Here is a 199,302-nt window from a genome sequence, read left to right on the forward strand (position 1 = left end):
TTCGATATCACGCATAAAGCCGAAGGTACGTGCTCGGCTGATCTGACGCATGAACGCATCCGCAGAGAAGTTCATCGCATAGCGCTGGGTGCTGGAGTCAATCGCCGGATGGTTAAAATCGATGGTGAAGTCCAACGAGAAACCATTGTACGGTTTGAATTCAGCCCATTTGTCGCCATCTTCGACGCGAACGGTCTCTTTAATGCGAACAAATTTCTTCGCGCAGTTCAGTTCTTCGATGCCGGCATCCAGCAACAAATAAACGAACGGAGCAGCACTCCCGTCCATGATCGGGATTTCTGGCGCATCGACTTCAACCATAATGTTGTCGATACCCAGACCCGCCAGGGCGGCGTTCAGGTGCTCTACGGTAGAAATCCGCACGTCATGCTCGTTCACCAGACAAGTACAGAGCATAGTATCACGCACAGATTTGGCATCGGCCGGAAAATCTACCGGTGGATTCAAGTCGGTGCGACGATAGATGACCCCGGTATTGGCCGGCGCAGGGCGTAACGTCAGTGTGACTTTCTTGCCGGTATGTAAACCGACACCCGTCGCCTGAACGATACGTTTAAGTGTCCTTTGTTTGATCATCGTATAATCTCGCCAAATTAACTATCCAACCGAGAGTGTATATCACTAACGGTGGGCCAGTTTAGCACAAAGAGCGCAAATCCCCAAATTCCAGCCAATTCTTAGTCAGCTTGCTTACGCAGGAACGCCGGGATATCCAGATAATCTGGCTCTTTTGCCGTTTGTGGAGTCGGGTCGTTCACCACTTTCGCAGCCGGTTTTTGCTCCTGAGTCAGAGGCGACATACCGTGCTGCTGGTAACGATCCATCACCGGTTGCTGAGTCTGTTTGTTGGTCACGAGGGTGATCTCAGGACGCTTGTCCATACCGATACCGGTGGCCACAACGGTCACACGCAGTTCGTCGTTCATTTCCGGGTCAAGGGACGTACCGATAACAACGGTAGCGTTGTCAGAGGCGAATGCACGGATGGTGTTACCCACGGTTTCGAACTCATCCAGACGCAGGTCAAAGCCAGCGGTAATGTTGACCAGCACGCCGCGCGCGCCAGACAGATCGATATCTTCCAGCAGTGGAGAAGAGATCGCCATTTCAGCGGCTTCTTCCGCACGGTCTTCACCGCTCGCCACGCCAGAGCCCATCATCGCGTAGCCCATCTCGGACATCACTGTGCGAACGTCTGCAAAGTCAACGTTCATCAGGCCAGGACGGGTAATCAGTTCAGCGATACCCTGAACCGCGCCTTTCAGCACGTCGTTTGCCGCGCCAAAGGCGTCCAGCAGAGAGATACCGCGACCCAGCACTTTCAGCAGCTTGTCGTTCGGAATGGTAATCAGAGAGTCCACGTGCTTGGACAGCTCGGTGATACCCTGCTCCGCGAAAGCCATACGCTTCTTACCTTCAAAGTTGAAAGGCTTGGTCACGACAGCAACGGTCAGAATACCTAAATCTTTAGCGACTTCCGCCACAACGGGTGCTGCACCGGTACCTGTACCGCCGCCCATACCCGCTGCGATGAAGACCATGTCTGCACCGTCCAGTGCAGCGCGCAGCGCTTCACGATCTTCTTCAGCCGCGTTGCGGCCCACTTCCGGGTTAGCCCCTGCTCCCAGACCTTTGGTGATGCCACCACCGATCTGAATCGTCTGGCCAACAGCCGTTTTACGCAGCGCCTGCGCATCGGTGTTCACCGCGAAGAATTCAACACCTTCGATGCGCTCGCGCACCATGTGCTCTACGGCGTTACCGCCGCCGCCACCGACGCCGATGACTTTAATCACCGCGTCGTTGGTTAATTCCATAGGTTCAAACATAATCTCTCTCTCCGTTGTGCCTGTCGCCCGAGACCGCTAATTCTCTCCGGTCTCTTAAAAAATTAAAATTCTTTTCGCAACCAGGTGTTAAGTCGTTTGACCCACGACCCCACCGAGACGCGTTTTTCCACCTCTGCCTCACCACTTAAATGGGATTCTTTCCCGTAGTGCAGCAGGCCCACCGCCGTTGAATAGTACGGCTCCTGAGCATAATCCGTTAAACCGGTGATATTCAGCGGCGCACCAATACGCACCTGCGTATGGAACACGCGCTGAGCGCAGGCCGCAAGACCTTCAATTTGCGCTGCCCCGCCGGTTAATACAATCCCCGCTGCGAGATGATGTTTCACACCCTGCTGGCGAAGCTGTTCCTGTAACTGCAAAATCTCTTCGTTGACTAGGTTGAGCAGCTCGGTATAACGCGGCTCAATTACCTCAGCCAGCGTCTGGCGTTGCAAACTGCGCGGCGGTCGACCGCCTACGCTCGGTACTTCAACGCTCTCGTCTTTGCCGACGATAGAGCCCAGCGCGCAACCGTGGCGCACTTTAATCGCCTCTGCATCGCTCGGTGGCGTACCAAAGGCGTAAGCGATATCGCTGGTCACCACATTCCCGGCGTACGGGATCACTTTGGTGTGGCGCAACGCACCGCCGGTATAGACAGCCATGTCCATTGTACCACCACCAATATCGACCACACAGACGCCCAGTTCACGTTCGTCTTCGGTCAGCACGGAATAGCTCGCGGCAAGTCCGGCGAAAATTAGTTGGTCAACTTTCAGGCCACAACGTTCAACGGCTTTTACGATGTTCTTCGCCATATCGTTGTGACATGTGATCAGGTGCACTTTTGCCTGCATACGTACGCCCGACAGACCGACCGGATTCTTGATACCTTCCTGGTAGTCGATCGCGTATTCTTGCGGGATCACATGCAGCACACGGTGCTCGTCGCGAACACGCACGGATTTCGCCGTGTGGACAACGTTCTCAACGTCTTCCTGCGTCACTTCTTCTTCAGAAATCGGCACCATACCGATTTCATTCTGGCAGCTGATGTGCTTACCAGAAAGGGCCAGATAGACAGAGGAAATCTGGCAATCTGCCATCAATTCAGCCTGGTCGATGGCGCGCTGAACGCATTTCACCACCGACTCAAGGTCGTTTACCCCACCTTTATCCATACCACGGGAAGGGCAACTGCCCACGCCAATGATATTGACCATACCGTCGGGCAGAACTTCCCCTACCAAAGCGGCAACCTTCGCGGTGCCAATCTCCAGTCCTACTACCAATTTTCTGTCCGTCGACTTGATCATTGTTGTTCTGCCTGTACCTGTGCCTGATTTTGTTGCTGATTAGGTTCCTCGACCGGAGCCGGCTCCCAACCGACTGCTGCGCCTGAGTCATAGCGCAAATCAACGTAGCTTATCCGTTTGCCATCCGTCTGCGCCTGCTGCTGTAAAACCGGGTAAAGTTCTACAAAACGCGCCAGACGTTTCATTGTGTCGCCGCGGCCAAGATTGAGCTTAATGCCATTCGTTAAGGTCAGCTGCCAGGAACGGCGCGCCGTCATCGCAGCATCTTTTAACGTAAAGCGATCCTTAGCCAGCACCTGCCCCATCTCACGAAAACCCTGCAATACTTCGTTTTCGCTGCCTTCCGGGCCATACAACATCGGTAAATTCTGCTTGTTGACACGATCGCTCGGGACGCTGAACGAATTTCCGTCTACGTCAACCATATGCTGATCATTCCAACGCGCAATCGGCACATATTCAACCAGATGAATCTTCAATTCATCAGGCCATTGCTTTCTGACACTCGCCTGTTTTATCCACGGCAGACGTTCAATCTGGCTCTGGATAATGTTGACGTCCTGCGTCATAAAGGTGCCAGGCGACCCCAGCGCCAGAATTGACTGGCGAATGTCATCGTTACGCGTGTAGTGACGCTCTCCGGTCACTACCAGCTTCGACAGCGGCAACCGCTGTGCGTCTTCCATCCAGCCCAGCACCATCCAGCCGCTGATAAACACGGTGCACAGCACCCCGAGCAGGAAGATAATCCCTGCAAGACGCGTTCCATTACTCCGGCGCGAAGAAGAATATTCTTCTTCGTCATCGCGGTTGCGCGTGTTCAACGCAGCCTGAGACATATCAGCCCGCCTGGTCCAGAATACGTACGACTAATTGCGAGAAGCTCATTCCCGCCTGACGCGCCGCCATCGGCACAAGGCTATGGCTGGTCATACCCGGAGACGTGTTTGCTTCCAGCAGATAAAATTGCCCGTCAGCGTCAAGCATCACATCAATTCGTCCCCAGCCTCGGCATCCCAAAACATTCCAGGCTTTAAGCACCAGAGACTGTAATTCCGCTTCACGTTGTGCTTCAAGACCAGCTGGGCAGAAATATTGCGTCTCATCAGAGAGATACTTCGCCTCATAATCATAGAAGACTCCGGCGGGTTGGATGCGAATTGACGGTAAAATTTCTTCACCAAGCATCGCGACGGTAAATTCCGGCCCGCTAAGCCATTTTTCAATCAGAACTTCTTCATCATGTTGAAATGCCAGAGCTAAAGCGTCAGCCAAATCTACAGCTTTATCAACTTTGGACATTCCCACGCTCGACCCTTCACGGCTAGGCTTCACAATAACCGGTAAGCCCAGTGCCGCAATGCGTGTATTAACGCTGTCCGACAAGCCCAATTCAAATTCACGGCGCGTCAGTGCAACCCATGGCGCAACGGGCAGACCCGCCCCCTGCCACAGCAGTTTGCTGCGCAGTTTATCCATGGAGATAGCGGATGCCATCACGCCACTGCCGGTGTACGGCATACCGATCAGCTCCAGCAGCCCCTGCAACGTGCCGTCTTCACCGCCGCGGCCATGCAACGCGATAAAGGCTTTATCGAAGCCCATCGCTTTCAGCTGCGTAACGTCCACCTCTTTCGGATCAACCGGATGCGCGTCCACGCCACCTTCACGCAGGCCCGCCAGCACGGCAGCGCCCGAATTCAGAGAAACCTCGCGTTCGGCGGAAGTGCCGCCAAACAGGACAGCAATCTTATCAGCCATGACGCTCGTCCTCCTGAGTTTGCGGCTTCAGTTTGATTTCAGCTAAGGTACGGGCGATTTTGCCGATATTTCCCGCACCCTGAATCAGGATCAGATCGTTACCCGTCAGGACCGGGGCAAGCATTTCAGCTACCTGCGCCGGGTCGGGGACCAGGATAGGGTCCACTTTACCGCGTCCGCGGATGGTACGACATAAAGACCGACTGTCCGCGCCCGGAATCGGCGCTTCGCCCGCGGCATAAACATCCAGCATCAGCAGGGTATCGACCTGCGAAAGGACGTTGGCAAAATCGTCATATAGATCGCGGGTACGTGTGTAACGGTGCGGCTGGAAGATCATGACCAGATTCTTTTCCGGCCAACCCGCGCGTGCCGCTTTGATGGTTGCGTCAACCTCCGTCGGATGGTGACCATAGTCGTCGACCAGCATCGCAGAACCGGGCTTACCGTTTACCGGCTCCAGTGGGAACTCACCCAGGAAGTCGAAGCGACGGCCCGTTCCCTGGAAGCTTTCCAGCGCGCGCAGGATCGCCTCATCATCAATGCCTTCTTCCGTTGCAACAGCCACCGCCGCCGCCGCATTCAGGGCATTGTGACGTCCCGGCGCGTTCAGGGTGACATGCAGGAGCTCTTTATCCTGGCGTGCCAGGGTGAAATGTCCCTGCGCACCGATCTGCTTATAATCTTCCACGCGTACATCAGCGTCTTCGCTGAAGCCGTAGGTGGTAATTTGACGCCCGACGCGCGGCAGCAGCTCGCGGATCACCGGGTCGTCCACGCACATCACCGCACGGCCATAGAACGGCAGGTTGTGCAGGAAGTTAATAAAGGTCTGCTTTAAGTTCTCGAAGTCGCCCTGGTAGGTATCCATATGGTCAGCTTCGATATTGGTGACGATAGCCACCATTGGCTGTAGATGCAGGAACGACGCGTCGCTCTCATCCGCTTCCGCAATCAGATAACGGCTGTGGCCCAGACGCGCATGCACGCCAGCGGCTTTCACCAGACCACCGTTAACGAACGTTGGGTCGAGACCCGCTTCCGCATAAATGCTGGAGACCATCGCTGTTGTTGTGGTTTTACCGTGCGTACCGGCCACCGCAATGCCGTGACGGAAACGCATCAGTTCAGCCAGCATTTCCGCGCGACGGATCACCGGAATGCGCGCCTCATGCGCCGCAACGATTTCCGGGTTATCCGCGGAGATCGCGCTGGACACTACAACCACGCTCGCATCGCTCACGTTTTCCGGGCGATGATTGAAATAGATAGTCGCCCCCAGCGACGCCAGCTGCTGCGTAACAGGGTTTGGCGCCAGGTCAGACCCGCTGATCTGATAGCCTTCGTTAGCTAACACTTCGGCAATACCGCCCATGCCAGCACCACCGATGCCGACAAAGTGAATGTGCCGGACGCGACGCATCTCGGGCACGATAGAACGCAGTTTTGCCAGTTGTTGTGTATTCATTCTCTAAACGCCATCGACTACTTCAAAAAAATCGTGCAGCGCAACACGCGCTGCGAGAATTATGCCTGGGCTGCCAGGCTCACTTCTTTTGCCACCCGTTCCGTTGCATCCGGGATAGCGGTCGCGCGTGCGCGTTGCGCCATCTCCAGTAATACATCCCGGTTCCAGCCCGCCAGGGTAGTGGCGACCGCATCAGCGGTAAATTGTGGCTGCTCAAAAATTTTTGCGGCACCCGCTTTCTCAAGCGGCAGCGCATTCCAGTACTGCTGTCGGTCTTTGTGCTGGAACGGCACAAACAGCGCTGGCAAACCGGCGGCGGCGATTTCGCTCACCGTCAGCGCACCCGAACGACAGACCACGACATCGGCCCAGGCATAGGCTGCGGCCATATCATCAATAAATTCAGTCACTTTATGCTGCGGCTGACCTTCCTGCGCGTAAGCCTGCTCAACGCTCTGCTGAGCGCCCTTCCCGCTCTGGTGCCAGATGGTCACCGCATCACCCAGTTTTGCCGCAACCTGTGGCATCGTCTGGTTTAAAATATGTGCGCCCTGGGAACCGCCGACAACCAGCACGCGCACCGGCCCTTCTCGGCCCGCCAGACGTGCATCTGGCAGCGGCAGCGCCAGCACGTCCACACGCACCGGGTTCCCTACGACATCGGCTTTCGGGAATGCCCCGGGGAAGGCCTGCATAACTTTGGTGGCGATTTTTGCCAGCCATTTGTTGGTCAACCCGGCAATACCGTTCTGCTCATGCAGAACAACAGGGATGCCCAGTGACCACGCCGCCAGTCCTCCCGGACCGGAAACGTAGCCGCCCATGCCCAGAACGACGTCAGGCTTAAAGCGCTTCATAATGTCGCGCGCCTGACGCCAGGCATTGAAAATGCGCACCGGCGCCAGCAGCAGCGCCTTGATCCCTTTGCCACGAAGGCCAGAAATACGAATAAAGTCGATCTCGATACCGTGTTTAGGAACAAGGTCGGCTTCCATGCGGTCTGCGGTTCCCAGCCAGCGTACCTGCCAGCCCTGTTCCATTAAATGGTGCGCAACCGCCAGTCCCGGGAACACGTGTCCGCCGGTCCCGCCTGCCATCACCATTAACCGCTTCGGTTGATTCATCGTGAACCTCGTGTAAACGCCTGAGCTTTCTCCAGACGCGTTTCATAATCTATGCGTAACAAAAACATGATGGCCGTCGACATGATCAACAGACTCGAACCACCATAACTGATCAACGGCAACGTCAGACCTTTGGTCGGCAGCATACCCGCTGCGGCCCCAACGTTTACCAGTGCCTGGAAGCTAAACCAGATACCAATTGAGCAGGCCAGGAAACCGGAGAAGCGGTGATCGATCTCCAGCGCTTTACGGCCAATCGACATGGCGCGGAAAGCGACGAAGAATACCATTAATAGCGCCAATACCACACCGATATAACCCAGTTCTTCCCCAATAATGGAGAAGATGAAGTCGGTATGCGCCTCCGGTAAATACTCCAGTTTTTGCACCGAGTTGCCCAGGCCTTGGCCCCAGACTTCGCCGCGGCCAAACGCCATCAGCGACTGTGTCAGCTGATAACCGCTGCCGAACGGATCTTCCCATGGGTTCCAGAACGAGGTCACACGGCGGATACGGTATGGTTCGGCGAGGATCAGCAGCACCACCGCCGAAATCCCCATCCCGATGATGGCAATGAACTGCCACAGTTTTGCTCCCGCCAGGAACAGCATCGCCAGCGTAGTGACAAACAGTACGACAACCGTACCGAGATCGGGCTGCGCCAGCAGCAGGATCGCAAGCACCAGAATCACGCCCATCGGTTTTAAGAAGCCGCGCAGGTTGTTACGAACTTCGTCGACTTTACGCACCAGGTAGTTTGCCAGGTAGCAGAACAACGAAAGCTTGGTGAACTCTGCAGGCTGAATACGCAGCGGACCAAAGGCGATCCAGCGTGATGCCCCGTTAACGGAGCTCCCGACGACCAGAACGATCAACAGCATGATGATTGAGGCGATAAGCATGGCCGTACTGTGCCGCTGCCAGAACGACATCGGCAGGCGTAAGGTGATCATTGCCAGGCAGAACGCGAGAATGATGTACAGCCCGTCACGCTTGGCAAACAGGAACGGATCGTTTGCCAGACGCTGTCCGACAGGCATCGACGCCGAGGTGACCATAATAAAGCCGGTCGCTGCCAGCCCCAGCGTGAGCCAGAACAGCGTGCGGTCGTACATAATCAGGCTGTCGGAATCTTTATCCCGTGAAGCCATCACCCAGCCTTTCAGCGCCGTAAACAGCCATACCAGGATACCAAACCCTGGCAGACGCGGCATTTTCAGGCGAGGGAGAGATAAACGCATCAGCCTAACTCCTTCGCCAGGCGGGTAAAGACATCGCCCCGCTGTTCGAAATTCTTAAATTGATCGAGGCTGGCACAGGCTGGCGAGAGCAGCACCATATCGCCGGGCTTCACGCGTGGGGCGATAAGGCGCATCGCCTGTTCCATGGTCTCGGTTTGTTCGGCGACCTCAGGACGCAACGCCGCAAGCTCGCTGCCATCGCGGCCAAAGCAATAAAGGCGCACGTTATCACCGTTGAGGTACTGCTTCAGCGAGGAGAAATCGGCTGATTTACCGTCGCCGCCCAGCAGCAGATGCAGTGTGCCTTCAACGTGCAGACCGTTCAATGCCGCCTCGGTGCTACCCACATTGGTCGCTTTGGAATCGTTAATCCAGCGTACGCCTTTGTGCTCCAGCGCCAGCTGAAAACGGTGAGCCAGGCCGGTAAAGGTGGTCAGCGCCTTCAGGCTTGAAGATCGCGGCAGGCCAACGGCATCCGCTAGCGCCAGCGCCGCCAGCGCGTTGGTGTAGTTATGCTGGCCGGAGAGCATCATCTCTTTCACGTTCAGCACCTTCTCACCTTTCACCCGCAGCCAGGTTTCGCCCTGCTGGCGGTTAAGGTGATAGTCACCCATGTTAATACCGAAGCTAATGCAGCGATCGTCTGCGCCACGCACCGGCATGGTGAGTGCATCATCGGCATTCACCACGCAGACTTTGGCATTTTCATAGACACGCAGCTTGGCCGCGCGGTACTGCTGCAAGCCGAACGGGTATCTGTCCATATGATCTTCGGTGACATTAAGGATCGTCGCCGCCGCCGCATGCAGGCTTGAAGTGGTTTCCAGCTGGAAGCTGGAAAGCTCAAGTACAAACAGCTCACACCCTTTATCGAGCAGCATCAACGCGGGCAGACCAATGTTACCGCCCACGCCGACATTTTTGCCCGCCGCTTTCGCCATCTCACCCACCAGGGTGGTGACGGTGCTTTTACCGTTTGAACCGGTAATGGCAACGATCGGGGCCTGCGCCTCCCGGCAGAACAGTTCGATATCGCCAACAATCTCAACGCCTGCATCCGCCGCGGCACTCAGCGAAGGATGCGCCAGCGCCATGCCCGGGCTGGCAACAATCAGATCGGCGACCAGCAGCCACTCATCATTCAGACCACCCAGGTGGCGTTCAACCTGCTCCGGCAGCTTGTCCAGACCCGGCGGAGAGACGCGCGTATCCATCACGCGCGGCGTCACGCCACGCGCAAGGAAAAAGTCCACGCAGGAGAGGCCGGTAAGGCCCAACCCGATGATAACGACTTTTTTGCCCTGGTAATCTGCCATGATTAACGTACCTTCAGCGTTGCCAGGCCAATCAGCACCAGCATCAGCGAAATAATCCAGAAGCGCACAATGACGCGCGGCTCCGGCCAGCCTTTCAGTTCATAGTGGTGGTGAATCGGTGCCATACGGAAGATGCGCTGGCCGCGCAGCTTGAAGGAACCGACCTGCAAAATCACCGACAGGGTCTCAACCACAAACACACCGCCCATAATCACCAGCAGGAACTCCTGACGCAGCAGCACGGCGATAATGCCCAGCGCGCCGCCCAGTGCCAGTGAACCGACGTCGCCCATAAAGACCTGCGCCGGATAGGTGTTGAACCACAGGAAGCCCAGCCCCGCGCCGACAATCGCCGTACAGACGATCACCAGCTCACCAGCGTGTCGCAGGTACGGGATGTGCAGGTAGTTTGCAAAGTTCATGTTACCGGTCGCCCACGCCACCAGCGCGAAACCGCCCGCGACAAACACGGTTGGCATGATGGCCAGGCCGTCCAGACCATCGGTCAGGTTGACGGCGTTGCCGGTGCCGACGATCACAAAGTAAGCCAGCAGAATGTAGAACAGCCCCAGCTGCGGCATCACGTCTTTGAAGAACGGCACCACCAGCTCGGTGGCCGGGGTGTCTTTTCCTGCCAGGTAAAGCGCGAAGGCCACACCCAGCGCAATTACCGACATCCAGAAATACTTCCAGCGCGCGATCAAACCTTTGGTGTCTTTGCGCACGACTTTGCGGTAGTCATCAACAAAACCGATGATCCCGTAGCCAACCAGAACAGTCAGCACGCACCAGACGTAGGGGTTAGACGGATAAGCCCACAGCAGAACGGACACCACAATCGCGGTCAGGATCATGATCCCGCCCATGGTCGGCGTACCGCGCTTGCTGAAATGCGATTCCGGACCATCGTTGCGTACAACCTGGCCGAAAGAGAGTTTTTGCAGACGGGCAATCATGCGCGGGCCCATCCACAACGAGATGAACAGCGCAGTCAGCAGGCTGACGATGGCGCGAAACGTCAGATAGGAAAAGACGTTAAAGCCTGAATAATATTTGACCAAATGTTCGGCCAGCCAAACTAACATGTCCCGTTCTCCTGTAATGCGTGCACAACCTCTTCCATGGCGGCACTACGTGAACCTTTAACTAAAACAGTCACAATCTGTTTTTCTGTAATCAATGCCTTCAGGCGTTCGATCAGTGCAGATTTATCGGCAAAATGTTCGCCAACTTCACTGGCATCGGAAATGGCCTTGCTCAGCGTGCCTGCGCTCAGTACGCGGTCAAGCCCGGCAGCTTTCGCCGCTTCGCCAACCTGTACGTGGCAGGCTTCGCTTTCATCACCCAGCTCGGCCATATCGCCCACAACCATCACGCGATAGCCCGGCATCTCAGACAAGACCTGCACGGCCGCCGTCATGGAGCCGACGTTAGCGTTGTAGGAGTCATCCAGCAGGAGTTTGTTTTCAGCCAGCTGGATCGGGAACAGACGCCCCGGCACGGCTTTTAAATTTGCCAGACCAGTTTTTATCGCAGCGTGTGAGGCCCCTACCGCCATTGAGAGCGCTGCCGCAGCAAGCGCATTGGCGATGTTATGACGACCCGGCAGAGGCAGCAGCACGTCGATGTCGCCCGTTGGGGTCGTGAGGATGAACTCGGTGCCGTGTGACGTCACATGAATGTTGGTCGCCGAAAAATCACTGTTTGCCGCATTCGGGGAGAAGCGCCAGGTTTTGCGTGAACCAATGATGCTCTGCCAGTTCAGCCAGTCATTGTTATCGGCATTCATAATGGCGATGCCGTCATCCGGCAGGCCGGTATAAATTTCACCTTTCGCTTTCGCCACACCGGCCAGCGAACCAAAACCTTCAAGATGTGCCGCCGCCAGGTTATTCACCAGCGCCGCTTCCGGACGCGTCAGGCTCACGGTCCAGGCGATTTCGCCCTGATGGTTAGCCCCTAACTCAATCACCGCATATTCATGCTCGTGGGTCAGGCGCAGCAGCGTCATCGGTACACCGACGTCATTATTAAGGTTGCCCGCCGTATAAAGCGTGTTTCCGCACTGGCTAAGGATCGCCGCCGTCATCTCTTTAACGGAGGTTTTGCCCGACGAGCCCGTCAGCGCCACGACGCGTGTTGGCACCTGCTGGCGAACCCATGCCGCCAGCTCACCAAAGGCCAGGCGCGTATCTTTCACCACAATCTGCGGCAAATCGATATCGAGCTTACGGTTGACCAGCAGCGCACCCGCGCCGTTATCTCTAGCCTGTTGCGCAAAATCGTGAGCGTCAAAACGTTCACCCTTCAGCGCCACAAACAGGCAGCCCGCCGTCACCTTACGGGTGTCGGTGGTCACAGCCTCGATGGTCAGATCCTGACCATGCAGCATCCCCTGCAATACCGCAGCGGCCTGGCTTAACGTAATGCTAATCATGCCACCACTCCCAGCAGACGCGCTGCCGTCACGCGGTCGGAGTAATCCAGACGACGATTGCCGACGATCTGATAATCTTCATGACCTTTACCGGCCAGCAGAACTACATCGTTCTCCTGCGCCTGCATAATGGCGTTAGTCACGGCCTCCGCACGGCCTTCGACCACGCGGGCACGCCCAGCATCCAGCATGCCCGCCAGAATGTCGTTGATAATGGCCCTCGGCTCTTCGGTACGCGGGTTGTCATCGGTCACCACGGTAATATCCGCGAACTGCTCAGCGATGGCGCCCATCAGCGGACGTTTGCCCTTGTCGCGATCGCCACCGCAGCCAAACACGCACCAGAGCTTGCCTGCGCAGTGCAGACGCGCCGCTTCCAGCGCTTTTTCCAGCGCATCCGGCGTATGGGCGTAATCCACGACCACCGTCGGCTTGCCCGGTGCGCTGAACACTTCCATGCGGCCACAGACCGGTTGCAAACGCTCAGCCGTTTTCAGCAGATCCGCCATCGGGTAATCCAGCGCCAGCAGCGTCGCCAGCGCCAGCAGCAGGTTACTGACGTTGAAAGCCCCCATCAGGCGGCTTTCAATTTCACCTTCGCCCCAGGTGGAAGCAAAGCGGATCGTCGCCCCGCTATCGTGGTAGTTCACTTCGACTGCCTTCAGCCAGCGGCCACGACAGTTCGGATTAATGCGATCTTCCATCGACACCGCCACCGCATCTGGCAGTTTTTCCAGCCAGCGGCGACCGACTTCGTCGTCGGCGTTAATGATCGCCTGCCCGTGGTGGTGAGTGGAATAAAGCAGCCATTTCGCCGCTTCGTAGTGCTCCATATCACCATGATAATCAAGGTGATCGCGGCTCAGGTTTGTAAAGACAGAGGCGGCAAATTTCAGTGCCGCCACGCGATGTTGTACCAGACCATGGGAGGAGACCTCCATCGCCGCGAAGGTCGCCCCCTGCTCTGCAAGGCCTGCCAGCACACGCTGCACGTCAACCGCCGAGCCTGTAGTGTTTTCCGTCGGGCTTACTTTGCCCAGAATACCGTTCCCCACCGTGCCCATGACGGCACCGGTTTCACCCAGCAGCTGAGCCCATTGCGCCATCAGCTGAGTGGTGGTGGTTTTTCCGTTGGTTCCTGTCACACCAACCAGCTTTAACTGGTCGGAAGGTTCGTTGTAAAAACGTCCTGCCAGCGCGGAGAGACGCTCATTCAGCTGGCTGAGATAGATGACCGGCACGCCGTGCATTTCACGGATCTCACCGTCTGTTGCCTCATCTTTGGCCTCAGCAATAATGGCAGCAACACCTTGCGCAATCGCCTGCGGGATATAACGACGCCCGTCCGCCTGATGACCTACCACTGCCACAAAAAGATCGCCAGAAGCCGCTACGCGGCTGTCCAGTACCATCTCTCGCAGTGCTCGCGCAGGTAGCATAGGCACCCACGGAGCAAGAAGGTCGCGCAAATTACGATCTGCCACCTGTTCCCTCGCCTTGATTAATTACAAATTCACTTTTTTCGCCCGTCGCCAGCGCATCCGGTTCAATGTTCATGGTGCGCAACACGCCGCCCATAATAGCCCCGAACACAGGCGCGGAGACGGCGCCGCCGTAGTATTTACCCGCCTGCGGATCGTTGATGACGACCACCAGCGCAAAACGCGGATTGCTTGCAGGCGCTACGCCTGCGGTATAGGCAATGTATTTGTTGATATAGCGGCCGTCCGGCCCCACTTTTTTCGCTGTACCGGTTTTGATGGCGATACGATAGCCCTTAATCGCGGCCTTCACGCCACCACCACCGGGCAGCGCGACGCTTTCCATCATATGTACGACGGTACGAACGATAGATTCCGGGAAAACACGTTCCCCCGGTACCGGTGGATCAACTTTGGTGATCGACAGCGGGCGATAAATGCCATAGCTGCCAATCGTTGCGTAGACTCGCGCTAACTGTAAGGGAGTTACCATTAGCCCGTAGCCGAAAGAGAAGGTGGCCCTCTCTATGTCAGACCACCGTTGTTTTTGAGGATATAAGCCACTGCGTTCTCCGACCAACCCCAAATTGGTCGCCTTTCCCAGCCCAAAACGTGAGTAAGTATCTACTAACGCTGAGGACGGCATCGCTAACGCCAGTTTTGACACACCGACGTTACTCGACTTCTGTAATACCCCGGTCAGGGTCAGTTCGCTGTAACGTGCCACGTCTTTTATTTCGTGGCCGTTAATTCGATAAGGGATCGTATTCAGAACGGTATTTTCGTTGACGATGCCTCGCTGTAGAGCCGTCATCACCACCATAGGTTTTACGGTTGAACCGGGTTCAAACACATCGGTGATGGAGCGGTTACGCATCGCATCTTTTGCTGTACCGGCAAAATTATTCGGGTTGTATGAGGGACTACTGGCCATCGCCAGCACTTCACCTGTCGCCACATCCACCAGCACGGCACTGCCCGATTCCGCCTTGTTAAACGCGACGGCGTTGTTCAGCTCACGATAGACCAGCGCCTGCAAGCGCTCATCAATACTCAGGGCCAGGTTGTGCGCGGCCTGGCTGTCTGTCGAGGAAATATCTTCAATGACGCGACCATAGCGGTCTTTACGCACGATTCGCTCGCCAGGCTGGCCGGTAAGCCACTTGTCGAAGCTTTTTTCAACGCCTTCAATCCCCTGGCTATCCACGTTGGTGAAGCCAATCAGGTGCGCGGTGACTTCGCCGGAAGGATAATAACGGCGGGATTCTTCCCGCAGATGAATGCCGGGCAGCTTGAGTTTTTTAATGTAGTCAGCCATATCAGGGTTCACCTGACGGGCAAGATAGATGAAGCGCCCTTTCGGGTTGGCGTTAACGCGTGACGCCAGCTGATCCAGCGGCATTTTCAACGCGTCTGAGAGCGCCTTCCAGCGGTTATCAAGGGTGATCCCGCCTGCGTCATGCAGCTCTTTAGGATCGGCCCAGATCGCCTTCACCGGTACGCTCACCGCCAGCGGGCGGCCGGAGCGGTCGGTGATCATCCCACGAGAGGTAGAAACTTCCTGCACGCGCAGAGAACGCATATCCCCCTGACGCACCAGCATGTCAGGCGCGATGATTTGTAGCCACGCCACGCGTCCCAGCAGGAAACCCAGCGCCAGTAAAATGCAGCCGCAAAGCAACGCAAAACGCCAACTGGTAAAGTTGGCCTGTTCTTCCTGGCGTTTTGGTTTTAGCGTTTTTGCCGCTGCTTTCATGCGTCGCGTTTTCCCTTATTTTTGTACTACGATATTTTCCTGCGAAGGATCAACATGCTGTAATTGCAGTTTTTCCGTTGCGATCCGTTCAACCCGGCTGTGATCGCCGAGCGCGTTTTCTTCAAGGATCAGATTTCGCCATTCAATATCCAGCGCATCGCGTTCCAGTACCATCTGTTCGCGCTGCGCAGTTAACAAACGGGTATGGTGAGCGGTGGTTACCACCATGACTGCCGTCACAATGATGCAAATGAACAAGCAGAGTGGCAGCTTCCCAAACCGCAAAAGATCGTCGCCGATCACGCCAGGCAAGGCATGGCGCTCGTTGCTTCCTAACGATCCCTTAACTTTGCTTAGGGTCTCTGTCACTCTGCTGATCATGCGTTCGTCCTCTCTGCAATACGCAGCACTGAACTACGGGCACGTGGATTCTCTGCCACCTCTTCTTCGCCCGGCATCAACTTGCCTAATGCTCGTAACTGACGGCCTCCCAGCTTTCTGAGTTGTTCTTCCGTCATCGGCAGCCCAGCTGGAACCTGCGGACCGCGGCTCTGTTCACGCATAAAGCGCTTAACGATGCGATCTTCCAGCGAATGGAAGCTGATGATGGATAACCGCCCACCCGGGGCCAGCACGTCGAGCGAGCTTTTTAGCGCCAGCTCTATTTCCTCCAGTTCACTGTTTACCCAGATACGAACCGCCTGGAAGGTACGGGTCGCAGGATGTTTGTGCTTGTCCTTCACTGGCGTTGCCGCCGCGATGACTTCTGCCAGCTCTTTGGTACGGGTCATTGGCTCAACGCGGTTGCGCTCCACGATGGCGCGCGCAATACGTTTGCCAAAGCGTTCTTCGCCGAAGGTTTTGATCACCCAGGCAATATCCGCTTCGTCAGCAGTTTGTAACCACTCGGCGGCAGACTGGCCGCGGGTGGGGTCCATACGCATATCCAGCGGACCGTCGCGCATAAAGGAGAAGCCGCGTTCTGCATCATCAAGCTGTGGTGAAGAGACACCAAGATCGAGGAGGATCCCGTCGATTTTGCCGGTCAGGCCGCGCTCGGCGACATAATCCGCAAGCGCAGAGAAAGGTCCATGCACGATGGAAAAGCGAGGGTCATCGATGGTTTGCGCAACGGCAATCGCCTGCGGATCGCGGTCAATTGCCAGCAGGCGCCCTTCCGCTCCAAGCTGAGAGAGGATCAAACGCGAGTGGCCACCGCGACCAAAAGTGCCATCAATATAGATGCCATCTGGACGAATATTCAGGCCGTTAACGGCCTCATCCAGCAGCACCGTTGTATGTTTATAATTTTCCATCATATTTATAGAGACAAGTCCTGCAGCCGTTCCGATAATGTTGCGGAATCAGACTGCTCAGCGTCGATATCTTCCTTGACCTGTTGATACCAGGTCGTTTCGTCCCACAGTTCAAACTTGTTGAACTGCCCGACCAGCATCACTTCTTTAGTCAGACCGGCATGTTGCCGCAACACAGGCGCAATCAATAATCGCCCGGCGCTATCCATCTGACATTCACTGGCATGTCCCAATAACAACCGCTGTACGCGGCGTTCCTGCGGGTTCATGCTCGACAGTCGCGACAGCTTTTGCTCAATGATTTCCCATTCAGGCAAAGGATAAAGCAGCAGGCAGGGGGAGTTGATGTCAATGGTGCAAACCAGTTGACCCGAAGCGTTCTCAATCAGCTGGTCACGGTATCGGGTTGGTACCGATAAACGCCCTTTGCTGTCGAGATTGACTAACGTTGCTCCACGGAACATGCCAGCCTCACCCCTCCTCACCACTTTAACCCACAAATTCCCACCTGAAGGAGTTTACGGAGCGAGGGAAAAGCTTGTCAAGCCAGGACTCTCTCTGTACGGACCCGAAAGCATCCTATTTACAGAGCAAGAGTGACCTGGCTAATAACTAAACAACTGGCGAGGCAAAATTAACGTTATGAATATTTGTAAGAAAAAAACCGAATATGCACACGAGCGTTAAGACTCACTCAATATCATCGCAGGGAAATATAAAGTGTCAGTTTGCGACGCGGGCAGCATTTTAAGGCATATCGCCGGGGGATAACAGCACCAGTTTAATCCCGAGGCAATATGGATTCGTTCGTGTGCATTGAGGCCTGGAGGGAGAGTGAAAAATGGCTGAATATTCATCGGCTGGCGCCTGTTTGTAACAAAACAATACAAAGAAATGTCAGTCAAAAATTTATAATTGTGCTTTTTAACACCAAAATGGATTCAGAAAAATAGCAGGCTATGAATCTTAGAGATAAATCCTAATTTTTATCCGGGAATTATTTATCGCAATAAATTCGCCGCAAAAGGGGCAGTTATACCGCCCCTGTGGAAATATTAATGGCGGCTCAAAATTCCGCGCCGATAGAGATTACGTTTGATACGCGTAAGCCCGGGTTTCGGCTTGCGGGGTTCATCCAGGCTTGCCAGAACAATCTCCAGCACGCGCTCGGCGACGTCGCGGTGACGCTGAGCCACGGCCAGCACTGGACATTGCAGGAAGTCGAGCAGTTCGTTATCACCGAAGGTAGCAATCGCCAGATCGGATGGCAGCTTGCCATCGCGACGTAACGTCACGTCCATCACTCCCTGCAACAGAGCAAACGAGGTGGTAAACAACGCCTGCGGCATCGGGTGCGTTTCCAGCCATTTCTCGAACAGCTGGGCAGCCGCTTCGCGCTCATAACTGTTGGCATAGAGATAATGAACGTCACGCGGATCGTCTTTCCATGCCGTACGGAACCCTTGTTCACGCAGGAAGCTTACCGAAAGTTCAGGCAAAGCGCCAAGATACAGCACCGTTTCAGCCGGGAAGGTACGCAGCTCGGCAGCCAGCATTTCTGCATCGTCCTGATCGGCACCCACGACGCTGGTGAAATGTTCACGATCGAGCGCACGATCCAGCGCCACTATCGGGAACGGATCGTTCGCCCAGCGCTGATAGAACGGATGCTCGGGTGGTAAAGAGGTCGACACGATGATGGCATCAACCTGACGTTGCAGCAGATGCTCAATGCAGCGCATCTCGTTGTCGGGCTGATCCTCGGAGCAGGCAATCAACAGCTGATAGCCCCGCTGACGAGCCTGACGTTCCAGATAGTTGGCGATGCGGGTATAGCTGGTGTTTTCCAGGTCCGGGATCACCAGGCCAATAGAGCGGGTGCGCCCGGCACGTAAACCTGCGGCGACAGCATTCGGATGGTAATTATGCTCACGAACGACTGCCATCACTTTCTCAACGGTCTTATCGCTGACACGATACTGCTTTGCTTTACCGTTAATCACATAGCTGGCCGTGGTTCTCGACACGCCGGCGAGCCGGGCGATTTCATCCAGTTTCACAATTGCCCCTCAAAAAAAGAAAAGAGTCCATGGCCCTGTCAAGGTTATGGTTAAATATTTTAACATCTAAACGCAGAATAGCCTTCACGGCAACCGCTTTTGTCTGCGTTGTCGGCGGATTACGCAAAAAAAGCCCGGCTTGGGCTACCGGGCTGAAAGAGGCGAACCTATTGCGCTACTCACGCATGATTTTATCGCCGCGCGAGAGGCCAACAACGCCAGAGCGCGCAACTTCAACAATTTTTGCCACATCCCTGACAGAGGCCAGGAAAGCGTCCAGCTTATCGCTCGTTCCGGCAAGCTGGACAGTATATATAGAAGGCGTGACGTCAATAATCTGCCCACGGAAAATATCCGTGTTGCGCTTGACCTCTTCACGGCCGTAACCGCTGGCCTGAATTTTCACCAGCATCACTTCACGTTCGACGTAAGCACCCTGCCCCAGCTCGCTGACGCGCAGTACGTCCACCAGCTTGTGCAATTGCTTTTCGATCTGCTCAAGCACTTTCGCATCGCCGACAGTCTGGATCGTCATGCGCGAGAGCGTAGGGTCATCGGTCGGTGCCACGGTCAGGCTTTCAATGTTATAGCCGCGCTGGGCAAAGAGCCCAATAACCCGCGACAGTGCGCCCGACTCATTTTCCAGTAATACAGATAATATCCGGCGCATATCAGGTTCTCTCCGTTTTGCTTAACCACATTTCATCCATACCACCGCCACGAATATGCATCGGATAAACGTGCTCTGTGCCATCGACGATAACGTCCATGAAGACGAGGCGATTGTTTTTAACATGCTCAAGCGCTTCGCCGAGCTTCGCTTCCAGCTCTGACGGATCGGTTACCCGCATGCCAATATGACCATAGGCTTCAGCCAGACGGACAAAGTCCGGAAGTGATTTCATATAGGACTGGGAGTGACGGCCCGAATAAATCATATCCTGCCACTGTTTTACCATGCCGAGGTAACCGTTATTCAGGTTCAGCACCAGCACTGGCAGTTCATATTGCAGCGCAGTGGAAAGTTCCTGAATATTCATCTGTATACTGCCGTCACCCGTTACGCAAATAACCGTTTCGTTTGGCAACGCCAGCTTTACCCCCAGCGCGGCGGGCAAACCAAAGCCCATCGTGCCGAGCCCGCCTGAGTTGATCCAGCGACGCGGTTTATCAAACGGGTAATACAGCGCAGCAAACATCTGATGCTGGCCCACGTCAGAAGTGACATACGCATCGCCATTAGTCAGACGCCAGATCGTCTCGATCACCGCCTGCGGTTTGATGTTCTCACTTTGCGTGTCGTATTTAAGGCACTGACGGCCACGCCATTGCTCGATTTGTTGCCACCAGTCGCGGATCTCGTCCAGCGGTTGAGAGGCGGTCTCCTGCGCCAGCAGATCCAACATTTGATCCAGCACCTGTCGTGCGTCTCCCACGATCGGCACATCCGCCGGCACCGTTTTAGAGATAGAAGTAGGATCGATATCAATGTGCAGCACCGTCGCATTCGGGCAGTATTTCGCCAGGTTGTTCGTGGTGCGATCGTCAAAACGCACGCCGACGGCAAAAATCACGTCAGAATTGTGCATCGTCATATTGGCTTCGTAGGTGCCGTGCATACCCAGCATGCCCAGCGCCTGCCGATGCGTGGCAGGGAATGCCCCCAGCCCCATCAGTGATGACGCAACAGGAAGATTGAGCTTCTCGATCAGTTCGCGTAGTTGCGTTTCGCAGGCTGCATTGACGGCGCCGCCCCCCACATAGACCACCGGTTTTTTCGCAGACAGCAGCGTTTGCAGCGCACGTTTAATCTGTCCTTTGTGCCCTTGCGTGGTCGGATTATACGAACGCATGCTCACCGACTCAGGCCAAAGGTAAGGCAGTTTATTCGCCGGATTGAGAATATCTTTTGGCAGATCGACAACCACTGGCCCAGGACGACCGCTGGCGGCCAGCCAGAAGGCTTTTTTCAGTACGCCCGGGATATCTTCAGTTTGTTTAACCAGAAAGCTGTGCTTCACCACGGGGCGTGAGATCCCCACCATGTCGCACTCCTGAAACGCATCATAGCCAATCAGCGACGTCGCCACCTGTCCGGAAAGAATGACCAGTGGAATAGAGTCCATATACGCAGTCGCTATGCCGGTAATGGCATTGGTCGCCCCCGGCCCGGAAGTGACCAGCACAACACCCACTTCGCCCGTGGCGCGGGCCAGGCCGTCAGCCATATGCACAGCAGCCTGTTCATGACGAACCAGAACATGATCAATACCGCCTACCGTGTGCAGCGCGTCATAAATATCGAGAACCGCGCCTCCGGGATAGCCGAACACTTGTTTCACGCCCTGATCGATAAGCGATCGGACGACCATTTCCGCGCCAGACAACATCTCCATGCTTTGCCTCCAGGCTTTTGTTATAGACGGTCTACAGAATTCATTTCCGCGCCGTCTTCTGACAGGGTAAACCCATCTTATAATGTGCAGAGTGATGGATACCTTAACCGCTCGTTATGAGGCAGGCAATTAGCAAACGGGATGCGGGAATGAGCAATAAAAGCAGAAAAAACAGCTGACAGACATGAATATGGTGAATTCGTCTGGTATGAGTGGAGACAATAATAATTCATCTCTTAAAAAGAGGATGGATCAGGAAATCATCTATTTTTGAGCATGCATAAGTAACTGAAAAAATGAACACAGAACATAATATCGCCAGTTTTAAAAACCGCAGAATAAACCGCATGACGTCATGCGGTTTATTCACCAGAACCTAGCGACGGCAAATATTGATCAGCAGCTCTTCCATCCACTGATGCCCTTTATCCCGACCCGCAGCCTCATGCCAGGAAAGATAACAGGTACGGCTATTAAGCTTGAGCGGCAGAGGTAAAATTTGCAGATTCAGTGAATCGGAGAACTCTTCAGCAAGCCAGCGCGGCGCAATAGCGACTAACTGCGTCTGAGAAACGACATTTAATACACTGACCATGGCCATTCCCTGATAAGCCACGCTGGCTTGTTTATCGGCGGTGTCATACCACGGTTGACTGAATGAGGCATATCTGTCAAGAGCAACAACGGCGTATTGCTCACTGTAAACATCGCTTTCACGCAGCGGCGAATTCATACGGGGATGTTTTTTACTGGCGACTAACACCATTTCGTCTTTGAACAACGGAACACAGGCAAACTCTGGACGGCGGAACTCTTCGTATCCCAGAACAAACTCTGTTTCCTGATAACGAAGCTGGTGTTCAGTGTTTTGATTTAATGATGATTTAAAAACGAGATGAATATTTGGGGCGATCTGTTCAACTTTATTATATATAACAGACGTCAAATAATTATCTAACGGACTGCAAACACAGAGATGGAAAACCCGCTCACTGCTTAAGGGTTCAAAGCCCGAACCGGGAAGTTCATTTTGAACCAGCTGTAGCGCCTGACGAATCGAACCGAATAGCTGGAATGCACGCGCTGTGGGCTGAATCCCCCTCCCATAACGAACGAATAACTCGTCGTTAAACATCACCTTAAGTCTGGCTACGGCATTACTCACGGCAGGCTGAGACATTCCCAGAGATTGCGCTGCTCGCGTAATATTCTGCTCCTGCATCACTGCATCGAATACAGTTAACAAGTTAAGATCCACTGTGCGTAACTGAGGCTTAACCCCATCATAAGTCTGTGGTTGGTTAATATTATTTTCTGGCATTTCTGACTCCACCGTCACGCTAAATTCCCTTTGCCCAGGTACAGTAATAACTTCGAAAAATATGATTTACCATGCATATACAACAAGCGAAAGGAAATTATTTAAAATTCGGAATATATAAAGAGCCCCATTCACCGAGCGGCTTTACGCACCCCATAAATGAAGAGTTAAAAATCGTTCAAAAGATATCTCAAACTTTATTGTGAGCATGAAACCATAAACCAGACAAATACACAATCAACGCTCTCATTAATAATGACTTAAGCGTTATTAAACTATTAATAGTATACAACGCATATTCATTAACAAATTGATATCAATTTTGATAACTTACTTACCCGTAAATCATTCATGAAGTCTATAAATCAATGATATGAAACACATTCCATTTCATAGCATGTTGGTGAAAATAGTATGTTCAATTGCTACCAATTATATTCAAATTATTCCAGAGATGAATCCCCAGTCCAATAATAGACAATAAAATCGGTTAGCCACGCAAAAACCAGCACAATTAGCTAATGTATTCTCCCTGCGTTGGGTCCTGGTTTTGTCTGGGAGGGGTTGACATGAGTCGGCGTATCCAGTACCACTAAATGCATATCGCATTCACCTGGAGCAGGATTCATGATTCGCACCCTTCGTTTCACCGGTCTACTACTACTAAACGCATCCACTGTGCGCGGTAGACTGGCGGGCGAAATTCAGCGTTGAATCGTCTTCAGTAAAACTAAAAACCCGCGCCACTGCGCGGGTTTTTTTATGCTCGTAGCAAGGCGCCCTAAGACTGACAAGGACCTAACCCATGAGCCAGCAAGTCGTTATTTTCGATACTACTTTACGTGACGGTGAACAGGCATTACAGGCGAGCCTGAGTGTTAAAGAAAAACTGCAAATTGCGCTGGCCCTGGAACGCATGGGTGTAGACGTAATGGAGGTCGGTTTTCCTGTCTCCTCGCCGGGTGATTTTGAGTCAGTGCAGACCATCGCCCGCACCATCAAAAACAGCCGCGTGTGCGCTCTGGCTCGCTGCGTTGAGAAAGATATCGATGTGGCCGCGGAATCCCTGAAAGTTGCAGAAGCTTTCCGTATCCATACTTTTATTGCCACCTCCCCCATGCACATTGCAACCAAGTTGCGCAGCACGCTGGATGAAGTGATCGAACGTGCGGTGTATATGGTTAAACGGGCGCGTAACTACACTGACGACGTGGAATTTTCCTGTGAAGATGCAGGCCGCACGCCGATTGACGATTTGGCCCGTGTAGTGGAAGCCGCTATTAATGCCGGAGCCAGAACCATCAACATCCCGGATACCGTCGGCTACACCATGCCGTTTGAGTTTGCCAACATCATTACTGGTCTGTATGACCGCGTACCAAATATTGATAAAGCCATTATCTCTGTACACACCCACGATGACCTGGGTCTGGCCGTTGGCAATGCTATCGCGGCGGTGCACGCCGGCGCGCGTCAGGTAGAAGGCGCGATGAACGGCATCGGCGAACGCGCAGGCAACTGTTCGCTGGAAGAAGTGATCATGGCGATCAAAGTGCGCAAAGACATCATGGACGTGCACACACGCATCAATCACAACGAAATCTGGCGCACCAGCCAGACCGTCAGCCAGATTTGCAACATGCCGATCCCGGCCAACAAAGCGATTGTCGGTACGGGCGCGTTCGCTCACTCTTCCGGTATTCACCAGGATGGCGTGCTGAAGAACCGTGAAAACTACGAAATCATGACTCCGGAATCCATCGGTCTGAACCAGGTTCAGTTGAACCTGACCTCACGCTCTGGTCGCGCGGCAGTGAAGCACCGTATGGAAGAGATGGGCTACAAGGACAGCGATTACAACATGGATCAGCTGTACGACGCCTTCCTGAAGCTGGCGGACAAGAAGGGCCAGGTGTTTGATTACGATCTGGAAGCGCTGGCATTCATCAACAAACAGCAGGAAGAGCCAGAGCACTTCCGTCTGGACTACTTCAACGTCCAGTCCGGCTCAAGCGACATCGCCACCGCCTCCGTGAAGCTGGCCTGCGGGGATGAAATTAAAGCGGAAGCCGCCAACGGCAACGGCCCTGTGGATGCCATTTACCAGGCGATTAACCGCGTCACTGAGTACGACGTAGAGCTGGTGAAATACGACCTGACGGCTAAAGGGCACGGTAAAGACGCCCTGGGTCAGGTGGATATCGTCGTCAATTATAACGGTCGCCGCTTCCACGGTGTGGGTCTGGCGACAGATATCGTCGAATCCTCCGCGAAAGCGATGGTGCATGTCCTGAACAACATCTGGCGCGCCGCCGAAGTCGAAAAAGAGTTGCAACGCAAAGCTCAGAATAAAGAGAACAACAAGGAAACCGTGTGATGTCGAAGAATTACCATATTGCTGTGTTGCCGGGTGACGGTATTGGCCCGGAAGTGATGGCACAGGCGCTGAAAGTACTGGAAGCCGTTCGTTCGCGTTTTGCGATGAAAATTACCACCAGCCACTACGATGTGGGCGGTATTGCGATTGATAACCACGGTACGCCATTGCCGAAAGCCACTGTGGAAGGCTGTGAAAATGCCGATGCCGTGCTGTTTGGCTCCGTGGGCGGCCCTAAGTGGGAACATTTGCCGCCAGCAGAGCAGCCGGAGCGCGGTGCGCTGCTGCCGCTGCGTAAACATTTCAAACTGTTCAGCAACCTGCGTCCGGCGAAGCTGTACCCGGGGCTGGAAGAGTTCTGCCCGCTGCGCGCGGATATCGCGGCCAACGGTTTCGACATTCTCTGCGTGCGTGAGCTGACCGGCGGCATCTACTTCGGTCAGCCAAAAGGTCGCGAAGGCAGCGGTCAGCATGAGAAAGCGTTTGATACCGAGGTCTATCACCGTTTTGAAATTGAACGTATCGCCCATATCGCGTTTGAGTCAGCGCGCAAACGCCGCCGTAAAGTGACCTCGATTGATAAAGCGAACGTGCTCCAGTCTTCCATTTTGTGGCGCGAAATCGTCAGTGAAGTCGCTAAGCAGTACCCGGACGTTGCGCTGTCGCATATGTATATCGACAACGCAACGATGCAGCTGATCAAAGATCCGTCTCAGTTTGACGTGTTGCTGTGCTCCAACCTGTTCGGCGATATTCTCTCGGATGAATGCGCCATGATCACTGGCTCCATGGGCATGCTGCCCTCGGCCAGCCTGAACGAAGAAGGCTTTGGCCTGTACGAACCGGCGGGGGGCTCCGCGCCGGATATCGCAGGCAAAAACATCGCCAACCCGATTGCGCAGATCCTCTCCCTGGCTCTGCTGCTGCGCTACAGCCTGGATGCAGGCGATGCAGCAACCGCAATTGAAAACGCCATTAACCGGGCGTTAGAAGAAGGCGTCCGTACCGGTGATTTAGCACGCGGCACGGCGGCAGTCAGTACCGATGAAATGGGCGACATCATTGCCCGCTATGTCGCTGAAGGGGTGTAATCATGGCTAAGACGTTATATGAGAAGTTGTTTGATGCGCACGTTGTTTACGAGACGCCAGACGAAACCCCACTGTTGTACATCGACCGTCATCTGGTACACGAAGTGACGTCTCCTCAGGCATTTGACGGCCTGCGTGCGCACAAGCGCCCGGTGCGTCAGCCGGGTAAAACCTTTGCCACGATGGATCACAACGTTTCCACCCAGACCAAAGACATTAATGCATCTGGCGAGATGGCGCGTATCCAGATGCAGGAGCTGATTAAGAACTGTAACGAGTTTGGCGTGGAGCTGTACGATCTGAACCACCCCTATCAGGGCATCGTCCACGTAATGGGGCCTGAACAGGGTATTACTCTGCCGGGCATGACCATTGTCTGCGGCGACTCCCACACCGCGACGCACGGCGCATTTGGCGCCCTGGCGTTCGGGATTGGCACCTCTGAAGTGGAACACGTTCTGGCGACGCAGACCCTGAAGCAGGGCCGCGCCAAAACCATGAAGATTGAAGTGAAGGGGAAAGCCGCGCCGGGTATCACCGCGAAAGATATCGTGCTGGCGATTATCGGCAAAACCGGCAGTGCAGGCGGTACCGGTCACGTCGTTGAGTTCTGCGGCGACGCTATTCAGGCGCTGAGCATGGAAGGTCGTATGACCCTGTGCAACATGGCCATTGAGATGGGTGCCAAAGCAGGCCTGGTGGCCCCAGACGACACCACCTTCAACTATGTGAAGGGGCGTCTTCATGCGCCGAAAGGACAGGATTTTGACGACGCGGTTGCGTACTGGAAAACCCTGAAAACGGACGAGGGGGCAATTTTTGATACCGTTGTGACGTTGCAGGCGGAAGAGATCGCCCCGCAAGTCACCTGGGGCACCAACCCGGGCCAGGTCATTTCCGTCAACGACTGCATTCCTGACCCGGCTTCCTTCGCCGATCCGGTCGAGCGCGCGAGTGCGGAAAAGGCGCTGGCCTATATGGGGCTGAAACCCGGCGTACCGCTGACCGACGTGAGCATTGATAAAGTGTTCATCGGCTCCTGCACTAACTCCCGTATCGAAGATTTACGCGCTGCGGCAGAAATTGCAAAAGGCCGCAAAGTGGCACCGGGCGTGCAGGCGCTGGTTGTGCCGGGCTCCGGTCCGGTGAAAGCCCAGGCGGAAGCGGAAGGTCTGGATAAGATCTTTATCGAAGCAGGCTTCGAGTGGCGCCTGCCCGGCTGCTCCATGTGTCTGGCGATGAACAACGACCGCCTGAATCCGGGCGAGCGCTGTGCCTCCACCAGCAACCGTAACTTTGAAGGCCGTCAGGGCCGCGGTGGGCGCACCCACCTGGTCAGCCCGGCAATGGCCGCCGCTGCGGCAGTCACCGGTCATTTCGCCGATATTCGCAGCCTGAAATAAGGAGACAATCATGGCAGAGAAATTTACCCAACATACGGGCCGTGTTGTCCCGCTGGACGCCGCTAACGTCGATACTGACGCGATCATTCCTAAACAGTTTTTGCAGAAAGTGACGCGCACGGGTTTTGGGGCGCATCTGTTCAACGACTGGCGCTTCCTCGACGATAAAGGCGAAGTGCCTAACCCAGAATTCGTCCTGAACTTTCAGGAATACAAAGGCGCCTCCATTTTGCTGGCGCGGGAAAACTTTGGCTGCGGATCGTCGCGTGAACACGCGCCATGGGCGCTGACCGACTACGGTTTTAAAGTGGTTATCGCCCCAAGCTTCGCGGATATCTTCTACGGCAACAGCTTCAACAACCAGCTGCTGCCGGTGACGCTGAGTGACGAACAGGTCGATGAACTGTTTGCGCTGGTGCAGGCAAATCCGGGGATGTCGTTTGAAGTGGATCTGGAAGCAGAAGTGGTGAAAGCCGGTGACAAGACCTACAGCTTTAGCATTGATGCGTTCCGTCGCCACTGCATGCTGAACGGTCTGGATAGCATTGGCCTGACGCTGCAACACGAAGAGGCTATCTCCACCTACGAGAAAAAACAGCCTGCGTTTATGGGCTAAAGGCAATGGCCCGCAGGACGCGGGCCATTGATAAGGGTGCGTTGAGGCGTAACCACTCTGGAGAGGCGGGGAAACTTTCCCCGCCAATACCGCTAACGTTTTGCTTCGTAAGCCAACACTGCCGCCAGCTCTGTTTTCTCCTGTCTGAAGTGCAGCTCACACAGCGAGTCACGCACCATCCAGGTGAAGATCAACAACGTCGTACAGATCAGAAACAAACCTAACAGCAGAGTACGTTTTGGCATTCCAGCCTCCTTATTGCTTTTCGGCAATGAAGAGACTAACCTCGCAATGTTGGTTGTGAAGTTTGTCTCCCCATCAGTTTTTTGATGTGGGACTCTCCACTGTTTGCCTCTTGCGAAAGCCTGAGGCAAACAGCCTCAAGCACCCGTCACGCACTCTATGCGCCTTCTCTGCTCCTGTCAGAAAATCGTTTCATTTCGTGAAGCCGCCTTCCAGAATCAAACGTCTTTAACCCGGAACGTTAATACAAGCGTGATGACCGAAATCGCTGCGATCACCCAGTACACGGATGCATGTCCATAGCTTTGCGACAGCGCCCCCTGAATCACCCCTGCCAGAATCACGCCGGTAGAGATACTGTTTGTAAACAGCGTGGTCGCGGAGCCTGCTCGCCCCGGCATTAAATCCTGGAACCAGAGCATGCCGATCCCGGCAACGATTCCGATAAATACCGCGTTAAATAGCTGTAACGCCAGCAAAGCTTCACGCGAATGGAAAAGGATTAACCCCGCGTAGAACACTACCCCAGCCGCCACGGCGACGACCATCATCCGACGCTTTCCGAAACGTTTTACGTAGTAACCCGCCAGAATCATCGCCGGGATCTCCAGCCCGGCAGCGGTGCCCATCAGGATCCCCGCGAGCTTGTCGGGCAGTCCCAGATCGCTGCTGATCCACAGCGGCATATCGATAATGTACATGGTGTTGCAGGTCCACATCAGCGTGGAGGCGATATACAACATGCGGACGTTTTTATCCTGCCAGCCGCTTACCTGGGTGATGGGCTTGTCCGTCACCTGCTCTACGCGCGCCACCGATGGCAGCACAAAGGCTATCAGCGCCAGGCTGATGGCAAAAATTCCCGCGGCGATGGTGAACATGACGGTGAAACCGTAGTTCAGCGCCAGCATGAACGCCAGCGGGGGGCCGATGACCCATGCGAGAGAGAGCTGCGCACGCATCACCGAGCTGAACATCACCACTTCCCGCGCCGAGTTGTCGGCGTACTCCCGGGCCAGGGCGAAGAGCTGCGGCATGGCGGTGTTCGCCAGAGAGGCCAACAGCACGCCACAGGTGATAAGCGTCAGGTAGTGACGATTAAAGGCAAACAGCAACGCGTTGCCCACGGCCATGGCGCAACAAAAGAGGATCAGCTTGCGGCGATCGCCCTGGCTGTCGGATCGTTTCGCCAGCCACAGGCTGACGAGGATCCCGGCAATGGCGTTGACGGTGTAGAACAGGCCTACCCAAAATGGCTGCGCCCCAACCTCACGGCTGAGAAACAGGCTCAGCGTCGGCGCCTGTAGCGCACCGGCCACGCCCATCATGAAGGCCACCAGCATAAAAGCGGCGTACACGCCGTTCAGGCGTCGCCCCATCGTCATCAACCAGAGCATGCGCAAGTCCTTATGAAAGCGAATCGAAATTGGGTGAAATAGTAAACGAAAAAAGCCAGCAAAAACATTTTGCTGGCGGGTGATTAGCACCAATACTCAGTCACACATGATCGAGGCGAGTTAGCGAGAAGAGGTCGGTTTCGTAACGTCCCACTGCATCAGATCTTCCAGTATTCTCAGCCGCTGCTCTGCGCACTGGCGGGCCAGCCAGGACACTCCCTTTGTCGCTGAAAAATAGTGCTGATAAAACTGACGTGCGGTAGACCTCTTCATAATTTACCTCCTCGCTTCATCGATAAGGATTATTGGCTTAATATAGGGATTAATAAATTGCTGATTTTTTGTCAGGAGTTCCTCTTTTATGCCTTCTGGTCGTCTGCAACAACAATTTATCCGCCTCTGGCAGTGCTGCGAGGGGCAATCGCAGGAGACCACGCTGAACGAGCTGGCTGAGCTCCTCAACTGCTCCCGGCGTCATATGCGTACCCTCATTAACACCATGCAGCAGCAGGGCTGGCTAAACTGGGAGGCCGAAGCCGGACGCGGTAAGCGCTCGCGCCTGACTTTCCTCTATACCGGCCTGGCGTTGCAGCAACAGCGGGCGGAGGATCTGCTGGAGCAAGACCGCATCGATCAGCTGGTCCAGCTGGTGGGCGACAAAGCCGCCGTGCGCCAGATGCTGGTCTCGCATCTGGGACGCAGCTTTCGTCAGGGACGCCACATTCTGCGAGTGCTTTACTATCGCCCAATGAAAAATCTGTTGCCCGGTACGGCGTTACGTCGCTCTGAAACCCACATGGCCCGGCAGATTTTTAGCGGTCTGACGCGGATAAATGAGGAAAACGGGGAACTGGAAGCGGATATTGCCCATCACTGGCAACAGGTGTCTCCGTTGCACTGGCGCTTCTTTTTACGTCCCGGCATTCATTTCCACCATGGACGCGAGCTGGAGATGCGCGACGTTATCGATTCCTTAGAGCGCGCCCGCACGCTGCCGCTCTATTCGCATATCGCGCGGATCCACTCCCCCACGGCCTGGACCCTGGATATTGAGCTATCGCATCCGGACAAATGGCTTCCGTGGCTTCTGGGCTACGTGCCCTCGATGATCCTGCCTGCCGAGTGGCGATCCCTGAACAATTTTTCCAGCCAGCCGATTGGTACGGGCCCCTACTCCGTTTCACGGAACAACAGTAATCAGCTGAAGATCCGCGCCTTTGATGATTACTTTGGCTATAGGGCGCTGATCGACGAAGTCAACGTCTGGGTACTACCGGATCTCAACGAAGAGCTGAGCGCAGGCCTGACGCTGGAAGGGCCAACAGCCGGTGAAAAGGCGTTCGAAAGCCGCCTGGAGGAGGGCTGCTACTACCTGCTCTTCGATAGCCGCAGCCATCGCGGGGCGAATCACGACGTACGCAGGTGGATCAGCCATGTTCTGGCGCCCGCTAACCTGATTTATCACGCAGAGGAGCAATACCAGACCTGGTGGTTCCCGGCCTATGGCCTGCTTCCGCGCTGGCACCATGCGCAGCCAGTACGCAGTGAAAAACCTGCCGGACTGGAGACCATCACCCTCAGCTACTATCGCGATCACATTGAGCACCGGTTTATCGCAAGGATCATGAGTAAGCTGCTGGCAGCCGAGGGCGTGACGCTGGCGATACAGGAAGTGGACTATGATGAATGGCACCGTGGAGATGTTATCAGCGATATCTGGCTCAACAGTGCGAACTTCACGCTGCCGCTTGATTTTTCGCTCTTCTCTCACCTTTATGAAGTGCCCCTGATTCAGCACTGTATTAATCGGGACTGGCAGCGAGACGCCGCACGGTGGCGGGCAGGAGAAATGGATCTGGCCGCCTGGTGTCAGGAGCTGCTGGCCGGGCAGACGATCGTACCGTTGATTCACCACTGGCTGCTGATCCAGGGTCAGCGCAGCATGCGCGGCCTGCGAATGAATACCCTGGGCTGGTTTGATTTTAAATCCGCGTGGTTTGCGCCGCCGGAGCCATAACGCTTTCGTAATATTCACCAAATCATTACAATAGCGCCGTTCTCAACGGGGTGCTGCATCACTGATGTGCGCTGAGATAATACCCGTCGAACCTGATCCGGATAACGCCGGCGAAGGGATTTGAGGCTGTCTCTCAAAATCCTTTGCCACTCAACCCTGAGGTGCAAAGTGTTAAAAAACGTTCTTCCTCTGCTGGCGCTGTTTGCGCTGCCTGTTTTTGCTAAGCCTGTCCTGACGGTCTACACCTACGACTCCTTCTCCGCCGACTGGGGCCCCGGCCCGGCGGTGAAAAAAGCCTTTGAAGCCGACTGCAACTGCGAACTGAAATTCGTGGCACTGGAAGATGGTGTCTCTCTGCTTAACCGGCTGCGTATGGAAGGCAAAAACAGCAAAGCCGACGTGGTGCTCGGGCTGGATAACAACCTGCTGCAAGCCGCCACTCAAACCAGACTGTTCGCCAAAAGCGGCGTGGCGGCAGATGCTGTCAACGTGCCGGGCGGCTGGAAAAACGACACCTTCGTTCCCTTTGATTACGGTTACTTTGCGTTTGTCTACGATAAAAACAAGCTGAAGAATCCGCCCAAAAGCCTGAAAGAGCTGGTCGAAAGCGATCAGAAGTGGCGCGTGATTTATGAAGATCCGCGCACCAGCACGCCGGGTCTGGGGCTGCTGTTGTGGATGCAGAAAGTCTATGGCGACAAAACGCCTGAGGCGTGGCAGAAACTGGCTGCGAAAACCGTTACCGTCACCAAAGGCTGGAGCGAAGCCTACGGCCTGTTCCTGAAAGGCGAAAGCGACCTTGTGCTGAGCTACACGACTTCTCCGGCCTACCACATTATCGCCGAGAAGAAAGACAACTACGCTGCCGCGAACTTTGCTGAAGGGCATTATTTGCAGGTGGAAGTGGCCGCCCGCACCGCCGCGAGCAAACAGCCGGAGCTCGCCGAGAAATTCCTGAAGTTTATGGTTTCACCGGCATTCCAGAATGCTATTCCGACAGGAAACTGGATGTACCCGGTCACTGATGTTGCGCTGCCGGCAGGTTTTGAGCAGCTGAACAAACCGCAAACCTCCCTGGAATTTACGCCGCAGCAGGTTGCCACCCAGCGCGCCGCATGGATAAGTGAATGGCAACGCGCCGTCAGCCGCTGATCCCCGGCTGGTTAGTTCCCGGGCTGCTCGCCGCTATACTGATGGTGGTCGTCAGCCTGGGTGCATTCCTTGCGCTGTGGTTTAACGCGCCAGAGAGCGATCTGCTTGCCCTCTGGCACGACAGCTATCTCTGGCACGTCATCCGTTTCTCCTTCTGGCAGGCGTTTCTTTCCGCGCTGCTGTCGACGCTCCCGGCCATTTTCCTCGCGCGCGCCCTCTATCGCAGACGTTTCCCCGGCAGGCTTGCCCTGCTGCGGCTGTGCGCGATGACGCTGATCCTGCCCGTGCTGGTGGCGGTGTTCGGCATTCTGAGCGTCTATGGTCGGCAGGGATGGCTGGCATTCCTTTTCAACCTGCTTGGTCTGGAATGGACCTTCTCGCCATACGGCCTGAAAGGCATTCTGCTGGCGCATATTTTTTTCAATATGCCGATGGCCACGCGCCTCTTTTTACAGGCGCTGGAAAACATTCCCGGTGAGCAGCGTCAGATTGCCGCCCAGCTTGGCATGCGCGGCTGGTCGTTCTTCCGCTTTGTCGAATGGCCGTGGCTGCGACGCCAGATTGCCCCGGTTGCCGCGCTAATCTTTATGCTCTGCTTTGCCAGCTTCGCGACCGTACTTTCTCTCGGCGGCGGGCCGCAGGCCACCACCATTGAGCTGGCGATCTATCAGGCTTTAAGTTACGACTACGATCCGGGCCGCGCCGCGCTGCTGGCGATCGTGCAGATGGTATGCTGTCTGGCACTGGTGTTACTCAGCCAGAGGCTAAGCAAAACGATCCCCACAGGAAGCAATAACATGACGGGCTGGCGCGATCCGCAGGACAGCCTGTATAGCCGCGTCGCGGATTTTATGCTGATCGCACTGGCACTCCTGCTTTTGCTGCCCCCGCTGCTGGCCGTTATCGTTGATGGACTGAATCGCAATGTGTTGTCGGTACTGCAACAACCTGTCCTGTGGCAAGCGACGTGGACCTCCTTGCGCATTGCGCTGGCAGCCGGGCTACTGTGCGTGATGCTGACCATGATGCTGCTCTGGAGCAGCCGCGAGCTGTACGCGCGTCATGCCCGTAAAGCCGGACACGCGCTGGAACTGACGGGTATGCTGATCCTGGCGATGCCGGGCATTGTGCTGGCGACCGGATTCTTTTTACTGTTCAACAGCACCATCGGCCTGCCGGAAAGCGCCGACGGCATCGTCATTTTTACCAACGCACTGATGGCCATCCCTTACGCGCTCAAGGTACTGGAAAACCCGATGCGCGACGTCAACAGCCGCTACAGCTTGCTGTGTCAGTCGCTGGGCATGCAGGGCTGGCAGCGTCTGAAGGTGGTAGAATTGCGCGCACTGAAACGTCCGCTCGCCCAGGCGCTGGCGTTTGCCTGCGTGCTGTCGATTGGCGATTTTGGCGTAGTGGCGCTCTTCGGCAACGAGGATTTCCGCACGCTGCCGTTCTGGCTTTATCAGCAAATTGGCTCCTATCGTAGCCAGGACGGCGCCGTCACGGCGCTGCTCCTGTTGCTGCTGTGCTTTGCGTTATTTACCGTTATCGAAAAACTTCCGGGGCGTGATGTTAAAACTGACTGATGTAACCTGGCTTTATGAGCACCTGCCAATGCGTTTTACCCTCTCCGTTCGTCAGGGAGAGCGAATCGCAGTGCTTGGCCCAAGCGGTGCCGGGAAAAGCACCTTGCTCAATTTGATCGCCGGTTTTCTGCAACCTGCCAGCGGGTCGATCGTCATTGATAACGGCGAGTTTTCCTACGCTCCGCCGGCTAAGCGCCCGGTGTCGATGCTGTTTCAGGAAAACAATCTGTTCAATCATCTTACGGTCTGGCAGAACATCGCGCTGGGTATGGATCCGGGGTTAAAGCTCAGTGCTGCGCAGCGTCAGACGCTTGAGGCGATCGCCGAACAAATGGGCCTGTCTGCGTTTATCAACAGGCTTCCGGGGGAGCTTTCCGGCGGCCAGCGCCAGCGCGTGGCGCTGGCACGCTGTCTGGTGCGCGAGCAGCCGCTGCTGCTGCTCGACGAACCCTTTTCGGCGCTCGACCCGGCCCTGCGCCAGGAGATGCTCTCGCTGGTTGAGGAGGTGTGCGAGCGCGAGCAACTGACGATGCTGATGGTTTCGCACAGCATTGAAGATGCCGCACGCATCGCGCCGCGATCGGTGGTGATCGCAGAGGGACGTATTTTGTGGGATGGAGAAACAGAAGAACTTCTGAGTGGTAACGCAGGGGCATCTTCATTGTTGGGCATTCGTGCGGTCTGATGCCCTCACCCTGGCCCTCTCCCACGGGGAGAGGGAAAACACCTTAACGGCTCACCACCTTCAACAGGATCTCTCCGTACACCGGCATCAGCGGGTGGCGGATCAGCGCCACCAGCGCTACCACCGCCACGCCGAGCGTAAGTGGGGCCAGCCAGAGCAGGCGCGTGCGTGGGAGATAGCGGGTCAGGCGATCGACGCTCGCTTTCGCGCTGCGCCACAGGCGCCAGCAGAGCCAAACCGCCAGCCACAGCAGCACCGCCGTACCCAGCAGCAGCCATTTAAACTCACCGCTTTGCATACCGTCAGGAATATCAATCGCCGCGCCCGCCAGGATACCCGGCAGGAAGTAGAACGGCGGCCAGAAGACGCAGCCGATGATATTCGGCACCACAAACTTCGCGACGGGCAGATCCAGCATCCCGGCCACCATCGGCACCAGTGGACGCGTTGGCCCAACGAAGCGCCCCACGAGGATGGTGAACATGCTGTGCTGGTGCAGCGCATGCTCGGTTTTATCCAGCAGCGCTTTGTTTTTTTTCATGAACGACCAGCGGTGTAGCGGCTTCTTAAAGCGCCAGCCCAGCCAGAAGGAGATCCAGTCCCCCAGCAAACAGCCGATAATACCGGCCATCCACGCCTGCCAGAAATTGACCTCACCGCTGCCGATAAGCGCCCCAAGCCCCGCCATCATCACGGTGCCGGGCAGGATCAGCCCGACCAGCGCCAGCGACTCCAGAAACGCCACCAGCGCCACTGCGATGAGCGAATACATAACGGACTGGGTAATAAAATGTTCCAGCAATGCCTGCATAACTATTCCGGTCAGAAAACGAATCAGCGATTCTGCTTAGCGCCCTGCACCGCGTCAAGGCATCAATTGTCTGAATAGTTTACAAGATGCGCCTGAAGTTCACCTGAATGTTTACCGATTATTCACATCCCGCACGGAATTCGCTCGGGCTGGCACCGGTGCACTTCTTAAACACGCGAGAGAAATAGAGCTGATCTTCAAAGCCGACGTTACGCCCGACGGTGGCGATAGGCATTCGGGTGGTGCTGAGCAGCAGTTTCGCCTGGCTGATGCGCTGATCCTCGCGCCAGCTGAGTACGCTCACGCCAAGCTGCTGGCGGAACAGATGCGACAGCCGTGACGGCGACAGGCACACATGCTGGGCGACGCTGGCAATATCAAACTGGCTGTCGGCAAGGTGGTCGCTGATGTACTGGCAGGCGTCGCGGACGCGGTTGTCCAGCGGCGGATTAAGCGACTCGTTGATGGCCTCCATGCGGCGCAGCAGCACCTGTTCAAGCAGGTTGATGGCCAGCAGTTCGGCGTAGCGCCCTCCCGCCTGCCCTGCCTCAATAATCTGTGCAAACAGCTCACGGAACTGCGCCAGATGCGCCTCATCCGGGCGATATAAACCGGTATGGGCGAAAATGGCCGGCCACGAGAGCCACTCCTGCCAGTAAGCGCGCGGACGGAAATAGACCCACTGGTGATACCACTCTTTGGCATCCGGGTGGCGTCCGTAGTGGTGGATCTCCCCCGGCGGGAACAGCAGCATATCACCAGGGCGGCAGATAAACTGCCGATCGCCGTTTTTAATCACCCCTTCCCCGCGAACGGTCAGGTTCAGAATATACCCTTTCATTCCGAGCGGTCGATCGACGTAGAAATCGAGATACCCCTCGGCCTCAATGGGCGTCAGCCCCGCCACCAGATGGGCGTTAAATGAGTATCCCGGCAGCAGGGGATCGTTTTGCGGTTCGGCCATAGATTCAGTTCTCCCAAGGGTCCTGAAGGAAACCAATTGTCCATATCGATAAAAGCAGTATAAAAATGGCCCGCGAAAAGATCCAAAAAGCATCACGCCTCTTTTACGTCCGCCATGTTTCAGCCTTTTTCCCTGATTTCTCCGCCAGCACGGGCGGTTAAGCAGTAACAAAAGTGTCTATAAGTACGGCAGAAATGTCCACATTGAATATTTGCACGGCGTCACACTTTCAATCGTAACAGCAATTTAGTCCATAAGATTAGCGGATCCTGCCTGACGATCTTTGTCCCCAGTCTCTAATGTTCTTCCATACCTGTTTTGGATGGAGCAACACCATGGCAATTGCAATTGGCCTCGATTTTGGCAGCGACTCAGTTCGCGCGCTGGCAGTGGACTGTACGACTGGCCGGGAGATAGCAACCAGCGTTGAGTGGTATCCGCGCTGGCAAGAGGGGCGCTACTGCGATGCGCCGAACAACCAGTTCCGTCACCACCCGCGCGATTACATTGAATCAATGGAAGCGGCGATCAAAACCGTGCTGGCGGAGCTGACGGACGCCCAGCGGGCCGACGTCGTGGGGATTGGCGTCGACAGTACCGGTTCAACGCCGGCCCCGGTTGATGCAGAAGGCCGCGTACTGGCGCTTCGCCCGGAGTTTGCCGATAACCCGAACGCCATGTTTGTGCTGTGGAAAGACCATACCGCCGTGGAAGAGGCGGAAGCCATCACCCGCTTATGCCACCAGCCGGGCAAAACCGACTACTCGCGCTACATCGGCGGGATCTACTCCAGCGAATGGTTCTGGGCAAAAATCCTGCACGTTACCCGCGCGGACGCGTCGGTCGCACAGGCAGCGGCGTCATGGATTGAGCTGTGCGACTGGGTTCCCGCCCTGCTTTCCGGCACCACTCGCCCGCAGGCTATTCGCCGTGGCCGTTGCAGCGCCGGGCATAAATCGCTGTGGCATGAAAGCTGGGGTGGTCTGCCTCCGGCAGCGTTCTTCGATGAACTCGACCCGATCATCAACAAAAACCTGACATACCCGCTGTTTACCGACACCTTCACCGCCGATATTCCGGTCGGCATGCTCTGCGAGGAGTGGGCGAAACGCCTCGGTCTGCCGCAAAACGTGACCATTTCCGGCGGCGCGTTCGACTGCCATATGGGCGCCGTGGGCGCGGGTGCGCAGCCTAACACGCTGGTGAAAGTGATTGGCACCTCCACCTGCGACATTCTGACGGCGGATAAAACGACCGTTGGCGACCGCGCGGTGAAGGGTATCTGCGGTCAGGTTGACGGCAGCGTGGTGCCTGATTTTATCGGCCTCGAAGCGGGTCAGTCCGCGTTTGGCGATATCTACGCCTGGTTTGGCCGGGTGCTCGGCTGGCCGCTGGATCAGCTGGCGGCCGCGCATCCTGAACTGAAAACCCAGATTACCGCGAGCAAAAAACAGCTCCTGCCGCAGCTCACCGAAGCCTGGGCAAAAAATCCGTCTCTCGATCACCTGCCGGTGGTGCTGGACTGGTTCAACGGCCGTCGTACGCCGTTTGCCAACCAGCGTCTGAAAGGGGTGATTACCGATCTCAACCTGGCGACCGACGCGCCCGCGCTGTTTGGCGGCCTGATCGCCGCCACCGCGTTCGGCGCGCGCGCCATCATGGAGTGCTTCACCGGGCAGGGCATTGACGTGAACAACGTGATGGCTTTGGGCGGTATCGCCCGTAAAAACCCGGTGATCATGCAGGCCTGCTGCGACGTGCTCAACCGTCCGCTGCAAATTGTGGCCTCCGATCAGTGCTGTGCGCTGGGCGCAGCGATTTTCGCTGCCGTGGCCGCAGGCGTCCATGCGGATATCCCGACCGCGCAACAGCATATGGCGAGCGCCGTCGAAAGTACGCTTCAGCCGCAGGCTCAGCAGGCACAACGCTTTGAACAGCTTTATCAGCGCTACCAGCAATGGGCAAAAAGCGCCGAACTTCACTATCTCCCTGTCGCCGCCCCGGCCAAAAGTACCGCGGACACTACGGCAACCCTGACACATTAAGGACACGATAATGACCATTTTTAATAATTATGAAGTGTGGTTTGTGATTGGCAGCCAGCATTTATACGGACCGGAAGCGTTGCAGCAGGTGACGAAACACGCGGAGCACGTTGTGAATGCGCTGAACGCGGAAGCCAAACTGCCGTGCAAACTGGTGCTGAAGCCGCTGGGTACTACGCCGGACGAAATCACTAACATCTGCCGCGATGCCAATTACGATGACAAATGCGCTGGCCTGGTGGTGTGGCTGCACACCTTCTCGCCAGCCAAAATGTGGATCAACGGCCTGGCTATCCTCAACAAACCGCTGCTGCAATTCCACACTCAGTTCAACGCCTCCCTGCCGTGGGACAGCATCGACATGGACTTCATGAACCTGAACCAGACCGCGCACGGCGGTCGCGAGTTCGGCTTCATCGGCGCACGTATGCGTCAACAACATGCCGTGGTGACCGGCCACTGGCAGGACGGCCAGGCACAAAAACGCATTGGCTCATGGATGCGTCAGGCGGTCTCTAAGCAGGATACCCGTCACCTTAAAGTGGTGCGTTTCGGCGACAACATGCGTGAAGTTGCCGTAACCGACGGTGATAAAGTGGCCGCGCAGATCAAGTTCGGCTTCTCCGTAAATACCTGGGCGGTGGGCGACCTGGTGCAGGTGGTGAATGACATCAGCGATGGCGACGTGAACGCGCTGGTGGACGAGTACGAAAGCAGCTACCGCCTGACGCCTGCGGCACAGGTCAACGGTGACAAGCGCCAGAACGTGCTGGATGCCGCACGCATTGAACTGGGCATGAAGCGCTTCCTGGAACAGGGCGGCTTCCATGCCTTCACCACCACCTTTGAAGATCTCCACGGCCTGAAACAGCTCCCGGGTCTGGCGGTACAACGTCTGATGCAGCAGGGCTACGGTTTTGCGGGCGAAGGCGACTGGAAAACTGCCGCTCTGCTTCGCATCATGAAGGTGATGTCAACCGGTCTGCAGGGCGGCACCTCTTTTATGGAAGACTACACCTACCACTTCGAGAACGGCAACGATCTGGTGCTCGGCTCGCACATGCTGGAAGTGTGTCCCTCTATCGCCGTCGAAGAGAAACCGATCCTCGATGTGCAGTACCTCGGCATTGGCGGCAAAGCGGATCCGGCCCGTCTGATCTTCAACACCCGTACCGGCCCGGCCATTAACGCCAGCCTGATCGACCTCGGCGACCGTTTCCGCCTGCTGGTGAACTGCGTCGATGCTGTGGAAACTCCGCATTCTCTGCCGAAACTGCCGGTCGCGAACGCCCTGTGGAAAGCGCAACCTGACCTGCCAACCGCGTCGGAAGCCTGGATCCTGGCCGGCGGCGCGCACCACACCGTCTTCAGTCACGCGCTTGACCTGAACGATATGCGTCAGTTTGCCGAGCTGCACGACATCGAACTGACCGTGATTGATAACGACACCCGTCTGCCAGCCTTTAAAGACGCGCTGCGCTGGAACGAAGTCTATTACGGTTCAAAACGCTAAGCCCTGAATGCCCGGTGGCATTTCGTTTACCGGGCCTACGGTTCTGTAGGCCGGATAAGCGAAGCGCCATCCGGCAGGAGACGACAATGTTAGAAGATCTCAAACGTCAGGTACTCGAAGCCAACCTGGCGCTGCCAAAACATAACCTGGTGACCCTGACTTGGGGCAACGTCAGCGCCGTTGACCGGGAAAAAGGCGTGTTCGTGATCAAGCCTTCGGGCGTGGATTACACGGTGATGACCGCGGAAGATATGGTGGTGGTCAGCATCGAAACGGGTGAAGTGGTTGAAGGCGATAAAAAGCCCTCCTCCGATACGCCCACTCACCGCCTGCTGTATCAGGCCTTCCCGACCATCGGTGGGATTGTGCATACCCATTCGCGTCACGCGACCATCTGGGCGCAGGCGGGCCAGCCAATTCCGGCCACCGGCACCACCCACGCGGACTACTTTTACGGCACCATTCCCTGCACGCGTCTGATGACCGATGCGGAGATCGGCGGTGAGTACGAATGGGAAACCGGGAACGTGATCGTCGAAACCTTCGAAAAACAGGGTATCGACGCGGCGCAAATGCCCGGCGTGCTGGTGCACTCCCACGGCCCGTTTGCCTGGGGTAAAAACGCGGAGGACGCGGTGCACAACGCGATCGTGCTGGAGGAAGTCGCCTACATGGGGATCTTCTGCCGCCAGCTGGCACCGCAGTTGCCGGATATGCAGCAAACCCTGCTCGATAAGCATTATCTGCGCAAGCACGGCGCGAAGGCGTACTACGGGCAGTAAAACATTGTCCGGTGGCGCTGCGCTTATCGGGCCTACGGATCCTGTTGGCCGGATAAGCGTAGCGCCATCCGGCAAAACAGGCACTGTATAAAACCCCAGCAAACACCCCTCAACCAGGCTATAATCAGGCCTGGTTTGTTTTGTGGGATAGCGGCGTGGCACAGGCGCAAGAAGGCTTTTTACTGACCCGACACTGGCGGGATACCCCTCAGGGCACCGAGGTTGCGTTCTGGCTGGCGACGGATAACGGCCCGCTGCACGTTACCCTGCCGCCTCAGGAGTCCGTGGCGTTTATCCCTGAACACCACGTCGAGAAAGTAAAGCAGCTCCTGCGCGGTGAAAACGGCTGGCGCCTCACGCCTCTTGAGCTAAAAGATTTCCACCGCCAGCCGGTTTATGGCCTCTACTGCCGCGCCCATCGCCAGCTGATGCGCTATGAAAAATTGCTCCGCGAAGCGGGCGTGACGCTCTATGAAGCGGACATTCGCCCGCCGGAACGTTTTCTGATGGAGCGGTTTATCACCGCCCCCGTCTGGGTAGATGGCACCGCGCAAAACGGCAGGATCGTTAACGCGCGCCTGAAGCCTAATCCGCACTATCGCCCACCGCTGAAGTGGGTCTCGCTGGATATCGAAACCACCCGCCACGGTGAACTGTACTGCATCGGCCTGGAGGGCTGTGGGCAGCGGGTTGTCTATATGCTCGGGCCCCCGAACGGCGATGCGTCCGCGCTGGATTTTCATCTGGAATACGTTACCAGCCGACCACAGCTGCTGGAGAAGCTTAACCAGTGGTTTGCCGAGCACGACCCGGATGTATTGATCGGCTGGAACGTGGTGCAGTTTGACCTGCGCGTGTTGCAAAAACATGCCGAGCGGTACCGCATTCCCCTGACGTTAGGGCGCGGAAACACGGAGCTGGAGTGGCGTGAGCACGGTTTTAAGAACGGCGTATTCTTCGCACAGGCTAACGGTCGCCTGATTATCGACGGCATCGAGGCGCTGAAATCCGCCTTCTGGAACTTCTCTTCCTTCTCGCTGGAAGCGGTCGCCCAGGCGCTGCTCGGCGAAGGTAAATCCATCGACAATCCCTGGGACCGAATGGACGAGATCGACCGGCGCTTTAATGAGGATAAGCCAGCGCTCGCTACCTATAACCTGAAAGACTGTGAGCTGGTAACGCAGATTTTCCATAAAACCGAGATCATGCCCTTCCTGCTGGAACGCGCAACGGTAAACGGTCTCGCGGTCGACAGGCACGGCGGCTCGGTAGCGGCCTTCAGCCACCTCTATTTCCCGCGGATGCACCGGGCGGGCTATGTGGCCCCTAACCTCGGTGACGTGCCGCCGCAGGCCAGTCCCGGCGGTTACGTGATGGATTCACGGCCCGGGCTGTATGATTCGGTGCTGGTGCTGGATTATAAAAGTCTGTACCCGTCGATTATCCGCACGTTTCTGATTGATCCGGTAGGGCTGGTCGAGGGGATGGCGCAGCCAGACGATGCGCACAGCACCGAAGGTTTTCTTGGGGCACGCTTCTCGCGCGAAAAACACTGCCTGCCTGAGATCGTGGGAAACATCTGGCACGGCCGCGACGAGGCAAAACGCCACGGCAACAAGCCGCTCTCACAGGCGCTGAAAATCATTATGAACGCCTTTTATGGGGTGCTGGGCACCAGCGCCTGCCGCTTCTTTGATCCGCGTCTGGCGTCGTCCATCACCATGCGCGGGCACGACATTATGCGCCAGACCAAAGCGTTGATTGAATCCCGGGGTTATGACGTTATTTATGGCGACACCGATTCCACCTTTGTCTGGCTGAAATCGGCCCATTCAGAAGACGACGCCGCGCAAATCGGCAAAGAACTGGTCGCCTTCGTGAACGCCTGGTGGCGCGAAAGTTTGCAAAAAGAGCGGTTAACCAGTGCGTTAGAGCTGGAGTTTGAAACCCATTTTGCCCGCTTTTTAATGCCGACCATTCGCGGGACCGACCAGGGCAGCAAGAAGCGCTACGCCGGACTGATTCAGGAAGGCGACAAGCAGCGGATGGTGTTTAAAGGGCTGGAGACAGTGCGCACCGACTGGACGCCGCTGGCACAGCAGTTTCAGCAAACGCTTTATCTGCGGGTGTTCCGCAATGAGCCGTATCAGGACTACGTGCGCGAGACGATAGCCAGCCTGATGGCGGGCGAACTTGACGCGCAGCTGGTGTATCGCAAGCGCCTGCGCCGCCCGCTGGCGGAGTACCAGCGTAATGTTCCTCCGCACGTCCGCGCGGCGCGGCTGGCGGATGAAGAGAACGTTCGACGGGGCCGCGCGCCGCAGTATCAGAACCGGGGAACGATCAAATACGTCTGGACAACGAACGGACCAGAACCCATTGATTACCAGCAGTCTCCGCTCGATTACGATCACTACCTGACCCGCCAGCTTCAGCCTGTTGCGGAGGGAATTTTACCGTTCATCAACGACGACTTTGCTACACTAGTGACAGGACAACTTGGGCTATTTTGACGCGTGACGAAACCGTTGCCATCCAGTACCATAGCGCCCTTTCCATTCCCGGACCCATTTTTCGATGACCGTCTTTTTTGACGGGGTCGAACTATTGCCTGCAATTAAAGATTAGAGCCGAACAACTATGCCTTTTACACTTGGTCAACGCTGGATCAGCGATACAGAAAGCGAACTTGGATTAGGAACCGTCGTTGCCGTCGATGCGCGCATGGTTACCCTCCTTTTCCCTGCTACCGGTGAAAACCGCCTGTACGCTCGCAATGACTCCCCTGTTACCCGCGTAATGTTCAATCCGGGTGATACCGTGACCAGCCATGACGGCTGGCAACTGAAGGTTGAAGACGTAAAAGAAGAGAATGGACTGCTCGCCTACATCGGAACGCGTCTTGATACCGACGAGACAAATGTCATCCTGCGTGAAGTGCTGCTCGACAGCAAACTGGTGTTCAGCAAGCCGCAGGACCGTCTGTTTGCCGGGCAAATCGACCGAATGGATCGCTTCTCCCTGCGCTACCGCGCGCGTAAGTTCCAGAGTGAGCAGTACCGCATGCCGTGGAGCGGCCTGCGCGGTCAGCGTACCAGCCTTATTCCCCATCAGCTGAATATCGCCCATGACGTGGGCCGTCGCCATGCGCCTCGCGTGCTGCTGGCTGACGAAGTGGGCCTGGGTAAAACCATCGAAGCAGGCATGATCCTGCACCAGCAGCTGCTCTCTGGCGCTGCCGAGCGCGTGCTGATTGTGGTTCCAGAAACGCTGCAACATCAGTGGCTGGTTGAAATGCTGCGCCGCTTTAACCTGCGCTTCTCCCTGTTCGACGATGAGCGCTATGCCGAAGCCCAGCACGACGCGGACAACCCGTTTGAAACCGAACAGCTGGTCATTTGTTCCCTGGACTTCGTGCGCCGCAGCAAGCAGCGCCTGGAGCATCTGTGCGACGCTGAATGGGATCTGATGGTCGTCGACGAAGCGCACCACCTCGTCTGGAGCGAAGACGCGCCAAGCCGTGAATACATGGCGATTGAGCAGCTTGCCGAGCGCGTACCGGGCGTTCTGCTCCTGACCGCCACGCCGGAGCAGCTGGGTCTTGAGAGCCACTTCGCCCGTCTGCGTCTGCTCGATCCCAACCGTTTCCACGATTTTGAGCAGTTTGTTGAAGAGCAGAAAAACTACCGCCCGGTGGCGGACGCCGTCGCGCTGCTGCTGGCCGGTAATCGTCTCTCTAATGATGAGCTTAACACTCTCAGCGATCTGATTGGCGAGCAGGATATTGAGCCGCTGCTTCAGGCCGCGAACAGCGACAGCGATAATGCGGGATCCGCGCGTAAAGAGCTGATCGACATGCTGATGGATCGCCACGGTACCAGCCGCGTGCTGTTCCGTAACACCCGTAACGGCGTGAAAGGCTTCCCGAAACGCGAGCTGCACACCATCAAACTGCCGCTGCCGACCCAGTACCAGACGGCGATTAAAGTCTCCGGCATTATGGGCACCCGTAAATCTGCGGAAGATCGCGCGCGCGACATGCTCTACCCGGAGCAGATTTATCAGGAATTCGAAGGCGACACCGGCACCTGGTGGAACTTCGATCCGCGCGTGGAGTGGTTGATGGGCTACCTCACCGCTCACCGTTCCCAGAAAGTGCTGGTGATCTGCGCCAAAGCCGCTACCGCATTGCAGCTGGAGCAGGTTCTGCGTGAGCGCGAAGGCATTCGCGCCGCCGTGTTCCACGAAGGCATGTCCATAGTTGAGCGCGATCGTGCAGCAGCCTGGTTTGGTGAAGAGGACAGCGGCGCGCAGGTTCTGCTGTGCTCTGAAATCGGTTCTGAAGGCCGTAACTTCCAGTTCGCCAGCAATCTGGTGATGTTCGATCTGCCGTTTAACCCGGATCTGCTGGAGCAGCGTATCGGCCGTCTGGATCGTATCGGGCAGGCGCACGATATTCAGATCCACGTGCCGTATCTGGAGAAAACCGCCCAGTCGGTGCTGGTGCGCTGGTACCACGAAGGGCTGGACGCGTTTGAACACACCTGCCCGACCGGCCGCACCATTTACGATGAGGTCCATGGCGATCTGATCGGTTACCTGGCCGCGCCTGAAAATAGTGAGGGCTTTGATGAACTGATCAAATCCTGCCGTGAGAAGCACGACGCACTGAAAGCGCAGCTGGAGCAGGGTCGCGATCGCCTGCTGGAGATCCACTCCAACGGCGGTGAAAAAGCGCAGCAGCTGGCCGAAAGCATTGAAGAGCAGGACGACGACACCAGCCTGATCAGCTTCTCCATGAATCTGTTCGACATCGTCGGTATAAACCAGGACGATCGCGGCGAGAACATGATCGTGCTGACCCCGTCCGATCATATGCTGGTGCCGGATTTCCCGGGCCTGCCGGAAGACGGCTGCACTATCACCTTTGAGCGTGATGTGGCGCTGTCCCGCGAAGACGCACAGTTCATTACCTGGGAGCACCCGCTGATCCGCAACGGTCTGGATCTGATCCTCTCCGGCGATACCGGCAGCAGCACCATTTCCCTGTTGAAGAACAAAGCCTTGCCTGTGGGCACGCTGCTGGTGGAGCTGATCTACGTTGTGGAAGCGCAGGCGCCGAAACAGCTTCAGCTTAACCGCTTCCTCCCGCCAACGCCGGTGCGTCTGCTGCTGGATAAAAACGGTACGAATCTGGCCGGCCAGGTGGAGTTTGAAAGCTTCAACCGTCAGTTGAGCGCGGTGAACCGCCATACCGGCAGCAAGCTGGTGAATGCGGTGCAACAGGACGTGCATGCCATTCTGCAACTGGGTGAAACCCAGGCCGAAAAAGCGGCCAGAGTGCTGATTGATGCGGCGCGCAGCGAAGCCGATGAGAAGCTTTCTGCCGAGCTGTCGCGTCTGGAAGCGTTGAAAGCGGTGAACCCGAACATTCGTGACGATGAGCTGGCCGCAATTGAGAGCAACCGCCAGCAGGTGCTGGAAAGTCTGAATCAGGCCGGATGGCGTCTCGACGCCCTGCGTCTTATCGTTGTGACGCATCAGTAAGCGGAGCGCAAAATGGTAATGGAGCCCTACAATCCCCCGATGGATCCGTGGCTGGTCATTCTGTATCAGGACGAGCACATTATGGTGGTTAACAAGCCGAGCGGCCTGTTGTCCGTGCCGGGGCGTCTGGAAGAGCATAAAGACAGCGTGATGACGCGTATCCAGCGCGATTATCCCCAGGCCGAGTCTGTCCATCGTCTGGATATGGCGACCAGCGGCGTGATTGTGGTGGCTCTTAATAAGGCGGCAGAACGTGAGCTGAAGCGTCAGTTCCGCGAGCGCGAGCCGAAGAAGCAGTATGTCGCCCGCGTGTGGGGCCATCCGGCGCAGGCGGAAGGGCTGGTGGATTTACCGCTGATTTGCGACTGGCCGAACCGGCCAAAGCAGAAGGTGTGTTATGAAACCGGCAAGGCTGCGCAGACCGAGTATGAAGTGCTGGAGTACGCGCCGGATAATACCGCGCGCGTCCTGCTGAAGCCGATTACCGGGCGCTCCCATCAGCTGCGTGTGCATATGCTTGCGATGGGTCACCCGATTCTGGGTGACAGATTCTATGCGCCGCCGGAAGCGCTGGCGTTAGCGCCGCGCCTGCAACTGCATGCGCAGACGCTCACCATCACCCACCCTGCTTTCTGCAACGCCATGACGTTCAAAGCCCCGGTGGACTTCTGAAAAAATGGCCCGACACTGTCGGGCCATTTTTTTATTTAAAACCTTTCTGCTCTTTAATCAGCTCGTAGGCTTTCTGGATTTCCTGCGCTTTCTGTTTCGCCATCTCCATCATCTCAGGCGGCAGGCCTTTCGCCACCAGCTTATCCGGATGGTGCTCGCTCATCAGCTTACGATAGGCGCGTTTGATGGTCGTGACATCGTCAGAGGGCTTCACGCCGAGGACATTACAGGCATCTTCAAGCGTAGGGCCACGCTGCGCCTGCTGCCAGCCGCCACCGGACGATTGCTGTTGATAACCGCCGCCAAAGTGCGCGCCGCCCTGCATCATGCGCAGGAACTGATCGAACTGCATGCGGGAAATGCCCAGCTCTTCAGCAATTACATACAGGACGTCCCGTTCATTCGGATGCAGAGAGCCATCCGCGAAGGCGGCCTGGATTTGAATTTCCAGAAACATCCGAATTAAATCAAAGCGCCCGAAGCAGATGCTACGGAACTGCCGCATTTTTTCACGCAGCGGGTAGTTATCCGCTTTACCAATCCGGAATGCATTCTGCGCCGCGACGCGGGATTCGCCGTGCAGATTCATGCGATCCATAAAGACGCTGGCAACCTGAATATCGGCTTCCGTTACGCGCCCTTTTGATTTGGTTAAGTGCCCCATCACCTCGAAGGTGGTGGAGAAAAAGAGTGACTGGCGCTCGCGCTGGTTGGCAAACCAGGCCATTTTGCGGCTGCGTGCTTTATCAAACATATGGCCGATAATGAGGCCAAGAACAACACCCCAGAATCCGGCACCCATAATAATTGCGAACGCAACGCCGATTATTTTACCCCAATACTGCATATACTCCCCGAATGGTCATGTTCCTGGCCGACGCAACGCCATCATTACAGTGGTCGCGCCACGGTCAATTGAGGGACATCGCCTATAATTTGCATTATCATACTCGTCATTCGATAGCGAGCCTAACACTCTGGCGCGCAAACGGGCAGGATTAACGCTGGTACTGCGCTGATGAGTAAGATAGTCTCTGAGCGTTTGTAAGCCGTAGCCACTGATGACGGAACAATAAAATACAACGTATGAAAAAACGTATCCCCACCCTTCTGGCCACAATGATTGGCACCGCCCTGTATAGCCAACAGGGGCTCGCAGCCGATCTCGCCTCGCAGTGTATGCTTGGCGTCCCAAGTTACAATCGCCCACTGGTGAAAGGCGATACGAATGACTTACCCGTCACCATTAATGCCGACAGCGCAAAAGGTAATTATCCTGACAATGCAACCTTTACGGGCAATGTCGATATTAACCAGGGTAACAGCCGTCTGCTGGCTGACGAAGTGCAATTGCACCAGAAGCAGCCGGAAGGTGCTCAGGCGCCTGTCCGTACGGTGGATGCGCTGGGTAATGTGCACTATGACGACAATCAGGTCATCCTGAAAGGTCCGAAAGCCTGGTCGAATCTGAATACCAAAGACACCAACGTCTGGGAAGGTGATTATCAGATGGTCGGTCGTCAGGGGCGCGGTACCGCAGACCTGATGAAGCAGCGCGGCGAGAACCGCTACACTATTCTCGAAAACGGCTCGTTTACGTCCTGTTTGCCAGGGTCAAATACCTGGAGCGTTGTGGGCAGCGAAGTGATCCACGACCGTGAAGAACAGGTTGCGGAGATCTGGAACGCCCGTTTTAAACTCGGCCCGGTGCCCATTTTCTATAGTCCTTACCTGCAACTGCCTGTGGGTGACAAACGTCGTTCAGGCTTCCTGATCCCGAACGCCAAGTACAGCACGTCGAACTACTTTGAGTTCTACCTGCCGTACTACTGGAACATTGCGCCCAACATGGACGCCACGATCACGCCGCACTACATCCATAAGCGCGGTAACATCATGTGGGAGAACGAATTCCGCTATCTGACCAAAGCGGGCGCGGGTCTGATGGAGTTTGATTATCTGCCATCAGATAAGGTGTTCCAGGACGAACATCCGAGCGAAGGTGATAAGCACCGCTGGATGTACTACTGGCAGCACGCCGGGGTATTGGATCAGGTGTGGCGCTTCAACATCGACTACACCAAAGTCAGCGATCCGTATTACTTCAACGACTTCGACTCTAAATACGGGTCCAGTACCGACGGTTACGCCACGCAGAAATTCAGCGTGGGCTACGCCATTGAGAACTTTGACGCGACGGTGTCGACCAAGCAGTTCCAGGTATTTGATACGCAATCGCGTAGTACCTATGGTGCAGAGCCGCAGCTGGACGTGAACTGGTACCAGAACGATGTGGGTCCTTTCGACACGCACGTTTACGCTCAGGCGGTCCATTTCGTCAACACCAACTCGGATATGCCGGAATCAACGCGTCTGCATATCGAGCCGACGATCAATCTGCCGTGGTCAAACGACTGGGCGAGCCTGAATACCGAAGCCAAGCTGATGGCCACCCACTATCAGCAGAAAAATCTGGACTGGTATAACAAACGCTATGGCACCGATCTTGAAGAGTCGGTAAACCGTACGCTTCCGCAGTTCAAAATGGACGGGAAGCTGATTTTCGAACGTGACATGGCTCTTCTCGCGGATGGATACACCCAGACGCTTGAGCCACGTATGCAGTATCTGTACGTGCCTTATCGCGATCAGAGCAAAATTCAAAACTATGACTCGTCCTTCCTGCAATCAGACTACAGCGGCCTGTTCCGGGATCGTACCTACGGCGGCCTTGACCGTATTGCGTCTGCTAACCAGTTAACGACCGGCGTCACAACGCGCATTTATGATGATGCTGCCGTTGAACGTTTTAACGTTTCTGTTGGTCAAATCTACTATTTCACCGAGTCTCGTACCGGTGATGACGACATTAACTGGGAGAAAGACAACAAAACGGGCTCACTGGTATGGGCGGGCGACACCTACTGGCGTATGACGGATCGTTGGGGTCTGCGCGGTGGTGTTCAGTACGATACACGACTGGACAATATCGCGACGGGCAGCGCTGCCATCGAATATCGTCGTGATGAAGATCGCATGTTGCAGTTGACGTACCGTTACGCCAGCCCGGAGTATATCCAGGCGACATTGCCAAACTATGCGAATACAGACCAATACAAAGACGGTATTTCACAGGTGGGTACCGCCGCGAGCTGGCCTATCGCCGATCGTTGGTCAGTCGTCGGAGCCTACTACTATGACACGAATGCCCAAAAACCTGCTGACCAGATGCTGGGTCTGCAATATAACTCCTGCTGTTACGCAATACGTGTCGGTTACGAACGCAAACTTAACGGCTGGGATACGCAAAACAGTCAGGGCAAATACGATAACGTGATTGGCTTTAATATCGAGTTGCGCGGCCTGAGCTCTAACTACGGTCTGGGCACGCAGCAGATGCTGCGCTCGAACATTCTGCCGTATCGTAGTTCATTGTAATGTGCTTGATTTACAACGTAATCCGCTTTGCGGTTAATTGAAATGGAAAAAGTATGAAGAACTGGAAAACGCTGCTACTCGGTGTCGCTATGGTTGCGAATACCAGCTTCGCGGCCCCACAGGTTGTCGATAAAGTCGCGGCTGTGGTTAACAACGGCGTCGTGCTTGAAAGTGACGTTGACGGTTTGATGAAATCTGTAAAGCTCAACTCGGGCCAGGCAGGTCAACAACTTCCGGATGACGCTACGCTGCGCCACCAGATCCTGGAACGTCTGATCATGGATCAGATTGTCCTGCAAATGGGCCAGAAAATGGGTGTGAAGATCTCTGACGAGCAGCTCGATCAGGCGATCGCTAACATTGCAAAGCAGAACAACATTACCCCGGACCAGATGCGTAGCCGCCTGGCCTATGACGGCATCAGCTATGCCACCTACCGTAATCAGATCCGTAAAGAGATGCTGATTTCAGAAGTGCGTAACAATGAAGTCCGTCGCCGCGTCACCATCCTGCCTCAGGAAGTGGATGCCCTGGCGAAACAGGTGGGTAATCAGAATGATGCCAGCACTGAACTTAACCTGAGCCACATACTGATCCCACTGCCGGAAAACCCAACCTCCGATCAGGCGGCTGAGGCGGAAAGTCAGGCGCGCGCTATCGTTGAGCAGGCGCGTAATGGCGATGACTTCGGCAAACTGGCGATCACCTACTCTGCTGACCAGCAGGCGCTGAAAGGCGGCCAGATGGGCTGGGGCCGTATTCAGGAACTGCCATCCCTGTTTGCCCAGGCACTGAGCACGGCGAAGAAAGGCGACATCGTCGGTCCAATCCGTTCCGGTGTGGGCTTCCACATTCTGAAAGTGAACGACCTGCGCGGTCAGAGCCAGAACATTTCGGTTACCGAAGTGCATGCGCGCCATATCCTGCTCAAACCGTCTCCGATCATGACTGACGATCAGGCCCGTGCGAAGCTGGAACAGATCGCCGCAGACATCAAGAGCGGTAAAACCACCTTCGATAAAGCGGCAAAAGAGTTCTCTCAGGATCCTGGCTCTGCAAACCAAGGCGGTGACCTGGGTTGGGCGGCAGCGGATATTTACGATCCAGCTTTCCGCGATGCGTTAATGAAGCTGAATAAGGGTCAGATGAGCGCGCCAGTGCACTCCTCCTTCGGCTGGCATCTGATCCAGCTGATGGACACGCGCAACGTGGATAAAACCGACGCGGCGCAGAAAGATCGTGCGTATCGCATGCTGTTTAACCGTAAGTTCTCTGAAGAAGCCGCAACCTGGATGCAGGAACAACGCGCCAGCGCTTACGTGAAAGTGTTGAGCAACTAATGAAACCGCATCGTGTTGTGATCACTCCCGGCGAACCCGCCGGGATTGGGCCTGACCTTGTGGTTCAGCTCGCCCAGCGCAGCTGGCCGGTAGAGTTGGTTGTTTGCGCAGATGCAACACTGTTACAAGACCGGGCAGCCTTGCTCGGTCTGCCTTTAACGCTCCTCCCTTACGTTGAAAGCCAACAGCCCGCACCGCAGCAGGCTGGTACTCTCACCCTGCTTTCTGTTCCGCTCCGTGCACCTGTTGTCCCCGGTGAGTTACACATCGAAAACGGCCACTACGTTGTCGAGACGCTGGCGCGCGCCTGTGACGGTTGCCTTCAGGGCGAATTTGCAGCCCTGATCACCGGTCCGGTGCATAAAGGCGTAATCAACGACGCGGGCATTCCGTTTACCGGGCATACCGAATTTTTCGAAGAGCGTTCGCACAGCCCGAAAGTGGTGATGATGCTGGCAACCGAAGCAATGCGCGTTGCGCTGGTAACAACGCACCTGCCGATCAAAGCCATTCCGGATGCCATTACGCCTGAACTCCTGCGTGAGATCATTGGCATTTTGCATCACGATCTGCAAACCAAATTCGGTATTCCGCAGCCGCATGTGCTGGTTTGCGGCCTGAATCCGCACGCGGGTGAGGGCGGACATATGGGCACTGAAGAGATCGACACCATCATTCCGGTGCTTGAGGAGATGCGGGCGAAGGGGATGAACCTCAGCGGGCCACTGCCTGCCGACACTCTTTTCCAGCCCAAATACCTGGATAAAGCCGATGCCGTACTCGCGATGTACCACGATCAGGGTCTGCCCGTGCTAAAATACCAGGGATTTGGTCGCGGGGTGAATATCACCCTCGGCTTACCCTTTATTCGAACGTCCGTTGACCACGGTACTGCGCTGGATCTGGCAGGCCAGGGAAAAGCGGATGTCGGCAGTTTTATCACGGCGCTTAATCTCGCCATCAAAATGATTGTTAATACTCAATGACTAATCGAGTCCATCAGGGCCACTTAGCCCGTAAACGCTTCGGGCAAAACTTCCTCAACGATCAGTTTGTGATCGACAGTATCGTTTCTGCCATTAATCCGCAGAAAGGCCAGGCCATGGTCGAAATCGGCCCGGGTCTTGCCGCGCTGACCGAGCCGGTAGGCGAACGCCTTGACGAACTGACCGTTATCGAACTCGACCGCGATCTGGCCGCGCGTCTGCAAACGCACCCTTTCCTCGGGCCGAAGCTGACGATTTATCAGCAGGATGCGATGACCATGAACTTTGGCGAACTGTCACAAAAAATGGGACAGCCGCTGCGCGTGTTCGGTAACCTGCCGTACAACATCTCCACCCCGCTGATGTTCCATCTGTTTAGCTATACTGATGCCATTGCCGACATGCACTTCATGTTGCAAAAAGAGGTCGTTAACCGTCTGGTTGCAGGGCCGAACAGTAAAGCGTATGGTCGTTTAAGCGTGATGGCGCAATATTACTGCAACGTGATCCCGGTATTAGAAGTGCCGCCTTCCGCGTTCACGCCACCACCAAAAGTGGATTCTGCGGTTGTGCGCCTGGTGCCACATAAAACGATGCCGTATCCGGTCAAAGACCTGCGCGTGCTGAGCCGTATCACGACAGAAGCCTTTAACCAGCGCCGTAAAACGATTCGTAACAGCCTTGGCAATCTGTTTACCGTTGACGTGTTAGCTGAGTTGGGCATCGACCCGGCAATGCGTGCGGAAAATATTTCCGTAGAGCAGTACTGCAAGCTGGCTAATTACATCAGCGACAATGCGCCGCCGAAGGAGAGCTAAGCCATGATTGATTCGCCCCGCGTCTGTGTTCAGGTTCAAAGCGTCTACATTGAGTCCCAATCCACACCGGATGAAGAACGTTTTGTCTTTGCTTATACCGTAACCATTCGCAATCTGGGGCGGATGCCTGTGCAACTGCTCGGGCGCTACTGGCTTATCACCAACGGCAATGGCCGCGAAATTGAAGTCCAGGGTGAAGGTGTGGTCGGTGAACAACCCCATATCGCCCCTGGCGAAGAGTATCAGTACACCAGCGGTGCGGTCATTGAAACGCCACTGGGTACCATGCAAGGCCATTACGAAATGGTCGATGCCGACGGTAATGCTTTCCGCATTGCTATTCCTGTGTTCCGTCTCGCCGTACCTACACTTATTCATTAATCTAATGTCTACATATCTGATTGGCGACGTTCACGGTTGCTACGATGAACTGATCGCATTATTAAAACAGGTCGATTTCACTCCCGGGCAGGACACGCTCTGGCTTACAGGCGATTTAGTGGCGCGCGGCCCTGGCTCCCTTGACGTCCTGCGTTACGTCAAATCTCTGGGCGACAGCGTGCGGCTGGTACTGGGCAACCACGATCTGCATCTGCTGGCCGTATACGCCGGGATCAGCCGTAATAAGCCGAAAGATCGCATTATCCCCCTGCTGGAAGCACCGGATGCCGATGAGTTGCTCAACTGGCTGCGTCGCCAGCCACTGCTACAGATTGACGAAGAGAAAAAGCTGGTGATGGCTCATGCCGGCATCACGCCTCAGTGGGATCTTGAGACGGCAAAAACCTGCGCGCGCGACGCCGAAGCGGTGCTGGCGAGCGACTCCTACCCGTTCTTCCTCGATGCGATGTACGGCGACATGCCGAATAACTGGAGTGATGACCTCAGCGGCCTGGCGCGACTACGTTTTATCACCAATGCTTTTACGCGGATGCGCTACTGCTTCCCGAACGGGCAGCTGGATATGTATTGCAAAGATACGCCGGAAAATGCCCCTGCGCCGCTTAAGCCATGGTTTGCGATTCCGGGCCCCGTGACAAACGAATATAGCGTGGTATTTGGGCACTGGGCATCACTGGAAGGAAAAGGCACCCCGGAAAATATCTATGCGCTGGATACCGGATGCTGCTGGGGCGGGGATTTAACCTGCTTACGCTGGGAAGATAAAACCTACTTTGTCCAGCCATCCAACCGACAGCTGGATTTAGGCGAGGGAGAGGCGGTCGCCTCCTGAAGATGTTTATCCTCTCCCTTTGGGGAGAGGATAAAAACGTTAACGACGTTCCAGAATTTCGAAGCAGTAGCTGTGCGAGTTCTGCGCATCCGCATCGTGAAACTCACTGAATACGGACTCCCACTCGTCCGGATCGTAATCCGGAAAATGGGTATCCCCTTCCACTTCCGCATCAATGTGCGTCAGATACAGTTTCTGCGCTTTTGGCAGGAACTGCTCATACACGCGACCACCACCGATCACCATGATCTCTTCGGCATCGCCGCAGGCGGCAATCGCTTCATCAACGGATTTCACCCACTGCACGCGATCGTCAGTGCCCGGCTGGCTACTGATCACAATATTCTTACGACCCGGCAATGGACGACCAATCGACTCCCAGGTCAGGCGGCCCATCACTACCGGCTTGTTTAACGTAGTACGTTTAAACCATGCGAGATCGGCAGGCAGGTTCCACGGCATGGCGTTTTCCATGCCGATAACGCGGTCTACCGCCAGCGCTGCAATCAGACTGATCATTGAAAATTTCCCGGATGCAAAAAATTGCCGCCACTATACGGAAAGCTTAATCTTTCGTCGACTGGCGGCAGGGTAAAGAATTAGAAATTTTTTAATATTGCTGGCAACTCCACTTCACGCAGAGGGTTTACTCTCCGGTTCATCCGCAGGATCGCCGGTATGCTTGCCCTCTTCCGTCCCTTGCCAGCCGTGGCGCTGAACCAGCGACAGGTGATTACGATCCTCGTTGATGATTTCCGTCAGCATGGTGCTGGTGCGTTTAAACACCGCTGCGCGTTCGGTTGCCGTACTGCTCGCCATCGCCACCATCTCTTCCACCATATCATGGTTAAAGCGGCGGAACAGATCGGCACGTTCACGCGCTTCATACGCACCAAGCCCCAGACTTTCCAGCGCCATGCGGCCAGATTTGAGCGCCCCTTCGAAGGTTTCACGTTCAGGGGCTGCCACCCCCGCCTGACGCAGCTGGATGTAGTGATCCACATCGCGCGCACGTGAGATAATGGTCAGATGCGGAAAATGCTCTTTAACCAGCTCAACCATCTGCATGCTGGTCTCAGGATCGTCGATGGCGTTAATCAGCACCTCGGCTTTCGCCGCCCCGGCGGATTCCAGCAGGTCCGCCCGGGTCGCATCACCGTAAAACACTTTCATATCGAATTTACGCAGCGTATCAACATGGTCAGGATCGTGATCGAGGATAACCATTTTCACACCGCTGGAGAGCAGTAAACGGCCTGCGATCTGCCCGAAGCGGCCAAATCCGGCGATGATCACGCGCGGCTGCTCCTCGTCGATCTCATCGGCTTCTCGCTCCTGTTCGCTTCCCGTTTTTTCCAGACGCGTCAGCAGCACCAGCAGAATTGGCGTTGCGGCCATCGACAGCGCGACCGCCAGCGTCAGCGCTTTTGCCCATTCCGGATCGAGTACATTTGCCATTTGCGCTGCGCCAAAGACCACGAAAGCAAACTCACTCCCCTGCCCCAGCAGCACGGCAAACCAACGGCGTTGCGGTTTTGGCACGTTTAACGGTCGGGCAATCAGCCACAGCATCGCCATTTTAATGACCAGGAAACCCACCAGCAGAATGATGATGCGCAGCGGGTGGGTTACCAGCGTCCCGAAGTCGATAGACATCCCGACGCCGATGAAAAACAGCCCAAGCAGCAATCCTTTAAACGGCTCGATATCGCTTTCCAGCGCGTGACGATATTCGGAGCTTGCCAGTAAGACCCCTGCGAGGAAAGCGCCCATCGCCATCGACAGCCCAGCCTCTTCAAGCAGCAATCCAAAACCAAACACCAGGAATAACGCAACGGCGCTGAATACTTCGCGCAGGCCAGAGCGAGCCACAAAGCGCAGCAACGGACGCGTTACGTAGCGCCCCAGAAGAATTACCAGCGCCAGCGCACCGACAACCTTCAGCGCAGATAAGGCAAATGCCCCCAGCGTCGTTGATGCGCCGCTGGTTGCCAGCAGCGGGATCATCGCTACCAGCGGGATGGCGGCAATATCCTGGAACAGCAGTACGGAGAAGGTGCTGCGCCCCATTTGCGAGACCGTCAGGTTACGTTCGTTCATTGCCTGCATGGCAATCGCCGTCGAGGAGAGCGCCAGCGTCATGCCAATCAGCTCTGCGACTTTCCACTCCATCCCCAGCAAAATGCAGAACCCGCCCAACAGCAGACCGCAGGCCAGCATTTGCAAAGCGCCACCGCCAAACACCGAGGCGCGCAGTTTCCACAGCCGCTGCGGATCCAATTCCAGGCCAATCACAAACAGCATCAGCACCACGCCGATTTCCGCAAAATGCAGGATTGACTCGGCATCCGTCACCAGCCGAAAGCCCCAGGGGCCAATCACACACCCGGCAATCAGATAGCCGAGCACCGAGCCCAGCCCCAGACGGACCGCCACGGGCACAATTAATGCCGCCGCGCCGAGGTAAATCAGCGCCTGTATCATCGTATGGCTATCCATTGTGCCCCTCCTGCCACTCGAGTAAGCGTTGTTTGTAGTGACGAGCCTGCGCCTGCAAGGTTTCATCGTCGCAGACAAAGGTACAGTGCATTGCAAAAGGCGGAAGCCAGTTCAGGCCACAGTAAAGGGCGGTAGCCTGGAGCGGCTGCGCCAGCACGTCAAATCCGGGGAAAGCGCCAATCTCAAAGTGGCTTTCACCCCCACCGGTGGTTACAGCCCACATCAGGCTTTTTCCCTGAAGCGCTTTGCCGTTGTGTCCGTATGCCCAACCGTGCGACAAGACTTTATCGATCCACAATTTCAGCAGCGGAGGTGTGCTGTACCACTGCATCGGATGCTGCCAGACGATCAGATCGGCACGAGAGAGCGCCTCCTGTTCGGCGGCGACATCGATACTGAAATCAGGATAGAGTTGATAGAGGGAACGTATCTCAACGTTTTCGAGCGTCCTTGCCTGCTCAAGCATCCGTTTATTCGCATGCGAATGTTGCGGATAGGGATGCGCATAAATTATCAGAACCATGAATATGCCTGTCTTTTACTTTTCTTGTAGCATTGAGTGTAGACAGTTACCACCCCGACTTAAAGGGGCTATCTAACGGTTAAAAGTAAAACGCAAGTATTGGCAACCCATCCCACCTTACCAGCGACAGTGGCGCTAAACACGAAGAGCGATACGCGAGACAAATTCATCCTACAAAATAGTTATGGCCATTCATATTATCAACAGATATTTTTAGCGAAACTTAAGTCATTATTTAATAAATCAACCTGTACATAACCTATTGAAAAAATAATAATTTTATGCTTTTTTTTGTTTTAAGCTCACGCTTTAAGACGGACTAAATACGTTTTACGCACGTTATCTAATGTTCCTTCTCACTCAAATGGATGTGTACATGAGCAACAATTTTTTTAGATTAAATCATACAACCAAAACTCTTGGAAAGATATTTCCTGCCTTGTTGATATGCACCCCTGCGGTTGCGTTTTCTGCAACGATTGACCAATCAACTTCTGTTCCTCAAGATTTCTCAGCCGATGCTGAATATATTATTAATAAAAACGTGACGATCTCCTCCGCTGGTAGTGAAGCGGCGGTATCGGTCTCTGGGTTTACTCTCACCAATGTCACTAACGAAGGGAATATTTCTGGCACGGGAAATGGCCTGAATATAAATACTGGTGTACAGCGCATTGTAATTAATAACGACATCGGCGCAACCATTTCCTCCACCACCGCGAATGCGGTGAATATTCAGTCACTACTCGGTGATTTTAATAACAGTGGAAACATTACTGGCTCGGAAAATGGCATTTTTGTCAGTGAAAACTCCTCCGCATTAAATATTACCAATACCAGCACCGGAACGATAAAAGGAAAAACAGGTCTTAGTACTCAGGTTGGCATTGGCATTAATAACAGTGGCGAAATTATCGGTACAAACGGTGATGCTATTACGGCAAATGATGGCAACACTAAGATTTTTAACAGTGCCACTGTGCAGGGAACCCAGTACGGAATCAATGTAAAAGATACAGCAAAATTAGATATCAAAAATAGCGGAACGATTAGTGGTGAAACAAACGCTATTATGTTTGCCAGCGATAAAAATAACACGCTACTGCTCGACACTGGCTCCAACCTCATCGGTGACGTAATATCCACAAATTCCAGAGGAAATACCCTGACGTTGATCGGCACCGGTACGGAAGACAGTAACTTCGTGGGTCTGAATGAAGGCGACGGTTTTGCCAGCGTAAAAATGGAGGGTGAAAGCTGGGCACTGTCGGGCGATCTCGACATTATTGGCTCTGGCGACTCCTTGCTGATAGAGACTGGCGCGTTAACCCTGTCGGGTGCGGTATCGAATACCGGTAATACGCGGGTGGCCAAAGACGCCTCGCTGCAACTGGGCGATGGCGAAAAAACTGCGACGCTCAGCGGTGGGCTCACCAACAATGGTACCGTCATTTTTAATCAGGTTAGCGATTTCACTTTCGCCACCGACATGACCGGTAGCGGTAACGTCGAAAAAGTTGATTCCAACACGCTGACCCTGACAGGCAAAAATAGCTATACAGGGAATACGGTTCTGCACGGTGGCACCACGCTTATCTCCACCGGAGCAACGCTCGGCGTCAAGGGCAGTAACGCCACCGTTACCGTTGAAAACGGTGCGACCTTTGCCACCGCAGGCGAAGTGAACAACAACATCGCGATTCTTAGCGGCGGTACGCTGGCGGCATGGAATGCAGTCCAGGGTAATTCCACGCTCAGCGCTTCCGGTGTTGATACCATCAACGGCAACGTGGCTAATGGCGGCACGCTGTTGCTGAGTGCGGCTGATAATAGCGTTGGCAATAATTTTACGATTAATGGCGACTACACCGGCTCTGACGGTAGCCAGATTGTGATGAACAGCACTCTGGGTGAAGATAACTCACCAACTGACCACCTCACCATTACGGGCAGCAGCTTCGGTCAGTCCGGCGTCAGCATTACCAACATTGGCGGCGCAGGCGCGCAAACCATTAACGGTATGGAAATTGTCAGCATTGGCGGCAGTTCCGAAGCCCAGCTGACGCTGGCAAAACCGGTCGTCGCAGGCGCCTGGGAATATAACCTCTACCAGCACAGTGACGGAAACTGGTATCTGGAATCAAAGGCGACGCCTTCTGATGATCCTTCCGACGACACCGATGACGGTGGCAATAATGATGACGGCGGTAACACCGACGGCGGTGGCAACACCGATAATGGTGGTAACACCGATGACGGTGGTAACACAGATGACGGTGGTAACGCCGATGATGGTGGTAACACCGACAACGGCGGCAACACTGACAACGGCGGCAACACCGATAACGGCGGCAACACTGACAACGGTGGCAACACCGATAACGGCGGCAACACTGACAACGGCGGCAACACCGATAACGGCGGCAACACCGATAACGGCGGTAACAGTGCCCCGGAAGTTATGGCACCTGAAGTGGGTGCTTACTTAGGTAACTACCTTGCCGCGCAGAGCATGTTCCTGCATAAGCGCGACGATCGCGACCAGCTCACTTTCCGCAATGAAGACGATCTGAACACCTGGATGTACGTTAAGGGTCGCTATCATGAGAACGATGCGGGTGGCGATAAAGTCAGCTACGACACCACCACCACCGTTCTGCAAGTCGGCAGCGATTTCATGAGCAAGCCAATGGATAACGGCATCCTGCGTGCCGGTGGTATGTTCGGTGCAGGCCAGGCGAAGACCCATTCTGATGCGAAGCACAACGTGCGTGACGCACAGGGTAAGGTTGATGGCTTTAATGTTGGGCTGTACGCCACCTGGCAGGAAGATCAGAAATTACGTCTGGGCAGCTACGTTGATACCTGGGCCGCTTATAGCTGGTACAACAACAAAGTCACCAGCAATCGTAACGATGAAGATTACGATAGCGAAGGTTTCGCCGCGTCTGTTGAAGTCGGCCACGCGTGGGTTATCCAGTCTGAAAATGAACGTACATGGAAGATCGAGCCACAGGCGCAGGTGATCTACAGCTATCTCGATCAGGAAAATCACACCGATCGCGACGGCGTACGCGTAACCACGCTGGATAATGACAGCGTCTTTGGTCGTCTTGGCGTTAAAGCAAGCTACTTCCAGCAGAAGGACGTCAAGGCCTGGCAGCCATACGTCGCAGTTAACTGGTTGAAAGGTGCTGGTCAAAACGATCTGGCATTCAATGACGAAACCGTCAGCAACGATACGCCAGAAGATCGTGGTCAGTTAGAGCTGGGCGTAACCGGTAACCTGAACGAAACCACAACGATCTCCCTGCGTGCCAGCGGTGAGTGGGGTGAAAACAGCTATGCCGCTTACGGCGGTCATATTTTGTTAAACCATCGCTGGTAATCGATCATTCTGACGCAAAAAAAGCAGTGGCATGTGCCACTGCTTTTTTTTAGTTATCCAGCTCACCCATTGATTTAACCTGGTCACGGTTAATTTGTTCAGTTTGACCGGTTTCGGCGTTTTTGTACGATACCAGACCGGTATCGTCATCCACCTGCGGTTTCCCGTCAGTAACGATAGTTTTACCATCGGTGGTTTTTACGGCCTGATTTGACGAACAGCCCGCCACGGTGAACATTGCAGTGGCAGCCAGAACGGAAGCGATCAGTAGTTTATTTTGCATGTTGTTTTCCCCTGCTCTCAGTTGAATTTTCGTTATCGACCTAACCATTTTAGGCTAACTGACTGAAAGCGGATGAAAAACCAGAAGGTTCTTAAGATGGGTAAAGAAAACCGTAGGGCGGGTAAGCGAAGCGCCACCCGCCACTTGCCCGGCGGCGCTAACGCTTGCCGGGCCTACGCAGATTACTTGCTAATCTGAGCGTGCATTTCCTGCACCGAAATCACCTTCTCGGTGGCATCCGCATTCAGCGCCATGGCCGTCGCGAAACCGCCGTTCAGGGTGGTGTCGTAATGCACTTTATACTGGAGCGCGCTGCGGCGAATCAGCTTGGAGTCTTCAATCGCCTGGCGACCTGCGGTGGTGTTGATGATGTAGGTGTACTCACCATTCTTGATACGGTCCTGAATGTGCGGACGACCTTCATGCACCTTGTTCACCAGACGCGGGTTGATCCCAGCTTCACCCAGCACAATTGCCGTGCCGTGGGTTGCATCCAGCTCGAAGCCCTGTTTAAGCAGCTTGGCGGCCAGGTCAACCACGCGCTCTTTATCGCCTTCGCGAACGGAGAGCAGCGCACGGCCCGATTTTCTCATGGTGGAGCTGCTGCCCAGCTGTGCCTTGGCAAACGCTTCTGCGAAGGTGCGGCCCACGCCCATCACTTCCCCGGTAGAGCGCATCTCTGGCCCTAACAGTGGGTCAACGCCCGGGAATTTGTTGAACGGCAGCACCACCTCTTTCACCGAGTAGTACGGCGGGATGATTTCTTTCGTGACGCCCTGCTGAGTCAGCGTCTGGCCAGCCATCACGCGCGCCGCCACTTTCGCCAGCGGAATACCGGTCGCTTTAGAGACGAACGGTACGGTACGTGCCGCACGCGGGTTGACTTCAATCAGATAAACTTCGTTGTCTTTCACTGCGAACTGAACGTTCATCAGGCCGCGAACCTGCAACTCGAAGGCCAGCTTCTGCACCTGCTGACGCATCACATCCTGAATCTCCTGGCTCAGGGTGTACGCAGGAAGAGAACATGCGGAGTCACCGGAGTGCACGCCAGCCTGCTCGATGTGCTCCATGATGCCGCCAATCAGCACCATTTCGCCGTCGCAGATAGCGTCAACGTCGACTTCAACCGCGTCGTCGAGGAAGCAGTCGAGCAGCACTGGCGCATCGTTGGAAACGCTCACCGCCGTCTGGAAGTAGCGACGCAGGTCGGCTTCGTCATAGACGATTTCCATCGCACGGCCGCCCAGTACGTAGGATGGACGCACCACCAGCGGGTAACCAATCTCTTTCGCTTTCTCAACGGCCATTTCAATCGCGGTCACGGTGGCGTTCGCCGGCTGTTTCAGCTTGAGACGATCAACTGCCTGCTGGAAACGCTCGCGGTCTTCCGCACGGTCAATCGCGTCCGGGCTGGTGCCGATGACCGGCACACCTGCTGCTTCCAGCGCACGCGCCAGCTTCAGCGGAGTCTGGCCGCCATACTGCACGATCACGCCTTTCGGCTTCTCGATGCGCACGATTTCAAGCACGTCTTCCAGCGTAACCGGCTCGAAGTAGAGGCGGTCGGAAGTGTCGTAGTCGGTCGAGACGGTTTCCGGGTTACAGTTGACCATGATGGTCTCGTAACCGTCTTCGCGCAGCGCCAGCGAGGCATGCACGCAGCAGTAGTCGAACTCAATGCCCTGGCCGATACGGTTTGGACCGCCGCCCAGCACCATAATCTTGTCGCGGTCGACGGACGGGTTCGCCTCGCACTCATCTTCATAGGTGGAGTACATGTACGCGGTATCGGTCGAGAACTCTGCCGCACAGGTATCCACGCGCTTGTAAACCGGGTGCAGGTCATACTGGTCGCGCAGCTTGCGGATCTCCGCTTCACGTACGCCCGCCAGTTTAGCCAGACGCGCATCGGCGAAGCCTTTACGCTTCAGCATGCGCAGGAAGTCTGCGTCAAGGCCGTTGATGCCCAGCTCTGCCACTTTCTCTTCCAGACGCACCAGCTCTTCAATCTGCACCAGGAACCAGCGGTCGATGTTAGTCAGGTTAAATACGCCGTCGACGGAGAGGCCCGCACGGAAGGCATCGGCGATGTACCAGATACGCTCTGCGCCCGCGTCTTTCAGCTCGCGGCGGATTTTGGTCAGTGCTTCCGGGTCGTCCAGGCTGACTTTCGGGTCAAAGCCGGTCGCGCCCACTTCCAGGCCACGCAGCGCTTTTTGCAGGGATTCCTGCTGCGTGCGGCCAATCGCCATGACTTCACCAACGGATTTCATCTGGGTAGTCAGACGGTCGTTCGCGCCGGCGAATTTCTCGAAGTTAAAGCGAGGAATTTTGGTCACAACGTAGTCGATGGACGGTTCGAAGGACGCTGGCGTGCGGCCACCGGTGATGTCGTTCATCAGCTCGTCAAGGGTGTAACCCACCGCCAGTTTCGCCGCCACTTTCGCAATCGGGAAGCCGGTGGCTTTGGAGGCCAGCGCGGAGGAACGGGACACGCGCGGGTTCATTTCGATAACAATCAGACGGCCGGTTTTCGGGTTCACCGAGAACTGCACGTTCGAGCCGCCGGTTTCCACGCCGATTTCACGCAGTACCGCCATCGAGGCGTTACGCATGATTTGGTACTCTTTGTCGGTCAGCGTCTGAGCTGGCGCAACGGTGATGGAGTCGCCGGTGTGGATCCCCATCGCATCGAAGTTTTCGATGGAGCAGACGATGATGCAGTTGTCGTTTTTATCACGCACCACTTCCATCTCGTACTCTTTCCAGCCAATCAGCGATTCATCAATCAGCAGCTCTTTGGTTGGGGAGAGATCCAGACCGCGTTCGCAAATCTCTTCGAACTCTTCGCGGTTGTAGGCGATACCGCCGCCGGTGCCGCCCATGGTGAATGATGGACGGATGATGCACGGATAGCCCACGTCAGCCGCGACGGCCAGCGCTTCTTCCATGTTGTGTGCGATACCGGAACGCGCGGTGTCGAGGCCAATTTTTTTCATTGCTACGTCGAAGCGACGACGGTCTTCTGCTTTATCAATCGCGTCGGCGGTTGCACCAATCATGGTCACGCCGAACTCTTCCAGCACGCCCTGACGCTCCAGCTCCAGTGCACAGTTCAGCGCCGTCTGGCCGCCCATGGTCGGCAGCACCGCATCCGGACGCTCTTTCTCGATAATTTTGCGTACCACTTCCCAGTGAATTGGCTCGATGTAGGTCGCATCTGCCATTTCCGGGTCGGTCATGATGGTGGCCGGGTTAGAGTTGACCAGGATGACGCGGTAACCCTCTTCGCGCAGGGCTTTACACGCCTGCGCGCCGGAGTAGTCAAATTCGCAGGCCTGGCCGATCACGATCGGGCCAGCGCCAAGGATCAGGATGCTTTTTATGTCTGTACGTTTTGGCATGGTCTTCTCAGCTCCTGATTATTTAGCAGTCTTACGGTATTGCTCGATAAGTTCGATGAAGTGATCGAACAGCGGCGCGGCATCGTGTGGGCCCGGGCTGGCTTCAGGGTGGCCCTGGAAGCTGAACGCAGGCTTATCGGTGCGATGGATACCCTGCAAGGTACCATCGAACAGTGACTTATGCGTCACGCGCAGGTTAGCTGGCATCGTCGCTTCATCCACAGCGAAGCCGTGGTTCTGCGCGGTGATCATTACCGTGTTGTTGTCGATATCTTTCACCGGGTGGTTACCACCATGGTGGCCGAACTTCATCTTGACGGTGTTCGCTCCGCTCGCCAGCGCCAGCAGCTGATGGCCGAGACAGATGCCGAATACCGGGATATCGGTTTCAAGGAAGGACTTAATGGCGTCGATAGCGTAGTCACACGGCGCCGGGTCGCCAGGACCGTTAGAGAGGAAGATGCCGTCCGGGTTCATCTTCAGAACATCTTCCGCAGACGTTTGTGCCGGGACGACCGTCAGGCGGCAGCCACGGTCAACCAGCATACGCAGGATGTTGCGCTTGGCACCAAAATCGTAGGCCACCACGTGGAACGGCAGCTCGCTTTCCGGTTTCGCTTCCGGCAGGTCACCTTCCAGCGTCCAGCTTCCCTGCGTCCAGCTGTAGGCTTCTGTGGTAGTCACTTCTTTCGCCAGGTCCATCCCGTTCAGGCCTGGGAAGGCTTTCGCTTTTTCCAGCGCCAGCGCCGCATCGAGGTTGTCCCCTGCGATGATGCAGCCATTTTGTGCACCCTTCTCGCGCAGCAGACGCGTCAGCTTACGGGTATCAATATCGGCAATCGCCACAATGTTATGGCGCTTCAGGTAAGAAGAGAGGTCTTCGGTGTTGCGGAAGTTGCTGGCAATCAGCGGCAGGTCGCGAATGACCAGGCCTTGTGCATGTACCTGAGAGGATTCTTCGTCAGCCGCATTGGTGCCGACATTGCCGATATGAGGATAAGTAAGAGTAACGATTTGGCGAGAATAGGAAGGATCAGTGAGGATTTCTTGATAACCGGTCATTGAAGTATTGAAAACGACTTCCCCAACCGCCGAACCCGTTGCCCCTATGGCCCGACCGATAAACTGGGTTCCGTCTTCCAGAACCAATAGCGCTGACTTAATCAAAACACCCTCCAGAGAATATTCACTCACTTTATTTGCATATTAATTCATAACCATGTCATGGATCAATGCAAATGTGTTGCCAGCGGATTTTTGGCAAACGGCGGCATTCTGGGGATTTGCCATGTAAAAGTCAACTTAAAACGGGGATTTTGTTTATTCTTTTGCAGGCCTGATGGCTTGATTTCAAATTAAGCGGCAAAAAGATCAACTAAATCACTGTGGAAACCGCTTGCGCAGGCAGTTTAAAAAAAACAATCGTCTTGCGGGAATAAAAAGTGGACCAGATGGTCAAAATTTACAGTGCAGCAACATAAAATAGCATGAAAACACTTACTTTAAATGAGTTAAATGCAATAACCCTTTGAAATAGACAAAATAAAAGGGCAATAAAATATTGCCCTATGCAATCAAACAGTTACGACTGCAATAACCACATCACGATGGGTAATAACGCTTACAAATTGTTGAGTTCGAGCACATCTCGCATATCAAAAAGACCATTTGGCTTACCTTTTAGCCACAGTGCGGAGCGTACCGCCCCGTTTGCAAACGTCATGCGGCTGGATGCTTTATGTGTGATTTCGACCCTTTCACCAATATCGGCGAACATAGCGGTATGTTCGCCGACGATATCACCCGCGCGAACGGTGGCAAAACCAATGGTGCCAGGCACGCGCTCGCCAGTGTGACCTTCGCGAGAATAGACCGCGATGTCTTTCAAATCTTTATCCATTGCATAAGCAATCGCTTCGCCCATCGCCAGCGCCGTGCCAGATGGGGCATCGACTTTATGGCGGTGGTGCGCTTCAATAATCTCAATGTCGGTATAGTCGCCCATCACCTTCGCTGCCTTTTCCAGCAGTTTCAGCATAACGTTAACGCCTACGCTAAAGTTCGCGGCGAAGACAATTGCAATGTCGGCGGCTGCTTCCTGAATGGCCTGTTTACCGGCATCATCGAAACCGGTGGTGCCAATCACCATCCCTTTACCGTGCTGGCGGCAAAACGCCAGATGAGTCAAAGTGCCTTCCGGACGGGTAAAGTCGATGAACACGTCAAAGTCTTCTTTCACCGCCTCCAGGTTGCTCTGCACGGTAACGCCTGTCTTGCCCGCGCCTGCCAGCTCGCCCGCATCGGAGCCCAGCAGGGATGAACCTTCACGCTCTAGCGCCGCGCCAAGTGCCACGCCATCCATCTGTAGTGCCGCCTGTATCAGCTGGCGACCCATACGTCCACCCGCGCCCGCAATGGCGACACGGATCTGTGCATCATGCATAGTTATTCTCTTACGTTAAAATGATGTAAACCGTTTTCAGATTAACCAGCCTTCGCTAAGGCTGCCAACTGAAAACACCAATAATTAGAATTTAACGTGAAACCGACTCAGATATCAGTAAAAGACATGATTTTGTCGTCACGATAAGATACGAAGCAAAAAAAAGGCCAGCACAGAAGGTGCTGGCCTTTCATCAGAAAAGAAATTATTCCACTTCGCGGGCGTCAATTCGCAGCTCTTTCGGCACTTCAAAGACAATGTTCTCTTCACGGCCTTCCAGCGGCACCGCTTCGCCACCACCCAGCTCTTGCAGGCGGGCAATGACGTTTTGCACCAGAATATCCGGCGCTGAAGCACCTGCGGTAACACCGACGCAGGCCGCGTTTTTCACCCACGCTTCCTGAATGTCCGTTGCGTCGTCGATCAGAAACGCCGCTTTCCCCATACGCTGCGCCAGTTCGGCCAGACGGTTAGAGTTAGAGGAGTTTTTTGAACCGACCACCAGCACCACGTCCGCCTGTTCAGCCAACGCGCGCACGGCTTCCTGACGGTTGGTGGTTGCGTAGCAGATATCATCTTTGCGCGGCCCGACGATTTTTGGGAAGCGCTGGCGCAGGGCGTCAATCACGTCTGAGGTGTCGTCCACGGAAAGCGTCGTCTGGGTCATAAACGACAGACGCGCTTCGTTTTTCACATTCAGCGTAAAAACGTCTTCCGGCGACTCAACCAGATACATACCCCCTTCCGGGTTGCTGTACTGACCCATGGTGCCTTCAACTTCCGGGTGACCGGCATGGCCAATCAGAATCGACTCTTCACCACGACGGCTTGCACGCGCCACTTCCATATGCACCTTGGTCACTAACGGACAGGTGGCATCGAATACGGTCAGATCGCGGCTTTTGGCTTCGTTACGTACGGCCTGGGATACGCCGTGCGCGGAGAAGATGAGGATTGCGCCGTCCGGCACTTCGCTGATCTGCTCGATAAAAATCGCACCGCGCTCGCGCAGGCTGTCGACCACGTAGCGGTTGTGCACCACTTCGTGACGCACGTAAATCGGCGCGCCGTAAATCTCCAGCGCATTTTCAACAATGCTGATAGCGCGGTCTACACCAGCGCAAAAACCGCGCGGGTTAGCCAACAGGATCTGCATTTCAGTCCTCCAGCGCCGGATCGATCTCCAGCACTTCTACATCAAAATGAACGGTACGCCCGGCAAGCGGATGGTTGAAGTCAACGGTGATGGAATCCCCGTTGATTTCGCGGATCACGCCAGGCATTTCGCTGCCGTCCATAGCGGTAAAGAGCATAATCGCCCCGATCTCCGGTTCACCCGCATCCATAAACTCACGGCGCGAGAAGTACTGAATCAGATCCGGGCTTGGCACACCGAATGCCGCATCCGGCTCCAGTGAGAACGCTTTTTTCTCACCCTCTTTCAGCCCGAGAAGCTGTTGTTCGAGGCCTTCAGAGAGGGAGGTGTCGCCCAGACGAAACAGCGCCGGTTTGCCATTGTTGCGGGTGGATTCGGCCGTGGAGCCGTCATCCAGCTTCAGCGTGAAATGAACGAGAACCGCGCTGTTGCTCTGTACGGATTTAGACATGCAAATTGCTCGCTTGTTTTGGGTCACCTGTTGCCCGGTGGCGCTACGCTTACCGGGCCTACGGGGGCCACAAATTCTGTAGGCCGGGATCGCTACGCGTCACCCGGCTGGTTTTGTTACACCTGCTCTTTCGCGGCCGGTTTAGGCAAGAAGCCTTCCAGCACGATTAACGCTGCACCAACGCATATTGCGCTATCGGCGAGGTTAAAGGTCGCAAAGTGCCAGTCGCCGACGTAGAAGTCGATCATATCGACTACAAAGCCGTGCCACAGGCGGTCAAACAGGTTACCCAGTGCGCCACCAATGATCAGCGCGTAGGCGATGTTATTCAGCTTTTGCGTGGCCTTCGAGCGGTACATCAGCACCGCGAGCACGACGCAGATACCCATTGCGATACCTGCGAAGAACCAACGCTGCCAGCCACCGCTGTCGGCAAGGAAACTAAACGCCGCGCCGTAGTTGCGGGCGTAGTGCAGGTTAAGCGACGGGAACAGCGGGACCGTATCCCCCAGAGCGAAATTCTGGAGGATCAGGAACTTGCTGCCCAAATCAATAATCAGCACCACTACCACCAGCCACAGCCAGCGCAGTCCTGTTGAACAGAGAGTTTTACTCATCAGGCAAACTTACGTTTTTCGCCGTCGCCGGCGACGTTGCTTACACAGCGTCCGCAGATGTCTGCGTGTTCCGCCACCTGGCCGACATCGGTAGTGTAATGCCAGCAACGCGGGCATTTTTCACCATCGGCTTTGCTCAGTGCGACCTTCAGTCCTTTGAGCAGTTCGCTCTGCTGAGCATCAGCAGATGCCTCGGCATAATCCGCAACTTTCGCACCGGAGGTCAACAGGACAAATCGTAATTCATCGCCCAGCGCGGTCAGCTTCGCGGCCAGCTCAGGCTCTGCGTACAGGGTCACCGTCGCTTCCAGAGAGCCACCGACTTTCTTGTCAGCGCGCGCCTGCTCGATTACCTTGTTCACTTCGCCACGCACTTTCAGCAGCTCGTCCCAGTAGGCGTCGTTCATTGCTTCAGTGCTGGAGAGGTCGAACAGACCTTCGTACCACTCGCCGGTGAAGACATACTTCTCACGGTCGCCCGGCAGGTAACCCCAGATTTCATCTGCGGTGAAGGACATGATCGGCGCCATCCAGCGTACCAGCGCCTCTGCGATGTGGAACAGCGCGGTCTGGCAGCTACGACGCGCCACGCTGTCCGCTTTCGCGGTGTACTGGCGGTCTTTGATGATGTCGAGATAGAACGACCCCATCTCAATGGAGCAGAAGCGCATCAGGCGCTGCACCACTTCGTGGAAGTCGTAAGACTCATAGGCTTTCAGAATATCTTCCTGTGCCGCTTTCGCGCAGCCTACCGCCCAGCGATCGAGCACCACCATCTCTTCCGGCTTCACCATGTCTTTTACCGGATCAAACCCGTTCAGGTTCGCCAGCAGGAAGCGCGCGGTGTTACGGATACGACGATAGCTGTCAGCAGCACGTTTCAGGATCTCGTCAGACACCGCCATTTCGCCCGTGTAGTCGGTGGATGCCACCCACAGACGCAGAATATCCGCGCCCAGCTTGTTCATCACGTCCTGCGGAGAAACGGTGTTACCGATGGATTTGGACATCTTACGGCCCTGACCATCCACGGTGAAGCCGTGGGTCAGTACCTGGCGGTAAGGTGCTTTGCCCTTCATGGCGGTGGAGATCATCAGGGATGACATGAACCAGCCGCGGTGTTGGTCGGAGCCTTCCAGATACATGTCGGCAGCGTGACCGGCGAACTCAGGGCGCACGTCAACCACGGAGGAGTGGGTAGACCCGGAGTCGAACCACACGTCCAGGGTATCCGGCACTTTCTCGTAGTTGTCCGCGTCAGCGCCCAGGATGTCACGGGAATCGAGATCCCACCACGCCTGAATGCCTTCAACTTCAACGCGCTTCGCCACCTCTTCCATCAGTTCCAGGGTGTTCGGGTGCAGTTCCTGCGTCTCTTTATGCACGAACAGCGACATCGGCACGCCCCAGGTGCGCTGACGGGAGATACACCAGTCAGGACGGTTAGCCACCATGGATTCGATACGCGCCTGGCCCCAGTCCGGGATCCACTGCACGCCTTTGATCTCTTTCAGAGACTGCTCGCGCAGGCCTTTCTGGTCCATGCTGACGAACCACTGCGGGGTCGCACGGAAGATAATCGGGGTCTTATGGCGCCAGCAGCACGGGTAGCTGTGCTGCATTTTCTCAACGTGCAGCAGCGCGCCGCTGGTGCGAAGCATGTCAACGATGATGTCGTTGGCTTTAAAGACGTTGATACCGTCCAGCGCCGGGTAGGTGCCAGGCAGGTAAGAGCCATCCGGACCAACCGGGTTGGCGATTTCCAGACCGTATTTCAGGCTGATGTTGTAGTCGTCAGGACCGTGGCCGCCGGCGGTATGCACCGCACCGGTACCCGCGTCCAGCGTGACATGGTCGCCCAGGATCGCCGGAACGTCGAAGTCCAGGAACGGGTGTTTGAAGCGCATCAGCTCCAGCGCGTCGCCTTTTACGGTGCCCAGCACGCTGTAATCAGTGATGTTCGCGCGTTTAAGCACGCTTTCAACCAGATCTTTTGCCAGGATAACCGCGCGACCATCAATTTGTACCAGCGCGTACTCAAACTCACCGGACAGGGAAATGGCACGGTTGGCTGGTAACGTCCACGGGGTGGTGGTCCAGATAACCAGCGAGACTGGACCGCTTACGCCTGGCAGGCCAAATTTAGCTTTGATCGCATCCTGATCGACCGCTTCGAACGCCACGTCGATAGAAGGCGAGGTTTTGTCGTAATACTCTACTTCCGCTTCTGCCAGCGCAGAACGGCAGTCCACGCACCAGTGCACCGGCTTAGCGCCTTTATGCAGGTGACCGTTGCCGATGATTTTACCCAGCGCACGGATAATGTTGGCTTCGGTTTTGAAGTCCATGGTCAGGTACGGGTGCGACCAGTCGCCCAGCACGCCCAGACGGATGAAGTCAGCGCGCTGACCGTCTACCTGGGTGGCAGCGTATTCGCGGCATTTCGCGCGGAACTCTGCGGCGGTGAACTTCTCACCCGGCTTACCGTACTCTTGCTCCACTTTCAGCTCGATTGGCAGACCATGGCAGTCCCAGCCCGGAACATAAGGCGAGTCATATCCCGCGAGTCCTTTGGACTTCACGATAATGTCTTTCAGAATCTTGTTTACAGAGTGACCAATATGAATGCTGCCATTCGCATAGGGAGGGCCATCATGCAGAATGAAGGTTTTTTTGCCTTTTTTGGCTGCACGAATGATGCCGTACAGGTCATCATCAGTCCAACGCGCCAGCATTCCCGGTTCGCGCTTGGCGAGATCGCCGCGCATCGGGAACCCTGTTTCCGGCAAATTCAGGGTTGATTTATAGTCACTCATCAGATTCTCGGTTCCGTATTTATCACGTAGGCAGTTAAGCCGGTTCTAAAGCCCAAAAAACTCGCGGGCCGTTAATTCATCTCGCGCGATTTGCGCCTTAAGTTCATCCAGCGAAGCGAATCGCTGTTCATTGCGTATTTTTTTACGCAGTATCACATCTATATGGCGACCGTAGAGGTCCATTACAACGTCCAGCAGGTGTACTTCTAACTGTTGACGCACACCGGAAACCGTTGGACGTGTACCAATGTTGGCAACACCGTAGAAAGGCTTCTCACCCAGTCCTGCCACTTCCACCGCATAGACCCCTTTAACCGGGGAGACCTGACGACGCAGCGGTATATTCGCCGTCGGAAAACCTATCGTGCGGCCCAGCGCATCGCCATGGACCACACGACCTGAAATTGTGAACGGATGACCCAGCAGCGTTTCTGCCGTGTCCAGTTCATCGTTCGCCAGCGCCTGACGTACCGCCGTGCTGCTGACGCGCACCCCGCCCTCACAGAAGGTCATCGTACTGGTGACGTCAAACCCGTACTCCAGGCCAGCCTTCTGTAATAACAAGAAATCGCCCTGACGACCAGCGCCAAAGCGGAAATCATCGCCCACGGCGAGAAACTGCACGCCAAGCTGCCTGACCAACAGATCGCTGACAAAGTTTTGTGCGGTCAGCGCGGCAAACCGACGGTCGAAGCGTATGCACAGGACGTAGTCCACGCCGGACTCCGCCAGGTAGCGTAACTTCTCACGCAGACGCGTCAGCCGCGCGGGGGATTTCTCGCCGGCAAACAGCTCCAGCGGCTGCGGTTCGAAAATCATCACCACAACGGGCAGGCCACGCGCCTCCCCTTCTTTACGCAATCCCTGCAACAGCGCCTGATGCCCACGATGCACGCCGTCAAAATTACCAATGGTCAGCACGCACCCGTGCGGGGCTTGACTGAGATTATGTATGCCGCGTATCAGCTTCATGACTGGCTCAAAACAGTGAAAATCGCCAAAGTATACCTTGTACGGCGGTTAAGGTTAACCGGCGATTGTTCACGCGAAACAGAAAGCCGTATGATTTCATCAGGCTGACCTTTCACAGCAAAAAAATCTGCCCGAGAACTGCGATTTTTATGCCGAAAGGCTGTATTCACGAAAGACAAGCTGGTAGAATCCTGCGCCATCACTACGTAACGTAGCGTCGCTCATTAACGGCGCTTATTTGCACAAATCCATTGACAAAAGAAGGCAAAGAGGGCATATTCCTCGGCCTTTGAATTGTCCACATAGAACATATTTGGGAGTTGGACTTGGCTAATATCAAATCAGCTAAGAAACGTGCCGTTCAGTCTGAAAAGGCTCGTAAGCACAACGCAAGCCGTCGCTCTATGATGCGTACTTTCATCAAGAAAGTATACGCAGCAATCGAAGCAGGCGACAAAGCTGCAGCGCAGAACGCATTTAACGAAATGCAACCAATCGTGGATCGTCAGGCTGCTAAAGGTCTGATCCACAAAAACAAAGCAGCGCGTCATAAAGCAAACCTGACCGCGCAGATCAACAAACTGGCTTAATCGCTACTTGTTGTTGCTTGTTTGAAAGAACCCGCTTAACGCGGGTTTTTTTATGTCTTCAGATTGCCGGCGGCGTAAACAGCGCCGAGTAGTCGCGGTTGCAGATTCGCTGCACCGCCGGGTGCTGAATCATCCTTTCGGCGAATATGGCGTGATACTCTTCCATCACGTTATCCACCCTGCCAATCTCGGTAATCTTGTCGTCTGAATAGAGATCGTGCGCGTACAGCGTCGGGGCAACGAAGATAGCGTTGTGCGCCTCGCCAAAAGCCTTCATCAAAGCCGCATCGTCGAACTCACCGAGGATCTCCACGTTCAGCCCCTGCGAGTTAAACCAGTTCAGCAGCTTACGTCCGAGCATAGACCGCCTACCCGGCACCAGCAGGCGGCGCTCTTCCAGGCAAGCAGGAAACGGTTTTTCTGGCGGCGGATTAATGCACCAGAAACTGACGCCGCATTCGCCAATTTTCACCGAGAACAAGCCTTCCTGCTGCGTGGAGTCGATTGGGCAGTCCGAGATAATCATATCCAGCTTATGTTGGCTCAGCTGTTCCAGCAGCATCTCGTGAGTGGACTCAAAGCAGCGTAAATGAATCTGTTCATCTTCCACCACCGCCGCATCCAGCACACCGCTTACCAGCCGTTTGGACAACGCATCCGCCACGCCCACGTCAAAGAGCAGGTTCGACTCTTTGCGATAGTTAACGATATCCAGCATCTCCTGGCTCAGGGTGAACATCTTGTCCGCATAGCGGAACACCAGTTCGCCCAGCTCGCTCGGCTCAATGCCACGTCCTTTCCGCTTAAAAAGCTTGCCCTGTAAGCGCTCTTCCAGGGCTTTGATTTGCCCGGTAATAGTTTGTGGTGTCAGGTAGAGCGCCTCTGCCGCTCCCACGACCGAGCCCTGCTTGTAGACATGCCAGAAGTAATAGAGATGGTTATAGTTCAAATGAGACATCACGTTTTCACTCCCTGATAGTTTATCGGGAGAAGGCTTCCCTTCTCCCGGTTTCCTGTTATGCCTGGACAGCCTGTCCGGACAACTTCACCTTCAACAAGGTATAACCAATAACCGCGGCCAGTAACGACCCGATAAGAATGCCGAGTTTCGCCCAGACGATAAGCTCAGGCGCGCTGGTGCCAAACGCCAGCGTCGAGATAAAGATCGACATGGTGAATCCAATACCGCACAGCACGCCGATGGCCATAATCTGACTAAAGGTGGTTCCGTTTGGCAATGACGCCAGCTTCAGCTTCAGCGCCAGCCAGCAGAACAGGCTGATACCCAGCGGCTTACCGATAAACAAACCAGCGATGATACCCAGCGGCAGCACAGAGGTGAGTCCGTCCAGGGCAACACCGGCCAGGGAAACACCCGCGTTGGCAAATGCAAACAGCGGCAGGATCATAAAGCCCACCCACGGATGAAGCACATGCTCCAGCTGTCTGGCAGGCGATTTGCCGTCCTGCTCCTTCAGCGGAATAAAGAAGCCAACGATGACGCCCGCCAGCGTGGCATGCACGCCAGACTTCAGCACCGCCGTCCACAGCACCATCCCCACCAGAATATAAATACCCGTGCGTCGGACGTTGAAGACGTTCAGCAACGCCAGCACCGCAATAGCCACGGCCGCCACGCTCAGCGACAGAACCGACAGATCGCTGGTGTAGAACAGCGCGATAATCACGATAGCGCCCAGGTCATCGATAATCGCCAGCGCCATCAGGAAAATTTTCAGTGCTACCGGGACGCGGCTACCGAGCAAGGCTAAGACCCCGAGCGCAAACGCGATATCCGTTGCGGCCGGGATCGCCCAGCCGTCACGCGCAACCGGATCCTGCCACGCAAACGCGAGAAAGAGCAACGCGGGAACGATCATCCCGCCAATCGCCGCGATCACCGGAAACGCCGCGCGCTGTCGGCTGGCAAGAGAACCGATCACCAGCTCACGTTTGACCTCCAGGCCTACCAGCAGGAAGAACACCGCCATCAGCGCATCGTTGATCCACAGCAGCATGTTCTTGTTAATTTCCAGCGCCCCGACCTTCAGCTCGACGGGGGTTTCCAGAAATGCGTGATAGAGATCGCGCGTCATGCCCATATTGGCGAGCAGCATGGCGGCTGCAGCAGCAATAATCAGGATGACGCCGCCGGATGCCTCACTGCTAAAGAAACGGTGTAGTAATTTCACGTTTAAGCTCTCTTTTACAACAATACCTCGGTAAAACCATAATATCAGCGCAAACAGATCGGTAAAAACAGATTAATATTGGTTATAGATTCAGTTTAACCGAGGAATAACGCTATAAAGCAAAAAGCCCGGAATCGCTTCCGGGCTTTAAAGGATAGTAACCAGCTGGCAGGTTAGCGGGTTAAATCGTCGAAGAATTTTTTGACGCCATCGAAGAAGCTTTTGGAGCGCGGGCTGTTTTTCTCACCCGTCGGGCCACCAAAACTCTCCTGAAGCTCTTTCAGCAGCTGTTTCTGCTTGTCGTTCAGGCCGACCGGCGTTTCAACGACCACGCGGCATAACAGGTCACCCTGCGCGCCACCGCGAACGGATTTAACGCCTTTGCCGCGCATGCGGAACAGCTTCCCGGTCTGGGTTTCGCCAGGGATTTTCAGGTTAACGCGACCGTCCAGCGTCGGCACTTCGATTTCGCCACCCAGCGCCGCCATCGCAAAGTTGATCGGCACTTCACAGTACAGGTTGTTACCTTCACGCTCGAAGATGGCGTGCTGTTTAACCTGAACCTGAACGTACAGATCCCCTGCCGGTGCGCCGTGCTCGCCAGCTTCACCCTCACCTGCCAGACGGATGCGGTCGCCCGTATCCACGCCTGCCGGGATCTTAACGGACAGCGTTTTGGTTTTCTCCACGCGACCGTGACCGTGGCATTTGGTGCACGGATCTTTAATCAGCGTACCGCGACCATGACAATGCGGACAGGCCTGCTGCACCGCGAAGAAGCCCTGGCGCATCTGCACCTGACCGGAACCGTGACAGGTTGGACAGGTCTGTGGCTGAGTCCCCGCTTTCGCGCCGCTGCCGTGGCAAACGTCACACTCTTCCAGCGTCGGGATACGGATCTCTTTGGTTACGCCACGAACCGCTTCTTCCAGTGTCAGGTCCATGTTATAGCGCAGATCTGCGCCGCGCGCCGCGCGCTGACGACCACGACCGCCGCCGAAGATATCGCCAAATACATCGCCAAAGATGTCGCTGAAATCAGCGCCGCCGCCGAAGCCGCCGCCACCAAATCCACCGCCGCCCATGCCGCCCTGTTCAAAGGCCGCGTGACCATACTGGTCATAAGCCGCACGTTTTTGTGCATCGGTCAGGACTTCATAGGCTTCTTTAATCTCTTTAAATTTGGCTTCAGCCTCTTTGTCACCCTGATTACGGTCAGGGTGGAATTTCATGGCCAGGCGCTTATATGCCTTTTTGATTTCACGCTCTTCCGCAGTTTTCGGAACGCCTAAAATCTCGTAATAGTCTTGCTTTGCCATTGGTTTTTTTAAGCCCCTTAACATGCGAGCACGGGCGTGGAGAATACTCCTACGCCCGTGCCGATTAATTACCCTGCATCAGGGCGATTATTTTTTATCTTTCACTTCTTCGAACTCAGCGTCGACAACATCGTCGTCTTTCGCGTTGTTCTGGGAAGCATCAGCGCCCGCCTGCTGCTGTGCGTGCTGCTGCTGAGCGATTTCCATCAGCTTCTGAGAAACCTGTGCCAGCTCCTGCATCTTCGCTTCAATGTCCGCTTTGTCTTCGCCTTTCAGAGACGTTTCCAGCGCGCTCAGTGCAGTTTCGATCGCAGTTTTGTCTTCCGCTGGCAGTTTATCGCCCGCTTCTTCAACCTGCTTACGGGTGCTGTGCAGCAGATGGTCACCCTGGTTACGGGTCTGAACCAGCTCTTCGAATTTACGGTCGGATTCCGCGTTAGCTTCGGCATCACGAACCATTTTTTCGATTTCCGCTTCGTTCAGGCCAGAAGATGCCTTGATGGTGATCTTCTGCTCTTTACCGCTGTTTTTGTCTTTCGCAGACACGTGCAGGATACCGTCAGCATCGATGTCGAAGGTGACTTCGATCTGTGGCATGCCGCGTGGTGCCGGGTTAATACCGTCCAGGTTGAACTGACCCAGAGATTTGTTATCCGCCGCACGCTTACGCTCACCCTGAATCACATGGATGGTTACCGCAGACTGGTTGTCTTCAGCGGTAGAGAACACCTGGCTGTGTTTCGTCGGGATAGTAGTGTTTTTGTTGATGAGCGGAGTCATCACGCCACCCATGGTTTCGATACCCAGTGACAGCGGAGTAACATCCAGCAGCAGTACGTCTTTCACTTCACCCGTCAGAACACCACCCTGAACCGCAGCACCGATAGCAACCGCTTCGTCCGGGTTCACGTCTTTACGTGGCTCTTTACCAAAGAATTCAGCAACTTTCTTCTGAACCATTGGCATACGGGTCTGACCACCTACCAGGATAACGTCCTGAATATCAGACACGGACAGGCCAGCGTCCTGCAATGCAACTTTCAGTGGCTCGATAGAACGGTTCACCAGGTCTTCTACCAGGCTTTCCAGTTTCGCACGGGTCACTTTGATGTTCATGTGTTTTGGACCGGTCGCGTCTGCGGTGATGTACGGCAGGTTCACGTCGGTCTGCTGAGCGGAAGACAGTTCGATCTTCGCTTTCTCAGCCGCTTCTTTCAGGCGCTGCATGGCCAGCGGGTCGTTACGCAGGTCAATGCCCTGATCTTTCTTAAACTCGTCAACGAGGTAGTTGATCAGACGGGTATCGAAGTCTTCACCACCCAGGTGGGTATCACCATTGGTTGCCAGAACTTCGAAGGTTTTTTCGCCGTCAACGTCGTCGATTTCGATAATAGAGATATCGAAGGTACCACCACCCAGGTCGTAAACCGCGATAGTACGGTTACCAACTTCTTTATCCAGACCGTAAGCCAGTGCTGCTGCGGTTGGTTCGTTGATGATACGTTTTACTTCCAGACCTGCGATACGGCCAGCATCTTTGGTTGCCTGACGCTGAGCATCGTTGAAGTAAGCAGGTACGGTGATAACAGCTTCAGTTACCGGTTCACCCAGGTAATCTTCCGCGGTTTTCTTCATTTTCTTCAGCACTTCAGCAGAGATCTGCGGAGGTGCAGTTTTGGTGCCTTTCACATCAAGCCATGCATCGCCGTTATCGGCTGCGATGATTTTGTAAGGCATGATGGAAACGTCACGCTGAACTTCTTCGTCCTGGAAGCGGCGGCCAATCAGGCGTTTGATCGCAAACAGGGTGTTTTGCGGGTTTGTCACTGCCTGACGTTTAGCCGGCTGACCAACCAGAGTTTCACCATCCTGGGTATAAGCAATGATAGAAGGCGTGGTGCGATCGCCCTCGGCGTTCTCCAGCACACGTGCAGTAGTGCCATCCATAATCGCTACACAAGAGTTGGTAGTACCCAGGTCGATACCAATAATTTTACCCATCTAAACGTCTCCACTAAAAATTCAGTCAACATGTGGTTGTGTACCTGTAATAAGGGCAGAACGTGCTTTTTCAACTGCCCAGATTTGATTTTTTTCAGGTCCACACACTGCGGTTGCTTACAAGATGGGGTCACAACGGCATCCATCAAGGGGGAAGGATAAAAAATTTTTTAATTTCACCCCGATGAGATCATAGACGGCGCCGATGCCGCCCATTATGATGCCGCGCCCCGTCAGGGAGAACTGGCGCGGGTTTAACCATTTCACCATATTAATGATGATTTTTTTGAGGACTTATGGGCAACACTAAGTTGGCTAATCCGGCTCCGCTGGGCCTGATGGGTTTTGGCATGACCACCATTCTGCTGAACCTGCACAACATCGGGATGTTCCCGATGGACGGCGTAATCCTGGCGATGGGCATTTTTTACGGCGGTATCGCGCAAATTTTCGCGGGCCTGCTGGAATATAAGAAAGGCAATACCTTCGGCTTAACCGCCTTTACCTCTTACGGTTCGTTCTGGCTGACGCTGGTCGCCATTCTGCTGATGCCTAAAATGGGCCTGGCAGATGCTTCAAACGCCCATTTCCTGGGCGTGTACCTGGGACTGTGGGGCGTGTTCACCCTGTTCATGTTCTTCGGCACCCTGAAGGCGAACCGCGCGCTGCAATTCGTCTTCCTGAGCCTGACCGTGCTGTTCGCTCTGCTTGCCGCGGGTCACCTGGCGGATAACGAAGGCATCGTTCACGTTGCCGGCTGGGTCGGTCTGGTGTGCGGCGCAAGCGCTATCTACCTGGCAATGGGTGAAGTGCTGAACGAGCAGTTCGGCCGCACCGTATTACCGATTGGTGAAAAACACTGATCCCTCTGTCGTGCCCGCGTCGCGGGCACGACATCCCTCTGACTGGCGAAGCCACATCCCCAATACCAGCCCCATCAGCGATAACGCCAGCACGTACCATGCAGGTGCAAGGGGTGACAGCCCCATCAACACCGTGACCACAATCGGGGTCAGCCCACCGAAAATGGCATACGAGACGTTATAAGAGAAAGAGATGCCGGTGAAGCGTACCTCCGGCGGGAAGGCGCGGACCATTACGTACGGTACGGCGCCAACGACGCCCACGCACAGCCCGACGATGCCGTACAGCAGGAACAACTGTTCAGGATGGCTGCCCGCAAGATGGTAGAATGCCCAGCTCGACGCGGCCAGCAGCAGGCTGCCGACAATAAAGGTCACGCTGGCACCGAAACGATCCGCCGCCAGTCCCGCGGCCAGACAGCCAAAGCAGAGCATAATTGTCGCGATACTGTTCGCCTGTAACGTCACAGCAGGCGCAAAACCGTACTGTTTTTGCAGCCAGACCGGCGACATCAAAATGACCACCACGATACCCGCAGACAGCAGCCAGGTCAGAAGCATCGACACGACTACCGCTTTTTTATGCCGCACTACTACGGTTTTTACCGGCAATTCTTGCGCCAGCGCCTTCCGCTGCTGCATTTCCAGAAATACTGGCGTCTCCTGCAACCAACGTCGCAGGTACATTGCCACCAGCCCAAACGCCCCGCCCAGCAGGAACGGGATACGCCAGCCCCAGTCGTGAACGGCCTGTTGCGTCATGCTGGTATTGATGATGGTTGCAACCACGGAGCCAAGCAGGATCCCGATCGTCAGTCCTGCGGTCAGGGTTCCGCACGCAATGCCGATGCGGCGCACCGGGACGTGCTCAGCGACAAACACCCACGCGCCCGGCACTTCCCCGCCGATGGCCGCGCCCTGAAGAATACGCATCAGCAGCAGCAATAACGGGGCGATAATGCCCATCGACTCATAGGTAGGCAAAAGGCCAATCGCCAGCGTCGGCACGGCCATCAGCAGGATGCTGAGGGTAAACATCTTCTTGCGCCCAACCAGATCGCCAAAGTGCGCCATAACAATGCCGCCCAGCGGACGCGCCAGATACCCGGCAGCGAAAATGCCGAAGGTTTGCACCTGACGCAGCCATTCAGGAATATCAGCCGGGAAAAACAGCGCCCCCACGACGGCGGCGAAGAAGACAAAGATGATGAAGTCGTAAAACTCCAGCGCGCCGCCCAGAGCAGCGAGCGTGAGGGTTTTGTAGTCCTGTCGATTCAGAGGTCGGGTGTTATGTGACATAGCGAACCATTGTGCATGTGTTGTGGATTATTTTTTACAGCAATCGTAAAGAAAAAATTACTATATCGTAAATCCATTTACACGCTACTGCGGCTGGCGCTAATGTCACATTTAAAGCATTTTCAGGAGATTGTTTCGCGGCGAGCGCTTTTAGGGCGAAATGCTGCTACCACATTGCCGTCAGTTTCCACGTACGGACCGTCAAGCAGTTGTATACAATACGGTACACTTGCAAAGATACCGTGGACGATAACGCTCCCGTCTTCGGCTTTTACTCCTTCCAGCGTTTCTTTTATCGACTTCGGCTGCCCCGGCAGGTTCAGGATCAGCGCCTGTTTGCGGATCACCCCGACCTGACGGGAAAGAATGGCCGTCGGGACAAAGTGTAGACTGATCTGGCGCATCTGTTCACCGAAGCCCGGCATTTCACGATCGGCGATAGCCAGCGTCGCGTCCGGCGTTACATCGCGGCGCGCGGGGCCGGTTCCGCCCGTCGTCAGCACAAGGTGGCAGCTCATCTCATCCACCAGCTCACACAGGGTCTGCTCGATGATCGGCTGCTCGTCCGGGATCAGGCGAGTCTGGATCTCAAACGGGGTAGTGAGCGCGCTGCCCAGCCACGCTTCCAGAGCAGGGATGCCTTTATCCTGATAAACACCGCTGGAGGCGCGGTCAGAAATCGACACTAAGCCGATGCGTAAGGTATTCATATCCATTCCATTCAAAAAGTACTGATTAAAGGGAATGATACACGCAGAGAGAAAAATCAGACAGAGGCGGGGGAAAGAGGCGTGACCGGGAACCCGGTCACGCAGAATGATTACAGCAGGTCGCCGATCATTTTTTCCAGTTTTTCCTGGTCGATAGCAAACTTACGGATACCGTCCGCCAGTTTATCTACGGCCATTGGATCCTGGTTGTGCTGCCACAGGAACTCGGACTCGGTGATGCGCTCTGGGCGCGCTTTCACTTCACCGGTGTAGGACAGTTTACGCTCGATAGCTCCTTCGCTTTCTGCCAGCTCTTTCAGCAGCGCAGGGGCGATGGTCAGGCGGTCACAGCCAGCCAGCTCAATGATTTCACCGACGTTACGGAAGCTTGCGCCCATAACAACGGTCTCATAGCCGTGCTGTTTGTAGTATTCGTAGATTTCCGTCACGGAAATCACGCCTGGATCTTCAGACGCCGCATACTCTTTCTTGTCGGTGTTGGCTTTGTACCAGTCCAGAATACGGCCCACAAACGGAGAAATCAGGTATACGCCAGCTTCGGCACATGCACGCGCCTGTGCGAAGGAGAACAGCAGAGTCAGGTTACAGTTGATCCCTTCTTTTTCCAGCTGTTCAGCGGCGCGAATGCCCTGCCAGGTAGAGGCCAGTTTGATCAGGATACGGTCGTTGCTGATGCCCGCATCGTTGTACAGTTTGATCAGGCGTTTTGCTTTGGCAATAGACGCTTCGGTGTCGTAGGACAGGCGAGCATCAACTTCAGTAGAGATACGGCCAGGAACGAGCTTCAGGATTTCCAGACCGATGTTTACTGCCAGTTTGTCAGTCGCATCCACAACCTGCTGCGCGCGGTCATTGCTCTGTGCTTTTGCCCAGGTCACCGCCTCGTCGATCAGTTTGCGATACTCAGGGATCTGCGCGGCGTTAAGGATCAGAGAAGGGTTGGTTGTAGCATCCTGCGGCTGGTACAGCTTCATTGCCGCAATATCTCCGGTGTCAGCGACGACAGTGGTGAACTGACGAAGGGAGGTCAATTTATCCGTCATGATAGTGTTTCTCTTTTAACGTTCCCTGGATAATTCACACTACCGACAGCCTGCCAGCAGCGGAAAAATGACAGGTTTACTTGTTAGGGGGATGTAACCGGTCTGCCCTGATGATAACACGAGTGAGAGGCAGCGCAACCGCAGACAGTGCGCTTAGGCAGAGTATGATAAACTCAGAATATTAACAGGCTGCTAAGTAACAGCATGCACAATCAGTGGTAGCGCTTACATATTCACGTTGGCATCAACAAGAGGGACGTTAGTGCCTGATTTCTTTTTCTTTATTAACGAAGTTCTCTGGGGTTCAATCATGATATACCTGCTTTCAGGAGCAGGTATCTGGTTTACGTGGCGCAGCGGACTGATTCAGTTTCGCTATATTCGCAAATTTGGCAGAAGTCTGAAAAACAGCGTCACGCCACAGCCGGGCGGCCTGACCTCATTTCAGGCGCTCTGTACCAGCCTGGCCGCGCGCGTCGGCAGCGGTAACCTGGCCGGTGTCGCGCTGGCAATCGGCGCGGGCGGTCCGGGCGCGGTATTCTGGATGTGGGTGACGGCGATTATCGGTATGGCCACCTCCTTTGCTGAATGCTCGCTTGCGCAGCTCTACAAAGAAAAAGACGGCAACGGTCAATTTCGCGGCGGCCCCGCCTGGTATATGGCTCGCGGACTGGGAATGCGCTGGATGGGCGTCCTGTTCTCAATCTTTTTACTGATGGCCTATGGACTTATTTTCAATACCGTTCAGGCTAATTCCGTCGCCCACGCGCTGCGCTTTGCCTTCAATTGTCCGGAGTGGCTGACGGGCAGCGCGCTTGCCCTTCTCACCCTGCTGACCATTGTGACCGGGCTGAGAGGGGTTGCCCGCCTGATGCAGTGGCTGGTTCCGCTGATGGCGCTGCTGTGGGTGTCAACCAGCCTGTTGGTATGCGCGATACATATCGACGAAGTGCCGAACGTCATCGTCACCATTTTCCAAAGCGCGTTCGGCTGGCGCGAAGCGGCTTCCGGCGCGCTGGGTTACACCCTTAGCCAGGCGCTCACTGCGGGTTTTCAGCGAGGCATGTTCTCCAACGAGGCGGGAATGGGCTCCACGCCGAATGCCGCCGCAGCGGCCGCATCCTGGCCCCCGCATCCCGCTGCGCAGGGCATTGTACAGATGATTGGCGTCTTCACAGACACCATTGTTATCTGCTCCGCCAGTGCGATGATAATGTTGCTGTCCGGCGCCGTTGAACATCCATCCGGCAGTACAGCAGGCATTCACTGGGTACAACAGGCGCTGGTCTCCCTCGTCGGCGGTTGGGGCGCAGGCCTTGTCGCCCTTGTCGTGGGGCTTTTTGCCTTCAGTTCTATTGTGGTGAACTATATCTATGCCGAGAACAACCTTATTTTCCTGAAAGTTGACTCGCGTCTGGCCCGCAACATCCTTCGCGCGGGTGTGCTGGCGATGGTATTTGTCGGTTGCCTGCTCAGCATGCCGATGATCTGGCAACTGGCGGATGTCATTATGGCGCTGATGGCCATCACCAATTTGACGGCAATTTTGCTTCTTTCACCGGTTGTAGCGCTGATCGCGCGCGATTATCTGCGTCAGCGCAAGCTCGGCGTACAGCCCGTTTTTGACGCCTCACGCTATCCCGAAATCGAATCACAAATTGCCCCTGGCACCTGGGATGATTTGCCGCGGCAATAACAGCTATCGATCAATTCAGGGCGATTTTTTGTTAAAGTCGCTCTAAATTTCCTGCAAGGACTGGATATGCTGATTTTGATTTCACCTGCCAAAACGCTCGACTACCAGAGCCCGCTCGCCACTGAGCGTTATACCCAGCCGGAATTGCTGGACTACTCGCAACAGCTGATCCACGAGGCGCGTAAGCTTTCGGCTCCGCAAATCGCTTCGCTGATGAGCATCAGTGATAAACTCGCCGACCTGAACGCCACCCGTTTTCATGAGTGGCAGCCTGACTTCACGCCCGCTAACGCCCGCCAGGCGCTGTTGGCCTTCAAAGGTGACGTCTACACTGGCCTGCAAACAGAAACGTTTAGCGAAGCCGATTTCGATTTTGCCCAGCAGCATCTGCGCATGTTATCCGGCTTGTACGGGGTGCTGCGCCCGCTGGATCTGATGCAGCCGTATCGTCTGGAGATGGGTATTCGCCTGGAAAATGCTAAAGGCAAAGATCTGTACCAGTTCTGGGGCGATGTCATTACCGATAAGCTTAACGCGGCGCTGCAAGCCCAGGGGGACAACGTGGTGATCAACCTGGCCTCCGATGAGTACTTCAAATCGGTGAAGCCGAAAAAGCTGGATGCGGACATTATCAAGCCGGTGTTCCTCGACGAGAAAAACGGCAAATTTAAAGTGATCAGCTTCTACGCCAAAAAAGCGCGCGGTCTGATGAGCCGTTTCATCATTCAAAACCGCCTGACGAAGCCAGAGCAGCTCACTGGCTTTAACAGTGAAGGGTATTTCTTCGACGAGGCATCGTCAGGAAAAAACGAGCTGGTGTTTAAGCGTCACGAGCAATAAAAGACAACCCCGCCAGCTGGCGGGGTTTGTGTTAATGGTGCTTCCGGTCCGGCCCCGGGCGATGATCGTCATGACGGTGATGATCGTGACGATCGCGATGTTCATCGTGCGGACGCCAGTGGTTATCGCGCCAGTCATAGTGCGCTTTCCACCAGTCATGGTCGCGCCAGCGGCCGCCATCCCAGTAGTGTCCGTTATTATCCCGATCGCCAATTTGCAGTTTTACCGCAGGGACGAGGGTGATCTCAGCTGCCTGCACCGCCATGGGAGCGACCAGCATCAGTGAAAGCGCGATAAGTGCAGGTTTCAGTGTAGACATAGGTGACTCCTTATTCTTCTTGCCCAACGTGGGCCGATGTAAGGAGAGTACGTGATGGGAACGGTGGATGTTATTCTCTGCAATCCTAAACCATAAGTGACCGCATTTATTGGGAATTTCTGCTTTTTTCCTGCTGTTTTTCTCCTTATTTTCTCCATAAAAAAGCCGGGTGGCGGCTTCGCCTTACCCGGCCTACTTTCTGAAATGTTCCAGGCCCGGTAAGGCGTAGCCGCCACCGGGCAATAAACTCACGCTCGGGTCATCATCAGCTTACGCAGTGCGGCAAAGTCTGCGGGCAGCTCATGGGACAGCAACGGCAGGTCGGCGCGCTCGGCCAGCTCTTTTGGCAGCGGCAGCGTTTCACCCAGGATCGCTTCCACGCTCTCTTTGAACTTGGCCGGATGGGCGGTACCGAGGAACAGGCCATACTCACCCGGTTGAAGCTGATCGCGCAGGGCAAGATAGGCAATCGCCGCGTGCGGCTCAGAGGTATAGCCCACCGCTTTCAGCTCGCGCATGGTGGCTTTCGTGGTTTCGTCCGTCACCGCTGCGTAGCCCAGGTCGCCCAGACGCCAGACCTTACGGCGGAACAGCTCTTCCACACGCGGCCAGTTGTTAGGCTGTGACACATCCATCGCATTGGAGAGCGTGGCCTGCGTCGCGTTCGGCGCCCATTTTCCGTCCTTCAGGAAACGCGGCACGGTGTCGTTGGCGTTGGTAGCGGCGATAAAGCGCTTCACCGGCAGGCCGAGTGATTTCGCCAGCAGGCCCGCCGTCAGATCGCCGAAGTTCCCGCTTGGCACGGAAACTACCAGCTGATTGCGCGCGTCCTGCGGCAGCTGGGCCACCGCTTCGAAGTAGTAGCAGATCTGCGCCAGCAGACGGCTGATGTTGATGGAGTTGGCAGAGTTCAGCCCCAGCGCCGCCTTCAGCTCTTCGTCATCAAAGGCCTGCTTCACCAGCGCCTGGCAGGCATCGAAATCGCCGTCGATCGCCACGGTTTCAATGTTGCCCCCAAGAGTGCAGAACAGTTTTTCCTGAAGCGGGCTGATTTTGCCTTTCGGATAGAGGATCACCACGCGGACGTTTTTCAGGCCGTAGAACGCATGAGCCACCGCCGCACCGGTATCACCTGAGGTCGCGGTCAGGATGGTCACCGGTTTGTCGCCGCTGATGTGGGTCAGCATCTGCGCCATGAAGCGACCGCCGAAATCTTTGAACGCCAGCGTCGGGCCGTGGAACAGCTCCAGACAGCCAACGTCAGGCTCCACCTGCTTCACCGGGGCCGGGAAAGCAAACGCCGCGCGCACGCGCTCTTCGAGCAGCTCCTGCGGGATTTCGTCGCCAATAAACGCAGACAGAATTTTGGTGCTGCGGGTAACAAAGTCCTGCTTAAGCAGTTCATCGATTTCAGTCAGTTGAAATTCCGGCAGGTCGTGGGGGAAGAACAGCCCCTGATTTTTGCCCAAACCCTGCGTTACCGCCTGCGCAAAGCTGACCTGCTCGTTATGATCTTTAAGGTTGTAGAGTTTCATTCGTTATCCCAGTACTCGTGCGCCAGCCGTGTCCAGACGGCAAATATGAACAAAGCCTTCCTGATTTTGCAGGTAGTGTTTAGAGAGCCAGTCCGCCACGCGCTGCGCGGTGTCTGGCTTGTCGCATAAGGCGAACAGCGTCGGGCCGGAGCCGGAGATACCGCACGCCTGTGCGCCGATATCCATGGATGCCTGTCGCGCTTCGTTAAAGCCCGGCAGCAGCTTCGTGCGATACGGCTCGGCAATAACGTCTTTCATCAGTTTCGCCGCCAGCTGCGGCTGTCGGGTATAGCAGGCATGAATAAAGCCCGCCAGATGACGCCCGTGGGCGATACAGTCCTGACGACGATACTGCGCCGGCAGGATCGCACGCGCTTCGGCGGTAGAAACCTTAATGCCCGGATAGGCAAGCACCCACAGCCACTCATCAAACCCTGGCACCTGCTGGCTGATGATGCCATTTTCTTCAATCATCAGCTGCATGCCGCCAAGGAAGCACGGCGCCACGTTATCATAATGAATGCTGCCGGAGATGCGCCCTTCCAGCTCGCCCATCAGCGCCAGCAGGCGGCTGTTGTTCAGCGGCTTGCCGCAGTGCTCATTCATCGCCACCAGCGCGGCGACCACCGAGCAGGCGCTGGAGCCGAGTCCCGAACCAATCGGCATGCTCTTTTCCAGCGTCATGGCGACCGGCACGTTTTTACCGATCTCCTGACAGAAGCGTTCCCAGCACTGATAAACGATATTCTCACGCGGTTCAGGCGGCAGCTTGCTGGCAAAACGGCCGACGTTATTCAGGCTGAAGCGCTCTGCCGCCTCAACCGTTACCGTATCGCCCAGCAGCGAACCATCCACCGGCGTAACCGCCGCGCCCAGCACGTCAAATCCGACGCTCATATTGGCGCTGGAAGCCGGGGCATATACTTTAACCATCTTAAACTCCTAACTTCCATGACAGGGTACGCAGCAGATCGGCAAACACGCCCGCCGCCGTCACATCATTCCCTGCGCCATAGCCGCGAAGTACCAGCGGCAGTGGCTGATAATAATGGCTGTAGAACGCCAGGGCGTTCTCGCCGTTTTTCACCTTGTACAGCGGATCGTTGCCATCCACTTCGGCAATCTTCACGCGGCAGACGCCGTCTTCTTCAATATTGCCAACATAGCGCAATACCTTACCTTCATCACGGGCTTTCGCAACGCGGGCGGCAAAGGCGTCGTCAAGCTGCGGCAACCTGGCCATAAAAGCGCTGACGTCGCCGCTGTCATCAAATTCTGCTGGCAGCACCGGCTCAATCACGATATCCGAAAGCTCCAGCTCGCGGCCGGTTTCGCGCACCAGGATCAGCAGCTTACGCGCCACATCCATACCGGAGAGGTCGTCGCGCGGATCCGGCTCGGTGTAGCCCAGCTCGCGCGCGGCGCGGGTGGCTTCCGACAGGCTCATCCCTTCGTCCAGCTTGCCGAAGATAAACGACAGGGAGCCGGAGAGGATGCCGGAGAAACGCTGTAGTTCGTCGCCCGCGTTCAGCAGGTTTTGCAGGTTCTCGATGACCGGCAGGCCTGCGCCCACGTTGGTGTCATACAGAAACTTGCGGCGCGACTTGCTCGCCGCCAGACGCAGCTGGTGATAGTAATCCATCGACGAGGTGTTGGCCTTTTTGTTCGGCGTCACCACATGGAAACCTTCGCGCAGGAAATCCGCGTACTGATCGGCCACAGCCTGGCTGGAGGTACAGTCGACGATCACCGGGTTAAGCAGGTGATACTCTTTCACCAGACGGATCAGACGACCCAGGTTGAACGGCTCTTTCGCCTCTTCCAGTTCCGCCTGCCAGTTTTCCAGGTTCAGACCGTGGACGTTAGTCAGCAACGCTTTCGAGTTCGCAATTCCGCAGACGCGCAAATCGATATGTTTCTTCTTAAGCCACTCCTGCTGGCGCTTTACCTGCTCCAGCAGCGCGCCGCCGACGCCGCCGACGCCCACCAGGAACAGCTCAATCACCTGGTCGGTGTTGAACAGCATCTGATGCACCACGCGCACGCCGGTAGTGGCGTCATCGTTATCCACGACAACGGAAATTGAACGCTCTGATGAGCCCTGGGCAATCGCCACGATATTGATATTGGCCCGCGCCAGGGCGGCAAAGAATTTGGCGGAGATTCCGCGCAGGGTGCGCATGCCGTCGCCTACCACGGAGATCACGGCCAGACGCTCCTGAATCGAGAGCGGCTCCAGCAGCTCTTCTTTCAGCTCCAGGTAGAACTCTTCTTCCAGCGCGCGACGGGCGCGCAGGCAATCGCCCTGCGGGACGCAGAAGCTGATGCTGTATTCGGAAGAAGACTGCGTGATCAGCACCACGGAGATCCCATTACGGGACATGGCCGCAAACACGCGTGCCGCCATGCCAACCATACCTTTCATACCCGGGCCAGAGACGCTGAACATCGCCATGTTATTAAGGTTCGAAATGCCTTTTACCGGCAGGTTATCTTCATCAGCGCTGGCGCCAATCAGCGTACCCGGCGCCTGCGGATTACCGGTGTTTTTAATCAGGCAAGGGATCTGGAACTGGGCAATCGGGGAGATGGTACGTGGGTGAAGCACTTTGGCGCCGAAGTAGGAAAGCTCCATCGCTTCCTGGTACGACATCGACTTCAACAGCCTGGCGTCCGGCACCTGGCGCGGGTCGCAGGTATATACACCATCAACGTCAGTCCAGATCTCACAACAGTCTGCACGTAAACAGGCCGCCAGCACGGCAGCGGAGTAGTCAGAGCCGTTACGCCCCAGCACCACCAGTTCGCCCTTCTCGTTACCGGCGGTGAAGCCTGCCATCAGGATCATGTGGTCAGACGGGATTTTGCTCGCCGCAATGCGGCGTGTCGACTCGGCAATGTCGACGGTGGATTCAAGGTAGTGTCCCACAGCCAGCAGTTTTTCAACCGGATCGATGACCGTCACGTGGTGACCGCGCGCTTCCAGCACGCCTGCCATGATGGCGATAGAGAGTTTTTCACCCCGGCAAATTAGCGCCGCGTTGATGCTGTCCGGGCATTGACCCAGCAGGCTGATACCGTGAAGGACGTGTTTAATCTGGGCAAATTCGAGTTCCACGGTGCTTTTCAGCTGCGCCAGCGGGAAGCCAGGCTGGGCGTCTGCCAGCCCCTGAAGCAGTTCAGCGAAGATACGTTCGGCGTCGCTGATGTTCGGAAGTGCATCCTGGCCACCGATGGTTTTTTCAATCATCGCCACCAGATGGTTCGTGATTTTTGCCGGGGCAGAGAGCACGGTAGCAACCTGCCCCTGCCTGGCGTTACTTTCCAGGATATCGGCAACACGCAGAAAACGCTCTGCATTTGCCACTGATGTACCGCCGAACTTCAACACTCGCATGGTTCTACCTCATTTCCTTTAGCCGAAAAAAAAGCCCGCACTGTTCAGGTGCGGGCTTTTTTCTGTTTTTCCTGTACGCGTCAGCCCGCATCGTTACCTGTGGTAATGATGATGGTTGTAGTAATGGTGGTGATGCTGATGCGTTTCATGGATGTTGTGTACTCTGTCATTATTATCTGTCTGTGCTCTATTCTTTTAGGGTTAAAGGATCGGACACCTTAAGTCAATGAATTTTTAATTTGATCACAACTCGGGACATTCTCACGTCCCGCTGCGTGCAGATTTATTTTCATCGGAATACCCCAGATGCAACCCCAGACATCAGCAGGATCGGCCATAATAAAAACCTATGACACTATTTTACTCGGCTAATTTTTTTTCAATATCATGAAGCAACCGGTGCAGCATTGCCGTGTCGCGCTGTTCAAGACGCCCCAGGCGCTGCTGTAACCAGTCCACCATTTTTTGATCGTCAGCGACGCCCAGTTGCTCGAGAAGCTTATCTGCACGAATACGCAGCGCCGCCAGCTGGTTTTCATCCGTTACTGACGCTGGCGGCTGAGGAATTTGTATTAAGGATGCTAATTGATAGCAGTACACCATCACCGCCTGCCCCAGATTAAGTGACGGATAATCCGCCACCATCGGCGCGCCCGTCAGCACGTCAGCCAGTTCCAGTTCTTCGTTAGTCAGCCCGGAATCTTCTCGCCCAAACACCAGCGCGGCTTTCTCCAGCCACTGGCTTTTCTCTTCCAGCATTGGCACCAGTTCAGCAGGCGTGGCGTAATAATGAAACTTCGCCCGGCTGCGCGCGGTCGTCGCGACGGTAAACGAAATATCGTGCAGCGCCTCAGCGAGCGTAGCGTAAGTGGTTATATTATCGAGAATATCACCCGAACCGTGCGCCACCCATCGCGCAGCAGGCTCCAGATGCGCCGCGCTGTCTACGATACGCAAATCGGTAAAACCCATGGTCTTCATGGCACGCGCCGCAGCGCCAATATTTTCAGCTCTTGCTGGTGCCACCAGCACAATCGACAGATGCATTTATGCTCTCTTTTTAATCAGTTAGCAGGTAAAAATGTGATTCACTTCAACATATTACGCAGCACGAATTTACAATTTTGCAACACAAATCACCGAAATAGCGTTTCATAACAATTAAAAAAAGCTAAACTATTTTGTGGCTGAACAATCAGTTAGAATGTTAACAGAAGTCCATTATCCTTATGTTTTGTAATGATAATGACCTTATGAATACTCTTTTCCGATTGGATTCGTACCGTTTATCAATCAATGTCCGCAACTAGTTGGTTTATTGAAAAATTGTGACAAAGGCTAGCATTCAGCTACGATGATTTCATCAAACTGTTAACGTGCTACAATTGAACTTGATATATGTCAACGAAGCGTAGTTTTATTGGGTGTCCGGTGTCACTTAGCCTGTTATGTTGCTGTTAAAATGGTTAGGATGACAGCCGTTTTTGACACTGTCGGGTCCAAAGGGAAAGTACCCACGACCAAGCTAATGATGTTGTTGACGTTGATGGAAAGTGCATCAAGAACGCAATTACGTACTTTAGTCACGTTAAGCCGATCATGTTAATTTGCGACATGCATCAGGCAGGTCAGGGACTTTTGTACTTCCTGTTTCGATTTAGTTGGCAATTTAGGTAGCAAACATGCAGACCCCGCACATTCTTATCGTTGAAGACGAGTTGGTAACACGCAACACGTTAAAGAGCATTTTCGAAGCAGAAGGCTACGATGTCTTTGAAGCGACCGATGGCGCAGAGATGCATCAGATCCTTTCTGAAAATGATATCAACCTGGTGATTATGGATATCAATCTGCCGGGCAAAAACGGGCTTCTTCTGGCGCGCGAACTGCGTGAACAGGCGAACGTCGCGTTGATGTTCCTGACAGGCCGTGACAACGAGGTTGATAAAATTCTTGGTCTGGAAATCGGCGCGGATGACTACATCACCAAGCCGTTCAACCCTCGCGAGTTAACCATTCGTGCACGCAACCTGCTGTCCCGCACCATGAATCTGGGTACGGTCAGTGAAGAGCGTCGTAGCGTCGACAGCTACAAATTCAACGGCTGGGAACTTGATATCAATAGCCGTTCGCTGATTAGCCCGAACGGTGAGCAGTACAAACTGCCGCGCAGTGAATTCCGCGCGATGCTGCACTTCTGCGAAAACCCGGGCAAGATCCAGTCCCGTGCAGAACTGCTGAAGAAAATGACCGGTCGTGAGTTGAAGCCACACGATCGTACCGTTGACGTAACCATCCGTCGTATTCGTAAACATTTCGAATCTACGCCTGATACGCCGGAAATCATCGCCACGATCCATGGTGAAGGCTATCGTTTCTGCGGTGACCTCCAGGAGTAATCCTCCCGTCACGCAGTAAAAAACGGCGCTTTTGCGCCGTTTTTTTTATCAATGCCACGGCATAATCGGCACCGCGCTAATCGCGTTTTTCGGTGAGCCTTCCACGACTTTGTCGGAATAAGCCAGATAAGCCAGTGTGTTGCGCTTCGCGTCATAAAAACGGACCACCTGTAGCTTTTTGAACACCAGCGAGGTCCGTTTCTGGAATACAACGTCGCCCTGCGCTTTGCCGTTTTTAATTTTGTCACTCAATTCCACCGGACCAACCTGCTGGCAGGAGATGGCCGCGTCAGACGTGTCTTCAGCCAGCCCCAGGCCGCCTTTAATCCCGCCGGTCTTCGCCCGGCTGACATAGCAGGTGACGTTTTTAACGTCCGGATCGTCAAAGGCCTCCACCACAATTTTGTGGTCCGGCCCAAACATTTTAAACACGGTGTCCACGGAGCCAATTTGCTCCGCCTGTGCCACGCGCCCTGCCATCAGCGCCAGTGCTGCAAAGACTAAAACCTTGTATTTCATATTGTTACCATTCATAAAAATTACGCTGAGCGATTATTCAACAGGTTAGATAAAAATGTAGCAAGATCACAGGATTAGAATATATCCGCACTTAAATCACCACAAAAAGCATTTATGCGCAAAAAAAACACTGAATGCTAAAACGTCAAAAAATGCTATTATCCGCTAACCTGTAAACAGGCACCTGCGGCAGTTTTAAGGATGAGGATAGTATATGGATCAGGCTGGAATTATTCGCGACCTGCTCACCTGGCTGGAAGGTCATCTCGACCAGCCTTTGTCACTGGATAATGTGGCGGCAAAAGCAGGCTATTCCAAGTGGCATCTGCAAAGGATGTTCAAGGATGTCACCGGTCATGCTATCGGTGCCTATATTCGCGCACGTCGTTTATCAAAGTCTGCTGTCGCGTTGCGCCTGACCGCGCGACCAATCCTGGATATTGCCCTGCAATATCGCTTCGATTCACAGCAAACCTTCACTCGCGCCTTTAAAAAACAGTTCTCGTTAACGCCAGCGCTTTATCGCCGCTCGCCGGACTGGAGCTCCTTTGGTATGCGTCCGCCGCTGCGTCTGGGCGAGTTTGCGATGCCAAAATATGAAATCATCACCTTGCCGGAAACGCACCTGGTCGGCACCACGCAGAGCTACTCCTGTTCCCTGGAGCAGATCTCCGAGTTCCGCCATCAGATGCGCGTTCAGTTCTGGCGCGAATTTTTAAGCCACGCTCCGGCAATCCCGCCGATTCTGTATGGCCTGAACGAAACGTATCCAAGCCAGGAAAAAGACGACGAGCAGGAAGTGTTCTATACCACGGCGCTGACGCCTGACATGGCGAACGGTTACATTCATGGCTCGAAGCCTGTCGTGCTGGAAGGCGGCGAGTATGTGATGTTCTCATACGAAGGGTTAGGAACGGGCGTTCAGGAGTTCATCCTGACCGTTTACGGGACCTGCATGCCAATGCTGAATCTGAATCGCCGTAAAGGTCAGGACATTGAGCGCTACTATCCGGCGCAAGATGCAAAACCGGAAGAAGGCCCTATCAATCTGCGGATGGAATTCCTGATTCCGGTACGTCGTTAACGCTGCAACTCATCCAGTGCAGGGGCATCAAGATGCGAAATGTCCCCTGCCATCTCAACCACCCACCCCGATGCCAGCCAGGCACTTTCCTGATAGTCGATACGGGAAATGGAACAGTTGCGCAGACGCAAACGGCGCTCGGCGTAAGCTGGCAGCCCCAGAATGGTACTCACCAGGCAACCCAGCGCGATACCGTGGCTCACCAGCAGCGGTCGGCTACCTGCCGGGAGTTTCAGGCACTCGGCCAGCGCGGCATGCATGCGCACGCTCAGCTCCTGCATGGATTCCCCCTCAGGGATGCGACCATCTTCAGTGCCGTTCACCAGCGTGCGACGCCAGCCTTCTTCGGTTTCCGTCAGCGTATCGATAGGGCGTTTTTCCAGCACGCCCATATCCAGCTCGCGCAGGCGCGGTTCAAGGGTCACGTCGCAGCCACAGGCATCGGCGATGATGCGTGCCGTCTGCTGCGTGCGGCCTAAATCACTGGAGATGACGTGAGTGATACCCAGCGTTCTGGCGCGCTCCGCCACCTGCCACGCTTGCTGCACACCTTTGTCGGTGAGAGGACTGTCTGACTGGCCTTGAATACGTCGCTCGGCGTTCCACTGCGTTTCACCGTGGCGAACAAGGTATACCTGTAACATGCTTTTTTTCCGTTATACTGCGATGAATTTTTTAAATCGAGCTTAATTATGCACCATGTTGTCTCTGCTACCACCAATCCTGCCAAAATTCAGGCAATTCTAAGGGCATTTGAAGAGATCTTCGGCGAAGGATCCTGCCATATTGACGCCGTCGGCGTCGAGAGCGGTGTGCCGGAACAGCCGTTTGGCAGCGAGGAAACACGCGCTGGCGCACGAAATCGCGTGGCGAATGCAAAAGCCGCCGCGCCAGATGCTGACTTCTGGGTCGCGATTGAAGCAGGTATCGACGAAGGGGCGACCTTCAGCTGGGTTGTCATCGAAAGCCGCGAGCAGCGCGGCGAAGCGCGTTCAGCCACGCTGCCGCTGCCGGAGGTCATACTGGAGAAAGTCCGCGCGGGTGAGGCGCTGGGGCCGGTAATGTCGCACTACACCGGCATTGATGAGATTGGTCGTAAAGAGGGGGCGATTGGCGTCTTTACCGCGGGCAAGCTCACCCGTTCGAGCGTTTACCACCAGGCCGTTATTCTGGCGTTAAGTCCGTTCCATAACGCGATTTATCGTTAAGTTTGTAGGCCGGATTAGGCGAAGCCGTCATCCGGCGTTTTTCAGCAATACCGCTTCCAGCCACTGACGCAGTTCAACCGGCGCCGACTTCAGGCTGTTTGAACCCCGGGTAATCGTCGCGATGCCCGCGCCCAGCTCGTTTTTCAGTTCACGCTGGCTCATTTCGCCACGCAGCAGTTCCTCAATAATGCGTACCCGTGTACCCAGCGCTTCACGCTCGTCTGGCGTCAGCATCAGCTGTAGCAAGGGTAAATGCAGATCTTTGTCGTAAGACTGGCGGAGCAACTCCACAAAACGAAGCCACTCCTGATGACGCTGTTCGGCCATGGCCGAGGAATACGGGGAATGCTGGGTCATGTTATGCTGCCTCTTGTACTCATTAACGAGTACAGCATAACACAACCCGCGCCGATCAGTAACGTCTCTGCCACTCGGCATCGCTCATCAGGGCATCTTTCTCCCCCATGAAGTGCCGATAGTAGGCGTCATACGCCAGCACGTTCTTCACATATCCGCGCGTTTCCGAGAACGGAATGCTCTCGACGAACGCCACGGCGTCGAGTCGCCCTGCGCTGTTGCCAAGCCATGTCCGCACGCGGCCTGGCCCGGCGTTGTACGCGGCTGACGCGAAGATGCGGTTATTACCGAACTGCTGATAGACGTACTGCAAGTAGCTGGTACCGATGTTGATGTTGGTCTCCGGATCCAGCAGCTGGGACGGGCTGCTGTAGCCTGGGATATTAAACATCTTCACCGTGTGCGTCGCGGTGCCCGGCATAATTTGCATCAGGCCGCTGGCCCCCACCGGCGAACGCACTTTCGGGTTCCAGGCGCTTTCCTGACGGGCAATGGCCATCGCGTAGCTTTGCGGAATATCTTTGCCGCTGGTGTAGCGATCGAACAGATCCTTATAAGCCAGCGGGAAACGCTCTTCGAGATGATCCCACAGCTTGCCGGCGATCGTCGCCTGCACGCTCAGATCCCACCAGCGATTATCAAACGCATAGCGGGCGAGCTGCGCCTTCTCGTCGGTGGTACGGCTGGTGACCAGGTTGGCCCATTCGCTGCGCGCGGTATTATCCAGATTCCAGTACATCAGCTCGCGCACGCGCGCCATTTCCGGACCCTGCGTCAGCGCCGGGTTCGCGTTGGCTGGCGCTTTGTCGATCTTCAGGGTGTACTCCTCGCCCAAACGCTGCGCCGCCGCCATCGGGTAGAAGCCGCGCTGCTGCATCAGGGAGTGGAGGATCGCTTTGGCTTCGTCTTCACGACCACGCTCCAGCAGCAGGTCCGCCTGCCAGTAACGCCATTCATCTTTCTCTTTAGCATCCATCGGCAGGCGCGCCAGCCAGGTATTGAGGCCACGACGATCGCCCGTTCCCAGCGCCATGCGCACGCGACGCTCCACCAGCGAGACAGAGTTTGAACGCATTACCGCGTCGTCACGCCAGCGCGCCTGTTCGTCGGTGACATCTGTTCCCATCAGTCGCCATGCCACAATATCGCGCAGTTCCTGGGTTTGATCGTCATTAAGCTGCTGGGCCTGCACCAGCTGCGGGATCATCAGCCGGGCGTTTTCCACATCCTCACGCGCCACGCTGGCAAAGGCCACCGCCGCCATCTGGCGGGTAAAATCGGTCGCGCCGGTGGTACGCGCAAACGTCAGCACGGTATTGGGATCGTTTGCCAGACTGATAACGGCAGAGGCAATGGTCTGATAATCCGCGGGCATCTGGCCCGCCAGCACGGTGACCAGCCGGGTGTTACCGGCCTTCATCGCCAGGCGAATACGTTCCAGGTAAGAGAGCGGATCCTGCTTGCCCGAGGCGCGCCAGGCGCTGAACAGCGGGTCACAGGCGTTTGGCTGGCTTTTGCCCGTCAACCACAGCTCTTTCGCGCCGGTCCAGGCTTCCTCCTGCTGACCGGTCGCCCATTTCGCATAATAGTAATTACACTGCGCTTCCGTCGCGCCCGGTTTATCCGGGCTGAAAGCCAGCAGGCCGCGCCAGTCTTCGCGACGGGCCAGCTCGTTCACAAACCGGGACTTCAAGGTGCGCGCAGGCGGCAGTGTCGGGTTCGCCTGAATGAAGTTATTTACGGTGACGGTCGGTTGATTCATGAGATCATCAGTGATCTGACGATACTCCAGATACGGATACAGCGGATAATCCTTCAGCGTCGGCATCAGCGCCTGCACGGTATCCATCTGCTTGTTGTCCCATGCCTGCTTAATCTGGGCATAGCGGTTACGTTGTTCATCCAGTGAATCGGCATGCACCGCCTGGCTTACCGCCATTACGCATACGCTGGCAGCCAGCAGACGCCAGACCACCCGTTTGGCTTTTTCCACAAGCTCTTCCTCATTGTTTTTCGTCAGTTGCAGCGTCTTGCCACGTTAAAGTTACCTCAACTTATGCTAACCAGGCATCCCACAACGCGCCACGTCATGGACACTTTTTTACCTTTCTTGCGCGTTTTAACACTCCCGACGTTCCTGGCTGGGATTAGGGCGTGAAAAAGGCTACACTTCGAGGCTGAAATTCATTCTCATCACGATAAAAGAGGCGAAGTCCAACGTGGCTCAATTCGTTTATACCATGCATCGTGTCGGCAAAGTTGTCCCGCCGAAACGTCATATTCTTAAAAATATCTCGCTGAGCTTTTTCCCGGGCGCAAAAATCGGTGTTCTGGGTCTCAACGGTGCCGGTAAGTCCACCCTGCTGCGCATCATGGCCGGCATCGATACAGACATCGAAGGTGAAGCCCGTCCGCAGCCTGGCATCAAGATCGGCTACCTGCCGCAGGAACCTCAGCTGAACCCGGAACACACCGTGCGTGAATCTGTTGAAGAAGCGGTATCCGAAGTGGTTAACGCCCTGAAAGGTCTGGATGAAGTGTATGCCAAATACGCCGAGCCGGATGCGGACTTCGACAAACTGGCCGCTCAGCAAGGCAAATTTGAAGAGATTATCCAGGCGCACGACGGTCACAACCTGAACGTGCAGCTGGAGCGCGCGGCAGATGCCCTGCGTCTGCCGGACTGGGATGCGAAAATCGCGAATCTCTCCGGTGGTGAACGCCGCCGCGTGGCGCTGTGCCGCCTGCTGCTGGAAAAACCAGACATGCTGCTGCTCGACGAACCGACCAACCACCTGGATGCGGAATCCGTGGCGTGGCTGGAGCGCTTCCTGCACGACTTCGAAGGCACCGTGGTGGCAATTACCCACGACCGCTACTTCCTCGACAACGTGGCGGGCTGGATCCTGGAGCTGGACCGCGGCGAAGGCATTCCGTGGGAAGGTAACTACTCCTCCTGGCTGGAACAGAAAGATCAGCGTCTGGCGCAGGAAGCGTCTCAGGAAGCGGCGCGCCGTAAGTCTATCGAGAAAGAGCTGGAGTGGGTTCGTCAGGGCGCGAAAGGGCGTCAGTCCAAGGGCAAAGCCCGTCTGGCACGCTTCGAAGAGCTGAACAACACCGAATACCAGAAGCGTAACGAAACCAACGAACTGTTTATCCCGCCTGGAGCACGTCTGGGGGATAAAGTGGTTGAAGTGACCAACCTGCGTAAGTCGTACGGCGACCGCCTGCTGATCGACAATCTGACCTTCTCCGTACCGAAAGGCGCTATCGTCGGCATCATCGGTCCGAACGGCGCGGGTAAATCCACCCTGTTCCGCATGATGTCCGGTCAGGAACAGCCTGACAGCGGCTCTATCACCCTGGGTGAGACCGTGAAGCTGGCCTCCGTTGACCAGTTCCGTGACGCGATGGACAACAGCAAAACCGTGTGGGAAGAAGTCTCCGGCGGTCTGGATATCATGCGTATCGGCAACACCGAGATGCCAAGCCGCGCCTATGTTGGCCGCTTTAACTTCAAGGGCACCGACCAGGGCAAACGCGTGGGCGAGCTGTCTGGCGGTGAGCGTGGTCGTCTGCACCTGGCGAAGCTGCTTCAGGTTGGCGGCAACGTTCTGCTGCTCGATGAACCTACCAACGACCTGGACATCGAAACCCTGCGCGCGCTGGAAAACGCCCTGCTGGAATTCCCGGGCTGCGCCATGGTAATCTCGCACGACCGCTGGTTCCTTGACCGTATCGCAACCCACATTCTGGACTACCAGGACGAAGGTAAAGTGGAGTTCTTCGAAGGTAACTTCACCGAATACGAAGAGTACAAGAAACGCACGCTGGGCGCAGACGCGCTGGAGCCGAAGCGTATTAAGTACAAGCGTATTGCGAAATAAAAGCAAAACGGCAACTTCGGTTGCCGTTTTTTATGTTTGTTCCCTCTCCCCGTGAGGGGGCCAGAGTGAGGGCATCAGGCCGCACAGTGTGTAGGCCGGGTAAGGCGAAGCCGCCACCCGGCTTTTTTATTTGCCCACGTAATACCGCTTCACCTCATCAAACTGCATCGCAAAGTCGATATAGCTCATCAGCGCAGGCGAATTGAGCTTACGGCTCGGATAGGCCAGCCAGAGATCGTTCCCCTCAACGCGCCACTCCGGTAGCACCTTTACCAGCGCGCCCTTTTCAATTTTATCTTCCAGCAGGAATGCGGGTAACAGCGTGATCCCCGCCCCGGCAATGGCGCATTCTCGGGCGTACACCAGGTTATCCGTCATGTGGGCGTTATCCGGCAGGTAGCGGTAATCCTCACTCTCGCTTCGCAGAAGCCACTCCGACCATGCCCGGTGCGTAATGCAGCGGTGATCCACCAGCTGTCGGGGATGGATTAACGGCGCCCGACGTGCCAGATAGTCAGGCGAGGCCAGAATGTAGCGCGGACAGTGCCCAATCATGCGACCAATCAGGGAAGAATCCTGCGGTTTACCGGTACGCAGCGCCACGTCAAAGCCCGCCTCGACCAGATCCACCACATCGTCTGAAATTGATACATCCAGCGACACGTCAGGGTAGCGAAGCTGGAACTCGGCATTCATATGCGCCAGCAGCGTCGCGCCAATCCCTGCCGGACAGGTGATCCTCAGCCGTCCGCTGGGGTTTTCTCGCAGCCGCTGAATGGCATACTCCGCGCGCTCGCTGGCCGCCAGCATCTCGCGGCAGTGCACCAGATAGTGCTCGCCCGCAAACGTCAGGCTTATTCTGCGCGTCGTGCGGTTAAGCAGGCGGATCCCCACCTGCTGCTCCAGCTGGCTAATGCGCTGGCTGACGCTGGATTTCGGCAGTTCAGCCTTCTGCGCCGCCGCAGTAAAGCTGCCCATCTCAGCCACCAGCGCAAACAGCGCCATATCCTGTAGCTGTTTAAACATGATTGTTCACCCTGTACGAACGCTGAGTTCTTGATTGTCCATCTTATCATGCAACTGACCACTTAATAGACTAGCCTCAACACAACGCATTCATTGAGGAGAACATCATGTCTGTTAAAGCCATTGCCGTTAACCCAGAAAATCCCTCCACCTTCGTTGAAATTACCCCGCCGATGCCGCAGCCCGGCGAGTACGATCTGCTGGTGGAGGTGAAAGCCGTCTCCGTAAACCCGGTGGATACCAAAGTACATGCAGGCATTGCCAAAAGCGGACTGAAGGAGCCGCGCATTCTCGGGTGGGATGCCAGCGGGATCGTCAAAGCCGTCGGGGCTGGCGTCACCGGATTCAAACCGGGTGACGAAGTATGGTACGCGGGGGATATCACCCGACCGGGCAGCAATACCACGCACCAGCTTATCGATGCGCGCATTGTCGGGCACAAGCCTGCAAACCTTGGCTGGGCCTCTGCGGCAGCACTGCCGCTGACGGCGCTCACCGCGTGGGAAGGCCTGTTTGAACGGCTGAAGATTCAGGATGCCGACGCAGATAAAACGCTGCTGATAATTGGCGGCGCGGGTGGAGTCGGATCGCTGGCGATCCCGTTTGCGAAGCACAACAGTAAGGTGAAGATCGTCGCAACCGCCTCACGAGAAGATTCCGCCCGATGGTGTCGCGATCGCGGGGCTGACGTTGTCGTAGATTACCGCGACCTGAAGGGTGAACTGGCGAAACAGGGGCTCACCTTTGTGGATTACATTTTTATCCTCAACGACACCGACGGGCACTGGGATGCGGTCAGCGATCTGATTGCCCCTCAGGGACACATTTGTTCCATCGTTGAAAATGCGCATCCGCTAAACCAGGACAAGCTGAAGTCCAAATCTGCCGCCCTGCACTGGGAATTTATGTACACCCGCAGCATGTACCAGACCGCGGATATGGCGCGCCAGGGCGAGATTTTAAATGAGGTGGCGAAGCTGGTGGATAACGGCGTGGTGGAAAGCTCGCTCAGCGAAACGCTGCACGGGCTGAGCGTGGAAAGCATTACCGAAGCGCACCGCATGGTGCTGGAGGGGCATATGCGTGGGAAAGTGGTGGTTGAGTTCTGAGTGGTTTGTTCCACCTCACCCTGCCCTCTCCCCACGGGGGAGAGGGTAAAGACAGCTCCGTGCGATCCCCTCTCCCCTTTGGGGAGAGGGTTAGGGTGAGGGGTAAGTTTTTTACCCCTGCTCACCCATCATCTCTTTCACCAGCTCGACGCAGCGCAGGAAACGGGTGTCGTAATCCGACTCTTCCACATGCACAAACTCAACGTTGTTCTCGTTGAGCATCTCCACCAGCATGGTCTGGAACTCACGCCTGTCTACCGAGCTGCCCAGGCTGCGCATGCCGTCGGCTACCCATGGGGTGTTGTTTTCCAGCAGGATAACCAGATCAAAGCGGTATTCATCAATCAGCGCCTGCACAAACGGGTGCTCGCGCCCCTCGTACTTTTTGCAGAACGCCTGCGTGGTGACGAAATCGGTATCAATAAAGGCAACTTTATTGGCGTATTTCACTGCGAAATCAATGTACTGGGCATGACCAAGCGCGATTTTATCGTAGTCGGAATACTGTAATGCCATCTCGTCACCACCGAGGTGTGAGAAGACGTAATCGCGGCCATACTCCCACGCACTGGTGGTATTGAAGATATTCGCCAGCTTATTCACCAGCGTCGATTTCCCGCTGGACTCGCCGCCGAGGATCGCCACCGTACGCACGAAGAATGGCTTCACCTCGGTCGGAATGTAGTCCCAGTAGCGGAACGGGTTCTCGCGGATCTGCGCCCCGCTGATGTTCATAAAGGTGCGTTTAGGATCGATCAGCACGGTTTCGATACCCAGATGCTCGCGGAACTGCGGCGCGTCGGACTCTTCAGAGGTGTAGATCCAGTTAGGTGCAATGCCCTTCTCTTCCATAAACGCTTTGATGCCGTTGCTCCACACGTCCCAGCCGTGCGGGTACGGCTCCATGCCCTCTTCGTTAAAGGCATGAATACGAATATTTTTCTGATACTTAAAGGTCTGAAGCAGCCAGCGCAGGCGATCCGGCACGGTGGGCTGCTGCGACATGGCGCTGTCTTCAAACAGCTGGCGATCGCGGGTTTCATCATAACCCATGATGATATGCAGCTCGTCGACCTGGCTACAGGCGCGCTGGATCAGATAGATATGCCCGGTATGCAGCGGGTAGAACTTACCGAACACCACGCCAATGTTCTTTTGCATCCGCGGAAATTCAAGCCCCAGAAAACGGTGCAGCGCTTCCAGCTTCTGCGCGCTGGGGCTTTTGATTTTGGCGTTCAGCAGTTGGCTCAGGTAGCCCTTGGTCATGCCGCTGGCGTCCGCTACCTGCTGTAACGTGCAGCCCTTCTGGCGGATAGCGGTCTTGATGTAGTCAAATGATGACATAAATTACGGTGCCTCCTGCAAAATCGAATACGTAATTATAAGTCGTCAAAGACATTTAACGCATCTGCGAGTTTTTTAACGCCAAAAACCTGCATCCCTTCCGGGATTTTTTTCGGCACGTTGGCGGCCGGAACAATTGCGCGGCGGAAGCCATGTTTTGCCGCTTCGGAGATACGCTCCTGACCGCTCGGCACCGGGCGAATTTCGCCCGCCAGCCCTACTTCGCCAAATACCACCAGATCCTGCGGCAACGGTCTGTCACGCAGGCTGGAGACCATCGCCAGCAACAGCGCCAGATCCGCGCTGGTTTCCGTAACCTTCACCCCACCAACTACGTTGACGAACACGTCCTGATCCGCCATTTGCAGGCCGCCGTGACGGTGCAGCACCGCCAGCAGGATCGCCAGGCGGTTCTGTTCCAGACCGACCGCCACGCGCCGCGGGTTGCCCATCATCGAGTGATCCACCAGCGCCTGAATTTCAACCAGCAGCGGACGCGTCCCCTCCCACAGCACCATCACCGAACTACCGGACGTAATTTCGTCGCCACGGCTCAGGAAGATGGCCGACGGGTTGCTGACTTCGCGCAGCCCCTGCTCGGTCATGGCAAACACGCCCAGTTCATTCACCGCGCCGAAGCGGTTTTTATGGCTGCGCAGGGTACGAAAACGGGAATCCGCATCGCCGTCGAGCATCACCGAGCAGTCGATACAGTGCTCAAGCACTTTCGGGCCGGCCAGCGAGCCGTCTTTGGTGACGTGGCCCACCATCACTATCGCTACGCCGCGCGTTTTGGCAAAGCGCGTTAAGTACGCAGCCGTTTCACGCACCTGCGCCACGCTCCCCGGTGACGACTGAATGTCCGCCATGTGCATCACCTGGATGGAGTCGATCACCATCAGTTTCGGCTGCTCTTCTTCGGCAATCATGCAGATCTGCTCGATGCTGGTTTCCGAGAGCATATTCAGATTGCCGGTCGGCAGACCGAGGCGGTGCGCGCGCATCGCCACCTGCTGGAGTGACTCTTCGCCCGTGACGTACAGGGTTTTCATCTGTTCGGCGAGCTTGCAGAGCGTTTGCAGCAGCAGGGTGGATTTACCCGCGCCCGGGTTACCGCCGATCAGAATAGCGCTGCCCGGCACTACGCCACCGCCGAGCACGCGGTCAAATTCTTTGAATCCGGTTGAGAAGCGCGGCAGCGCCTCAAGGCTGATATCCGAAAGTTTTTGTACCTTCGACACGCCTGCATTGCCCGCATAGCCGCTCAGCCGTTCATTGCGGGCCACGCTCGGCGAAGCCGCCACACCACGCACTTCGGTGATGGTGTTCCAGGCATGACAGGCGCTGCATTGCCCCTGCCAGCGCGGATAATCCGCACCACATTCATTACAGACAAATGCGCGTTTTGGAGCTTTCGCCACGGTTTACCTCGTTATTTCTGTGCGGTCTGCGCGCCGGATAGCGCTGACGCTTACCCGGCCTACAAAAGCAGGCCGCTATTTTTGATTAATGCTGCCGGAGAGAATGCAGAACACGCCCATCAGGTCAGCATAACGGATAGTGACTTCCGTCTTTTCATTCACTTTCGGCTTGGCGTGGTAGGCAATACCCAGTCCGGCAACTTTGATCATCGGCAGATCGTTCGCGCCATCGCCGATGGCGACGGTCTGTTCGACCGGAATGGCGTATTTCTCCGCCAGACGCGTCAGCGTATTGGCTTTGTACTGCGCATCCACGATGTCGCCAATCACTTGTCCGGTGAGTTTGCCGTCCATGATCTCCAGCTCGTTTGCCACCACGGTGGTCAGACGCAGCTTGTCACGCAGGTAATCGGCAAAGAAGGTGAACCCACCGGAGGCAATCGCCACTTTCCAGCCGAGCGTCTCCAGCTTGAGCACCAGCTGCGTCAGCCCTGGCATCAGGGGCAGTTCATCGCGCACCTGACGCAAAATGTTAGCATCGGCCCCCTTCAGGGTCGCCACGCGCTGTCTCAGGCTGGCGGTGAAATCCAGCTCGCCGCGCATCGCGCGCTCGGTGACTTCCGCCACCAGCTCGCCGCTGCCCGCCAGTTTAGCAATCTCGTCAATACACTCGATCTGAATGGCGGTGGAGTCCATGTCCATCACCAGCAGGCCAGGCGTTTTCAGGTGCGGAATTTTGCCGAGCGGGGCTACGTCCAGCCCGGCGTCGTGCGCCAGACGCGTGGCGCGCTGCGTCAGGGAACCCGCCAGGCGAATAACCTGATAATCTTCCACGCACCAGGCCGCAACGATGACCATCGCTGCGCCCAGTTTAGTTTGATACTGGGTGAGGCGTTGCTTATCCAGGCCACGTCCGTACAGCAGCCAGCCACTACGGCCAGCGTGGTAATCGAGAGGCATCACCTCATCGCCACTTAAAGAGAGCGGCAATCCTGGCCATAAAGAGACATCCGTTGGCAGGTCGCACCAGGTAATGTTCGGCATTGAAGCTCCTGTAATTTCGTTCGCGCCGGAAGGTTCCAGAGGGAAAATAACGCATGAGGCTACCCTGTAACCATCACTTCTGGCAACATTAAGCCGTAAATTTTAAGCAGGTGGAATATGGCTCGCGCAAAACTGAAATTCCGGCTTCATCGCGCCGTGATTGTCCTGATCTGTCTCGCACTATTAGTGGCGCTTATGCAGGGGGCATCCTGGTTTAGCCAGAATCACCAACGACAGCGTAACCCACAGTTTGAAGAACTGGCCCGTACGCTGGCGCGCCAGGTGACGCTCAACGTTGCGCCGTCTATGCGCACCGAAACGCCGGATGACAAGCGGATAGCGCAGGTATTGCGCCAGCTTACGGAAAACAGCCGCATTCTGGATGCGGGTGTGTACGATGAACAGGGCGACCTGATTGCCCGCGCGGGTGAGCATGTCGACGTGCGCGACAGGCTGGCGCTGGACGGCAAAAAAGCTGGCGGTTATTTCAATCAACAAATCGTTGAACCCATTCAGGGCAAGAATGGCCCACTCGGCTATTTACGTCTGACACTCGACACCCACACCCTGCCAACCGAAGCCAAACAGGTGGATAACACCACCAATATTTTGCGCCTGATGCTGCTGCTCTCGCTGGCGATTGGCGTGGTACTGGCGCGCACGCTGCTGCAAGGCAAGCGCACCCGCTGGCAGCAGTCGCCGTTCCTGTTAACCGCCAGCAAGTCAGTTCCCGAAGAGGAAGAGAGCGAGAAGAAAGAATAGTGATAAAGTAGGCGGATGATTCGGAAAAGGAACTCTGCCATGTCGACGTTACGCCTGCTTATCTCTGACTCTTACGATCCCTGGTTTAATCTCGCGGTAGAAGAGTGCATCTTCCGCCAGATGCCCGCCACCCAGCGCGTCCTGTTTCTCTGGCGCAACGCTGATACGGTCGTTATTGGCCGCGCGCAAAATCCGTGGAAAGAGTGTAACACCCGCCGTATGGAAGAGGACAACGTCCGCCTGGCGCGCCGCAGCAGCGGCGGCGGTGCGGTGTTCCACGATCTCGGCAACACCTGCTTTACCTTTATGGCGGGCAAGCCGGAATACGACAAAACCATCTCGACCTCCATTGTGCTCAACGCGCTCAATTCGCTCGGCGTGACGGCTGAAGCCTCGGGTCGTAACGATCTGGTAGTGAAAACACCTGAAGGCGACCGGAAAGTGTCAGGCTCAGCCTACCGCGAAACGATGGATCGCGGATTCCACCACGGCACATTATTGCTGAATGCCGATCTGAGCCGTCTGGCAAACTATCTAAACCCGGACAAGAAAAAGCTCCAGGCGAAAGGCATTACCTCCGTGCGCGGTCGCGTGGCGAATCTGGTGGATCTGCTGTCGGGGATTACTCATGAGCAGATTTGCGATGCAATCCGTGAAGCCTTTTTCAAGCATTACGGTGAACGCGTAGAAGCCGAGGTGATTTCTCCGGATAAAACCCCGGACCTGCCAAATTTCGCGGAAACCTTTGCGCGCCAGAGCAGCTGGGAGTGGAACTTCGGTCAGGCACCGGCGTTTTCACACCTGCTGGACGAACGGTTTACCTGGGGCGGCGTGGAGCTGCACTTTGACGTGGAGAAGGGCCATATTACCCGCACGCAGGTCTTTACGGATAGTCTCAATCCTGCACCGCTGGAGGCGCTGGCCGCACGTTTACAGGGCTGTCTGTATCGGGCGGATATGCTGCAGCAGGAGTGTGATGCATTAATTGGGGATTTTCCGGAGCAGGAAAAAGAGCTGCGGTATGTATCGGCGTGGATTGCTCAGGCCGTGCGCTAGTAAAAAAGCCCGCTGGCGCTGCGCTTAGCGGGCCTACAAAACCGTAGGCCGGGTCAGGCGAGGCCGCCACCCGGCACAACAGCTCTTACTCTTTATCGCCCAGCAGAACGGATTCCAGCGCGATTTTGATCATGTCGTTGAAGGTGGTCTGACGCTCGGCAGCGGTGGTCTGCTCGTGAGTACGGATATGGTCAGACACGGTGCAGATGGTCAGCGCTTTCGCACCGAATTCAGCCGCCACGCCGTAGATACCGGCCGCTTCCATTTCCACGCCCAGAATGCCGTATTTTTCCATCACGTCGAACATGTCGCCTTCTGGCGAGTAAAACAGATCGGCAGAGAACAGGTTGCCCACGCGCGCGTCAACGCCCAGCGCTTTTGCTGCGTCAACCGCGTTACGCACCATGTCAAAATCAGCGATGGCCGCAAAGTCATGATCTTTAAAGCGAATGCGGTTGACTTTAGAGTCGGTGCACGCGCCCATGCCGATCACCACGTCACGCAGCTTAACGTCCATGCGCACCGCGCCGCAGGAGCCGACACGGATGATTTTCTTCACACCGAAATCGGTGATCAGCTCTTTGGTGTAGATGGAGCAGGATGGGATACCCATGCCGTGACCCATCACGGAGATTTTGCGGCCTTTATAGGTACCGGTGAAGCCCAGCATGCCACGCACGTTGTTCACTTCACGCACGTCTTCCAGGAAGGTTTCTGCAATGTGTTTCGCGCGCAGCGGGTCGCCCGGCATCAATACGACGTCAGCGAAATCACCCATTTCTGCATTAATGTGAGGAGTTGCCATCTTCAGTTCCTTTTACATTGTTGTTTTTGCCGGGTGGCGGCTGCGCCTTACCCGGCCTACATTCTCTTCTCCCTCTCCCTGTGGGAGAGGGTCGGGGTGAGGGCATCAGACCTCACCCAATCCGTTTAGAACATAGCCTTGCCATATTCCATGTCAGACGTACCAAAGTATTTCGCAATCGTCTGGCCGATGTCCGCGAAGGTTTCACGATGACCCAGCGAGCCCGGTTTGACTTTCGGGCCGTACACCAGCACCGGAATGTGCTCACGGGTGTGGTCGGTACCGGTCCAGGTCGGGTCACAGCCATGGTCAGCGGTCAGGATCAGAATGTCATCTTCCCCCACCAGCTCCATCAGCTCTGGCAGACGGCGGTCAAACAGCTCCAGACCCGCGGCATAACCGGCAACGTCGCGACGGTGACCCCAGGAGGAGTCGAAGTCCACGAAGTTGGTGAAGACAATGGTCTTGTCGCCCGCTTCTTTCATCTCTTTGATGGTGGCGTCGAACAGCGCATCCAGACCGGTCGCTTTGACCTTTTTGGTGATGCCGCAGTTAGCGTAGATGTCCGCGATTTTACCTACGGAAACGACCTGGCCGTCTTTCTCGTCGACGAGTTTTTGCAGCACGGTCGGCGCCGGTGGCTCCACGGCCAGATCGTGACGGTTGCCGGTACGCTGGAAGTTACCCGCTTTGTCGCCGATAAACGGACGCGCGATAACACGGCCAATGTTGTAGCCGCCTTCGGTCAGCTCTTCACGGGCGATCTCGCACAGCTCGTACAGTTTATCCAGGCCAAACGTCTCTTCGTGGCAGGCGATCTGGAACACAGAGTCAGCAGAGGTATAGAAAATCGGTTTGCCGGTTTTCATGTGCTCTTCGCCGAGCTGATCCAGAATCACGGTACCGGAAGAGTGGCAGTTGCCGAGGTAGCCCGGCAGGTTGGCGCGCTTCACCAGCTTATCAAGCAGCTCCTGCGGGAAGCTGTTCTCGTGATCGGAGAAGTAACCCCAGTCAAACAGCACCGGCACGCCAGCGATTTCCCAGTGACCGGAGGGCGTATCTTTGCCGGAAGAGAGCTCGTGCGCCCACGCGTAGGCGCCCACCACTTCCGCGTTTCCGTCCATACCGGCTGCAATTTTACCGGTAGAACCTTCATGCGCTTTTACCAGCCCGAGGCGGGTCAGGTTTGGCAGGTTCAGAGGGCCTTTACGACCGTTGTCCGCTTCGCCTTTTGCACAGGCTTCCGCGATGTGACCCAGGGTATCGGAACCCACGTCACCAAAACGTTCTGCATCTTCGGTTGCGCCGATGCCGAATGAGTCCAGCACCATAATAAATGCACGTTTCATAATTGTTCTCCGTACTTAGTGCTTCATAAAAATGCGATCAGATCAGTATACCGCTATTCAGTGATACGACGATAGACCGTCGGTGTGGTTTCCGGTGCTTTATCGTCAAGAGTTATTGCCGCCTTCACCGCTTTCGCCGCGTCCTGCCAGCTGGCTTCGTCTTTCGCGTGGATCACCGCCAGCGGACGTTTGCCGTCAACGCTGTCGCCCAGACGGGCCATATCGGTAAAGCCGACGCTGTAATCAATGGTGTCCGATGCCTGACGACGACCGCCGCCCATAGACACGACCGCCATGCCGAGCGCGCGGGTATCCATAGCCGAGACAAAGCCTTCACTGTCCGCATAGACCGCTTTGCTGAGCATCGCGGTGGGCAGGTATTTCGCGTAGTTTTCCACGAAGTCGGTCGGGCCTTTCTGCGCCGCCACCATCCGACCAAAGATCTCCGCCGCTTTGCCGTTGTCCAGCACCGCCTGAAGCTTCGCGCGCGCGTCAGCGTCGTCTTTGGCCAGCTTGCCGGAGATGAGCATCTCAACGCACAGCGCCATGGTGACATCGAACAGGCGCGGGTTACGGTATTCGCCTGTGAGGAACTGCACGGCCTCGCGGACTTCAACGGCGTTACCGGCGCTGGACGCCAGCACCTGGTTCATGTCCGTCAGCAGTGCGGTGGTGCGCACGCCCGCGCCGTTGGAAACGCCAACGATCGCTTCAGCCAGCGCCTCAGAGAGTTCATAGGTCGGCATAAACGCGCCGCTGCCCACTTTCACATCCATCACCAGCGCGTCCAGCCCTTCCGCCAGCTTTTTGGCGAGGATAGAGGCGGTGATCAGCGGGATGGAGTCTACGGTCGCGGTAATGTCACGCGTCGCGTAGAAACGCTTGTCTGCTGGCGCAAGAGAGCTGGTCTGGCCGATAATCGCCACGCCAACGTCTTTAATAATGTCGCGGAAGCGGTTGTCATCCGGGAAGATATCGAAGCCCGGAATGGCTTCCAGTTTGTCGAGCGTACCGCCGGTATGACCCAGGCCGCGCCCGGAAATCATCGGGATGTAACCGCCGCAGGCTGCCACCATCGGGCCAAGCATCAGGGAGGTCACGTCGCCCACGCCGCCGGTGGAGTGTTTGTCCACAATCGGGCCGTTGAGGTTGAGGCTTTTCCAGTCCAGAACGGTTCCTGAATCTCGCATCGCCATGGTCAGGGACACGCGCTCAGGCATCGACATATCGTGGAAGAAAATGGTCATCGCCAGAGCCGCAATCTGCCCTTCAGAGATGGTGTTATCACGAATGCCGTTGATAAAGAAGCGGATCTCTTCGTCGCTTAATGCATGACCATCACGTTTTTTACGAATAATTTCTTGTGCGAGAAACACGGTAACCTCCATGCGGAATCGGGTGAATGGCGGCGGGTATGTTGACCCGCCCTACGATCCTGTAGGCCGGGTTAGCGTAGCGCCACCCGGCAATTCAAACTTAGTAGCTGCTTGCGCTCTTACCGTCACCGTGACCCAGCGCTTTCAGCAGGCTGGCCAGCAGGCTGGACGCGCCGAAGCGGTAGTGGCGGGAGTCCGCCCAGTCGGCGCCGAACAGCTCGTCGGCAATCGCCAGGAACTGCTGCGCGTCTTCTGCGGTACGCACGCCGCCTGCCGGTTTGAAGCCAACGGTTTTGGACACGCCCATATCACGGATAACTTCCATCATGATGCGCGCGCTTTCCGGAGTCGCGTTGACCGGCACTTTACCGGTAGAGGTTTTAATGAAATCCGCGCCCGCTTTGATAGCGATTTCAGACGCTTTACGAATCAGCGCCTCTTCTTTCAGCTCGCCGGTTTCGATGATCACTTTAAGCAGCACGTTTGCCGCCGCACATGCGTCTTTACAGGCTTTCACCAGGTCAAAACCGACCTGCTCGTTGCCGGCGATCAGCGCGCGGTACGGGAAAACCACGTCAACTTCGTCTGCGCCGTACGCAATCGCCGCGCGGGTTTCCGCCAGCGCGATCTCGATGTCGTCGTTACCGTGCGGGAAGTTAGTCACGGTCGCAATGCGCACGTCCGGCGTGCCCTGTTCTTTTAGCGTTTTGCGGGCAATCGGGATAAAACGCGGGTAGATACAGACGGCGGCGGTATTACCCACTGGCGTTTTTGCCTGATGGCACAGGGCGATGACTTTTTCATTGGTGTCGTCATCATTCAGGGTGGTCAGGTCCATCAGTTTCAACGCGCGCAGGCTGCTTGCAGTTAAATCGGTCATAACATTCTCCAACGGCAGTGCCGTATAAATTTTACCTTGCGGGTCTGTGAGTATTCTAACATTCACCCGCATCCACACTTCGACATTCATCACAGTTAATGAAAACTGTGTGCAAATTTGCATTACTGTAATGAGATCTTCTTCAAACTTTCATGCGTCAACCGCCGACAAAAGCAGCGATACCCCCTGTCGGATCAAAAGCCCCGGCAGGCTGGCTTCTTACAATTCGTTCACCATCCGCAGAACCCTCAAGGAAGTTGAACATGCCCGACGCCCTGCAACAACGTTGCCTGCACATTGTGACCAGCCCGGTGTTAACCCCGGAACAAAAACGTCATTTTCTGGCGCTGGAAGCGGAGAACAATCTGCTCTATCCCGCTCTGCCAGAGGCGGCCCGCGCCGCGCTGGACGAGGGATACATCTGCGACATGTTCGAAGGTCATGCGCCTTACAAACCGCGCTACGTGCTGCCGGACTACGCTAAATTTCTGGCTAACGGCTCAGAATGGCTGGAGCTGGAAGGGGCGAAAGATCTGGATGATGCCCTCTCACTGCTCACTATCCTTTATCACCATGTTCCGTCCGTCACATCAATGCCAGTCTATCTGGGTCAGCTCGATGAGATACTCAACCCATATGTTAAAATTCTAACACAGGATGAAATCGATAGCCGAATAAAACGTTTCTGGCGTTACCTGGACAGAACCCTGCCCGATGCCTTTATGCATGCCAATATCGGCCCGGCGGATACGCCCATCACGCGTGCCATTTTGCGAGCAGACGCAGAGCTGAAGCAGGTCGCGCCGAACCTGACCTTTATTTACGACCCGGACGTCACCCCTGACGATCTGCTGCTGAGCGTGGCGAAAAACATTTGCGAGTGCAGTAAGCCGCATATTTCCAATGGCCCGGTAAATGATAAAATTTTCACAAAAGGTCGCTATGGCGTGGTGAGCTGTTACAACTCCCTGCCGCTGGCGGGCGGCGGCAGCACGCTGGTGCGCCTTAACCTGAAAGCGATTGCGGAGCACAGCCGCTCACCGGAAGACTTTTTCACCCGTACCCTTCCCCACTACTGCCAGCAACAAATCGCGATCATCAATGCGCGCTGCGATTTTTTATATGAACAATCCGGCTTCTTTGAGAATAGCTTCCTGGTGAAAGAGGGGCTGATTGATGCCGATCGTTTTGTACCGATGTTTGGCATGTACGGTCTGGCCGAAGCGGTAAACGTGCTGTGCGAGAAAGCAGGCATTACGGGACGGTACGGTAAAAACGAGCAGGCCAATGCGCTGGGTTACCGCATCAGTGAACAGCTGGCGGCGTTCGTTGAAAACACGCCGGTGAAACACGGCTGGCAGCACCGCGCGATGCTGCACGCGCAGTCAGGGATCAGTTCTGATTCAGGCACCACGCCGGGGGCGCGTCTGCCGTACGGTGACGAGCCAGATCCCATCAGCCACCTGCTGGCCATAGCCCCGCACCATAAACACTATCATTCGGGGATCAGCGATATTCTCACCCTGGATGAGACGGTTAAACGCAATCCTCAGGCGGTGGTGCAGCTGTGCCTGGGAGCGTTCAACGCCGGTATGCGTGAGTTCACCGCGAATGTGGCCGGAAACGACCTGGTGCGCGTCACCGGGTATATGGTGCGGCTCTCCGACCTGGAGAAATATCGGGAGGCCGGCTCGCGCACCAACACCACCTGGCTCGGCGAGGAGGCCGCGCGCAATACCCGTATTCTGGAACGTCAGCCACGCGTGATAAGCCATGAACAGCAGATGCGCTTTAGTTAGTCAGGTTATTCCCTTCTCCTGCGTGGACGGGCCGGGCAGCCGCCTGGCGCTGTTCCTCCAGGGCTGTAACCTGCGCTGCAAAACCTGCCACAACCCGTGGACCATCGGGCGCTGCAACGACTGCGGCGACTGTGTTCCCCACTGTCCTCATGATGCGCTGACGATTCAGGCCGGGCGCGTCTGGTGGCAGGAGAGTCACTGTCAGCAGTGCGATACCTGCCTGCACCTGTGTCAGCAGCAGGCGACGCCGATGGCGCAGCGATACAGCGTCGAGGAGATCCTCTCACAGATCCGCACGTCCGCGCCGTTTATTGAGGGCGTGACCGTCAGCGGGGGTGAGGCTACCACGCAGCTGCCGTTTGTGGTTGCGCTGTTCACCGCGATCAAAGCCGATCCGTCCCTGCGCCATCTGACGTGCCTGGTGGACAGCAACGGCCTGTTAAGCGAAACCGGCTGGCAAAAGCTGTTACCGGTGTTTGACGGCGCGATGGTGGATCTGAAAGCCTGGGGCAATGAACATCACCGTTTTCTGACCGGGCGCGAAAACACGCTGATCAAGCAGAGCATCCGCTGGCTGGCCGATCGTCATCGCCTGACGGAGCTGCGCCTGCTGGTGATCCCCGATCGGTGTGATTATCTGCAACATCTGTCATCGCTGACCGCTTTTATCCACGCGTTGGGGAACGTTCCGGTGCGGATCAACGCGTTTCATGCCCATGGGGTTTACGGGGAGGCGGCGCGATGGCGGAGCGCCGCGCCGGAGGACATCGAGCCGCTGGCGCAGGCCCTGGAAAGGCAGCAGATCACGGTGATCCGCCCGGCCCTTTATCTATAGCGTGATGCCGAAGACCGCGCGGGTATTTTCCAGCAGCGCGCTGGCAATCACATCTTCAGGCTCCTGACGCAGCTCGCACAGCACATCAAAAACGCGCGCCGCCTGCTCCGGACGGTTGGGCTGGCCCTGAAAACCATTCAGCGGCATGTCAGGGGCATCCGTTTCCAGCAGGAGCGAAGACAGGGGGAGCTGCGCCATCACATCCCGGGTTTTGCTGGCACGCGGATAGGTGATAGTGCCACCGACACCAATTTTATAGCCCAGCTCGATAAAACGCTGCGCCTGCTGAAGGCTTCCAGCGAAACCATGGACCACGCCCCTGCGCGGCACGTCGATGCGCTTCAGGTGCATCGCCAGTTTGTCATGGGTGCGCCTGGAGTGGAGGATCACCGGCAGATCGTGGCGCTTTGCCAGCCGGAGCTGCGCATCCAGGATCGTCTGCTGGCGCTCAAACTGCGGATCTTCACGATAGAGATCGAGGCCGATCTCACCGATGGCAACCAGCTTCGTATCCGCGTTTTGCAGCGTGGCATCCAGCCTGTCGAGATGGTCATCAAGATGGCGCTCAATCACGATCGGATGCAGACCCAGCGCGGCATACAGCGCATCGTGACCCTGGGCAAGCGCCAGGACTTTCTCGAATCTCGCCGCTTCAATAGCGGGCACAATAATGGCTCTCACACCGGCCTCAGCCGCACGCGCAATACTTGATGTTTCCACCCCGCTAAACGGCGGGAAATCAAAGTGGCAATGGGTATCGATAAAAGAGTGCGTCACGCCAGGTCCTCGTTATCGAGTATGCCGTCGTTGGCCTGCGGCGCGTCCACCAGCGGCATCGCCACCGCGTCATTGGCCACACTAGCGGGTGGCAATATGATGCTTTTATGCCGATGAAGAGGCGGTTGCTCGGCCAGCATTTTCCCGACGGTCGCCAGGAAGTATCGCCCGCATAGCCGCCCCGTTTTGTAATCCATACGCAACGCAGGCAGCCGACTGCCCAGCGCCATGCTCAGCAGCGGCTTCGGCGGATAAATTTCAAAGATGCGCAGCTTGCCCGGTGGTTTTTCAATAAAACGCTGCATCGCGCCGTAGGTGGTTTCATGCTGCTTCGCGATATTCACCAGCGGTTGCAGGCTGCTGTCGCCCAGCCAGCGTTCCATCCGCTTAAACCACTGTGGGGTGTAATACATCTGCGAAGGTACCGTGCGGATCACCACAATGGTTTTCGCCCCGCGCCGCGCGGCCTCCTGTACCGGCACCGCGTCGCTGATACCGCCGTCAAGATAGTTTATCCCCTCCAGCAGCGCGCCGGTACGGTAGAAACCCGGGATCGCGCTGGAAGCGCGAATGATATCCAGCCAGTTCTCTTTCTGCGGCGAAAAGTAACCCGGTGAATAGTCATCGCCACGGCTGGCGCACATCCAGAACGCTTTGCCGGTATCGAACAGTCGTGACGCGGTATCCATGGCCAGCGGCATCTGGCTGGAGGTGGCATCCAGTAACCAGTCGAGATCGATCAGGTTCCCGCCGCGCACGAAGCGTACCGGATTGAAGAATTCTTTGGAGGTGGTGTAGCGCATAATCACTTTGCGCGCATAGCCGGGCTGGTTGCAGACATAGGCGGAGAGGTTCTGCGCCCCGGCAGAGGTACCGAAATAGAGATCGAACGGGTTGAATTGCGCGCGCATAAATTCATCGAGCACGCCGGCGGTAAAAATACCGCGCTGCCCGCCCCCTTCACAGACCAGCGCAAGCTGGCCTGCATGAAACGGTTTTAACGTCAGCGGCGCAATATTGCCGAGCGTCACGGGAATTCGTTGCCCCACCTCTGCCTTCCTGTTTTCATTATTTTGATGAGACACAGTAACGCACATTCCCGATGGTTCTCAAACGAGAAAAAGCCAGTCACGAGGACTGGCTTGAGTTTGTTTAATAACTATTGCGTTTGCTACGGGCGACGTCGACCCGTAAACAGGCTGACCAGGAACAGAATAATACCGACGACGAAAACAATTTTCGCTGCCCATGCCGCGGTACCCGCCAGTCCACCAAAGCCCAATGCGGCGGCAATTAACGCGATAACCAGAAATATAATGCCCCAACGAAACATAAGCCTCTCCTTTACCATAGTTAATGTCGGCCGCTAAACGTGAGCGCTCAGGTCACTCACCGGCTTTTCCAGAGTCGTTTTTATTTCGCCCGCGGTTTTCAGCCAGACGGGCGAGTGGTACTGCTTTACTTCGTTTTCAGATCGTTTTTGACGCTTTTCACACCATCAATAGCTTTCGCAATTGACTCGGCACGATCGCTTTGTGCCTGGTTCTCAACCGTACCGGACAGCTGGACCACACCATCGGTGGTTTCAACTTTCACCATACGGGATGGCACGATGTCGTCAGCTAACAGTTTAGCTTTGATTTCGCTGGTAGTTGCTGCATCTCCGGCATAGCCCTTCACCGACGATTCTTTGCTGTCACGTACGTGCAGTTTGTCGCTTACAGAGCTTACGCCCTCAACGCCTTTCGCTACTTTAACGGCCTCTTCAGCCTGAGTCTGGCTTTCAACGAAACCGCTCAGAGTGACAACCTTGTTGTCGGTTTTAACAGAAATATCGGTGCTCTTAATGGATTCATGATCCACCAGTGCGGCTTTCACTTTTGCTGTGATAGAGCTGTCATCCATGAAATTACCGACTTTATTCATAGAGCTATCGATTTTTTCCCCTGCGGTATTAGCGGTATTTTGCGCTTTATCCATGGTGCTGGTTTCCGCCAGAGCAGAACCGCTTACCAGGACACTACCCAACGTTACAGCCAGCAGAGTTTTAGAAATCTTCAGTCTTGTCATATTCATCGATTTATTCCTGTGTTTTGCCCGTTATTTGGGCGACATACTTCCCTAAATCTTGGTTTTATATATTGCGAATTAACACACGGGCGAAATGGAGAACCAGTGGACATGCATTGAACAGTTAATTCATCCACGCCCGGTGCTAAACACTGAGTTAAATATAGATCACAATCAGAGGGGTGCATTCAGAATTGGGGAAAAAACGAACGAATAGCGAAAAATTACGTTGAATTAAGAACATTCCGCAAGGGTTTAATAACACTGGAATTAAAGAAGAGCACGGCGGCTGCCGTGCTCTGAGAGGGAATTAATGCTCGCGCGTTTTGCGGAACTGAACGTCGGGATAACGTTCCTGCGTCAGGTTCAGGTTAACCATAGTCGGGGCGATATAGGTCAGATTATCGCCACCGTCCAGCGCCAGCTGAACTTCGTTCTTACGCTTAAACTCTTCGAATTTCTTCACGTCTGAACATTCAACCCAGCGCGCGGTCGCCACGTTCACCGATTCGTAAATCGCTTCCACGTTGTACTCGCTCTTAAGACGGGCAACTACCACGTCAAACTGGAGCACACCCACCGCGCCCACGATCAGATCGTTGTTGGCGATAGGGCGGAACACCTGTACAGCCCCCTCTTCCGAAAGCTGGACCAGGCCTTTCAGCAGCTGCTTCTGCTTAAGCGGATCGCGCAGGCGAATGCGGCGGAACAGTTCCGGCGCGAAGTTCGGGATACCGGTGAACTTCATCATTTCGCCCTGCGTGAAGGTATCGCCGATCTGAATGGTACCGTGGTTGTGTAAACCAATGATGTCACCCGGATAGGCTTCTTCCACGTGGGAACGGTCGCCCGCCATGAAGGTCAGCGCGTCGGAAATCACTACGTCTTTACCAATACGCACCTGACGCAGCTTCATGCCCTTTTCGTACTTACCGGAAACCACGCGCATAAAGGCGACGCGGTCGCGGTGTTTCGGGTCCATGTTGGCCTGAATTTTAAAGACGAAGCCGGAGAACTTCTCTTCCTTCGCTTCTACTTCGCGGGTGTCGGTTTTACGCGGCATCGGCTGCGGGGCCCACTCAACCAGACCGTCGAGCATATGGTCAACGCCGAAGTTGCCGAGTGCAGTACCGAAGAAGACCGGGGTAATGTCACCGCTCAGGAACAGTTCTCTGTCGAACTCGTGAGAGGCGCCTTTGACCAGCTCAAGCTCATCGCGCAGTTGCGCGGCCAGCTCTTCACCGACAGCGGCGTCCAGCTCCGGGTTGTCCAGCCCTTTCACGATGCGGACTTCCTGAATAGTGTGGCCCTTACCGGTCTGATACAGGTAGGTTTCGTCTTTATAGAGGTGGTAAACCCCTTTGAACAGCTTGCCGCAGCCAATCGGCCAGGTGATTGGCGCGCAGGCGATTTTCAGCTCGTTTTCCACTTCATCCATCAGCTCCATCGGATCACGGATGTCACGGTCGAGTTTGTTCATAAAGGTAAGGATCGGCGTATCGCGCAGACGAGTGACTTCCATCAGCTTGCGGGTACGATCTTCAACACCTTTCGCGGCGTCGATCACCATCAGGCAGCAGTCCACCGCCGTCAGGGTACGGTAGGTATCTTCGGAGAAGTCTTCGTGCCCCGGGGTGTCCAGCAGGTTCACCAGGCAGTCATGATACGGGAACTGCATCACGGAGGTGGTAATCGAAATACCACGCTGCTTTTCCATCTCCATCCAGTCGGATTTAGCATGCTGGCTGGAGCCACGGCCTTTAACGGTACCCGCGGTCTGGATCGCCTGTCCGAACAGCAACACCTTCTCGGTGATGGTCGTTTTACCGGCATCCGGGTGCGAGATAATGGCAAAAGTGCGGCGTTTGGCCACCTCTTGCAGATAAGGAGACAACGTCATAATCAATTCTTCTTAGGTAAGCGCGGCAGCAGGCCGCGCATCATGGAATACGAAAAATGCGGCTATTTTACCCATCAACAGGGGGCAGGCAATCATTGTTTACACAGGAGCTGCTCCAGTTCGTTCAATGACGTTACGGTCCAGGTCGGTTCGATGCCTTCAGGCAACGTGCGGCCATGCGCATTCAGCCAGACGGTCGACAGGCCCGATCTCATACCTCCCAGAATATCAGATTCTGCCGTATCCCCCACCATCAGCACGCGATCGCGGTCAGGATTGCCCGCTTGCGCCAGTGCATAATCGAAAATACGCGGATCCGGCTTCGGCACGCCTACCTCTTCGGAGATCACCAGCGCGTCGAAATGATCGCGCAAGCCAGTGCGTTCAAGGCGGATCTGCTGAAGCGCGGTAAAGCCGTTGGTGATGATCCCAAGCTTCACCTTCCCTTTCAGCGAATCCAGCAGAGAAACGGCGCCGGGCAGCGGCGCGCAGATATCCGCCATCGCATTCAGGAAGGCCTCGTTCAGCACCCCAGGACTGATGTTTAACCGTTCAGCCCAGACGTCAAAACGCTGATGCTGAAGCTGTAACGCGGTGATGGCTCCGTTCTGGTAATCCACCCACAGCGGCTTGTTCACCGCCTGATAGTCCTGAAAATCTTCCGCGGTGAACGTCACGCTATAGTCGAGAAACATCCGCTGTAGGCCGCCGAACGAGTCAAACGTAAACAGCGTTTCGTCGGCATCAAAGAAAATCCAGTCCCATTTCATCGTTACAACCTTATTTTCGTTATCCAATCGGCAGAGCCATGATAATGGCGTCTTCACGTCCCTCTGCGGTGGGGTAGTAGTTACGGCGGATAGTCGCCTCGTTGAAGCCTAAGCTTTCATAGAGCGCGATGGCGGCGACATTGGACGCGCGCACCTCCAGCCACAGGGTGAAAACGTCACGGGTTTCCAGCTCACGAATGAGGTGCTCAAGCAGATCCCTGCCCAGCCCGCGGCGCTGGTAAGCGGGATCGACCGCGATATTAAACAGCGTCGCCTCGTCCAGAACGACCTGCGTGATGGCGAACGCGGCCATCGCACCGTCAACGTCCACGCGGAGATTTAAATAGCGTTCGCCTTGATTGCTGGCAAACGTCTTTTCGCTCCACGGAAAGGCATGGGCGCGTGTTTCAATCGCGAACGCGGTGGCCAGGTCAGCCGTCGTGAGGGAAGAAATCGTGTTCATATTCGCAAATTTGTTGCCATAGCGCGCTACGCGCTTTTGGGTTGGCTTTCAGTTCGTCCAGCGCTGGCGAGCTGATCTGGCTTCCTTCAAGAGGTAGCTCATCCACCGCCCCGATTCGCCAGCTGTTACAGCGGCTGTCAGGGGGAAGCATCGCGACGCTTTCGGGCGCCAGCTGTAATACCTGATCGTTTGTCACCTTCAGGGTGCGAAGGACATCCTCAATCAGGGGTTCGTTCAGGGCAGGCGGCGCTTCTGCCACCATCACCAGGCGGACATGCGCAGGGATGGAGATGGCTATTTCGCCCCGCAACGCCGTCGGGCGACGCAAAGCCCACTGGGTGATGCCCAGCTGCTGCAACTGCCAGTCTCGTCGGGATGTCATAGCGAAAACTCCTGTCTCTCAGGCGCGCAAATATAGCAAATGTGTCGAAACTGCGCCATCTACCTACTATAATCCCCGCCTGAGTTTATTGAGGAACAATTCATGTCTGCATTTACCCCGGCAAGTGAAGTCTTGCTGCGTCACAGTGATGATTTCGAAGAAAGCCGTATTCTGTTTGCCGGAGATATGCAGGATGACCTGCCCGCACGTTTCGACTGTGCTGAAAGCCGTGCCCACACCCAATACTACCACCACTGGCAGGTGCTGAGCCGCCAGATGGGCGAGCGCGCACGCTTTAGCCTGGTGGCGGAGCAGAGCGATATTGCTGACTGCGATACGCTCATTTACTACTGGCCGAAGAACAAACCGGAAGCCCAGTTCCAGCTGATGAACCTGCTTTCTCTGCTGCCGGTCGGCTGCGATATTTTTGTCGTCGGTGAGAACCGCAGCGGGGTGCGAAGCGCAGAGCAGATGCTCGAAGGCTACGCGCCGTTGACGAAAATCGACAGCGCCCGACGCTGCGGCCTGTATCATGGCCGTCTGGAAAAACAGACCACTTTTGATGCCAACACCTTCTGGGACGAGTACCAGCTTGACGGCCTGACCATTAAAACCCTGCCGGGTGTGTTTAGCCGTGACGCGCTCGATACGGGCAGCAAGCTGCTGCTGTCCACCCTGACGCCGCACACCAAGGGCAAGGTGCTGGACGTCGGCTGTGGCGCGGGCGTGCTGTCAACGGTTCTCGCCAGCCACTCACCAAAAGTGCGTTTAACCCTGTGTGACGTGAGCGCCCCGGCGGTAGAAGCCAGCCGCGCCACGCTTGCTGCGAACGGCATTGAAGGCGAAGTGATTGCCAGTAACGTCTTCTCCGACGTGACCGGTCGCTTTGACATGATCATCTCTAACCCGCCGTTCCACGACGGGATGGAGACCAGCCTTGAAGCGGCGCAAACGCTGATCCGTGGCGCAACCCGTCACCTTAACAGCGGCGGTGAGCTACGTATTGTGGCGAATGCCTTCCTGGCGTATCCGAAAGTGCTGGATGAAACCTTCGGCTTCCACGAAGTGATCGCCCAGACAGGCCGCTTTAAGGTGTATCGCACCGTGATGACGCGCCAGGCGAAAAAGTAATTCCCCTGCCCGGCGATGGCTGACGCTGCCATCGCCCATTTTTGCAGCAATCAAAACAACGTGCGCAATTTTCTGTTGACGTAAAGCTGAAAACATCTAGAATGCGCCTCCGTGGTTACGATACTTTTACAGTGTCGATGGTATGCGAAGGTGGCGGAATTGGTAGACGCGCTAGCTTCAGGTGTTAGTGTCCTTACGGACGTGGGGGTTCAAGTCCCCCCCCTCGCACCATAAATCACGTTGATATTGCTCGCACTGGGCGAAGGTGGCGGAATTGGTAGACGCGCTAGCTTCAGGTGTTAGTGTCCTTAGGATGTGGGGGTTCGAGTCCCCCCCCTCGCACCAACGAGGCGATATCAAACCAGTAAGATGACTGTGCGAAGGTGGCGGAATTGGTAGACGCGCTAGCTTCAGGTGTTAGTGTCCTTACGGACGTGGGGGTTCAAGTCCCCCCCCTCGCACCAATTATCTTACATCCCTTCAGCAGTACCTCTTGTTTTTCCCTTTTATTTCAAACTCATCAGAATCACCAGCAGTCCACTGATTAGCGCAACGCATGATGGCAACAGCACGTAATGCCGTAACTGTTTGTGCCAGATCATCGCGGATGTCACCAGCAAGCCCGAAACAATCATTGCTTTCCAGACATCAATGGGAAGATCGGCAAACATCAGCCCACCGATAATGGAACCAGGCAGCAATATTCCCCACCCACTTCCCAGCGCTTTGCTCAACATGGTTTCACCTCTCGCACTGATAATGATAACCAGTATCATATGATAGTAATTATCACTTGTCAGCATGCGACGTAAGAAATTGCGCCAGCAATTGCTTTCCCATAATGACAGAGAATGTGTAAGGTGATAAATTGCCCACCTGTTAACTTCCGATAACGTTTTTCTGATAATAAAAATTCAATTTTGTAGCGACCAATAATACATAACAACACCTTGCTCATTGTTTTAATTGAGTTTTAATAAAAACGCACGCATATGACATCACAATCCTGGCTGTCCTTAGTCAACAAGAAATATCAGCTTTCTTTACGTTTATTTTTATTTCTGAACGCTGCATCAGCATTGTTCTCGGTAACAAACCCTCTCTATTCCGTTCGTGTGTTATCATTCCCCCTGTTTGCCGTATTGACTGCCAGCACTGGCTTACTTATCTGGCACTGGAAAAATAGCACGCGAAAAATAAATATCCCTGCTGTTTCAGCTATTTTTGGGTTTTTATGGGCATGGCAGATCGTCTCAAAATTTCTGTTAATAACGCACGATCACGCAACCTATTTAATGATGGCGCTATTAACAGTGCTTTTTATAGGGTCTCTGGCTTTCGCCAGTAATATTAAAGCCTTTACGTTACATTCATTTCCCGCTTTTATATCCTGCCTGTGGCTTAGCCCGTCCGAAAACTGGCTGAGAATGGCCTATTTTTTCGCGCTGCCGGTGGTCGCCATTGGTATCCATCATGTTCTTCAGCGGCGCAATGACCGTTTCGCCCAGGAGCTGCTTTCCGAACTGCTCGAAGAGCGTGAAACCCTGACCGATCTCAGCATGATGGACCCGCTCACCGGCCTATATAACCGTCGCGGGCTGCAAAGCCGGCTTGAGAACCTCCCCAGGCCTGACGCTGGCGAGCACTTTGTGCTGCTGATGGATATCGACCATTTCAAAGCCTACAACGATCATTACGGCCATATGATGGGCGATCAGGCCTTGATCAGGGTCTCGGCTGCGATCCGCGACGCCGTGCGCTCACGCGATGTTGTCGCCCGGTTTGGCGGGGAAGAATTTATGGTGCTGTTAAGTAACATCCCACTGGAGCAAGCGCGCCAGACAGCTGAACGCATACGTCAGAAGGTTTACGATCTCAAAATCCCCCACATGTTTAACGAAAGCGTCGCCACTAACGTGACCATCAGCATTGGCATAGCCATGTTCGAAGGTGAAGACGTTGATGGCGCACTGGCGAAAGCCGATAAAGCCCTCTATGAAGCCAAGCATATGGGACGCAACAGCATTCTGCTGAGCGACGAGCTTCATATCGCCTGAAACCGCCTTCACAGCGCCAGGATAAAACGCTTGCGCTCGGTTTTATCTATAGTTAGGATTGGCAATCATTATCATTTAGATTTGTAATCCACACTATGGCGACTCGTACCGCACACATCGTTGAGCCACTGCTCTGGCGAGCTCCACTCTCCGCCGGAGAAACGACGCTTGCGGATGCCATTCGGGAAAAAATCGCCGTAACACGCGCCCATCTGCTGGATTTCATCAAACTGGATGAAGCACCGCCGCATCATGCTCTGACGCTGACTCAGTGGCAACGACCTGCCGAGCTGCGGTCACTGCTGGCAACCTATTCCGACCATATTTATCGTAACCAACCGACGCTGGCGCGGGAAAATAAACCGCTGCTTTCCCTCTGGGCACAATGGTATATCGGGCTAATGGTGCCGCCTGTCATGCTGGCCCTGTTGACCCAGGAAACGATGCTCGATCTCTCATCGGAACATTTCCACGTCGAATTCCATGAGACCGGACGCGCCGCCTGTTTCTGGATTGATGTACACGAAGATCCGAGCGCGAGTCACCTGTCAGCGCAGGCGCGTATGGAACGACTGATTACAAGAGCGCTGGTTCCGGTCATTGATGCGCTGGAAGCGACGGGGGAGATCAACGGCAAACTGATCTGGAGTAATACCGGGTATCTTATCCACTGGTATTTAACGGAGATGAAGCCGCTGCTCGGCGACGAGAAAGTGGATGCGCTGCGTCAGAGCTGTTTCTTTGCCAGACAGCTGTCGGATGGGCGGGATAACCCTCTTTACCGCACCGTGGTTCCGCGTGAGGGACTTCTGGTGCGTCGTACCTGCTGTCAGCGCTACCGTCTGCCGGATGTCCAGCAGTGCGGCGATTGCACGCTTAAGTAGTCTGGCCCTGCCTGAAACCCGCAGAGAGAGGGAACAAACACTAAAAACGGCAACCTGCGTTGCCGTTTTGCTTTTACCTAAGCGACCTGCTGATTTTCCTCTTCCCCATTACGCTGTGCTTCTTCCGCTTCCTGCTGAAGCAACTGTTTCTCGTACACCTTGAAGAACGGGAAATAGATAATGGCGGAAACGCAGGCCAAAACCAGCACCAGAATGGCTGCACGGAAATCCCAGCCCAGCGCCCAGGCGGCACCAACCGGAGCCGGTGCCGTCCACGGCACAACGGAAATCACGCGGCCAATCAGATCAAACTTCATCGCTGCCCATGCCAGTACGGCATTGACCATCGGCGCCAGCAGGAAAGGAATAAAGAACACCGGGTTCATCACAATCGGCGTACCAAAAATCACCGGTTCATTGATATTGAAAATGCTTGGCACCACGCTCAGACGTCCAATGGAGCGCAGGTGCGCGGAGCGGCTACGCAGGTAACAGAACACCAGCCCCATCGTCGCTCCTGACCCACCGATCACAATAAAGAACGTCCAGAAGGCTTCCATAAAGATGTGTGGTAAAGGCAGGCTCGCCGCCAGCGCGGTCTGGTTCGCCCCCAGGTTCGTCAGCCAGAACATTTGCAGCATACCCGATACAATCGCTGCACCGTGGATCCCGGCAAACCACAGCAGGTGGCCAATCAGCACCGCCAGCAGGATCGCTGGCAGCGAGTCCGCCGCAGAGACCAGCGGTTTGAATATCGACATGATGGCCTGTGGGATCAGCATACCGAACTGCGACTGGATCAACAGACTCAGCGGATAAAGCGTCAGCACCACCACCAGCACCGGGATCAGCAGGTCAAACGAGTTTTTGATCATCGGCGGAACCTGGTCTGGCAGACGGATCCCGATATTGTGTGCTTTCAGGAAACGCATCATCTCAACGCAGTAAATCGCCACCAGGATTGCGGTGAAAATCCCGGTCCCTCCAAGGCTATCAACCGGTAAGGCGCCTTTGGTTTTAGGGGCGGCGACCAGCAGGAACGCCATCAGCGACAGCATCGCACACATGAACGGATCCAGCTGATGGGTTTTAACGTAATGTTTGCCCAGGTTGTAGGCGATAGCCGCACAGATATAGAGGGACATCACCCCCATCGTCATATCAAACGGCGTCAGAATTTGCCCTTCAAACTGCTTCGCCATATCCAGCCAGGCGCGGGCAAAGCCCCAGGTGGTATCTGGCGAAAAAGGTGGGTAAGCGAACACTAATAAAAACGACCCGACAATCATAAACGGCATTGCCGAGATGAACCCGTCACGAATCGCCATAACGTGACGCTGGGAAGAGATGCGCCCGGCAATAGGGCTGACATAATTTTCAACGAAGCGGAAAATCAGATTAAATGCAGCATGGTTGGCAGACATAGCAGATCTCCTGTCAGACGTTCGTTTCGGACGTTCTCACGTCACACGTTGTTCCATACATCAGCGTCACAACCTTGCCGGATCGTGTACCTGCGGTACTGCTCAAACGGAATGGTTTCATAATTAGCTCTTATTATTCGATACAGGGGGAGTTACACACTCAGTATTAATCTCTGCATCACGCTCTGCAACCGGTTACTGTAACCGGTTTCTGTGAATGTGAAGGCGATCCAGAAATCGCCCCTGACGGATATTTGTTACTTAAGGGATATTTACAGCGACTAAATTCTTATGACAGATTACGGAAGATATTTGTCAGGAGGAATCAATGAGTTTGCAGTCTGTACAGCAGTTTTTCGCCGAACACGCTCCGGATATAGAAATCATCGAGCTTAACCAAAGCACAGCGACTGTTGCCCTTGCTGCTGCCGCGCACAACGTTGAACCCGGCCAAATTGCCAAAACGCTGTCACTGAAAATTAAAAATGATGTGATTCTGGTGGTTGCAAAAGGCGATGCGCGTCTGGATAACAAAAAGCTCAAAGAGACATTCGGCGCAAAAGCCCGCATGCTCAGCTGCGATGAGGTAGTAACCCTGACGGGTCATCCTGTTGGCGGCGTCTGCCCTTTTGGACTGGAAAATCCGCTCTCTGTTTACTGTGACATCACTTTAAAACAGTACGCCGAAGTGTTACCCGCAGCGGGCGCCATCCACAGTGCGGTGCGTATATCGCCCGACAGAATGGCGGAACTGACCGCAGCAAAATGGGTTGATGTCTGTATTTGAACGTTGCGCCAGAAGAATTCTGGCGCATCACTTAACGCTACGAGAAAGAAGGAACGGTGAGAGCGGAACGGCGTATTTCCCTGACCGGAAGATGCGCCAGGATATCTGCCGCATCCAGTAATCCCACATCAGAATTGACGCCCAATTTTACCATTGCGTTAAACTTATGCGCCCGGATGGTTTTGATATTGCGTTCAAGCTGTGCCGCAATTTCAGGGATCGAAAAACCCGATGACATATATCGCAGAATCGCCCTTTCAGTTGGGCTTAGCATACGATGCTGGCTCACACACCAGTGATTGTACACGTTGTCGTTCACGTGATGCGTTTCGCTGAGTAATGTCTCCAGCCCCTCCATTAACTGCTTCAGCGGAACCGATTTACTGATAATTCCATGTAAGCGAGAAGGCGAAAGATGGCTGACCAGTCTCGCCTCCATTTCATCAGAGGCCAGCACAATACGCTTGACGTCGCTGTGGGTGAAGGTGAGATCCCGCAAACAGGCCAGACAGTTTCGCCGCTCCTCACGCTCATCGGACAATGAATAAATTACGGCAAAGAATGAGATTTCCGAGAGCGCCGCTTTGAAGTTGTCAAATCTGGCAAACAGGTGCACCTGGTAATGGCTCAGGGCGGGCATCGCAAAAAGATGCTTCAGCCCCATAGCGCTCATTGAGCAGCTTTCGATGACGGCGATATGTTTTGTTGCAGTGGTCTTTTCCATTCCTCAAACTCTCCATAAGCCGACATTAAACTGAGTTCTCGCATTCCCTGGGTACTGCTTATCCACGCGTACATATCGGCATTACTGCGAAGTGATAAGCGACGCATTGCACTGTTTTTCTGTGCACTGATCGTTTTATTACTTTTATTAAGTAGCGTGGCTATTTGGTTGATTCCCCAACCTTTACCTAACAAACGCAACACCTTGCGTTCAGAGTGGGTAAGCGCAATCATTTGCTCACTCTCCTCTTCAATATCAGGATTTTCCGGTATCAATAACGTCTGGCTTATTCGCTCGGCACGTTCACTCCCCGCGCGAATAGCGTTAATTACGCCTTCAATGGGTTCCATATCCGAAAGCAGCGTGCTTTCCGGACGCATAAGAAGCTCTACTGCAAGTGGATAAAGGGGGCGCGAAACGAGGAATATCCAGTGAATATCCCGGTACTGATTCATTAACCCATAATATTGCTCAAGCGTGCCGCGTGGATTACGATACTCACCCGAAATATCGGCAATAACGACCCCAGCGCGACGCAATTGTAATAACGTCAACTCCTGCATCGAACGGCAGTACGTTATCTCAAAATCGGGAAAATGACGCGTCATGACGCCACCTAACCCATTTTGCATAACCGGTACTCTGCTGATCACCACTCCGTGTTTACCATTCAATGGCAACATAGACCCTCCCTGTCATGAATTCTTTATTTAAGAACGAACTAACCCTGCAAGGTTAAACACGTTTGCATTCCGAAGTACAAACGGGTTAATACTCGCAAAATAGAACAAATATCACATGGGTTAAGAAACGCCCAATACAGGCCTAATATCGCATAAAGACCATTTAAATTTAATTCAAATTGCGTGAAAAGATCGAAAATATGAAATTAGAAATACTTAATATATTGTTTTTATAAATCCTAATTTCACATTCATTAAATAAATAACAATGCTGTCTTTCCTCCGCCCCCATCGCGCCACTGATCGCACAAATGTTGATCTGGCCCAGCGCAAAGGGCCCTGCACTTTGTGTTAAAAGTAAGCAATTTCTCTTCTCTTCAGGGCGTTTCATGCAGGCAGATCGGTCTACGCAACGTGCCACCACGCGGCTATGTATTCAGTGCGGGCTTTTTCTCTTACAGCACGGCGCAGAAAGCGCCCTCGTCGAAGAGCTCTCCACACGCCTTGGGCTGGCGCTGGGGATGGACAGCGTTGAGAGTTCCATCTCGTCAAATGCCATTGTGCTGACCACCATTAAAGACGGACAGTGCCTGACCTCCACCCGTAAAAATCATGACCGCGGCATTAACATGCACGTCGTGACGGAAGTGCAGCACATCGTGATCCTTGCTGAACACAAGCTGCTCGATCTCCGGGAGATAGAAAAACGTTTCAATCAAATCAAACCCCTCCGGTATCCGCGCTGGCTGGTTGTGCTGATGGTGGGACTGTCCTGCGCCTGCTTCTGCAAGCTCAACGCGGGCGGCTGGGACGGCGCTGTCGTGACCTTCTTTGCCAGCAGCATCGCAATGTATGTCCGCCAGCTGTTGACGCACAGACAGCTACATCCGCAAATTAACTTCTGCATCACGGCATTTGTGGCGACAACCGTATCCGGCCTCCTTTTGCGCCAGCCCTACTTCGCCAGCACGCCTACTGTTGCGATGGCCGCCAGCGTATTGCTGCTGGTGCCGGGTTTTCCCTTAATTAATGCCGTCGCTGATATGTTCAAAGGCCATATCAACACCGGTCTGGCGCGCTGGGCGATAGCCAGCCTGCTGACGCTGGCGACCTGTATCGGGGTGGTAATGGCCATGACACTCTGGGGGTTACGCGGATGGGCGTGATGGATTTTATGCTCGCACTGGCACAGGACATGCTCTTGTCTGCCCTTCCCGCCGTTGGTTTTGCGATGGTGTTTAACGTCCCACAGCGTGCATTACCCTGGTGTGCGCTGCTGGGTGCCATTGGCCACGGCTCTCGTATGATCATGATGACAGCGGGCTTTAATATTGAATGGTCGACGTTTATCGCCTCCATGCTGGTTGGCAGCATCGGTATTCAGTGGTCTCGCTGGTATCTGGCGCACCCGAAGGTATTCACCGTGGCGGCAGTGATTCCTATGTTCCCGGGCATTTCAGCCTATACGGCGATGATCTCCGCCGTCAAAATCAGCCATTTTGGCTACAGCGAACCCCAGATGATCCTGCTCCTGAGCAACTTCCTTAAAGCCTCGTCGATCGTGGGTGCGCTCTCCATCGGCCTGTCGATCCCCGGCTTATGGCTTTACCGCAAACGTCCACGCGTATAATAAAATCGCTTGCAATTGTATCGCGCACTATCTATATTCATTTCATGGACGCAAAAACGAACGACACCACCAACGCGCTTCTGCTGGATAACCAGCTCTGTTTTGCCCTCTATTCGGCAAATCTGGCGCTTAACAAGCTGTACCGGCAACTGCTGGCACCGCTTAACCTGACCTACCCGCAATACCTGGTGATGCTGGTGCTTTGGGAACAGGATGATATTACGGTGTCAGACATTGGCGAGCGGCTGTACCTGGATTCCGCCACGCTGACTCCCCTGCTGAAACGCCTGGAAAGCGCAGGATTGATCCTCCGCCAGCGTTCCCGTCAGGATGAGCGTCAGGTCGCCGTCACCCTGAGCGACGCGGGTCGGGCGCTGCAACAGCAGGCTGTGACGATACCCCACGCCGTGGGCTGTGCAGCGCAGTGTGATACCGACACCATGCTGGAACTCAAACAACAGCTCGAAAGTTTGCGCCAACAGCTGCATCGCGCGTAAGGCTGTACTTTACGCGTCTAATTTTAACTTAAAACATCGCGCGCTATTTAATAGCGCATATAAACGTAAGATGAGGAACCTGCCATGTCTTTAGAAAAAGTTGTCTACACTGCCAAAGCCAAAGCAACCGGAGGCCGTGATGGCCGCGCCACGTCTTCCGATGGCGTTCTGGATGTCAAACTGGGTGTGCCAAAAGAGATGGGCGGCATGGGGGGTGAAGTAACCAACCCTGAACAGCTGTTCGCTGCGGGCTACTCCGCCTGCTTCCTGGGCGCAATGAAGTTCGTTGCGGCACGCGATAAATTCGCTCTGCCAAAAGACGCCTTTATTGAAGGCGAAGTAGGGATCGGCCCGCTGCCAACCGGTTTTGGTATCGAAGCGAAGCTGAACATCCACGTTGAAGGGATGGACGCAGCGGAAGCCAAAAAACTGGTGGATGCGGCGCACATCGTCTGTCCGTACTCTAACGCGACGCGCGACAATATCGACGTGACGCTGAACATCATCGCGTAACCAGCCCCTGTGATTTTAGCCCCGGTAAGCGTAACGCCACCGGGGAAATCCTCTCCTTTCCTCCCCTCTCTCTGTGCTACCATAACCCTCAATCACGCCCGTAGTAATCAGTTGAGAAAGTGTTATGTCCTCCAGAATTCTGACCACCAGCATTGCTGGCATTGATGCCTTTATGCGCGATCCTCGCGGTGTGTTGACGCACGCCGAAGGCGGCACGCTCGCGGTATTTGCCGACAACGCCCCGGCGTTTTATGCGGTCACGCCGGAGCGTCTGGCGCAGCTTCTGGAAATTGAAGAGAAGCTGTCGCGCCCGGCGAGCGATGTCATGCTGGATAATCAGTTTTTTGACGAACCCGCCAGCGCCCCGGTGGCCGTTCCAATGGGGAAATTTCCCATGTACGCCGGTTGGCAGCCGGACGCCGATTTTCAGCGGCAGGCGGCCTTATGGGGAATAGCCCTCTCGCAGCCCGCAACACCGGAAGAGCTGGCAGCCTTTACCGCATACTGGCAAGCTGAAGGAAAAGTCTTCCACCATGTTCAGTGGCAGCAAAAATTCGCGCGCAGTCTGCAAATCAACCGCGCCAGCAACAACGGCCAGCCAAAACGTGATATCAATGCTTTTTCAGAACCGGACAAAAAAATCCCTGATGGATTCCGAGGTGCGAAATGAAAAACGTCGGCGACCTGATGAAACGTTTGCAGAAGATGATGCCTGCCAACGTGAAGCCCGCCTTCACCACCGGTGAAGAGCTGCTGGCATGGCAAAAAGAGCAGGGTAAAATTCGCGCGGCTGCCCTCGCCCGCGAAAACCGCGCGATGAAAATGCAGCGCACCTTTAACCGCTCGGGCATTCGCCCTCTGCACCAGAACTGCTCCTTCGAGAATTATAAGGTCGAGTCTCAGGGGCAGATGAACGCCCTTAACCAGGCGCGCCAGTACGTGGATGAATTTGACGGCAACATCGCCAGCTTCATCTTTAGCGGAAAACCCGGCACCGGGAAAAATCACCTCGCCGCCGCTATCTGCAACGAGCTGCTGCTGCGCGGGAAGTCAGTGCTGATTATCACCGTGGCCGATATTATGTCCGCCATGAAGGACACCTTCAGTAATCGCGAAACCAGCGAAGAACAGTTGCTGAATGATTTAAGTAACGTGGATTTGCTGGTCATCGACGAGATCGGTGTCCAGACGGAGTCCCGCTACGAAAAAGTGATCATCAACCAGATTGTCGATCGCCGTTCGTCGTCAAAACGCCCAACCGGTATGTTGACGAACCACAATATCGACGAGATGACCCGACTTCTTGGCGAGCGGGTGATGGATCGCATGAAGCTGGGTAACAGCCTGTACGTCATCTTCGACTGGGACAGCTACCGCAGCCGCGTCACCGGCAAAGAGTATTAAGATATTTCCAGGGAGCGCCGGAAGAGCAGAGGTATATACTGAACCCACTTCTGGCCCAAAACGGACCTTGTTGAGTAAATCATTATGAAAAAACAATTTCTTATCAGCATCCTTACTGGCGCCCTGCTGGTGACTGGCGCAGCGCAGGCCGCATCATGGCAGGAGTCGCTCTCCAGCGCAGCAAGTGAGTTAACCAAAGAGAGCGGCACGTCCCAGGGCGGGCTGTCAGCCTCGTCCCTCACCGGCCTGCTGGGCAACAGCTCCCAAAGCCTGAGTGCCGGAACGATGAACAACGCCGCGGGTATTCTGGAATACTGCGCGAAGCAGAAACTGGCTTCCGTCACCGATACCGAAAACATCAAAAACCAGGTGTTGGGTAAACTGGGACTGGACACCCAGGAGCAGAAAGCGGACACCAACTATATGGACGGTATACAGGGCCTGCTGAACGCGCAAAATGGTCAGCAGCTGAACCTCAGCACCCTTGGAAATTCATCTCTGGCGAAACAGGTGAAAACGAAAGCCTGCGATCTGGTGCTGAAACAAGGCGTTAATTTCCTCTCCTGATCGTCCCCCTTTTTCTGCCACAACACGCCGCGTTTATTACATTAGTCTTATACCGCGGCGTGAAGTGCGTTTTTTTACCCCCTGCCACCACCTCAGCCTCCGTATGCCACGATGCGACTGTATTCAAAAATCCGATTTTATAAACCAAATCCTAACAACAGCACACTTTCGTGACACTAAAATTGCAGCTAAGCGACATCGCAATTACATTGTATTACCCAAAAAATAAGCAATTAGCCGGCTAAGCGTCCGGCATGATGAGGATCTGCTGTTGTCAGAGTTAATGTCCCTTGTCCTTTTCCTGGCTTCCATCGGCGTTTATGCCTGGAAAGCCGGTCGTCACACCTGGTGGTTTGTGGCCACCCTGGTGGTGCTCGGTATTTTTATTGTTTTAAACATTACGTTATATGCCAGCGATTACTTTACCGGCGACGGTATTAACGACGCGGTGCTCTACACATTGACCAACAGTCTGACCGGCGCAGGTGTGGGTAAGTACATCCTTCCGGGTCTGGGGCTGGTGGTCGCCCTGGTGGGCATCTTCGCCGCGCTGGCCTGGGTTCTGCGCCGTCGCCGTCACCGTCCGCATCATCATGGCTACAGCCTGCTGGCGCTGTGCCTTGCGCTGGCCTCCGTGGATGCCAGCCCGGCATTCCATCAAATTACCGAGCTGGTAAAATCCCAGTCGCGCGATGGCGATCCGGACTTTGCGGCCTATTACAAAGAACCCTCGAAGAAAATCGACAACCCTAAACTCAACCTGGTCTATATCTACGGCGAAAGTCTGGAACGCACCTGGTTTGACAACGATGCTTTCCCGAACCTGACGCCAGAGCTTGGCGCGCTGAAAAACCAGGGCCTCGACTTCAGCCACACCATGCAGTTGCCTGGCACGGATTACACCATCGCCGGGATGGTGGCTTCCCAGTGCGGCATTCCCCTGTTCGCCCCGTTTGAAGGCAACGCCTCCGCCTCGATGTCGAGCTTCTTCCCGCAGAACATTTGCCTCGGCGATATCCTGAAAAACTCGGGCTATGAAAACTACTTTATGCAGGGCGCTAACCTGCGCTTTGCCGGGAAAGATGTGTTCCTGAAATCCCACGGTTTCGATCACTTATATGGTTCCGAAGAGCTGAAAACCACGGTCGCCGATCCGGCCTACCGCAACGACTGGGGCTTTTACGACGATACCGTTCTGGATGAAACCTGGAAGAAATTCGAGGAGCTTTCCCGCGCCGGTAAACGCTTCTCGCTGTTTGCGTTGACCGTCGACACGCATCATCCGGATGGTTTCGTCTCACGCACCTGTAAACGTCAGGGCTACGACATTGACGGTAAAAACAACAAGTCGTTCAGCGCTGTGACCTGTAGCCAGGAACATATCGCGGCGTTAATCGAGAAAATCAAAGCGTCGCCGTATTTCAAAAATACGGTCATCGTCGTTTCATCTGACCATCTGGCGATGAAAAACAGCGCCTGGGATGAGCTGAATAAGCTGGATCGCAGCAACCTGTTCTTTGTGCTGCGCGGCGATAAACCGCAGCAGGAGATCATTGCCGCTAAACGTAACTCGATGGATAACGGCGCTACCGTGCTGGATATTCTGGGTGGCGATAACTTCATTGGCCTGGGCCGCAGTACGTTGTCGGGCCAGTCCCTGTCGGAAATCTTCCTCAACATGAAGGAAAAAATCCTCGCCTGGAAGCCGGATATCATTCGCCTGTGGAACTTCCCGAAAGAGATAAACGACTTCACCATCGATCAGGATAAAAAAATGATCGCGTTCTCCGGCAGCCATTTCCGCCTGCCTCTGCTGCTGCGCGTGTCGGATAACCGCGTCGAGCCGCTGCCGGAAAGCGAATACTCCGCGCCACTGCGCTTCCAGCTGGCGGAATTCGCCCCGCGCGATAATTTCGTCTGGGTCGATAAATGCTACAAAATGGGCCAGCTCTGGTCACAAGAGCTGTCACTGTCCACCGACTGGTGCGTCTCTCAGGGGCAACTCGGTGGCGAGCAGACCGTGCAACACGTTGATAAACCGCAGTGGCAGGGGAAAACCGCGTTTAAAGATACGGTTATTGATACCGCACGCTATCAGCGCAACGTAGACCTGCTGAAAATCGTCGACAACGACATTCGTTATAAAGCTGACAGCTTTATTTTTAACGTTGCCGGCGCGCCTGAAGAGGTGAAGCAGTTCAGCGGTATTTCACGTCCCGAATCGTGGGGGCGCTGGTCTAACGCGCAGTTAGGTGATGAGGTGAAAATTGAGTATACCCATCCGCTGCCGGAGAAATTCGATCTGGTGATCACCGCCAGGGCATTTGGTCCCAACGCAAACCGTCCTGTGCCGGTGCGCGTCGGCGATAAAGAACAGATGCTGACGCTGAGCAATGATGTCACCACCAGCACGCTGCATTTCGATAACCCCACGCGCAGCAATACGCTGGTCATTGTGCCGCCCGAGCCGCAGTCCACTAACGAAGGGAATATTCTCGGTCACGCTCCGCGCAAGCTGGGAATCGGCATGGTGGAGATTAAAATTGTGAGCAGCGCTGGCTGATGACGGCGTTCACCCTTCGCCCGACGCGCATCGACGACGTCGCTGCCCTGCCCGCCATTGAACGCGCGGCGGGGCAGCGATTTCGCGACGTTCCTGAGCTGGCCTGGATGGCAGACAGCGAGGTTATTTCCGTTGAAGATCACCTCGGTTACGCCGGACGCGGATTAAGCTGGCTGGCGCTGGCTGATGACAGGCCCGTGGGCTTTATTCTCGCCGAAGCCCAGTCATCTTCGCTGTTTATTGTGGAACTTTCGGTTCATCTGGACTGGCAGGGACGAGGTCTCGGACGCCGGTTGATTAACCGTGTCGCAGAGCATGCCCGCACGCTGGGGCTAACCTCGCTGACGTTAACGACGTTTCGTGATGTCTCGTGGAATGCGCCCTACTACAGGCGATTAGGGTTTGAAATGATGACGACGCTGACGCCGGAAATGCGCCGGAAACGTGAAGAAGAGACGGCGCACGGTTTAGCGTATGGTTCCCGCTGCGCCATGCGCCTGCCTCTGTAAAATCGCCCGGTGGCGCTGCGCTTACCGGGCCTACAAAACCCAATTCCGCAGGCCAGTCAGACGCAGCCACCCGGCAAAACCCACAATCCGTAGGCCGGGTAAGGCGTAGCCGCCACCCGGCAAAACCCACAATCCGTAGGCCGGGTAAGGCGTAGCCGCCACCCGGCGAAACGCACATCCCGTAGGCCGGGTAAGGCGCAGCCGCCACCCGGCAAAACGCACATCCCGTAGGCCGGGTAAGGCGCAGCCGCCACCCGGCAAAACCCACAATCCGTAGGCCGGGTAAGGCGCAGCCGCCACCCGGCGAAACGCACAACGTCAGAACGTTTCCCAGTTATCGCCCGCATCTGCGGTCGCCGGTTTACGCGCCACTACCGGTGCGGCAACGCTTTTCGCGGAGGCGAACTCGCGCGCCTTCATCTGTTCCTGCTGAATACGGAACACCGCAACGGCCTGCGTCAGACGGCTCGCCTGCTCTTCCAGTGCCGCCGCGGCCGCCGCAGACTCTTCCACCAGCGAGGCGTTCTGTTGGGTCACGCGATCCATCTCAGCCACCGCCAGCCCCACCTGGTCGATACCGCGGCTCTGCTCATCAGACGCAGACGCGATTTCGCCCATGATGTCCGTCACGCGCGTTACCGCATTCACGATCTCACCCATGGTTTCACCGGCGCTTTCTACCAGCGTTGAACCCAACTCCACGCGCCCCACGGAGTCTTCAATCAGGCTCTTGATCTCGCGAGCCGCCTGGGCGCTGCGCTGCGCCAGGTTTCGTACTTCACCTGCAACCACCGCAAAGCCGCGGCCCTGCTCGCCCGCACGTGCCGCTTCTACCGCCGCGTTCAGCGCCAGAATATTAGTCTGGAAAGCAATCCCGTCGATCACGCTGATAATATCGGCGATTTTCTGCGAACTGCCGGCGATGTCGCGCATGGTCTGCACCACGTTATCCACCACTTTCCCGCCTTTCTGCGCGGTTTCGGATGCGCTCAGGGCCAGGTTGCTCGCCTGACGGGCATTCTCGGCGTTCTGCTTCACTGTGGCGGTCAGCTGTTCCATGCTGGCGGCGGTCTCTTCCAGAGAGGCAGCCTGCTGCTCGGTACGGGATGAGAGATCGTTATTGCCCATCGAGATTTCGCTCGCACCGCTGTAAATGGCGTTTGCGCCGTTACGCACGTCACCCACGGTGCGCACCAGCTCGCCCTGCATATGGCGCAGGGAGTCAGCCAGTTCACCCATCTCGTTGGAGCCTTCCACGTCGATGCGCTTCACCAGGTCGCCGCTGGCGATATGACGAATGCTGTCAATCAGACGGTTCAGCGGCGAAATCAGCGCCTGACGAATACCCAGCCAGACGGCAACAATCACCACCAGCACCGCAGCCAGCACGCTAATCAGCACCCAGATAGCCTGGCGGTAAGAGCTGTTGCTGTCTTCAACCGCGGTCTGATAGAGCGCGTCGTTTTGTTGCAGGTAGCTGACGTACTGCTTCTCAAAGCCATCCTGATAGCTCTGGGTCGGCTGGTCGAAGAACTCGTTGATCTTGCCCGCCCCCAGCAGCTGGATCAGCTCGGCCAGCGCGCCGTGGTAGATATCGTAATTACGTTTGATTTCCAGTGCCGCAGCGTCGCTCTGACGCGGGTCGCGCGGAAGTGCTTCGTAATCCGCCCAGTTTTTTTCCGCCTGTTTCAGAGACGCAGAGGCAATCTGCATCAGCTCGGCGACGGTTGAGCCGCTGCCGATATTGTTCTGATCCATCATATAGCGGATACCCGCGCGGTTCAGGGTGTTACGGGTTTGCAGCAGCGCCACCCAGCTACCGTTCAGGGTGGATTGTTGCTGGCGAATGGTTTGCAGGATGGTGAAATTCTCTTTGTCATGCTTCAGGGCATTGAAGAAAAGACCACCGGATGTGAGTTGTAAAAGGCCAAATATCGCTAAAACCAGCAGTAAGCTGGTGACAATCTTGATACGATTTAACATGTTTTCTCTTTCCTCAGACAGATACAGAATTTTCGGCCTGGAAAGGGAAAACTTTACGAAAATCATCCTGGATTTTAGGGTTTTTACTCTTCGTCCCGCGCGGCAATATGTCGGTTTCCGAGTTCAATAAACTCTTCCAGCAGCGCCGTGAGCTGCTTCATCTTCTCCGGGGTATATTCCGCCTCAATCTGCTGGTACGCCTCTTCCACCTGAGCCTGAGCACGCTGGTACAGCGCGTTGCCTTCTTTCGTCAGCGATACGTACAGCTTGCGCTGGTCATTCACCGGCTTTAAGCGCAGCACCAGACCGTCGCGCTCCATCCGCGTCAGAATGCCGGTCAGGCTTGGGCGCAAAATGCAGGTGCGGAACGCCAGATCATGAAAATCCATGGAGGGATGCTCGGCCAGTACGCGGACGATACGCCACTGCTGCTCGGTCAGATTATGCCGTTTCACTATCGGGCGGAAGTAGCCCATCGCCGCTTCACGCGCCTGCAACAGCGCGATGGTTAATGAATCATGCATCACCTTCCCCTTACATCATTAACAAGTAAACAATTTAAAACAGATGCTTTTATAGACAATACGTTGTAACCCAAAAAGTCTAACAGAAACAACGTCATTTTTTTAATGCATTGATTTAAATGATAATTAAACCATTGGTGTAAATTTATTGTTATTCATATCACAAATTATTCACTTCTGATTGCGAAACGAACAGCAAAAGCATAAAACCAGATCATTAACATATTAATGAAATCAAAACTGGACAGCCGGTTTGAGGAGTATGGGAATGAAAGGTACTGTTTTTGCCGTAGCGCTAAACCACCAAAGCCAGCGTGCGGCCTGGGCTGAGGCGTTTGAAAAAGCCCCCTATAACGCGCCGCCAAAAACGGCGGTGTGGTTTATCAAGCCACATAACACCGTTATTCGCGCAGGCGAGCCGATTCCCTTCCCGCAGGGAGAAACCGTGTTAAGCGGCGCAACGGTGGCGCTGGTGGTGGGCAAAACCGCCAGCAAAGTACGCGTTGAAGAGGCGGCGGCGTACATCGCCGGCTACGCGCTGGCCAACGAAATCAGCCTGCCGGAAGAGAGCTTCTACCGCCCGGCTATTAAAGCCAAATGCCGGGATGGATTTTGCCCGCTCGGCGAACCTGTCGCCGTTGATAACGTGGACAACCTGACCATCATCACCGAGATCAACGGTCGCGAAGCGGACCACTGGAACACGGCCGATCTGCACCGCAACGCCGCCGAACTGCTGAGCGCCCTGAGCGAATTTGCCACCCTGAACCCCGGCGATGCGATATTGCTCGGTACCCCGCAAAGCCGCGTCGAAATTCGCCCGGGCGATCGGGTACGCATTCTGGCAGAGGGATTTCCGCCGCTGGAAAACCCGGTGGTGGAGGAACGCGACGTTACCATCGCTTCGCGCACGCCGCCGCACGCCACGCTGTTCGCCCTCGGCCTGAACTACGCCGATCACGCCAGCGAGCTGGACTTCAAACCGCCCACCGAGCCGCTGGTGTTTATCAAAGCGCCGAACACCTTTAACGGCGACAACCAGACCTCGGTGCGCCCAAACAACATTGAATACATGCATTACGAAGCCGAGCTGGTGGTGGTCATCGGTAAAACCGCGCGTAAGGTCAGCGAAGCCGAGGCGATGGACTATGTTGCGGGCTACACGGTGTGCAACGACTACGCCATCCGCGATTATCTCGAAAACTACTATCGCCCGAACCTGCGGGTGAAAAGCCGCGACGGGCTGACCCCCATCAGCCCGAACGTAGTGCCAAAAGAAGCCATCCCTGACCCGCACAACCTTCGTCTTCGCACCTACGTCAACGGTGAACTGCGTCAGGAAGGCACCACCGCCGATCTCATTTTCAGCATCCCATTCCTGATTGCGTATCTGAGCGATTTCATGACCCTGCAACCGGGCGACATGATTGCCACCGGCACGCCGAAGGGGCTGTCCGACGTGGTGCCGGGCGATGAGGTGGTAGTGGAAGTGGAAGGCGTAGGCCGCCTGGTAAACCGAATTGTCAGTGAGGAGACTGCAAAATGAAAAAGATTAACCACTGGATCAACGGGAAAAACGTCGCCGGAAGTGAGTACTTCCAAACCACTAACCCGGCCTCCGGCGAGGTGCTGGCAGAAGTGGCCTCCGGCGGCGAAGCCGAAATCCATCAGGCCGTTGCCGCCGCCAAAGAGGCGTTCCCGAAATGGGCCAACCTGCCGATGAAGGAGCGTGCGCGCCTGATGCGTCGCCTGGGGGATCTGATTGACCAGAACGTGCCGGACATTGCCGCCATGGAAACCGCCGACACCGGCCTGCCGATCCACCAGACCAAAAACGTGCTCATTCCACGCGCCTCGCACAACTTCGAGTTCTTCGCCGAGGTGTGCCAGCAGATGAACGGCAAAACCTACCCGGTCGATGACAAGATGCTCAATTACACCCTCGTGCAGCCGGTGGGCGTCTGTGCGCTGGTGTCGCCGTGGAACGTGCCGTTTATGACCGCCACCTGGAAGGTCGCGCCGTGCCTGGCGCTGGGTAACACCGCGGTGCTAAAGATGTCCGAGCTCTCCCCGCTTACCGCCGACCGTCTGGGCGAGCTGGCGCTGGAGGCGGGCATTCCGGCGGGCGTGCTGAACGTAGTGCAGGGCTATGGCGCCACGGCGGGCGACGCGCTGGTGCGTCATCATGACGTGCGCGCCGTCTCCTTCACCGGCGGCACCGCCACCGGGCGTAACATCATGAAAAACGCCGGGCTGAAGAAGTATTCCATGGAGCTGGGCGGCAAATCTCCGGTGCTGATATTTGAAGACGCCTACATCGAGCGCGCGCTGGACGCCGCCCTGTTCACCATCTTCTCCATCAACGGCGAACGCTGCACCGCCGGCTCGCGCATCTTCATCCAGCAGAGCATCTACCCGGAGTTCGTCAAACGCTTTGCCGAGCGCGCCAGCCGCCTGCGCGTGGGCGACCCGACCGATCCGAACACCCAGATTGGCGCGCTGATCAGCAAGCAGCACTGGGAGAAGGTCTCCGGCTACATCCGCCTCGGCATTGAAGAGGGGGCAACCCTGCTGGCGGGCGGCCCGGACAAACCGACCGATCTGCCTGCGCACCTGAAAGGCGGCAATTTCCTGCGCCCGACCGTGCTGGCGGATGTCGATAACCGCATGCGCGTGGCGCAGGAAGAGATCTTCGGGCCGGTGGCCTGCCTGCTGCCGTTTAAGGATGAAGCGGAAGGCCTGCGCCTGGCAAACGACGTGGAGTATGGCCTGGCGTCGTACATCTGGACGCAGGACGTCAGCAAAGTGCTGCGTCTGGCGCGCAACATCGAAGCGGGCATGGTGTTCGTTAACACCCAGAACGTGCGCGACCTGCGCCAGCCGTTTGGCGGCGTGAAGGCCTCCGGCACCGGGCGTGAGGGCGGCGAGTACAGCTTTGAGGTCTTCGCGGAGATGAAAAACGTCTGTATCTCCATGGGCGACCATCCGATTCCAAAATGGGGGATCTGATCATGGGAAAATTAGCGTTAGCGGCAAAAATCACCCACGTGCCGTCAATGTATCTCTCTGAACTGCCGGGCAAAAACCACGGCTGCCGCCAGTCAGCCATCGACGGGCATAAAGAGATCAGCAAGCGCTGCCGCGAGCTGGGCGTCGATACCATTATCGTCTTCGACACCCACTGGCTGGTGAACAGCGCGTATCACATCAACTGTGCGGACCATTTTTCAGGCGTCTACACCAGCAACGAGCTGCCGCATTTTATTCGCGACATGACCTACGACTACGACGGCAACCCGGAACTCGGCCAGCTGATCGCCGACGAAGCGGTGAAGCTTGGCGTGCGCGCCAAGGCGCACAACATCCCGAGCCTGAAGCTGGAGTACGGCACGCTGGTGCCGATGCGCTACATGAACGCAGATAAGCACTTCAAAGTGGTCTCCATCTCGGCGTTCTGCACGGTACACGACTTCGCCGACAGCCGCAGGCTGGGCGAGGCCATCGTCAGCGCCATCGAAAAATACGACGGCACCGTGGCGGTGCTCGCCAGCGGCTCGCTGTCGCACCGCTTTATCGACGACCAGCGCGCGGAGGAAGGGATGAACAGCTACACCCGCGAGTTTGACCGCCAGATGGATGAGCGGGTAGTGAAGCTGTGGCGCGAGGGGCAGTTCAAAGAGTTTTGCAGCATGCTGCCGGAGTACGCCGACTACTGCTACGGCGAGGGCAACATGCACGACACGGTGATGCTGCTGGGGATGCTCGGCTGGGACAACTACGACGGTAAGGTGGAGTTTCTCACCGAGCTGTTCGCCAGCTCCGGCACCGGCCAGGTCAACGCCGTTTTCCCGCTGCCCGCGTAAGGAGCCACCATGCCGCATTTTATTGCTGAATGTACCGACAACATCCGCGAGCAGGCCGACCTGCCGGGGCTGTTCGCCAAAGTGAACGAGGCGCTCGCCGCCACGGGGATCTTCCCGCTCGGCGGTATCCGCAGCCGCGCCCACTGGCTGGACACCTGGCAGATGGCCGACGGCAAGCACGATTACGCCTTTGTGCATATGACGCTCAAAATCGGCGCCGGGCGCAGTCTGGAGAGCCGGGAAGAGGTCGGTGAAATGCTGTTTGCGCTGATCAAAACGCATTTTGCAGAGCTAATGGCGGGCCGTTATCTGGCGCTCTCTTTCGCCATGGAAGAACTCGATCCGACGCTGAACTACAAACAAAACAACGTGCACGCGTTGTTTAAGTAGACATCTTTTTCGCCCGGTGGCGCTTCGCTTACCGGGCCTACAACGGCTCGAACGTAGGCCGGGATCGCTACGCGCCACCCGGCAACAACAGGATATCGCCATGCTCGACAAACACACCCATACCCTGATCGCCCACCGCCTGCATCAGGCGGAACAATCCCGGGAGCAGATCCGCGCGATCTCGCTTGAGTATCCGGAGATCACCATTGAAGACGCCTACGCCGTCCAGCGCGAATGGGTGAGCCTGAAAATTGCCGAAGGCCGCGTGCTGAAAGGCCACAAGATCGGCCTCACCTCCAAAGCGATGCAGGCCAGCTCGCAGATCAGCGAGCCGGACTACGGCGCGCTGCTGGACGATATGTTCTTCCACGACGGCAGCGACATCCCCGTGGATCGCTTTATCGTCCCGCGCATCGAAGTGGAGCTGGCCTTCGTGCTGGCAAAACCGCTGCGCGGCCCGAACTGCACGATCTTCGACGTCTACAACGCCACGGATTACGTCATCCCCGCCCTGGAGCTGATCGACGCCCGCTGCCATAACATCGACCCGGAAACCCAGCGTCCGCGCAAGGTGTTCGACACCATCTCCGATAACGCCGCCAACGCGGGCGTGATCCTCGGCGGCCGCCCGATTAAACCCGACGAACTGGATCTGCGCTGGATCTCCGCCCTGCTCTACCGCAACGGCGTGATCGAAGAGACCGGCGTGGCCGCAGGCGTCCTTAATCATCCGGCGAACGGCGTGGCGTGGCTGGCGAACAAACTCGCGCCATACGACGTGCAGCTTGAGCCAGGCCAGATCATCCTCGGCGGCTCGTTTACCCGCCCGGTGCCCGCCAGCAGAGGCGACACCTTCCACGTCGACTACGGCAACATGGGCTCCATCAGCTGCCGCTTTGTGTAAGGAGATGACCATGCAAAACGCATTCAAAGCGGCGCTGAAAGCGGGCCGACCGCAAATCGGGTTATGGCTGGGGCTAACCAGCAGCTACAGCGCTGAGCTACTGGCCGGGGCCGGTTTTGACTGGCTGCTGATCGACGGAGAGCACGCGCCGAACAGCGTGCAAACCATCCTGACTCAGCTCCAGGCCATCGCCCCTTATCCCAGCCAGCCGGTGGTGCGCCCGTCGTGGAACGATCCGGTGCAGATCAAGCAGCTGCTGGACGTGGGGGCGCAAACCCTGCTGGTGCCGATGGTGCAAAACGCCGACGAAGCGCGGCTGGCGGTCAGCGCCACCCGCTATCCGCCCGCGGGCATTCGCGGCGTCGGCAGCGCGCTGGCGCGGGCGTCGCGCTGGAACCGTATCCCGGACTATCTGCATCAGGCTAACGACGCCATGTGCGTGCTGGTGCAAATCGAAACCCTAAGAGCGTTAAAAAACCTGCCGCAGATCCTGGACGTGGACGGCGTCGACGGCGTGTTTATCGGCCCGGCGGATCTGAGTGCCGACATGGGCTTTGCCGGTAATCCGCAGCACCCGGAGGTGCAGGCCGCCATTGAGCAGGCGATCGCGCAGATACGCGCCGCCGGTAAAGCGCCCGGCATCCTGATGGCGAACGAGCAACTGGCGAAACGTTACCTTGCACTCGGCGCGCTGTTTGTCGCCGTCGGCGTCGACACCACCCTGCTCGCCCGCGGCGCGGAAGCGCTGGCGGCACGTTTTATCGAACAACCGGTTACGTCAGTTAATAACAATAAATCCGTCTACTAAACGTAAGATCTGGAGCGCAGCATGACGACCTCTACCCTGCAAGATAAGAAAGCTATAGAACATCGCGTTATCAACAAGCTGTTCCGTCGTTTGATCGTGTTTCTCTTTATCCTGTTTGTCTTTTCGTTTCTCGATCGCATCAACATCGGCTTTGCCGGGCTAACGATGGGCAAAGATTTGGGCCTCACGTCGACCATGTTTGGCCTGGCCGCGACCCTGTTTTACGTCACCTACGTGCTGTGCGGGATCCCCAGCAACATCATGCTGGCGAAAATCGGCGCACGGCGCTGGATCGCCGGGATCATGGTGGTGTGGGGCATCGCCTCTACCTGCACCATGTTCGCCACCAGCCCGGAAACGCTCTACGTCCTGCGCATGCTGGTGGGCATTGCCGAAGCCGGTTTCCTGCCGGGGATCCTGGTCTATCTCACCTGGTGGTTCCCGGCCTATCACCGCGCCCGCGCCAACGCGTTGTTTATGATCGCCATGCCGGTGACCATGATGCTCGGCTCGATCCTCTCCGGGTACATTCTGGCGATGGACGGGCTGTGGAACCTGAAGGGCTGGCAGTGGCTGTTCCTGTTGGAGGGGCTGCCGTCGGTGGTGCTCGGCGTGGTGACCTGGTTCTACCTTAACGACACCCCGGATCAGGCCACCTGGCTGGATGATGATGAAAAGCAGGCACTCAAAACGATGATCGCCCGCGAGCAGGAACTGGCCATTGCGCACGTCGCCACGCCGCGATCGACGCTGCGCGAGGTGCTGACGCCCGCCGTACTGCTCTACACGCTGGCCTACTTCTGCCTGACGAATACGCTGAGCGCGATCAACATCTGGACGCCGCAGATCCTGCAAAGCTTCAACACCGGCAGCAGCAATATCGTGATTGGCCTGCTGGCGGCGATCCCGCAGTTTTGCACCATCCTCGGGATGATCTGGTGGAGCCGCCGCTCCGACAGGCTGAAAGAGCGAAAAAAGCACACCATCCTGCCGTATCTGTTTGCGGCGGCGGGATGGATGCTGGCCTCGGCGACCGATCACAGCCTGATCCAGCTGCTTGGCATCATCATGGCCTCAACCGGATCGTTTACCGCCATGGCGATATTCTGGACCACGCCGGACCAGGTGATTAGCCTGCAATCCCGCGCGGTGGCGCTGGCGGTGATCAACGCCATCGGCAACGTCGGGTCTGCCGTCAGCCCATTGCTGATTGGTATTCTTCGCGACGCGACCGGCAGCTTCAGCTCGGGGCTGTGGTTCGTGGCGGGTCTGCTGGTAGTGGGCGCGCTGGTGCTGACGCGCATTCCGATGACGCAGCGGGTTCAAAAGAGGAACGATCATGTGCCAGAGCCCTATCGCCAACATTGATATCAGCAAGGAGTACGACGAAAGTCTGGGCACCGACGATGTGCACTACCAGTCGTTCGCCCGCATGGCGGCCTTTTTTGGCCGCGACATGCAGGCGCACCGCCACGACCAGTATTTTCAGATGCATTTTCTCGACACCGGGCAGATTGAGCTGCAGCTCGACGACCACCGCTACTCGGTGCAGGCGCCGCTGTTCGTTCTGACGCCGCCGTCGGTGCCGCACGCGTTTATCACTGAATCCGACAGCGACGGCCACGTGCTGACGGTGCGCGAGGATCTTATCTGGCCGTTGTTAGAAGTGCTCTACCCCGGCACGCGGGAGGCGTTCGGCCTGCCGGGGATCTGCCTGTCGCTTGCCGACAGGCCTGACGAGCTGGCGGCGCTGAAGCATTACTGGCAGCTCATTGCCCGGGAATCCACGGAACAGCTGCCGGGCCGTGAGCATACGCTGGTCCTGCTGGCGCAGGCCGTATTTACCCTGCTGCTGCGCAACGCGAAGCTCGACGACCACGCTTCAGGCGGCATGCGCGGCGAGCTGAAGCTGTTTCAGCGCTTTAACCAGCTGACAGATGCGCATTACCACGAGCACTGGACGGTGCCGGAATACGCCAGCGAACTGCATCTTACCGAATCCCGCCTGACCGATATCTGCCGCCGCTTTGCCAACCGCTCGCCGAAACGGCTGATCTTCGACCGCCAGCTGCGGGAAGCCAGGCGCTTGCTGCTGTTTTCCGACAGCACAGTGAGCGAAATTGCCTGGCAACTGGGGTTTAAAGATCCGGCCTATTTCGCCCGTTTTTTTAACCGACTGACGGGGTGCTCACCCAGCGCATACCGGGCGCAGAAAGTACCGGTTTCCTGAACGCATCACGGTTCGTAGGGCGGGTAAGCGCAGCGCCACCCGCCGAAAAGCCGCACAGATCACAAAACAACATCCCACCCGAAAAGTACCTGCCGTTGTCCCAATCGTCCCTTCACGTTCCGCCCCTCTCACGCTTCAATTAAACAACAAAAACAAAACATAAATTTAACAACCATCTTCCGATACGAGGTCCCTATGAAGCCTGAAGATTTCCGCGCTGATGCCAAACGTCCGTTAACCGGTGAAGAGTATTTAAAAAGCCTGCAAGATGGCCGTGAGATTTATATCTACGGCGAGCGCGTTAAGGACGTCACTACCCACCCGGCATTTCGCAATGCGGCGGCGTCCATCGCCCAGATGTACGATGCCCTGCACAAGCCAGACATGCAGGATACCCTCTGCTGGGGCACCGACACCGGCAGCGGCGGCTACACCCATAAATTCTTCCGTGTGGCGAAAAGCGCCGACGATCTGCGCCAGCAGCGCGACGCCATCGCCGAGTGGTCGCGCCTGAGCTACGGCTGGATGGGCCGCACGCCAGACTACAAAGCCGCGTTCGGCTGCGCGCTGGGGGCGAACCCTGCCTTCTACGGTCAGTTCGAGCAGAACGCCCGCAACTGGTACACCCGTATTCAGGAAACCGGCCTGTACTTTAACCACGCCATCGTCAACCCGCCTATCGACCGCCATAAACCGGCGGACGAGGTGAAAGACGTTTACATCAAGCTGGAGAAAGAGACCGATGCCGGGATCATCGTCAGCGGCGCGAAAGTGGTGGCCACCAACTCGGCGCTGACCCACTACAACATGATTGGTTTTGGCTCTGCGCAGGTGATGGGCGAAAACCCGGACTTCGCGCTAATGTTCGTCGCGCCGATGGATGCCGAAGGGGTGAAGCTGATCTCCCGCGCCTCATACGAGATGGTGGCAGGGGCGACAGGCTCTCCGTACGACTACCCGCTCTCCAGCCGCTTTGACGAGAACGACGCCATTCTGGTGATGGATCATGTGCTGATCCCGTGGGAAAACGTGCTGATCTACCGCGATTTCGACCGCTGCCGTCGCTGGACAATGGAAGGTGGCTTCGCTCGCATGTACCCGCTTCAGGCCTGCGTGCGTCTGGCAGTGAAGCTCGACTTCATCACCGCTCTGCTGAAGAAATCGCTGGAGTGCACTGGCACCCTCGAGTTCCGCGGCGTGCAGGCGGATCTCGGCGAAGTGGTGGCGTGGCGCAACATGTTCTGGGCGCTGAGCGACTCCATGTGCTCCGAAGCCACGCCGTGGGTAAACGGCGCGTACCTGCCTGACCACGCGGCGTTACAGACCTACCGCGTGATGGCGCCAATGGCCTACGCGAAAATCAAGAACATCATCGAACGCAACGTGACCTCCGGGCTGATCTACCTGCCGTCCAGCGCGCGGGACCTGAACAACCCGCAGATCGACCAGTATCTGGCGAAGTACGTACGCGGCTCCAACGGGATGGATCACGTCGAACGCATCAAGATTCTGAAACTGATGTGGGATGCCATCGGCAGCGAGTTTGGCGGACGTCACGAGCTGTACGAAATCAACTACTCCGGTAGCCAGGATGAGATCCGCCTGCAATGCCTGCGTCAGGCGCAAAGCTCCGGCAACATGGACAAGATGATGGCGATGGTTGACCGCTGCATGTCCGAGTACGACCAGCACGGCTGGACTGTACCGCACCTGCACAACAACACTGATATCAACATGCTGGATAAGCTGCTGAAATAACGCAGCAGGAGGTTTCAATGCAATCTGAAGAACGCCTGCGTTTTCGCGACGCGATGGCCAGCCTGTCGGCGGCGGTGAATGTGGTCACCACCGAGGGCGATGCGGGCCGCTGCGGCATTACCGCCACCGCCGTCTGTTCGGTCACGGACACCCCGCCCTCGGTCATGGTCTGCATCAACGCCAACAGCGCCATGAACCCGGTCTTCCAGGGCAACGGCAAACTGTGCGTCAACGTGCTGAACCACGAGCAGGAGATCATGGCCCGCCACTTTGCCGGGATGACCGGCATGGCCATGGAGGAGCGCTTTGCTCTCTCTTGCTGGCAGAAAGGACCGCTGGCGCAGCCGGTGCTGAAAGGCGCCCTGGCAAGCCTGGAAGGTGAGATAACCCAGGTGCAAACCATCGGTACCCATCTGGTCTACCTGGTGGAGATTAAGAACATCATCCTCAGCAGCGAGGGGCACGGCCTGATCTACTTCAAACGCCGTTTCCACCCGGTGATGATGGAGATGGAAGCCGCGGTTTGATCCCGTTGCACAAAAAAACGCTAAGGTTTCCGCAAAGGTGCGCCGTTAACTATCCATAAGATAAATTTTCCGGGGCGGCTGACGACGTCGTCAGCCGCCCCCTTAACGCTGGAAAGTCTTATGGCCTCTTCACCCCGAAGCCGCTCGGCTGAACGTCTGGTTGACATCATTATTGCCCTGCACCGCAACGGAAGCGTTAATCGCCGCGATCTGATGCAAAAATTTGGCATTACCGAACGTACGGTGTACCGCGATCTACAGGCCCTTTCCCCGATTATCGAACACGACGGTAAAGGACGCTATCAGCTGCTGCCCGCATATCAGCCCTGCCGCTGCACGCAATGCCCTGATGCGAACGACGAAACCCCGCAGGGCTAGATTATTCTCAGTGATCTCAATCACATATTTTCTCCCGCCGGGGGTGAGCCTTAACCACTCACCCTCGCTTTTGACCGCTCACGCATCGCTTTCAACCACTCACCCATTTACCGTGCTTTACACGCGCGAGGATCTGGCACGATCGCTCCAGCATTAATCAATACCTCCTCACAACGAACCCTGACCCTTTTTTCTTTACATAAAAAACCAGGTCTTACTATGGATACTAAAAAACTACTTAAGCACGTGCCCTGGGCCATCCTCGGGATCATCGGCGCTTTCTGTCTGGCGGTTGTCGCATTACGCCGGGGCGAGCACGTCAGCGCCCTGTGGATCGTGGTCGCGTCGGTTTCCGTCTATCTTGTGGCTTATCGCTACTACAGCTTGTACATCGCGCAGAAGGTCATGAAGCTCGACCCGACGCGCGCCACCCCGGCGGTCATTAACAATGACGGCCTGAACTATGTGCCAACCAACCGTTACGTGCTGTTTGGTCACCACTTCGCCGCCATTGCAGGCGCGGGTCCGCTGGTCGGTCCGGTGCTGGCTGCGCAGATGGGCTACCTGCCGGGTACGCTCTGGCTGCTGGCGGGCGTAGTGCTGGCGGGAGCGGTGCAGGACTTTATGGTGCTGTTTATCTCCTCGCGCCGTAACGGTTCGTCGCTGGGCGAGATGATCAAAGAGGAGATGGGCCGCGTGCCGGGCACGATCGCCCTGTTCGGCTGTTTCCTGATCATGATCATCATCCTGGCTGTGCTGGCCCTGATCGTGGTGAAAGCGCTGGCCGAAAGTCCGTGGGGCGTCTTCACCGTCTGCTCTACCGTGCCGATTGCGCTGTTCATGGGCATCTACATGCGCTTCCTGCGCCCTGGCCGCGTTGGCGAGGTGTCGGTCATCGGTATCGTGCTGCTGGTCGCCTCCATCTATTTCGGCGGCGTGATTGCCCACGACCCGTACTGGGGCCCGGCGCTGACCTTTAAAGACACCACCATCACCTTCGCGCTGATCGGTTACGCGTTCATCTCAGCGCTGCTGCCGGTGTGGCTGATTCTGGCTCCGCGTGACTACCTGGCGACCTTCCTGAAAATCGGCGTGATCGTCGGGCTGGCAATCGGGATTGTGATCATCAACCCGGAGCTGAAAATGCCGGCGGTGACGCAGTACATTGACGGTACCGGTCCGCTGTGGAAAGGTGCCCTGTTCCCGTTCCTGTTTATCACCATTGCCTGCGGTGCCGTGTCTGGCTTCCACGCACTGATCGCCTCCGGCACCACGCCGAAGCTGATGGCCAACGAAACCGACGCGCGCTTCATCGGTTACGGCGCGATGCTGATGGAATCCTTCGTGGCGATCATGGCGCTGGTTGCGGCGTCGATTATCGAGCCTGGGCTGTACTTCGCGATGAACACCCCACCAGCGGGTCTCGGCATCACCATGCCAAACCTGCATGAGATGGGCGGCGAAGATACCGCGCTGATTATGGCGCAGCTGAAAGACGCCAGCGCACACGCGGCGGCGACCGTCAGCTCCTGGGGCTTCGTGATATCGCCTGAGCAGATTATGCAGACCGCGAAAGACATCGGCGAACCATCCGTGCTGAACCGCGCAGGTGGCGCACCGACGCTGGCGGTGGGTATCGCACACGTGTTCCACAAAGTGCTGCCGTGGGCGGACATGGGCTTCTGGTACCACTTCGGTATCCTGTTTGAAGCGCTGTTCATCCTCACCGCGCTGGATGCCGGTACGCGTGCAGGCCGCTTCATGTTGCAGGATCTGCTAGGTAACTTCGTGCCGTTCCTGAAGAAAACCGACTCTCTGGTAGCAGGTGTTCTGGGTACTGCGGGCTGCGTAGGTCTGTGGGGTTATCTGCTGTATCAGGGCGTTGTTGACCCGCTGGGCGGCGTGAAGAGCCTGTGGCCGCTGTTCGGCATCTCTAACCAGATGCTGGCGGCTGTGGCCCTGGTGCTGGGCACCATTGTCCTGGTGAAGATGAAACGCACCAAATACATCTGGGTAACCGTGGTGCCTGCGCTGTGGCTGCTGCTCTGCACTACCTGGGCGCTGGGTCTGAAACTGTTCAGCACCAACCCGCAGCTGGAAGGCTTCTTCTTCATGGCTAACCAGTACAAAGAGAAGATTGCCGCAGGCGGCGCGGATCTGACTGCGCAGCAGATTGCCAACATGAACCATATCGTGGTGAACAACTACACCAACGCGGGTCTGAGCATTCTGTTCCTGGTGGTGGTGTACAGCATTATCTTCTACGGCATTAAAACCTGGATGAAAGTGCGTAATGCCGATGGCCGTACGGACAAAGAAACCCCGTACGTGCCGGTGCCGGAAGGCGGCGTGAAGACGTCTTCACACCATTAATAAAATGGCGGGTGGCGCTGCGCTGCCCCGCCCTACAACGTTACTGTAGGCCCGGTAAGCGTAGCGCCACCGGGCTTTTTCTTATCAGGACACGTTATGTTTGGTAACTTAGGCGAAGCAAAAAAATACCTCGGTCAGGCGGCGAAAATGCTGATTGGCATTCCGGACTATGACAACTACGTTGAGCATATGAAGACCAACCATCCGGATAAGCCGTACATGACCTACACTGAATTCTTCCGCGAGCGTCAGGAAGCGCGCTACGGCGGAAGTGGAGAAGGCGGCGTCCGCTGCTGCTAAAGGAGAAACCATGACCCCGATTGCCGTTACCCTGCTGACCGGTTTTCTCGGCGCCGGTAAAACCACCCTGCTGCGCCACATCCTGAATGAACAGCACGGCTTCAAAATCGCCGTCATTGAAAACGAATTTGGCGAAGTCTCCGTTGACGATCAGCTGATTGGCGACCGCGCCACGCAGATCAAAACCCTGACCAACGGCTGCATCTGCTGCACCCGCTCCAGTGAATTAGAAGACGCCCTGCTGGACCTGCTCGACAGCCGCGATCGCGGTGACATCCACTTCGACCGTCTGGTGATCGAGTGCACCGGCATGGCCGATCCCGGCCCGATTATTCAGACCTTTTTCTCCCACGATATTCTGTGCCAGCGCTACCTGCTGGACGGCGTGATTGCCCTGGTCGATGCGGTCCATGCCGACGAGCAGATGAACCAGTTCACCATCGCCCAGTCTCAGATTGGCTACGCCGACCGCATTCTGCTGACCAAAACCGACGTGGCGGGTGAAAGCGAAAAACTGCGTGAGCGCCTGACGCGCATCAACTCGCGCGCACCCATTTATACCGTGACGCACGGCGATATCGACCTGTCTCAGCTGTTCAACACCAACGGCTTTATGCTGGAGGAGAACGTCACCGCGAAACCGCGTTTCCACTTTATGGCAGACAAGCAAAACGACGTAGCGTCGATTGTGGTGGAGCTGGACTACCCGGTGGACATCAGCGAGGTCTCGCGCGTGATGGAGAACCTGCTGCTGTCGTTTGCCGACAAGCTGCTGCGCTATAAAGGAATGCTGTGGATCGACGGCGAGCCGAACCGCCTGCTGTTCCAGGGCGTGCAGCGCCTGTACAGCGCCGACTGGGATCGTCCGTGGGGCGATGAACCGCCGCACAGCGTGATGGTGTTTATTGGAATACAGCTGCCGGAAGAGGAAATTCGGGCAGCGTTTGCGGGACTGAAAAAGTAAATCGTCGCTCCCCTTTAAACAGTAAAGGGGGCGTATTTCATTAGGGCAAAATGCGGGTTTCGCCCTTTCTGTTTGCAATATTGTCTGTTAATGTTCTTATCATGAATGAAATCATGCTTTGATTAATATTGGTTACAATATTAATTAATTGGATTCATATAATTTTCATGAATTGGTAGGCGTAATATGGCAATCATTATTCCCACGGTTAGCAGCTGTAGCGAGAAAATTACGGCAGGAGAAAAAAGACTGGCAAGGCTTCTGGAGGGTGGGCTCAGCGAACAATGTACCTGCTGGTATGATACCCGAATGGGAGACAAAGACGATCATCCTGATTTTGTGATTCTGGCCCCCGATAAAGGGCTGCTGTTTATAGAAGTGAAAGACTGGTATATCACAAAAATAAAATCGGCTAATAAAACCCATATTAATTATGAAACCAAAAACGGCATAGAGCCGTTGAAGAACCCACTCGAACAAGTTCGACAATATACCTTTCATATCATCAATAGCCTGAAAAAAGATCCCCTGCTTCGCCAGATACAGGGAGAGCATGAGGGCGGTTTTATTATGCCGTATGGATACGGTGTTTATTTGAGCAACATCACTCGGGCACAGCTGGAAAAGAGTTTTACACCTGAGGAGTTGAATGAAATATTGCCCGCCAGCCAGGTGATATGCAAAGACGAACTCAACGAGTTTATGACTCGAGAACAAATCTCTGGCCGGCTCGAATCCCTTCTCAAACATCACTTTGTTCATAACACAACACCACAGCAGCTCGACCGCATCCGGTGGCATCTTTATCCCGATGTCCGCATTAACCCATCCGTTACGCGGGTTGACCTGGATAATTTTACTTTCCACACCCCTGATGTGGTATGCATGATGGACAGGAACCAGGAACAACTCGCCAGAAGTATGGGGGCGGGACACAGGGTAATTCATGGCGTGGCAGGTTCGGGCAAAACGCTCATTTTGCACCACCGATGTATTGAGCTTGCCAACAACATTGAAAACACCAAACCGATACTGGTGATTTGCTACAACATTACGCTGGCTAAAAAACTCAAAGCGCAGCTCGAACAGCATAGCCTCAGACTTCCCGTCGAAGTTATCCATTTCCACGCCTGGTGTTATCAGCAATTAAACGCGCATCGGCGTCTTCCCCCCAGGAGCAAAAACTTTATTGAGCTGATGGAGAATGCGCTGACGGTGGCATTTGAAGAGGGAGCAATCAAACCGGAGCAGTACAGCGCCGTTTTGATAGATGAAGGACACGATTTTAAACCGGAATGGCTAAGAATCCTCGCCAAAATGCCGGACAATAAAGATAGCTCCCTGCTGTTTCTGTACGATGACGCTCAGTCAATTTATCAGAAAAAGAAAGCTCTCGATTTTACCCTGTCCAGCGTCGATATAAAGGCTCAGGGCCGTACAACTATTTTGGATACCAATTATCGCAACACCCGGCAAATACTCCATTTTGCCAGCAGCGTAGCATTTAATTATCTCAATAATCACATAGAAGCTTCTCTCAAATACCAGCAGCCTGCCGCAGGTGGCCTGTCCGGGAAGTATCCCGCGCTGGCCAGCTTTGATAATCAGGACGAGGAGATTACGCGCGTCCTCGATTGGGTCACAGAGCAGCGACAGGAAGGTGTTGCGTGGTCAGAAATCGCCATACTGTGCCCCTCAACCTACAGCATTTCAGGCATGCTCGCGCCAAGGCTTGAAGCCCGCAAGATCCCATACCAGATGATTGTCTCCAGCGATGATAAAAAGCACTGGTCCCCGCAGAATGATTACCTCTGCGTCATGCCGCTGCCCAGCAGCAAGGGGCTTGAGTTTAATTCGGTCGCCATTATGGATGCGGCAAAGGAAAGGGACAGTGAAGATCTGAGTGACGATATCAAGCGCCTTTACGTCGGCATTACCCGCGCACGACAGAATCTTCTGGTGACAATGCACGGAACCGGAAGCCTGCGAGATCATCTGGTCGAGACCTGGGAAAAGAGCGTTAAGTCGATCTAACTATTCCGCGTTGAAAAGTATCTGCACCGAACAATCCCCTCTCCCCTGTGGGGAGAGGGCCAGGGTGAGGGGTAAAGTCCAATATTATTTCAACGCCTCCGGCAGCGTCACAATCCATAGCTCGCTGTCGGAATCCGGCTTCTTCAGCGGCTTGACGCTGAGGGTAGTTTCAACCGCTTTGTCATCCAGCGTCAGCTTGCCTTCCGCGTTCACCCGATAATCCTTGAGCTTCTTGCCCTCGGCCGGGTTGTGCATCGCCACCTTCACGCCAAAGTCATTATCGTTCGCCACCGCCAGCGTTTTGTCGTCAATCAGCGCCAGCCCTTCGGCTTTTTCCTGCTGCCAGCCCAGCGCACGCAGATCGACCACCTGCGTTTTTTCCGCAAGTGTAATGCCGCGCTGCGCCAGCGTTTTCTCATCGTCAAATTCCGGGTATTCGCCCGGCTTGTCGAAGGCGGCCAGATCGCTCGCCTTGCTCAGATCCACCCTGTAGATGAGGTTACGCATTACGTCGTTTTTATCTTCGCCCTGTTCAATCAGCAGGATAGTGTGGTTATCCAGCGCCACGATATCGCCGATTTTGGCGTCGCTGTTTTTGCTGTAGGCCGCGCTGTCGACAGGGTAGCCGTACATCGCGGTTTTTCCGGTCGCCGGATCGAAGCTGACCAGTCGCGTAAACAGCGCCTGCTTTTTGCTCTTCCCGTCGATATCCAACGTACTCTGGACAGCGGCGATAATACGTCCGTCCGGCATGCGGGTCAGGCCTTCAAATCCCCGGTTTGCCTGGCGCCATTTGATAACATTTGGCAGACCGCCCGCGATGGATTTCTCCCCTTCCGCCGCCTGTGGGCCGTGGATCGCGAGGATTTTCCCTTTACTGTCAATATTAATCAGGAACGGGCCATACTCATCGCACAGCCAGTAGCCGCCCTTCCCGTCCGGCGTGATGCCTTCCGTATCCAGCCCGCGGTTATCGCCTTTCAGCACTTTTAAAGTGTCGCTTAGCGCGATTTCATTGGTGGAACCAATCACGCCACTTTGCAGCGGCAGACCGTTGATTTCGCCTTTATCGTCATGCAAAGGACGCGCGTCCACGGCCTCCGCTTTACCGTTTTGCACGCGGATCGTCATTAGCTGCGGGGCGAAATCCGGGGTAACAAAGATTTTAGCGTCATTTTTCCCCATTTTTGGCGAATCCGCGTTAGGACCGCGATCGGTCACGGTCATAAACGTCAGGGCGTCGCCCTGCTTGCCCATAGACAGCAGGCCAGAGCCAATCCCCACAGGCAGCCCGTTCGGAAACGCGCTGGCAAACGCACCGCTGTATTTGACATGCGAGCCTTCGGGAAAACTGACGACGTAACGCTCCGCGGTTGGCTGTGCCGCCAGGCCAGAGAAAGAGAGCGCACAACCAATTAGCACAGGAATGATTTTTCTTTTCATAGTGTTAGCACCCAGTAAGTGAAGCCAACAACGTAATGAAGAAACGTGTCAGAAAAATGACATGGTGAAAGCGGTTCGGCACGACGGGGCGTATAGCCACCTCCAGAAATGTAAACCTGTGTCTTTATCTGTGACAACTGAAACACTTTTTGAAATTATTAGAAACTCAATTAATTCATCCTGAACTAATTTTTCCGACCCGTTCAGCGTACGTTTAATGAGAATCCTGAACCCTTCCTAAACGCGAATGCATTACGTATTGACTCCTTGCCGGATCAACATTCGAACAACATTTAAAATTCAAAAACCAAACAAAATCAGCATAAAAACGTGACAAGCATCGCATTTGCAGAGATAAACAGCTCTTGTTAAGGTGCCCTCAGATTAATTTGATGACGAGGAAAAACTCATGAAAAAGCTCAACGTTCTCCTTCTTTCCGCTCTGACTGCCGTATCGGGCTCCGCACTGGCCATGGGCGGCAGCATTGAGCAGGGTAAAAACTTTACCAACCTGAATGTGGAAATGGGGAAATCAACCTCCGGTCTGTACACCGAAGGTAGCTGGCTGAAAAACACAGATGACGGCACCACAACCGGTGGCGTAGGAGCAGGCTACAACTTTGAAGTCGGCCCGGTGATGCTGAACGCAGGCGCTAAGGCCCTCTACGTTGGCCCGAAAAAAGGCGATAACGGCGTGGCGTTCCCGGTCGGCGGCGGTGTGAACGTTGCCCTGACCGACAGCATCAGGGTATTCGGTGAAGGCTACGTTGCGCCAGACGGCCTGAACAACAGCGTGAAAAACTACGTTGAAGCGAATGGTGGCGTAAGCTGGACGCCAGTGAAGCCGGTGACGCTGAAGGTGGGTTATCGTCACGTGAGCGTTGATGGTAAAGACGGTCGTCCTAACCACACGCTGATTGACGGCGCATATGTTGGCGGTGGCGTGTCCTTCTAAGCCTGTTTGCCCGTTTCGCCCGGCGGCGCTACGCTTGCACGGGCCTACAATGAAGGGTGCAATTTATGAATATTATTGCACCTTGTAGGCCGGGTAAGCGCAGCGCCACACGGCAAAAAAGGCGATGAGACTGTTAATAAAAAAACCTGCCGGATGGCAGGTTTTTTTATGTCCGACATTACTTGCGAACGACCACCAGCTTCTGGTTCACAAACTCTTTGATCCCCAGGTCCGACAGCTCGCGTCCGTAACCCGAACGTTTTACGCCGCCGAACGGCAGTTCTGCCGCCGTATCGGTGAGCCAGTTGATGTACACCATCCCGGTCTCAATACGCGATGCCATCTTCTTCGCGCGCTCAATATCCTGGCTGAACACCGCTCCGCCCAGGCCGTAGTGGGAGTCGTTCGCCAGCGCGACCGCCTCGTCGTCGTTTTTCACCACGTAAATCTGCGCTACCGGGCCAAAGAACTCTTCGAAGTACGCCGGGTTGTCGCGTGAGATGTTGGTCAGGATGGTCGGCTCAAAGAAGCTCCCGTCTCGCTGCACAGGTTTGCCGCCATAGTGCAGCGTAGCGCCGTTTTTCACCGCCTCGTTAACCTGTTTGGTCAACGTGTCGAGCGCGTCTTTAGAGGACAGCGGCCCCAGCGTGGTGCTTTCGTCCAGCGGATCGCCAATCTTCACCTGCTTAAATGCCTCGGTGAATTTGCTCAGGAAGGCATCGGCAATCTTTTCATGCAGGATAAAGCGCTTCGCCGCGGTACAGACCTGCCCGGCGTTGTTGAGCCGCGCGTTAACGCCGATCTTCACCGCTTTATCCAGGTCCGCATCGTCGAGCACCACGAATACGTCGTTACCGCCAAGCTCTAGCGTGGATTTCTTAATGTGCTTCGCCGCCTGGGCCGCTACCACGCTGCCCGCTTTTTCTGAACCGGTTAGCGCCGCGCCCTGTACGCGATCGTCAGCGATGATGTTCGCCACCTGATCGGACGAGATAAACAGGTTGGTCCACGCCCCTTCCGGCGCGCCCGCCTCACGCACCAGATGGGCGAAGGTTTCCGCACAGTGCGGCACAATGCTGGCGTGTTTAGCGATGACAGGGTTACCCGCCGCCAGGTTTGGCGCAAGAACGCGCATCAGCTGATAGTATGGGAAGTTCCATGGTTCGACGGCCATCAGCACGCCGATGGGGTGATGTTCAACCCATGCTTCCCCGAGTTCAGAGTCATACTTCACCGGGGCCAGGAACTGCTTCGCGTTGTCCGCATAGTAGCGGGCGATTTGCGCGCACAGCTTCACCTCGCCGCGGCTCTGTTCGATGAGCTTACCCATCTCCTGGCTGGCGATTTTCGCCAGCTCCTCCACGCGTTCGTCGATCAGGTCCGCCAGCTTATGCAGTACCGGCAGGCGCTGGCTTATGTCGCCTTTCGCCCAGTCGGAGTGATAGAGCGCATCGGCTGCCTTCAGCGCCGCTTCAACATCTGCGTCAGTGTGGGAGGGATATTCTTTGATGAGCTGGTTAGTGGCAGGATTTACTGTCTGATAAGCCATATCGAATCTCCATGTTTTACCGCTTAGGGTATTAAGGGTAGTCAACATGACTGGCTATGGACGTAAAGTTGGGTATATCCGGAAGGTTCTGAGTAAAGCGATGCCATACCGTGGCTGGCGTGGTATAAAAAACCTTCAGAAGGAGTTGCTATGACCGATACCCGCCACATCCGTCAGACCTTTCACCGCGCCTCGGGCCTTGAACTACGCAGCACGTGGCAGAGCATGCAGGCGTACAAACGCCATTGCCACCCTCAGCTCTCCATCGGCGCAATTGTGGAAGGCCAGACATGCTGCGTGTGTAATGGCAGAGAATACATCCTCCAGCCCGGGGACCTGATTGTGATCCCGGCTTATGTCCCACACAGCTGCAACCCTGTTGCCGGGCAGCCGCGTAGTTATCATATGCTTTATATCGATACGGACCTTCCCCTTGCGGTTCAGGTGATTCGCAACGCTACGCTGTTTATGTATTACCGGGAAGTTGTTGAGAGGATGTCCCCTGCGTCCGTGGACAGGCTGCTTACTGCCCTTCCCCATTGCATGGATGAGGCAGAAAAACCTGGATCAACCAGCCAGCAGGTTCAGCAGGCATTTCTTTCCAGTCTTTCCAGCCCGCCTTCCCTCGACGCACTTGCGCAACGATTCTCGCTGCGAAAGGAGACGCTGATCCGTACCTTCAAGAAGGACACGGGCCTGACGCCTGGCAGCTTCCTCAATATCTCCCGCGTAGAGTACGCCAAAGCGCGGCTGCGTGCCGGGGATGATATCGCCGATGTCGGCTACCAGAGCGGGTTTGCCGACCAGAGCCATTTTCATAAGACCTTTGTGCGCTACACCGCCGCCACACCGCGCCAGTACGCTACGGGCCGATCAATATCAGACAATAAATAGGTTCTGTGTTTTCGTAGTCTGGCCCCAGTTTTGCATTCTGAGGTCGCTATGGAACTGTTCTTCCCTTCCGCTTTTCTCGCCCTGGCGCTGGCGCATTTTGTTGCCCTGTTAAGCCCGGGCCCGGATTTTTTCCTGCTGATGGGCTACGCCGCCCGCTACCGACTGCGCGGCAGCGCCGGATTGTGCATCGGGATAGCGGCAGGAAATGGGCTTTACATTTTGCTGGTCATTATGGGATGGAGCGCGCTGCGTCAGTTCGCGTGGCTGTTCACGTTGATTGAATTATCCGGCGCACTGTATTTGCTCTGGATCGGCTCGCATCTTGTACGCAGCCGACCGCAGACGCTGACGCTAAATGAAACACATGAGCGCTGCCCCTCGCTGCGTAAGCAGATCCTGCTGGGGCTGGGCTCGGCGCTGTTGAATCCCAAAAACGCGTTGTTCTACCTGGCGCTGATGACGGCGTTACTCGGGCCGGACGTCACGCTGCTTCAGCAGGCGACCTGCGGCGTCTGGATGGTGATGGTAGTACTGGTATGGGATTTTGCGCTGGTGTCGCTGATGGGGTTACCGGCGGTTCAGCGAAAGCTCAGCCGTTCGCTCTGGCTGATAGAGCGCACGGCGGGGGTGGTATTGATGGGGTTTGGTGGGTGGGTGCTGTGGCGGTTTTTGCACTTTTCCCCCGTATCCCTCTATCCTTAACCCATGGAAAAACATACCGAACTCAAACGCGCCAAGCTTCTCGCGCTGTCGCTGCTGCTGATTGCCGCTGCGGCCTTTATCACTACCCTGTTCCTGCCGCAAACCTTCTGGGTACGCGGCGCAAAAGCTATTGCCGAGGCGGCGATGGTCGGCGCGCTGGCGGACTGGTTTGCCGTTGTCGCGCTGTTCCGCCGGGTGCCAATTCCCTTTATCTCGCGCCATACGGCGATTATCCCGCGCAATAAGGACCGCATCGGCGACAATCTTGGCCAGTTCGTGCAGGAAAAGTTTTTGGATACCCAGTCGCTGGTCGCATTAATTCGCCGCTACGAGCCGGCCCAGATGATTGGTGCCTGGTTCAGCAAGCCCGACAACGCCCAGCGCGTCGGGCTGCATCTGATGCAGGTGATGAGCGGTTTTCTTGAGCTAACTGACGACGGGCGCATTCAGCGCCTGCTCAAACGCGCGGTGCATAAGGCTATCGACAAGGTCGATTTAACCGAGACCAGCGCCGTCATGCTGGAAAGCATGACCAAAAACAACCGTCACCAGGTGCTGCTGGACGCCATCATCAACCGTCTGATTACCCTGATTCAGCGCGAGAGCACGCGGGAATTTATCTCTGACCAGATCGTCCACTGGCTGAAGACCGAGCATCCGCGCAAGGCGATGGTGCTGCCCACCGAGTGGCTGGGCGATCAGAGCGCAGAGATGGTGTCGAACGCGGTGAACACGCTGCTGGATGATATCAGCCACGACCGCACGCACCAGATCCGTCGGGCATTTGACCGCGCCACGCTGAAGTTTATCGACAACCTGAAAAACGACCCGGAGATGACGGCCAAAGCCGACAATATCAAGCACTATCTGAAGAATGATGAAGCATTTAACCGCTACCTGGGTGAAATGTGGGCTGACCTGCGCCAGTGGCTGAAAAATGACATGCAGAGCGACGATTCCCGCGTGAAGCAACGTATCGCCAACGCCGGGCTGTGGTTTGGTGAGACGCTGTCGAATGATGCCAGCCTGCGTGCGTCGCTGAACGAGCATCTGGAGCAGGCCGCGCACCGCGTCGCGCCGGATTTTGCTGCGTTCCTGACGCGTCATATCAGCGACACGGTGAAAAGCTGGGACGCCAAAGATATGTCACGCCAGATAGAACTCAATATCGGTAAAGATCTTCAGTTCATTCGCGTAAACGGTACCCTGGTAGGCGGAACGATTGGCCTGATCCTGTTTTTACTTTCTCAGTTGCCCGCCGTGCTGGGGCATTAATCCGCTTTTGGCGGCGCGATAACGTAGCGCGTCGCCTCGAAGCGGTTCAGGATCAGGTGCACCAGAAAGACCATCGTCAGCGTGACCACCAGCGCGAAGGTAACGGAGGTGATGCGGTACAGATCGCTGAACACCAGATCGCTGTCCGGATGCATGTTTTGCCCGAACATAATGCCGATGGTGGTAATGCTGGAAAATCCCACCCCGGCCCCGACCTTCTCCATCACGTGCAGGCGCGCGCCAAATGCCAGCCCGAGGCCGATAAGCGGCATCATCAGCAGCATATGGCTGCTGTGATCGTACAGAATAAGCTGAACGACGAGGATATAGAGACAGCCCAGCACCACGCCGACCACGCGCCAGATGGAGCTCATGACCGCGCCGCGGTAGTGCATCGGGAACAGGATCAGAATGCCCGCCATCAGCGCCGAGAGCGAATCGCTTAAGTCGCTCATCTGAAATACCACGAAAATCAGCGTCGCCACGGTGCCGGAGAGCAGCGACTCGTGGCGCACGCGGGCATCGTCTTTCTCTATCAGCGGCGGCGGCTTACGTGGCTCCACGTCCGGCAGCAGGTAATTCATCAGCGCGCTCAGACACACCGCCATCACGCTCGCTTCAATGTTGGAGAACAAAAGCGTGTGCCAGTTGGTGGTGGGGTAGCTCATAAAGTTGAGCATTACGCTCTGGCACACCACGCCCATCGAACCGAACAGAAACAGCGGCCCCTTGCTCATAAAACGAAAGCGCATCACGTACAGGGCAAAGACCACCAGCGTCATAATGACCGGCCATTGCGACAGAAAGCCGATGATGATCACCATTTCGACGCAGTTGAGCGATGCGCTGAAGATAAACTGCTTCGCCACGTGGCGGTTAAACACCGGCACCAGCGACAGCAGCATGATCGGGTAGACCACAAAAAACACGCCGTAGCTGGTGTTGTAGAAGCTCGAAATACTGAGCGCAATCATCCCGGCAAAGACGATGCGCAGGGTCTGGCGGAAGTCGTTTGCCGTGTAGACGATGTTGCCGTGCGGGGTAAATACCCGCGCCAGGGTGCTAATAGACATAGTGAAGCAGGCTCACCAGATGGATTTGCATCCCGGAGAAGAAGCGCGCAAAGGGCCCTTCGCTGTTGTAGAGCTGCACGGTGGCGCGCGCGCCGGTCGGCAGCGACTTCGGTAAGGCTTCGTCCAGCGCCACGTGAATGCGCATTCGCTGGGCATCGCGCACCCAGCGGTTAGAGGTTTCCGGTTCAGAGAGTTGACCGTTAACGGCCTCCTGACCGGCGAGGATCCCCGCGTCACTGCTGGTCACGTGGGCGCGGAAAACCCGTCCCGGAAAGGCGTCAAACACCACGGCGGCGTCGGTCCCCTGGTGGGTATGACGCAAGCTCTTCTCGCGGAAATCCGCCACAATATCCGTCTGCGTATTCACCAGCGCCAGCGCTGCCGAACCGGACGAGGCGTAAAAACCGGGGCTTAATTGCAGATTACTCACCGTGCCGTCCGCCTCGGCGTAGACCTTCGTCCAGCCAAGATTCAGCTCCGCTTCATCCAGCGCGTTACGGTATTTTTGCAGCGTCACGTTACGGTGTTCATTCCGCTCGCCGCGCTGAATGCGCAGGTTATGAATATTCGCCTGAATCGAGCTGACGGACTGCTCGCTGCTCTGCCAGGTAGTGCGGACCTTATCCAGATCCGCCTGCGACACGTTCTGCAGGGTGCTCAGTTTCTGGTAGCGGTCGAAAGTCACTTTGTCGTTACGCGCGGTCAGCACGGCGGTCTTCAGGCTGGCCTGCGCGGCGGCGATCTGCGCGTCCAGTTGTTCGTTGGAAAGGCGAGCCTGCTCGAGCGCGATCTGCGCCGCTTCCACTTTATTGCGAAACGGGGTGTCGTCGAGCTCAAACAGCAGATCGCCTTTCTTCACCTGGCTATTGTTGTGGACATGGACCGCCGCCACATAGCCGGAGACACGGGCAGACACCGGCGTCACCACGCGCATCACGGTGGAATCCGGCGTCAACGGGATCCAGATATCCGCGACGATAAAGTAGACAAACATCAGCAGGAAAGAGGCAATACTTACCCTTACCCAGCGGGCAAACTTTTGTTCAGGAGTCATTATTTTTCGGTCTTGTTATCTTCTTCGCGGATTGTCCGCAAATTGCAGGCGATTTGATTCAGGGTGGCGCTGAAAATGTCGAGATGTTCAGGCGCGATGTTTTGCGATACGCGCGTCTGAAGCGTCTCAATTACCTGGGTGAGCCTGTTAAGTACAGCTTTTCCCTCAGGCGTCAGCGTCAGAAGCCGGATGCGCTTGTCATACGGCGAGACGGTGCGCAGCAGGTAACCCTGTTTTTCCAGCTGTGTCAGGGTGCGCATTAGCGGCGGCAGTTCAATGCCCTGCACCTCCGCCAGCTCACTCACCGAGACGTTATCCCCGAGCTGATGCAGCTGCATCATCACCGTCCAGCTCGACTGGGTTAACCCGGTATCGAGAATGGCGTCGTCAATGACGGCACGCCACTGGCGCACGATCATCGCCATCCGCATGCCCATCGGCCTGCGGCTAAACAGTTCTTCTTCACTCATGGGGAAACCTCTCGTCACACGCGGTCACGATAATAGTTATCAGGGTAAGTATCAAGAAACGAGAAGTTAAAGCGCAGGAATTGCGAAATGAGATTCTTCCTCTCCCTGTGGGCTGAGGGTTCCCCACAAATTAATGCGAGCACTGAGCAATCCCCTCGCCCCTCCGGGGAGAGGGTTAGGGTGAGGGGAACATACGGCGGTGGTGGTCATTCCGTTCACTTTATGTTCCTTGCTACTCTGTAACGACATGACCGGTGAACGTGCCAGGGTGGCTCAGTCGCCACCACCCTGGCGACCCGGGCTCCCGGCGGTAAATCGCCGCTTCGCGGTGCCCTCGGCTTATTCCTTCCGGCTTATCGGGTACGGGCGGAGGCAACGTCCCTGTAAAGCCGCCCTCTCGGCGCATCCCTGCGCCTCGCCCCGGCCTGCAGGAAACGCCTCAGCGATTTACAGCCGGACCAGGGCATCGCTGACAGCCCTCAGTCATTTAGAAAGCAACTTTATTGCTTCTGCATAAAAAAATTACTGGGGATCCCTCAGCCCTGTGGGAGAGGGGCAGAGTGAGGGCACAGCCCGCAGCGGAGTTTAGCGGCTAAAATGTCTGGTGATGGCGCCCTGTCCTGAAGCCGTCACAACCACCTCCCTGTACCCCGCCACCCGCTGGATCCACCCTTTGCTTTCCAGATAAAGAAGCAGCGCTGCGCCGGCTTCGCCTCCGAGATGAAACCGCCGCTCGCTCCAGTCCAGGCAGGCGCAGCACGCTTTTCGGCGCGAATGAGCGCTTAACGAAACGCCGAGCTTCAGAAACTGCTCCCGACCATACGGCGTGAGCGCTGAACCGTCTGCCTCCAGCCAGCCTGCTGCCTGCATGAAATCGTAGATCTGCACCGCCACCGCGCCCGCCAGATGGTCATAGCAGGTCCGCGCCTCCCGCATGGCTTTCGGCGCGGTAGTTTCCGGCGGGGTAATGCGGCTCCACGAAAGCCCCATCATCTGTTCCACCAGCGCCGCCACGTCGTGCCCGGCAAGACGATAATAACGATGCCGCCCTTGCGACAGGCAGGTAATTAGCTGCCCTTCAACCAGCCGGGCGAGATGCCCGCTGGCGGTCGACGGCGCAACGTCTGCCGCCGCACTCAGTTCGGTGGCCGTCCACGCCCGCCCGTCCATTAGTGCACAGAGCATTTTCACGCGCGACGGATCGGCCATTGCAGCCGCTACAGCGGCAATGGCCTTTTCCAGCATCGCGCTGTTATCAGAGGGTAAGCTCGTCTTTAACATTCGTCGCCCAGGGTGTGGTGATCTCAGCGGCCAGCTTATCATCATCCGTCAGCAGAATAAGGTGATTCGCGTGGTCGCTGTACTGAGTCAGGATAGACACGCCCTTTGCGGCCAGCGCCGCCGCTATCTCGCCCAGCTCGCCAGGACGCTCCTGCTTAAGCTTTCTGATCACCGGCTTTCGCAGCGCCTGCACGGTAAACCCGGCGTCGAGCAGCACACGGCGGGCTTTTTCCCCGTCCTCCACCAGGAAATGGGCATCCGTACCGAAAACGCCGCCCCCCTCCAGCCCCACGCCGTTGCGGCCTAACAGCTGTCCAAAGCGCGCCAGCTCGCCGGGCCTGTCGCTAAAAATCACGTGAACGTCATACATCCGCGTGCCCTCTCGTTTCAGAGCTGTACTCCCGCACCAGCTGCGCCACGCGAATACGGTAGAAAGAAAAAATCGACTCCCGGCCTTCGGCCTGCGCGGCCTGATGGAAGACATTCTGCTTCCAGCGGCGGACGGCCTCTTCATCCCGCCACCAGGAAAGGGACAGGATTTTGCCGTCGATGCTCAGGCTCTGAAAACGTTCTATATCAATAAAGCCGTCGATGTCCGCCAGCAAAGGCTTGAGTTCAGCGGCAAGCTGCAGATAGCGCGCCTGATGATGAGGCTCCGCTTTGGCTTCAAAAAGGACTGCGATCATGGGTGTCTCTCCGTAGTGAGGGTGTGGAGAGAATGCAGGAGGAAAAACCACAATGCTTCGGTATGGAGCGAAGTGTTTGCCGGATGGCGCTGCGCTTATCCGGCCTACGGGCTCATGTAGGCCCGGTAAGCGTAGCGCCACCGGGCAGGGTTTAACCCACCATCGACTTCGACTCCATAAACGCCCCAATCCCCCACTCGCCTGGATTACGGGCGCTGGTGGCGATGATCCGCGAGCGCGGAATTATTCCAGGTTAGCCTTGTTCAGACCGTAAGCCGCATCCAGCGCGCCCGGCTCCATGCGGGAGGTAATGCCCAGGCGATTCCAGGCGTTGATCGCTACGATGGCGAAGTTCAGCTCTGAAATCTCGACATCCGAGAAGTGCTCCGCCACGCTGCGGTACAGCGCATCGCTCACGCCATGTACGCCAATCTGGGTCAGCGCTTCGGTGAAGGCCAGCGCCGCTTTTTCACGGGCGCTAAACAGCGGGGACTCGCGCCAGGCCGCCAGATGGTACAGGCGCAGCTCGCGCTCACCGGCGATTTTAGCCTCTTTCGAGTGCATATCCAGACAGAAGGTGCAGCCGTTCAGCTGCGATACGCGAATGTCGATAAGGTGCTTAAGCGCCGGGTCGATGGAGGTTTTCGCCACCTCCATGCTCAGGGCAGAAAGCGCGTTGGCAAGTGCAGGTGTGGCTTTGTGGTGGTTTACGCGGGTGCTCATTGTCTTTCCTCTTTTTGTGCCGTTTTTTTCATGCGATAAGGCAAATCTACGCCGTTAATGACATAGTAAAAAGACACAAAAAGCGTGAAATGAGGTAGGACATGAAGCCGGGCTATCATGAGATTTATTCCCGCTATCGCGACAACATCACGCGCGGCGTGCTGAAGCCGGGCGATAAAGTGCCTGCCATCCGCGTGCTGGCGGAAGAGCTTAAGGTCGCGCGAAAAACCGTCGAGACGGCGTATGCCATTCTGACGGGCGAAGGGTATCTGGTAAGCCAGGGCGCGCGCGGGACGCGGGTGAACCCGGATCTTCTGCTGCCCGCGCAACACGCCCCCACAGAACAAGCGACCGGCACGCTGCCGGCGTCGTTGATTAGCCAGCGCGAACGGGCCGGTTTTCTGCGCCCCGGCATTCCGGCGCTCGACAGCTTCCCCTATAAAAAATGGCTGCTGCTGGCGGGCCAGGCGACGCGCGCCATGCGTCAGGATGAAATGCTCAACCCGCCGGTGCTGGGCTGGTATCCGCTGCGCGAGGCGATTGCCCGCTATCTCAATATCTCGCGCGGGTTATCCTGCACCGCCGAACAGGTACTGATCACCAGCGGCTACAGCGGCAGCCTGCGCCTGATCCTCGACACGCTTGCCAGCCGCAGCGACAAGGTGGTGTTTGAGGATCCGGGCTATTTTATGGGCCAGCAGCTGCTCAAGCGGATCGTGCCCCGCCTGCACACCGTGCCGGTTGATCGCTGCGGCATCGATACGGACTACCTGCTCCGTCATCATCGCGACGCCCGTTTTGCCATCGTTACCCCGTCGCATCAGAGTCCGCTGGCGGTGACGCTCTCCCTGCCGCGCAAGCAGCAGCTGCTCGACTGGGCGTCACAAAACGAGGCGTGGATTATCGAAGACGATTACGACGGGGAATTTCACTACACCCGCAAAGTGCTGCCGTCGATGAAAAGCCTCGACCAGCATGACAGGGTGATCTTTATGGGCACCTTCAGCAAAACCATCATGCCTTCACTGCGCATGGGCTACGTGGTGATGCCCGCCAGCACCGTCGGGGCCTTTACCGACTGCGCGGACATTACCACCAGCGGCCAGCCGGTGCTGACGCAAAAAATCCTCACCGCATTTCTCAACGAAGGGCATTTTTTTCGTCATCTGAAAAAGATGCGCGCCCTGTATCAGATCCGCCGCGACTGGATGATTGCCGCCCTGCGTGAGGTCTATGGCGATCTGTTTTTCACCGAGCAAAACGACGGCGGGATGCATATTGTCGCGTTCCTCGCAAAGGGAAGCGCTGACCGGGAGATCGCCCGCTGCTGGCAGGAACAGCAACTACAGGTTAATGCGCTTTCGGCGTGGTATCGCGGATCAGGAAAACGCTACGGGCTGGTGATGGGCTATAACAACGTGCGGTCATATCAGGAGGCGGTTGAGCTGCTGGAAAGGCCGAAACGGCAGACGCTTGCGCTGTTGAGTTGAAAACCGCCGGGTGGCGGCTGCGCCTTACCCGGCCTACGGTCTCCTGTAGGCCCGGTAAGCGTAGCGCCACCGGGCAACCCTATGCTTACACATCATATCGCGATAACCCAACGTCCTTGAGCTGCTCGTCGCTCATCTGGCTCAGAATGCGGCGGGTACGGTTGATGCGATACCAGTTACGCAGCGTTTTCGCTACCCAGACAAACGCGATAAACGGACGTTTTGAACGATTCTCGTAGAATTCCATGATGCTCTCCTCGCTGTGCCAGTGGGGTTATCATCATGGAAAACGGCCAGTACAATACAGATTCAAAAACTGCTTTTGTTTACCATACAGATCCGCTAAAACGGTATCTGCATGGCGTTTTACCCACCAGTCTGTACTGGTTTATTAATCTGTATGGTGAAAACAAAGGATACAGCATGACGCGCTATCAACATCTGGCCAACCTACTGGCGGAACGTATCGAACAAGGGCTGTATCGCAGCGGCGAACGTCTGCCGTCGGTACGCACGCTGAGCCAGGAACACGGCGTGAGTATCAGCACCATACAGCAGGCCTACCAGATCCTCGAAAATCTCCAGCTGATCACGCCCCAGCCGCGCTCCGGTTATTTTGTCTCGAAACGCAAAGCGCAGCCGCCCGTACCGGCGATGACGCGCCCGGTGCAGCGCCCCGTGGACGTCACCCAGTGGGATGAGGTGATGATGCTGCTGGACGCCCGCGCCGACAAAGAGATGATCTCCTTTGGCGGCGGCTCGCCGGACATCAACCAGCCGAGCCTGAAGCCGCTGTGGCGCGAGATGAGCCGCATTGCGCAGCATAACCCTGGCGAAATGCTGAGCTATGACGTGCTCGATGGTCGTCTGGAGCTGCGCGAGCAGATCGCCCGCCTGATGCTGGACGGCGGCTCCACCGTGGCGGCAAACGAGATTGTGATCACCAACGGCTGCCACGGCGCGCTGTCGATCGCCCTGCTCTCGGTGTGCAAACCGGGGGACATCGTGGCGGTCGAGTCGCCGTCGTTTCACGGCACCATGCAGATGCTGCGCGGATTCGACATCAAGGCGATTGAAATACCTACCGATCCCGAGACCGGGATCAGCATCGAGGCGTTAGAGCTGGCGCTGGAGCAGTGGCCGATCAAAGCGGTGATCCTGGTCCCCAACTGCAATAACCCGCTCGGGTTTATCATGCCGGAAGCGCGTAAAAAGCAGGTGCTGGCGCTCGCCCAGCGGCACGATATTGTGATTGTGGAGGATGATATCTACGGCGAGCTGGCCGCAGAGTACCCGCGCCCGCGCACCATTCACTCGATGGACATTGATGGCCGCGTGATCCTCTGCAGCTCCTTTACCAAAACCGTGGCGCCCGGGCTGCGCGTCGGCTGGATTGTGCCGGGGCGCTATTACGACCGGGTGATGCACATGAAATACGCCGCGGGCGGGTTTAACGTGCCGGGCACGCAGATGGCGGTGGCGGCGTTTATTCGCGACGGTCATTACCATCGCCACGTGCGGCGCATGCGCCAGATTTATCAGCAGAATATGGAGACCTACACCTGCTGGGTGCGGCAGTATTTTCCGGCAGAAATATGCGTTACCCGCCCGCAGGGCAGCTTCCTGCTGTGGGTCGAGCTGCCGGAGATGGTCGACATGGTGTGCGTCAGCAAGCAGCTGTGCCGTCTGAAGATCCAGGCTGCGGCGGGGTCGCTGTTTTCCGCCTCCGGTAAGTACCGCAACTGTCTGCGGATCAACGTGGCGCTGCCGCCGACGGATAAACATCGCGAGGCGTTGAAAAAGATGGGTGAGGCGATTGTGATTGCGATGGAGGGGTAGTGCGGCATTTTGCCCTCACCCCGCCCCTCTCCCACAGGGAGAGGGAGAAAACCGCTCCCGCTACCCGGAAAAATCAACAACTCAGAACTTCCACGAAACGCTGCCGACAATGCTGCGCTCTGCACCGAAGTAGCAGTAAGAGAGCGAGTTACACGCCGCAACGTAGCTTTTGTCCGTCAGGTTATTGACGTTCAACTGCGCGCTCACGCCCGTGAGCCCCACTTTCGACAGGTCATACCCCACGACCATATCCACCAGGGTGTATGACGGTAGCGTATGGGTGTTCTGACGATCGCTGGCGATCCCGTTGACATAGCGCACGCCGGAGCCGACGGTCAGGCCGTCCAGCGGGCCGCTTTTGACGTCGTAGCTCAGCCAGGCGCTGGCCATGTTACGCGGGGCATAGACGGCGCGCTTGCCCTCCTCTTCCGGGCTGCTCTTCTTGTAGCGAATATCCGTATAGGTGTAGGCCGCCTGCATGCGCAGGCTGTCGGTCAGCTGTCCAATCGCCTCCAGCTCAACGCCTTCGGATTCGATTTCACCGATGGAACGGTACGGATCGGTCGGCTCCTCTTTAGTGGCAATGTTCTTCTGGTTGATGCGGAACACCGAGGCGCTGAACTGGCTGTTCATCCCCTCCGGCTCATACTTCACGCCCGCTTCCCACTGCTTGCCCTTCATCGGATCCAGGATATTCCCCTGCTCGTCGGCAAAGCTGGTCGGCGTAAAGGCGGTGGAGTAACTGACGTACGGCGCGACGCCGTTATCAAACAGATACAGCAGCGCCGCGCGGCTGCTGAAGTTGTTTTTATCCAGATCGCTGCGGGTATGGTTGAAGTTGTCGACGTTCGACACGCTCACCTGGTCGTAACGCCCACCCAGCGTGAGGCGCCAGCGGTCAATGGACATCTGATCCTGCAGGTAGTAGCCGGTCTGGCGCAGCTTATGCTTTTCCCTGCTGTACTGGGTGATGTAGTCCGGCTTTGCGCCATAAGCAGGATGGAAAGCGTCAATCGGCGGGAAGCCGCCGTAGTAGCCGGTGACGTTGTTGGTGCGGTCCTGGTAGTCCATGCCGATCAGCACGCGGTGGTTCACCTCGCCGGTATCGAAGCTGCCGTCGACCTGGTTATCCAGGGTGATGGCGTTCATCTTCTCGTCGGAGCCGGAATAGCCGCGGTTCAGCTCGGTGTCGTTCAGCCAGCCTGCGGCATACACCTGGTTCAGCTCGACTTTGGTGTGCAGGTAGCGCAGCTTCTGACGCACGGCCCAGCCGCTGTCAAACAAGTGCTCGATGTTATAACCGACCATGTTTTCCCGACGATCGTACTTGTCGTAATCGTCTTCACCTTCAAAAAAGGTGTTGGAGATTTTCTTACCGCTGTGCGGCACGACGGTGCCCTCATACGGCAGGCCGGAGTGGCTGCCGCCTTCCGGATCGCGGTGCAGGTAGGCCATCAGATCCAGACGGGTATTATCGGTGATACGCCAGGTCAGGCTCGGCATCAGCGCGTAACGCTCTTCTTTGAGCGGATCGAACTGGGAATCGGCATAGCGGGTCATCCCGCTGAGGCGCACCGCCACGCGGTCGTTATCATCAACCGGGCCGGTGACGTCGAACATCGCCCCGCGCTGGTTATTGTTACCGGCGAAGAGCTTGATCTCCCCGCCCGGATCGAACGATGGCTTACGGGAGGTGAGCGCCACGATGCCGCCCGGCGATGAGCGACCGTACAGCACGGAGGCCGGGCCGCGCACGACTTCGATACTGTCCAGGAACCACGGATCAACCACCAGCGAGCTGTGGGAATTGGTGTCGCCCATCATCTTCAGTCCGTCGAGGTAGACGTTGTCCAGGCTGCCGTCCGAGAAGCCGCGCAGCACCATGTAGTCGAAGCGGTTTGATGCCCCAATCTGGTTGCTGTAGACCCCCGGCGTGTAGCTCACGGCCTGACGCACGCTGGTTGCGCCCTGCTCTTCGAACTGCTCGCGGGTGACGATAGAGACCGATTGCGGGGTTTCAATATCCGGCGTTTCAAGCTTGGTGGCCGCAGACTGCATCTGCGAGGTCACCACCACGGTGTCAGTTTTTTGGGCATCCTGCGCCAGTAAAGGAAAAGCGACGCTACCGGTAACCCATCCCACCAGCAGTGCCAGACGCGATTTAGCAAACATAACCCTCTCCAGAGATATTTCTTATTGTTAATAAGAATTATTACCTTTTTGAGGGTGCAAACAGCTATGCGCGCCGCCAGGTTATGTATGCGCGATGCTAAACCGCACGGGATACGTTCGCGCGATGGACAAAATTACGTTAGCGGAGTTTGCGCACGTCACCCGGTGAAATACCGTAATGACGACGAAACGCGGTGGCGAAGTTGGTGGCATGCTGATACCCGCACATCCACGCCGCCTGCTGTACGCTGTGGCCTTCCAGCAGATAGCGACGCGCCAGCGCAAGGCGACAGTCGCGGAGATAATCGAAGAGTGTGCAGCCGTAGCGTTGACGGAACTTGCTGCGCAGGCTGCTTGGGCTCATGGCAGCAAGGGCTGCCAGCTGCGCGAGTGTATGGTCACGTTCAGGAGACTGTTCCAGTAGGCACCGGACGCGTTCCAGACGCGCATGCTCAGGGCGGCTCGGACAGGGCAGCTGGCACTGGTTCAGGCCGTGGCCGAGCAGCTGGTACATGAGCCCCTCCAGCAACAGCTTACGCGAGAGCACGCTTCCCCCCTGCCGCTGTACATGCTGAATGCCTGACATCACAAACTCGGGAACGTGCCAGACAAACGCGGAGGTATTCAGGCTTTGCCATTCCAGCAGTAGCGACTCAAGCAGGGCTTCACGTCCGGCATCGTGCGGGTACACGCCAAACGAGAGCGTTTTCAGCGTGCTGTCAGCATCGTGACGCGCGCTCATCACCTGATCTTCACTCAGACGCGAGCTGAACGCCATGCCCGGGCGGACGGGATAATCGATACCATTGAGCGTGAGCGTCACGCACCCTTCCAGCACCACCAGCATATAAAGCGGGCTGCTGTGGCGAGAGGTGGTTTCATAGGGCTGTAATACACGTACGTCGGAATGGGTCAGTGAAATGCCGGACGAGAGCGTCATCTCTTCAACATTCCCCTGCAACACGGGGCTGCCGCTGACCTGATCATCTTTTAGCTGCGGGAAACGGTAGTCGATGCCGTAGCGCTCGCCGAATAATTGAAAATCCTCAACAAAAAATATGCGCTTCGCTGATGTATTTTCACTCTGGAGCATAATTCGGAGCCTGCATCGGGGAAAGGACAGGCAAAACAGTACCATTCATTTGCCATGGCAGCAATCACCGGGCGCAGACACTATTACGCTCCGGACGAAACCGGAGCGAAGGCGTATATTTCTTTACGAGAAATATATTTATGCTTCCTGCCACTCAGCAAAAACCTCTTTATGGTTTTTGGTCAGGACAACTTTATTATCTTCGACCTTATCGACCCAGCCGAGAGGAATAAAGTGGTGCTTGCCGCCTGATTCCGGGTCGCTCTTCGCAAGCTTGATACGCTCACCATCAAGATGGTCCACAACCCCGACATGCGTTCCGCAGCTGGCGACAACCTGAGTGTGATCCTTAATTGCGCTTTTATCTACCATATTAATTCTCCTGTTTCGGTTATTTGCCTGTTGCACGAAATTAACTGTGGCGCATAAATTCGGACCTGAAATGCGTATTAGCATTTTGAAACATCATTGACAGAACCGAATATTATGTCTATTTAGCGCCGAATTGAAAAAAATAAGAATGAGATGAATTATTAGCGACTGATTATTTTCCGTTCATAATTAAAGTATCGCAACCAACGAGGAGGTATTTATGACGATTCGCAACAATCGGACAGAAATTTCGCTGGCTCTTGGTGAAGCGGTCTTAGACATCGTGCAAAAAGGCCATGAGGTATCGCGAGATAATCTCGCCCAGGCGATGAAAATCAAAGCGGAAAAAGAGCGCGACGATGAGCGGCTTCTGAACTACTGGAAGGCCTGTAATATGCTGGTTTGAACGTAGCGGCGTTTAGTCTGACTAAACGCCGCAGTCTGTTACTCGTCGAAGTACCAGTATCCCTGGTTAATCAATCCGGTCAACTCTTCCACAAACGCCGGATTATTCAGCGCTACACCCAGCTCGGCCTGGCCGAGCTGGGTGTAGCGGGACAGCGCGTCCGCCCCGTTCACATCCGCCGTCTCCAGCTGTTCGCTGTTGATAAAGAAGCAGCCGTTGATGTTCAGCACGCGCAGCCCGCTCAAGCGTGATAGCGTTTCGCCCCCTTGCAGCGCGTCGAGCACCTCGTCTGCGGAATACGGCGGCTCGGCGGCGGCAATATCCAGCTCGTGACGCGGCGTGGAGACGAAGCTGCCGAACCATTTTGTAAAATCATCCGGCTTGCTAATCATGTCGATCATCATCTGGCGAATGCGATCGAGCTCGTACTGCTCCACGCGGCCCGGGTGTTCGCGGCAGGTCAGATCCGGATCGCTGTAGTGCTCGCCACCCAGATCGTTTTCCAGCGCGTAATCGGCAAAGCTGCTAATCAGATCGCGACCATTCGGCCCGCGGAAACCGACAGAGTAGTTGAGCGCGGTTTCATGGGTGAAGCCGTCATGCGGGAATCCAGGCGGAATATAGAGGATATCGCCCGGGGCCAGATCTTCGTCAATGATTGGCTCAAACGGATCGACGTGCAGCAGGGCCGGATGCGGACAGAACTGACGCATCGGCAGCTTGTCACCCACGCGCCAGCGACGGCTACCCATCCCCTGAATAATAAACACATCGTACTGATCGATATGCGGCCCAACGCCGCCGCCCGGGACGGAGAAGGAGATCATCAGGTCATCGAGACGCCAGTCCGGCAGGACGCGGAACGGACGCACCAGCTCTGCGGCGGGCATATGCCAGTGGTTCACCGCCTGCGCCAGCAGAGACCAGCCGGTTTCACCGAGGTTATCGAAATGCTCAAACGGGCCATTGCTCGCCTGCCACTTGCCGTTAGCATGGCTTACCAGGCGGCTATCGACTTCCGGCTCCATCGCCAGACCCGCCAGTTCATCAGGGGTAATGGGGTCGACAAAATTCGGGAAGGCATTTTTCAGCACAACGGGTTGTTTTTGCCAGTATTTCTCAAGAAATTCCGGCCAGTCGAGGTTCAGTTGATACGCCATGGTTAGCACCAGTGAGAGGGGAGACAGGCGTGATTATAGAAGAGACAGCCAGGGGGGAACTTGTCATGGGTCAATCGAGCGCGCGTAGGTCGGGTAAGGCGAAGCCGTCACCCGACGCACGCGCGGGCTAAAACTTAATCCAGGTTCAGCTCGTCATAATGGGTGATCAGTTTGCCCACGATGCCGTAGTCCAGCGCTTCCGCCGGTGACATCCAGAAGTTACGGTCGGTGTCCTTCTTCACTTTCTCCAGCGGCTGGCCGGTGGCGTCAGCAATCAGTTTGTTTACGCGTTCCAGCATGCGGATAATCTCGCGCGCTTCGATTTCGATATCCGTTGCCTGACCGCGCACGCCGCCCAGCGGCTGGTGGATCATAAAGCGGGTATTCGGCAGCGAGTAGCGGTGCTCTTTTTTCGCCGCCAGGAAGATGGTGATCCCGGCGCTTGCCACCCAGCCGGTGCCAATAACGTGCACTTCCGGACGAATAAACTTAATGAAGTCGTGGATGGTGTCGCCCGCTTCCACGTGGCCGCCCTGGCTGTTGATGTACAGCTTGATCGGATCGTTGCTGACGCTTTGCAGCAGGATCATCTGAGTGATGACTTTCTGGGCCAGCTCCTGGTTGATCTCACCGGAGATGACAATCGAACGGGATTCCAGCAGTTTTTGCTGTAGAGCGCCCGCGCCGCTTGTTCCTTCCGCTTTTTCTTTATCGTCACTGCTTTTCAGTGTGTAGTGCATCGTTATGTCCTCAGCTTGTCGCGCTCAAAATCAGAGTGTAGCCTGTTTTACCCGTCGGCGTCCTCACACAAAACATTGTGGCTCAGGATGAATATCGCCTGTGTCACGCTCTGGCTTCGCAGCAGGAAAGGTCTCTAAAAACAGCGTTCCGATCCTAACCAATTCGCCACATTTTTATTACACTTTCATATCATCTTCATATTGCCGAATCATAATAATTATTAATGTGTTAGTATGAATGAGGATAGCAAACAGTCGCTTACGTTCAAAAAGGCGCATTTTATTCTCGATGGTTTACTGATCACACCGGGGCGGTGAATGGAACACATTGTTTATGTGGTTGATGACGATGACGCAGTCAGGCAGTCCGTTGTTGGGCTGCTGGAATCAGCGGATATACACGCCCTTGGCTTTTCCTCAGCAGAAGCCTTTCTCAGCCATCCCTTTGAGGATCTGCCCTCCTGCGTGATCCTCGATATGCAAATGCCCACGATCACCGGGTTTGATGTCGCAGATGCGCTGAAAGCCAACGGCGGGAAATACCGATCATTTTTCTCACCGGTCACGGCACCATCCCTATGTCCGTCCGGGCGATCAAAGGCGGGGCCTACGAATTTCTCACTAAACCCGTTGAATCCAGCGCCCTCATTGGCTCTATCGAATCCGCGCTCAGGCTGGCACAGCACAACGCCGCCCGCGTCAAAGAGCACTACGCCCTGAAACAGCGCCACATGTCCCTCACGCCGCGCGAGCATGAGGTGCTTGAGCTTGCCATCAGCGGCAAGCTCAACAAGCAGATCGCCGCCGAGCTGGGCGTCAGTGAGATTACGGTGAAAGTACACCGCCGCCGGGTGATGGAGAAAATGCAGGTCCGCTCCGTGGCCGAGCTGGTCAGGGCCGTCGAGCGCCTGACCAAACATCAGCCAGCGGAATAACCGTTACGCCTCCTGTCCGGCAAGCGGCAACGCGAAGGTAAACACCGTGCCGTACGGCTCTCTGCGGCGCGCACTCAGTTTTCCCCGGTGCCGTTCAATGATGCTGGCGCTGATGGTCAGCCCCATCCCCATTCCCTGCGCTTTGGTCGAATAGAACGAGTCAAAGATCCGCTCGGTGAGCTCCGGCTCAATGCCGCTGCCGGTATCGGCGATCTCAAAGATCACCTTCCCTTCGGCGCAGTTCGCGGTGGCGATCGTGATGCTGCACGGGCGATCCGTCACTTCCGCCATCGCTTCCATCGCATTCATCACCAGGTTAAGCAGCACCTGCTGGATCTGCACGCTGTCGCCGATGATAAAGCTGTCGTCAGCGTTCAGGAGATAATCAACGCTTATGTGTCGCAGCTCAAGTTCGCTGCGGGAGAGCATAATGATGTGGTGGATCAGGAAGTGCAGATCGATTCGCGTAAACGTGGGGTCCTGTTTGCGCGTCAGAGATTGAATGCTGCGGATGATCTCCCCTGCCCGCTCGCCCTCGGCAGCGATCTCCTCCAGCCCCTCTCGCACTTTGTCCAGCCGCGCCGGATCGCGGTTGAGCCAGCGCAGGCTCGCGCCGGCGTTCGAGACAATCGACATCAGCGGCTGGTTGATCTCGTGCGCGATCGAGGAGGTGAGTTGCCCGACGGTGGTGGCCCGTGAGACTCGCGCCAGATCCGCCTGCGCCACCCGCATCGCATCTTCCGCCGCCCGCTGGCTGGTGATGTCGGTAATGATGCCGTAATACTCATTCACCTCGCTGCCCACGCCCACCGGATCGCCAATCCCGAGGATGTAGCGAACGGAGCCGTCGGTGCGGATAATGCGAAACTCCGCGCGCATCGACAGCCCGTCACGCACGCTCTGATTTACGAGGTTACCGATCCGGCCATAATCATCCTCATGCACGAAGGTCAAAAACTCCGCCATTGAGATCATCTTTTGCTGCTCCGGCAGGCCAAGAATACGGGCGTACTCTTCGGACATAAACATCAGATCCTGCACCAGCTCCCAGCGCCAGCTGCCGGTATGACTGATCTGCTCACCCAGCATCAGCGAGGTCTGGCTGGCGCGCAGCTCTTTCTCCACCCGTCGGCGGTGGATGTTTTCCGCCAGCAGCTCGGCGTAGAGCCGTGCCGTCTCCAGCGAAACCGCCGCCTGCGCGCCCAGCAGGCTGACCACGCGCGAATGTTCGGCGGTAAACACTTCCGGCATCAGGCGGTTTTCCAGATACAGCACCCCCACCAGTCGCGCCTGTTTGAACATCGGGACACACATCACGGCGGCGCCGGACGTCACCAGATAAGGATCCTGGCTGAACGGGTGAAATTCCTCCGGTTTGCCGGTGCGGATCTCCTGCCCGGTGCGGATCACCGCGGCCAGCACCGACAGCGGCATGTCCGTCGCCATCGGTGTCTCTTTCAGGATGCGAACCCGCACCCCGTCGGTGCTGGTCCAGGCGCTGGCTTCGATCTCCGGGATGTGATTATCGCTGACGCGAAGCAGCAGGCCACGCTGTGCCCCGGCCCGTTCAAGCAGCAGCGTCATCAGGTTTTCAATTAAACGCTCGAGGTTGATTTCTTCGGACAAGGCGCGTGAGGCTTTGATGACGCTCTGTAAATCGCGGATCACCTCGTTCTGGGCAAATGCCACGGTGTCGTACGCGCGGCTCTGCCCGGAGGCCAGCAGATGCGGGAAATCCTGCTCCAGCTGACGCACCTTGGCCTGCGCCCCGGCGCGGCCCCAGGCGGCAATCGAACCGCGGAAATGGGCGTCGGAGGCGGTCGGGTAGCCGCAGGCCAGCGAGAAACGCCCTGCCAGCTCGTGGGCCAGGGCATTGATCGGGTTAAACCCGCCCTCCCGCGAGAGCCGCACCGCCTTTTCATACTGCTCCAGCGCGATGCTGTTCATGCCGTCCAGACGGACGATTTCGGCATAAATCAGCGCCTCTTTATCGGCAAACGTGCCCGGATTGATCCGCGCCCAGAGGGCAATTTTGTCGTAATGGTGATGAATACTGCGGCGATAATCCGCCGAGAAGGTCTCCGGCGAAAGCTGGCGGGAGAGCGCCAGCGCGCTGTAAAAATGGTAATCCAGCAGATGGATATGGCCCGGCGCGGACCACGCATACCAGCCCGCCCTCTCTAAATCCGCCTGCGCGTCGGCGTATTCGCCGCAGGTAAAGTGCGCCATCCCGCGATAGAGCCAGTACCAGAACAGCATGGTCGAGGTCTGCTCGGGCGCCTGCTCCGGCGGTGCGGGCAGCAGATCGTCAGGCAGCGCCTGGGCGGCGCTCCATGTGCCCGTCACCGGCGTGCGTAAAAACTCCACGTAGCGGCGCTGAATGTGCAGAACGGTTTCAATGTCCTGATAATCTGTTTTACGCACAAAAGCCAGACCGCGATCGATGCTGGTCAACACGCCGTCCAGATGATCGCCCCGGGAGAGGAAGTTAATGATCTGATGACAGGCCGCGAAGCAGGCCATCGTCATGTCGCCGTGGGTCACCGCCGAGGTAAAGCAGGCCTTGGCGCACTCGATAGTGTACGACAGCGGCTGGGTCCAGACGCTGAGCTGGTCGAGCGGCAGCAGAGTTTTAGCTTCATAGGCATCATAGCCGTGGCGGTTCACCAGCTCGCGAGCCAGCGTGCCGTACTCAAACCCGAGACGGTATTCGGCATAGCGGTGGCCAATCAGCACGCCAAACCAGGCCATCGCCGTGGTGGATGCGCCGGTTATGCCGCGATCGAGCGTGAGGTGCATCATCCGGCACAGGAGTAAAAAGTGCAGGCGCGGGCAGGTAAAGCTGGCGAAAATACTGGCGCTGTAAAGCAGGTTCATTACCGCTTCGGTCTCCGCGCTCTCCATCAGCTTAAGCTGAGTAAACGGGTTCTGCGGCGCGTCGGCGGTGCGTTGACAGAACTGCTGCCAGGCCTCGTCACATTCGGCATTTTCCGGGTAGCGGCTGATCTGGATCCCGAACACGCCCAGCCAGCATAACGACGCCTCCAGCGCCAGGCGGATCTCCGACTGGCGCATATAGACTTCCGCCAGCAGGTTAGCGGCCAGCGCTTTCTCCGTCAGCCCGCCCGGTGAGCCGAGGATCGTATCGCACAGCGCGCGCGTGCGCTCCAGGTGCCCGAGCGCGAACTCACAGCCCGCCTCTTCGATATCCAGCATAAAGTCCGAGACCGGACCCGCGTTCCCCAGCGCTCTGGCGGTCTGGATGTAACTTAAGGCGGAAAGGTAATCGCCGGTACGCTTCGCACGCCGCGCGGCCTGGAGGCTCAGCTCACGGAATCTCTGGCGCTGCGGCGCAGGCTGGATGCAGTCCAGCGCGGCGCTGACGTGGTGAACCGCGCGGAACAGCAGTTCGTTACCCGCCGTCTGCCGCGCGGCATCCGCCAGCAGGCTGGCGGTGGTCAGGTGCAGATGGCTTTTCTCGCCCTCATCCAGCAGGGCAAAGGCGGCTTCCTGCACCCGATCGTGGGTAAAAGCGTACTCTTTCTCCGTCAGCACTATCAGCTGAGCGGTAACCGCCGGATGAAGGGCGTAGCGGATTTCCGCCGCCGACTGCCCCACCACGCGGCACAGCATCTCCAGCTCGCCCGTGCAGCCGAGGCAGGCGATGCTGCCCAGCAGGCGGCGCGTCTCGTCGGGCATCTCTTTGAGCTGTTCAAGCACCAGCGTCACCACGTTCTCGGTGTAATGCCGGGCGCGGATGGCCTGGAGATCGTAATGCCATTTCCCCTGATATTTGTTGTGCACCACCAGTCCGTCATCGACGATGCGGCGGAAAAATTCCTGAACGAACAGCGGGTTGCCGCCGGTTTTTTCATGGATCAGCGTGGCAAGATCGGAGGTGCCGGTACTGCGGGCATGAAAAATCCCCCCGAGCCAGCGTGCCACGGCCTTCACCGACAGCGGCTGCGGCACGATCGTCATGGCATGCTGCGCCGCCTCCGGCAGGCTCGCCAGCGCGGTCTGCAAGCTGGGATCAGAAAGCGAACTGAGATCGCGGTGCGCCACCACCACCAGCAGCGGGATGGCGCCGCAGGCGCGCAGCAGGTAATCGAGCGTTTGCAGGCTGGCGGCGTCGATCCACTGCACATCATCCAGCAGCAGCACCAGCGGCGCGCCCTGGGTGGCGAAGGTTTTCACCAGCGCCAGCACCATATGGCTGAAGCGCGCCCGCGCGTCGATGGAAAACGTATCCGCAGAGAAACGCGGTTTGTTCTCAAGAAATAAATTCAGCTCCGGCACCAGGCTGACAGCCAGCTCCTCGAAGCCTTCCAGCGCGCGCGACAGGCGGGTTTTCCACGTCGCCACCTCCCCGGCTGGCAGCCCGAGCAGGTGCAGCGTGAGCGTCCGAAACGCCGAACTCAGCACGCCGTAGGGCAGCGTGGGAGAGTATTGATCGACCTTGCCCACCGCCAGCAACACCTTGCGCTGTTGCAGCGATTTCAGCGTGGTGGCGATCACGGAAGATTTGCCGATCCCCGACGGACCGCCAATCGTCACCAGTTCCGGCGCACCGCTCTGGCTGACCCGCTCAAACGCGGCGATGACGTCGCTGGCCTGCGGATGCGCAGAGAAAAGCGAATCGGCAAGATGGATCGCCGGAGAGCGATCCTGCTGGCCGGGAATAAAGTCGACGATCTCACCTTCGGCGGTCAGCGTCGCCTGGCAGCGCCTGAGGTCGGCAATCAGCCCGTCGACGGTCTGATAGCGATTCTCCGGATTCTTCTCCAGCAGCTTAAGGATAATGGTCGAGAGCATGCCGGGTACGTCCGGACGCACCCGGCCCGGCGCAAGCGGCTCAGAGGCAATGTGGTAATGCGCCCAGTTAGTCTGGTCATCAGCGCTCAGTTCAAACGGCAATCGCCCGGTCAGAAGTTCATAAAGCACGATACCCAGACTGTAGAGATCGCTCCGGCTGTCGACGGCGCGCCGGGTACGCGTGGTGTGTTCCGGTGACATGTAGGCGGGCGTGCCGCCAGACGCGGCAAGCCGGGACCGGGAGAATGCGTCGGAGGTGGCGCAGGAAAGACCAAAGCTGCACAGACGGCTGGTGGCGTCGTGATGAACGAAGATCGACCCGGGTTTGATATCGCCGTGGATCAGGTTGTGCAGATGCATCTGGCGCAGGGGACCGCAGATGCGGATCGCCATCTCGATAAAGCGGGCGATCCCGGAAATCGCCTTACCTGCCCGGCACGCCAGCAGTTCAAAGCAGAACGGCGCGTAGACCAGCGCAAAACGTCCGCGGTACTGGGTTGAAGCGACAGGCCGGATAGCCCAGCCGTCATGAAGCCGATCGCGCAGGGCAAACTCGTTTTTAAGCAGCCGCGTTGCCCGCTCCTCTTCTTCATCGCTGACCGCGGTGGCAATAATAAACGAACCGCCGGACTGGGGATGCCGCCCGTTCATCCAGGAGATGCCGCCCTCCTGCGCCAGCACGGTAAAAATAACATCCTCTTTCAGAACAAAAGCCCGCCCTTCATGGAGACTTCCCCGGGCGGGCCAAAATGCAGGCGACGTTTGTTCGTTCATCCGCGATCCTTATTGTCGGCGGGTCAGCTCCCGCTGAATATGATCCAGCAGAATATCGATGTTAATCGGCTTACGCAAAAATGCAGCGGCGCCCAGGCTAAGTGCATACCGCTGCATATTTTCATCCGCATGGCCGGAGATAAACAGTATTGGCGGCGGCGGTGTGGCCAGCAACCGCAGCTTCTCAAACAGCTCGATCCCGTTCATGCCGCGCAGCTTGATGTCGGTGATCACCAGCGACGCGCCGGACAGGGCGAGAGGGTGGCTCAAAAACACCTCTGCCGAATCGAAGGTATCGGTAGCATACCCTTCCGATTGCAGCAGGTTACTGAGCCCGCTGCGAACAGAGCGTTCGTCATCAATGATGGCAATGCGCCACGGCAGCGTCATGCTGTCTTTCCTCAAACAATTCGTTACGCGTCGCGTCTTTCCTTCGCGGGCGCTGGGGGCGCGGTACCGCTGATTTTCGGTACGCATTCATGACGAAACCAGGCCAGGGTCAGCGGTTCGCGGCTCACCAGACGCCGTCCGATGGGGATCAGTTGTTCACCCACCAGCATGCCGAACAGGCCAAGCAGCGCGACGACCGGCGGCGCCGGGGAATGCACGTCGAGCAGGGCGTAAATTACCCCAGCCGCGACCCCGCACACCAGCGAAATAATCCAGGCCTTCATGATGACGCTCCGGTCAGGTGCTGAACGTGGGGAACCGTCACCTGCACGCCAGCGGGATTATCGCGGGATAAAAGATGACGCATCGCCTGTTCCCCTGCCAGCATACCCAGCAGGCCAATCAGCGCCAGCGCGGGCGGCGCGGGGGAACGCACCTTCAGCACGGCATACATCAGGCCAATCAGCACGCCTGCCGCGAGGGATATCAACCCTGTACTCATTGTGAACTCCAGAGAAAAAGGCAGTGACGAGCCGGATGAGGGACCAGCCCGCCAGGGGACTTAGCGTGCCGGAACCGGCGCTAAGGTACGGTGCTCGCTCTTCTGGCGAGACGGCGCTTTGTGCACCATGGTGTAGGCATAATCCACGCCCATGCCGTACGCACCGGAGTGCTCGCGCACGATATCCATCACCGCGGTATAGGTCTCTTTATGTGCCCAGTCACGCTGCCACTCCAGCATCACCTGCTGCCAGGTCACCGGGATCACGCCCGCCTGGATCATGCGCTGCATCGCGAAGTCGTGGGCTTCTTTGGAGGTGCCGCCGGACGCGTCCGCCACCATATAAATTTCGTAGTCCCCTTCCAGCATCGCGCACAGGGCAAAGCTGTTGTTGCACACTTCGGTCCACAGGCCCGCGACAACCACCTTCTTCTTGCCGTTAGCCTTCAGCGCGTCACGCACTTTCTGGTCGTCCCAGGAGTTCATGGAGGTACGCTCCAGAATGTCCTGGCCCGGGAACACGTCCAGCAGCTCAGGATAGGTGTTACCGGAGAAGCTTTCGGTCTCTACGGTGGTGATGATGGTCGGGATGTTGAACACTTTTGCCGCTTTCGCCAGCGCCACGGTGTTGTTTTTCAGCACCTGGCGGTCAATAGACTGCACGCCAAACGCCATCTGCGGCTGGTGGTCGATGAAGATGATCTGACAGTTGGCTGGGGTTAAGACTTCGAGCTTTGTAGTGGTCATAAGATTATCCAGTGAGGTTAAAGGTTAAAATCGCCGCGAACAGCACGCCGATAAAATCGCATTCATCCTATGACCCACGCCGCTGGCGCGTAATTATCTCTTCGTATAGTTAACCTAAGGTATAGTTATACTTTGGTATACCTATCCTATTGTATAACTGGATCTTTCCCAAAACCGGTTCCCATAATCCTGACCATTCCCCTCTCAGTCTGGAGCAGTTATGGTTACCCTCGGTAAAGCCGATCTCATTCTGGTTAACGGCCAGTTTCACACCGTCGATCGCGAGAACCCTCTCGCGGAAGCCGTTGCCGTGCGCGACGGGAAATTCCTGGAAGTGGGCACCGTCGCCGAGGTGATGCAACACCACTGCGACGGCACTAAGATGGTCGACTTAAAAGGCCACACCGCCATCCCCGGCCTGAACGACTCGCACCTGCACCTGATCCGCGGCGGGCTGAACTACAACCTCGAGCTGCGCTGGGAAGGCGTACCGTCCCTGGCAGATGCCCTGCGCATGCTGAAAGAGCAGGCCCTGCGCACGCCGTCGCCCCAGTGGGTGCGCGTGGTGGGGGGCTGGAGCGAGTTCCAGTTTGCCGAGCGCCGTATGCCGACGCTGGATGAGATCAACGACGCCGCGCCGGATACGCCGGTGTTTATCCTTCACCTGTACGACCGCGCCCTGCTCAACCGCGCCGCGCTGAAGGTGGTCGGCTACACCAGGGACACGCCGAACCCGCCGGGCGGCGAGATCCAGCGCGACGCCAACGGCAACCCGACCGGGATGCTGATCGCCCGTCCTAACGCCATGATCCTGTACTCAACCCTCGCCAAAGGGCCGAAGCTGCCGCTGGAGCAGCAGGTCAACTCCACGCGCCAGTTCATGCGCGAGCTGAACCGCCTGGGGCTGACCAGTGCCATCGACGCGGGCGGCGGCTTCCAGAACTACCCGGAAGATTACGAGGTGATTGCCGAGCTGCACGAGAAAAAGCAGATGACCATCCGCATCGCCTACAACCTGTTTACCCAGCGTCCGGGCCACGAGCTGGAAGATTTTGAAAAATGGACCGACATGCTCACGCCGGGCCAGGGCAGCGACTTCTTCCGCCACAACGGCGCGGGCGAGATGCTGGTCTTCTCCGCCGCCGATTTTGAAGACTTCCTCGAGCCGCGCCCGGATCTCGCGCCGGGCATGGAGGACGAGCTGGAGCGCGTGGTGCGCCATCTGGTCGAACACCGCTGGCCGTTCCGCCTGCACGCCACCTATAACGAATCCATCAGCCGCATGCTGGACGTGTTCGAGAAGGTGAACCGCGACATTCCGTTCAACGGGCTGCACTGGTTCTTCGACCACGCCGAAACCGTGTCACAGGCCAACATCGACCGCATCAAAGAACTGGGCGGCGGCATTGCCGTGCAGCACCGCATGGCCTTCCAGGGGGAATACTTCGCCGAGCGTTACGGCATCGAAGCCACCCGCCACACGCCGCCGGTGGCGAAAATGCTGGAGACCGGCGTGCCGGTGGGCTTAGGCACCGACGCCACCCGCGTGGCGAGCTATAACCCGTGGACCGCGCTCTACTGGCTGGTCTCCGGCCGCACCGTTGGCGGGATGCAGATGTACGATCACAGCGCCCGTCTGGATCGCGATACCGCCCTGATGCTCTGGACCCAGGGCAGCGCGTGGTTCTCCAGCGAGCAGAACCAGAAGGGGCAGATCAAAACGGGCCAGCTCGCGGATCTGGCGGTGCTCAGCAAAGATTACTTCCGCGTGCCGGAAGAGGAGATCAAGGGCATCGAGTCCGTCCTCACCGTGGTCAACGGCGATATCGTCTACGCCGCTGGCAGCTTTGGCCCGCTCGCGCCGCCCGCCATTCCGGTCCTGCCCGAGTGGTCCCCGGTGGTGAAGGTGCCGGGCCACTACCGCAGCGCGCCGCCGCAGGCCGCACGCGTCGGCATGAGCGCCGTCCACCACTGCAGCGGCCCGTGCGGGGTTCATAGCCACCAGCATGATTTCGCCCGCACGTCAGAGATGCCGGTGTCCGACGATAACGCTTTCTGGGGGGCGCTGGGCTGCAGCTGCTTTGCATTCTGATGAAACATAATGACGCTTCGCCCCGGATCGATCCGGGGCTGTTCTTCCTGCGCCTGACCGGCAGCCTGCTGCTGCTTTACGTGCACGGCCTGCCGAAGGTGCTCCACTTCAGCGAAGAGCTGACGCGCATCGAAGATCCGTTTGGTTTCGGACCTTACGCGAGCCTGATCCCGGCGATCGTCGCCGAGGTCATCTGCCCGCTGTTTATCATTGCAGGGGTTTACACCCGCCTGGCGTGCCTGCCGATTATCGCCGTACTGCTGGTGGCGATGCTGGCGGTGCACCCGGACTGGTCGATTGCCGAAGGGCAGTTTGGCTGGCTGCTGCTGATTATCTTCACCACCCTCGCCCTCACCGGACCGGGCCAGTGGCGGCTGCAGCGTAAGACGACGGAGAGGTTCGCATGACCCAGGTTAACGACGTTCGCGACGCACACGTCGAGACGACGCCCGCATCGGCGGCTTCGCCCTGGCAGCCGCTGAGCCAGCCGGTGTTCCGCATGCTGTGGATCGCCACGGTGGTCTCTAACGTCGGCTCATGGATGAGCGACGTCGGCATCAACTGGAGCATGCTGACGCTCAGCGCCGATCCGCTGGATATCGCGCTGGTGCAGGCGGCCAGTAGCCTGCCGATGTTCCTCTTCGCCCTGCCGTCCGGGGTGATGGCGGACATCGTTGACCGACGAAAATACCTGCTCTTCTCCCAGCTATGGGTATTCATCGCCGCTGCCGGGCTGACGCTGCTCTCTTTTACCGGATACGTCACCCCTACCGTTCTGCTGGCGGCAACGTTTCTGCTGAGCGTGGGCGCGGCCATGAGTTCGCCGCCGTTTCAGGCGATTGTGCCTGACCTGGTGAGCAAGCCCGAGCTGGGTTCCGCCGTGGCGCTTAACTCGCTCGGGGTCAACATCAGCCGGGCGATTGGCCCGGCGCTGGGCGGTTTCCTGCTGTCGCTGGCCGGGCCGTGGATGGTGTTTGCGCTTAACGCGCTATCCGTGGTCGGCGTGGCGTGGGTGCTGTGGCGCTGGCGTCCGGCGCCTTCCGTGCAGCGGCTGCCGCCGGAGCACTTCTTCTCGGCGGTGCGGTCCGGCATTCGCTACGTGCACGCCGCCCCGGTGCTGCGCAACGTGCTGGTGCGTACCGTGGCGTTCTTCGTTTTCGGCAGCGCGGGCTGGGCGTTACTGCCGCTAGTGGCGCGCCGCGAGCTGGGCTTAGGCCCGGCGGGCTACGGCGTGATGTTGGCGTGTATCGGCCTGGGGGCGATTGCCGGGGCGATCCTGCTGCCGCGCCTGCGCCAGCGGCTGAATGCCGATCGGCTGATGGTGGCCGCCAGCCTGACGTTTGCCCTCACCATGCTGGCGCTGGCGTTCGTGCGCCACGTCTGGCTGCTGAACCTGTTTGAGTTTTTTACCGGCTTCGCGTGGATTGCGGTGCTCTCCACCCTCAACCTTGGCGCACAGCGCAGCGCCGCCCGCTGGGTAAAAGCCCGGGCGCTGGCTGTGTATCTGACGGTGTTCTTCGGCTCGATGACCGCAGGCAGCGCCGTCTGGGGGCAAATCGCCTCGCAGTTCGGCACCCCGACCTCGCTGGTGGTTGCCACGCTGGGGATGGTGCTGGCAAGCGCGACGGCGTTCCGCTGGAAGCTGGAGAAAGATCCGAATTTAAATCTCGACCTGAGCGGGCAGCCGCTGGACGGCGTGGAGATTGAACTCCCGAACGAGCGCGGCCCGGTGCTGGTGTCGCACGAGTACATCATCGACCCACAGAACGCGAAAGCGTTTTTGCAGGCCGTGCACGAGCTACGCCGGGTGCGCCGCCGCGCCGGAGCGATGAGCTGGGCGGTGTACGAGGATATCGAACGTCCAGGGCTGTTTATCGAGACCTTCCTGATGGGTTCCTGGATTGAGCATTTGCGCCAGCAGGAACGCCACACCATGAATGACCTCCTGTTGCAGAGCCGCGTTCTGGCTTTTCATCAGAGCACAACATCACCGGCAATTCGCTATCTGGTCGCGCCGGTATAACCATAACAATCACCTGCACAGGAACACACTATGGCACTGTTTAAGGCAAAAGACGGCACGCAGATTTACTACAAAGACTGCGGCGCGGGCAAACCGATCCTCTTCAGCCACGGCTGGCCGTTGGACGGCGACATGTGGGACAGCCAGCTGAACTACCTGGCCGAGCGCGGCTTCCGCGCCATCGCCTTTGACCGTCGCGGCTTTGGGCGTTCGGATCAGCCGTGGAACGGCTATGACTACGACACCTTTGCGTCCGACATTAACGACCTGATTACTACCCTGGATCTGCGCGACGTAACGCTGGTGGGCTTCTCCATGGGCGGCGGCGACGTGACCCGCTACATCAACAACTACGGCAGCGCGCGCGTGGCTGGTCTGGCGCTGCTGGGCGCGGTCACTCCAATCTTCGGTAAATCGGATACCTTCCCGCAGGGTGTGGATCAGAGCGTGTTCGACGGCATCCGTGACGGACTGCGTAAAGATCGCGCCCAGTTCATCAGCGACTTCGCCACCCCGTTCTACGGCACCAACGCCGGGCAGACCGTTTCCGCGGGTGCCCTGACGCAGACGCTGAACATCGCCCTGCTGGCGTCCCTGAAGGGCACCATCGATTGCGTGACCGCCTTCGCCGAAACCGACTTCCGTCCGGATATGGCGAAAATCGACGTGCCGACGCTGGTGATCCACGGCAGCAACGACCAGATCGTGCCGTTTGAAAGCACCGGCAAGCTGGCGGCGGAGATGATCAAAAACGCCACGCTGAAGGTGTACGACAACGCGCCGCACGGCTTCGCGCTGACCCACCAGGATCAGCTCAACGAAGATCTGCTGGCGTTTGTGAAGTCGCTGTAAGTCTGAGGGCTGACGCCAACGGCGACAGCCCCCTTTTCACCTCAACCCACCTGAACAAGCAGTGACACCATTCAGATTAATCCTATAAAATACTGACCTTTACCGCCTTTACCCGACTTCCGGAGTTTGTGATGGTTCAGGATCGCACCGCGTTAGCCCCCTTCTTTAATGAGCATATCAATAACAACAGCCGATACAGCCCTAAATGGGGGCCAGCCTATCACCAGATGGTCAAACGCGTAGCGACAGAGCGACCCGAGTTTCGTGATCAAAGCCTTATCAAGGCACTTTGGTATGAACGCTCCAACGGCGTCGCCAGCATTAAACAGGGTGGAATGTCGCAGAACGAATACAATGCGGCCCAGATTCACCTGCGGGAAATCACAACCCTGATGGCACAGGGCTGCACCCCGGCCGTATATGAAAAGGTGGTCAACAAGCTACAGGCGCTTAAGGCCAAATCCATTCTCAAGAAACAGTACTGGGCGTTGTGTCACCGGGCTTTTGCCACGCTGTACCCTGAGCGGGTTTCGAACGTGGTAAATACCAAAATGTTTTCCCGCATTTATAACTACTGTAATAACCGCTTCGGGCTTGGGCTCGCCGGGAAAGGGACGTGGTTTGAAAAAAACCTGGAGCTGAAGGCGGCGCTGAACCGCGAGCTGGGCGGCCATGTAGACCCTGTCGAACTCAATATGTCGCTGTGGCATCTCTACACGCATTTCATCAAAGATAAGAGTGATATCGGCCTGGTAGGTAGCGAGTCCTGGGCCGAAGACGACGATCAGGATACGGATGAGAGCGTGGCGGATGTTCCACTGAACGTCATTCTCTATGGCCCTCCGGGGACGGGTAAAACCTATTCCACCGTTGAGCATGCCGTCCGCGCCTGTGAACCCGCTGAGTATTCCCGCCTGCTGGATGGCCTTCAGGGCAGTGATTACCGGAACGCACTTAAAGCGCTTTATGACCGGCTGGTCTCCGAACAGCGCATCCGCTTTGTCACTTTCCACCAAAGCTTTGGTTATGAAGAGTTTATTGAAGGGCTACGCGCCGATACCACCCGTGACGGTAACGTTCGCTATGACATTAAATCCGGCGTCTTTAAGCAAATCTGTGAGGATGCGGCGTTTGGTTACGCAGGTGAACAGCTGGCGCTGAACGAGGCGCTATCAAAGTTTCAAAAAGAACTGCTGAATGGCGAAGCCGCCACGCTCAAAACGACATCAGGTAAACCGTTCGGCGTCACCTATAAAAGTGAAACGAACTTCGGCATCTTCCCTTTAAACAGCAAAAAAGGGGATCTGGGGAATGGATACAACGCCTACGTGAAGGACATCAAAGCCTGGTATCAGAACAACGGGATTGATATCCACAACGAGTCGTATGTCCGGGGTATCCTCAACTATCTTCATGATAATTATAATCTTCCCGTCACACCGAAAAAAAATGCACCGGCAAAACGCCAGAACTACGTGCTGATTGTTGACGAGATTAACCGTGGCAATATCTCCAAAATTTTCGGAGAGCTCATCACCTTAATTGAGAAATCCAAGCGCATGGGTGAACCCGAGGCCCTGAGCGTGACGCTACCCTATTCGGGCGAAAAATTCAGCGTGCCAAACAACCTGTTCCTGGTCGGCACCATGAATACCGCGGACCGTTCCCTGACCGCTCTGGACACCGCCCTGCGCCGCCGCTTCGAGTTTAAGGCCATGCTGCCGAAAGCCTCCATTCTGGAAGGCCACGTCATCAAAGGTATCGATCTCAAACGGCTACTGCAGATGCTCAATGAACGCATTGAGGCGCTGTACGATAGCGAGCACACGCTCGGGCACGCTTTTTTCATACCGGTAATTGAGACGGAGGACGATGACATTGCTTTCGCCCGTCTGCAGCGGGTGATGAAAAATAAAGTACTGCCGCTGCTGGAGGAGTACTTTTACAACGACTGGCAGAAAATTCGTCTGGTCCTTGGAGATAACCAGAAGCAGGATCCCGCCCTGTGCTTCATCCGTTCGATCAAAAACGAGGGAAATATTCAGCGGCTGTTTGGAACGGATGCATCGGACGATCTGCAGGAAGAGGGAGAGCGCTATCACCTTGCAGGCGAAGACGATCCTGTCTGGAATAATGCCATCGCCTGGCGTCAGATTTACGATGCAGGTGCGCGAGGCGCGGAGAACGACGAATGACCGGGCGGCGGCAGTGGTCCACCTTTGAATACGGTTATTTGGTCAGTAAAAAGGACAGCGGCCGGGTTAAGGACGCAGTGGAGCTTCCTCCGGCCTGTTTTGCGTGGCTGGAGCAATGCTGCCTGAACGACGATGCGGAATACGACGCGCGCCTGCTGACGCTGAAAACGGTCGGGCGCGTGAAGGTGCTGCAGGTGAAAAACTATGTCGGCGTCATTGCGCTGCCGGGAGGAGCGTTCATCGAGGTGTTGCCAAAGACCGGCCATGATAACGCCCGCGAACAGCTGATGATGATGCTGCGCACGCTGAAAACCTTCCGGCACATCGCCACAACCTCCGCCAGTATCAAAACCTCGCGCATGCCGCTGATGGATATCTTTATTCATCAATTTATCCAGAGCGTCCAGGCGGTCCTGCTGCAGGGTCTTAAGCGTGACTACCTTCGCCAGCAGGAGAATCTACCGTGGATGAAGGGAAAACTGCGGGTTTCAGCACAACTGTCGACAAATAGCGTTCGCCGGGATCGCTTTCAGGTGGAGTATGACGAGTACAGTGTTGACCGACCGGAGAACCGCATTCTCAAAACGGCCATCGATACGGTTTCGCGCCTGACCCGCAACCCTCAGCTCATCCAGCAGCTTCGCCCCTTGCAGTCGGCCTTCGAAGGTATTCCTCCCGTTGTTGATACCGCTCACGCGTTCGATCTGGTTCGCCTCGACAGGCATATGCATCACTATGAACAGGCGCTGGAGTGGGCCAAATTGATCCTACACGGGGAGTCACCACTTTGTATGCAGGGTCATGCTGATGCCATATCGCTGCTCTTTCCAATGGAAGCGGTATTTGAATCCTTTGTTGCGGTGTGGATGAGGCATCATCATCATCAACGTTACCAAATTGATACCCAAGCAAAAACACACACTCTGGCTCGCTATCACACCAGGTATATGTTTAGACTCAAGCCGGATATCTGGCTTCGCCCGTATGACACGTCGAAACATTCTTCAATTATTTGCGATACGAAATGGAAAAAGATTAAGCCTCATAAACCTGGCTTTAACATTTCGCAAAGCGATCTTTACCAGATGCTGGCCTACGGAACGAAATATCTCGATAGCCGCGGCGATATGATCCTGATCTACCCGCAGCATGACGGTTTTAGCGATGCGCTTCCCCATCCCTTCGAACTTCATAAGCCGGACAGCCATGCGCTACGTTTGTGGATCGTCCCTTTTACCATCGGAACCAGTATTCAGAGCTCGATACTCCACCTCCCCGAGTCCCTGAAGCTGCGGAATTAGAAGCAGACGCCTGCAAAGCAGGCGTCTGAAGCGATTAATTGACCGATACCGGGCGGGTCAACGCCTCATCCACGATGCCATTCTGCTCGCTCCCCCGCCTGCGTTCTGCCAGCAGCCGACACACTTCCGCATGCTTCTCCTCGGTAAAGGTAAAGCGCGACATAAAGCCCATGCGGATCAGCGACCCAATCGCCGGTAACAAACAAATGCCGAAGAACAGCCCCGACAGCACGCTGTCGCTCTGTGACTGCGCCTGCGGCACATAGTTGATCATCGTCAGAAACACGCCGATTAACCCGCCGCCCACCGCCACCGACATCTTGCCGGTAAAGGTCTGCCCGGAGAAGGTGATCGCTGCGCAGCGCTTGTGGGTGTGGTATTCCGCGTACTCGATGGTGTCGGCAATCATCGACGAGGTGAGGATGTTGGTCATCATCACGAACAGCGTGCTCAGGCCGAGCAGGATAAACAGCAGCGCCGTGTGCTGATAGCCCGTGAACCACATCACCACGCGCACCGCCACGTCCAGCCCGCAGAGGATCATAAACAGCTTCCGCTTCTGCATCCGGCGCGTCAGCAGCGGGGCGACCAGGCACAGCACCGCCGCCACTATCCCCATCACGCCAATTGCCATTTGCAGGCTGCCGTCGCCCATGTTGTTGATAAAGAAGTAGATATAGAGTCCGCCCGCCACGTTATGGAACACGCAGAAAAAGAACGACAGCAGGACGATAAACAGCGGCTTGTTCTGGCGCAGGTTGTGGAAGGTGTCGCGCATCGTCACCTTTTCCGGGCTGGGCGGGACGCGCTCTTTGATCTGCATAAAGCCGTTGAGCATCAGCGGCAGGCCCACCAGCATCATCACCAGCGCCGCCATAAAGTAGCCTTTATCGTTGCTGTACTGGGCGAAGAACGCCGCCAGCTTCGGGAAGAAGATATTGGCGCAGGCAATCCCGGCGTTCACCCCGAGCATCGCCGCCGTTACCGCGCGGGTGCGCTGGCCGGAGTCGTTGGTCATCACCGACGACATCGACCAGAACGGGATATCGGAGATGGCGTACAGCGTCCCCCACAGGATATACGTCACCCCGGCGTAGAGGATTTTGGTGGTCATGTCCGCTTCGATTTTATAGAACGCCAGCAGGGTGACGCCGGTAATCAGCAGCGGCGCAATCAGTAAAAAGTGGCGAAACTTGCCAAACCGGCTATTAATGGTGTCCATAATGCTGGCAAACAGCGGATCGTGAACCGCGTCCCACGCGCGGGCAATCAGGAAGATGGTACTTGCCGCCAGCGCCGAGATCCCCAGCACGTCGGTGTAAAAATAGTTTATAAACGAACCCACTAAACCAAAGCTAAAACACTGACCTAAACCATAGCCAAAGTAGGACCATAACTCGCGAGACGGTATTTTCATTGTCATTGCCATAGTGCGTACCTGGTTGCCCGGCGACAGCGCGCCGGGTCGTTATTATTAGCCCTGCGGATCCGGGGCGATATTGCGCAGCTTCTTCATCAGCGCGATTTCAGCGCGTGAAAACGGGATACCGTTCTCCTCGAACACGTCGTGGAACCACAGGCGGCAGTAGTCCGTGGACTCCTTCATCACCACCGGCCACGGCAGCCAGGTCTGGGTTTTACCGCGCACCAGCCCCCACTGATACGGCGCGACCTTTGCCATGTACATCAGCGGGAGCTGCTCTTCGATGGTGCCGCCCACGTGACGCGCCAGCCATTCGGTGCAGAAGATTGGGCGGCCCAGCGCCTGAAGTTGCTGGATAATCGCCGTCATGCGCCCGGTATTGGTGTAGGCGTGATAGCTCACCACGTCCGACAGTTCCAGCGCGGTCTGGTCCAGCGGGTGCTGATAAAACGTCTCGCCCTCCTCTTCCGCCGGCAGACGCCACGCGCAGACGGTAAGCGGCTGGGTCGGATCTTCCTCACGCACCCAGCGGAACGCCAGCTTCATCAACTCGTGCGCGCAGGTCTCCAGCTTCTCGTCGTACAACACCTCTTCCGTGCCCGTCGCGAAAATGCCGCGGTTTCCCGGCTCGTTATACAGATCCCACAGCAATACGCGCTTATCCTCGCGGAACTGGCGCACAACGTCGCGGATATAGCGCTCAATCTGTGGCCAGCAGTCTCGATCGCACACCTTGTCGCGCCCCGGGCTCGCCGCCGCCTGGCTGTTGTGTTTGCCCGGTACGGGCGGCTTTTGCGGGCCGAGGTACGGCTCGTCGCCGGAGAAACCGCAGTCGTCCATCAGGGTCAGCATGGTGCTGAACCCGTTGTCGTCGGCAATCGTCAAAAAGCGGTCGATGCGCGCCATCAGCCCGTCACGGTCGTGCTCCCAGACGATGAACGGCAGGTTGATGCGCAGGGTGTTATAGCCCGCGTCCGCCGCCCAGCCCAGCTCGCGGTCGATAGTGGCGGGATCGAAGGTCTCTTCCTGCCAGATATCGGTCCAGTTCACCGCTGTCGACGGCAGATAGTTGAACCCGCACAGCCAGCCTTTTTGCTGATACCACGCCTGTGCCTGTTCTTTACTCCACTGCTCTTTCATTACGCATCCTCTTGCTGATAATGTTTAGCTAATAAATATTAGCTGCGGGATAAATGCGCAAATCGCGGTGCAAAGAAAAGCGACGCCTCTCACAAAGTTCACGCTTCGATGAATGAGAAACGTGATCGGCGGCGCTAAAGCGTGCGGTTAGGGTATGATGCAAATTCGCGAAAGGGAGAGGACGGATGAAGCGAAAAACGAAAGTGACGATGAACGATATTGCGCGGGCGGCGGGCGTGTCGCAGGCGACGGTATCGCTGGTGCTTAACCAGTCCCGCAACATCAAGCTCAGCGACGACACCCGCCAGCGGGTGATTAGCGTCGCTACCGAGCTCGGCTACGACCGTCTTCCTGCCATTCACGCTCCGCGCAACCAGGAGGAGATCGCCCTGCTGGTCAGCTCGTTGCAGAGCTTCGACCCGTTTATCGACGCCATCAGCCAGGCGCGGGAAGGGGCGTGGCGCAACGAAACGTTGCTCACCGTCTACGACTACGGCGACGACGTGGAGCTGGCCCTGAACATCATCCGCCAGCTGGACAAGCGCAACTGCATCGGGATTATTCTTGCCTCTCCGGTCACGAACGTCGTCGATATGACGCCATTTCAGGACTGTACCCGCATCCCGCTGGTGCTGCTCAACCAGCGCGACCCCGGCTCGCCGCTGCTGCCGTCATTTATCCCGGACGACTACGCCAACGCTTTCCAGGTGACTAAACACCTCATCGCCTGCGGCGCCAGCCGTATCGCCCACATCACCGGCGAGAGCTGGATGGAGGCCTCGCGCCAGCGTCTGGCGGGCTACCAGGCGGCATTGAAGCAGGCCGGTTTAACGTGTGACGAGAGCCTGGTGCGCCAGACCAACTGGCAGTTCAGCGAGTCCTTTACCGCCACCACGTCCCTGCTGGAACTGACCGAACGCCCGGACGCCATTTTCTGTGCCAGCGACTGGCTGGCGATTGGCTGCTACCAGGCGCTGGCGGTGAATGGCGTGCGTATCCCGCAGGACATGCTGCTGGCGGGCTACGACGACCAGAAGATTTCCGAACAGCTCACCCCACCGCTGACCAGTATCCAGTTGCCCTACAGCGAGCTGGGACGGCTGGCGGTGGAGTACCTGTGCAATCAGGAAGATGCCGCCACGCACGTGACGCTGGCGGGCAGGCTGAAGGTGCGCGCCTCAAGCCCCGTCTGAAGTAAATACCATGCCCGCATAGGGCTTCTCGCGACACGCCGCCAGCCGAGCGGCGAGGCTGCCCACGTGCAGCTCCAGCTTGTGCCCGTCCGGGTCGAGAAAATAGAACGACGCCCCCTCGCTTTTGTTCTGCTTCCAGACGGTGACGCCCGCCTGCTCCAGCCTTTCCGAGAGCGGTTCAAAATCCTCTTCCGCCACGGTAAACGCGTAGTGGGTGTAGTCGCTCTCCTGCGGCGGCACGTACTGGCGCGCCTCGTCGTACGACAGGCAGACCCACAGATCGCCGCAGGTGAGATAGGCCCCGGTATTCCAGCGGGCGTGCAGCGCAAGCCCCAGCAGCTCGTGCCAGAAGGTGACGCTTTTTTGCAGGTCGCTGACCGCGAGGGTCAAATGATTGAGAGATTGCAGCATGACGTGCCCTTTTGTTTTTCGCGCCGGACGTGGTACGGTAAAGAGATGAACATAAACCACGCCGTGCTCACCGTAAACCGCTGGTGGCTGCCTTCTTAAAGGCGGCACGGAGTAGTTTTTCCCATTTTCAGATAGCCGCCGAAATGAAGTGAACCCCA

At 56.3% G+C, this 199,302-nt stretch carries 178 protein-coding genes, 3 tRNA genes, 2 pseudogenes, 1 riboswitch and 1 other annotated feature (1 of these 185 running past the window's edge); of the genes and pseudogenes, 81 read left to right on the top strand and 102 right to left on the bottom strand.

What is annotated here, in order from left to right:
- The 20 genes from lpxC to leuO all read right to left on the bottom strand — a co-directional run.
- Positions 1-597, bottom strand: the 5' portion of a protein-coding gene (lpxC, locus tag CKK19_RS16055; RefSeq protein WP_003856337.1) for a UDP-3-O-acyl-N-acetylglucosamine deacetylase. 321 nt of this gene lie to the left of the window's left edge; 597 of the gene's 918 nt are visible here — the first part of the coding sequence; its start codon is at positions 595-597; its stop codon lies beyond the left edge, outside the window.
- Between the two features lie 101 nt (positions 598-698).
- Positions 699-1,850 (bottom strand): cell division protein FtsZ, encoded by a 1,152-nt coding sequence (gene ftsZ, locus CKK19_RS16060; protein WP_022647048.1) that lies wholly within the window; start codon positions 1,848-1,850, stop codon positions 699-701.
- A gap of 62 nt (positions 1,851-1,912) precedes the next feature.
- Positions 1,913-3,169 carry a cell division protein FtsA gene (gene ftsA / locus CKK19_RS16065; protein ID WP_003856340.1) on the bottom strand — a complete coding sequence of 419 codons (1,257 nt, stop codon included), beginning with the start codon at positions 3,167-3,169 and terminating at the stop codon, positions 1,913-1,915.
- Positions 3,166-4,008 (bottom strand): cell division protein FtsQ, encoded by an 843-nt coding sequence (ftsQ, locus tag CKK19_RS16070; RefSeq protein ID WP_003856342.1) that lies wholly within the window; start codon positions 4,006-4,008, stop codon positions 3,166-3,168. The genes ftsA and ftsQ overlap by 4 nt, the downstream gene beginning before the upstream one ends.
- 1 nt (position 4,009) lies before the next feature.
- Positions 4,010-4,930, bottom strand: coding sequence for a D-alanine--D-alanine ligase (locus tag CKK19_RS16075; RefSeq protein WP_063853344.1), 921 nt, complete (start codon positions 4,928-4,930; stop codon positions 4,010-4,012).
- Positions 4,923-6,398, bottom strand: a complete 1,476-nt coding sequence (gene murC / locus CKK19_RS16080) for a UDP-N-acetylmuramate--L-alanine ligase (RefSeq protein WP_023299323.1) — start codon at positions 6,396-6,398, stop codon at positions 4,923-4,925. Before murC ends, CKK19_RS16075 begins: the two co-directional genes overlap by 8 nt.
- Before the next feature lie 59 nt (positions 6,399-6,457).
- A complete protein-coding gene (gene murG / locus CKK19_RS16085; protein WP_063148361.1) occupies positions 6,458-7,522 on the bottom strand; it encodes an undecaprenyldiphospho-muramoylpentapeptide beta-N-acetylglucosaminyltransferase in 1,065 nt (354 codons plus the stop codon).
- Complete coding sequence (ftsW, locus tag CKK19_RS16090; protein ID WP_022647044.1) at positions 7,519-8,763, bottom strand: cell division protein FtsW; 1,245 nt, start codon at positions 8,761-8,763, stop codon at positions 7,519-7,521. The genes murG and ftsW overlap by 4 nt, the downstream gene beginning before the upstream one ends.
- The gene (gene murD, locus CKK19_RS16095) at positions 8,763-10,079 is read right to left on the bottom strand and encodes a UDP-N-acetylmuramoyl-L-alanine--D-glutamate ligase (RefSeq protein ID WP_063853343.1); all 1,317 of its coding nucleotides are present in this window, start codon (positions 10,077-10,079) and stop codon (positions 8,763-8,765) included. Before murD ends, ftsW begins: the two co-directional genes overlap by 1 nt.
- A gap of 2 nt (positions 10,080-10,081) precedes the next feature.
- Positions 10,082-11,164: a phospho-N-acetylmuramoyl-pentapeptide-transferase gene (mraY, locus tag CKK19_RS16100; RefSeq protein ID WP_003856353.1), complete on the bottom strand. Its 1,083-nt coding sequence runs from the start codon at positions 11,162-11,164 to the stop codon at positions 10,082-10,084.
- Positions 11,158-12,516: a UDP-N-acetylmuramoyl-tripeptide--D-alanyl-D-alanine ligase gene (gene murF, locus CKK19_RS16105; protein WP_063853342.1), complete on the bottom strand. Its 1,359-nt coding sequence runs from the start codon at positions 12,514-12,516 to the stop codon at positions 11,158-11,160. The genes mraY and murF overlap by 7 nt, the downstream gene beginning before the upstream one ends.
- Complete coding sequence (gene murE, locus CKK19_RS16110) at positions 12,513-14,000, bottom strand: UDP-N-acetylmuramoyl-L-alanyl-D-glutamate--2,6-diaminopimelate ligase (protein ID WP_063853341.1); 1,488 nt, start codon at positions 13,998-14,000, stop codon at positions 12,513-12,515. Before murE ends, murF begins: the two co-directional genes overlap by 4 nt.
- Positions 13,987-15,753, bottom strand: coding sequence for a peptidoglycan glycosyltransferase FtsI (ftsI, locus tag CKK19_RS16115; RefSeq protein ID WP_063853340.1), 1,767 nt, complete (start codon positions 15,751-15,753; stop codon positions 13,987-13,989). Before ftsI ends, murE begins: the two co-directional genes overlap by 14 nt.
- Positions 15,754-15,768: 15 nt before the next feature.
- Positions 15,769-16,134 carry a cell division protein FtsL gene (gene ftsL / locus CKK19_RS16120; RefSeq protein ID WP_003856363.1) on the bottom strand — a complete coding sequence of 122 codons (366 nt, stop codon included), beginning with the start codon at positions 16,132-16,134 and terminating at the stop codon, positions 15,769-15,771.
- A complete protein-coding gene (rsmH, locus tag CKK19_RS16125) occupies positions 16,131-17,072 on the bottom strand; it encodes a 16S rRNA (cytosine(1402)-N(4))-methyltransferase RsmH (RefSeq protein ID WP_003856366.1) in 942 nt (313 codons plus the stop codon). Before rsmH ends, ftsL begins: the two co-directional genes overlap by 4 nt.
- A 2-nt stretch (positions 17,073-17,074) precedes the next feature.
- Positions 17,075-17,533 (bottom strand): division/cell wall cluster transcriptional repressor MraZ, encoded by a 459-nt coding sequence (gene mraZ / locus CKK19_RS16130; RefSeq protein WP_014830641.1) that lies wholly within the window; start codon positions 17,531-17,533, stop codon positions 17,075-17,077.
- 591 nt (positions 17,534-18,124) lie between these two features.
- Complete coding sequence (cra, locus tag CKK19_RS16135) at positions 18,125-19,129, bottom strand: catabolite repressor/activator (protein ID WP_003856369.1); 1,005 nt, start codon at positions 19,127-19,129, stop codon at positions 18,125-18,127.
- Positions 19,130-19,304: 175 nt separating this feature from the next.
- Entirely contained in the window at positions 19,305-19,799 is a 495-nt protein-coding gene (gene ilvN, locus CKK19_RS16140) for an acetolactate synthase small subunit (protein WP_001252742.1), read from the bottom strand.
- A gap of 1 nt (position 19,800) precedes the next feature.
- Positions 19,801-21,525, bottom strand: coding sequence for an acetolactate synthase 3 large subunit (gene ilvI, locus CKK19_RS16145; protein ID WP_046619887.1), 1,725 nt, complete (start codon positions 21,523-21,525; stop codon positions 19,801-19,803).
- A gap of 376 nt (positions 21,526-21,901) precedes the next feature.
- On the bottom strand, positions 21,902-22,846 hold the full coding sequence (gene leuO / locus CKK19_RS16150; RefSeq protein WP_225455186.1) for a transcriptional regulator LeuO: 945 nt from the start codon (positions 22,844-22,846) through the stop codon (positions 21,902-21,904).
- A gap of 627 nt (positions 22,847-23,473) precedes the next feature.
- On the opposite strand from leuO, the gene leuL reads away from it, so the two are divergent.
- From leuL to leuD, 5 genes are all read left to right on the top strand, one after another.
- Positions 23,474-23,560 carry a leu operon leader peptide gene (gene leuL / locus CKK19_RS25435; protein WP_057979999.1) on the top strand — a complete coding sequence of 29 codons (87 nt, stop codon included), beginning with the start codon at positions 23,474-23,476 and terminating at the stop codon, positions 23,558-23,560.
- A 91-nt stretch (positions 23,561-23,651) separates the two neighbouring features.
- Positions 23,652-25,223, top strand: coding sequence for a 2-isopropylmalate synthase (gene leuA / locus CKK19_RS16160; protein ID WP_022647035.1), 1,572 nt, complete (start codon positions 23,652-23,654; stop codon positions 25,221-25,223).
- A complete protein-coding gene (gene leuB / locus CKK19_RS16165; RefSeq protein ID WP_022647034.1) occupies positions 25,223-26,314 on the top strand; it encodes a 3-isopropylmalate dehydrogenase in 1,092 nt (363 codons plus the stop codon). Before leuA ends, leuB begins: the two co-directional genes overlap by 1 nt.
- 2 nt (positions 26,315-26,316) lie before the next feature.
- Entirely contained in the window at positions 26,317-27,717 is a 1,401-nt protein-coding gene (gene leuC / locus CKK19_RS16170) for a 3-isopropylmalate dehydratase large subunit (protein WP_063163137.1), read from the top strand.
- A gap of 10 nt (positions 27,718-27,727) precedes the next feature.
- Complete coding sequence (gene leuD / locus CKK19_RS16175; protein ID WP_023299315.1) at positions 27,728-28,333, top strand: 3-isopropylmalate dehydratase small subunit; 606 nt, start codon at positions 27,728-27,730, stop codon at positions 28,331-28,333.
- 92 nt (positions 28,334-28,425) lie between these two features.
- On the opposite strand, the gene CKK19_RS16180 is transcribed toward leuD, so the two are convergent.
- From CKK19_RS16180 to sgrT, 3 genes are all read right to left on the bottom strand, one after another.
- Positions 28,426-28,578 (bottom strand): Hok/Gef family protein, encoded by a 153-nt coding sequence (locus CKK19_RS16180; protein ID WP_010427008.1) that lies wholly within the window; start codon positions 28,576-28,578, stop codon positions 28,426-28,428.
- 216 nt (positions 28,579-28,794) lie between these two features.
- Positions 28,795-29,973 carry a sugar efflux transporter gene (locus CKK19_RS16185; protein WP_063853338.1) on the bottom strand — a complete coding sequence of 393 codons (1,179 nt, stop codon included), beginning with the start codon at positions 29,971-29,973 and terminating at the stop codon, positions 28,795-28,797.
- A gap of 120 nt (positions 29,974-30,093) precedes the next feature.
- Positions 30,094-30,246: a glucose uptake inhibitor SgrT gene (gene sgrT / locus CKK19_RS16190; protein WP_003856388.1), complete on the bottom strand. Its 153-nt coding sequence runs from the start codon at positions 30,244-30,246 to the stop codon at positions 30,094-30,096.
- An 88-nt stretch (positions 30,247-30,334) separates the two neighbouring features.
- On the opposite strand from sgrT, the gene sgrR reads away from it, so the two are divergent.
- From sgrR to thiQ, 4 genes are all read left to right on the top strand, one after another.
- Complete coding sequence (sgrR, locus tag CKK19_RS16195; RefSeq protein WP_063853337.1) at positions 30,335-31,990, top strand: HTH-type transcriptional regulator SgrR; 1,656 nt, start codon at positions 30,335-30,337, stop codon at positions 31,988-31,990.
- A 36-nt stretch (positions 31,991-32,026) separates the two neighbouring features.
- A riboswitch (TPP riboswitch) is annotated at positions 32,027-32,127 on the top strand.
- Between the two features lie 31 nt (positions 32,128-32,158).
- On the top strand, positions 32,159-33,142 hold the full coding sequence (gene thiB, locus CKK19_RS16200; protein WP_022647029.1) for a thiamine ABC transporter substrate binding subunit: 984 nt from the start codon (positions 32,159-32,161) through the stop codon (positions 33,140-33,142).
- The gene (thiP, locus tag CKK19_RS16205) at positions 33,118-34,728 is read left to right on the top strand and encodes a thiamine/thiamine pyrophosphate ABC transporter permease ThiP (RefSeq protein WP_063853336.1); all 1,611 of its coding nucleotides are present in this window, start codon (positions 33,118-33,120) and stop codon (positions 34,726-34,728) included. Before thiB ends, thiP begins: the two co-directional genes overlap by 25 nt.
- The gene (thiQ, locus tag CKK19_RS16210) at positions 34,712-35,413 is read left to right on the top strand and encodes a thiamine ABC transporter ATP-binding protein ThiQ (RefSeq protein WP_063853335.1); all 702 of its coding nucleotides are present in this window, start codon (positions 34,712-34,714) and stop codon (positions 35,411-35,413) included. Before thiP ends, thiQ begins: the two co-directional genes overlap by 17 nt.
- 43 nt (positions 35,414-35,456) lie before the next feature.
- Here thiQ and CKK19_RS16215 read toward each other — a convergent pair whose 3' ends face one another.
- The gene (locus CKK19_RS16215; protein ID WP_017383796.1) at positions 35,457-36,224 is read right to left on the bottom strand and encodes a DedA family protein; all 768 of its coding nucleotides are present in this window, start codon (positions 36,222-36,224) and stop codon (positions 35,457-35,459) included.
- A 118-nt stretch (positions 36,225-36,342) separates the two neighbouring features.
- Entirely contained in the window at positions 36,343-37,188 is an 846-nt protein-coding gene (gene araC / locus CKK19_RS16220) for an arabinose operon transcriptional regulator AraC (protein WP_022647026.1), read from the bottom strand.
- Positions 37,189-37,523: 335 nt separating this feature from the next.
- Between araC and araB the strand changes: the two genes are divergently transcribed.
- The 6 genes from araB (at position 37,524) to rluA (ending at position 47,747) form a co-directional block, all read left to right on the top strand.
- Positions 37,524-39,233 (top strand): ribulokinase, encoded by a 1,710-nt coding sequence (araB, locus tag CKK19_RS16225; RefSeq protein WP_045622486.1) that lies wholly within the window; start codon positions 37,524-37,526, stop codon positions 39,231-39,233.
- A gap of 10 nt (positions 39,234-39,243) precedes the next feature.
- On the top strand, positions 39,244-40,746 hold the full coding sequence (gene araA, locus CKK19_RS16230; protein WP_015572656.1) for an L-arabinose isomerase: 1,503 nt from the start codon (positions 39,244-39,246) through the stop codon (positions 40,744-40,746).
- An 86-nt stretch (positions 40,747-40,832) separates the two neighbouring features.
- A complete protein-coding gene (gene araD, locus CKK19_RS16235) occupies positions 40,833-41,528 on the top strand; it encodes an L-ribulose-5-phosphate 4-epimerase (RefSeq protein ID WP_022647024.1) in 696 nt (231 codons plus the stop codon).
- Positions 41,529-41,683: 155 nt separating this feature from the next.
- Positions 41,684-44,041: a DNA polymerase II gene (gene polB / locus CKK19_RS16240; protein WP_063163143.1), complete on the top strand. Its 2,358-nt coding sequence runs from the start codon at positions 41,684-41,686 to the stop codon at positions 44,039-44,041.
- A 127-nt stretch (positions 44,042-44,168) separates the two neighbouring features.
- Positions 44,169-47,075 carry an RNA polymerase-associated protein RapA gene (gene rapA, locus CKK19_RS16245; RefSeq protein ID WP_063853334.1) on the top strand — a complete coding sequence of 969 codons (2,907 nt, stop codon included), beginning with the start codon at positions 44,169-44,171 and terminating at the stop codon, positions 47,073-47,075.
- A 12-nt stretch (positions 47,076-47,087) separates the two neighbouring features.
- A complete protein-coding gene (rluA, locus tag CKK19_RS16250; protein ID WP_058677767.1) occupies positions 47,088-47,747 on the top strand; it encodes a bifunctional tRNA pseudouridine(32) synthase/23S rRNA pseudouridine(746) synthase RluA in 660 nt (219 codons plus the stop codon).
- 31 nt (positions 47,748-47,778) lie between these two features.
- On the opposite strand, the gene djlA is transcribed toward rluA, so the two are convergent.
- Positions 47,779-48,594 (bottom strand): co-chaperone DjlA, encoded by an 816-nt coding sequence (gene djlA / locus CKK19_RS16255; protein WP_023299305.1) that lies wholly within the window; start codon positions 48,592-48,594, stop codon positions 47,779-47,781.
- Between the two features lie 239 nt (positions 48,595-48,833).
- On the opposite strand from djlA, the gene lptD reads away from it, so the two are divergent.
- From lptD to apaH, 6 genes are read left to right on the top strand one after another with little or no spacing between them, the layout of a single operon-like run.
- Positions 48,834-51,185, top strand: a complete 2,352-nt coding sequence (gene lptD / locus CKK19_RS16260) for an LPS assembly protein LptD (RefSeq protein WP_063853333.1) — start codon at positions 48,834-48,836, stop codon at positions 51,183-51,185.
- A gap of 53 nt (positions 51,186-51,238) precedes the next feature.
- A complete protein-coding gene (gene surA / locus CKK19_RS16265) occupies positions 51,239-52,525 on the top strand; it encodes a peptidylprolyl isomerase SurA (protein WP_003856417.1) in 1,287 nt (428 codons plus the stop codon).
- Entirely contained in the window at positions 52,525-53,511 is a 987-nt protein-coding gene (gene pdxA, locus CKK19_RS16270) for a 4-hydroxythreonine-4-phosphate dehydrogenase PdxA (RefSeq protein ID WP_063853332.1), read from the top strand. Before surA ends, pdxA begins: the two co-directional genes overlap by 1 nt.
- Complete coding sequence (gene rsmA, locus CKK19_RS16275) at positions 53,508-54,329, top strand: 16S rRNA (adenine(1518)-N(6)/adenine(1519)-N(6))-dimethyltransferase RsmA (RefSeq protein WP_063853331.1); 822 nt, start codon at positions 53,508-53,510, stop codon at positions 54,327-54,329. The genes pdxA and rsmA overlap by 4 nt, the downstream gene beginning before the upstream one ends.
- Positions 54,330-54,332: 3 nt before the next feature.
- Positions 54,333-54,710, top strand: a complete 378-nt coding sequence (gene apaG, locus CKK19_RS16280) for a Co2+/Mg2+ efflux protein ApaG (RefSeq protein WP_003856425.1) — start codon at positions 54,333-54,335, stop codon at positions 54,708-54,710.
- Between the two features lie 4 nt (positions 54,711-54,714).
- Positions 54,715-55,563, top strand: coding sequence for a bis(5'-nucleosyl)-tetraphosphatase (symmetrical) ApaH (apaH, locus tag CKK19_RS16285; RefSeq protein WP_063853330.1), 849 nt, complete (start codon positions 54,715-54,717; stop codon positions 55,561-55,563).
- Positions 55,564-55,602: 39 nt separating this feature from the next.
- Here apaH and folA read toward each other — a convergent pair whose 3' ends face one another.
- From folA to kefF, 3 genes are all read right to left on the bottom strand, one after another.
- Positions 55,603-56,082 carry a type 3 dihydrofolate reductase gene (gene folA, locus CKK19_RS16290; protein WP_003856431.1) on the bottom strand — a complete coding sequence of 160 codons (480 nt, stop codon included), beginning with the start codon at positions 56,080-56,082 and terminating at the stop codon, positions 55,603-55,605.
- 114 nt (positions 56,083-56,196) lie between these two features.
- On the bottom strand, positions 56,197-58,062 hold the full coding sequence (kefC, locus tag CKK19_RS16295; protein ID WP_063148752.1) for a glutathione-regulated potassium-efflux system protein KefC: 1,866 nt from the start codon (positions 58,060-58,062) through the stop codon (positions 56,197-56,199).
- Positions 58,055-58,585 carry a glutathione-regulated potassium-efflux system oxidoreductase KefF gene (gene kefF / locus CKK19_RS16300; protein WP_023305423.1) on the bottom strand — a complete coding sequence of 177 codons (531 nt, stop codon included), beginning with the start codon at positions 58,583-58,585 and terminating at the stop codon, positions 58,055-58,057. Before kefF ends, kefC begins: the two co-directional genes overlap by 8 nt.
- 364 nt (positions 58,586-58,949) lie before the next feature.
- Here kefF and CKK19_RS16305 point away from each other — a divergent pair, with 364 nt between their 5' ends.
- Positions 58,950-61,973 (top strand): autotransporter outer membrane beta-barrel domain-containing protein, encoded by a 3,024-nt coding sequence (locus CKK19_RS16305; RefSeq protein ID WP_409249202.1) that lies wholly within the window; start codon positions 58,950-58,952, stop codon positions 61,971-61,973.
- Positions 61,974-62,022: 49 nt separating this feature from the next.
- On the opposite strand, the gene CKK19_RS16310 is transcribed toward CKK19_RS16305, so the two are convergent.
- The 10 genes and pseudogenes from CKK19_RS16310 to CKK19_RS25440 form a co-directional block, all read right to left on the bottom strand.
- Positions 62,023-62,256, bottom strand: a complete 234-nt coding sequence (locus CKK19_RS16310) for a YgdI/YgdR family lipoprotein (RefSeq protein ID WP_003856439.1) — start codon at positions 62,254-62,256, stop codon at positions 62,023-62,025.
- 182 nt (positions 62,257-62,438) lie between these two features.
- Positions 62,439-65,663 carry a carbamoyl-phosphate synthase large subunit gene (carB, locus tag CKK19_RS16315; protein ID WP_063853328.1) on the bottom strand — a complete coding sequence of 1,075 codons (3,225 nt, stop codon included), beginning with the start codon at positions 65,661-65,663 and terminating at the stop codon, positions 62,439-62,441.
- An 18-nt stretch (positions 65,664-65,681) separates the two neighbouring features.
- Entirely contained in the window at positions 65,682-66,830 is a 1,149-nt protein-coding gene (gene carA, locus CKK19_RS16320; protein WP_023299297.1) for a glutamine-hydrolyzing carbamoyl-phosphate synthase small subunit, read from the bottom strand.
- A gap of 454 nt (positions 66,831-67,284) precedes the next feature.
- Complete coding sequence (dapB, locus tag CKK19_RS16325) at positions 67,285-68,106, bottom strand: 4-hydroxy-tetrahydrodipicolinate reductase (protein WP_022647011.1); 822 nt, start codon at positions 68,104-68,106, stop codon at positions 67,285-67,287.
- 205 nt (positions 68,107-68,311) lie between these two features.
- Positions 68,312-69,262, bottom strand: coding sequence for a 4-hydroxy-3-methylbut-2-enyl diphosphate reductase (ispH, locus tag CKK19_RS16330; RefSeq protein WP_022647010.1), 951 nt, complete (start codon positions 69,260-69,262; stop codon positions 68,312-68,314).
- 1 nt (position 69,263) lies between these two features.
- Complete coding sequence (fkpB, locus tag CKK19_RS16335; RefSeq protein ID WP_022647009.1) at positions 69,264-69,713, bottom strand: FKBP-type peptidyl-prolyl cis-trans isomerase; 450 nt, start codon at positions 69,711-69,713, stop codon at positions 69,264-69,266.
- Between the two features lie 116 nt (positions 69,714-69,829).
- Positions 69,830-70,330: a signal peptidase II gene (gene lspA / locus CKK19_RS16340; RefSeq protein WP_023299295.1), complete on the bottom strand. Its 501-nt coding sequence runs from the start codon at positions 70,328-70,330 to the stop codon at positions 69,830-69,832.
- The gene (ileS, locus tag CKK19_RS16345; RefSeq protein ID WP_063853327.1) at positions 70,330-73,146 is read right to left on the bottom strand and encodes an isoleucine--tRNA ligase; all 2,817 of its coding nucleotides are present in this window, start codon (positions 73,144-73,146) and stop codon (positions 70,330-70,332) included. Before ileS ends, lspA begins: the two co-directional genes overlap by 1 nt.
- Before the next feature lie 45 nt (positions 73,147-73,191).
- Positions 73,192-74,118, bottom strand: a complete 927-nt coding sequence (ribF, locus tag CKK19_RS16350; protein WP_063853326.1) for a bifunctional riboflavin kinase/FAD synthetase — start codon at positions 74,116-74,118, stop codon at positions 73,192-73,194.
- A 7-nt stretch (positions 74,119-74,125) separates the two neighbouring features.
- Positions 74,126-74,343 (bottom strand): annotated as a pseudogene (locus CKK19_RS25440) (DUF2575 domain-containing protein).
- A gap of 101 nt (positions 74,344-74,444) precedes the next feature.
- Here CKK19_RS25440 and rpsT point away from each other — a divergent pair.
- Entirely contained in the window at positions 74,445-74,708 is a 264-nt protein-coding gene (gene rpsT, locus CKK19_RS16355; protein WP_003856458.1) for a 30S ribosomal protein S20, read from the top strand.
- Positions 74,709-74,766: 58 nt separating this feature from the next.
- On the opposite strand, the gene nhaR is transcribed toward rpsT, so the two are convergent.
- The 4 genes from nhaR to dnaK form a co-directional block, all read right to left on the bottom strand.
- Positions 74,767-75,666: a transcriptional activator NhaR gene (gene nhaR / locus CKK19_RS16360; RefSeq protein WP_003856462.1), complete on the bottom strand. Its 900-nt coding sequence runs from the start codon at positions 75,664-75,666 to the stop codon at positions 74,767-74,769.
- A 58-nt stretch (positions 75,667-75,724) separates the two neighbouring features.
- On the bottom strand, positions 75,725-76,900 hold the full coding sequence (gene nhaA / locus CKK19_RS16365) for a Na+/H+ antiporter NhaA (RefSeq protein ID WP_063853325.1): 1,176 nt from the start codon (positions 76,898-76,900) through the stop codon (positions 75,725-75,727).
- A gap of 173 nt (positions 76,901-77,073) precedes the next feature.
- Positions 77,074-78,219 carry a molecular chaperone DnaJ gene (gene dnaJ, locus CKK19_RS16370; RefSeq protein ID WP_008502040.1) on the bottom strand — a complete coding sequence of 382 codons (1,146 nt, stop codon included), beginning with the start codon at positions 78,217-78,219 and terminating at the stop codon, positions 77,074-77,076.
- 87 nt (positions 78,220-78,306) lie between these two features.
- Complete coding sequence (gene dnaK, locus CKK19_RS16375; RefSeq protein WP_006810169.1) at positions 78,307-80,220, bottom strand: molecular chaperone DnaK; 1,914 nt, start codon at positions 80,218-80,220, stop codon at positions 78,307-78,309.
- Between the two features lie 296 nt (positions 80,221-80,516).
- Between dnaK and satP the strand changes: the two genes are divergently transcribed.
- Positions 80,517-81,083, top strand: coding sequence for an acetate uptake transporter (gene satP / locus CKK19_RS16380; protein ID WP_022647004.1), 567 nt, complete (start codon positions 80,517-80,519; stop codon positions 81,081-81,083).
- On the opposite strand, the gene CKK19_RS16385 is transcribed toward satP, so the two are convergent.
- The 3 genes from CKK19_RS16385 to tal form a co-directional block, all read right to left on the bottom strand.
- Positions 81,060-82,382, bottom strand: coding sequence for an MFS transporter (locus tag CKK19_RS16385; protein ID WP_023305417.1), 1,323 nt, complete (start codon positions 82,380-82,382; stop codon positions 81,060-81,062). The two genes, satP and CKK19_RS16385, sit on opposite strands and share 24 nt — an antisense overlap.
- 122 nt (positions 82,383-82,504) lie before the next feature.
- Entirely contained in the window at positions 82,505-83,092 is a 588-nt protein-coding gene (mog, locus tag CKK19_RS16390; protein WP_003856479.1) for a molybdopterin adenylyltransferase, read from the bottom strand.
- A gap of 110 nt (positions 83,093-83,202) precedes the next feature.
- Positions 83,203-84,156 (bottom strand): transaldolase, encoded by a 954-nt coding sequence (gene tal / locus CKK19_RS16395; RefSeq protein ID WP_003856481.1) that lies wholly within the window; start codon positions 84,154-84,156, stop codon positions 83,203-83,205.
- Positions 84,157-84,418: 262 nt separating this feature from the next.
- Here tal and CKK19_RS16400 point away from each other — a divergent pair, with 262 nt between their 5' ends.
- Both CKK19_RS16400 and yaaA read left to right on the top strand, forming a co-directional pair.
- Positions 84,419-85,852, top strand: coding sequence for an alanine/glycine:cation symporter family protein (locus CKK19_RS16400; protein ID WP_023299289.1), 1,434 nt, complete (start codon positions 84,419-84,421; stop codon positions 85,850-85,852).
- Between the two features lie 66 nt (positions 85,853-85,918).
- Positions 85,919-86,692 carry a peroxide stress protein YaaA gene (gene yaaA / locus CKK19_RS16405; protein WP_063853323.1) on the top strand — a complete coding sequence of 258 codons (774 nt, stop codon included), beginning with the start codon at positions 85,919-85,921 and terminating at the stop codon, positions 86,690-86,692.
- A 31-nt stretch (positions 86,693-86,723) separates the two neighbouring features.
- Here the strand turns inward: yaaA and CKK19_RS16410 are convergent, their stop codons facing one another.
- The 7 genes from CKK19_RS16410 to yjjY form a co-directional block, all read right to left on the bottom strand.
- Positions 86,724-87,011, bottom strand: a complete 288-nt coding sequence (locus CKK19_RS16410) for a DUF2502 domain-containing protein (RefSeq protein WP_022646999.1) — start codon at positions 87,009-87,011, stop codon at positions 86,724-86,726.
- A 248-nt stretch (positions 87,012-87,259) separates the two neighbouring features.
- The gene (gene thrC / locus CKK19_RS16415; protein WP_063853322.1) at positions 87,260-88,546 is read right to left on the bottom strand and encodes a threonine synthase; all 1,287 of its coding nucleotides are present in this window, start codon (positions 88,544-88,546) and stop codon (positions 87,260-87,262) included.
- A gap of 3 nt (positions 88,547-88,549) precedes the next feature.
- Positions 88,550-89,479, bottom strand: a complete 930-nt coding sequence (gene thrB / locus CKK19_RS16420; protein ID WP_023299286.1) for a homoserine kinase — start codon at positions 89,477-89,479, stop codon at positions 88,550-88,552.
- Position 89,480: 1 nt separating this feature from the next.
- Positions 89,481-91,943: a bifunctional aspartate kinase/homoserine dehydrogenase I gene (gene thrA / locus CKK19_RS16425; RefSeq protein WP_063853321.1), complete on the bottom strand. Its 2,463-nt coding sequence runs from the start codon at positions 91,941-91,943 to the stop codon at positions 89,481-89,483.
- A gap of 24 nt (positions 91,944-91,967) precedes the next feature.
- Positions 91,968-92,085: a sequence feature (Thr leader region), on the bottom strand.
- Positions 92,024-92,092, bottom strand: a complete 69-nt coding sequence (gene thrL, locus CKK19_RS16430) for a thr operon leader peptide (RefSeq protein ID WP_015572623.1) — start codon at positions 92,090-92,092, stop codon at positions 92,024-92,026. It overlaps the preceding feature by 62 nt.
- Positions 92,093-92,303: 211 nt before the next feature.
- Entirely contained in the window at positions 92,304-92,990 is a 687-nt protein-coding gene (locus CKK19_RS16435) for a tRNA/rRNA methyltransferase (RefSeq protein WP_063853320.1), read from the bottom strand.
- Between the two features lie 399 nt (positions 92,991-93,389).
- On the bottom strand, positions 93,390-93,530 hold the full coding sequence (yjjY, locus tag CKK19_RS16440) for a protein YjjY (RefSeq protein WP_001541509.1): 141 nt from the start codon (positions 93,528-93,530) through the stop codon (positions 93,390-93,392).
- A gap of 95 nt (positions 93,531-93,625) precedes the next feature.
- Here yjjY and arcA point away from each other — a divergent pair, with 95 nt between their 5' ends.
- Positions 93,626-94,342 (top strand): two-component system response regulator ArcA, encoded by a 717-nt coding sequence (arcA, locus tag CKK19_RS16445; RefSeq protein ID WP_003856501.1) that lies wholly within the window; start codon positions 93,626-93,628, stop codon positions 94,340-94,342.
- 48 nt (positions 94,343-94,390) lie between these two features.
- On the opposite strand, the gene creA is transcribed toward arcA, so the two are convergent.
- A complete protein-coding gene (creA, locus tag CKK19_RS16450; RefSeq protein WP_003856503.1) occupies positions 94,391-94,861 on the bottom strand; it encodes a protein CreA in 471 nt (156 codons plus the stop codon).
- A 214-nt stretch (positions 94,862-95,075) separates the two neighbouring features.
- Between creA and robA the strand changes: the two genes are divergently transcribed.
- Positions 95,076-95,945, top strand: coding sequence for an MDR efflux pump AcrAB transcriptional activator RobA (gene robA, locus CKK19_RS16455; protein ID WP_022646995.1), 870 nt, complete (start codon positions 95,076-95,078; stop codon positions 95,943-95,945).
- Here the strand turns inward: robA and gpmB are convergent.
- The gene (gene gpmB / locus CKK19_RS16460) at positions 95,942-96,589 is read right to left on the bottom strand and encodes a 2,3-diphosphoglycerate-dependent phosphoglycerate mutase GpmB (RefSeq protein ID WP_006810187.1); all 648 of its coding nucleotides are present in this window, start codon (positions 96,587-96,589) and stop codon (positions 95,942-95,944) included. The genes robA and gpmB overlap by 4 nt on opposite strands.
- 48 nt (positions 96,590-96,637) lie before the next feature.
- Here gpmB and yjjX point away from each other — a divergent pair, with 48 nt between their 5' ends.
- Complete coding sequence (gene yjjX / locus CKK19_RS16465) at positions 96,638-97,153, top strand: inosine/xanthosine triphosphatase (RefSeq protein WP_022646994.1); 516 nt, start codon at positions 96,638-96,640, stop codon at positions 97,151-97,153.
- 27 nt (positions 97,154-97,180) lie between these two features.
- Here yjjX and trpR read toward each other — a convergent pair whose 3' ends face one another.
- Both trpR and sltY read right to left on the bottom strand, forming a co-directional pair.
- On the bottom strand, positions 97,181-97,510 hold the full coding sequence (gene trpR, locus CKK19_RS16470; protein ID WP_003856511.1) for a trp operon repressor: 330 nt from the start codon (positions 97,508-97,510) through the stop codon (positions 97,181-97,183).
- Between the two features lie 55 nt (positions 97,511-97,565).
- Positions 97,566-99,503 carry a murein transglycosylase gene (sltY, locus tag CKK19_RS16475; RefSeq protein WP_022646993.1) on the bottom strand — a complete coding sequence of 646 codons (1,938 nt, stop codon included), beginning with the start codon at positions 99,501-99,503 and terminating at the stop codon, positions 97,566-97,568.
- A 226-nt stretch (positions 99,504-99,729) separates the two neighbouring features.
- Here sltY and ettA point away from each other — a divergent pair, with 226 nt between their 5' ends.
- The gene (ettA, locus tag CKK19_RS16480; protein ID WP_063853319.1) at positions 99,730-101,397 is read left to right on the top strand and encodes an energy-dependent translational throttle protein EttA; all 1,668 of its coding nucleotides are present in this window, start codon (positions 99,730-99,732) and stop codon (positions 101,395-101,397) included.
- Positions 101,398-101,523: 126 nt separating this feature from the next.
- Here the strand turns inward: ettA and CKK19_RS16485 are convergent, their stop codons facing one another.
- Positions 101,524-102,423 (bottom strand): LysR family transcriptional regulator, encoded by a 900-nt coding sequence (locus CKK19_RS16485; protein WP_063853318.1) that lies wholly within the window; start codon positions 102,421-102,423, stop codon positions 101,524-101,526.
- 107 nt (positions 102,424-102,530) lie between these two features.
- On the opposite strand from CKK19_RS16485, the gene CKK19_RS16490 reads away from it, so the two are divergent.
- Complete coding sequence (locus tag CKK19_RS16490; RefSeq protein ID WP_032676682.1) at positions 102,531-103,532, top strand: zinc-binding alcohol dehydrogenase family protein; 1,002 nt, start codon at positions 102,531-102,533, stop codon at positions 103,530-103,532.
- 111 nt (positions 103,533-103,643) lie between these two features.
- Here CKK19_RS16490 and nadR read toward each other — a convergent pair whose 3' ends face one another.
- From nadR to serB, 3 genes are all read right to left on the bottom strand, one after another.
- Positions 103,644-104,876, bottom strand: coding sequence for a multifunctional transcriptional regulator/nicotinamide-nucleotide adenylyltransferase/ribosylnicotinamide kinase NadR (gene nadR / locus CKK19_RS16495; protein ID WP_003856522.1), 1,233 nt, complete (start codon positions 104,874-104,876; stop codon positions 103,644-103,646).
- A 35-nt stretch (positions 104,877-104,911) separates the two neighbouring features.
- Positions 104,912-106,297, bottom strand: a complete 1,386-nt coding sequence (gene radA, locus CKK19_RS16500; protein WP_003856523.1) for a DNA repair protein RadA — start codon at positions 106,295-106,297, stop codon at positions 104,912-104,914.
- 75 nt (positions 106,298-106,372) lie between these two features.
- A complete protein-coding gene (gene serB, locus CKK19_RS16505) occupies positions 106,373-107,341 on the bottom strand; it encodes a phosphoserine phosphatase (RefSeq protein ID WP_063853317.1) in 969 nt (322 codons plus the stop codon).
- Positions 107,342-107,458: 117 nt separating this feature from the next.
- Here serB and CKK19_RS16510 point away from each other — a divergent pair, with 117 nt between their 5' ends.
- Entirely contained in the window at positions 107,459-108,103 is a 645-nt protein-coding gene (locus CKK19_RS16510) for a YtjB family periplasmic protein (protein ID WP_015572615.1), read from the top strand.
- A gap of 39 nt (positions 108,104-108,142) precedes the next feature.
- Positions 108,143-109,159, top strand: coding sequence for a lipoate--protein ligase LplA (lplA, locus tag CKK19_RS16515; protein WP_063853316.1), 1,017 nt, complete (start codon positions 108,143-108,145; stop codon positions 109,157-109,159).
- 85 nt (positions 109,160-109,244) lie between these two features.
- On the opposite strand, the gene deoD is transcribed toward lplA, so the two are convergent.
- The 4 genes from deoD to deoC form a co-directional block, all read right to left on the bottom strand.
- Positions 109,245-109,964 carry a purine-nucleoside phosphorylase gene (gene deoD / locus CKK19_RS16520; protein ID WP_003856538.1) on the bottom strand — a complete coding sequence of 240 codons (720 nt, stop codon included), beginning with the start codon at positions 109,962-109,964 and terminating at the stop codon, positions 109,245-109,247.
- Between the two features lie 125 nt (positions 109,965-110,089).
- Positions 110,090-111,313: a phosphopentomutase gene (gene deoB / locus CKK19_RS16525; RefSeq protein ID WP_022646989.1), complete on the bottom strand. Its 1,224-nt coding sequence runs from the start codon at positions 111,311-111,313 to the stop codon at positions 110,090-110,092.
- Between the two features lie 53 nt (positions 111,314-111,366).
- Positions 111,367-112,689, bottom strand: coding sequence for a thymidine phosphorylase (gene deoA / locus CKK19_RS16530; protein ID WP_063853315.1), 1,323 nt, complete (start codon positions 112,687-112,689; stop codon positions 111,367-111,369).
- A 100-nt stretch (positions 112,690-112,789) separates the two neighbouring features.
- Complete coding sequence (gene deoC, locus CKK19_RS16535) at positions 112,790-113,569, bottom strand: deoxyribose-phosphate aldolase (protein WP_022646987.1); 780 nt, start codon at positions 113,567-113,569, stop codon at positions 112,790-112,792.
- 263 nt (positions 113,570-113,832) lie between these two features.
- Between deoC and CKK19_RS16540 the strand changes: the two genes are divergently transcribed.
- Together CKK19_RS16540 and CKK19_RS16545 are read left to right on the top strand one after the other, a co-directional pair.
- Entirely contained in the window at positions 113,833-115,368 is a 1,536-nt protein-coding gene (locus CKK19_RS16540; protein WP_063853314.1) for a YjjI family glycine radical enzyme, read from the top strand.
- Positions 115,343-116,203: a YjjW family glycine radical enzyme activase gene (locus CKK19_RS16545; RefSeq protein WP_063853313.1), complete on the top strand. Its 861-nt coding sequence runs from the start codon at positions 115,343-115,345 to the stop codon at positions 116,201-116,203. Before CKK19_RS16540 ends, CKK19_RS16545 begins: the two co-directional genes overlap by 26 nt.
- Here the strand turns inward: CKK19_RS16545 and CKK19_RS16550 are convergent.
- From CKK19_RS16550 to CKK19_RS16585, 8 genes are all read right to left on the bottom strand, one after another.
- Positions 116,198-116,980: a TatD family hydrolase gene (locus CKK19_RS16550; RefSeq protein ID WP_063853312.1), complete on the bottom strand. Its 783-nt coding sequence runs from the start codon at positions 116,978-116,980 to the stop codon at positions 116,198-116,200. The genes CKK19_RS16545 and CKK19_RS16550 overlap by 6 nt on opposite strands.
- Positions 116,977-118,029: a patatin family protein gene (locus CKK19_RS16555; RefSeq protein WP_023299272.1), complete on the bottom strand. Its 1,053-nt coding sequence runs from the start codon at positions 118,027-118,029 to the stop codon at positions 116,977-116,979. The genes CKK19_RS16550 and CKK19_RS16555 overlap by 4 nt, the downstream gene beginning before the upstream one ends.
- A gap of 122 nt (positions 118,030-118,151) precedes the next feature.
- Positions 118,152-118,313: a DUF1328 domain-containing protein gene (locus tag CKK19_RS16560; RefSeq protein ID WP_003856556.1), complete on the bottom strand. Its 162-nt coding sequence runs from the start codon at positions 118,311-118,313 to the stop codon at positions 118,152-118,154.
- A gap of 125 nt (positions 118,314-118,438) precedes the next feature.
- Positions 118,439-119,056: a molecular chaperone OsmY gene (gene osmY, locus CKK19_RS16565; protein ID WP_063450727.1), complete on the bottom strand. Its 618-nt coding sequence runs from the start codon at positions 119,054-119,056 to the stop codon at positions 118,439-118,441.
- A 304-nt stretch (positions 119,057-119,360) separates the two neighbouring features.
- Positions 119,361-120,950 carry a peptide chain release factor 3 gene (gene prfC / locus CKK19_RS16570; RefSeq protein WP_022646981.1) on the bottom strand — a complete coding sequence of 530 codons (1,590 nt, stop codon included), beginning with the start codon at positions 120,948-120,950 and terminating at the stop codon, positions 119,361-119,363.
- 92 nt (positions 120,951-121,042) lie between these two features.
- Positions 121,043-121,720: a pyrimidine 5'-nucleotidase gene (gene yjjG / locus CKK19_RS16575; protein WP_022646980.1), complete on the bottom strand. Its 678-nt coding sequence runs from the start codon at positions 121,718-121,720 to the stop codon at positions 121,043-121,045.
- 19 nt (positions 121,721-121,739) lie between these two features.
- Positions 121,740-122,183, bottom strand: coding sequence for a ribosomal protein S18-alanine N-acetyltransferase (gene rimI, locus CKK19_RS16580; protein ID WP_063163158.1), 444 nt, complete (start codon positions 122,181-122,183; stop codon positions 121,740-121,742).
- Positions 122,152-122,565, bottom strand: coding sequence for a DNA polymerase III subunit psi (locus CKK19_RS16585; RefSeq protein ID WP_022646978.1), 414 nt, complete (start codon positions 122,563-122,565; stop codon positions 122,152-122,154). Before CKK19_RS16585 ends, rimI begins: the two co-directional genes overlap by 32 nt.
- A gap of 102 nt (positions 122,566-122,667) precedes the next feature.
- Between CKK19_RS16585 and rsmC the strand changes: the two genes are divergently transcribed.
- The 4 genes from rsmC to CKK19_RS16605 all read left to right on the top strand — a co-directional run bounded on the left by rsmC (position 122,668) and on the right by CKK19_RS16605 (position 124,160).
- Complete coding sequence (gene rsmC, locus CKK19_RS16590; protein WP_032625390.1) at positions 122,668-123,696, top strand: 16S rRNA (guanine(1207)-N(2))-methyltransferase RsmC; 1,029 nt, start codon at positions 122,668-122,670, stop codon at positions 123,694-123,696.
- A gap of 144 nt (positions 123,697-123,840) precedes the next feature.
- Positions 123,841-123,927, top strand: a tRNA-Leu gene (locus CKK19_RS16595).
- A gap of 28 nt (positions 123,928-123,955) precedes the next feature.
- Positions 123,956-124,041 (top strand) — tRNA-Leu (locus CKK19_RS16600).
- Between the two features lie 32 nt (positions 124,042-124,073).
- Positions 124,074-124,160, top strand: a tRNA-Leu gene (locus CKK19_RS16605).
- Positions 124,161-124,202: 42 nt separating this feature from the next.
- Here CKK19_RS16605 and CKK19_RS16610 read toward each other — a convergent pair.
- Positions 124,203-124,472: a DUF1435 domain-containing protein gene (locus tag CKK19_RS16610; protein WP_026080652.1), complete on the bottom strand. Its 270-nt coding sequence runs from the start codon at positions 124,470-124,472 to the stop codon at positions 124,203-124,205.
- Positions 124,473-124,688: 216 nt separating this feature from the next.
- Here CKK19_RS16610 and CKK19_RS16615 point away from each other — a divergent pair, with 216 nt between their 5' ends.
- Both CKK19_RS16615 and fhuF read left to right on the top strand, forming a co-directional pair.
- A complete protein-coding gene (locus CKK19_RS16615) occupies positions 124,689-125,753 on the top strand; it encodes a GGDEF domain-containing protein (protein ID WP_063853311.1) in 1,065 nt (354 codons plus the stop codon).
- 95 nt (positions 125,754-125,848) lie between these two features.
- Entirely contained in the window at positions 125,849-126,637 is a 789-nt protein-coding gene (gene fhuF / locus CKK19_RS16620) for a siderophore-iron reductase FhuF (protein WP_022646974.1), read from the top strand.
- Between the two features lie 77 nt (positions 126,638-126,714).
- Here the strand turns inward: fhuF and CKK19_RS16625 are convergent, their stop codons facing one another.
- Entirely contained in the window at positions 126,715-128,061 is a 1,347-nt protein-coding gene (locus CKK19_RS16625) for a PTS cellobiose transporter subunit IIC (protein WP_006810218.1), read from the bottom strand.
- 328 nt (positions 128,062-128,389) lie between these two features.
- On the opposite strand from CKK19_RS16625, the gene CKK19_RS16630 reads away from it, so the two are divergent.
- A complete protein-coding gene (locus tag CKK19_RS16630) occupies positions 128,390-128,848 on the top strand; it encodes a YbaK/EbsC family protein (protein ID WP_022646971.1) in 459 nt (152 codons plus the stop codon).
- A gap of 37 nt (positions 128,849-128,885) precedes the next feature.
- Here the strand turns inward: CKK19_RS16630 and bglJ are convergent, their stop codons facing one another.
- Together bglJ and CKK19_RS16640 are read right to left on the bottom strand one after the other, a co-directional pair.
- Positions 128,886-129,521, bottom strand: coding sequence for a DNA-binding transcriptional activator BglJ (gene bglJ, locus CKK19_RS16635; protein WP_032625381.1), 636 nt, complete (start codon positions 129,519-129,521; stop codon positions 128,886-128,888).
- Complete coding sequence (locus tag CKK19_RS16640; RefSeq protein WP_063853310.1) at positions 129,518-130,255, bottom strand: helix-turn-helix transcriptional regulator; 738 nt, start codon at positions 130,253-130,255, stop codon at positions 129,518-129,520. Before CKK19_RS16640 ends, bglJ begins: the two co-directional genes overlap by 4 nt.
- Before the next feature lie 389 nt (positions 130,256-130,644).
- Between CKK19_RS16640 and CKK19_RS16645 the strand changes: the two genes are divergently transcribed.
- From CKK19_RS16645 to CKK19_RS16685, 9 genes are all read left to right on the top strand, one after another.
- On the top strand, positions 130,645-131,421 hold the full coding sequence (locus tag CKK19_RS16645; RefSeq protein ID WP_017383842.1) for a threonine/serine ThrE exporter family protein: 777 nt from the start codon (positions 130,645-130,647) through the stop codon (positions 131,419-131,421).
- Positions 131,412-131,885 (top strand): threonine/serine exporter, encoded by a 474-nt coding sequence (locus CKK19_RS16650; protein WP_032621429.1) that lies wholly within the window; start codon positions 131,412-131,414, stop codon positions 131,883-131,885. The genes CKK19_RS16645 and CKK19_RS16650 overlap by 10 nt, the downstream gene beginning before the upstream one ends.
- 44 nt (positions 131,886-131,929) lie before the next feature.
- Positions 131,930-132,382, top strand: a complete 453-nt coding sequence (locus tag CKK19_RS16655; protein WP_063853309.1) for a MarR family winged helix-turn-helix transcriptional regulator — start codon at positions 131,930-131,932, stop codon at positions 132,380-132,382.
- An 84-nt stretch (positions 132,383-132,466) separates the two neighbouring features.
- Positions 132,467-132,895: an organic hydroperoxide resistance protein gene (locus tag CKK19_RS16660; protein WP_063853308.1), complete on the top strand. Its 429-nt coding sequence runs from the start codon at positions 132,467-132,469 to the stop codon at positions 132,893-132,895.
- 124 nt (positions 132,896-133,019) lie between these two features.
- The gene (gene dnaT / locus CKK19_RS16665; protein ID WP_023299265.1) at positions 133,020-133,565 is read left to right on the top strand and encodes a primosomal protein DnaT; all 546 of its coding nucleotides are present in this window, start codon (positions 133,020-133,022) and stop codon (positions 133,563-133,565) included.
- Positions 133,562-134,299 carry a DNA replication protein DnaC gene (dnaC, locus tag CKK19_RS16670; protein WP_003856580.1) on the top strand — a complete coding sequence of 246 codons (738 nt, stop codon included), beginning with the start codon at positions 133,562-133,564 and terminating at the stop codon, positions 134,297-134,299. The genes dnaT and dnaC overlap by 4 nt, the downstream gene beginning before the upstream one ends.
- 84 nt (positions 134,300-134,383) lie before the next feature.
- Complete coding sequence (locus CKK19_RS16675; RefSeq protein ID WP_022646964.1) at positions 134,384-134,866, top strand: DUF2501 domain-containing protein; 483 nt, start codon at positions 134,384-134,386, stop codon at positions 134,864-134,866.
- 271 nt (positions 134,867-135,137) lie between these two features.
- The gene (gene opgB, locus CKK19_RS16680) at positions 135,138-137,429 is read left to right on the top strand and encodes a phosphatidylglycerol--membrane-oligosaccharide glycerophosphotransferase (protein WP_063148732.1); all 2,292 of its coding nucleotides are present in this window, start codon (positions 135,138-135,140) and stop codon (positions 137,427-137,429) included.
- The gene (locus tag CKK19_RS16685) at positions 137,429-137,938 is read left to right on the top strand and encodes a GNAT family N-acetyltransferase (RefSeq protein WP_063854309.1); all 510 of its coding nucleotides are present in this window, start codon (positions 137,429-137,431) and stop codon (positions 137,936-137,938) included. The genes opgB and CKK19_RS16685 overlap by 1 nt, the downstream gene beginning before the upstream one ends.
- Positions 137,939-138,256: 318 nt before the next feature.
- On the opposite strand, the gene tsr is transcribed toward CKK19_RS16685, so the two are convergent.
- Positions 138,257-139,921, bottom strand: coding sequence for a methyl-accepting chemotaxis protein (gene tsr, locus CKK19_RS16690; RefSeq protein WP_023305399.1), 1,665 nt, complete (start codon positions 139,919-139,921; stop codon positions 138,257-138,259).
- Between the two features lie 83 nt (positions 139,922-140,004).
- The gene (gene hpaR, locus CKK19_RS16695; protein WP_006810239.1) at positions 140,005-140,445 is read right to left on the bottom strand and encodes a homoprotocatechuate degradation operon regulator HpaR; all 441 of its coding nucleotides are present in this window, start codon (positions 140,443-140,445) and stop codon (positions 140,005-140,007) included.
- Between the two features lie 268 nt (positions 140,446-140,713).
- Here hpaR and hpaG point away from each other — a divergent pair, with 268 nt between their 5' ends.
- The 15 genes from hpaG to CKK19_RS16770 all read left to right on the top strand — a co-directional run bounded on the left by hpaG (position 140,714) and on the right by CKK19_RS16770 (position 156,974).
- Complete coding sequence (gene hpaG / locus CKK19_RS16700; protein ID WP_063854308.1) at positions 140,714-141,991, top strand: 4-hydroxyphenylacetate degradation bifunctional isomerase/decarboxylase; 1,278 nt, start codon at positions 140,714-140,716, stop codon at positions 141,989-141,991.
- The gene (hpaE, locus tag CKK19_RS16705; protein ID WP_063854307.1) at positions 141,988-143,454 is read left to right on the top strand and encodes a 5-carboxymethyl-2-hydroxymuconate semialdehyde dehydrogenase; all 1,467 of its coding nucleotides are present in this window, start codon (positions 141,988-141,990) and stop codon (positions 143,452-143,454) included. The genes hpaG and hpaE overlap by 4 nt, the downstream gene beginning before the upstream one ends.
- 2 nt (positions 143,455-143,456) lie before the next feature.
- Positions 143,457-144,308 (top strand): 3,4-dihydroxyphenylacetate 2,3-dioxygenase, encoded by an 852-nt coding sequence (gene hpaD, locus CKK19_RS16710; protein WP_022646958.1) that lies wholly within the window; start codon positions 143,457-143,459, stop codon positions 144,306-144,308.
- Between the two features lie 9 nt (positions 144,309-144,317).
- Complete coding sequence (locus CKK19_RS16715; RefSeq protein ID WP_045309044.1) at positions 144,318-144,698, top strand: 5-carboxymethyl-2-hydroxymuconate Delta-isomerase; 381 nt, start codon at positions 144,318-144,320, stop codon at positions 144,696-144,698.
- A 100-nt stretch (positions 144,699-144,798) separates the two neighbouring features.
- Positions 144,799-145,602 carry a 2-oxo-hept-4-ene-1,7-dioate hydratase gene (hpaH, locus tag CKK19_RS16720; protein WP_063854306.1) on the top strand — a complete coding sequence of 268 codons (804 nt, stop codon included), beginning with the start codon at positions 144,799-144,801 and terminating at the stop codon, positions 145,600-145,602.
- A 10-nt stretch (positions 145,603-145,612) separates the two neighbouring features.
- A complete protein-coding gene (gene hpaI, locus CKK19_RS16725) occupies positions 145,613-146,410 on the top strand; it encodes a 4-hydroxy-2-oxoheptanedioate aldolase (RefSeq protein WP_063854305.1) in 798 nt (265 codons plus the stop codon).
- Positions 146,411-146,431: 21 nt separating this feature from the next.
- Entirely contained in the window at positions 146,432-147,778 is a 1,347-nt protein-coding gene (gene hpaX / locus CKK19_RS16730) for a 4-hydroxyphenylacetate permease (protein ID WP_032625355.1), read from the top strand.
- Positions 147,750-148,640 (top strand): 4-hydroxyphenylacetate catabolism regulatory protein HpaA, encoded by an 891-nt coding sequence (hpaA, locus tag CKK19_RS16735; protein ID WP_022646953.1) that lies wholly within the window; start codon positions 147,750-147,752, stop codon positions 148,638-148,640. Before hpaX ends, hpaA begins: the two co-directional genes overlap by 29 nt.
- 195 nt (positions 148,641-148,835) lie before the next feature.
- Positions 148,836-150,398: a 4-hydroxyphenylacetate 3-monooxygenase, oxygenase component gene (gene hpaB, locus CKK19_RS16740; protein WP_010427196.1), complete on the top strand. Its 1,563-nt coding sequence runs from the start codon at positions 148,836-148,838 to the stop codon at positions 150,396-150,398.
- Between the two features lie 17 nt (positions 150,399-150,415).
- Positions 150,416-150,925, top strand: a complete 510-nt coding sequence (locus CKK19_RS16745; RefSeq protein ID WP_003856606.1) for a 4-hydroxyphenylacetate 3-monooxygenase reductase subunit — start codon at positions 150,416-150,418, stop codon at positions 150,923-150,925.
- A gap of 120 nt (positions 150,926-151,045) precedes the next feature.
- Entirely contained in the window at positions 151,046-151,303 is a 258-nt protein-coding gene (locus tag CKK19_RS16750) for an HTH domain-containing protein (RefSeq protein WP_023305395.1), read from the top strand.
- 219 nt (positions 151,304-151,522) lie between these two features.
- Positions 151,523-153,676 carry a carbon starvation CstA family protein gene (locus CKK19_RS16755; protein WP_063854304.1) on the top strand — a complete coding sequence of 718 codons (2,154 nt, stop codon included), beginning with the start codon at positions 151,523-151,525 and terminating at the stop codon, positions 153,674-153,676.
- 96 nt (positions 153,677-153,772) lie between these two features.
- Positions 153,773-153,976 (top strand): YbdD/YjiX family protein, encoded by a 204-nt coding sequence (locus CKK19_RS16760; protein WP_003856610.1) that lies wholly within the window; start codon positions 153,773-153,775, stop codon positions 153,974-153,976.
- A 10-nt stretch (positions 153,977-153,986) separates the two neighbouring features.
- Positions 153,987-154,940 (top strand): GTPase, encoded by a 954-nt coding sequence (yjiA, locus tag CKK19_RS16765; RefSeq protein ID WP_023299251.1) that lies wholly within the window; start codon positions 153,987-153,989, stop codon positions 154,938-154,940.
- A gap of 186 nt (positions 154,941-155,126) precedes the next feature.
- The gene (locus CKK19_RS16770; RefSeq protein ID WP_063854303.1) at positions 155,127-156,974 is read left to right on the top strand and encodes a 3'-5' exonuclease; all 1,848 of its coding nucleotides are present in this window, start codon (positions 155,127-155,129) and stop codon (positions 156,972-156,974) included.
- Between the two features lie 84 nt (positions 156,975-157,058).
- Here the strand turns inward: CKK19_RS16770 and CKK19_RS16775 are convergent, their stop codons facing one another.
- Positions 157,059-158,417, bottom strand: coding sequence for an esterase-like activity of phytase family protein (locus CKK19_RS16775; protein WP_063854302.1), 1,359 nt, complete (start codon positions 158,415-158,417; stop codon positions 157,059-157,061).
- Positions 158,418-158,826: 409 nt separating this feature from the next.
- Between CKK19_RS16775 and CKK19_RS16780 the strand changes: the two genes are divergently transcribed.
- Entirely contained in the window at positions 158,827-159,372 is a 546-nt protein-coding gene (locus tag CKK19_RS16780) for a YfaZ family outer membrane protein (protein ID WP_023299248.1), read from the top strand.
- A 178-nt stretch (positions 159,373-159,550) separates the two neighbouring features.
- Here CKK19_RS16780 and CKK19_RS16785 read toward each other — a convergent pair whose 3' ends face one another.
- Complete coding sequence (locus tag CKK19_RS16785) at positions 159,551-160,921, bottom strand: NAD-dependent succinate-semialdehyde dehydrogenase (protein WP_023305391.1); 1,371 nt, start codon at positions 160,919-160,921, stop codon at positions 159,551-159,553.
- A gap of 150 nt (positions 160,922-161,071) precedes the next feature.
- On the opposite strand from CKK19_RS16785, the gene CKK19_RS16790 reads away from it, so the two are divergent.
- Genes CKK19_RS16790 through CKK19_RS16800 form a run of 3 tightly spaced genes read left to right on the top strand, consistent with a single transcriptional unit; the run spans position 161,072 to position 163,792 of the window.
- Positions 161,072-161,815 carry a helix-turn-helix domain-containing protein gene (locus CKK19_RS16790; RefSeq protein ID WP_022646943.1) on the top strand — a complete coding sequence of 248 codons (744 nt, stop codon included), beginning with the start codon at positions 161,072-161,074 and terminating at the stop codon, positions 161,813-161,815.
- Positions 161,816-161,863: 48 nt separating this feature from the next.
- On the top strand, positions 161,864-162,517 hold the full coding sequence (locus CKK19_RS16795; RefSeq protein WP_058645753.1) for a LysE family translocator: 654 nt from the start codon (positions 161,864-161,866) through the stop codon (positions 162,515-162,517).
- Positions 162,518-162,520: 3 nt separating this feature from the next.
- The gene (locus tag CKK19_RS16800) at positions 162,521-163,792 is read left to right on the top strand and encodes a DUF445 domain-containing protein (RefSeq protein ID WP_022646941.1); all 1,272 of its coding nucleotides are present in this window, start codon (positions 162,521-162,523) and stop codon (positions 163,790-163,792) included.
- Here the strand turns inward: CKK19_RS16800 and CKK19_RS16805 are convergent.
- From CKK19_RS16805 to CKK19_RS16835, 7 genes are all read right to left on the bottom strand, one after another.
- A complete protein-coding gene (locus CKK19_RS16805; protein WP_022646940.1) occupies positions 163,789-164,865 on the bottom strand; it encodes a DUF2955 domain-containing protein in 1,077 nt (358 codons plus the stop codon). The genes CKK19_RS16800 and CKK19_RS16805 overlap by 4 nt on opposite strands.
- Positions 164,855-165,922, bottom strand: a complete 1,068-nt coding sequence (locus CKK19_RS16810; RefSeq protein ID WP_088581776.1) for an HlyD family secretion protein — start codon at positions 165,920-165,922, stop codon at positions 164,855-164,857. Before CKK19_RS16810 ends, CKK19_RS16805 begins: the two co-directional genes overlap by 11 nt.
- Positions 165,919-166,389: a MarR family winged helix-turn-helix transcriptional regulator gene (locus CKK19_RS16815; RefSeq protein ID WP_022646938.1), complete on the bottom strand. Its 471-nt coding sequence runs from the start codon at positions 166,387-166,389 to the stop codon at positions 165,919-165,921. The genes CKK19_RS16810 and CKK19_RS16815 overlap by 4 nt, the downstream gene beginning before the upstream one ends.
- Positions 166,390-166,974: 585 nt before the next feature.
- Entirely contained in the window at positions 166,975-167,670 is a 696-nt protein-coding gene (locus CKK19_RS16820; protein ID WP_063854182.1) for an ArsR/SmtB family transcription factor, read from the bottom strand.
- Entirely contained in the window at positions 167,645-168,040 is a 396-nt protein-coding gene (locus CKK19_RS16825; protein WP_022646936.1) for an amino acid-binding ACT protein, read from the bottom strand. The genes CKK19_RS16820 and CKK19_RS16825 overlap by 26 nt, the downstream gene beginning before the upstream one ends.
- Entirely contained in the window at positions 168,033-168,356 is a 324-nt protein-coding gene (locus tag CKK19_RS16830) for an antibiotic biosynthesis monooxygenase family protein (protein WP_023305388.1), read from the bottom strand. Before CKK19_RS16830 ends, CKK19_RS16825 begins: the two co-directional genes overlap by 8 nt.
- Positions 168,357-168,599: 243 nt before the next feature.
- Positions 168,600-169,079 carry a carboxymuconolactone decarboxylase family protein gene (locus CKK19_RS16835; protein ID WP_022646934.1) on the bottom strand — a complete coding sequence of 160 codons (480 nt, stop codon included), beginning with the start codon at positions 169,077-169,079 and terminating at the stop codon, positions 168,600-168,602.
- Positions 169,080-169,180: 101 nt separating this feature from the next.
- Between CKK19_RS16835 and CKK19_RS16840 the strand changes: the two genes are divergently transcribed.
- Entirely contained in the window at positions 169,181-170,569 is a 1,389-nt protein-coding gene (locus tag CKK19_RS16840; RefSeq protein ID WP_063854183.1) for a PLP-dependent aminotransferase family protein, read from the top strand.
- Between the two features lie 85 nt (positions 170,570-170,654).
- Here the strand turns inward: CKK19_RS16840 and CKK19_RS16845 are convergent, their stop codons facing one another.
- Positions 170,655-170,816: a DUF1127 domain-containing protein gene (locus CKK19_RS16845; protein WP_003863073.1), complete on the bottom strand. Its 162-nt coding sequence runs from the start codon at positions 170,814-170,816 to the stop codon at positions 170,655-170,657.
- Positions 170,817-170,992: 176 nt separating this feature from the next.
- Here CKK19_RS16845 and CKK19_RS16850 point away from each other — a divergent pair, with 176 nt between their 5' ends.
- Positions 170,993-172,408 (top strand): PLP-dependent aminotransferase family protein, encoded by a 1,416-nt coding sequence (locus CKK19_RS16850; protein ID WP_023305386.1) that lies wholly within the window; start codon positions 170,993-170,995, stop codon positions 172,406-172,408.
- An 81-nt stretch (positions 172,409-172,489) separates the two neighbouring features.
- Here the strand turns inward: CKK19_RS16850 and foxA are convergent, their stop codons facing one another.
- The 3 genes from foxA to CKK19_RS16865 form a co-directional block, all read right to left on the bottom strand.
- Positions 172,490-174,598: a ferrioxamine B receptor FoxA gene (gene foxA, locus CKK19_RS16855; RefSeq protein ID WP_154819169.1), complete on the bottom strand. Its 2,109-nt coding sequence runs from the start codon at positions 174,596-174,598 to the stop codon at positions 172,490-172,492.
- A gap of 121 nt (positions 174,599-174,719) precedes the next feature.
- Positions 174,720-175,673: a helix-turn-helix domain-containing protein gene (locus CKK19_RS16860; protein WP_225455187.1), complete on the bottom strand. Its 954-nt coding sequence runs from the start codon at positions 175,671-175,673 to the stop codon at positions 174,720-174,722.
- A gap of 138 nt (positions 175,674-175,811) precedes the next feature.
- Positions 175,812-176,045 carry a DUF2171 domain-containing protein gene (locus CKK19_RS16865; RefSeq protein WP_003863067.1) on the bottom strand — a complete coding sequence of 78 codons (234 nt, stop codon included), beginning with the start codon at positions 176,043-176,045 and terminating at the stop codon, positions 175,812-175,814.
- 220 nt (positions 176,046-176,265) lie between these two features.
- Between CKK19_RS16865 and CKK19_RS16870 the strand changes: the two genes are divergently transcribed.
- Entirely contained in the window at positions 176,266-176,451 is a 186-nt protein-coding gene (locus CKK19_RS16870) for a hypothetical protein (RefSeq protein ID WP_063854186.1), read from the top strand.
- Between the two features lie 38 nt (positions 176,452-176,489).
- Here CKK19_RS16870 and CKK19_RS16875 read toward each other — a convergent pair whose 3' ends face one another.
- A complete protein-coding gene (locus CKK19_RS16875) occupies positions 176,490-177,611 on the bottom strand; it encodes a cupin domain-containing protein (protein WP_023305383.1) in 1,122 nt (373 codons plus the stop codon).
- Positions 177,612-177,745: 134 nt separating this feature from the next.
- On the bottom strand, positions 177,746-178,351 hold the full coding sequence (locus tag CKK19_RS16880; protein ID WP_022646928.1) for an ATP-dependent Clp protease proteolytic subunit: 606 nt from the start codon (positions 178,349-178,351) through the stop codon (positions 177,746-177,748).
- 318 nt (positions 178,352-178,669) lie between these two features.
- Here CKK19_RS16880 and CKK19_RS16885 point away from each other — a divergent pair.
- Positions 178,670-179,286, top strand: a pseudogene (locus tag CKK19_RS16885) (response regulator transcription factor).
- 3 nt (positions 179,287-179,289) lie between these two features.
- Here the strand turns inward: CKK19_RS16885 and CKK19_RS16890 are convergent.
- The 5 genes from CKK19_RS16890 to CKK19_RS16910 are packed head-to-tail and all read right to left on the bottom strand — an operon-like array spanning position 179,290 to position 186,514.
- Entirely contained in the window at positions 179,290-184,875 is a 5,586-nt protein-coding gene (locus CKK19_RS16890; protein ID WP_063854187.1) for an ATP-binding sensor histidine kinase, read from the bottom strand.
- Between the two features lie 9 nt (positions 184,876-184,884).
- On the bottom strand, positions 184,885-185,265 hold the full coding sequence (locus CKK19_RS16895) for a response regulator transcription factor (RefSeq protein WP_006810275.1): 381 nt from the start codon (positions 185,263-185,265) through the stop codon (positions 184,885-184,887).
- A 23-nt stretch (positions 185,266-185,288) separates the two neighbouring features.
- Positions 185,289-185,549 carry a XapX domain-containing protein gene (locus tag CKK19_RS16900; protein ID WP_063854188.1) on the bottom strand — a complete coding sequence of 87 codons (261 nt, stop codon included), beginning with the start codon at positions 185,547-185,549 and terminating at the stop codon, positions 185,289-185,291.
- The gene (locus tag CKK19_RS16905; protein WP_022646923.1) at positions 185,546-185,767 is read right to left on the bottom strand and encodes a DUF1427 family protein; all 222 of its coding nucleotides are present in this window, start codon (positions 185,765-185,767) and stop codon (positions 185,546-185,548) included. The genes CKK19_RS16900 and CKK19_RS16905 overlap by 4 nt, the downstream gene beginning before the upstream one ends.
- A gap of 60 nt (positions 185,768-185,827) precedes the next feature.
- Positions 185,828-186,514: a hydrolase gene (locus tag CKK19_RS16910; protein ID WP_022646922.1), complete on the bottom strand. Its 687-nt coding sequence runs from the start codon at positions 186,512-186,514 to the stop codon at positions 185,828-185,830.
- Positions 186,515-186,734: 220 nt separating this feature from the next.
- Between CKK19_RS16910 and CKK19_RS16915 the strand changes: the two genes are divergently transcribed.
- The 6 genes from CKK19_RS16915 to CKK19_RS16940 all read left to right on the top strand — a co-directional run bounded on the left by CKK19_RS16915 (position 186,735) and on the right by CKK19_RS16940 (position 194,977).
- Positions 186,735-188,606: an amidohydrolase gene (locus CKK19_RS16915; RefSeq protein ID WP_022646921.1), complete on the top strand. Its 1,872-nt coding sequence runs from the start codon at positions 186,735-186,737 to the stop codon at positions 188,604-188,606.
- Positions 188,606-189,013, top strand: a complete 408-nt coding sequence (locus CKK19_RS16920; RefSeq protein ID WP_032625334.1) for a DoxX family protein — start codon at positions 188,606-188,608, stop codon at positions 189,011-189,013. Before CKK19_RS16915 ends, CKK19_RS16920 begins: the two co-directional genes overlap by 1 nt.
- Positions 189,010-190,629, top strand: coding sequence for an MFS transporter (locus tag CKK19_RS16925; RefSeq protein WP_063854189.1), 1,620 nt, complete (start codon positions 189,010-189,012; stop codon positions 190,627-190,629). Before CKK19_RS16920 ends, CKK19_RS16925 begins: the two co-directional genes overlap by 4 nt.
- A gap of 30 nt (positions 190,630-190,659) precedes the next feature.
- Entirely contained in the window at positions 190,660-191,481 is an 822-nt protein-coding gene (locus tag CKK19_RS16930) for an alpha/beta fold hydrolase (protein WP_023305378.1), read from the top strand.
- A 131-nt stretch (positions 191,482-191,612) separates the two neighbouring features.
- Positions 191,613-193,676, top strand: a complete 2,064-nt coding sequence (locus CKK19_RS16935; protein ID WP_045259561.1) for an McrB family protein — start codon at positions 191,613-191,615, stop codon at positions 193,674-193,676.
- Positions 193,673-194,977 (top strand): McrC family protein, encoded by a 1,305-nt coding sequence (locus tag CKK19_RS16940; RefSeq protein ID WP_063854190.1) that lies wholly within the window; start codon positions 193,673-193,675, stop codon positions 194,975-194,977. The genes CKK19_RS16935 and CKK19_RS16940 overlap by 4 nt, the downstream gene beginning before the upstream one ends.
- 34 nt (positions 194,978-195,011) lie before the next feature.
- On the opposite strand, the gene CKK19_RS16945 is transcribed toward CKK19_RS16940, so the two are convergent.
- Both CKK19_RS16945 and CKK19_RS16950 read right to left on the bottom strand, forming a co-directional pair.
- Complete coding sequence (locus tag CKK19_RS16945) at positions 195,012-196,406, bottom strand: MFS transporter (RefSeq protein WP_063854191.1); 1,395 nt, start codon at positions 196,404-196,406, stop codon at positions 195,012-195,014.
- 45 nt (positions 196,407-196,451) lie between these two features.
- Complete coding sequence (locus CKK19_RS16950; protein ID WP_048965576.1) at positions 196,452-197,540, bottom strand: cellulase family glycosylhydrolase; 1,089 nt, start codon at positions 197,538-197,540, stop codon at positions 196,452-196,454.
- Between the two features lie 185 nt (positions 197,541-197,725).
- Between CKK19_RS16950 and CKK19_RS16955 the strand changes: the two genes are divergently transcribed.
- The gene (locus CKK19_RS16955) at positions 197,726-198,733 is read left to right on the top strand and encodes a LacI family DNA-binding transcriptional regulator (protein WP_063854192.1); all 1,008 of its coding nucleotides are present in this window, start codon (positions 197,726-197,728) and stop codon (positions 198,731-198,733) included.
- On the opposite strand, the gene fosA is transcribed toward CKK19_RS16955, so the two are convergent.
- Positions 198,719-199,144 (bottom strand): FosA/FosA2 family fosfomycin resistance glutathione transferase, encoded by a 426-nt coding sequence (fosA, locus tag CKK19_RS16960; RefSeq protein ID WP_063854193.1) that lies wholly within the window; start codon positions 199,142-199,144, stop codon positions 198,719-198,721. The genes CKK19_RS16955 and fosA overlap by 15 nt on opposite strands.
- Positions 199,145-199,302: the final 158 nt, after the last annotated feature.

It is taken from the genome of Enterobacter sp. CCUG 70166 (assembly GCF_020224095.1).
GTDB lineage: Bacteria > Pseudomonadota > Gammaproteobacteria > Enterobacterales > Enterobacteriaceae > Enterobacter > Enterobacter intestinihominis.

Excerpts from the sequence above, each read along its gene's own strand:
- mraY (WP_003856353.1), bottom strand. The coding sequence starts at position 11,164 with ATGTTAGTTTGGCTGGCCGAACATTTGGTCAAATATTATTCAGGCTTT.
- CKK19_RS16775 (WP_063854302.1), bottom strand. The coding sequence starts at position 158,417 with ATGAAAAGAAAAATCATTCCTGTGCTAATTGGTTGTGCGCTCTCTTTC.
- CKK19_RS16800 (WP_022646941.1), top strand. The coding sequence starts at position 162,521 with ATGGAAAAACATACCGAACTCAAACGCGCCAAGCTTCTCGCGCTGTCG.
- CKK19_RS16830 (WP_023305388.1), bottom strand. The coding sequence starts at position 168,356 with ATGATCGCAGTCCTTTTTGAAGCCAAAGCGGAGCCTCATCATCAGGCG.
- dnaC (WP_003856580.1), top strand. The coding sequence starts at position 133,562 with ATGAAAAACGTCGGCGACCTGATGAAACGTTTGCAGAAGATGATGCCT.
- murF (WP_063853342.1), bottom strand. The coding sequence starts at position 12,516 with ATGATTAGCATTACGTTAAGCCAGGCCGCTGCGGTATTGCAGGGGATG.
- apaH (WP_063853330.1), top strand. The coding sequence starts at position 54,715 with ATGTCTACATATCTGATTGGCGACGTTCACGGTTGCTACGATGAACTG.
- CKK19_RS16845 (WP_003863073.1), bottom strand. The coding sequence starts at position 170,816 with ATGGAATTCTACGAGAATCGTTCAAAACGTCCGTTTATCGCGTTTGTC.
- CKK19_RS16385 (WP_023305417.1), bottom strand. The coding sequence starts at position 82,382 with ATGTCACATAACACCCGACCTCTGAATCGACAGGACTACAAAACCCTC.
- hpaE (WP_063854307.1), top strand. The coding sequence starts at position 141,988 with ATGAAAAAGATTAACCACTGGATCAACGGGAAAAACGTCGCCGGAAGT.
- ilvN (WP_001252742.1), bottom strand. The coding sequence starts at position 19,799 with ATGCGCCGGATATTATCTGTATTACTGGAAAATGAGTCGGGCGCACTG.
- CKK19_RS16835 (WP_022646934.1), bottom strand. The coding sequence starts at position 169,079 with ATGAGCACCCGCGTAAACCACCACAAAGCCACACCTGCACTTGCCAAC.
- CKK19_RS16780 (WP_023299248.1), top strand. The coding sequence starts at position 158,827 with ATGAAAAAGCTCAACGTTCTCCTTCTTTCCGCTCTGACTGCCGTATCG.
- leuO (WP_225455186.1), bottom strand. The coding sequence starts at position 22,846 with ATGCCAGAAAATAATATTAACCAACCACAGACTTATGATGGGGTTAAG.
- CKK19_RS16655 (WP_063853309.1), top strand. The coding sequence starts at position 131,930 with ATGGACGCAAAAACGAACGACACCACCAACGCGCTTCTGCTGGATAAC.
- araA (WP_015572656.1), top strand. The coding sequence starts at position 39,244 with ATGACCATTTTTAATAATTATGAAGTGTGGTTTGTGATTGGCAGCCAG.
- creA (WP_003856503.1), bottom strand. The coding sequence starts at position 94,861 with ATGAAATACAAGGTTTTAGTCTTTGCAGCACTGGCGCTGATGGCAGGG.
- CKK19_RS16185 (WP_063853338.1), bottom strand. The coding sequence starts at position 29,973 with ATGCTCTGGTTGATGACGATGGGGCGACGCCTGAACGGCGTGTACGCC.
- CKK19_RS16895 (WP_006810275.1), bottom strand. The coding sequence starts at position 185,265 with ATGACGCTGCCGTGGCGCATTGCCATCATTGATGACGAACGCTCTGTT.
- ilvI (WP_046619887.1), bottom strand. The coding sequence starts at position 21,525 with ATGGAGATGTTGTCTGGCGCGGAAATGGTCGTCCGATCGCTTATCGAT.
- dnaT (WP_023299265.1), top strand. The coding sequence starts at position 133,020 with ATGTCCTCCAGAATTCTGACCACCAGCATTGCTGGCATTGATGCCTTT.
- CKK19_RS16490 (WP_032676682.1), top strand. The coding sequence starts at position 102,531 with ATGTCTGTTAAAGCCATTGCCGTTAACCCAGAAAATCCCTCCACCTTC.
- araD (WP_022647024.1), top strand. The coding sequence starts at position 40,833 with ATGTTAGAAGATCTCAAACGTCAGGTACTCGAAGCCAACCTGGCGCTG.
- CKK19_RS16640 (WP_063853310.1), bottom strand. The coding sequence starts at position 130,255 with ATGTTGCCATTGAATGGTAAACACGGAGTGGTGATCAGCAGAGTACCG.
- CKK19_RS16585 (WP_022646978.1), bottom strand. The coding sequence starts at position 122,565 with ATGACATCCCGACGAGACTGGCAGTTGCAGCAGCTGGGCATCACCCAG.
- murC (WP_023299323.1), bottom strand. The coding sequence starts at position 6,398 with ATGAATACACAACAACTGGCAAAACTGCGTTCTATCGTGCCCGAGATG.
- dnaK (WP_006810169.1), bottom strand. The coding sequence starts at position 80,220 with ATGGGTAAAATTATTGGTATCGACCTGGGTACTACCAACTCTTGTGTA.
- leuA (WP_022647035.1), top strand. The coding sequence starts at position 23,652 with ATGAGCCAGCAAGTCGTTATTTTCGATACTACTTTACGTGACGGTGAA.
- hpaX (WP_032625355.1), top strand. The coding sequence starts at position 146,432 with ATGACGACCTCTACCCTGCAAGATAAGAAAGCTATAGAACATCGCGTT.
- ftsA (WP_003856340.1), bottom strand. The coding sequence starts at position 3,169 with ATGATCAAGTCGACGGACAGAAAATTGGTAGTAGGACTGGAGATTGGC.
- ftsW (WP_022647044.1), bottom strand. The coding sequence starts at position 8,763 with ATGCGTTTATCTCTCCCTCGCCTGAAAATGCCGCGTCTGCCAGGGTTT.
- murD (WP_063853343.1), bottom strand. The coding sequence starts at position 10,079 with ATGGCAGATTACCAGGGCAAAAAAGTCGTTATCATCGGGTTGGGCCTT.
- apaG (WP_003856425.1), top strand. The coding sequence starts at position 54,333 with ATGATTGATTCGCCCCGCGTCTGTGTTCAGGTTCAAAGCGTCTACATT.
- CKK19_RS16815 (WP_022646938.1), bottom strand. The coding sequence starts at position 166,389 with ATGAGTGAAGAAGAACTGTTTAGCCGCAGGCCGATGGGCATGCGGATG.
- mraZ (WP_014830641.1), bottom strand. The coding sequence starts at position 17,533 with ATGTTCCGTGGAGCAACGTTAGTCAATCTCGACAGCAAAGGGCGTTTA.
- mog (WP_003856479.1), bottom strand. The coding sequence starts at position 83,092 with ATGAATACCTTACGCATCGGCTTAGTGTCGATTTCTGACCGCGCCTCC.
- nadR (WP_003856522.1), bottom strand. The coding sequence starts at position 104,876 with ATGTCATCATTTGACTACATCAAGACCGCTATCCGCCAGAAGGGCTGC.
- gpmB (WP_006810187.1), bottom strand. The coding sequence starts at position 96,589 with ATGTTACAGGTATACCTTGTTCGCCACGGTGAAACGCAGTGGAACGCC.
- deoC (WP_022646987.1), bottom strand. The coding sequence starts at position 113,569 with ATGACCGATTTAACTGCAAGCAGCCTGCGCGCGTTGAAACTGATGGAC.
- CKK19_RS16955 (WP_063854192.1), top strand. The coding sequence starts at position 197,726 with ATGAAGCGAAAAACGAAAGTGACGATGAACGATATTGCGCGGGCGGCG.
- CKK19_RS16180 (WP_010427008.1), bottom strand. The coding sequence starts at position 28,578 with ATGCCAAAACGTACTCTGCTGTTAGGTTTGTTTCTGATCTGTACGACG.
- CKK19_RS16870 (WP_063854186.1), top strand. The coding sequence starts at position 176,266 with ATGACGATTCGCAACAATCGGACAGAAATTTCGCTGGCTCTTGGTGAA.
- CKK19_RS16880 (WP_022646928.1), bottom strand. The coding sequence starts at position 178,351 with ATGCACTACACACTGAAAAGCAGTGACGATAAAGAAAAAGCGGAAGGA.
- hpaH (WP_063854306.1), top strand. The coding sequence starts at position 144,799 with ATGCTCGACAAACACACCCATACCCTGATCGCCCACCGCCTGCATCAG.
- surA (WP_003856417.1), top strand. The coding sequence starts at position 51,239 with ATGAAGAACTGGAAAACGCTGCTACTCGGTGTCGCTATGGTTGCGAAT.
- CKK19_RS16660 (WP_063853308.1), top strand. The coding sequence starts at position 132,467 with ATGTCTTTAGAAAAAGTTGTCTACACTGCCAAAGCCAAAGCAACCGGA.
- rapA (WP_063853334.1), top strand. The coding sequence starts at position 44,169 with ATGCCTTTTACACTTGGTCAACGCTGGATCAGCGATACAGAAAGCGAA.
- CKK19_RS16805 (WP_022646940.1), bottom strand. The coding sequence starts at position 164,865 with ATGTCTATTAGCACCCTGGCGCGGGTATTTACCCCGCACGGCAACATC.
- trpR (WP_003856511.1), bottom strand. The coding sequence starts at position 97,510 with ATGACCCAGCATTCCCCGTATTCCTCGGCCATGGCCGAACAGCGTCAT.
- CKK19_RS16770 (WP_063854303.1), top strand. The coding sequence starts at position 155,127 with ATGGCAATCATTATTCCCACGGTTAGCAGCTGTAGCGAGAAAATTACG.
- ftsL (WP_003856363.1), bottom strand. The coding sequence starts at position 16,134 with ATGATCAGCAGAGTGACAGAGACCCTAAGCAAAGTTAAGGGATCGTTA.
- hpaD (WP_022646958.1), top strand. The coding sequence starts at position 143,457 with ATGGGAAAATTAGCGTTAGCGGCAAAAATCACCCACGTGCCGTCAATG.
- ftsI (WP_063853340.1), bottom strand. The coding sequence starts at position 15,753 with ATGAAAGCAGCGGCAAAAACGCTAAAACCAAAACGCCAGGAAGAACAG.
- ftsQ (WP_003856342.1), bottom strand. The coding sequence starts at position 4,008 with ATGTCTCAGGCTGCGTTGAACACGCGCAACCGCGATGACGAAGAAGAA.
- thrA (WP_063853321.1), bottom strand. The coding sequence starts at position 91,943 with ATGCGAGTGTTGAAGTTCGGCGGTACATCAGTGGCAAATGCAGAGCGT.
- CKK19_RS16785 (WP_023305391.1), bottom strand. The coding sequence starts at position 160,921 with ATGGCTTATCAGACAGTAAATCCTGCCACTAACCAGCTCATCAAAGAA.
- CKK19_RS16675 (WP_022646964.1), top strand. The coding sequence starts at position 134,384 with ATGAAAAAACAATTTCTTATCAGCATCCTTACTGGCGCCCTGCTGGTG.
- hpaA (WP_022646953.1), top strand. The coding sequence starts at position 147,750 with ATGTGCCAGAGCCCTATCGCCAACATTGATATCAGCAAGGAGTACGAC.
- CKK19_RS16905 (WP_022646923.1), bottom strand. The coding sequence starts at position 185,767 with ATGAGTACAGGGTTGATATCCCTCGCGGCAGGCGTGCTGATTGGCCTG.
- ispH (WP_022647010.1), bottom strand. The coding sequence starts at position 69,262 with ATGCAGATCCTGTTGGCTAACCCGCGCGGTTTTTGCGCTGGTGTAGAC.
- ftsZ (WP_022647048.1), bottom strand. The coding sequence starts at position 1,850 with ATGTTTGAACCTATGGAATTAACCAACGACGCGGTGATTAAAGTCATC.
- thiQ (WP_063853335.1), top strand. The coding sequence starts at position 34,712 with ATGTTAAAACTGACTGATGTAACCTGGCTTTATGAGCACCTGCCAATG.
- CKK19_RS16915 (WP_022646921.1), top strand. The coding sequence starts at position 186,735 with ATGGTTACCCTCGGTAAAGCCGATCTCATTCTGGTTAACGGCCAGTTT.
- CKK19_RS16630 (WP_022646971.1), top strand. The coding sequence starts at position 128,390 with ATGAGTTTGCAGTCTGTACAGCAGTTTTTCGCCGAACACGCTCCGGAT.
- osmY (WP_063450727.1), bottom strand. The coding sequence starts at position 119,056 with ATGAATATGACAAGACTGAAGATTTCTAAAACTCTGCTGGCTGTAACG.
- arcA (WP_003856501.1), top strand. The coding sequence starts at position 93,626 with ATGCAGACCCCGCACATTCTTATCGTTGAAGACGAGTTGGTAACACGC.
- CKK19_RS16305 (WP_409249202.1), top strand. The coding sequence starts at position 58,950 with ATGGATGTGTACATGAGCAACAATTTTTTTAGATTAAATCATACAACC.
- nhaR (WP_003856462.1), bottom strand. The coding sequence starts at position 75,666 with ATGTCTCATTTGAACTATAACCATCTCTATTACTTCTGGCATGTCTAC.
- CKK19_RS16545 (WP_063853313.1), top strand. The coding sequence starts at position 115,343 with ATGAACAGCAGATGCGCTTTAGTTAGTCAGGTTATTCCCTTCTCCTGC.
- thrC (WP_063853322.1), bottom strand. The coding sequence starts at position 88,546 with ATGAAACTCTACAACCTTAAAGATCATAACGAGCAGGTCAGCTTTGCG.
- CKK19_RS16910 (WP_022646922.1), bottom strand. The coding sequence starts at position 186,514 with ATGACCACTACAAAGCTCGAAGTCTTAACCCCAGCCAACTGTCAGATC.
- CKK19_RS16510 (WP_015572615.1), top strand. The coding sequence starts at position 107,459 with ATGGCTCGCGCAAAACTGAAATTCCGGCTTCATCGCGCCGTGATTGTC.
- prfC (WP_022646981.1), bottom strand. The coding sequence starts at position 120,950 with ATGACGTTGTCTCCTTATCTGCAAGAGGTGGCCAAACGCCGCACTTTT.
- sgrT (WP_003856388.1), bottom strand. The coding sequence starts at position 30,246 with ATGAAGAGGTCTACCGCACGTCAGTTTTATCAGCACTATTTTTCAGCG.
- leuC (WP_063163137.1), top strand. The coding sequence starts at position 26,317 with ATGGCTAAGACGTTATATGAGAAGTTGTTTGATGCGCACGTTGTTTAC.
- CKK19_RS16850 (WP_023305386.1), top strand. The coding sequence starts at position 170,993 with ATGACGCGCTATCAACATCTGGCCAACCTACTGGCGGAACGTATCGAA.
- CKK19_RS16930 (WP_023305378.1), top strand. The coding sequence starts at position 190,660 with ATGGCACTGTTTAAGGCAAAAGACGGCACGCAGATTTACTACAAAGAC.
- CKK19_RS16310 (WP_003856439.1), bottom strand. The coding sequence starts at position 62,256 with ATGCAAAATAAACTACTGATCGCTTCCGTTCTGGCTGCCACTGCAATG.
- CKK19_RS16615 (WP_063853311.1), top strand. The coding sequence starts at position 124,689 with ATGACATCACAATCCTGGCTGTCCTTAGTCAACAAGAAATATCAGCTT.
- CKK19_RS16215 (WP_017383796.1), bottom strand. The coding sequence starts at position 36,224 with ATGCAGGCATTGCTGGAACATTTTATTACCCAGTCCGTTATGTATTCG.
- CKK19_RS16860 (WP_225455187.1), bottom strand. The coding sequence starts at position 175,673 with ATGCTCCAGAGTGAAAATACATCAGCGAAGCGCATATTTTTTGTTGAG.
- leuB (WP_022647034.1), top strand. The coding sequence starts at position 25,223 with ATGTCGAAGAATTACCATATTGCTGTGTTGCCGGGTGACGGTATTGGC.
- CKK19_RS16825 (WP_022646936.1), bottom strand. The coding sequence starts at position 168,040 with ATGTATGACGTTCACGTGATTTTTAGCGACAGGCCCGGCGAGCTGGCG.
- hpaG (WP_063854308.1), top strand. The coding sequence starts at position 140,714 with ATGAAAGGTACTGTTTTTGCCGTAGCGCTAAACCACCAAAGCCAGCGT.
- kefC (WP_063148752.1), bottom strand. The coding sequence starts at position 58,062 with ATGGATAGCCATACGATGATACAGGCGCTGATTTACCTCGGCGCGGCG.
- bglJ (WP_032625381.1), bottom strand. The coding sequence starts at position 129,521 with ATGAGCGCTATGGGGCTGAAGCATCTTTTTGCGATGCCCGCCCTGAGC.
- CKK19_RS16540 (WP_063853314.1), top strand. The coding sequence starts at position 113,833 with ATGCCCGACGCCCTGCAACAACGTTGCCTGCACATTGTGACCAGCCCG.
- rsmC (WP_032625390.1), top strand. The coding sequence starts at position 122,668 with ATGTCTGCATTTACCCCGGCAAGTGAAGTCTTGCTGCGTCACAGTGAT.
- CKK19_RS16920 (WP_032625334.1), top strand. The coding sequence starts at position 188,606 with ATGAAACATAATGACGCTTCGCCCCGGATCGATCCGGGGCTGTTCTTC.
- CKK19_RS16875 (WP_023305383.1), bottom strand. The coding sequence starts at position 177,611 with ATGGCGTATCAACTGAACCTCGACTGGCCGGAATTTCTTGAGAAATAC.
- CKK19_RS16900 (WP_063854188.1), bottom strand. The coding sequence starts at position 185,549 with ATGAAGGCCTGGATTATTTCGCTGGTGTGCGGGGTCGCGGCTGGGGTA.
- CKK19_RS16685 (WP_063854309.1), top strand. The coding sequence starts at position 137,429 with ATGACGGCGTTCACCCTTCGCCCGACGCGCATCGACGACGTCGCTGCC.
- araB (WP_045622486.1), top strand. The coding sequence starts at position 37,524 with ATGGCAATTGCAATTGGCCTCGATTTTGGCAGCGACTCAGTTCGCGCG.
- dnaJ (WP_008502040.1), bottom strand. The coding sequence starts at position 78,219 with ATGGCAAAGCAAGACTATTACGAGATTTTAGGCGTTCCGAAAACTGCG.
- rluA (WP_058677767.1), top strand. The coding sequence starts at position 47,088 with ATGGTAATGGAGCCCTACAATCCCCCGATGGATCCGTGGCTGGTCATT.
- CKK19_RS16890 (WP_063854187.1), bottom strand. The coding sequence starts at position 184,875 with ATGAACGAACAAACGTCGCCTGCATTTTGGCCCGCCCGGGGAAGTCTC.
- CKK19_RS16940 (WP_063854190.1), top strand. The coding sequence starts at position 193,673 with ATGACCGGGCGGCGGCAGTGGTCCACCTTTGAATACGGTTATTTGGTC.
- thrB (WP_023299286.1), bottom strand. The coding sequence starts at position 89,479 with ATGGTTAAAGTATATGCCCCGGCTTCCAGCGCCAATATGAGCGTCGGA.
- fhuF (WP_022646974.1), top strand. The coding sequence starts at position 125,849 with ATGGCGACTCGTACCGCACACATCGTTGAGCCACTGCTCTGGCGAGCT.
- fosA (WP_063854193.1), bottom strand. The coding sequence starts at position 199,144 with ATGCTGCAATCTCTCAATCATTTGACCCTCGCGGTCAGCGACCTGCAA.
- CKK19_RS16625 (WP_006810218.1), bottom strand. The coding sequence starts at position 128,061 with ATGTCTGCCAACCATGCTGCATTTAATCTGATTTTCCGCTTCGTTGAA.
- ileS (WP_063853327.1), bottom strand. The coding sequence starts at position 73,146 with ATGAGTGACTATAAATCAACCCTGAATTTGCCGGAAACAGGGTTCCCG.
- lplA (WP_063853316.1), top strand. The coding sequence starts at position 108,143 with ATGTCGACGTTACGCCTGCTTATCTCTGACTCTTACGATCCCTGGTTT.
- lptD (WP_063853333.1), top strand. The coding sequence starts at position 48,834 with ATGAAAAAACGTATCCCCACCCTTCTGGCCACAATGATTGGCACCGCC.
- CKK19_RS16820 (WP_063854182.1), bottom strand. The coding sequence starts at position 167,670 with ATGTTAAAGACGAGCTTACCCTCTGATAACAGCGCGATGCTGGAAAAG.
- lspA (WP_023299295.1), bottom strand. The coding sequence starts at position 70,330 with ATGAGTAAAACTCTCTGTTCAACAGGACTGCGCTGGCTGTGGCTGGTG.
- leuL (WP_057979999.1), top strand. The coding sequence starts at position 23,474 with ATGATTCGCACCCTTCGTTTCACCGGTCTACTACTACTAAACGCATCC.
- pdxA (WP_063853332.1), top strand. The coding sequence starts at position 52,525 with ATGAAACCGCATCGTGTTGTGATCACTCCCGGCGAACCCGCCGGGATT.
- CKK19_RS16560 (WP_003856556.1), bottom strand. The coding sequence starts at position 118,313 with ATGTTTCGTTGGGGCATTATATTTCTGGTTATCGCGTTAATTGCCGCC.
- CKK19_RS16840 (WP_063854183.1), top strand. The coding sequence starts at position 169,181 with ATGAAGCCGGGCTATCATGAGATTTATTCCCGCTATCGCGACAACATC.
- hpaI (WP_063854305.1), top strand. The coding sequence starts at position 145,613 with ATGCAAAACGCATTCAAAGCGGCGCTGAAAGCGGGCCGACCGCAAATC.
- robA (WP_022646995.1), top strand. The coding sequence starts at position 95,076 with ATGGATCAGGCTGGAATTATTCGCGACCTGCTCACCTGGCTGGAAGGT.
- CKK19_RS16715 (WP_045309044.1), top strand. The coding sequence starts at position 144,318 with ATGCCGCATTTTATTGCTGAATGTACCGACAACATCCGCGAGCAGGCC.
- yjjX (WP_022646994.1), top strand. The coding sequence starts at position 96,638 with ATGCACCATGTTGTCTCTGCTACCACCAATCCTGCCAAAATTCAGGCA.
- CKK19_RS16950 (WP_048965576.1), bottom strand. The coding sequence starts at position 197,540 with ATGAAAGAGCAGTGGAGTAAAGAACAGGCACAGGCGTGGTATCAGCAA.
- yaaA (WP_063853323.1), top strand. The coding sequence starts at position 85,919 with ATGCTGATTTTGATTTCACCTGCCAAAACGCTCGACTACCAGAGCCCG.
- tal (WP_003856481.1), bottom strand. The coding sequence starts at position 84,156 with ATGACGGATAAATTGACCTCCCTTCGTCAGTTCACCACTGTCGTCGCT.
- araC (WP_022647026.1), bottom strand. The coding sequence starts at position 37,188 with ATGGCCGAACCGCAAAACGATCCCCTGCTGCCGGGATACTCATTTAAC.
- sgrR (WP_063853337.1), top strand. The coding sequence starts at position 30,335 with ATGCCTTCTGGTCGTCTGCAACAACAATTTATCCGCCTCTGGCAGTGC.
- rimI (WP_063163158.1), bottom strand. The coding sequence starts at position 122,183 with ATGAACACGATTTCTTCCCTCACGACGGCTGACCTGGCCACCGCGTTC.
- serB (WP_063853317.1), bottom strand. The coding sequence starts at position 107,341 with ATGCCGAACATTACCTGGTGCGACCTGCCAACGGATGTCTCTTTATGG.
- tsr (WP_023305399.1), bottom strand. The coding sequence starts at position 139,921 with ATGTTAAATCGTATCAAGATTGTCACCAGCTTACTGCTGGTTTTAGCG.
- CKK19_RS16945 (WP_063854191.1), bottom strand. The coding sequence starts at position 196,406 with ATGGCAATGACAATGAAAATACCGTCTCGCGAGTTATGGTCCTACTTT.
- thiP (WP_063853336.1), top strand. The coding sequence starts at position 33,118 with ATGGCAACGCGCCGTCAGCCGCTGATCCCCGGCTGGTTAGTTCCCGGG.
- satP (WP_022647004.1), top strand. The coding sequence starts at position 80,517 with ATGGGCAACACTAAGTTGGCTAATCCGGCTCCGCTGGGCCTGATGGGT.
- CKK19_RS16650 (WP_032621429.1), top strand. The coding sequence starts at position 131,412 with ATGGGCGTGATGGATTTTATGCTCGCACTGGCACAGGACATGCTCTTG.
- hpaR (WP_006810239.1), bottom strand. The coding sequence starts at position 140,445 with ATGCATGATTCATTAACCATCGCGCTGTTGCAGGCGCGTGAAGCGGCG.
- CKK19_RS16935 (WP_045259561.1), top strand. The coding sequence starts at position 191,613 with ATGGTTCAGGATCGCACCGCGTTAGCCCCCTTCTTTAATGAGCATATC.
- CKK19_RS16750 (WP_023305395.1), top strand. The coding sequence starts at position 151,046 with ATGGCCTCTTCACCCCGAAGCCGCTCGGCTGAACGTCTGGTTGACATC.
- CKK19_RS16075 (WP_063853344.1), bottom strand. The coding sequence starts at position 4,930 with ATGGCTGATAAGATTGCTGTCCTGTTTGGCGGCACTTCCGCCGAACGC.
- CKK19_RS16435 (WP_063853320.1), bottom strand. The coding sequence starts at position 92,990 with ATGCATCTGTCGATTGTGCTGGTGGCACCAGCAAGAGCTGAAAATATT.
- CKK19_RS16410 (WP_022646999.1), bottom strand. The coding sequence starts at position 87,011 with ATGTCTACACTGAAACCTGCACTTATCGCGCTTTCACTGATGCTGGTC.
- murG (WP_063148361.1), bottom strand. The coding sequence starts at position 7,522 with ATGAATCAACCGAAGCGGTTAATGGTGATGGCAGGCGGGACCGGCGGA.
- folA (WP_003856431.1), bottom strand. The coding sequence starts at position 56,082 with ATGATCAGTCTGATTGCAGCGCTGGCGGTAGACCGCGTTATCGGCATG.
- djlA (WP_023299305.1), bottom strand. The coding sequence starts at position 48,594 with ATGCAGTATTGGGGTAAAATAATCGGCGTTGCGTTCGCAATTATTATG.
- CKK19_RS16795 (WP_058645753.1), top strand. The coding sequence starts at position 161,864 with ATGGAACTGTTCTTCCCTTCCGCTTTTCTCGCCCTGGCGCTGGCGCAT.
- CKK19_RS16865 (WP_003863067.1), bottom strand. The coding sequence starts at position 176,045 with ATGGTAGATAAAAGCGCAATTAAGGATCACACTCAGGTTGTCGCCAGC.
- leuD (WP_023299315.1), top strand. The coding sequence starts at position 27,728 with ATGGCAGAGAAATTTACCCAACATACGGGCCGTGTTGTCCCGCTGGAC.
- CKK19_RS16755 (WP_063854304.1), top strand. The coding sequence starts at position 151,523 with ATGGATACTAAAAAACTACTTAAGCACGTGCCCTGGGCCATCCTCGGG.
- CKK19_RS16790 (WP_022646943.1), top strand. The coding sequence starts at position 161,072 with ATGACCGATACCCGCCACATCCGTCAGACCTTTCACCGCGCCTCGGGC.
- kefF (WP_023305423.1), bottom strand. The coding sequence starts at position 58,585 with ATGGTTCTGATAATTTATGCGCATCCCTATCCGCAACATTCGCATGCG.
- CKK19_RS16760 (WP_003856610.1), top strand. The coding sequence starts at position 153,773 with ATGTTTGGTAACTTAGGCGAAGCAAAAAAATACCTCGGTCAGGCGGCG.
- CKK19_RS16610 (WP_026080652.1), bottom strand. The coding sequence starts at position 124,472 with ATGATACTGGTTATCATTATCAGTGCGAGAGGTGAAACCATGTTGAGC.
- fkpB (WP_022647009.1), bottom strand. The coding sequence starts at position 69,713 with ATGTCTAAATCCGTACAGAGCAACAGCGCGGTTCTCGTTCATTTCACG.
- yjjG (WP_022646980.1), bottom strand. The coding sequence starts at position 121,720 with ATGAAATGGGACTGGATTTTCTTTGATGCCGACGAAACGCTGTTTACG.
- deoD (WP_003856538.1), bottom strand. The coding sequence starts at position 109,964 with ATGGCAACTCCTCACATTAATGCAGAAATGGGTGATTTCGCTGACGTC.
- deoB (WP_022646989.1), bottom strand. The coding sequence starts at position 111,313 with ATGAAACGTGCATTTATTATGGTGCTGGACTCATTCGGCATCGGCGCA.
- CKK19_RS16925 (WP_063854189.1), top strand. The coding sequence starts at position 189,010 with ATGACCCAGGTTAACGACGTTCGCGACGCACACGTCGAGACGACGCCC.
- CKK19_RS16645 (WP_017383842.1), top strand. The coding sequence starts at position 130,645 with ATGCAGGCAGATCGGTCTACGCAACGTGCCACCACGCGGCTATGTATT.
- carB (WP_063853328.1), bottom strand. The coding sequence starts at position 65,663 with ATGCCAAAACGTACAGACATAAAAAGCATCCTGATCCTTGGCGCTGGC.
- rsmH (WP_003856366.1), bottom strand. The coding sequence starts at position 17,072 with ATGATGGAAAATTATAAACATACAACGGTGCTGCTGGATGAGGCCGTT.
- CKK19_RS16485 (WP_063853318.1), bottom strand. The coding sequence starts at position 102,423 with ATGTTTAAACAGCTACAGGATATGGCGCTGTTTGCGCTGGTGGCTGAG.
- dapB (WP_022647011.1), bottom strand. The coding sequence starts at position 68,106 with ATGCATGATGCACAGATCCGTGTCGCCATTGCGGGCGCGGGTGGACGT.
- yjiA (WP_023299251.1), top strand. The coding sequence starts at position 153,987 with ATGACCCCGATTGCCGTTACCCTGCTGACCGGTTTTCTCGGCGCCGGT.
- CKK19_RS16745 (WP_003856606.1), top strand. The coding sequence starts at position 150,416 with ATGCAATCTGAAGAACGCCTGCGTTTTCGCGACGCGATGGCCAGCCTG.
- rsmA (WP_063853331.1), top strand. The coding sequence starts at position 53,508 with ATGACTAATCGAGTCCATCAGGGCCACTTAGCCCGTAAACGCTTCGGG.
- hpaB (WP_010427196.1), top strand. The coding sequence starts at position 148,836 with ATGAAGCCTGAAGATTTCCGCGCTGATGCCAAACGTCCGTTAACCGGT.
- ribF (WP_063853326.1), bottom strand. The coding sequence starts at position 74,118 with ATGAAGCTGATACGCGGCATACATAATCTCAGTCAAGCCCCGCACGGG.